Source organism: Nisaea sediminum, assembly GCF_014904705.1.
In the GTDB taxonomy this organism is placed as follows: domain Bacteria; phylum Pseudomonadota; class Alphaproteobacteria; order Thalassobaculales; family Thalassobaculaceae; genus Nisaea; species Nisaea sediminum.
On sequence record NZ_JACZCQ010000005.1, the window covers coordinates 56532 to 287217 of the forward strand.

A 230686-nucleotide genomic window follows, 5' to 3' on the forward strand; every position below is an offset into this window, starting at 1 on the left:
TCACGTTACGCGTCCAGCGGACTCGGCTCAAGCAAAGACACCCTCTGCTTAGCGATTGTTCCCAAAGAGAAAACTGTAGACTGTCTGATCGAGACCGGGCGCCGGAACCCCTGCTTCCCGGAGCGCCTCGGACAATCCTCGGCTTGCGTCTCGCACCGCGGCTTCGGTCGCCCCGTCGAGCAGGATCACCCATTCGGGAGTCTGCCCCGGCGGCACTGGTTTGCCCTGCGCCTTCAGGCCCGCATTTGAAACGTCGATATCGTTCTCGGCGAGACAGCCGCCGAGCATGTCCGGCTGGAATCCAAGTGCAGGCAACACCGTCTCGCCAAGCAGACCCCGGAGGCGCTCCATCGCAGATGCTTCGGGGAAAAACCGGGTCACGCCCAGCCAACCGGTGAAGCCGTGCGTCTTGTCGACGGTGATCGACGCGGTCAGGCGGTCGAACTTGGTGAAACCGGCCATGACCTTCTGGCTCCAGGCGGTCTGCTCTGCAAGCCGGGCCATATATTCCGGGTCGGCGAGATCGGAGACCTTGCCGGTCTCGTAGCTGGCGAAATACTTCACCCGTGCATCGGGATCGACCGCAACATAGCGCCGCGCCCGGTGGAACCCAGGCATCCAGACGCGTTCATCGATATGCTCGCGGTTGTACCACTCGTTGAACTCGGCCTCGTCTTCCGGCGCCACCTCCGTGAAGGTCATCAGCATGCCGGTTCCGTATAACGCCATGAGATATTGCTCCCTGTCTCAGCGATGCAGATCGCGGGCGATTTCCTTCACCACATCCCACCCCTCCGCGACATGGCGGCGCTCCGTGTTGGTCTGCCCGATGGAGAAACGGATCGCGGCCCGGCCGCGCACCTTGTTCTGCGTTAGATAGATCCGCCCGTCGTCGTTGATCCGCTGCAGCAGCGTTCCGTTCAGGCGATCCAGGTCCTCACTCTCCGGCATCCCCTCCGGTCGGTAACGGAAATTGATCAGCGCAAGCGAGCGCGGCGCGACGATCTCGAAGTCGGGCTCGGCAGCGATCCAGGCTTCCAGTTCGGCGGCAAGCTCGATGTGGTGGCGAACGATCTTGCGCAAACCGTCTGCACCGTAGGAACGGATCACCATCCAAAGCTTCAGGGCCCGGAACCGCCGGCCGAGCGGGACGCTCCAGTCGCGGTAGTCGATGATCTGGCCCTGCTCCCGGCTCTTCAGGAATTCCGGCAGGATCGAGAGCGTCCGGATCAGCGCATCCGGATCCTTCACGAAATGGGCGGAGCAGTCGAAATTGGTCAGCATCCACTTATGCGGATTGAAGACCAGGCTGTCGGCATATTCGATCCCATCCAGCATCCAGCGCTGCTCCGGCAGCAGCCAGGCGGTGCCGGCCCAGGCGGCATCGACATGCAGGAAAATCTTGTGCCGCTCGCAAATCTCTCCGATCGCGCGGAGCGGATCCACGGCGCCGACGCCGGTCGCCCCGATAGAAGCCACCACGCATGCCGGAATGCAGCCCGCCGCGATGTCGGCCTCGATCTGTGCTTCCAACAGATCCGGGCGCATGGAGAAGTTCTCGTCGACATCGATCAGACGGAGATTCTCCCGCCCGAGACCGATGATCTTCACGTTCTTCTCGGTCGCCGAATGGGTCTGGTTCGAGGTGTAGACCGTGAGTGTCGGCTGGGTGCCCAGCCCTTTCTCGTTGGCCTGCCAGCCCGTCGCCTTCTCGCGGGCCGTCAGCAGCGCGCAAAGAATGGCGCCTGAAGCCGAATCCTGGATCACTCCGGTGAGCCCCTCCGGCAGCCCGGTCATCTGCCGGAGCCAGTCGAGCACCTTGGTCTCCATTTCGGTCGCCGCCGGGCTCGTCTGCCAGAGCATGCATTGCGCACCGAGAGTCGCGGTCAGCATTTCCGCCAATACGGACGGCGGCGAGCTGTTGGCGGGGAAATAGGCGAAGAAGCGGGGATGCTGCCAATGGGTGATGCCGGGGATCACGTCGGATTTGAAATCCGCGAAGATCCGCTCCATTCCCTCGCCTTCCTCGGGCGGCGCGTCCGGAATCGTGGCGGCAATATCCCCCGGAGCGGTCTGCGCCCGTACCGGATATTGCTCGACCGATTCCATGTAATCGGCCATCCAGTCGACGAAGTTGTGAGCGTGACGGCGGAACTCTTCGGGGGACATTTTAGGACCACAGATATTTGAAGGTCCGTTCAGGCTAGTACGGCCAAGACGATTGTGCCACCGCGAGGCTCAGGGATCGCGGTGGCAAAATGTCATTTCCGTCAGGCCGTCCGTATGGTTTGAGCAGTGTTGCGCAATTCCTGGTCGAGAACCGTCGACTGCTCGCTCAAAGCAGCGGTTGCGCTATCAATTGTCCGGGCAATCTCGCCGGTGCTCGCCACCGCCTCCCGGACCCCGATCATGTCGCGTGTGACCTGCTGCGTTCCCGCAGCGGCCTCGTCCACAGAACGGGCGATCTGGGCCGTCGCGGCACTCTGCGCCGAGATCTCACTGGAGATATTGCCGGAAAGTTCGTTCACCCTCTGGATCGTTCCGCCGATACTTTGGATAGAGGACGCCGCCTTTTGCGTTGCGCTCTGGATGTTGCCGATCTGTGACCCGATCCGGCTGGTCGCTTCGGCGGTCTGATTTGCGAGACTTTTCACTTCGGAGGCGACAACGGCAAACCCCTTGCCCGCATCGCCGGCACGCGCGGCTTCGATCGTCGCGTTCAGAGCAAGCAGGTTTGTCTGCTCCGCGATCTCGGCGATCAAGCCGACGACCTCGCCGATGTCCTGGGAAGCCTGCATCAGCTGTTCAACCTCGGCGACAGTACGCTCAGCCTCATGACTTGCCGAGGAGGCAATGTTGGCGGTTTCCTCAACCTTTTCGCCGATCTCCCTGATGGCGGACGCAAGTTCCTCCGCCGCTTCCGCCACGGTTCTTACATTCTCGGATGCCTGTTCCGCTGCGGCGGCAACAGAGTTCGTCTTCGCGTTGGTGTCCTGCGACGTGTTCGACAACAGGTCCGCGACCGCTTTCAACTCGGACGAAGCTCCGGACACGGCACTTGAAACACCGCCGATCCGGCTTTCCATGGTTGCCGCCATCTGATGAAGCATGGCGACACGCTCGTCGTTGGCGCGAACCTCTGCCGCCTTCCGCTCCTCCGTGAGCTTTACGCGCTCGATCGCATTCTCCTTGAACACCATGACCGAGGCAGCCATTTCGCCGATCTCGTCCTTTCGGCCCTGATCGGAGATTTCCACATCCAGATCATCGCGGGACAATCGTTTCATGATCGCCGTCATGCGGCTCACTGGCTTGCTGACCGATCGGGCGACGAGGAGGCTGATGATCGTAACGACGACGATGGCCAGGACAAGCGTGACAAGCAGAGCGATCTCGAGCTCGCTCATGGTTATGTTCTGGTCACCCACCGCGTCCTGTTCCAGGGACGACGCCAGCGTTTCGATGGACTTTGCGCTTTCGATCGCTCCCGTGACGAGGGAGGTGAATGCGTCGCGATTCCGGTAGAGGGAATCCCTGTGCTCCGCGAACTCCGAAACGCCCTTGAAATAGTCGCCGAGAAGCTGGTCAATCTTCTCGCGCTCTTCGTCTAGCATCGGCGCTGCTTTGAGGATTTCGCGGAACTCAGCGGCCCTTTTCTCGATTCTGCCGATATATTTCTCGCTGTCCCCGCGGATGATGAAGTCCTTCTCGTGGCGCCGCATCATCAGCATTTTGATGGTCATCTGGTTGAGAAACTCCAGCTTCGTGCCGATCGCGGCCTCTGCCTGCTCCTTGAGCATGGTTTCAATGGAGTGAACCGCGCCACGGAGCTGGCCGCGCAAGCCTTCTTTCTCCGACTCGCCGAGCACAACCACCGCAGACGCAAGGTTCTCGTATTCAGTCTTGAGCGAGCTCAGGATGGGGAGGAGCGTCCGGGTCGCCTCGTCGATCCCTGTCGAAATCGGTGCGGCAGCCAAAGTGTCGTATGCGGAGAGCAGTTTCCGGTCTTCGCCCTCAAGCTCCTCTTGCTGATCCAGTTTCAGCGTGAGGACCATTTCGGCGGCCAGATGCCGGACATTTACAAGGCCCTGAACGAGACTCGACGATGCGGCGGCAGCTTCCTGCGCCACGACCATCTGTTCAAGAGAAGTCCGGACCTTGTCATCCGACACTTTGAACACAACACCAAGCATGACGAATGCGACGAGGTTGACCGCCACAATCAAGAGAATTTTCCACAGGATTCGAATATCGGAAAACGAACGCATCTACGTGCCCCCAAACTCGTTGCTTGAGGTTCTCGACACACTACCAAACGGCCCCATCGGGTGAGCCTGCCGCAAGTCGTCACTGGTCTCAGGAAGAGAACTCTCGGTGGCCGGACGATACGAGGCAGGCGTGAAAGAAAGATTAATAAGATTTTATTCGCAATTAAGGGAATTTTAGGAAAACGACCTCTAGACTGCCACTTCTGCCTCTGGAGCTTCACTCCTCGGCTATCGCTTCTATCCGTTCCTTTTCAGCCCGGTTCCGGTCCGGATCTAGAAAGTCTATGTAGGCATATTCTCGATGATGAACACCGCCTTTCTCGAAACCGCCTCGAAAAGCTTTCAGGAGCAGATGAGTTCGCGCGCGATCCCTCTGCTCGCCTACTGGTACACAAACCGCGGTGACAATCCTGTTCCTGACCGCGAGACGTTCAATCCTCATGATCTTCAGGAGTGGCTGGGCTATCTCAGCATCTACGAATACGTTCCCGAACACGGGGATTTCATGAACAGGCTGGAAGGCACGCTCATAACCGAAATGACCGGGCAGGACTGGACCGGGCGGTGGGCCTCGGACGTCGACCGGTCCTTCGGATCGACCTTCCTGGAAGAACTTGCAGAAGTGCGCTCGACCGCTACGCCCCTGATCGACAGCGTGCGGATCTATCAGAAGAAATACCGCACCGCGACAAAACTGCTGATGCCGGTAGTCGATAGCAAGCGAGATGGCGCGGATCAGGTGATTCTCGCCATGTTCCCCAACTGGTGATTTCGAAGCGGCTCCCGGGAACATGAGATCACCTCGACCCTGATCAGGGACGAGACGCCCCGATATCCCATTCCCTAAGAACCGCCGGGTCATCCCCATTGTTGCGCGCGTTTTCGCGCATCACAGAAAACGCCTCAGGCTCCATCAGACGTCCCGACGCCCAGACAGCCATGGCCCGGACTATCGGCGAGGCATCCCGTGTCAGCGCTTCGATTTGCGGCAATAGAGAGACGTCTCCGCAGTTCCCGCAGGCAATCAGCACGTTGCGCAGAAACCGGTCGCGCCCGATGCGCTTGATGGGCGAGCCGCTGAACCGTGCGCGGAACGCCTCGTCATCGAGACCGAGGAACTCAGCGAGCGGTGGCAGGTCGAGATCGTGCCGCGCGGCGAAGGCCGCCTCTGACGAGGCTTCCGCGAACTTGTTCCAGGGACAGACCGCGAGACAGTCGTCGCAGCCGTAGATCCGGTTGCCCATCGCTTCCCGGAATTCCTCCGGAATGTGTCCCTTGTGCTCGATCGTCAGGTAGGAGATGCAGCGCCGCGCGTCGAGCGCGTAAGGGCGCGGAAAGGCGTCGGTCGGGCAGATATCGAGGCAGCGGGTGCAATTACCGCAATGGTCCGTCTCGGCCGCATCCGGCACCAGCTCCATGTCCGTGAAGACCTCGCCGAGGAAGACCCAGGAGCCGTGCTCGCGCGAGACCATGTTGGTGTGCTTGCCCTGCCAGCCGAGCCCAGCGGCGGCGGCGAGCGGTTTCTCCAGTACGGGCGCCGTATCGACGAAGACCTTCACCTCGCAGCCATACTGCTCGACCATCCAGCGCGCGAGGCGCTTCAGGCGCTTCTTGATGAGGTCGTGGTAATCCTTGTTGCGGGCATAGACAGAGATGTTCGCCCGGTCGCGGGCGCCGAGATTCTCCATCGGGTCATGATCGGGGCCGTAATTCTGCGTCAGGACGACGACCGACCGCGCGCCCTCCCAGATCGCCCTCGGCGCGATGCGGCGCTCCAGATGGGTTTCCATCCAGGCCATGTCGCCATGCTCGCCGCCAGCGACGAATTCCCGGAGCCGGTCCTGTTCGCGGGTGCCGACCTCGGCGCGGGTGATGCCGACAGCGGAAAACCCGATGGCTGCCGCCTCGTCCTTGATGCGCTGCTCTGGCTTGATCCGCCGTTCCGGCTCCATCCGCGCTCCGTCAGAGAGGTTCGATATCGCCCAGTGCCTGTTCGGCCCGGAAAGCGACCGCATGATCCTTCAGCCTTCCGCCCTCGATGGCGGAGCGGAGCCCGGCCATCACTTCCTGGAAGTAGGCGAGATTGTGCCATGTCAGCAGCATCAGACCCAAGACCTCGCCGGTCTTGAAGAGATGATGCAGGTAGGCGCGGGAGTAATCCTTGCAACAGGGGCAGGAACAGCCCGGATCGAGCGGGCGCGGATCCTCGGCATGGCGGGCGTTGCGGATATTGACGGTGCCGCGCCTTGTGAAGGCCTGTCCGGTGCGACCGCAGCGGGTCGGCAGCACGCAGTCGAACATGTCGATGCCACGTTCGACCGCGCCCACCAGATCGTCCGGCTTGCCGACGCCCATCAGATAGCGCGGCTTGTCCTCGGGCATGTTCGGGGTAGTGAAATCGAGCGTGGAGAACATCATCTCCTGCCCCTCGCCCACTGCGAGGCCGCCGACCGCATAACCGTCGAAGCCGATCTTCGTCAGCGCGTCGATGGATTCGTGCCGGAGATCCTCGAACACGCTTCCCTGCACGATCCCGAAGAGCCCGTAACCGTCCCGGTCGACAAAGGCGTCGCGCGAGCGCTGCGCCCAGCGCATCGAGAGCCGCATGGACTCCGCCGCCTCCTTTTTCTCCACCGGGTAGGGCGTGCATTCGTCGAAGCACATGGTGATGTTGGAATCGAGCTGATGCTGGATCCTCATCGAGCTTTCCGGCGTCAGCTCGTGCGACTTGCCGTCGACATGGCTCTGGAAGGTCACGCCCTGCTCGGTGATCTTGCGCAGCTTCGAGAGGGACATGACCTGGAAGCCGCCGGAATCGGTCAGAATCGGCCCGGACCAGTTCATGAACCTGTGCAGCCCACCGAGCTTCTCCACCCGCTCCGCGCCGGGACGCAGCATCAGGTGATAGGTGTTGCCGAGCAGGATTTCCGCGCCGGTCGCCTTCACCGAGTCCGGCAGCATGCATTTCACCGTCGCCGCCGTGCCGACCGGCATGAAGGCCGGCGTCTCGATGGTGCCGTGCGCCGTGGTCAGGCGGCCGCGCCGGGCGCCGCCGTCCTTGGTGATCAGTTCGTATCCGACGGTCATGTCGAAAGGTCCGTGCGTTTCAGGAGACAGGCATCGCCGTAGGAGAAGAAGCGGTAGCCCTCCGCCTTGGCATGTTCGTAGGCGGCGAGGATCCGCTCGCGCCCGGCCAATGCCGAGACCAGCATCAGCAGGGTCGATTTCGGCAGGTGGAAGTTCGTCAGCAGCATGTCGACGATCTTGAAGCGGTAACCCGGCGTAATGAAAAGGCCGGTCTCGCCGGAAAAGGGCGGGAGCGAGCCATCTTCCCGCGCCGCGCTCTCGAGCAGACGCAGGCTCGTCGTCCCGACAGCGACCACTCGCCCGCCCGCGGCGCGTGCCCGGTTGATCCGCTCCGCCGCCTCTGCGGAAATCTCGCCCCACTCGAAATGCATCTTGTGATCGTCGGTATCCTCGACCTTAACCGGCATGAAGGTGCCGGCGCCGACATGCAGGGTCAGCGCGCAGCGCTCCACACCGGCGGCATCGATCCGCCCGATCAGCCGGTCGGTGAAGTGCAGCCCGGCCGTCGGCGCCGCGACCGCGCCGTCGCGGGCCGCGAACATGGTCTGGTAGGAGGCATCGTCGTCGACGCTCTCCCCTTCGTCCCGCTTGATATAGGGCGGCAAAGGCATGGAGCCGACGCGCTTGAGGGTCTCGATCAGCGCGGCGCCGGTCTCGGGAAAACGGAAGACGGTTTCACCGCCGTCCCGCTTTTCGATCACTTCGGCCTCAAGCTCGCCTTCGAAGAGCACGCGGTCGCCGACGCGGCAGCGTTTCGCCGGACGCACGAAGGCGGCCCAGCTTCCGTCAGGCTCCGCCTTGTGCAACGTCGCCTCGATCCGCGCCTCACCCCGTCGGCCGATCAGACGGGCCGGGATCACCCTTGTGTCGTTATAGACAAGGATGTCGCCCGGTCGGAGCAAAGCGGGGAAATCGCCGACCGAGCGGTCGACGATCCCCTCGCCCGAGAGATCGAGCAGCCGCGCACTGTCCCGCGGCTCGGAGGGGCGAGTCGCGATGAAATGCTGCGGCAGCTCGTAATCGAAGAGATTTATGTGCATCGGGTTCCGTTAAGCGGCGGGATCCGCCGCCGGTTCATCCCGCTGGAAACGCTGGGGCAGGACGGCGATGAAGGCCCGGAACGGGACCAGAAGCACCGCCGCCATGGCGAGCTTCGCGCCGTAGTCCCCGACCGCCCAGGTCACCCAGGGCAGGCCCGTCGCATAGAAAGCGAGGGAGAAGAAGAGCGCGGTATCCAGCGCGGAGGAGAGCAGCGAAGAGATCAGGGGCGCCTTCCACCAGCTCTGCCGGCGCAGCTTGTCGAACACCCAGATATCGAGGAGCTGCGCGGTCAGGAAGGCGGTACCGGAGGCGAGCGCGATGCGCTGGTCCGCAAACCAGAGCGACAGGGCGACGCCGAGCGCGAAGCCGGTATAGACGACCTTGCGGGCCGGACCCGGTCCGAAGATACGGTTCACCAGGTCGGTCACCAGGAAGGCGATCGGATAGGTCAGCGCGCCCCAGGTCAGCCAGTCGTTGATCGGATAGTTGACCGCGATATTGGAGACGAGGACGACGACACCCATGGCGGTCATGCCGGCGATGAGGCCGGTGCGGCCGAACACGGCCGTGTTGGAAGTGCTCATCGAAGAGCTCCTTTTCTGTTCCTGCCGTCACGGGAAGCCATGCCGGCTTGAAATAGGTCCTGCCGGTGCGGGAAGCCTCACTGGCCGAACAGTGCGGCGGGTTTTAGGAGCCTGCTCGCGTTTTGTCGATGGAAATCGATACTCGGGGAAACGGCCCTACGCCCAACCGGACTGTGCAATTTGAGCTTTCCTTCTCGCGGGTGGCGCGATCAAATGCACTCTACATTTCTCTTGAGGGTGCGCTGCATGCGCGATCCGGCTGCAGTTCCTGACGCCTGAAAGAGATAGGCATTGGCCGGAGAGAGGCAGAAGGCCTGGATGATCTCCTCAGTGAAGCCCGCGCTCCTTGCCGCAATCCTTGCGGCCCTGTTCTACCCATTCATTCTCGCTCCGGGGTTCGCGCAGAATGTTGAGCCGGTCGCACACCTCGATCTCACAGGCGAAGAACGGGACTGGATCAAGTCGAACCCCGATGTTCTGGTCGCCTTCGATCCGTTCTATGCGCCGTACAGCTTCCTCGGCAACAAAGGAGGCTATACGGGGCTCGCGCCGGAACTGTTTGCGCAGATCGGCAAATTGACGGGACTGAATTTCCGGGCCGCTCAGGTACGCGACTGGAACGACATTCTGGACAAGGCCCGCTCGCGAAACATCGATGTCGTGGCGACCGTCGTCGAGACCGCCGCGCGGCGCGAATTCCTCGACTTCACCGACCCCTTTCTGCCGACACCGCTCGTCATCATGGCCCGGACCGGCGACTACAGCGTTCTCGGGCCGGAGTCCCTTTCCGGCAAGACGGTCGCCCTGGTGCGCGGTTATTCGACCACCGACCGGGTTCTGGCGGACCATCCCGACATCATAACGCGCTTCGTCGACTCGCCTCTGGAGGGACTTCAGGATCTCTCGGTCGGACGCGCTGACGCCTATGTCGGCGTCGTCGGGGTCAATACCTATCTCGTCCGGCACAATGGGCTCGCGAACATCCGGATCGCGTCCGAATACGAGCTCGGCCTTGGCGAAACGGCACAAAGCATCGGCATCCGGCCGGATCGGCCGATCCTGAGACGGATCCTGCAGAAGGCGGTTCGCTCACTTGGGGATGTCCAGCAGACGGTGACCTATCAGAAATGGATACCGATCCTGCAAACCGTGGTCGAGGAGACCAGCAGCGCTCCCTTCGAGTTGACCGACGAGGAGCGGGCCTGGCTTCGGAAGTTCGGTCCGATCCGGATCGGCACCAACAACGCCTGGGCGCCTCTCGACTATGCCGATGCCGACGGCAACCCGGAAGGCATCGGCGCCGGTTTCCTCGAAGCCATCGACCGCAGGTTGGGACATGTGATCGAGATCGTGCCCGGCCCATGGCCGGAGATCTACGCAGCCGCGGAAACCGGTGCGCTTGACGGGATCGCGGGCATCACGCCCACGGAGGCCCGGAAGCGGGCCTTCACCTTCACGGATCCCTATATAGAAGTCCCACACGTCATATTCGCGCCGGTCGACGAACAGCGGCTCCCGTCCCTCGATGCACTCAGCAACAAACGCGTCGGGATCGAGGCAGGCTTCTTTCTCGGCGACCTGATCGAACAGCGCTATCCCGGCGTGACGGTCGTCCGTTTCGAGACAACCGGCGACGCGCTGACCGCCGTTTCGAAAGGCGAGGTCGACGCCTATGTCGGCAACCGCGCCGTCGCGAACTATGCCATTCACGCGGGACTTATCACGAACCTGAAGGAACACGGCACGATCTCGGAAACCTCCTCGATCAACGCCTTCGGCTTCGCAAAGGGCCGGGAGGTGCTGCGCGACATTTTCCAGAAAGCTCTCGACAGCATTACCGTCCGTGAGAAGCGCCTGATTTCCGGTCAATGGGTTTCTGTCGAGAGAGAGCGAACACCGTTTTACCTGACACCGGCGGAGCGGCAGTGGCTGCTCCGGCATCCGACGATCCGCGTCGCCGGCGACAGGGACTACGCGCCGATCGAGTTCATCGGCGAAGACGGAACCTATCAGGGCCTTGCTCCGGACTTTCTGGCGAAGCTGTCCGAGATGCTCGGCATCAGTTTCGTCTATGACACCAAGTCGAGCTGGCCCGAAGCTCTGCGCAAGCTCGAGAATCGCGAACTGGATATCGCCTCCGCTGCAGCCGCAACGGATACACGCCGCGCATATGCCAGCTTTACGTCACCCTATCTCCAGCTCCCTGTCATGATCTTCGGACGGAAGGGCGGCTTCTTCGCGGCGAATCTGGACGATCTCTCAGGCAGAACAGTTGCCGTGGTCCGTGGCTACGCAGATACCGAACTCGTCATGAGCGGACATCCGGAGCTTTCCTTCGTTCAGGTCGGGACCGTCGCCGAAGGTACCGAACTCCTGCTCGCCGGCCACGTCGACGCCTTTGTCGGGAGCGTTCTGACGACGGTCCATACGCTCCGCGAAGACGGGAACAACGCGCTCATGGTGATGGGAAAGACCCCGTTCTCCGTCAATCTCTCGATCGCCGTAAGGAAGGACTGGCCGGTGTTCACTTCGATCGTCCGCCGGGCGGTCAGCCACCTGTCAGCGACCGAGCGCACCGAGATCGTCAACAAATGGATCGGTCTGCGGATCAAGGAGCCGATCGACATGCGGCTGCTGCTGCAGCTCAGCCTCACGGCCTTCGCGATCATGGCCGCGGCGGCGGTCTGGATCTATTTCCTCTGGCGCCGGACCCGGACGCAGACGGTGGAACTGGCCGAGAGGAACCTGGCGCTCGCCGAAGAATCCAGGACACGCCTCGCGGCGCAAAGGATCGCGGAACGCACGACGCAGGAGAAAGATCACCTTCTGGCGAACGTGTCACACGAAATCCGGACTCCGCTAAATGCCATCCTCGGCTATACGGAACTCCTGCAGGGCCGCATCGCTGCGCTCCGGGCCGGCGGCAAGATCGCCGAATATCTGGATGCATTGCGGATTGCCGGAACGCAGTTGCAGACGATCGTTCAGGACCTGCTTGAGCTGGCCGCGAACCGTGGCCGTATCGAACTTGCCGAGGAACAAATCGCTCTCGACACCCTCTTTGCCAATGTACGGAGCCTTCTGGACGCAACGGCGGGGGAAGAGCCGTCTTGCGTGAAATGGCCGGAGCCGGTGGCCACGACCGTATTGGTGGACCCGCACCGGCTCTCGCAGGTCCTCGTAAATCTGCTCGACAATGCCCGCAAATTCTCGCCAGCCAATACCGAGGTCACGCTTACCGTTCGCACATGCAGCAACGGCGATCTGGAGATCCTCGTTCAGGATCATGGCATCGGAATAGACCCGGATATCCTGGACGATGTGATGGAGCCGTTCGTGCGCGGCGACGATCCCTTCGTGCGGACGTCGCAAGGATCCGGCCTCGGCCTGTCAATCTGCAAAGCCTTTGTTGAGGCTCATGGCGGCACCATCAGATTGCAGAGTGTCCGCGGCCAAGGCACGACGGCCATCGTACGCTTGCCGAAAAGCCGGGTCGTCCACCTCGAGCAACCCGCATCATAACCGTTCAAGATCCGCCCGCCGAATGATCAATTCGTTCGATTTAACATCAATCAGCCAACAAAAACATCAATCAGTCGATTTATTAATTCCGTACGGTCATTAATTTGGTGTTAAAAGAGCCAATTAACTCGTTATCTTGATCGGATTATGTTCTGTACATCATCGGATCAAGGAGACGAGAGATGAGCAGATCCCAGATAAGGACTCCGACTGTCGCAGAGATCAATTCCGGTGTTGCCGCCGGAAAGCGGGAACGCTCCGAAGCCCTTTGGGCGATTCTTTCCGGACTGAGTGCACTCGTCCGCAAGCACTTTGAATGGCGCGAGAATATGCGCCGCATCGCGATCAACGGTCGCTGCCCGAACTGCAGTTGCTAGGGCCCGAAAACGGCTCTCGGCACCCATGCGGATCGCGAATGCTTTACATATGAAACATTCTGTTTCCGCATGCCATCTTTGCTGCAATGCAATATGGATACCGAAACCCTGATCGGTTACATTGCCGATAGTGGGAAACGCAGAAGCCAAGCAGCAACAACAATCGGGCGCGCCTTTAGACAGGAGCACTGTAATGACTGCGAAGAGCCCAAAAATCGAACGCCAGACCATCAATCACGCCGAAATCGAGCGCTACATGGCCGCCGGCCGGGCGGAACGGTCCAAGGCCGTTCACGAAGCCCTCAAGATGGTCGGCCGCGGTATCGCGACGCTGTTCGACCTGCATGCCGTGATGCAGAAAAAGGTCAGCTTCGAGCCCACCGTCAAGGCGGCCCCGAAGCACTGATCCCGATCACCGGACCGGGAAACCGCCGGATCAGGCGGTTTCCCGGAGCTTGAAGCGCTGGATCTTTCCGGTCGCGGTCTTCGGCAGCGTGTCGGTAAAGATGATCCAGCGCGGATACTTGTAGGCCGCCAGGTCAGCCTTGACGAACGCGGTCAGACTCTCGGTCAGCTCCGCGCTTTCGGTCACGCCTTCGACGAGCACCACGTAGGCCTTCGGCTTGATCAGACCGTCATGATCGGGATGGCCAACCACAGCCGCCTCCAGCACAGCTTCGTGCTTCAGCAGCGCCCCTTCAACCTCGAAGGGCGACACATAGATCCCGCCGACCTTCATCATGTCGTCATTGCGGCCGCAATAGGTATAGACGCCGTTCTCGTCGGCCACGTATTTGTCGCCGGTCCGTGTCCAGGGGCCGCGGAAGGTGTCGACGCTCTTGGCGCGCTGGTTCCAGTACATGATCGCCGAGGTCGGACCGGAAACCTCCAGGATCCCCATTTCGCCCGGCTTGCAGAGCCCGCCCTCGTCGTTGACAAGCCGCAGATCGTAACCGGGCACCGCCTTGCCCGAACTGCCGGGATAGATCTCGCCGATCCGGTTCGAGAGGAAAATGTGCAGCATCTCGGTGCTGCCGAGCCCGTCGAGGATTTCCGGGCCGACGCGCTTGCGCCAGCGGTTCAGCAACTCTTCCGGCAGCGCCTCGCCTGCGGACACACAAAGCCGCATCGCGTGCTCGCCCTGTCCGGGAAGGTCCTTGGAGGCGAGCAGCATGCCGTAGAGCGTCGGCACGCCGAAGAAGATGGTCGGCTTCTGCTCACGCAGGATGCGCGAAACCGAGACCGGGTCCGGCGGCCCTTCGAGCAGGATCGTCGTCGCTCCGACCGCGAAGGGAAAGGTCAGCGCATTACCGAGCCCGTAGGCGAAGAACAGCTTCGCCGCGGAATAGACAATGTCGCTCTCGGAAATCCCGAGGGTCGGGATGGCATAGAGATCCGCCGTGGCAAGCAAGTGTGAATGCAGATGCACGGCGCCCTTCGGCATGCCCGTCGTGCCCGAGGTGTAGAGCCAGAAACACATGTCGTCCGGCACCGTCTCGGCCGCCGCTGTGTCTGTTCCAGGCGTCGCCAGGAAGTCCGCGAAGGAGGTATGCCCGCCGGACTCTCCACCGGAGACCACGACCAGGCGCGGGGTATTCGCCTCAGCCAGCACGCCGTCTTTCAGATTTGCCGAAACGAACAGAGCCTCCGCGCGGGAGTCCGAAAGGATGAACGCATAATCGCGCGCCGCCAGCCGGGTGTTGACCGGAACCGGAATGACGCCGGCCCTGATTGCACCCAGAAACGCTGTCGGGAAATCGATCGTGTCATGCAGGGCGAGAATGACGCGCTGCTCTCGCCGAATGCCCGCGGCCCGGAGCGCGTTTGCAAAGCGCTCCACCCGGTCCGAAAGCTGCTGATAGCTGTAGCTGCCGCTGCCGTCGATGACGGCGATCTTGTCCCCGCGCCCGGCCTCCAGATTGCGGCCGATCAGATCCTCGGCCGCGTTATAGAATCGCGCCGCCCCGGCGTTTTCCGCCATACGTCCCTCCCAATTCGACCTCCCGCGAGGCCATGACATGCTGGGCGCCGTTCTCCGGCGCTCCGTTTCTTCAGGTTTTAAATTGTTCCGCCCGAGGAGATCAGGCGGCCGCCTTGGCCTCCATGACGGAGATCCAGCCCTCGATCCACTCGATCGCCTCGTCCTCGGCGAGATTGCCGGAATTGGCGTCGTGGATATGCCGTTCGATCACGCGCTCTGCGCCACACTCGGCGAGGATGGTGTCGAACTTCTGGCCGGCGAAATTGAAGGTGTCCTCGTAGGTCATGTCGCCGAGACCGAAGACCGCGAAGCTGACGCGGGACAGATCGGGCTTGTTCGCGACCAGCGCCTCGTAGAATTCCGTGCCGTTGTCCGGGATCTCGCCATAGCCGTAGGTCGAGGTGCAAATGATGAACTGCCCGCCCTCGTCGAACACTTCCGGACCGAAATCGCCCATCAGCGTCGCTTCGGCATCGATGCCGCGATCCGCCAGGGTATCGACGATTTCCTGTGCGCAGAGATCCGCCGTACCGCCTTGCGTGGCAACGAGAATTTTCACCGTCATGCTTCCACCACTCCTTCTTGCCCGGTCCGCGGTTCGATAAAGTGACCTAAATCAGACACGCACTATAATTCATGTTACAGCGTGGAGCAAAGAATGATAATTCAGGTACTATTGGCTTGTGACACGCCCGCGACAGACGAGCAAAGGTCGACCCGGAGCCCATGAGGCAGAGACAGCATAGCGAGACGATACCGCCGCGCCGCAGCGCTCTCGGGATCGAGGATTACCTCGCCCGCTTGGGCGACCGCGTGCGCGCCGCCCGGGCCAAACGTGGCATGTCGCGCAAGATCCTCGCCCGCGACTCGGGCGTATCCGAACGCTATCTCGCCCAGCTCGAGAGCGGGCGCGGCAACCCTTCCGTCGCCGTGCTGCACCAGATCGCCGACGCCATGGACATGGCCGTGATGGAACTCGCCGACCCGCATGGCGGAACCGATCCGGCGATGACCGAGATCCTCTCCCTGCTCGCTCCGTTGGATGCCGACGAGCTTTCCGAGGCGGCCCGGCTGCTGGATCGCCGCTTCGCCGGCAGCAGCACGCGGGGCCGTCGTATCGCTCTCATTGGTCTGCGCGGTGCGGGCAAGACCACGCTCGGCCGCGCGCTCGCGGAGAAACTCGGCGTTCCCTTCATCGAGCTGAACCGGGTGATCGAGAAGGATTACGGCGCCAGCATCGGCGAGCTGCTCTCGCTTTCCGGCCAGCCGGCCTTCCGGCGCTACGAGAACCGCTGCCTGAACCAGATCCTGTCGGAATATGACGAGGCGGTGATCTCCACCGGCGGCGGCATCGTCGCCAATCCCGAGACCTACACCATGTTGCTGCGCCGGGCGCACACGATCTGGCTGCAGGCGAGCCCGGAAGAGCACATGCAGCGCGTCGTCGAGCAGGGCGACATGCGGCCGATGGAACAGAACCGCGAGGCCATGACCGACCTCCGCGCCATCCTGGAAGCCCGCGCCCCGCTCTACAATCGTGCGGAAGCGAGTGTGGACACGGCGGGCGAAACGCTGGAGAGCAGCCTCGCAAAACTGACGGAAACCGCGCGCGGGCTGATCGGCTAGGCGAACGCCCCGATATCCACCGGCAGCCGCTTCTGCCCCCAGGTGCCCGGCTTCTCCTCGAACACGCCCGCGAGCCTGGTGCCGCAGGATGTGCAGCAGCCTTTTGCGTCCAGCTTCCAGTCCGAGAGCACGTACCAGTCGCGGCCGATCACCCGCTCGCCGCAGCCGCTACAATAGGTGCTCTGGCGGCCGAGATCGTGGACGTTGCCGGTATAGGCGTAGCGCACCCCGTTGCGGAGCGCGATGCGCCGCGCACGGGCGAGCGTGTCGAAGGGCGTGCGCTCCTTGTCCATCATCCGGTAGTCGGGATGGAAGGCGGAGAAATGCATCGGCACGTCGGGGCCGAGCTTTTCGACCACCCAACCGGTCATCTCGTCCAGCTCCCGCTCGCTGTCGTTCTCGCCGGGGATGATCAGGTTGGTGATCTCGAACCAGACATCCGTCTCCTCGCGGAGATAGACCAGCGTGTCGAGCACCGGGCCGAGCTCGCTCTTGGTCACCTGCTTGTAGAAATCCTCGGTGAAGGCCTTCAGGTCGACATTGGCGGCGTCCATGTGGCGGAAGAAGGCGGGCCGCGCCTTGTCCGTCAGATACCCCGCCGTTACCGCGACATTCTTCACCCCGGCCTCGCGGCAGGCGATGGCGACGTCGTCGGCATATTCGTGAAAGATGATCGGATCGTTATAGGTGAAGGCGACAGAGCGGCAGCCGAGTTTGGAAGCGGCCCGGGCGATGGTCTCCGGCTGCGCCTCGGCCTGCATGGCGTCCATCTCCCGGCTCTTCGAGATGTCGTGGTTCTGGCAGAAATTGCAGGCGAGATTGCAGCCCGCCGTGCCGAAGGAGAGCACCGGCGTGCCCGGCAGGAAATGGTTCAGCGGCTTCTTCTCGATCGGATCGACGCAGAAGCCGGAGGAGCGGCCGTAGGTCGTCAGCACGATGCGGTCGTTCTGCCGCGCCCGCACGAAACAGAGCCCGCGCGCGCCTTCCTTCAGCTTGCAGTAGCGCGGGCAGAGCTCGCACTGCACCCGTCCGTCGGGCAGCATGCTCCAGAATTCGGTCTCGACAACCGGGCCCTTGCCGATTAACTCCGGCGGCGCGCTCTCGGCGAGGCTCGGCGCCGCGTCCGTGACAGTCTCACTCACCAGCTCTCTCCCTTGCGGGTTCGCGCCCGCTTCTTTCTGACTTTATACTCCGATCCCTTCCGCTCCGCGACCACTCGAGGCCCATTTGTTCGCCACCTTGATCCTGCCCATAGCGCCGATCTTCCTCTTGATCGTGCTCGGCCACCTGCTCCGGCGCGGCGGCATTCCGAGCTTCGAGTTCTGGAACCTCAACGACAAGCTGGTCTACTGGGTGCTGTTCCCCTGCCTGCTGTTCAACAAGATCGCTGCGCTCGATTTCTCTGGCGGCGAACTCGGCGAGCTGGCCATCGCGATCTATGCCGGGTTCGGCGCCGCGATCCTCTTTTCGCTGCTGGTGCAGCCGCTCTTCCGCACCGAGAAGCCGCTCTGGACCTCGATCCTGCAGGGCTGCGCGCGGCACAACACCTTCATCGCGCTTGCCGTCGGCGAACAGGTGTTCGGCGGCGAGGTGCTCGGCAAGGCGGCGCTGGTGACGGCACTGCTGATCCCGGTCACCAATATCGCCGTTGTCAGCATCATGGCGGTCACTCTGGCGAAACGGGACGGCGGCAACCTCTTTGCGGCTGTGCTGAAGGATCTCGCGCGCAATCCGTTGCTGATCGCGGTCGGGCTCGGCTTCGTCTGCAACGGGCTCGGACTCGAGACCATCCCGGTTATCACCAAGATGACGACGATCCTCGGCGCCGCCGCCCTGCCCATCGTGCTGCTCTGCGTCGGCGCCAATATCCGCATCCGGGCGATGGCGGCGGAGCTCCGGAGCACTTTCGTCGCCGTCTTCGGCAAGATGGTGATCTTCCCGGCGGGGATCGCGCTTGCCGGGCTCGCCATCGGGCTGGAAGCCGACCTCTTCCTTGCCGCCATGCTGTTCGGCGCCTCGCCGACGGCGGCTTCCGCCTACACGCTGGCCCGCGCAATGGGCGGCGACGCGCCGGCGATGGCGGGGATCGTGACGATCCAGACCGCGATCGCCTTCGTTTCGATGCCGGCGACCCTGCTGCTCGCACAATACATACTTGCGCTTTGACCCTCCCGCTCGCCGCGGTCCGTGCTTATATTCAAAGAATGGAACAGATCATCGAAACCGCACCGAGCGTCCGGGCCCCGCATGTCGCCGGTGCCTTCTATCCGGACGCGCCGGATGCATTGGAAAACATCGTTGCGAACTGCCTGACCAAAGCCGCCGACACCCCGGTGCCGGAAGCGAAGGTCGTGATCGCGCCCCATGCGGGCTACGTCTTCTCCGGCCCGATCGCCGGGACCGCCTTCAAGCCGCTCGCGAAGCGCCGCGGCACGATCCGCCGCGTGGTCGTTATCGGCCCGGCGCACCGGGTCGGCTTCCGCGGCCTCGCGACCACCAGCGCCGACGCTTGGGCGACCCCGCTCGGCACCGTGCCCGTCGCCTGGGACGCGCTCCGCACCCTGCTGACACAGCCCGATTTCCATGTCTCCGACCAGGTGTTCGAGGGCGAGCACAGCCTCGAGGTCCATGTCCCCTTCCTGCAGCAGGTGCTGGGTGAGTTCGAGATCGTGCCGATCCTCGTCGGCGAGGCCTCGCCGCAGCAGGTCGCCCGCGCCCTCGACGCGATCTGGGGCGGGCCGGAGACGCTGATCTCGGTCTCCTCCGACCTCTCGCATTTCCTCGATTACGACACCGCATGCAAACTCGACCGCGAGACGATGAAGCGCATCGAGCTGCTGAAGCTGGAGGAGATCGACGGCAAGGGCGCCTGCGGCCACCGCGCCATCGCCGGCGCGCTCGCCCTCGCGCGGCGGCACGATCTCCGGATCACCGGGCTCGACACGCGCAATTCCGGCGACACGCGCGGCGGCAAGGACCGGGTGGTCGGCTACGGCGCGGCGGCGATGGAATTTGCCGGCAGCGCCCGCCTGCCTGCCTCCGACCGCGAACAGCTGATCGAGGCGGCGCGCTTCTCTCTGCGTTTTGGTGCCGAGAACGGACGCCCGCCGGAAGCAGAGCTCGGCCGGAATCTCTCCCCAAGCCTGACCGCGATGCGGGCCAGCTTCGTCACGGTGAATATCGCGGGCAAGCTGCGCGGCTGCATCGGCAGCGTGATCGCGCACCAGCCGCTGCTGCTCGACGTCATCACCAACGCCTACAAGGCCGGCTTCGGCGACCCGCGTTTCCCGCCGCTGACGATGGAAGAGCTGCAGAGCGCCGACATCCACGTCTCCATCCTCTCCACCCCAAGGCCACTTGCCTTCAATGGCGAGAAAGACCTGATCGCCAAGGCGCGCCCGGATGTCGACGGGCTGATCCTGCAGGACGGCAACAGGCGCGGCCTCTTCCTGCCGAGCGTCTGGGAAGGTCTGCCGAAATCGGAGGATTTCATCCGCAACCTGAAGCGCAAGGCGGGCCTGCCGATGGATTACTGGTCGGACGGGGTCCGGGTCTTCCGCTACACGACAGAGTCGTTCGGCGCGCCCTTCGCGGCGGCCGAAGCCGCGATCGAAACGGCGTAACACGGATGAGCGCGCCAGCCGCGATGCCGAACTGGCACCTCCATCACATGAACGCTCTCGGCAAGCTCGACGCGCTGATGGGACCCGTCGAAGCTGCGGCAACGGATACCTACGGCCGTATTGCCCGCGTCTTCGAGCCTCCCGTCGTCGACATTCTGGTGCAGGCCGTATGGCAAAGCTCGGTGATCCCCGACCGCGGTCATACCGGCTTCGGCAACGAGGACTTGGTCACGCTCTGGCTCGCCCCCGGCCACCCGAAGCTCGAAGAGAATCTCGGCGAACCGCTGGCGAGGACCGTGGCGCACGAAATCAATCATGTGATGCGCTTCCGTTCGGCCGGAGGAACGAGAACGCTCGGGGACCATCTGGTCTGCGAGGGGCTTGCCGGACGGTTCGTTGAGCAGCTTTTCGGCAATGTGCCGGAACCTTGGGAATGCGCCCTCTCTCCTCAGGAGCTCGCGCAGTATGTGTCGCGCGCACTCGAATGTTTCGACATTCCGGCCGGATACCGCTCGGAAGAGATCAGCATGCATGAATGGATGTTCGGCTCGGGGGACCTGCCATCCTGGCTGGGTTATACGCTCGGATACGAAATAATCGGCGCTTATCTCAAGGCGCGACCGGAGCTACAGGCCTCCGACCTGATTTCGATCCCAAGCGCCGACTTCAAACCCGCGCTGGCGGGACTGACCAGCTAATCCGGCTTCCCCGGCAAGGCGACGAGTTCCTTCGACCAGACCGGAAGCGCAAGGCAGGCCTGCCGACAGATCGGCGACCGAATGGAATTCGAGTCTTCCACTACACATGTACCAATAGATGACTGAAGCCTCCGGGGCGCCCTTCGCGGCAGCCACGGAAATGAGCCCTGTCTAAACCGATGCGACGACGGCGTCCGACGCTGAGCGAAGAACGACAGCAAAGGTTGCATTTATTTTCTTTTCACATCTAAATCCTGCGCATGACTTGGCAGCTTCATTACCTTGATGCTCATCATCGGACCACACTGTTCCGATCCGCGATCGAATCAGCATTGAACGATGTCGAGACGCGATTGCGTGGTGTCTGCGAGCCGCCAATCGTCGACATCGTTGTCCGGCCTGTTCCAAATTCATGGGTCATCCCCGAAAAAGGACATTCCGGTCGTTGCAGCGGCGAGATCATTGATCTTTATTTGGCTCCGGAACATCCGCTCCTCCCTGAGAATCTCGGGTGCTCCCTGTCCCGGATGGTAGCGCACGAAATTCATCACGCGATGCGCTATCAGAGCATCGGATTACCAAAGACTTTAGGCGACTTGCTCGTGTCAGAAGGTTTGGCAGGAAGATTCGTGGAAGAACTCTTCCAGAGCGAACCAGAGCCTTGGGAACGGGCGATTTCCAAGTCGGAGCTAAGGCACTACGTCCCACTCACCCAATCCCAATTCGACGATGAAGAGTTCGACGACTGGAAGTGGATGATGGGAAGCGCTGAACTACCGCGCTGGCTCGGTTACTCGCTCGGCTATGCGTTGGTTGGCCAGTATATCGACGATCATCCGGACGCTCGTGCATCGACACTGGTCGCCACCCCGAGTGCCAACTTCAAGCCATTTCTCGCGAAACTCGCTGCCTAATCCGGCTTCCCCGGCAGGGCGACGAGCTCCTTCGACCAGACCGGGAGCGGCGTCTCGAAGCCCCGGACCCGGTACTCGCCGAGAGGCTTCAGCCGGTCCTCCGGTTTCGATTTCTCCGCCACGCCGGCATCGGCGAGCACTGTCGCGCCGACCTCCTTGGCGAGAACCTCGAAGCGGGCGGCGCGATTGACCGTGTCGCCATAGATCGTGAAGGCCTGCCGACGCTCGGACCCCACACGGCCGGTCGCGATCGGTCCGGCGGCGAGCCCGATACGAACGTGGAAACCGTTCTCCTCCGCCGCGGCCAGAAGATCCGAAGCCGCGTCGAGTGCCGCCCGTTCCGGATCCTTGATCTCGAGCGGCGTGTTGAAGGCGGCCAGCAGCCCGTCGCCGGTGAAGCTGATCACCACGCCCTCACGGGCGGAAATCACGTCGGAGGCATCGGCGAGGAAGGTGCCGAGGGTCTTGATCACCTCCGCCGGATCGCGCCCGTCCGCATAGTCGGTGAAATCCTGGATATCGAGCACCAGCGCGACGCCGTGGCGGACCTGCGGCTTGAGAACGCCGCGGTCCGCCGCCAGCCGCTCGGCGATGGTCTCAGGCACGAAACGGCCGAAGGTCCGTACCATCTGCTCGCGGGCGATCTCGGCGCCGACCTGAGCGACGAAAACCTGCCGCGCCCGGTAGACCGCGAGGGCAAGGATCATGGTCGCCATCAGCAACAAGCCGGTTTCCTGGATCCGGCTGCCATAGCCGACGAAATCCGGAGACAGGAAGACCGAGAGGAACTGCTCCTCGGTTGCCTCGTGCGGCAGATCGCTCCAGGAGATGCGCCGCTCCATCCCAGCGATCGCGATCCCGAACGCGCCCAACCAGCCGACGATGGCCACCAGCCCGGACCAGGCGACGAGGCGCCAGGACAACGTCAGACAGGCCATCGCCACCAGGGGAAAGAGAAAATAGATGCCGAAGGAGCGGAACGCGATCACCTGCGGCAGGCCGGGCGCGGTGTTGCTCACCGGGATGATGACAAGGAAGGCGCAGACCCCGACGATGTCGACGGCATAGAGCGCGTATTTCAGCCACCAGCGATCGAACCGGGTTCCGATGACGGAATAGCTCGCGATGCCGAGCAGCGCGTAGAGAGAGAGCGCCGTAAGCCCGAGCGCGCTCGGTGTCGCGCCGACGGCACTCCAGGCAAGGATGAACCAGGCGATACCCGCGGCAACGGCAGCGGTCCGGCAAAGGATGGCCAGTTTCCATCCCTGCCGCTCCGCGACCCTGAGGCGCGCCAGCGCTTTGCGATCAACCATTCCCCGGTCTCCGGCGAAGGTGCGGGATGCACCCCGAAAGGGGGAATGTGGCGACTGGGGCCCTAGACCGCAAGCGCGCCCGCGAGCGGCGTCATCGGATGCGCCGCCGCCGAGGGCCCGTCCGGCCCGACCATCGCGCCGAGCGGGCAGGCATACATGATCGGATAGGTGGTCGGCGGCCAGCTCTCGGTCGGCGCCACCTGCTTCAGCGCCGCCAGGGTGGCCTCGTCCAGACGGGCATCGGCGTAGATCGTGTCAATGGCGCCGAGATCGACACGCGGCGCGTCCAGCGCAGTGGCGAGATCCATGCCGAAATCGCTGACGAAGGAGCAGAGCTGGAACACGGCCGGCATGATCTTGCGCCCGCCCGAGGCGCCGAAGCCGAACCATGGCTTACCGTCCCTCGTCACCACCGCCGGCACCATGTTGCAGAGCGGCTTGGTATCCGGTTTCAGCGAGTTCGGCCGGCCCGGGCGCGGGTCGAACCAGTTGATGCCGTTGTTCATCATGATCCCGGTCTCCGGGAACAGCAGGCGGCTGCCGAAACGGGAGAGCAGGGTCGTCGTGATCATCACGATATTGCCTTCGGCATCGGCCGCCGCGATATGGCTTGTGCAGCTGCGATCTCCATGGTCGCCGGCGTGACCGAGATGTTCCATCCGGTACTCGTAGGCCGCTTTCAGCGTTTTCGCGTAGGCGGCATAGGTGGCCGCGTCCGGGGCCGCTGCGGAGAATTCGGGAAGATCCTTCAGGGCGTCCGCGAAGCTCGGTCCGGCGGTGAGGCCCGCGGGAACATAGTAGGTCGCACCGCCGCGCGTCATCGAGATCGGCTCCTGGATCTCCGCCTCGTAGGCTTCGAGATCCGCCATCGAAAGGGTCGAGCCGAATCGCGCCGCATCCTTTGCGATACGTTCCGCGATCTTGCCGCGATAGAAGCTCCCGGCGCCGTCCCGCCCCAGCTCCTCGAGCGTGTCGGCAAGCTTGCCCATCGGGATGAATTTCGGTGCCGGGTTCGCATCCATCGCCGGCGGGCAACCGTTCGGCAGCCAGATCTCGGCGCTGGTGGGGTATTTCCGGAGCGCCGGCATGTCGGCCCCGCACATCAGAGTCGTCCACCAGGTCACCCGGTGCCCGCGCCGCGCCAGCGCCGCCGAAGGCGCGACGATCTCGGCGAGGCTCTTGCTGCCGTACTTCTCCAGCGCGAGGGCATAGCCCGCCACCGTGCCCGGCACGGCGATCGAATGCGGTCCGTTGACGTTCCGGTCCTCGACCACCGCCGGCCAGCCGAACAGATCGGCGCCGGTGCCCTTGGCAAGCGCATATGTCGCCGTGTCGAGCCCCTTCGGGGACTTCATGGCGAAATCGACGACTCGGACGGCCTTTTCCTTCGCCGAATAGAGGGTGATGAAGCCGCCGCCGCCGAGGCCGCTCATCCAGGGTTCCGCGACGGTGAGTGCGAAAGCGGTCGCGATCGCCGCGTCCATCGCGTTGCCGCCCGCCTCCAGCATCGCCTGCCCGACCGCCGCCGCCTCGACATTCTGCGAAGCGACCGCGCCGCGCTTTCCGGTTGCCGCGGGCTTTTCGGCACGCCATGTCTCATAGACCCGCTCGGTGGCGGTGACGGAAGCGGGAAGGCTCATTGAACACTCCGGGCATGGGGATTGCATGGCCGCAAGAAGCTGCGACGGACCGAGTGTGATGGGTAGAATGTGCAGAAATCAATTCCGCGCGTCAGAAAGGGTGACGTTCCAATGAACGGCTTCGCGAAATCGATCTGTCTGGCTTCGGTCGCGCTGCTTGCCGCGCTGGGGTCGACGTCGCTCCAGCCGGCACCGGTTGCCGCGCAGGACAGCGAACCGGCCGCGCCCGAGGGTCTGAACGATGCCGATTGCGCAAAGGTCCCGGGCGGCAACGCGCCGGTGAACATCCTGGCAAGGATCGAAGGCGGCATGGCGGTCGAGAATCTCGAATTCACCTACTTCGGCAAGAAGCTGTTCCAGTTGACCCAGCAGGATTTCGATTATCTCAAACGGCTGATCCCCTATTGCCGCGAGCAGTCGACGGATCAGACGAACTACATCATCGACAGGCTGGCGGTTCTGATCCTCGAGGCACAGGCGACCCGGACGAAATCCATCGAGTGGATCGAGAAGACCTCGGCGCAGCTCGACAAATTGCCGGCGACCAAGGAATCGATCGAGGAAGTCCATAACATCTGGGCCGAATTGCAGAACCGCCGGCTCGAGATGACGGCGGCCGACACCCGCTATCTCTCGAAAAAGATCGACGAGACGCGGGACCGGCTCTACCGGGAAGCGGACCTCGCGGCGCCCGGCCGGAACAAGCAGGATCCCACGCTCCAGGTCAGCCCGTTCCTTCCCGAGATTCCCACCGACGAGCGCAAACCCGATCCGAGCTGAGACGGCTCTCTTTTCGATTTTCCGCGTGCCAAGCAGGCGGCGGCGCGACACACTCCCCGGCACCAACAGAGTTCCACGGGGAGGATGACAATGTCGGGAAACGGCAAGACCGCAATCGTGACCGGCGCCGGATCGGGTGTCGGACGGGCCGTTGCGCTGGCGCTGCAGGGCGCAGGCTACAATGTCGCGCTGGCCGGCCGGCGTCTGGATGCGCTTGAAGAGACCGCCGCCATGGCGAAGACCGGCGGCGGCGCGATGCTCGCGGTGCCGACCGATGTCGGCAAAGCGGCGGATGTCGACGCGCTGTTCGACGCGGTGAAGAAGACCTTCGGGCGGCTCGACGTGCTGTTCAACAACGCCGGCATGGGCACGCCCGCGATTCCGATGGACGAACTGACGACAGAGCAATGGCAGGCCGTCGTCGACGTCAACCTGACCGGCTCATTCCTCTGTGCCCAACGCGCCATGAAAATGATGAAGCAGCAGAAACCCCAGGGCGGGCGGATTATCAATAACGGCTCGATCTCGGCCCATGCGCCGCGCCCGAACTCGGCGCCCTATACCTCGACCAAGCACGCGATCACCGGCCTCACCAAGTCGATCTCGCTCGACGGGCGGCCGTTCGACATCGTCTGCAGTCAGATCGATATCGGCAATGCCGTCACACCCATGACCGAGCGCATGGTGAAGGGCGAGGGCGTGCCGCAGGCCGACGGGTCGATGAAGATCGAACCGCGGATGGACGTCGCCCATGTCGCCAGCTCGGTGCTCTACATGGCGAGCCTGCCGCTCGAGGCGAACGTGCAGTTCATGACCGTGATGGCAACCAAGATGCCGTTCGTCGGCCGCGGTTGACCCCGTTCAGAGGAAATCGCGCAACATCGCCACCAGCGGCACGTCGGCGGGCGGCATCGGGTAGTCGGCAAGACGCATCGGCCGGACCCACTTGACCGCCTGCCCCTCGCGCGGGCGCACGTCGCCCCACCAGCGCCGGCAGAGATAAAGCGGCATCATGAGGTGGAAATCCTCGTAGGCGTGCGAGGCGAAGGTGAAGGGCGCGAGGCAGCTTTCCTTCGTGTCGATGGACAGCTCTTCCTGCAGTTCGCGGATCAGCGCCGCTTCGGGGCTTTCACCCGCATCGACCTTGCCGCCCGGAAACTCCCAGAGCCCGGCCATCGACTTGCCTTCCGGACGCTGCGCCAGCAACACCCGCCCGTCCGCATCAATCAGGGCCGCGGCGACCACAAAGACGACGGGCTTGTGCGCGCCGCCGCTCATACCGACGCCTTCCCGGTGCGGGTCAGCCAGTCCGCGCGCTGCATGTCCAGCTTCACCATCTCTACCCTGTCCCCGAAATTGGGCCGCGGCACCTCGATGATCCCCGCGTTCCTCAGCCCGCATTTCTCCATCACCCGGATGGACGCCGGGTTTTCCGGCATCGCCGCACCCCAGATATTCTTGAGACCCAACGTTCCGAAACCGAAATCGAGCATGGCGGAAAGGGCCTCGCTGGCATAGCCGCGCCCCCAGGCGGACTTGGCGTACCAGTAGCCGAAATGCGCCGTCTCTTCGGGATCGAAGCGCAGATCGATCGTGCCGACGATGGCGTCCGACGCCTTTTCGATCACCAGGAAGTAATGCCCCTTGCCCTCGGCGCGGCCGGTCCGGGCCCGCTCGATATAGGCGTCCGCATCGGCGCGCTTGTAGGGCCACGGAACCGAAGTGAGGTACTTGATGATGTCGAAATCGTTCATCCGCGCATAAAGCGCATCGCCGTCGGAGAAGGCCGGCGCCCTGAAGGCCAGCCGTTCCGTTGTCACCGATTCCATGACAGAAGCCTCAGCTGCGGTAATCCGCGTTGATGCTGATATAGCCGTGCGTCAGATCGCAGGTCCAGACCGTGGACTTGCCGGAGCCGACCCCGACGTCGACGTCGATGCCGATCTCCCGGCCCTTGAGATGCGCCGCAACCGGGGTCTCGTCATAATTCGGGTCGCGCATGCCGCCCACGGCGATGTCGACGCCGCCGAAGCCGATCCGGATCTTCGAGACATCGATCGGCTGTTCGGACTTGCCGACCGCCATCACCACCCGGCCCCAGTTCGCGTCCTCGCCGGCGATCGCCGTCTTGACCAGAGGTGAGTTGGCGATCGCGAGAGCGATCTTGCGTGCCGAGAGATCGCTCTCCGCACCGGTGACGCGCACCTCGATCAGCTTTTGCGCCCCCTCGCCGTCGCGGACCACGAGCAGCGCCAGTTCCTTCAGCACTCCTTCCAGCGCCGCCTTGAACGCGTCGAGCGCCGGATCCTCCGCAGACGATGGAGCGGCATTGCCCGCCTTGCCGGTCGCGAACAAGAGCAGCGTGTCGCTGGTCGAGGTGTCGCTGTCGACGGTGATCGAGTTGAAGGTCCGGTCGACCACCGGCGTCAGCACGGCTTGCAGAACATCGGACGGGATGGCGGCGTCGGTGAAGACAAAACTCAGCATGGTCGCCATGTTCGGCTGCACCATGCCCGATCCCTTGGCGATGCCGGCGATCTTCACAGCCTTGCCGCCGATCTCCGTCGTCGCGCCCGCGCCCTTGGCGAAGGTGTCCGTGGTCCGGATCGCGGTCGCGGCCGCGTCCCAGGCGCCATCCCGCAGCGCGTCCTTCGCTTCCGGAAGCTTGGCAATGATCTTGTCATGCGCCAGCAGCTCGCCGATGACACCGGTGGAGGCGACAAAGACCTCGTCCGGAGTACAGGACAGAAGTGCCGCCGCCGCCGAGGCAGTCTCCCGGACCGCGGCTTTGCCAGCCTCGCCGGTGAAGACGTTCGCGTTACCCGAATTGACCACGAGCGCACGCCCGCTGCCCTTCGGCAGGATCTCGCGGCACCAGGCGACCGGCGCCCCCGGCGTCGTCGAGCGGGTCAGCGTCCCGGCGACCGTGGTCCCCTCGGCGAGTTCGGCAACGAGCACATCGGGTCGGTTCTTGTACTTGATTCCGGCCATGACGGCAGCGGTCCGCACGCCGGCGATTGCGGGAAGCTCCGGAAAACTTTCCGGCGCGAGCGGTGAAACCTGATCGGACATGGCGCGAAGATCCCTTGCGACGCGGCTGTTACTTCAGCTCTGAGCCGTCCGGCCCGAAGCGCTTGATCTCGACACCGCCGCGCAGCGCCTCGACCGTCTTCTGAAGGATCTCGCGGGTCATTTCCTGCGCGATCTGCGGCTGTACCTGCTCGAAGCTCGGCGGCTCGATCGCGCGCCGGTCTTCGACCTTAATGACGTGCCAGCCGAACTGGGTCTTAACCGGATCTTCCGTAACCTCGCCCGGCTTCAGCGCGAAGGCGGCCTCCGAGAACGGGGGAACCATGGCCTCCTTGGTGAAATAGCCAAGGTCGCCGCCACTGCTGCCGGACGGACCGGTGGACTTCTCCTTCGCCAACTCGGCGAAGTCGGCACCCTTCTTCAGTTCCGCGATCACCTCGCGAGCTTCGGCTTCGGTGGTCAGGAGGATATGACGTGCCTTCACCTCCTCGCCGGTCTCCGTCGAGGTGGCAAGACTTTCCTCATAGCGCTTGCGGAGCGCCGCATCATCCATCTGGGCCGAGATTTTCTCGGTCAGGAAGACTTCCGAAATGATCTCGCTTTCGGCCTGCGCGACCCGCGCCTTCACGTCGTCGCGATCCTGCAGCCCGGCCTCGCGCGCCGCGTTCGCGATCAGGCGCGCATCGATCGCGCGATCAAGCATCGGCGGATAGATCTGCTCCATCGGCGCCTGCTGGTACTGCTGCGGCAGTTGCTGGATCTGCGCCAGAATCTCGGCGAGATAGATCGGCTCACCGTTGATCGTCGCGACGATTGTCGTGGCCGGATCGATGGCCGCCTGTTCCGCCGGAACGGTCTTGGCCGCGGCGCCGGACTGCTGCGCGGCGGCCGGCGGGACAAAGGTGGCCAGCATCCCAAGGGCCGCCGGTATCAACACCGCCTTCACGGAACGCGCTGCACGCGGGAAGCAAGTCAAGATCATGTCAGTGCCTTTCGCCGGGCACCGCCCGCGCTCTCGGGAAATCTCGGGCACGGCGCGCACCCGCCGCACGGTCAGAAGCAGGCCTATCAGATCGCCTGAGGAGCGGCAAGGCGCCTTATCGCTCCGGGGGCGGCTCAGGCTTTCTGGAACGGAAGGATCAGGTCGAAGCCCAGCCACTCCGCCGGAGACCGGTGGTCGCTGAAGTCGCTGTTGTCGGCGCGGATCAGGACGATCGCGCCGTCTGTATCGTCACTGCCGCCGAACAGTGGCAGATCCCGGCGCACGGTTTCGATGATGCGGCTGGCAATGACCGCGCCATGGTCCCCGGTATCGACGAAGACACCGGGCTTCGGCTCATGCACCGCAGCCTCGCCGCGCACGTCGAACACCACACCGGTGGCGCTGAAATCAATCCGGTCGAGAAACTCCGCCTCGCCGATGGATATCTCGGCCGCGCCGCGCAGCTCGTCATAGCGCGCCGAGATGTTCTTGAAAGCCAGCCCCGTTGGCAGCCGGTCCGGAGTCCCACCCTGGCGAACGTAGCGTTCCCGGGCCGGACGCACCGCGCTCAGGGCGGCGATATGAAACCGCCTCTCCACATCGTGCGCCGCATTGTCCGGCACCTTCATAAGGCCATGCACCACCAGCCCGACATTGGTGACGGCCCGGCGGATCAGGCTGGTCAGATCCTCCGCAAGCAAAACAGCGGTCGAGCGGGAAATCAGGACATCTTCATTGCTTTGCGGCGCGGGGTTCTGTGTGGCGCCCGCATAGGCCCTGGCGGCATAGGACGCTTGCGGCCCCGGCGCGGTGCCCGACAGACGGATCTCGACGCTTTCGTCGTCCGGATGCTTCTTGTTCTGCTGATCTCCATGGGATGACTCGCCACCCGAACGCCGTTCGTCGCGACGGGGCGTGACGCGCTGATTCAGCGCTTCGCCGGTGACCGGGCGGTTTGTCCGCACTGTCGTCGGCGCGACCACCCCGGACGTATATCCGGTGATCCGGTCAACCATCCGTCCACCCTTTCTAGGTAACGCAAGTTCATCAAACTTCACATGACGCAAAGAATTTTAATCGAAATTAATGATAGTTTCAATGCTTCAGCCTACTGCGAATCAAGTTTCCAGCGCTTTTCCGGCTGAACGGCTTCGGCCGCACTTGCCTTCAATGCATATCAACGTGCGAAAAAGATATTCCGACTATAACCATTGCGATGTACGAAACCCAGTTCGACATCTTCATGAAAGCCTGCTTTCTGCAAATCGCGCCTGAGATCGCGGTGCTGATCGATCTGATCCGACAGCTCGATATTGATTCCCCGCAGGCGGGGATCGTCGAGCAACTTTCCGAGCCCTGACACAACAAGATGTTCGAGGCCGTCTACATCGATCTTGATAAAGGTTGGCGCCGCGACATTGTAGCTCGAGGCGAAATCTTCGAGCCGCATCGAAAAAACCCCCTGACGGAAATCAGGCTCTACCGGGTTCAGCGCTTCATCCAGAGATTCTCCGACGGAATGCCCGCTGCTTCCCGCCTCTCGGTTTCTGGCGAAAAGAATGCTCAGGCCGGTATGATCCAGAGCTCCGAGACAATATGGGATCACCCTTCCGCTGAGGCCGTTCAACATGACGTTGCTGCATAGGAGCGCGAAGTTCCGCCCATCCGGCTCAATTGCATAACACTGCGCCCCACGCACTTTGGCCGCATAGATGCTGTAGGTGCCTACATTGGCTCCGACGTCATAAAGCACGTCGTCGGGAGAAAGCCTGTCGAGCCAGCGGATCGTCCCAGGTTCCTTGGATAACAACGTCCTCGCCCTGTAGTCCGCGATTCTAGATGAACAATCGAACGATATCTCGACGTCACTCAGGACGATTTTACGGACCGGCCGCGTATTCCAGAATTCTTCAAGTCTTCCGGCCTTCAAGCCCGTTCTCCCGAAACGATCATCACGGCCGCTTCCGCGAACCGTCAGATATCAATTTGGCTAGGCCAGTAATGCCTTGGCTCTTGCTTCGACGGCATCCCAGCTATTGTCCTCGCCTTCCTCGCGGTAACGAAGCGTCATCACGACGGCTCGGCGCGAGAGGCCTTCCGGTGCGCGAATACGCCCGATGGCATGGAACGAGTCCACCGATTTACAGAACATGCATGCTGTATTCGGTGCGTAGCTCGAGACGAAGAACGGTTCGGTATCCTGCCAGAACCGGTCAAGCACCTCCCGGGGCACTCGGTTCATGTTCGGGTCGAACCAGTCGGGTTTCCGTCCATCGCGAAACCGAAAGAAATACGTGCCGCCCCCATATTCCTTCCGCCAACCCTCCTGAGGAAAATAGAAGAGTATGGTGGCAATCTTACTCACCGTATCTGTGTGGGGTGAATTGAACTGACCATTGGCGAGACGTGCGAACTGCAGTCCCAACGTCATTCTTTCGTCGATGAGGTCCAGGAACCTACTTTCTTCGGAAAGCCGCTCGGAGAAATCACGCGGCAATCGCGGCGGGATTTTCGAAGCATCCCTGTACCGCTTCAGTCCGGGATACACGAGCCGGCCCACGCAACGCGCGAATTCTCGATTCAGCGTGCCTTTTACAAACTCCGACCAGGCCTTGGACTTCTTGGCGACGGCGAAAAAACCTTCATCCGACGAGCTCGCCGCAATCTTGCGATCGAGCCCGCCTTGCTCTCCCCAATGTTCGTTGGGGACAGGGAATTCGTCGCTGAGCCGGGTATAGAAATCGCCCGGGAAGACATCGCTGAACTGACGAACGAAGAAAGGGTCGTCGAACTTGACGAGTCCGTCCTCTTTAAACTGAGGAATGGGCATTCGCTTCTCTCCGTATCGAACAGACACCATCGAATGCTAGTCACACTATTAGATTATTCCCGTCAAGCTACGCGACCGGTAACGTGTTTGCCGCCCTTACCGGCTGCGAACGCGGTTCAAGTTGTGGAGATCTGGACGGTTGAAGTGCCGCAGGCACGCCGGGCCGCGTTGACAGGAATTGCGCGACCCCCTATCTGTCAGCCACCCGGTCTATGGCCGGACACCTGTTTCCATATCAGAGGTCGGCATGTTCGGCGCACTCGCCAAGGCCATCTTCGGCTCGGAAAACGAGCGGACACTCAAACGCCTGCAGAAGACCGTTGACGAGATCAACGCCCTCGAGCCGGAAATCGCTGCACTCGACGACGCGGCGCTCGCGGCCAGGACCGACGCGTTCCGGGAACGGCTGAAGGCCGGCGCGACCCTCGACGACATCCTGCCCGAGGCCTTCGCAACCGTCCGCGAAGCGGCGAAGCGCGCGCTCGGGCAGCGCCATTTCGATGTCCAGCTGCTCGGCGGCATGGTCCTGCACCAGGGCCGCATCTCCGAGATGAAGACTGGCGAAGGCAAGACCCTCGTCGCCACGCTCGCCGTCTATCTGAACGCGATCGAAGGCAAGGGCGTCCATGTCGTCACCGTGAACGACTACCTCGCCCGGCGCGACGCCGCCTGGATGGGACAGGTCTACGATTTCCTTGGCCTTACGACCGGCTGCATCGTGCACGGGCTGACGGATGCCGAGCGCAAGGCGGCCTATGCCTGCGACGTCACCTACGGGACCAACAACGAGTTCGGCTTCGATTATCTGCGCGACAATATGAAGTTCCGCCTGGAGGACATGGTCCAGCGCGACTTCAATTTCGCCATCGTCGACGAGGTGGACTCGATCCTGATCGACGAGGCGCGGACTCCGCTGATCATCTCAGGCCCGGCCGAGGACAGTTCCGCGACCTACACGGCGATGAATGCCGTGATACCCGGACTGGTTCCGGAAGATTACGAAAAGGACGAGAAGCAGCGGACCGTCGCCTTCACCGAGGCGGGCCAGGAGCACATAGAGGAGCTTCTGCGCGACGCCGGGATGCTGCAGGAAGGCGGTCTCTACGACATCGCCAACGTCTCGCTGGTGCATCACGCAAACCAGGCGCTGCGTGCGCACCACCTTTTCGCCAAGGACACGGATTACATCGTCAAGGACGACAAGGTCGTCATCATCGACGAGTTCACCGGCCGCGCAATGGAAGGACGGCGCTATTCCGAGGGCCTGCATCAGGCGCTCGAGGCCAAGGAAGGCGTCACGATCCAGAACGAGAACCAGACCCTGGCCTCGATCACCTTCCAGAACTATTTCCGCCTCTATCCGAAGCTTGCCGGCATGACCGGCACGGCGATGACCGAGGCGACCGAATTCGCGGAGATCTACAAGCTCGAGGTCGTCGAGATCCCGACCAACGTCGATGTCGCGCGGAAGGACCACGACGACGAGGTCTACCGGACCGCGGAAGAGAAATGGGACGCGATCATCGACACGATCGAGGAATGCCGGGGCAAGGGCCAGCCGGTGCTGGTCGGCACGGTCTCGATCGAGAAGTCCGAGCTGCTCGCCGAGCTGATGAAGAAGCGCAAGATCCCGCACCAGGTGCTGAACGCGCGCTTCCACGAGCAGGAAGCCACCATCATCGCCCAAGCGGGTCAGCCCGGCGCCGTCACGGTCGCCACGAACATGGCCGGCCGCGGCACCGACATCCAGCTCGGCGGCAATGCCGACATGCGGATCATGCTGGAACTCGGCCCGGAGCCGGATCCGGCGAAGGCCGAGACCATCCGCGGCGAGGTCGAGGCATCGAGGAAGCAGGTGCTCGATGCCGGCGGTCTCTACGTGATCGGCACCGAGCGGCACGAGAGCCGGCGGATCGACAACCAGCTGCGCGGCCGTTCCGGCCGTCAGGGCGATCCGGGCGCATCCAAGTTCTTCCTCTCGCTGGAAGACGACCTGATGCGCATCTTCGGGTCCGAGCGCATGGACGGCATGCTGCAGAAGCTCGGCCTGGAGAAGGGCGAGGCGATCGTCCACAGCTGGATCAACAAGGCGCTGGAAAAGGCGCAGCAAAAGGTCGAGGCGCGAAACTTCGAGATCCGCAAGCAGCTGCTCAAGTATGACGACGTCATGAACGACCAGCGCAAGGTGATCTTCGAGCAGCGCAAGGACATCATGCGCGCGCCGGAAGTCGCGGCCACGGTCGCCGACATGCGTCACGAGGTGATCGAGGACGTGGTCGCGCGCTGCATTCCGGAAGGCGCCTATTCCGAGCAATGGGACATTCCGGCCCTGCACGAGGAATGCCTCCGCCTGCTCGCCCTCGACCTGCCGGTCAAGGACTGGGCGGACGAGGAAGGCATCGCGGATCAGGAGATCCTCGAACGCATCACCAAGGCCTCGGACAACGCCATGGCGCAGAAGGCCGCGAATTACGGCCCCGAAGTCATGCGCATGGCGGAAAAGAGCCTGCTGCTGCAGATCCTCGACCAGCAGTGGAAGGAGCATCTGCTCTCGCTCGACCATCTGCGCCAGGGCATCAACCTGCGCGCCTATGCGCAGAAGGATCCGCTGAACGAATACAAGCGCGAGGCCTTCAACCTGTTCGACGGCATGCTGACCGGCCTGCGGCAGACCGTGACCGGCGTGCTCTCGCATCTCGAGATTCGCGTACAGGCTTCACCCGAGGAGATGGAAGCGCGGATGGCCGCCGAACGGGCTGCGCGCGAAATGCATGAGGGCCGCGAGGATCCGGCGCTGCAGGGCGATGGCGAGGCTGCCGACGGCGAAACCATGGTCCGCAGCCGTCAAGGCGCCGCCGCGATCGATCCGAACGACCCCGCAACCTGGGGCAAGGTGCCGCGCAACGCGGCCTGCCCGTGCGGGTCCGGCAAGAAATACAAACAGTGCCACGGCAAGATCTGAACCGGGGCTGACGTCCGGGACGCCCCGGTGTCAGCGCATCAGAGAGACGACCGTTCCGCGGTTTTCCAGAACAGTCACTTCGGCCAGGCCGGCCAAGACAAGTTCGACGTCACCGTCCGCTCCGCCGAACGGCAGGCAGATGATGCGTATTCCTGCCGCTGTCGAAAGCACTGGCTCGCGATCCTCCGCCGACCGCCGGATGCAACGGGCCACTGCCGGCGGGAGACCGCCTTTCGGAGCGGTCGTCGCGCCGATCGGGTTGCCGCCGAGCAGATCGGCCGCAGCCTCACCCGCAAATTCAACCTGGAAGCGTTGCCTGTCCTGATAGGCGAGAACCACGTGCGGCATCTCGTCGACCAGATCCGACAGAAACAGATTTTCCGATAGCGGCAGCGATGCGTCGGTACGCGAGAACTCCCAGTAGGTTCTCAATCCCCGCAAGACCGAGTCCACCCGGTCAGTAGATCCTGCACGCCGTTCTGGCCTGAAATCCAAGATCATGAGCCCCTCCTTCGGCGTTGCCATGCGCCGTGGCTATGGACGGTCGAAGACGATTTTTCGCTCCTGCAGACCGCCTTTTGCCAGCTCCCCAATTCGTTTTCGTTCCGCGGACAGACTGTCTTGATGACGTTTGCAGAGCCGCAGATCCGGCCGCATCCCTTAAGACGCAGCACCAGATCGTATGTGACATGGAACCCGACTGCAATGTGACTTCCGGGCTGCAAATGTTTTTCAATTATGGATATCGGCCCGGCAGGCCGGTCGAATGCGCCTGCGTCAGAGGGCCGGGCGTTCGGCTGCGTCCCTGACGGCGGCGATCCTCTGGATACAGGCGGGACGCGGCGTGCTCACCGTCAAGTCCTCGAACGCCACCACCCGCAGCTCCGGACGGCAGAGGATCAGCAACTCCTCCCGGTGCAGCAGAAAGTCCGGGTTCGAGGGCCGCCCGTAGGCCTCGTTCCCCAGCGCGAAGGTCTCGTAAATGAGGATCCCGCCGGGCGCGACCGCCGCGATGATATCGCGCATGGCCGGACGGTAGAGATAGTTGGTGACGACCACACAGCCGAAGGTCCGGCTTTTCAGCGGCCACGGCCTCCCGGCCTCGAGGTCCGAGGCGACGAGTTCGACACGCGCATCCGCCGCCATATCGGCGACGCGCGAAATATCCTGATCCAGCAGGACGACCGGATTTCCCCGTGCCCGGAAAAAGCGACCGTGCCGGCCAGCGCCGCAGGCCACATCGAGGACCTCCGCATCCCGCGGAACCCGTTCGGCGAACCGCACGACCCATTCCGACGGTTTGGCCATTGGGCCTGCGGCGGAACTGACCGTGCTCATGGTGCGGCCTCTGCGGATGCGACGACCGGAACGATCGCGCCGGAGTAACTGCATTCCGGGACGGCAAGGCGGAGAAAGACCGGGCCGGCGGCCTCGACCGGCGTGACGGAGCGGGGATCCTCGTCGGGAAAGGCCGAGGCGCGCATTCCGGTCTGCATCGCGCCCGGATCGACTGCATTGATCTTGAGACCGAATTTGCGGTTCTCGGCGGCGTAAGCCCGCATCATCGCTTCAAGCCCCGCCTTGCTCGCCGCATAGGCGCTCCAGTCCGCGTGCGCCCCGCGCGCCGCACCGGAAGTGACGAAAATACAGCGTCCCGCGTCCGAGAATGCGAGGAAGGGATGCAACAGCCGCAGAAGCCGGAACGGCGCCGTCAGATTGACGCCGATCACCTCGTCCCAGACTTTTGAGTCGAGAGCCGCAAGTGGTTCCAGCTCGCCAAGCAGCGCCGCATTCAGAACGAGAATATCGAGCCGACCGCCCTGCCGCTCGATCTCGGCCATGAGAGCCGCTTCTGCCTTGCCGTCCGACCGCGACAGATCCGCGGCCACCGGGACCGCCCGGCCGCCTTCGGACTCGATCTCCGCCCTCCGCGCCTCCAGCGCCGCCGCGTCCCGCGCGACGGTCAGGACGGTCGCTCCCGCCCGCGCAAAGGTCCTCGCGACCTCGGCGCCGATCCCGCGCGAGGCGCCGGTCACCAGCGCGACCCGTCCGGCAAGCGGCTTGTCCGCCTCATGCACCGCTTCGGCAAGTTTCTGGTCCTCGGCAATAATGCCGAGCTCGTGCCGGATGTCCTCGAGCGCCGCCTCCAGCGTGTCGACGATGTCGTCGACCTGTTCCTTCGTGACGACGAAGGGCGGCGCGATCAGCAGCGTGTCCCGGACGGCCCGCACGATGATGCCGCGCGCCTTGAGATTCTCGCGGCAGACCGCGGCGACAACGCCAGGCGGATCGAAGAATTGATGCCGCGCCTTGTCCTGGATCAGCTCCACCGCCCCAAGCAGCCCGAGCCCCCGCACCTCGCCGACCAGCGGATGCGCCGCGAGCCGGGCCAGCGTCGAACAGAAATAGGGACCGATATCGTCCCGCACCCGTTCCACCAGCCGCTCTCGCTTCAGGATCGCCAGGTTCTCCAGCGCGACCGCCGCCGCGACGGGATGGCCGGAATAGGTGAAGCCATGCGCGAGACCGCCCTCGGCATCGCGCAGGACCTCTGCGATCGGATCCGAGATCATCAGGGCGGAGATCGGCTGGTAACCGGACGAGAGCCCCTTGGCCAAGGTCATGAAATCCGGGCTGAGACCGAACAGCTCGGCGGCCGACCAGGCGCCGAGCCGGCCGAAAGCGCTGATCACCTCGTCGAGCGCGAACAGCACGTCGTGCTTCTGGCAGATCCGCTGCACCTCCGCGAGATAACCCTCCGGTGGAAAGATCAGGCCGCCCGCGCCCTGGATCGGCTCGCAGATGAAAAGCGCGACATTCTCCGCGCCGAGTTCCTCGATCTTTCGCTCCAGCGCGAGCGCCGCCTGTGCGGCGAAGGCGGCTTCCGGCATCTCGTGGCCGTGCAGGAACCGGTAGGGTGCATGGATATGGGCGAAATCGGGCAGACCGGTACCGCCCTGCGCATGCATCGCGCCGATGCCGCCGGCACTGAGCGCCGCCAGGGTCGAGCCGTGATAGCCCTCCTCCCGGCCGATCACGATGCGCTTCTGCGGTTTTCCGACCTTCTGCCAGTAGAAGCGGGCGAGCCGTATCGCGCTGTCGCAGACTTCCGAGCCCGAATTGGCAAAGATCGCGGTGTTGAGATGCCCCGGCATCAGCGCGGCGAGAGTCTCCGCAAGCTCCGCCGTCGGCCCCGTGGTGGTATTGAAGAATGTGTTGTAATAGGCCAGCCGCTGCATCTGCCTGGCGGCCACGTCGGCGAGCTCCTTGCGCCCGTAGCCGACATTGACGCACCAGAGGCCGGCCAGCGCATCGAGATAGCGGTGCCCCTGGTCGTCCCAGAGATAGCAGCCCTCGCCGCGCTCTATGACAGTGGCGCCGCCGGAGGCTTCCAGTTCCCGATTGTCGGTGAAGGGATGCAGATGATGCGCGGCGTCGCGTTGCCCCAGCGTCCTGCCGTCCGTCTCGCTCATAATGTGTCCCCCACGCAACGACACACTGGCTAATTAGCAATTATTACACTATTTCGACCACATGCTATTTCATACTGACAGGACATGACTGGATCTGTTGGATGATCAAATACCGACTGCGTTGCGACTCCGATCACGGCTTCGACGCCTGGTTTCCGAACAGTGCCGCTTATGACAAGCAAGCGGATCTGGGCCTGCTGACCTGTCCGACCTGCGGCTCGACATCCGTGTCCAAAGCCCTGATGGCCCCGAACGTCTCCAGTTCGAAGAAAAAGGCCGACCGCGAAGCCGAGGGCCAATCCGTTCCCGCCGTCAGCCAGATGACGCCCGAAATGGCCGCCATCCGCGAAAAGCTCATCGCGCTCCGGACCGAGGTCGAGAGCAAATTCGACTATGTCGGCAAGGAATTCGCCGAAGAGGCCCGGAAGATCCACTACGGCGAGAAGGATCCGCACGGGATCTATGGAGAGACTACGCCGGCCGAGGCGCAGGCCCTGCGCGAGGAGGGAATCGAGTTCGCACCGATACCCTGGGTGCCGAAAGGCGACGCCTAGGCGAGAGCTGACGGCTTCACCGCGAACATCGCGTAATTGATCGCAAGATCGGCCGACCGCGAGAAGCTGTCGGCCAGCGGGTCGAAGCGGATACCGGTCTGTTCCACAACTTTCAGCCCCGCCTCGGCCAGCAGACCGCGCAACTCGTCGGGCGTCAGGAATTGCCGCCAGTCATGGGTCCCCGGCGGGACCCAGCGCAGCAGATACTCGGCTGCGAACTTCCCGAAGAGCAGCGACTTCCCCGTCCGGTTCAGGGTGGTCACGAAGACCGCGCCGCCGGGCCGGACGAGCCGCGCCAGCGATGCGGCGAACAGCGCCGGGTCGGCGACATGTTCGATAACTTCCGAAGCGACCACCGCATCGAAAGCCTCCGGCATCTCCTCGGCAAGCGTCTCCGCGAGCGAGACACGGTAATCGATCTCGAGCCCGCCCTCGGCAGCGTGCACCGCCGCGGTGCGGATGGTCTTTTCCTCGGCGTCGATCCCGGTCATCGCCGCGCCCAACCTGGTCAGCGGCTCCGACAGCAAACCGCCGCCGCACCCGATATCCAGCATCCTGAGACCCGCGAACGGCACCGCGGCCTTGTCGTCGCGGGCGAAGTGATCGCCCATCCATTCGCGAATCAGCGCGAGGCGGACCGGCGTGAACTTGTGCAGCGGCGCGAACGGCCCGCGCATGTCCCACCATTCTTCCGCCACCGCGGAAAAGCGCCGGACGTCCTCGGGATCGATCGTGCTCCTGGCCATATTCTTTTCAATCATGGGTGCTCCGATGCCGTGCCGGAACCCGCGCTTGCCCGGGATGCGGCGTATCGCTATGTATAGCCTCGCCCGGGGCCATTAGGAATGTTCGCGTTCCGGTATTGGGCATTGGGGTACACTCCTGAAAAGCGGAACGAAATGGCGCGTATCGTGCAAAAGTTCGGCGGCACGTCGGTCGCCGATATTGAGCGCATCAGAAATGTGGCGCTCCGGGTAAAGAAGGAAGTCGACGCGGGCAACGAGGTCGCGGTCGTCGTCTCGGCCATGGCCGGGGTGACCAACCAGCTCGTCGCCTATGCGCGCGAGATGAGCGTGCTGCATGACGCGCGGGAATACGACGCCATCGTCGCGACCGGCGAACAGGTGACAAGCGGCCTCCTCGCGATGGCGCTGCAAAATCTCGGTATCAACGCCCGATCGTGGCTCGGCTGGCAGCTACCGTTCAAGACCGACGGCGTGCACAGCAAGGCGCGGATCGAGAGCATCGAGACCGCGGAGATCATCAAGCGCTTCGAACAGGGCCAGGTCGCCGTGCTGGCCGGTTTCCAGGGCATCGGCCCGGACAACCGGATCACCACGCTGGGTCGCGGCGGCTCAGACACCACGGCGGTCGCTCTGGCGGCGGCGCTGAACGCGGACCGCTGCGATATCTACACCGACGTCGACGGGGTCTATACGACGAACCCGCGGATCGTGCCCTCGGCGCGGAAGATCGAAAAGATCACCTACGAGGAAATGTTGGAACTGGCCTCGCAGGGGGCCAAGGTACTGGAGACGCGCTCCGTCGCGCTCGCCATGCGGAACAATGTCAGGCTGCAGGTGCTCTCGAGCTTCGTCGACGCTCCCGGCACCCTGATCTGTGATGAGGATGAGATCGTGGAACAGAATGTCGTCAGCGGCATCGCCTACAGCCCCGAAGAGGCAAAAGTCACCGTGCGCCACGTGCCGGACCGTCCGGGCGTCGCCGCCTCCATCTTCGGCAGCCTCGCCGACGCGGCGGTCAATGTGGACATGATCGTCCAGAACGTGACCGAGGACGGCAACACCACGGACATGACCTTCACCATCGGCAAGACCGATCTGGAACGTGCCAAGCAGGTGCTTGAGAAGCTGCGCGACGAACTCGGTTTCCGCGAGATCAATGCGGATCCGAATGTCGCGAAGGTCTCCGTCGTTGGCGTCGGCATGCGCTCGCAGCCGGGCGTCGCGAAGACCATGTTCCGCACGCTCTCCGACAAGGGAATCAACATCCAGGTGATCTCGACCTCAGAGATCAAGGTCAGCGTCCTGATCGCCGCCGAATATACCGAACTCGCGGTCCGCGCCCTTCATACCGCCTACGGCCTCGACGGCCCGCCGGCAAGCTGACCCGATGACGGCGGCGGTCGAGCATAACGGCTTCGGCCGCAACTCCCGCTCCATGTTGCGCCGCCTGCGCGACGTGATGGCGGAGGCACGCGCGCCGCAGGACCGTCTCGACAGCATCACCTCGATCATTGCCGCCGACATGGCGGCGGAGGTCTGCTCGATCTACGTCCGCCGCTCGGACAACCTGCTCGAACTCTCGTCGACAGAGGGCCTCAACAAGGACGCGGTCCACCGGACCCTGATGCATTTCGGCGAGGGTCTCGTCGGGGACATCGCCGCTCGGGCCCAGTCGCTCGCCCTCTCCGACGCACAGTCGCACCCGAAATTCGCCTACCGGCCGGAAACCGGTGAGGAGATCTACCAGTCGCTCGCCGGCGTGCCCGTCATGCGTGCCGACCGGGTCCTGGGCGTACTCGTGGTTCAGAACCGGTCCCGGCGGCAATATTCCGACGAGGAGATCGAGACCCTCGAAACCTTCGCCATGGTGCTGGCCGAACTGCTCGCCAACGGCGTGTTCGGCGATCAGGCCCCGAAGCACGACACGCCGCTCCGGCTCGCCGGCCAGACCGTCGCGCCCGGGATCGGAATCGGCGTCGCCTATTTCCACCAGCAGAGCACGGCCATCCGCCGTGTGGTCGCCGATAACCCGGCAGTCGAGAAAGACCGGCTGGAAACCGCGATGCGGGAAGTCCGCGATCACATCGACACACTGCTCGCGGCACCGGACCTCGCCGAGGTCGGCGAGCACCGGGACGTGCTCGAGACCTTCCGCATGATCGCGCACGATCGCGGCTGGCTGACGCGGATGAACGACGCCATCGACAACGGTCTGACCGCCGAGGCGGCGGTGCAGCGCGCCCGTGCCGACATGCGGGCGCGGCTCGGATCGGTGCAGAACCCCTACCTTCGCGAGAGGCTCGCGGATTTCGACGATCTCGCCAACCGCCTGCTCTCAAGACTCGCGGGCGAGGAGGAGAACGGCGACGCCGCGGCGATCGCCGAGGATCAGCCCTATGTCGTCGTGGCCCGCTCCATGGGGCCGGCAGAACTCCTGGAATACGACCGCCACAACCTGACGGGGCTCGTGCTCGAGGAAGGCTCTGCGACCGCGCATGTCGCAATCGTGGCCCGTGCGCTCGATATCCCTGTCCTCGGCAACATTCCGGGCCTGCTGAGCGAGGTCAATCCGGGCGACCGTCTGATCGTCGACGCCGACAACAATCAGGTCCTGCTGCGGCCCACCGAGGACGTGCAGGAGTATTTCCATGCCGGCCTGAAGGCGCGCGCGGAGACCAAGGCCCGCTACCAGGCCCTGCGGGATCTGCCGGCCCGAACCCTCGACGGCGTGGACGTCACGCTCCTGCTGAATGTCGGATTGATGTTCGACCTGCAGCAACTCGACGCGACCGGTGCGGCCGGGATCGGGCTCTACCGCACCGAGATCCCGTTCATGGTCCGGCGCGACATTCCCGACGTCGAGCAGCAGACGGACGTCTACCGCCGGGTGCTGGAAGCCGCGAATGGCCGCCCGGTCACTTTCCGGACTCTGGATGCCGGCGGCGACAAACACATCCAGGCCTTCGATCACGATCCGGGCGACAACCCGGCGCTCGGCTGGCGCTCGCTCCGGATCTCGGTCGACCATCCGAGCCTGCTGAGAAACCAGCTCCGCGCGATCTTCCGCGCCGCGGCGGGCGCGCCCGTCGATCTGATGTTTCCGATGGTCTCCACGGTCGCGGAATTCGATGCCGCGCGGGCGATCCTCGACAGGGAACTCGAACGCGCCATCCGCCATGGGGCCCCCTTGCCGAGAAACCTTCGCCTCGGCAGCATGCTCGAAGTGCCGTCACTTGCATGGCAACTTCCCGAGATCTTGAAGCGGGTCGATTTTCTTTCAGTCGGCAGCAATGATCTGCAGCAGTTCTTCTTCGCCGCCGACCGTGGAGACCAGCGGGTGACACATCGCTACGATCCAGTCTCCGTGCCTTTCCTCAGGCTGCTGAAACAGATCGCCGATGCCTGTCATGAAATGGATAAGCCATTGACTCTCTGCGGAGAGATGGCGGGCTCGCGGATCGGCGCACTGGCCCTGATCGGCATTGGCTATCGCCGCCTGTCGATGGCTTCGGCCTCTATCGGCCCCGTAAAAGAGACCGTAAGAGCAATCAATTACACCGATCTCGAAACATTTATGTCTAATTTATTGAAATCACGAGAAGGCCGTCTTGTGGAACATCTCAAGGCGTTTTCACGGGATCATCAGATACCCGCCTGAGTCTTAAGTTCGAAAAATTCGAATAGAACGTTGATTCATTAGACAATTTAATCTAACTTGGCACCTAGAGCCTGGTTACTCCGTGGTGCTCCTGCGAGTTTTACTCAGTAGTCGCGCCAGAAATAGCGTGGTCGGGCGGATGAAATATTCGCGGGCAATTAGGTCGTGGATGAGATGAGCACAAAGGCGAAGTTAAGACTCCGGCACATCGAAGATGCCGACAAGTCAAAAGCCGTGAACGTCACGCCCGAGCCGACGGCGCCGAAACTTGTCGCCTCGAAGCCGCTTGTTGCCGACAGCAAGAAAATCAAGACGTTAAGCGCTTCCACTGAACCTGCATTCGAAGGTGAATCCGGTTCGGCGGTTGGAATGCTGCTGCAACGTGGCCGTATGGAGAGAGATCTCTCCTTGCAGGACGTCGCTCAGCAGTTGCGCATTCAGCGCAGTTACTTGCAGGCACTGGAAACCGGCGATTTCGACAATCTGCCCGGTCTCACCTATGCCATCGGCTATGTGCGGAGCTACAGCCAGCTCGTCGGCCTCGACGCCGACAAGATGATCGCCGATTTCAAGGCGGAAGCGAAGAAGCTGCAGGAACCGACGCAGCTCTCCTTCCCCTCTCCCGCTCCGGAAGGCAAAGTTCCCGGCGGCGCACTGATGTTCGTCGGTGTCCTGCTCGCCGCTCTCAGCTACGGCGGCTGGTACTATTTCTCGACCACGGACACGGCGGTCTCCGACCTGACGCCGGGCATTCCGGACCGTCTCGCATTCCTGCTCGAGGAACCGGCGATCAAGTCTGCCGAGCCCGAGAGCGCGGCGGCACCCGCCACGACGACGGCTCAGGCCCCGGCTGCAACCGCAGCGCAGCCGGGCACGAAGAGCGCCGAAGCGCCGGTGCCGCAGCCGCAACAGTTTGCCGTCGCGACCGACCCCGCACCGGAGACGACGTCCGCGACAGAAACGGCGGAGACCGAGACCCGGGCCGAAGTTACCACCGCGAACGAACCGGTTCGGACAGAAACATCCGACACGCTCGAACCCGCAGTCGCCGATAGCCCGGTGGAGACCGCCTCGGTCGCGCCCGCGGTAACGGAGCCCGCGGCAGCGGAGATCGTTAAGGCAGAAGAGAGCGAGCCGGCCACACCGGTCTCGGAAACGATCGCGACGACGACCGCGACCGAGGAAACGGCCCCGACGGCGGCAGCGGCCGTGAGTGCGCCGACCGAAGTCGCCAGCGTTCCGGCGGCGGACCCGGCGCCGGTACCGGCCGCAACCGATATTCCTGCCGTTCCGGAGGTTTCGCGCAGCACGTCGCAGTCCGCCGTGGATGCCGAGGCTGCCGCCATCGATTCCAAGCCGGCTCCGGCGCCCGCCGCATCGAGCGAGGGTCCGCATATCGTGATCAGCGCGACGGACGACAGCTGGGTGCAGGTGCGCGGCGAAGACGCAACGCCTCTCCTGACGCGCATCCTGCGCAAAGGCGAAGCCTATGAGGTCCCCGTGCGCAGCGGCCTCAAACTGTTCACCGGCAATGCGGGCGCACTGAAGATTTCCATCAACGGTGCCGAAGCGCCGAGCCTCGGCCCGTTCGGGAAGATCGCCCGCAACATCCCGCTCGACGAGAGCCTGCTGACCTTTACCGCGACCGACTGATCCCGCGTTTCGGCGGAAACGTCATGAAGCCGCCGTTTACCCGCGGCGCCTGCTTGCTTTATAAGACCCCGAACGCCATCTCGCAGTTAGCCTGAGAAAGCGAGCGGAACATCCCATGAGCGTGCGGCCCTACCGCGACATCCACCGGCGCAAGTCCCGTCAGATCCGCGTCGGAAACGTGCTGGTCGGCGGCGATGCCCCGATCACCGTGCAGACCATGACCAACACGCTGACCGCCGACGCCAAGGCGACGATCGCGCAGATCCAGGCCTGCGCCGACGCCGGGGCCGACATCGTGCGCGTCTCCTGTCCGGACGAGGCCTCGACCGCGGCGATGCCGGAGATCGTCAAGGCCAGCCCGGTGCCGATCGTGGCGGACATCCATTTCCACTACAAACGCGCCATTGAGGCCGCCGAGGCGGGCGCCGCCTGCCTCAGGATCAATCCGGGCAATATCGGCAGCGCCGACCGGGTGCGCGAGGTGGTGAAGGCCGCCAAGGACCATGGCTGCTCGATCCGCGTCGGCGTCAATGCCGGCAGCCTCGAGAAACACCTGCTGGAGAAATACGGCGAGCCCTGTCCCGAGGCGATGGTTGAGAGCGCCTTCGACCATCTGAAGATCCTCGAGGACAACGACTTCTTCGAGACCAAGATCAGCGTGAAGGCCTCCGACGTCTTCCTCGCCGTCGCCGCCTATCAGGGTCTGGCAGACGCCTGCGACTATCCGCTGCATCTCGGCATCACCGAGGCCGGCGGGTTCCGCATCGGCTCGGTCAAGAGTTCCATCGGCATGGGCATGCTGCTCTGGAGCGGCATCGGCGACACGATCCGCGTCTCCCTCTCCTCCGATCCGGTGGACGAGGTGAAGGTCGGCTTCGACATCCTGAAGTCGCTGAACCTGCGCCATCGCGGCGTGAACGTGATTTCCTGCCCGTCCTGCGCCCGCCAGCAGTTCGACGTCATCAAGACCGTCGAGGTTCTCGAGCAGCGGCTGTCCCACATCACCACGCCGATGACCCTCTCGGTGATCGGCTGCGTAGTGAACGGCCCGGGCGAGGCGCGCGAGACGGATATCGGCTTCACCGGCGGCGGCAAGGGCACGCATCAGGTCTATATCGCCGGCCTGCCGCACCACCGGCTCAAGGACGAAAGCATCGTCGATCATCTGGTCTCCCTGGTCGAGGAGAAGGCGGCGGAGATCGAGAAGGAACTGGCCGCCGAACAGGCCGCCCTCGCGGTCTCTCCGGCCGCATCCTGATCCGGACAACCGGATTGAGGACCTGAAATCATCTCATCCGTTTGAATCCGAGCCGATTTCGCGGCATAAACCGAGCCGCCCGCACGCATCTCGCAGCGGGTGCGTTTGAAAGGACTGGACCAATGGCGAAACTGCAACCCGTTCGCGGCACCCACGACCTGCTTGGCGAGGACGCGCGGCGGCATCGCCATGTTGTGGAAACCGCGCTCGCGACCGCGGCGCGCTACGGTTTCAGCGAGATCCAGACGCCGATCTTCGAATTCACCGAAGTGTTCGCCCGCACGCTCGGCGAGACCTCCGACGTGGTCTCGAAGGAAATGTACAGCTTCACCGACCGCGGCGGCGAGACCATCACCCTGCGCCCGGAAGGGACCGCCGGCGTCGCCCGCGCCCTGATCTCCGGCGGCCTGACCCAGGACCTGCCGTTGAAGCTGTTCTACCAGGGCCCGATGTTCCGCTACGAGCGCCCGCAGAAAGGCCGCCAGCGCCAGTTCCATCAGATCGGCGTCGAGCTGCTCGGCGTCCCGGCCCCGCAGGCCGATATCGAAGTCATCACCGTCGGCGCCGACATTCTCGACGCGCTCGGAATCTTCGACGGCGTCGTGCTGGAACTGAACACGCTCGGCGACACCGAGAGCCGGGAAGCCTATCGCATGGCCCTGGTCGAGTATCTGATGGGCCACAAGGACGGTCTCTCCGAGGACAGCCTGCGCCGCCTCGAGGTGAACCCGCTGCGCATCCTCGACAGCAAGGACGAGGGCGACCGCGCGATCGTTGCGAACGCGCCGTCCTTCGGCGACTATCTGAACGAGGCGAGCCGCGACTTTTACGGCACGGTGAAGGCCGGTCTCGAAGCCGTCGGCGTGCCCTACCGGCAGAACGACCGGCTGGTGCGCGGGCTCGATTATTACTGCCACACTGCCTACGAGTTCGTCACCGACCGCCTCGGCGCGCAAGGAACGGTCATGGCCGGCGGTCGCTATGACGGTCTTGTCGAAATGATGGGCGGTCCCTCCACCCCCGGCGTCGGCTGGGCGGCGGGCATCGAGCGGATCGCGATGATGATCGACGCACCGGCCGCCCCGGCGCGTCCGGTCGCGGTGATCCCGGTCGGCGAAGAAGCCTCGATCTCGGCGATCAAGCTCAGCCATGACTTGCGCAAAGCCGGCCTGGCTGTCGAAATGGGCTATTCGGGCAACCTTGGAAAACGCATGAAGCGGGCCAACAAACTCGGTGCCAGCCACGCCGTCATTCTCGGCGAGACGGAACTCGAAAACGGCGTCGCGACCGTCAGGGACCTGGATTCAGGTACCCAGACCGAAATCGCGCTGGGCAAGATCGGGGACCATCTCAAAGCCGAGGTCTAGCGAGGCCCGGTTTTGGCGGACCGCACCGCTTCCCCGCTTTTTCAGGACCTGCACCGTTTCGCTGTCGTCGGCGTCAACCACCGGACCTGCCCGGACGCGATCCGCGAGCAGCTCTTCGTCGCCGACGAGGAACTGCCCGTCGTCCTACGCTCGCTCCGGGTGTTCGGGGTTGAGGAGGCGATGCCGCTCTCGACCTGCGACCGGGTCGAGGTCGCGGGCGTCTTCCCGAACCCCGAGGAAGCGCGCAGCGTGATCGCGAAGATCCTCTGCGCGCCGGTCGGGCTCGACCCCGCCCTTCTGGAACCCCTGCTCTACCGCCATGTCGGCGGGGACGCCGTCGCCCATCTCTTCCGGGTTGCCGCCTCGCTCGACAGCCAGGTGATCGGCGAGCCCCAGATCCTCGGCCAGATGCGGGCCGGCCACCGCCTCGCCCGCAGCCTGAAATCCTCCGGTCCGCTGATCGACGCGACCATGAGCGCCGCCTTCGAGGCCGCCCGGCAGGTCCGCCGCGAAACCCGTATCGCTGAAGGTCCGGTTTCCATCGCGGCCGCCGCCCTCGCCGTCGCGAAGGACGTCCATGGTGCGCTCGACAGCACGAAGGCGCTGCTTCTGGGGGCCGGCGAACTCGGACTGATCCTCGCCGAACAGCTGCATGACGGCCATGGCACGCCGGTCACGGTCATCGACCGGATCGACCGGCGGGCGCAGGCGACCGCGAAATCTCTCGAAGCGCATCACCGCCCGTTCAACGAGCTCTCCGCCGCGCTCACCGAAGCCGATATCGTGATATCCGCCATGGGCGAAGGCCGGGCAGTACTGAGCGCGGAAATGATCGGGAGCACCTTGCAGAAGCGCCGCTATCACCCGATCTTCCTGGTCGATCTCTCGGTCCCGCCGGATATCGATCCTGCGGTCAACCGGATCGACGAAGCCTTCCTCTTCGACCTTGAGGATCTGGAGCGCACCGCCACCGAGGGCAAAAATGCGCGCCGGGCGGAGGCGGACCGGGCCCGCGAGCTGGTCGATGCGGCCGTCGCCCGCTTCCTCTCGGACCAGAGCGGGCGGACCGCGGCGCCGGCCATCGTACGCATCCGGCAACACCTCGAAGCGATGCGGACCGCGTTGCACGAGGAACAGCCGAACCTGACCGCAGAGGAAGCGACGCGTCTGCTGCTGAAGCGCATCCTGCATGCGCCGTCGGAGCATCTGCGGCGCCTCGCCGCCACCGAGACACTGGACGACCGGACCATCGCCACCCTGGTGGAGCTGTTCGGCCTACATGAAGAACAAGGAGAAGACGAGTGAGCCTGCAGGCAAATCTCGAACGCGTGCTCGCCCGACACAAGGAACTGGAAGCGATGCTGGCCTCCGGCAACGGCGTTGCCTCGCAGGACATCGCGAAACTCTCCCGAGAGCTGTCCGAGCTTGCTCCCGTGGCCGAGAAGGTCACCGAACTGAAGGAGATGCGCAAGGAGCTCGAGGACGCGCGCGGCCTGCTCGAGGACCCCGACATGGAAGACATGGCGACAGAGGAGATCGAGCGCCTTGAGAAGGAACTTCCGGCGCTGGAGCGCGAGGTTCAGATCCTGCTGCTGCCGAAGGACGAGGCGGACGAGAAGAACGCGATCCTCGAAGTCCGGGCAGGCACCGGCGGCGACGAGGCCGCGCTTTTCGCCAGCGATCTGTTCGGCATGTACCAGCGCTATGCCGCTCAGAAAGGCTGGAAATTCGAGATCATGGAGATCTCGGAGAACGATATCGGCGGCTACAAGGAAGCGATCGCCGAGATCAGCGGGCGATCCGTCTTCGCGCGGCTGAAATTCGAATCCGGCGTCCACCGGGTGCAGCGCGTGCCGGTGACGGAATCCGGCGGACGCATCCATACCTCCGCCGCGACAGTTGCCGTGCTGCCCGAGGCCGAGGACGTCGATCTCGATATCGAGGACAAGGATCTCCGGATCGACGTGTTCCGCGCCAGCGGCGCCGGGGGTCAGCACGTGAACACGACGGAAAGCGCGGTCCGCATCACCCATATCCCGTCCGGCATCGTGGTCTCGCAGCAGGACGAGAAGTCGCAGCACAAGAACCGCGCCAAGGCGATGAAGATCCTCCGCGCCCGGCTCTACGACCACGAACGGCAGCGCCTCGCCGACGCACGCGCCGCCGACCGCAAGGGCCAGGTCGGCAGCGGCGACCGCTCGGAACGGATCCGGACCTACAACTTCCCCCAGGGCCGGGTCACCGACCACCGCATCAATCTGACGCTCTACAAGATCGACAAGGTGATCTCGGGCGAGGCGCTGGACGAGTTGGTCGACGCATTGACCGCCGAAGACGAAGCGGCCCGTCTCGCGGCGCTTTCCTGATGACGCCGGAAGCAGATCCCACGATCGGCGAGCTGATTACTGCCGCAACACGCCGTCTCGCCGCTGCCGGCGCCGACTCGCCGCGCCTTGACGCCCGCCTGCTGCTGGCCTGCGCGCTCGGCGAGAGCGGTCGGCTGCACGGCCGGGAAGACGAGACCGTACCGGCCGTGCCTGCCGCCCGTTTCGAAGCTCTCTTGGAGCGGCGTGGCGCCGGAGAGCCCGTATCCCGCATCCTCGGCAGCCGGGAATTCTGGAGTCTCGAGTTCGAACTCTCCCCCGCGACCCTCGATCCACGCCCGGACAGCGAGACCCTCATCGACGCACTTCGGGGCCTCTTTCCGGACCGTTCGGCATCGCTTCGCATTCTGGATCTCGGAACAGGTACCGGATGCCTGCTGCTCGCCGCGTTGAGCGAATATCCGAACGCCGAGGGCACGGGAGTGGACATCGATCCGGACTGCGTCGCCGTCGCCAGCCGAAACGCGCAGAAACTATCTCTTTCCGACCGCGCACGAATGATCTGTTCCTCCTGGGGTTCGAACGTGACCGGTCTGTTCGACGTGGTGCTCTCGAACCCTCCCTACATCCCCACATCGGAGATTGATTCGCTGCAACCGGAAGTGCGGGAACACGATCCGAGAGGTGCGCTCGACGGCGGCACGGATGGGCTCGTTGCTTACCGTAACATCGCGGAAAGCTTGGATTCCCTTCTCTCCGAAAAGGGGATTGCCGTGCTCGAATTCGGTGAAGGCCAGGGTGACGATATTGCGCGCATCATGCGATCGGCAGGTCTCTTCGTGGCAGGTTTCCGGAACGATCTCGCGGGCATTCGGAGATGCGTTCTGGTGCGTCGAACCTGACCCGCCGCGGGGAAAATCCCATTTGCATTACGGGATTTAGAACTTGGAATAGCTGTCTCAAACCGTTAGTCTCTTCTCATGCAACAGGTGCCGAGGGGGCAGACGCTGTTGCTGGAAACCATCCCGGTAAGAGATCAGCGCATCGGTTCGGAAATAGTCCGTCCGATGGTGACCGGATGTTTCGATCACACACGCGGTGTGGATCGGTGTTTTGGCTCGGGCGCCATTTTGGCTCCCCTACACAACGGCAAAGTAATCGACCATGAGACAAGGTCCCCATTCAAAGCGTGGGCGGGGTCGTGGCAACAATCGTCGCCCGAATGTCCCCAACAGGAATCAAACTTTCGACAGCAACGGGCCCGACGTCCGGATCCGCGGCAATGCGCATCAGGTCTACGAGAAATACCTGACGCTTGCCCGCGATGCGTCGACGGCGGGAGACCGGGTGCTGGCGGAAAGCCTCTTCCAGCATGCGGATCACTATTTCCGCATCTACAGTTTGTACAATGAAGAGAACGAGGCACGCCGCAACGCCGCACAGCAGGAGAACGGCTCCCAGTCGGACTTCCACCAGCGTGGCGACAGCGACAATGACGGCGACGAGCCGGACGATCACGCGCGGCAGCAACAGCAGCAGCATCACCGGACCGACGACGATCAATCCGCGCCACGCAGGACGCGCAGCGAGCGCCGGCAGGATGCCGAAGCGGCCGAACAGGATGACCCGCAGGACCGGACGGCACGGCCGCCGCGTCGGCGCCGGAACAGCGGCGGGTCTCCGGAAGCCGGAGCTGCCAGTTCGGACAACGACGCCGCTCTTCGCGCCATGCTCGGCGCCAGCGACTCGGGTCTGCCGAAGGCGGTCTCCGGCCCTGCCGCGGACGACGGCGAGCAGGCCGAAGCAAGCGAAGAGGCGAAACCGGTCCGCCGGCGCGGCCGCCCGCGCAAGGTAGCGGCTCCGGAGGAACAGGCCCTGCCGCTTGCCGGCGAGGACTGATACAGACAATACTGTCGATGAAAACCGGCCTGCGGAAACGCAGGCCGGTTTTTCTTTGTCCGGGTTCAGAGAGTTTTGGTGAAGAAACGCGAGACCGAGGAGTTCAGGTAGCCGAGCCGCTCGTAAAAGGCATGCGCTCCGGCGCGGCGCTCCCCGGACGACAGCGAGACGGAGGTGCAGCCGAGGTCGCGGGCGAGACGCTCCGCCTCCGCCATCAGCAAACGCCCGGCGCCCGTTCCCCTGATCGTCTCGTCGACGACCAGCGCTTGAACGACCAGCCCCCGTCCCTTCTCGATCGACGGACGGTCGAAGCAGTGCAGATAGCCGATCAGCTTTTCGTCGAGAAAGGCGCCGAAAGCATGGTGGCCCTCTGCTTCCAGAACCGACTCGATACGGCTTGCGGCCGTCCCGGGATCAAGCTCATAGCCGAGCTGAACCGTCAGGCCGGCGACGGAAGGCGAATCTTTCGCGGTCAGGCCGCGGACGCTCGGTGTGGTTCGCATCTCGATCAGAGGGCCTCTACCGGATCACCGACCTTCACGGCCCCGCTGCCGGTGACATCGACATAGATGCCGCAATCGGTATGACCGAATCCGTTCTGCAGATCGCGCGGGATCGTCAGGTCGCGTTCCGCGGTCGACGGATCGACATTGGTCGCGGCGCAGCGTCCGATACGTTCGGCCACGGTCACTTCCGCATCTCCGATCCGCACCTTCCTGCCGACCCAGGTGAATTCCTCCCAGGCGGGCACGCCCTCGATCAGGATATTGCCGCGGAAACGAAGCGGATCGACCTTGCGACCGACGACGCGCTCGAGATCGCGCACGCTTTCCAGATTGATGATCGAGACAAACGGCACCTTGACGTCGGAATAGGGCTGCTCGCCGCTCTCGACAATGCGCGGCTGGCCCCGGCTTTCCTTCGCCATAAAGGCGGCGAAGAACTGTTCCAGGACCGTCCGCCCATTGACGTCGGTGAGCTTGCCGCTGGAGACGTTGCGGCCCTTGCGCCAGATCTGCAGGATCTCGCTCGCGTCGTCGAAACGGGCCTCGAGCTGGGCGAGTTTCTCGACCTGGGCAAGCTGAAGAAAATTGGCTTTCGGTTTCCAGTCCCGATCACCCGCCTCGGCGCGCCGGGCGGCTCCGCCGTGCAGGATCCCGAAACGACGGTCATTGGGGAGCATGCGCCCCGCCTCGAGCGGAACGCTCTCCAAGGACTCTCCGGTCATGCCTTTGACCGGGAATCTGTAAATCGCGCTGACTTTTCCCATAGTGCACCGCACCATAAATGGCTTCGGAAGGCTGTCAACACGGATCGCGGCCTCTTGCGACCGGCAAGCGGCTCCCCATATCTCAGATGCGGGTTCCGGACGCCGCTTTCGGGTCATGGAACCTTCCCAGTCAGGGAGTAATCGGCGATGCTTAGAGGTCGCCGGGACTTTCTGAAAAATGGCTTCAGCACCGCCGGTTCGGGGTGTTCGGGGCTGTATCGGCAAACCTTGCGGTACGAAGGAGATATCCGTTGGATTTCGAAAAACTCTCGGAGCGGATGCGCGGCTTCCTGCAATCGGCGCAGACCCAGGCTCTCGGCGCGGGACATCAGCGCCTCACCCCCGAACATCTTCTGAAGGTCCTGCTCGACGACAAGGAAGGCATGTGCGCCAACCTGATCGAGCGTGCCGGCGGCGACGCGAAAGCGGCGCGCGCGGCGGTCGAGGCCGAACTCGGCAAGCTGCCGAAGGTCGAGGGCAGCGGCGCCGGGCAGGTCTATCTCGCCCCCGAATTCGCCCGCCTGCTGACCCAGGCGCAGGAGATCTCCGACAAGGCCGGCGACAGCTTCGTCACCGTCGAGCGCATGCTGCTTGCCATGGCGATGGCCGAAGGCTCTGCCGCCTGCCGCATCCTGAAGGATGCTGGCGTTACCGCGCAGGCCCTCAACCAGGTCATCAACGAGGTCCGCAAAGGCCGCAAGGCGGACAGCGCGACGGCGGAGAACGCCTATGACGCGCTGGAGAAATACACCCAGGATATGACCAAGGCCGCACGCGACGGCAAGCTCGATCCGGTGATCGGCCGGGACGAGGAGATCCGCCGCACGATCCAGGTTCTCTCCCGCCGCACCAAGAACAATCCGGTGCTGATCGGCGAACCCGGCGTCGGCAAGACCGCGATCATCGAGGGGCTCGCCCAGCGCATCGTGAACGGCGACGTGCCGGAGCCGCTGAAGCAGAAGAAGCTGCTGACGCTGGATCTCGGCGCGCTGATCGCCGGCGCGAAGTTCCGCGGCGAGTTCGAGGAGCGGCTGAAATCCGTGCTGCAGGACGTCTCCCATTCAGAGGGCGACATCATCCTCTTCATCGACGAGCTGCACACGCTGGTCGGCGCCGGCGCGGCGGAAGGCGCGATGGACGCCTCCAACATGCTGAAGCCGGCGCTTGCCCGCGGTGAGCTGCACTGTGTCGGCGCGACCACGCTCGACGAATACCGCAAGCATATCGAGAAAGATGCGGCCCTCGCCCGTCGCTTCCAGCCCGTCTTCGTCGAGGAGCCGAGCGTGATCGACACGGTCTCGATCCTGCGCGGCCTGAAGGAGAAATACGAGCTGCATCACGGCGTGCGGATCACCGACAGCGCGCTGGTTTCGGCGGCAAACCTCTCCAACCGCTACATCACCGACCGGTTCCTGCCCGACAAGGCGATCGACCTGGTCGACGAGGCGGCCTCGCGCCGGCGCATGGAAGTGGACAGCAAGCCCGAGCAGATCGACGAGCTCGACCGCAAGATCATCCAGCTGAAGATCGAGCAGCAGGCGCTGAAGAAGGAGACCGACAAGGCCTCCAAGGAGCGCCTCGCCAAGCTCGAGGGCGAACTGGCCGATCTGGAGAAGACCTCCGGCGAGCTGACCAAGCGCTGGCAGTCCGAGAAGGAAGTCGTCGTCGGCGTGCAGAAGGTGCAGGAGAAACTCGACAAGGCCCGCATGGAGCTCGAGAACGCCAAGCGCGAAGGCAATTTCGAGAAGGCCGGCGAGCTGATGTATGGTGTGATCCCGGATCTCGAGGCCACCATCCAGAACGCAGAGCACGCCTCGGCGGAGAAGATGGTGAAGGAAGAGGTGACGGAACGCGACATCGCCTCCGTGGTCTCCCGCTGGACCGGCATTCCCGTCGACAAGATGCTCGAGGGCGAGCGCGAGAAGCTGATCGAGATGGAAGAGAACCTGCACAAGCGGGTCATCGGCCAGCACGAGGCGGTCGCCGCGGTTTCCAATGCCGTGCGCCGCGCCCGTGCCGGGCTGCAGGATCCGAACCGCCCGATCGGCTCGTTCCTGTTCCTCGGCCCGACCGGCGTCGGCAAGACAGAGCTCACCAAGGCGCTGGCCGAGTTCCTGTTCGACGACGAGCAGGCGATGGTCCGCCTCGACATGTCCGAATATATGGAGAAGCACTCGGTCAGCCGCCTGATCGGTGCCCCTCCGGGCTATGTCGGCCACGAGGAAGGCGGTGCGCTGACCGAGGCGGTGCGGCGCCGGCCCTACCAGGTCGTGCTGTTCGACGAGGTCGAGAAGGCGCATCCGGACATCTTCAACATTCTGCTGCAGGTGCTGGACGACGGGCGCCTGACCGACAGCCAGGGCCGGACCGTGGATTTCCGGAACACGCTGATCATCCTGACCTCGAACCTCGGCTCCGAGTTCCTGGCGAGCCAGCCCGACGGCGAGCCGGTGGACGCGGTCCGCGACAAGGTGATGGAGGTGGTGCGCCGGGCCTTCCGGCCGGAGTTCCTCAACCGTCTCGACGAGGTGCTGCTGTTCTCGCGGCTCGACCGCGCGAACATGACCCACATCGTCGACATCCAGCTCGGCCGCCTGCGCAAGCTGCTGGACGACCGGAACATCACGCTGGAGCTGGACGAGGCCGCGCTTAAATGGCTCGCCGACACCGGCTACGACCCGGTCTACGGCGCCCGGCCGCTGAAGCGGGTGATCCAGCGCTCGCTGCAGAACCCGCTGGCGAACCAGATCCTCGAAGGTACGGTGCCCGACGGGAGCAAGGTGACGGTCACCGCCGAGGACGGACGCCTGATCATCAACGGCAAGCCGTCCGCTCCGGAAGAGGAAGTCCGGATCGAGGCGGCGGAGTAAGCAGCTCCGACCTGAAGGAGAAACGGCCCCCTGCAAGGGGCCGTTTTCTTTGGCGCTATGCCTCCGATTTCAGTCGATATGACCCTGGCAGCACGTAAGAAGCGATCGCAACGCCGCCTCCTCCGGTCAGCCCAGAACCGGAAGCAAACACTCGCTATCTGACTTACTCGAGAGACAGATTGCTGTCCGCGTAAAGGTTTGTAGTCCCGAACCACTGGACGTCCTGCGTAAGTTCGCCGACGAATATTGAGTCATCGCTATCCACGCACGGGACTAGATTATTCATGATCTCATTGCCGGCCTGGTCGGTTTCTATGATCCAGACGGTCGGCTGGAAGTGCCAGTATTTGCCGTAGCTCTTCAGCGCCGCCTCAAGGCAGGCTTCCTTGTCCCCGTCGTTCGGGAGGTAATAGGTAACTATATAATTTGCCATTGAGCGTCCTTCTCTATGAAAGAGCACACTAATCATCCGTGTTGCCGGAGTCGATCTAGCCAGCCCTCGCATGCGCGATGCCAAGACCGGCCAAGACGAACGCATAAATCAGACGGAACCGGATTTACGATCTGTCGGAAAAACTATCCCCGCTTCTCCAGCAGGAACCAGGTCATGTCGTCCGCCGGGAAGTTCGGGTCCCGGTGATACATGAAGCCGTAATCGACCAGCGAGAGATCCGGGAAGCGCTCAAGCAGGTCGCCGGCGAAGTCGCGCTTGAAGAGCCGGTCCTCATGGCCCCTGTAAGGGATCGCGACCGGGGCCGGATTGTAATATTCCGAGACCGCGATGTAGCGCCCGCTCGCGGCATGGAGATTGTCGTAAACCTGCGGCAACGCGTCCGGGTTGATGTGGATGAGAACGCCCGAGGTGAAGGAAAGATCGTGCGGCGCCTCCACCTGCGGATCGAGGATCGAGCCGTGATGGACGTTCAAGCTTGGCTGCGTCTTCAGCGCCTTCACCGCCTCCGGATTGATCTCGATGGCCGAGAGTTTCGCTTCCGGCAGGAGGGTGCGCAGCGCCAGCATATTGAGGCCGATATTGGCGCCGAACTCGACCACCGAGCCGACCGTCCCCGCCCGCGCGAGGATGCGGGTGAACATGGCCGTGCGCGAGGCGAGGATCGCCGCGTCGCGGTTGCGGTCGATATAGGCATTGCCGAACGCACCGGCCCAGAAAGCTTCCTGTTCGGTGCGGTAACTGTCGGTCATCGGGTCTCTCCTGATCTCTCGTCCGGCACCTATGCCCCGTCCGGGTAGGCGCCGTCCTCATTCTTCACCGGTTTCGGCTTGGCGGAAACCGTGCGGTTGATCTCGATCCAGTCCGGATGCGTCTCCAGGAGCGTCAGCACGTCGCGGTAGCCGAAGGCAGGGTTCCGCGGATAGAGCGCTTCGAGAATGCGGCGCACCAGTTCGAAATCCTCCGGCTGGTCGACGGTCCAGCGCTGCCCCTCGATCGGCGGCTCATGCCGCAAGATGCGGCAGGCGAAGCGCTCCGGGTGATTGTAGATGAACGGCGTCACATGTTCGCGTTCCTGATGCGCGACCGCCTCCGCATGCGCGGCAAAGAGCGCGTCTGCCCGCATCACCTCGGCATCGAGTCCTGCCGGCAGGGTCTGGCTGCCGGCATTGGAAACGTAATCCAGCGGTGGGTCGCTTTCTGTCAGGGTCCGGACGACCTCGTCGACGAGTTCCGGATCGACCAGCGGACAATCCGCCGTCAGCCGCACGACGATATCGGCCCCGGCCATCTCCGCCGCGCCGGCGAAGCGGGCGAGCACATCCTCCTCCGAGCCGCGCCAGAAGCGTAGCCCCTCGGTGCCGGCAAAGGCGGCCACCGGATCGTCGGTTTCATTCACGGTCGTCGCGAGTACGATCTCGTCGAGGGTCCGGCAGCGCCTCAGCCGCTCGACCTGATAGCCCAGCAACGGTTTGCCCAGCACCTCGCGCAGGACCTTTCCCGGGAGCCGCGTCGAGGTCATCCGCGCCTGTATGATGGCAACGATCTTCACGCCGCGCCGCCTCCTCCGACGAACCCGAGCATCGCATCTATGACCCGGTCCACGCCCTGCCCGTCGACCAGCGCCGCCGCAGCCCGGGAGAGCTTTTTCCGTTCCGCTACATCCTGCAAGAGGCGGACGGTGTCGGCGATGATCCTCTCCGGCGGACATTCCGCCAACCGTCCGAGATAAACCGCCGCACCTTCCGCCGCCATGCCCGTGCCGACCGGCTCTTCCACCGGCACGCTCGCGCCGAGGATCATCGGCGTGCCGTGCAGGGCGAGCTCCCCGACCGTCGAGCCGGCAGAGGAGAGCACGATATCCGCCGTGGCAATCAGGGCGCCGAGATCCCGCACGCCGACGCGGTAGACCACGGAGCCCGAAATCAGCGCCTCGGGCCGCCAGGCATTGGCCGGACCGATCACCGCATCCACCTGGCCCCCCGTGACTCCCGCCTCGGCCAGCGCCGCCGCCGCCGCGTCGACAAGCATGGCGAGATGCCCGTTCGGATCCGCGCCGCCGACCAGCGCGAGGATCCGCTTCGGCGTCTCGGAAATCTCCCGTTCTGCCAGGTCCTGGCGCAGGTCCGACCGGATCAGCGCATAGCGCGGCCCCGCCAGGATCTTGGCTGCGGTCCTGCCTTCGTAGCTTGCGGCGCTCGCCTGCACGTTCTGATTCAGGAGCAGGTCCACCGGATAGGCGTCCCTGTCGGACGCATCGTCGATCAGCAGTACGGGGGCGGCTTCGCGCGCCGTCGATGCAAATCCGGCATCGGCGAAGGGCCCGTCCAGCACCAGCCACGTCGCGCCGCGCTCTTGCGCCGCCGAAGCGAAGGCCCGTCCGTCGTCCGGATCCTCGAGGATGCGAAACTCGATCCCCGCCTGATTGAGGCGCACGGCGAGCTGGTCGGGCAGCGCATCACCGGAAAGGAACATCGCCTCGCCGCCCCGCGCACGCCATCCCTCGGCGAGAGCGAAGCAGCGCATCGCATGGCCGAGTCCGATCCGGGCATTGGCATCGGCGCGGATTGCGAGCATCCCCGGACTCACGTTGCGGCCATCCCTTCTATCCCCCGGTAAAAAAAGCTATTCTGGCCGCAACCCAAGCCGCTGTCACGGAAACCATGGCGAAAGATTTCAAGATCAACGGCCGCCCGGTCGGACCGGACCATCCGCCATACGTGGTCGCCGAAATGTCCGGCAACCACAATGGAGAGATCGGCCGCGCCCTCGCCCTGATCGACGCCGCCAAGGCGGCAGGGGCGGACGCGGTGAAGATCCAGACCTACCGCGCGGACACCATCACGATCGACCATGACGGGCCCGAATTCGTCATCGAGAAGGGGCTCTGGGCCGGGCGACGGCTGTTCGAGCTCTACGAGGAGGCCCACACCCCCTGGGAATGGCACGAGGAGCTGTTCGCGCATGCGCGCGGGATCGGCATCACCCTCTTTTCCGCGCCGTTCGACCCGACCGCCGTCGACCTGCTGGAGAGCCTCGACTGCCCGGCCTACAAGATCGCCTCGCCCGAGATCGTCGATATCGACCTGATCGAGCGCTGCGCACGGACCGGCAAGCCGCTGATCATCTCCACCGGCATGGCGAGCTTCGAAGAGATCGAGGAGGCCGTCGCGGCCGCCCGCGGCGCCGGGGCGACGGAGATCCTCGTCCTGCATTGCATCAGCGGCTATCCGACGCCGGTCGACCAGGCCAACCTCGCCACCATCCCGGACCTCGCGGCGCGCCTCGACGTCGCCATTGGCCTCTCCGACCACACAATGGACACGGTCGTCGCCGAGGCGGCGGTTGCGATGGGGGCCGTGCTGGTGGAGAAGCATTTCACCCTGCGCCGGGCGGATGGCGGGGTCGATTCCGCCTTTTCGCTCGAACCGGAGGAGCTGGCGACACTGGTCCGCAACCTTCGTGCCGTCTTCGACGCCCGCGGCAAGCCGAACTACCGGCCGACCGACGCGGAGAAGGAGATGCTGGCGATGCGCCGCAGCCTCTATGTCGTCGCCGACGTGTCTGCGGGCGGGGTTCTGACAGAAGCAAACATCCGCTCTATCCGCCCCGCGAACGGCCTGCCTCCGAAGCACCTCAAACAGGTGCTCGGCAAGCGCGCGACCCGTGCTCTCAAGCGCGGCGAACCGCTCGCCGGAGACATGATCGAGGGTTTTTCGGACTGACATGACCGAGGCAACGCCGCAGACCCTGCTGCAAGAGGCGCTGCAGAAACACCGGGCGGGCGATCTGGTCGGTGCGGCGCCGCTCTACCAGCAGGTCCTGAAACTCTCACCGCACCATCCCGACGCGCTGCATCTGCTCGGGTTTCTGCTGCATCAGGCGGGACAGTCCGGCGAAGGTCTGAAACTGGTCGACGCGGCGGTTGCGATCGCACCGCTGCATACCGATTTTCGCGGCAACCAGGCGCGGATCCTGCTCCATCTCGGACGCGAGGCCGATGCGGACAAGGCCTTCCGCGCGGCACTGATCGCCGCCCCCGCGAATCCGGACGCGCTTCTCGATCTTGCTGCCGCCCGGCGAAAAGGCGGCCAGGTCGTCGCGGCAACGAAGCTCTATGCCCGCCTTCTCTGTCTCACGCCGGCCGATCCGGCCACCCTGCTCGCCCAATCCGGCAACCTGATCGATCTCGGACGCCACGACACGGCTGGCGCGCTGCTCAGAAAATGCCTGCTGCTCGCCCCTGCTCTGATCGAGACCGCCAACAGCTTCGCCTTCCTGCAGATCACGATCCGCGACCTCGACCTGGCGCGAACCTGGTTCCGCCGCACGCTCGCGGCCCAGCCGCTCTATGCCGCGCCGCATTCCGGGCTCGCCGAGGTCTGCTTCTTCGAGAACGATCTTGAGGCCTGCCTTCGCCATTCGGAGCGCGCCCTCGAGCTCGCGCCGGACGACCCGCAGATCCATGTCCGGCACGGATTCCGCCTGCTTGCCGCCGGGCATGTCCGCGAGGGCTGGCAGGAGTTCGAGTGGCGCCTGAAGCGCGCCGACCGCATTCGGCGGGAAGGTTTGCCCCCGCGCTGGCGGGGCGAGCCCCTCGCCGGTAAGCATATTCTCGTCTGCGCCGAGGAAGGTGTCGGCGACGAGTTGCTCTATGCCTCCATGATCCCGGATCTCGTCGCCGCCGGAGCCGCCGTGGTGATCGAATGCGCTCCGCGTCTGCTGTCCGTCTTCACGCGGTCGTTCCCGGGCTGCGCGGTTCATCCCTACAAGCGGGAGGGAGACCGCTTCCGCCCGGTCCACCGCTATGACTGGCTTCCGAAAGATCCCCCGATCGACTATGCGATCGACGCGGGCAGCCTGCCCTCGATCCTGCGTCCCGACGTGACGTCCTACGAGCATCAGCGTCCCTATCTCACCGCCGATGCAGAGCGCGTCATGGAGATGCGGGACCGCCTGGCCGCCCTGCCGCCCGGCCCGAAAGTCGGCTTCTCCTGGCGTTCCAAGGAGGTCGCTCCGTTCCGCAACCTCTACTACACCGGCCTCTCGGACTGGCGCGCATTGCTGACCGATCCCGCGATTCAGGTCGTCTCGATGCAGTACGGGAGAGGCTGGCGGGAGGAAATCGCGGCCGCGCAGAAGGCTTTCGGCGCCCGGATACACGTGCTCGCGGGGGTCGACCTGACCGACGATTTCGAGGACATCTTCGCTCTCGGCGCTGCGGTCGACGGTATCGTCTGCCCGAGCACCACGCTCGTCTGGGTCGGCGCCGGGCTCGGCAGACCGGTCATGGAGTTCGGCGTCGAGCCGCATTTCGAGCTGATGGGCACTGGCCGGCATCCGGGCTTTCCAACCGTCCGCGTCTTCACCAAACCGGTGACGCATTCCTGGGAAGCCGTGACGGACGCCATTACCGATGCCGTGAAAACGCTGTGAGACCATATCGGGCCGCATCCCGTTTCCGCTATATTGGGATTGTCCCGGCGCCGGTAACGGCCTGAACCAGCTCGCAAAAGGACGGATCCCGGTCAAAGCATGTCCCCTCCGCAAACCCAGAGCCTGATGCAAGCGGCGCTTGCTCATCACCAGCAGGGCCGCCTGGCGGAAGCGGCCGCGCTCTATCAGAAAATCCTGCAGCAGAGCCCGAAACACCCGGACGCGCTCCATCTCTTCGGTGTCCTGATGCATCAGGGCGGGCAGCACGAGGCGGGACGCCGGCTTGTCGGTGCCGCCATCGAGATCGCGCCCGACCGTCCGGAGTTTCTCAGCAACCTCGGTCAGATTCTGAAAGCGCTCGGCAAACCGGAAGACGCCGAGGCCGCTTATCGCAAAGCGCTGGAGAAGGACCCGGGATTCGTCGATGCGCTGGCAAATCTGGGGTCCCTGCTTCAGGAGCGCGGCGCCATCGCGGAAGCCATTGGCCTGCTCCGCAGCGCCATCGAAAAGGCTCCGAACCATGCGAATGCACACATGAATCTCGGCAACGCCCTGCGCCAGGACGGACTTGTCGAGGAGGCCGAGGCTGCGCACCGGACCGCGGCCCGGCTCGCCCCGCTGAGTCCGGAGGCCTACGCAAACCTCGCCACCACGCTGATGGACAGGGACGCACTGGAGGAAGCGGGACGAGCACTCAGACGCGCGCTACTGCTCGCGCCAGCCCTGGCCGAAGCGGCGAACAGCGCCGGCTTCCTCGAATTCAACCGGCTCGACTACGTCGCGGCGCGGCGTTGGTTCACCCGCGCCGTCCTGCTCGCCCCGGGCTATGCCGCCCCGGAGACGGGTCTGGCGGAACTCGCCTATTTCTCCGGCGACATCGAGACATCGCTGAAGCATTCGGAGACCGCACTGCGTCTCGCTCCGGATGAACCGCAGATCCATCTCAGGCACGCGATCCGCCTGCTCGCCGCCGGACGTCTAGAGGAAGGTTGGCGGGAACGGGAATGGCGGCACAAGGCGCCCGACCGCGTCCGCCGGCTCGGCCTGCCGCCGATCTGGCAGGGCGAGCCGCTCAAGGGCAAACGTCTGCTGGTCTGCGCCGAGGAAGGCGTCGGGGACGAGATCCTCTACGCCTCGATCTATCGCGACGTCATGAAGCTTGGCGCCGAGTTGGTCGTCGAATGCGACGCCCGGCTGCTGCCGGTGCTCGGGCGCTCTTTCCCCGATGCACTGGTACATCCCTATGCGCGCGCCGGAGACGGTTTCCGCCCGGTGCAGAAATACGACTGGCTTCCGCACGACAAGCCGGTCGACTACGCCATCGATGCCGGAAGTCTGGCGCTTCATTTCCGCCGGCGGCTCGAGGATTTTGCGGAGGAGCCCTACCTGAAGGCCGACCCGGAGCGCGTCCGGGCGGTCCGCGAGACGATCGAGGGAACGGGCGACGGGCTCAAGGTCGCGCTCGCCTGGCGCTCGCGCAACCGCACGGCCTTCCGAGACATTCACTACACGGCGCTGTCAGACTGGCTGCCGGTCCTGCGGGAACCGGGAATCGACGTCTTCTCGATCCAGTATGGCGACGGCTGGGAAGAGGAGATCGAGAGCCTGTCGAAGGAAACGGGTTTAGGCCCGCATGTCCTGTCGGACCTGGATCTGACCAATGATTTCGACGACATTCTTGCCCTCGTCTCCGCCGCCGATATCCTGATCTGCCCGAGCAGCACGCTCGGCTGGATCGGCGGCGCGCTCGGCAAGCCGACCTGGCTGTTTCACCCGGTCCCGCTTTTCGTGCAGTACGGCACCGACGGGTTCCCGGGTTTCCCGAGCATCCGCAGCTTTCCGAAAGCGGTCGGCACGTCCTGGCAGACAATCGTCGAAGCGGTTCGCATCGCCCTTGGCGATCTGAGAGCGCGCTGATGCGGCGATCGGAACTCGACCGGGCGCTGGCCCTTCACAGACAAGGCGACCTCGCCGGCGCGGCCGCGGCCTACCGTGCGCTGATCGAGGAAACGCCGGACGATGCCGCACTCTGGGAATATTTGGCGGTCGCCAGCGCTTCCCGGCAGGACGGAGCGACCGAAGCGATCCAGTCCTTCCGCAAGGCCCTGATTCTCGCGCCCGCGAGCGCCTCCGCCCTCTTCAACCTTGCCGCATTTCATGTCCGGTGCACGCAGGATCCCCTGGCGCTCATCGGCTTCCGCCGGGCAACGGCGGCCTCGGCCGCGAATGCGGAGGTCTGGATGCAGCGCGCGAACACCGCCATCCGTCTCGGCCGCAACGCCGAGGCCCTGGCGGCGCACCGGCAGGCCACCCGGCTTGCGCCGCTCGACCCGCACAAATGGGAGCAGCGCGCCACCCTGCTCCGCCGCGTGGCAAAACACGATGAAGCGGATCGGGCAACACGCACCGGTCTGATTCTGACTCCGGATGCTGCCAATCTCTGGGCCGCACGTTCCGCCGTCTTTTTCGAGATCGACCAAACCGGCATCGCCCTGCTTTGCGGCAGGCACGCCGTCATATCCGATCCCAAGAATGCCGACGGCCGCGCCAACCATGCGCAGGCGCTCTACCGCGCGGGCCATTACAGCGAGGCGGTCAGAGAGGCCGGAGAGGCCTTCCGGCACGCCCCGGACAATCCGGTCATCGCCTTCAATCTCGGGCTCTATCTGCTTACCGGCGGCAATCTCGCGCATGGCTGGCGGCTCTATGACGCGCGGTTGGTCCCCACCGCCAGGTTGCGGCATGGCCTGCCCCCACGGGTTTGGGTGCCCGGGGCTCCGCAATCGGGCCGCGATCTGATCGTGCCGGCTGAGCAGGGTCTCGGAGACGAGGTCCTCTTCGCCAGCTGCTTCGCCGATCTCGCGGCCGAGCTCGACGCCGGCCATCTCGACAGCGTAACCGTCGAATGCACCGATCGGCTGCGCACCCTGTTCGAACGGTCCTTTCCGGACTTCCGCTTTTTCGACCGACTGCGGAAACCGGAAAATCGCCTGTCTCCGGCCGACTACAGTCAGATCACGGCCGCCTCCGGCGCCGACTGTTTCGTGATGGCGGGAAGCCTGCCCGGCCTGTTCCGGAAGGCGCTCGAGAACTTCCCCGCCGGCACCGGGTTTCTCAAGCCCGATCCGGATCGGGTCGCTCACTGGCGCATGGAGCTCGAAAAGTTCGGTCCGCCACCCTATCTCGGTCTTTCCTGGCGATCCCGCGCCGGGCGCAACCTGAGTACGGTCTATTATCCGGGACCGGAGAACATGGCTGCCGTCCTTCGGCTTGCCGGCGTGCGTTTCGTCACGCTGCAATACGATCATTCCGAGGATGAGGTCGCCGGAATGGAGAAAGCGAACGCGGTCGAGATCATGCGGCCGGACGGTATCGATCTGACGAATGACATCGACGACACCGTTGCGCTGATGGCTGCGCTCGATGCCGTCGTCGTTCCCAACAATCTGCTGATGAGCCTCGCGGGGGCCCTTGGCAAACCCGCCGAAGCCATGGTTCATGCGGCGAACTGGACATTCCTCGGGACCGATCAGGTACCGTTCTGGCCGAGCGTCCACATCCACCGGCGAACCGACGTAGAAGGCCTCGACTGGGAGCCTCTGATGTCCCGGGTCGCCACCCGGCTGAAAACGAAGCTGAACCTCTGATTCAGCGCGGCGCCGCAGCCTCCGCCGCCACTCCGGGCGCGCGCGTACGCTTGGCTTCGCGGTAGGTGATGTAAAGCCCGCTTGTGACGATGATCCCGGCGCCGAGAAAGGTCATGGCGTCCGGCAAGGTGCCGAAGATCAGGAAGGTCAGCAGGGTCGCCATCAGGAGCTGGCCGTAATTGAATGGCGAGAGCAGCGAGGCTTCTCCGAGGCGGAACGCTTTGATGACGAAGAAATGTCCGAGCCCGCCGAGAAAACCTACCAGGGCGAAGAGACCGTAATCGAGCAGGTTGTCCGGTAGTTTGTAGTCGAACGGCAGGATGAAGCTCGGAATGAGGGCGCCGATCAGCGCGATGTAGGTGATCGAGGTTTCGGCGGAATCGCTGCTGGAATATTTGCGCGTGAGGACCTGGTACACCGCGTAGAAGAAGGCCGTTCCGAGCACGCAAAGCATTGCCCAGTGGCTCTCCCCGCCGCCCGGGCGGATGATGATCAGAGCACCGCCGAAACCGACCAGCACCGCGACCCAGCGCCGCCATCCGACCTTTTCGCCGAGAAAAGGAACCGCGAGTGCGGTGACGATGATCGGCGAGGTGAAATTGATCGAACTCGCGACCGGCACCTCGATATAGCGGACGGCGAGGAAAAAGAGGCAAGTGCAGACGAACATCAGCACCGAACGGATGATGTGGACGCCCGGTTTCTGCGCTCTCAGAAGCCCGAGCCCATGGCTCGGCAGGAAGATCGCGAGGGCGAAGAGCAGGTGGCCGGCATAGCGCGCCCAGACGATCTGCGTGGTCGAGTAGTCCGCCGAGAGATAGCGTACGAGCACGTTCATGCAGGGCAACACGGTGATCGCGGCGAGCATGAAGAGGACGGCGGCGGTGAACGGCTTTGCGAGCGGCGCAGGAGCCGCTGCAGCGTGGTCTGATGTCATGTCCGAAGCCTAGGCGCGCCCGGTGCGTCGGGCAAATTCCAATGCGTCAGCACAGTGCGCCCCGAAGAGGCATGAGTATTGGCTTACTTTTTCAGCGTCGCCGGAGTGACCGTCAGATACATCGCATTCAGAGACTGGTCCGGGTGCCGACCCTTTTCCCGGAAGCCGGCGCGCTTGAGGGCAATGATCGCCGGCCAGTTGTCCGCGTGCGGGCAGGTGACGATACGGTCGATTTCGGGATCGCGGAACACCTGGGCCGCCAGCGCACCGAGCATCCGGCGGCCGAGCTTCTTGTTCACCATGTCGGTCGCGCCGATCAGGAAATCGATCGCGCGCGTCCGCTCGGTCACGTCGGCAACCCCGGCCCAGCGCGCGTCGCCGTGGGCCCTGTAGACATGCACCAATCCGATCGGGCGGGCATCCAGTTCGGCGACAAAGAGCCCCGCATCCGGATCCCGCAGGACCTCTCCCAAGGTCTCGACGATATCCGAGAACAGCCGGTGGGTGCGGCGGGCGACATGCGGCGCGACGAGCCAGCGGCGGATTGTTCCCTCGTCGGCCGGTCCGGCCCGGCGGAGGACGATGTCGGCGACGTCAGCGGACATCGGAGCCGAGAGCCGCAACAGTCGTCATATCCTTGCCCTTCACGTTCCGGGCGGCCTCCCGGCGATCCGGATTGAGCCTGTGCTCGATAAAGGCAACAAGGCGGGTCACGATGAAGACCAGCGTCAGGTAGAAGACGGCCGCGACAAGGAAGATCTCCAGCGGCTTGTAAGTCTGCGAGATCATCTTCCGCGCGATACCGGTCATCTCCAGCAGGGTGATCGTGCTGGCGAGCGAGGTCGACTTGATCATCAGGATAATCTCGTTGCCATAGGCCGGCAGAGCCTGGCGGATCGCCTGCGGGAAGACGATTCGGCGGAAGCGCATCAGCGCGTTCATGCCGCAGGCCTTGGCCGCCTCGACCTGTCCGAACGGCACGGAGAGAATGCCGCCGCGGATGATCTCGCTGGTATAGGCGCCGGTATTGAGCGTCAGGGCCAGGATGGCGCACCACCAGGCCTCCCGCAGCACCGGCCAGAGAAAGCTCTCGCGCACGACCTCGAACTGCCCGGTGCCGTAATAGATCAGAAAGATCTGCACCAGTAGCGGCGTGCCCCGGAAGACATAGACGAACCCGTAAGCGAAGGCCGAGACCGGCCGGAAGGAGGACAGCCGCATCAGCGCGATGCCGACGGCGAGGAAGAATCCGGCGAAAAGCGAGGTCGCCGCGAGGCCCATCGTGACCGGAAGGCCGTCGAGGATCTTCGGCAGGGCTTCCGCCATCAGGTCGAGATCCATCGCTCAGGCCCTCCGCACGCCGCGGTTGGCCCAGAGCTCGGCGAGCCCGAAGCCCTTGTTCGAAAAGGCAGTCAGCACGAGGTAGAGCACGCCCGCGGTCAGGTAGAAGGTGAAGGGCTTCTGCGTCGAGCCGCTGGCGACCGAGGCCTGCCGCATGATCTCGACGAGGCCGACGACGGAAATCAGCGAGGTGTCCTTCAGGGTCAGCTGCCAGACATTGCCGAGCCCCGGCAGGGCGAACCGTGCCACCTGCGGGATCATGATCCTTCGGAACAGAAGGAAGCGGCTCATACCGCAGGCCTTGGCTGCCTCGATCTGTCCCTTCGGGACCGAGAGCACGGCGCCGCGGATCACCTCGGTCGCATAGGCGCCGGAGATCGTGCCGAGCGCGATGGTGCCGATAGCGAAAGCGTCGAGCTCGATATACTCGTCGTAGCCGAAAACCTTGGCGACCGTCATCACCGCCATGCTGCCTCCGAAAAACAGCAGATAGATGATCAGCAGATCCGGAACGCCGCGGATCAGTGTGGTGTAGGCCTCTCCGACGAAGCGGAGAACGAGATAGCGGGAGAGCTTGAGCGCAGCGCCGAACATGCCGATCACGATGCCGAGCAGGAAGGCGGCGCAGGCGACGGCGAGCGTCATCAGCATGCCGCGAACCATCTCGTCGCCCCAGCCGTCATCGCCCCATTGGAGCAGCAGCATCCAGTCAGGCATGCATCACGCCTCTTCGCGTCGTTTCTCAAGCACACGGCCGCCCCGAGGGACGGCCGTGCATTTTTCAGGTCACTCGGACGATCAGTCCTTCGGCGTGCCGTCGAAGCCGAACCACTTGGTGGAGAGCTTCGAGATGGTGCCGTCGGCGATCGCCGCGTTGATGGCCGCGGTGAACATGTCGGCCAGTTCCTGGTCGTCCTTGCGGATGCCCGCGCCGACGCCATTACCGAACGGACCGCCGTCCATCTTCGGGCCGGTCATGGTCATTTGCTTGCCCTTGTCGCCTTCGAGCAGCGGCACCCAGTAGGAGAGCGAGGCCAGCGCTGCGTCGATGCGGCCGGCCGCGAGATCGAGGTCGAGGTTCTCCTGGGTGTCGTAGGTCTTCACGGTGACCGTGTCGCCCATGAACTCGTTCAGGAAGTTCTCGTGCGTGGTGGAGATCTGCACGCCGACGGTCTTGCCCTTCAGCGCCGCCTTCATGGTGTCGATGGCGGCTTTCTCACCCGCGTCGATATCGGCCAGCGAGACGGTCGCGAGCTTGACGCCCAGATCGCTCAGCGGGCTGGATTTCAGCACCACGAAGGAGGCCGGGGAGCCCATGTAGTTGCGCGAGAAGGTGATGACTTCCTTGCGCTTATCGGTGATCGACATGCCGGCCATGATGGCGTCGAACTTGCCGGCCTGCAGCGCCGGAATGATGCCTTCCCAGGCGGTCTGCATCAGTTCGCACTGGACCTTCATGCGCTCGCAGAGATCGGCATAGAGATCGACCTCGAAGCCTTCCAGCTTGCCGGAGCTGTTGGTGAAGTTCCACGGCGCGTAGGCGCCTTCGGTCGCGATGCGGACCGTGCTGCCTTCCTTGAAGTCCTTGGCGTCGGCGGCACCGCTGAAGGCGATGGACGCAAGCGCCAGTGCAGTCAGAAAACGCTTCATTTTTAAGCTCCCGTTTTTTCCCTGTCGGTAATCGGCCCGGCCGTCAGTTCTTGCGTTTGACGAACTGGCGGCAGCGTTCCGATCGTGGGTCGTCGAACACCTGTTCGGGCGGCCCCTGTTCTTCCACACGCCCCTCGTGCAGGAAGACAACCTCGCTCGAGACATCGCGAGCGAAATCGATTTCGTGGGTGACGATGATCATGGTGCGCCCCTCATCGGCCAGTTGGCGCATCACGAGAAGCACCTCGCCGACGAGTTCGGGGTCGAGCGCGGAGGTCGGCTCGTCGAACAGCATGACCTGCGGCTCCATCGCGAGCGCGCGCGCGATCGCGCAGCGCTGCTGCTGACCGCCGGAAAGGTGGCTCGGATACTGGTCCCGCTTGTCACCGATGCCGACCTTGTCGAGCAGCGCCTCGGCACGGGCGATGGCCTCCTCCCGCGGGACTTTCAGCACATGAACCGGCGCCTCGATGACGTTCTCCAGAACCGTCATATGGGTCCAGAGATTGAAGTTCTGGAACACCATGGCGAGCCGGGAGCGGATCCGGTCGACCTGGCGCATGTCGGCCGGCTGCTGGGTGCCGTTCGGTCCCGGCTTCATGGCGATGGTCTCGCCGTTCACCGAGACGATGCCGCGGTCGGGAATCTCCAGCAGGTTGATGCAGCGCAAAAAGGTACTCTTGCCGCTGCCGGAAGACCCGATCATGGAGATGACGTCACCCTGGCGGGCCTCAAGGGAAACACCCTTGAGCACTTCGAGGCCGGCGAAGCTCTTGTGCAGGTCCTTGACGACCAACGCAGCCGACGCGGAGTCCGGCGCGTGCGCTAAAGCCATGTTATCGCAATCCCAACGGTGACGGTCAGGCGCAGCATAATGGCCATTCCAGAACCGGCAAGATTTATGTCACGGAATCGACATGAAAACGGCGCAGTGCGGACGGCTTTTCGCCTAACCGCCGAGAGCCTCGATCCGGCGTTCGAGCATGCCGCGAGCCGGAGCGTTCGGCCCCATCCTTTCGAGCAACGCCCCCCAGAGCGTCTTCGCGGTCGCGGCATCTCCCCGGGTCGCGGCGACGAGGCCGCCATAGAAGAGACCGTCGGGACTGTCGGGCGCGATGTCGCGGATATGAGCGACCAGTTTGGCGAACTCGTCTGTGATTCCGCTCTCCGGCGTGCCGGGCGGGAACAGCGCGCGCGCATAGTCAAGCTGGATCTGGAGATCATCGGGCGCCAGCCGGGCCGCGTTGGCATGCGCTTTCAGAGCGTCGCCAGTCCGGCCAAGCACCCTATAGGCCCTCGCGAGGCGAACCCAGCCGTCGAGATCGTCGGGCTCCTGCTCGAGCCGGGTGGCGAGCCGGTCAACCATCGACTGGATCATCGCAGAGCGGTCCTCGGCGCTCATGTTGCCGGCGGCCTTGACGTCTTCCTCGGTCGGTCCCGGAGCGGGGGCGCGAGAGATCTGCGGCGCAGCGGATGCCGGACGGTTTGCGCGCTCCGCCGCCCGCAGCGCCGCGACATCGATGCCCGCTTCGGTCCCTGCCTCGTCGATGCGCTGAGTAACGAGGGCTCTCCAGGGCGCATCCGCGGGCGAATCAGCCTCCAGCGCTATCCACCATTTGAGCGCCCCGACAGGATCCGCCGCCTGACTGCGGGCGAGGCCGAGATAGTAACGCGAGCGCGGCTCCTGCGGCTCGGCCAGGTTGACCTTGCGGAAATCCTCGACCGCCGCCGGCGGGACCATACCGTCCGCCGCGAGCACAAGCGCCTCGCCGCGTGCCGCGACGAGCTGGAGATTGTCCGGCACCATCGCCAGCGCCCGCCCGTAGGCCGTGACGGCCTCACGGTAGCGCTCGGTTACCATGTAGGAGCGGGCGAGCAGCGCCCAGCCGTCCGCATCCTCCGGGTTGGCTTTAAGTTTCTCTTCAAGCCCCGCGACCATCTCGGTCACACCGGGCTGCGCTGCGGCGCCGGCGGGCTGCCGAGGCTGCGCGGAGGGTTGCGACTGCTGCGCCATACGTGTCGTGCCGGCGCCATCGGTCCGCTTGGCGAGCGGCAGGTCCGGCAAACCGGGGCGGCCGACGCCGACATAGGTCAGCAGGGCGCCGGCGGGCAGAAGGAAGATCACCAGCACGGCCGCCGCGAGACGGCGCTTGCGGATCGCGGCGGGAGACGCACCGTCCCCGCGGGCCTGTTCCGCCGAGGCCGCCAGCATCCGACGCTGCACCTCGACCCTGGCCGCCTCGAACTCCTCTTCGCCGAGACGTCCGGCCTCCAGATCCCGCTCGAGCTCGCTCAGCTGGTCGCGATAGACCGCCAGCGCCTCGTCGCCTGCTTCGCGCTCGGCGGCGTCCTCGCCCCCGGCGGACAGCACCGGCCAGAGCAGCAGCAGAATTGTTCCGAAGGTCAGAACTCCGGCGACGACCCAAAACACCATCAGGCTTTCCGATCCTGCTCGTCCAGAAGCGCCGCGATGCGCCGCTCTTCCTCATCGCTCAAGGGGGCCGGGGTCACGCTCTCCGCGTCGCCGCCGCGGCGGCGCAGAAGGAAGACGGCGACACCGATGGCGCCCAGCACACCGACCCCGAGCGGCCCGTACCAGAGCACATAGGTCGATGCTTTCACCGGCGGCTTCAGCAGTACGAAATCGCCGTAGCGCTCGACGAGGAACTCCTTGATTTCCGCATCTCTGTCGCCGGCGACGAGCCTCTCGCGCAGGAGCACGCGGAGATCCTTCGCCAGCCCGGCATTGCTGTCGTCGATCGACTGGTTCTGGCAGACGAGACAGCGGATCTCCTTGCTGAGCTCCCGCGCCCGGGCCTCGAGGGCCGGGTCCTTCAGCATCTCCGCCGGCTCCACCGCAAGGGCAGGCAGCGTGAAGCAGGCCAGAAGGAGTCCGAGGAACAGGTTCCGCATCATCCTTTGCCCGCCCGCAGCTGTTCGACCATCGGAAGAAGCGTGTCGTTCAGGGCCTGGCCGGTCAGCGGCCCGACATGGCGGTAGCGGATATGCCCGGCAGCGTCGACCAGATAGGTCTCGGGCACGCCGTAGACGCCCCAGTCGATCGCCGCGCGACCGTCCGAGTCGGTGCCGATGCGGCCGAACGGATCGCCGAGTTCGCGGAGCCAGCCGATCGCGGCCTCCGGACGGTCCTTGTAATTGATTCCGACCAGCGGCACCGCACCTTCGGCGGCGAGCCGCATCAGGATCGGATGTTCCGCCCGGCAGGGTCCGCACCAGGAAGCGAAGAAGTTGACCAGCTTGACCTCGCCTTTCAGGTCCTCGGGGCCGAGACCGGGCTTGTCCTGCAGCAGGGCCGGCAGGTCATGCCCCGGTGCCGGCTTGTCGATCAGCACCGACGGCAGCAGGCGCGGATCCTTCTTGGTGAGGATCGGAATGGTGAAATAGCCGGCAATGACCGCGAAGATCAGCAGCGGCAAGAGATAGAGCAATCGCGACATCTCAGTCCGCACCTTCCGCAACGGCCGGGCCACCCGGCCTTTTCGCCGATCGTTTTGGCGCGCCGACCCGAAGGCGGCGGTCGGAGAGCGAGAACAGACCGCCGAGGACCATGATCATGGCCCCGGTCCAGATCCAGGGCACCAGCGGCTTGACCCAGACACGGACGATGACGCCGTCGGCCGCGCTGCCCTCCCCGATCGCGACATAGAGATCGCCCGCGATGCCGGAGCGGATCGCGGCCTCGGTCGTCGGCATCTGCTGCACCGGATAGAGACGCCGCTCGGGGTGAAGTACGGCGAAAGGTTCCCCGTTCTTCGTCACGGCCAGCGTCGCGGTGTCGCTGAAATAGTTCGGCCCCTGAGTGCGGCTCAGATCCTCCAGCACCAGTTCGTACTGACCGAGAGTCATGCTGTCGCCCGGCTTGGCGTTCACCACCAGCTCACGGGTCCAGTTGGTCTCGCCCGTGGCGCCGCAGATGAAGATCGCGATACCGATATGGGCGAGGCTCATGCCGTAGGCGGCGCCCGGAAGCTTCACCAGCCGGCGCAAGCTCTCGCCGACGGGAATCCGGAACAGGCGGACGCGCTCGGCAAGCTCGGTGACCACCCCGCCCGCGACCCATGCAGCGAAACCGAAGCCGAGCACCGGAGCCAGCGGCGCCTCGTCCGACAGCACCAGGATGCCGCCCGCCACGACGACGGTGAAGAGCGCGCTGACCCAGAGCTTTTCGACCGCAACCCGCAGGTTGCCGCGTTTCCACGGCAGCAGCGGGCCGAGCGCGAGCAGGACCAGCAGCGGGATCATCACCGGCACGAAGGTGGCGTTGAAGAACGGCGCGCCGACCGAGACCTTGTCCCCGGTCATGGCATCGAGGAAGAGCGGGTAGAGCGTGCCGATGAAGACCGTCGCCGTCGCAACGCTGAGGATCAGGTTGTTGAGAACCAGCCCGCCCTCACGGCTGACGGGCGCGAAGAGACCGCTCGCCTTGAGCGCCGGGGCGCGGACCGCGAACAGGGTCAGCGAGCCGCCGACCGCGACGATCAGGATGCCGAGAATGAAAAGCCCGCGTTCCGGATCGACGGCGAAGGCGTGCACCGAGGTCAGGATGCCGGAGCGGACCAGGAAGGTGCCCATCAGGCTGAGCGAGAAGGTGATGATGGCGAGCAGGATGGTCCAGGCCTTGAGCGCGTCGCGCTTCTCCACCACGATGGCGGAATGCAGTAGCGCGGTGCCGGCGAGCCAGGGCATGAAGCTCGCATTCTCGACCGGGTCCCAGAACCACCAGCCGCCCCAGCCGAGTTCGTAATAAGCCCACCAGCTGCCGAGCGTGATGCCTGCCGTCAGGCAGGTCCAGGCGCCAAGCGTCCACGGCCGGACCCAGCGGGCCCAGGCCGGATCGACCTTGCCCTCGATCAGCGCCGCCATGGCGAAGGAAAAGGCGAGCGAGAAGCCGACATAGCCGACATAAAGCATGGGCGGATGGAAGGCGAGGCCCGGGTCCTGCAGCAGCGGGTTCAGGTCGCGGCCGTCGAGCGGCGCCGGGTCTAGGCGCTCGAAGGGGTTCGAGGTCAGCAGGATGAAGGCGAGGAAGGCAAGCCCGATCATCCCCTGCATGGAGATCACCCGCGCCTTCAGCGTGTCCGGGAGCTGGCTGCCGAAGGCAGCGACGGCAAAACCGAACATGGCGAGGATGAGAACCCAGAAGAGCATCGAGCCCTCGTGATTCCCCCAGACGCCGGAGATCTTGTAGAGCAGCGGCTTCAGGCTGTGGGAGTTCTCGGCGACATTGGCGACCGAGAAATCGGACGTGAGGTAGGCGTGGGTGAGCGCCCCGAAGGAGATCGCGATCAGCAGGAACTGCGCGGACGCGGCCGGCCCGGCGAACCCCATCAGAGCCCGGTCCCGCTGCGCGGCGCCGTAGAGCGGCACCACGGTCTGGGCGAGCGCGACGAAAAAGGCGAGCGTCAGGGCGTAATGCCCGATTTCAGCAATCATTGTTTTTCCGTTGCGTGCTGCCAGCGGCCAGATTTTTTAAGCGCGTCCGCAACCTCGCGCGGCATGTAGTTCTCGTCATGCTTGGCGAGCACCTCGCTCGCATTGAAGACCCCGCCGTCGAACTTGCCCTCCGCGACCACACCCTGCCCCTCGCGGAACAGATCCGGCAACTGGCCGCGATAGACCACCTTCACCGAATGTTCGAGATCGGTGACGGTGAATTCGGTGCGCAGCCCGTTCTCGAAACTCGCGACGCTGTTCTCCTCAACGAGCCCGCCGACCCGGATGCGACGGTCGGGGCCGATTTCCTTGGCCTGGAGTTCGGTCGGGCTGAAGAAGAAGACGAGATTTTCCTCGAACGCGGTCAGCACCAGCGCCGCCGCGGCGCCCAGCATGGTCAGTCCGATCAGAACGATCGAAAGACGACGTCTCTTAGGCGTCATTGGCCATTTCCTCCACGCGCCCCTGGTTTCGGCGCTGCCGGCGCCCGCCGACCCGTTCCTCGAGCGTCTTCAGTTCGCGGTCGCGCGCCCGCATTGCAGTCAAAGAGGCGATCAGCATGCCGACGAGAACGACAAGGACGACGGCATAAGACGACCAGACATAAGCCGCGTATCCGCCCATTTCGAGAAAGTCCCTCAGCATCCCGCTCCGCACTCAATCGCTGACATAGATCATTTAGTCTGAACGCCGCCGGTTCAAGGCGACTTTGCGTCGCGCCTCATACCGGGTCCGAAAGACGCAGCAGCCGGATCCGGCGCGCCGTCAGCTCGCCCCGCATCCGCACGATCAGCAGATAGAGGAAATAGAGCTTAAATGCGGCAGCCATCAGCATCAGAGGCAGAAGCATCGAGGGATCGATCGCCGGTCCGTCCATGCGCGCCACGCTCGCCGGCTGGTGCAGCGTGTTCCACCAGTCGACCGAGAACTTAATGATCGGAATGTTCACCGCGCCGACCAGCAGCAGGATCGCGCCGGCCTTCGAGCCGCGCTCCGGATCGTCGAAGGCGTTCACCAGCGCGATATAGCCGAGATAGAGGAAGAACAGGATCAGCACAGAGGTGAGGCGTGCATCCCAGACCCACCAGGTGCCCCACATCGGCTGCCCCCAGAGCGATCCGGTGACCAACGCCATCAGCGTGAAGCCGGCACCGATCGGCGCCGCCGCCTGCGCCGCGACATCGGCGAGGGGATGTTTCCAGATCAGGAAGCTGGCCGCCGCCAACGCCATCATCGTGTAGACGAACATCGCCATCCAGGCCGCCGGGACATGGACATACATGATCCGCACCGTTTCGCCCTGCTGGTAATCCGGCGGCGAGTCGAAAAGGCCGTAATAGAGCCCGGCGGCCCCGGTCGCGAGACCGAGCAGCATGATCCAGGGCTGCAGGCGCGCCGCGAGGCGCATGAAGCGCGCCGGGTTTGCAAACCAGTGGAACCAGTTCATCCGCGCATGATCTCCCGTTGCCGGTCTTGTTGGACCGTTTCGTCCGTTGAACACCAAAGGGCGGGAAAACTCAACTGACAGCCTGTCGCAAGGCGGCCGCCGTCGCCCAGGGCGCGAGCGGCAAAGTGGCGAGCAGCATGGCCCCGATGATCAGCAGCTGCGCCTTCGACGATTGCCCTGTGACCGCCGCCTCGATCGCCGAAACCCCAAAGATCAGCAGCGGGATCGTGAGCGGCAGCACCAGCAGCGCGACCAGCGCACCCGCCCTGCGCGCGCCGAGCACAAGGGCGGCGCCGATCCCGCCGAGCAGGCTGAGGACCGGCGTGCCGAGCGCCATGGTGGCGAGCAGGACCGGAAAAGCGTCCGCCTGCATGTTCATGAACAAGCCAAGCAACGGCGCGATCAGCAGCATCGGCAGCCCCGTGGTAAGCCAGTGCGCGAGACACTTGCCGAGCACCAGCAGTTCCAGCGGCGCCGGCGCCAGCAGCATCAGCTCCAGCGTGCCGTCGTCATAGTCGGACTGGAACATCCGGTCGAGCGAGAGCATTGCGGCGAGCAGCGCCGCGACCCAGACGATGCCGGCGGAGATCCGCTCCAGCACGCCGGGCTCCGGCCCGACGCCGAGCGGAAACAGGGTGACCACGATGACGAAGAACATCAGCGCCATGGCGGCATCGCTGCCCTGGCGGAGGGCGAGCGAGAGATCGCGGCGGACGATGGCGAGAAATGCGTTCATGAGAGCCTCAGATCGCGACGCAGAGCAAATCTCCGGCCGCGTCGAGGTCCACCGGCCCGGGCGCGAAGGCGGAGAGATCGAGTTCCGCCACGCCGTCCCCTGTCTCGAAGCGGATGTGGGTGGCGGCGACGATCATGCCGCCGCGCGCCCGATGCGTCGCGATCGCCTGCTCGAGCGCTTCGACACCGTCGGCATCGAGCCCGACCGTCGGCTCGTCGAGGATCCAGAGCGGCGCCTCGCTGACCAGCAGACGGGCGAGCGCGAGGCGGCGTTTCTGCCCGGAAGAGAGATAACGCGCCGGAAAGTCGGCGCGGTGGGAGATCCCGAACCGCTCCAGGGCCTCTCCGACGGAACGGCCCGTGCCGCCGCGCATCTCGCGCCAGAAAGTCAGGAGCTCCTCGGCCGTCATGGCCGGCTTCGCGGCATCGGCATGGCCGACATAATGCAGCCGCGCGGCATGCCCCGCCGGGTCGTCCCGGACCGGCGCGTCGTCCCAGAACATGGCGCCCGCCTCCGGACGCACCAGGGTGGCCATGACGCGCAGCAGGCTCGACTTGCCGCTGCCGTTCAGTCCGCGGAGGATCAGCGCACCGCCCGACGCCAGACTGAAATCGAGCCGGTCGAAGACCAGGCGCCCGCCCCTGCGGCAGCGCAGGGCTTCGCCCTCGAAGCGGTGATCGCCGAAAGTTTCCATGAAAGCAACATCCTCGCCCCTGCCCCAGCGGCGGGGCGGGCTCACAATAGGGGAGGTCGCGCCGCGCCTCAACGCGTCAGGGCGCCGCGAGCAAAATCCGGATTTCGCGCAAAGAAAGCGGCGCCGGTCTGGGGGAGGGGGGAATGCGGCGCCGCTTTTCAAGTTCCCGACCCGTCAAAGAGTCGGAGAAGGGGACCAGTTCTTGACGGAACCTCCGCCAAGCCGGTTTACCGGGGACTGCCGGTATATGAAAAATATAGGAACCCGATATGGCGATTTCGAGATCTGTCGGTGTATTTTTTCCAGCCAATCACGAAACCCCGTCGCCAAAGGCCGTTTCCTTTCGCCTGCGCATGGTTCAGATATAAAAAAAACTCTTCAAGGGAGAAGTAATTTGCCCGCGATCCACGCCTCCGCCGCCCTCTCCCGCTTCACGGTCCTCGACCTGACGCGGGTCCGTTCCGGTCCGACCTGCGTGCGCCAGCTCGCCGACTGGGGCGCCAACGTCATCAAGATCGAACTGCCCGAGGCGATGGAGGCCGGAAACCAACTCGGCGGCGCGCGCGAGGGTTCCGATTTCCAGAACCTGCACCGCAACAAGCGGGCGATGACGCTGAACCTGAAGGATCCCGAAGGCCTCGCCATCCTGAAAAAGATGGCGAAAACCGCCGACGTCATCGTGGAGAACTTCCGCCCCGACGTGAAACAGCGCCTCGGCATCGATTACGAGACCCTGGCGAAGGACAATCCGGGCCTCGTCTATGCCTCGATCTCCGGTTTCGGCCAGGACGGCCCCTATGCCAAGCGTCCGGGCTTCGACCAGATCGCGCAGGGCATGGGCGGGCTGATGTCGATCACCGGCGCCCCCGGCGAGGGCCCGATGCGTGTCGGCATCCCGGTTGCGGACCTGACGGCCGGTATCTTCGCCTCCCAGGGCATCATGCTGGCGCTGCTCGAGCGTGAGCAGTCCGGCAAGGGCCAGTGGGTCCATACCTCACTCCTGCAGGCGCAGATCTTCATGCTCGACTTCCAGGCTTCGCGCTGGACCATGAGCGGCGAGGTCGCCAAGCAGGCCGGCAACAACCACCCGACCAGCATCCCAACCGGCGTCTTCAAGACCAGCGACGGCTACATGAACATCGCCGTCTCGGGCGAGAAGATCTGGACCCGCTTCTGCGAGGCCATCGGCCGCCCGGACCTGCCCACGAACGAGGATTACGACACCGGACCCAAGCGCTCGGAAAACCGCGACACGCTCAACGCCATCATCCAGGACGTGCTCGTGACGGAGAGCACCAAGCACTGGGTCGATCTCTTCAACAAGGAAGGCGTGCCTGCCGGGCCGATCTACAATATCGACCAGACCTTCGCCGACCCGCAGGTGAAGCATCTCGGCATGCAGCAGACCGTGCATTCGAAGGAGCTCGGCGATATCGACCTCGTCGCCCAGCCGATCACCCTCTCCCGCACACCGAGCAAGTTCGTCGCCGCGCCGCCCTCCTACGGCGAGCACACGGACGAAATCCTCGGCGAACTCGGCATGAGCGCCGAGGAGATCAAGGTCCTGCGCGACAAGCAGGTCATCTGAGCTGAGCCGAACCGAAAGCAGAACCATGCCCGCAAGCGCCCCGCAGCCTATCCTGACCGAGTTCAAGAACGGCATCGCCCGCCTGATCTTCAACAATCCGGCCCGCCACAACGCTATGTCGCTGGAGATGTGGACCCATGGCGCCGAATTGCTGGAGGCCTTCGGGCGCGACGACAATGTCCGCGCCATCCTGCTGACCGGTGCGGGCAGCGAGGCCTTCGTCGCCGGCGCGGACATCTCCAAGTTCGGCGACGAACGGGCGAGCCGGGAGGCGGTGGAGACCTATGACCGCGCCGTCGCCCGTTTCCAGCAGGTGATGCGGGCGCTCGAGAAGCCGACAATCGCGCGGATCAACGGTTTCTGCATCGGCGGTGGCCTCGCCATCGCGATCGAGTGCGACATCCGGATCTGCTCGGAGAAATCGCGCTTCTCGGTGCCGGCGGCCAAGCTCGGTATCGGCTATGCGATGGATGGCATCCGCCGCCTGCGCACCCTCGTCGGCCCCGCCTTCGCGGCCGAGATCTTCTACACCGCCCGACAGTTCACCGCGGCGGAGGCAGTGATGATGGGGCTGGTCAACCGGGTCCTGCCGGAAGCCGAGCTCGACGCCCATGTCGAGGATCTGCTGTCCCGCATCTCCGAGAACGCCCCGCTCGCCATCCACACGGCGAAACGGGCGCTGATCGAGCTGGAAAAACCCGAAGAGGACCAGGACGCGGCCGCCTGCGACGCGCTGGTGCTGAAATGCATGGAGAGCGAGGATTATGTCGAGGGACGGACCGCTTTCATGGAAAAGCGAAAGCCGGTTTTCCGGGGACGCTGACCTGGTCTAGATTGCGGCCCGCGAAACACATGTGAGCGGGTCCGTGGCCGAAGGCGCCGGTCCCGCATCCTTCGAGGACGACTGAATGCCCGATCCGTTCGACGCGGTCCATGCCCGTCTGCTGGAACTCCCGGTCTTCTTTGTCGGCGGCATGCCGCGCTCCGGGACCACCTGGATGCAGCAATTGCTGAACGCCCATCCGAACGTACTCTGCATGGGCGAGTCGCGCTTCTTCGAGGATCTGATCCCCAATCTCTACGAGATGCTGAAGAGCTACAGCCAGCGTCGCCACGACCTGGTCGACACCTGGGGTCCCGGCGTGAACGGTCTGGTGGGGATGCATATGGGGCCGATCTTCAAAGCCTCCTTCGCGTCCCTCGCCGGCGCCAATCTCGGGGACAAGGATGTCGCCGATCTGGTCACGGTCGGCGAGAAGACGCCGGACAACATCACCAGCCTCCGCCGTCTCTGGCAGATTTATCCCGAAGCCCGCGTCATCCATGTGATCCGCGATCCGAGGGACGGCGCGGTCTCGGGCTATATCCGCTTCAATACGAAACTGGTCCGGCACATTTCGCGCGAGGACTACATCCCCTCCTATTGCGAGCAGTGGCGCAACCGGATCCTGGAGGCCCGCAAGCTCGCCGAGGGGCACGCCTTCATGGAGGTGCGCTACGAGGATCTGCATGCGGACGCGGAAAATACCGCGGCGAAGCTGTTCCGCTTCCTCGGCGCGCCGGACGATGCGGAGACGGTCGCGGCGGCGGTCCAGAAAGCCAGCTTCGAGAGCCTCTCCGGCGGCCGCAAGCGCGGCGAGACGGATGCCAGGTCGCACTACCGCCAGGGCGTCGTCGGCGGCTGGCGCGCGGAGCTGACGGAAACGGAACAGGCCGCAGCGATCGAGGCGGCGGAACCAGTGCTTTCTGAGCTTGGATATCTGGAGCCGGAAGATCGGGCGGCATCCGGCGAAGCCTGAAGCCCGCCGACACCAAGCCGCCTCATCCCGCGAACCGCCCCTTGAACGGCACGCCCGAGAGCAGGGTCACCAGATGCGCCGCGAGCACGAGGCAGGTGACGACGGCGAAAATCTGGATCATCGTATAAGGGATCAGGGTAACATTCCCTGGAAGCCGCTCCTTGCGGTCCTGGAGGCGTGCGAACGCGAAAACCAGGGCTGCGGCGGCAAGCGCGATCAAAGTGGTCAGGAGGTCCATGCGCACCTAAGTAATTCAAAAGAACCCAACGATAAAAAACGACAGGGGGAAACATAAGCATGAGTGTTGCCAACCGCCAGCAGACCGCGACCAGCGGCAGCTACGATCCGGCGAGTCAGAAACTGCTGACGTTCCACGACGCGGTCCCGGCCTTCCGGGACGGAAGCGACAGTCCGCGCGCCTATCTGGAGCGCTGTCTCGAGGTGATCGAGGCGCGCGAGCCGGACGTCCAGGCCTGGGTCACGCTCAATCACGAGGGCGCCCGCAAGGCCGCTGACGAAGCCAGCGCCCGCTACAAGGCCGGCAGGCAGCTTTCCCCCGTCGACGGCATGCCGATCGGCATCAAGGATCTCTTCATGACGAAGGACATGCCGACCGAGATGGGCAGTCCGCTGTACAAGGGCAACGAGACCCATGCCGACAGCGCCCTCGTCTACGGCCTGCGCATGTCCGGCGCGGTGATCCTCGGCAAAACGGTGACGACGGAGCTCGGCTTCTCGCATCCCGGCCCGACCCGGAACCCGTTCAATCCCGACCGCACGCCCGGCGGTTCCTCAAGCGGCTCGGCCGCGGCGATCGGCGCCGGCATGGTGCCTGCCACCATCGGCTCGCAGGTCGTCGGTTCGGTGATCCGTCCCGCCAGCTTCTGCGGCAATTACGCGATCAAGCCGACGCTCGGCGCGCTGAACCGGGGCGAGCGCGCGGGCACCCTCAGCCAGAGCCATATCGGCGTGCATGCGGGCGCGCTCGAGGACATGTGGGCGGTGGCCTACCAGATCGCCGCAACGGCGGGCGGCGACGCGGGCTATCCCGGCCTCTACGGCGAGGAAGTGCCCTCCGGACCGAAGAAGCCGACCCACCTCATCCTGCTGCAGACCGAAGGCTGGGAGATGCTGGACGGCACCAGCCGCGCCGCCTTCGAGAAGATCCTGGACCAACTCCGGCGGCAGGATATCCAGATCCTCACCCGGGCCGACAGCCCGACCATCGATGCCTGCGAGGTGGCGATGGCGGAAAGCCTGAAGCTCGCCCGCGACATCTGCTGCTGGGAGCTGCGCTGGTCCCTGCGCAATCTCGCCGAGAAGGACCGCAGCCTGATGAGCGAGAGCCTGCAGCAGCGCCTCGCCCTTGCCGAGGACATGAGCCTCGCGGACTACCGGGCCGCGCTCGACCAGCGCGAGCGGATGCGGACCCGCTTCAAGGCGCTGGCGCCTTTCGCGGACGGCTGCATTACCCTCTCCTCGGTCGGTATCGCACCGCCGTTCGACGGCTCGGGGAGCACTGGCGAGCCGGGGATCACGCACCAGACCGGTCTGCCGGCCTTCAACGCGGCGACCTCGGCCCTCGGCGCGCCCGCGATCACGCTGCCCCTGATGGCCATCTCCGGCATGCCGGTCGGTGTCCAGCTCGTCGGCCAGCTCCACCGGGACCAGGACCTCACCGGCCTCGCCGCCTGGATGCGGGAAAACGTGAAGCCGGTCTCGATGTAGGCCTTTTCTGCATCGTCATCCCGGCGCAGGCCGGGACCCGGGGATCATAGAGCGTTCTCTGTCTTCCTCTGGGCCCCGGCCTCCGCCGGGGTGACGGTTGTTGTGGTTTCGTGAAAACGTGCCCGCACCGGTGACATTTCCGGCATAAGCTCCTAAATCATGTTACCCGCCTCTTCCTGCACCGGACTCCCATGTTCTCGGCCATCATCTTCGACTGCGACGGCGTCCTCATCAATTCCGAGTCGATCCTGCGCGCCTTCTACCTCCGGCGTTTGGCCGAGCTCGGCCTGAAATACGAGCCGGAGGCCTACAGCAAGCGCTTCAAAGGCAAGGCCTGGCCGCAGTTTTCGGCGCTGGTCGAAGAGGAGTACCAGCAGAAATTCGGCAACCCGCTCCCGGAAGGCTGCTTCGACAGCATCAAGGACGAGACCTGGGCCGAATACAAACGCGCGCTGACCCCGACGGAGGGCATCGCCGCCCTGCTCTCCACTTTGAGGCTGCCCAAGGCCGTCGCCTCCAACAGCGGGGCCGCCTCGCTGGAGCGCAAGCTGCGCCACACCGGCCTGCTGAAGCATTTCGACCCGCATCTCGTCTCGCTCGACCATGTCGCGCGCGGCAAGCCCGCGCCGGACATGTTCCTGCTGGCTGCGGAACGGCTGGGCGCGGCGCCCTCCGATTGCCTCGTCATCGAGGACAGCACCACCGGCGTCACGGCCGCGACCAAGGCCGGCATGACTTCCTGGGGCTATATCGGGGAAGGCGGCGGCGACGCGGACCTGCCGGAGATGCTCAGGGACGCCGGGGCCAGCGAGATCTTCGCCCATCACGACGAGATCCGGGAACGGTTGGGATAATTTTCACAATCGTCACCCCGGCGCATGCCGGGGCCCAGAAGGAAGACGGGCCGCACTCCGCGCTCCCTGGGTCCCGGCCTCCACCGGGATGACGTCGGTCTGGACAATGCCGGAAGACACACCCGACGGTGACAGGGACTTGCGCATCGGCTAAATCGTAGCCCGCTTCCTGTGAGGTATCGGTATCATGTTCTCGGCCATCATCTTCGACTGCGACGGCGTTCTGGTGAATTCTGAATCGATCCACGTTGCCCTCGAACTCGAACATCTCGCGGAACTCGGATTGGTCTACGAGCGCGGCGATTATATTCACCGGATGAAAGGGCGGTCCTGGCCAGATTTTCTCGCCGCGCTATCAAACGACCATGAAGCGGCCTTCGCAACCAAACTGCCCGATAGTTTCTCTACGCGGCTCTCCAATGCGGTCTGGGCAGCGTTCGAAGAACAATTGAGTGCGATGGCCGGCGTCGCCGAGCTGCTCAACGGTCTCTCGCAGCCACGCGCCGTCGCCTCCTCAAGCGGACATCGCGCCCTGCGGTCCAAACTGGAGATGACCGGCCTTATTTCCTACTTCGACCCGCATGTGGTCTCCAGCGACCATGTCGAGAAAGCCAAGCCCGCTCCCGACATCTTCCTGCATGCGGCCGAGGGATTGAATGTTCCGCCTCGAAGCTGCCTGGTGATCGAGGATAGCGTCAACGGCGTGCTGGGAGCCCGCGCGGCCGGAATGACGGTTTGGGGTTATACCGGCGACGCGCCCGGGGAAGAAGCCCTGCCCGAGCGTCTGCGGAACGCCGGCGCCAGCGAGATCTTCGCCCATCACGACGAAATCCGGGAACGGTTGGGGTAGCTCGACACGGTTGTCATTCCCGCGAAATCTGGGACCTAGGGATCCAGGTCACCGCTCTACGTTCTCTGGGTCCCCACTTGCACAAACTGAAAAAGCGAAAGAACCCCTACCCCAGATCCTGCTCCGCCATCGCGATGCGGGCGTCGTGGAAGCGCGGGTTGAGGGCGAGGCACTGCTCGTAGCAGGTGCGGGCATGGTCGCGGTTGCCGGCGGCGTCGAACACCTGGCCGAGGGTGAACCAGGGATCGGGGTCGTCTGGCCTGAGATAGATCGAGCGGTTGAGGGCCGTCGCGGCAGGCTCCAGCCAGCCGGCCTCGAAACAGGTCGTGCCGAGCTGGCGCTGATGATCGGCGTCAGACGGGTCGAGCACCGCGGCCATGCCGATCAGCTGCGCCGCTTCGGCATGACGGCCGTTCTGCATGGCAAGAATGCTTTTGACATGGAGCGAGCGCGGGCTCTCCGGCTGCCCCTTCGTGACCTTGCGGTAGAGGTTCTCCAGCCGTGCCGTGCCGATATTCACCACCCCGCCGAGGCGCGACGGGGATGGATGTGAGGTCCGTGCCATGACGCGGGTATCTTAGCCCGCGATTGACGGGAGCACCACCCGCGCCGCGCGCCGGGACGCGATCAGCCCTTCAGCACCCGCCCGGCGACCGCGTCGAGCTTGGCGACAACGGCCGGATCGCGCGCGTCCGGATGGGTGATCAGGGCGAATTGCAGCGCGTTGTCGCCGCCCTGCTCGTCCACCTCCGGGCGCTTCGCCAGCATCGGCGCGACGGTGCGCACGAGGTTGCGCGCCTTCTCGGCATTGCCGGTCAGCACCTTGATCACCTGCTCGACCGTCACGCTGTCATGGTCCGGATGCCAGCAGTCATAGTCGGTGACCATGGCGACGGTGGCATAGGGGATCTCCGCCTCGCGGGCGAGCTTGGCCTCCGGCATGTTGGTCATGCCGATCACGTCGCAGCCCCAGGACCGGTAGAGCGTGCTCTCGGCAAAGGTCGAGAATTGCGGGCCTTCCATGCAGATATAGGTCCCGTTGACACTGTAGGGCAGGCCGATCTCCTCGCAGGCCGCCGCCAGCGCCGCCTGGATCCGCGCCGAGACCGGATGACTGAAGGAGACATGCGCGGCGCAGCCGTTGGTAAAGAAGGTCTTCTCGCGCGCGAAGGTGCGGTCGATGAACTGGTCGATCAGCACGAAATGACCCGGCGCGTATTCCTCCTTGAGGGAGCCGACGGCGCTGAGCGAGACGATGTCGGTGACGCCGGCCCGTTTCATCGCGTCGATATTGGCGCGGTAGTTGATGCCGGACGGGTTCAGCTTGTGGCCGCGGCCGTGACGCGGCAGGAAGACCAGCTTCTGGCCATCGAGCTCGCCGAACAGGAGCTGGTCCGACGGCGTGCCGAAGGGCGACTCGACCGTCTCCCAGCGCGTGTTGGTCAGCCCGTCGATCTCGTAGATCCCGCTACCGCCGATAAAGCCAAGCACCGCGTCGCGTGTCAGGTCCGTCATGATAATCGCCCACCCAGATTGATGTCCGGCTTCTGGGTAGCCGAAGGACACTACCTTGCCAACGGCAAAAATGTCCGGGACGTGCTGCCGAGCTCGTGGAAACCGCAGATGTTTCATTGTCGGATTTTTTCTAATCAGGATCATTTTTTGCGACAGCCTGCTAACGCTCTGTTAGCGGTTCGCTGCTATTCATCGAACCTCAGGGTCTCTTTGCTCGGGAACCCATTCCGCATTTCCGCCCAATGGAGGGCATGACCGTCGGCTGAAGCTGGATGAACTTCTACCTGGACCGCTTTTTCTCCCCAGTTCGCGAGGCCTTCGAACCGGCGGCTTCCCTGCCCGGCACCTACAATGTCGGACTGGTCGCGCTGTCGGTGTTCATCGCGATCCTGGCGGCCGTCGTCGCCCTTTCCACGTCGGCGCGCATCGCCGCCGCGCGCAGCAATAGCGCGCGCGCAGCCTGGCTGGTTGCCGGCGGCGGCTGCATGGGCGGCGGCATCTGGGGCATGCACTTCGTCGGCATGCTCGCCTTCTCGTTACCCTGCGGTATCAGCTACGATCCGCTGATCACCCTCGTTTCGATGATTCCCGGGATGCTCGCGAGCACGGTCTCGCTCCTCGTGATCAGCCGCGGCGACCGGATCACGCTCGGCGGACTCACGATCGGAGCCGTCCTGCAGGGCGGGGGCATCGGTGCCATGCATTACGCCGGAATGGCGGCCATGCGGCTCGATGCCGTGCTGCTCTACGACATTCCCATGGTCGCACTTTCGGTTCTCGTCGCCGTGGTGCTGGCCTTCGTGTCTCTCAGCATCCTGTTCCTGCTCAGAAACATCCGGCCTCTCCACCGTCTCGCCGTTCCTGTGGCGGCAATCGTCATGGGATGCAGCGTCGCAGGGATGCACTACATCGCAATGCAGGCAGCGCTCTTCTTCCCGATCGTGAGTGTACTCGGTCCGATCGACACTTTCGCGCCAACGACGATGGCGGTCATCATCACCCTTCTCGTGGCCTGCTTCGGTGCCGCCACCCTTGCCGCTGCCTTCGCCGGACGTCAGTTCGAGACCGCAAGCGTGCTGCGGGACGAGGTCGATCGGCGGACCATGTTGGAACAGCAGGCCCGCGCCGATCACGCTCGGCTGCAGGCGATCATGGACAATGTCGACGCCGCCATCGTAACCATCGACGAACGCGGAACGATCCTGCACTGGTCGCCGGGAGCGGAACGGATTTTCGGCTATCAGACCGACGAGGCGCAGGGCCGGAACATCTCTTCCATGATGCCGAAAGAAGAAGCCGACAAGCACGACGGCCATCTCGCCGATTTTCTGACGATCGGTAAAAAGAGCATCATCGGGGTCGGCCGGGAAGTCACCGGATTGCGCAAGGACGGCTCGACGGTGCCGCTCGAACTTGCGATCAGCGACGCCAGGCTCGAGGGCCGCACGCTCTTCATCGGGATCCTGCACGACATTACCGAACGCAAGCGGAACCACGCCGAGCTGGTCAAAGCACGTGAGGAGGCCGAGGCCGCCAACAAGGCCAAGTCCCTGTTTCTCGCGAACATGAGCCACGAGATCCGCACCCCGCTCAATCCCATCATCGGGATGGCGCACCTGTTGCAGAAAACCGGGCTCAACCGCCTCCAGGCGGGGTATGTCGGCAAGATCCAGCAATCCGGCAAACACCTTCTCAGAATCATCAACGATATCCTCGACTTCTCCAAGGTCGAGGCGGGCGAGCTGATTCTGGAAGAAACAAATTTCGAGCTCGACGAGATCCTGGAGAGCATTTCCTCCGTGGTCTCCGAGCACAGCGCGGAAAAGAATATCGAGCTGATCTTCGACATTCCGACCGACATTCCGAGGGACTTTCGCGGCGACCCGCTCCGGCTCAGCCAGATCCTGATCAATTTTGCCAGCAATGCCGTCAAATTCACCGAGGCGGGAGAGGTCTGTATCTCCGTCAAGCTGTTGCGACGGACGGAGGAGACCGGACACCTCAAGTTTCTGGTGCGCGATACCGGTATCGGAATCACGCCGGAGCAGCAGCAGAAACTCTTCCGCTCGTTCCAGCAGGCCGACGAATCGACGACCCGCAAGTTCGGCGGCACCGGACTCGGGCTCGCCATCTCGGAGCGGCTCGCCCATCTGATGGGGGGCAGGGTCGGTCTCGAAAGCGAACCCGGCAAGGGCAGCACATTCTGGCTCGACCTTGAGCTCCGGTTAGGCGACCGCACCGGTGTCCAACGCCCGTCGAATCCAGATCTCCGCGGGCGCCGGGTGCTGGTCATCGAGGACAATGCGTCCGCGAACCAGGCGCTCTGTGAAATGCTGCGCTCCATGTCCTTCGAAGTCGACAGCGTCGACAACGGGCAGGCGGCGATCGACCGGGTCCGCCAGGGGAGCCGCTACGACCTCGTCTTCGCAGACTGGCGCATGCCGGGCCTGGACGGTATCGAGACGATCCGGAGGATACGCGAGGAGAGCCCACCGGGAGAGGTTCCCGGGTTCGTGCTTGCGACAGCTTATGGCCGCGACGATGTCATGAAGGCTGCGGCCGACGCCGAGATCGACGAGGTCCTCGTCAAGCCTCTGAACCCCTCGCAATTGCTGAACTCAGCCCTCCGGGTCCTCGGCCCGGAGACCGGAGGGTTCGATATCACGCGGCAGGGCGGCACCGAACAGCCCTCCACGACCTTCCTCGGAAAGCAGCGCATTCTGGTCGTGGAGGACAATCCGCTGAACCGGGACGTTGCGATCGGTCTGTTGCGCTCCTTCGGCGCCGATACGGAGGTCGCCGAGAACGGGGCGGAGGCACTCGACCGTCTGGAGCAACGGCAGTTCGACGCCGTCCTGATGGATGTGCAGATGCCGGTCATGGACGGTTATACCGCGACCCGGGAAATTCGCCGCCGCTACCCCGAGCTGGAACTTCCGATCATTGCCATGACGGCAAATGCCTTGAGCGGAGATCGCGAACGCTGTCTTGAGGCGGGGATGGACGACCATGTCGCCAAACCGATCGATCCGGACCGGCTTTGCGCGGTCCTGGCGGCCCACCTCAAGATCGCAGCGCCCGCTCCGGAAGACATCCGTCCAAGCGATGAAATGCTCTCCGCCGCGGCCGAATTCCGCCTGCATGACAGTATCGATGTCGCCTCCGGCCTCGGACGGGTCCTGGGCGACAAGAAGCGGTATCTCGGATTGCTGCGGCGTTTTCTCGACGGGCAGTCGACCGTCGCGGCACGGATCGCGGAGGCGCTCGCAGTGGAGGATTACGCGACCGCGGAGCTCGAAGCGCACACGGCACGATCCGTCGCCGCGAATATCGGGGCCATGGCCGTGTCCGAAAGCGCCGGCGCCGTCGAACAGGCGATCCGGCTTCGTACCTCCCGCACCGAACTCGGCGTCCTGCTCGACCGGTTCGTGAACGTCCTCGCCCCGGTACTCGAATCTCTTGCCTCGACCGATCTTGAGAACCCGGAATCCGAGGTCGACGCGGAAAGCGAGGCCACCGAGGAAGGACGAGAGGTCCTCGGCGACTTGATCTCTCTCCTTGTCGACGACAACGCCGACGCGCAGGAACTGTTCACGGTCAAAAGAGGCCTCCTGCGCCCGTTTTTCGACGTCTCGACCTTCACGGAACTCTCCGAGGCAATAAACAGTTTCGATCTCGAACGGGCGCACAGGATCTGCGCAAACACCCAGCTTACCGCTCCGGAAGGCGGCACCGCATGACATTCGAACCCCGAAGCCAGAAAACGATCCTCGTGGTCGACGACACTCCGGAAAATCTGACCCTCATGAACGGTCTCCTGAAGGACACCTACAAGGTCAAGATCGCAAATAGCGGGACGCGGGCGCTCGCGATCGCGGCGTCCGAACCGCGACCGGATCTCATTCTGCTCGACGTGATGATGCCGGAAATGGACGGGTACGAAGTCTGCCGCCGGTTGAAGGCCGCCCCCGGCACCATCGATATCCCGGTTGTCTTTCTGACCGCGCGCAGCGATCAGGAGGACGAGTACCAGGGCCTCGAACTCGGGGCGGTGGATTACATCTCCAAGCCTATCAGCCCGCCGATCGTGCTCGCCCGGGTCCGCAATCATCTTCAGTTGAAACGGGCGGCCGATCTTCTGCGCGATCAGAACAGCTACCTCGAGGCCGAGGTCCGCCAGCGCACAGACGATATCCGGGCAATCCGCGACGCCACGATTGTCGCGCTCGCCTCGCTCGCGGAAACACGGGATACGGAAACCGGAAACCATATCCGGCGCACCCAGGACTATGTGAAGGTCCTTGCCGAAGAGCTGCGCCATCACCCGGCTTTCAGGGATGCCCTGACGACGGAAATGATCGAGTTGATGCACCGGTCGGCGCCGTTGCACGATATCGGCAAGGTCGGCGTTCCGGACGCGGTGCTGCTGAAACCCGGACGCCTGACACCCGAGGAGTTCGAGATCATGAAGTCGCACGCGGTTCTGGGGCATGACGCTCTGGCGAAGGCGGAGGCCGTGGCCGGCGGCGGCGACGAGAAGAGCTTCCTCCGGGTCGCGCGCGAGATCGCCCTCACCCACCATGAACGGTGGGACGGCTCGGGATATCCCCAGGGTCTCGCCGGCAAGGACATCCCCGTCGCCGGCCGCCTGATGTCGATTGCCGACGCTTATGACGCAATGATCTCGCAGCGGGTGTACAAGGCCGCGATGCCGCACGAGGACGCGGTCGGGGAGATCCGCAAGGGCCGGGGCACGCAGTTCGACCCCGATGTCGTCGACGCGTTTCTCTCGATCGAAGAGAGGTTCCGCCAGATCGCGGCCTCACACGCGGACTGACAAGGCCGGCGACAACCCTGCAGACAAAAGAAAAGGCCGCGTCCGAAGACGCGGCCTTCGCTTTTCAGACTGTTAGCGGGATCAGTGCACGTCGGCCCAGATCTTCCGCTTCGAGGCGTAGAACAGACCGGAGAGCACGATCAGGAACAGGATCACCGCGATGCCGGTCTGCTTGCGGGTTTCCATGTTCGGCTCGGAAGCCCAGGCGAGGAAGGTGGTCACGTCCTTCGCCATCTGCTCGACGCTGGCCTTGGTGCCGTCGGCATAGGTCACGCCATCGGCATAGAGCGGCTGCGCCATGGCGATCTGATGGCCCGGGAAGTACTTGTTGTAGTTCATCCCCGCCATCAGGGTGACGCCGGCCGGAACTTCCTCGTAACCGGTCAGCACGCCGTAGACATAGTCCTCGAAGCCGGCCCGCGCATCGACGATGAGCGAGAGGTCCGGCGGAAGGGCGCCGCCGTTGGAGGCGCGCGCCGCATTCTCGTTCGCGAACGGCGCCGGGAAACGGTCGGCGGGCGTGCCCGGACGGGTGTACATCTCGCCTTCGTCGTTCGGGCCGTCCTGGACCTCGTACTGCGCCGCGATCGCCTTCACCTCGTCCTCCGAATACCCGAGATCGGTCAGGTTGCGGAAGGCGATATAGTCAAGCGAATGGCAGGTCGAGCAGACTTCCCGGTAGACCTGCAGGCCGCGCTGGGCCGCAGCCCGGTCCAGCGTTCCGAAGATACCGTTGAACGACCAATCCTGCTTCGGCAGGACAACGGCTTCACCGGCGGCGTTCGCCGGCTGTGCTCCACCGAGAGCGAGAACGGCGACGGTAGCGGTTGCCGCGATCAGAGACTTGATACCCATTATGCTTTCTCCTTCGCGGCAGCCGGTGCTGCGGCAGGTCCGCCGGCACCGCCTAGAACGGACTCACTGATGCTCTTGGGGAGCGGCTTCGGTGTCTCGAAGATCGAGAGCAGCGGCAGCGCGATCAGGAAGTAGAAGAAGTAGTAAGCGGTCGCGAAGCGGGCCGCGATGACATAGGTGCCTTCCGCCGGTTTGCCGCCGAGCCAGGTCAGCAGGACGCAGTCGACGAAGAGCAGCCAGAAGAAGATCTTGAAGACCGGGCGGAACTTGCCGCTGCGCACCGGCGAACGGTCGAGCCACGGCAGGATGAACAGCACCGCGATGGCGCCGAACATGGCCAGCACGCCGAGCAGTTTGTCCGGGATCGCGCGCAGGATCGCGTAGAACGGCAGGAAGTACCATTCCGGAACGATGTGCGCCGGCGTGACCAGCGGGTTGGCCGGAATGTAGTTGTCCGGATGCCCGAGGAAGTTCGGCGCGAAGAACACGAACCCGCAGAACGGGATCAGGAAGACGGCGAGGCCGAACATGTCCTTGATCGTGTAGTACGGGTGGAACGGAATGGTGTCCTGCGGCCCCTTCACGTCGATGCCGAGCGGGTTGTTCGAGCCGAAGCGGTGCAGCGCCACGATGTGCAGCACGACGACCGCGAAGATCACGAACGGCAGCAGGTAGTGCAGGGCGAAGAACCGGTTCAGGGTCGGGTTGTCGACCGAGAAGCCGCCCCACAGCCAGGTCACGATGCTGTCGCCGACGACCGGGATCGCGGAGAACAGGTTGGTGATGACGGTGGCGCCCCAGAAGCTCATCTGGCCCCAGGGAAGCACGTAGCCCATGAAGGCGGTGGCCATCATCAGCAGCATGATCACGACGCCCAGCATCCAGAGCAGCTCGCGCGGCGCCTTGTAGGAACCGTAATAGAGGCCTCGGAAGATGTGGATGTAGACGGCGATGAAGAAGAAGCTGGCGCCGTTCATGTGGATGTAGCGGATCAGCCAGCCGGAATTGACGTCGCGCATGATGCGCTCGACCGAGGCGAAGGCGTAGTCCACATGCGGCGTGTAGTGCATCGCAAGCGTGATGCCGGTCACCAGCATGATGACGAGCATGATCCCGGCGAGCGAGCCGAAGTTCCACCAGTAGCTGAGGTTCTTCGGGGTCGGATATTCGTGCGCTTCGTGATGCAGGAAGCTGAAGATCGGCAGGCGGTGGTCGATCCACCGGACAACCGGATTGGAGAAGTTAGCAGTGCTCATCGATCAGCCCCCTCAACCGATTCTAATCGCGGCGTCGCCGGTAAACTCGTAAGGCGGCACATGCAGATTCTGCGGTGCCGGGCCTTTGCGGATCCGACCGGAGGTATCGTAGTGAGAGCCGTGGCAAGGGCAGAACCACCCGCCGTAATCGCCGCGCGGCTCGGTCGTCTTCTGGCCGAGCGGCACGCAGCCGAGATGGGTGCAGATGCCGACGAGGATCAGCCATTCCGGCTTCTCGACCCGTTGCGCATCCGGGGTCGGATCCGGCAGATCGCCGAGATCGACATCCTCGGCTTCCTTGATTTCTTCCGCCGTGCGGTGCCGGATGAAAACCGGTTTGCCCCGCCAGACCACGGTGATCGACATGCCCACTTCGATCGCGGAGAGATCAACCTCCGTGCTCGCGAGGGCCAGCGTATCGGCAGCAGGGTTCATCTGGTTGATGAACGGCCATACCGCGGCCGCGGCGCCAACCGCACCGACGGCACCGCTGGCGACGTTGATAAAGTCGCGCCGTGTCGCGCCTTCTTCCATCTCAGCCATTGTAATTCAGCACCTCTCGCCCACTTTTAATTCGACAGGGAACTTATCCCGTCCCCCACCGCGGTGAGTGCGACACAAGGTCGCGCGCGACCGGCAGGAATTCTAGCCTGCTCCGACGTCATTGCTCCGTCCTATACTACCCCCTGAACCCAATTGCAAAGTCTCCCTAACCTCTCGCGAGCAATAGGCGTCGAACCGTGCGAATTGCGCTCTATCAACCGGATATCCCTCAGAATACCGGAACCATCCTGCGCCTTGCAGCCTGCTTCGGCGTCGGGGTCGATATCATCGAACCCTGCGGCTTCGCCCTGAGCGACGCGCGGATGCGACGCGCGGGCATGGATTACGTCGATCACGTCGACTGGAAGCGGCACATCTCCTGGGAGCGCTTCAAGGACGACCGGACGTCCGGTCGCCTCGTTCTGCTAACCACGAAAGCGGCGGACCCTCTGCAGGAATTCAGTTTTTCCGAAAGCGATACTCTCCTCTTCGGACGGGAATCGGCCGGCGTTCCGGACGAGATTCACGCCGCCGCCGACGCGCGGGTGCTGATTCCCATGCGGCACGGCCTGCGCTCCCTCAACATCGCGGTCAGTGCCTCGATCGCGCTCTGGGAAAGCGCTCCGGCAGACCGGGCTGCGCCAAACAGATCAGCGCTAGATTTCTGCGAGCGGTGACACATCCGCACCAGACCTCTTTCGGCAATAGGCATAGTCATTGTCCGAGCACGGGCTATACTCGATTTCATCGGTCGCGGCGGCTGACTCACGCGATATTGTTTGGACTATTAAGGTGTTTTTAGTGACACCGGGCGCATGTAAGAACGAGTGTTCCGCCGGTTCTTGACAATCCCCGCTCAGAGATCATCCTAACCTCATGGCAAGACAGAAAGAGTTCGACCGGGCAGAAGTCCTGGAAAACGCGATGCGGGCATTCTGGCGCCGCGGATACGAGGCGACGTCCGTGCAGGATCTGGTCGAGGCGACCGGGATCAACCGGGGCTCGATGTACGATACCTTCGGCGACAAGCGCGGCCTCTTTCAGGCCGCCGTTCAGCACTACATTTCCAGCGTCAGCACCGAACGGCTGAAGAAAGTCAGCGAAGCCGAACATCCGGTGACGGGCATCAGGGCCTATTTCGAAGGGCTCGTCGAATTCTCCGTCGGCGACGGGCGCGAGCTCGGATGCCTGATCACGAATTCCGTGGTCGAGCTTGCGCCGCACGACGCCGTGATCGGCGAGACCCTGCGCAAGAGCTTCGCCCGGGTCGAGGATACCTTCTATCGCGCCCTGTTACGGGCCCAGCAGGCCGGCGAACTCGTCGCCGGTCAGGATATCCGCGCCCTGGCCCGGTTCCTGACGGCAACGACGAACGGGCTGCGCGTGCTCGCCCGCGCCGATGCGGACGTCGCGACCCTCCGCGACGTGGTGGACAGCGCCATGTCCGTGCTCGAAGACCGGAAACCGGACCTGCCGGCAGCGGCCGAGTAACACCTCCCTCCGAACACTCCAGTCCTCACTTCCTTTGCGCGGACGAGACCCGTTCCGTTTTCGCAGCTATGTCCTTGTTGTTTTTTGGAATGAATGTTCCATAATCAATTGAACGCTCTATCCCAAAGGAACATCCCATGTCGCAGCTCACCCCCCTATTTCCCCGCAAGCCGGTTCCCGCATTGTCGGTCCCGACTCTCGACGGCAGCACCTGGAGCCTTGCCGACTCCAAGCCTGAAAATTTCACCATGGTCGTCGTCTATCGCGGCCTGCATTGCCCGATCTGCGGCAACTACCTGAAGGACCTCGACCGCAAGCTCGCCGACTTCAGGGAACGTGGCGTCGAGGTCATCGTGCTCTCCAGCGACGACGAGGCGCGCGCCAAGCAGGCCAAGGAAGACTGGAAGATCGAGAATCTGACCATGGGCTACGGCCTGACGCTGCGGAAGGCGCGCGAGTGGGGACTTTACGTTTCCTCCGGCCGTGGCAAGACCTCGGTCGGCATCGAGGAACCGAACCTGTTCGTCGAACCCGGTCTTTTCCTGATCCGGCCGAACGGTGAGCTGTATTTCGCCACGGTTCAGACCATGCCGTTCGCGCGGCCGGACTTCGGCGCGATCCTGAAGGCCCTCGATTTCGTGATCGCGAAGGATTATCCGGGCCGCGGCGAGATCATCGACATTCCGGCCGAGGCCGCCGAGTAACCTCGAACCCGACCGGAGGCTGCCCGGCAGCCTCCGGTTCCGGCACCGAGCGAGGTCAAATCCGCTGGCACGGTGCCCGGCCATGCGCTACTAGGGCTGCGTGACCGTTCATCCTTTGAAAAAACTGCGCTTCCGGCTCGAAGCCTGGCTCGTCCGGGGCCTGCTCGTCCTGCTGCGCCAGCTGCCGCTCGATTTCTCGTCCTGGCTCGGCGGCGCCGTCATGCGCGGTATCGGGCCCCTGCTGCCCGCGCACAAGGTCGCGCGCCGCAATCTCGAACGCGCCTTCCCGGAGAAGGACAATGCCGGGATCGGCCGCATCCTCACGGGCATGTGGGACAATCTCGGACGGACGGCCGGCGAATACCCCCATCATGTGACCATCGCGCGCGAGGCCGGCCGGCGCGTCGAAATTCGCGGCACCGACATGATCGAGGCGTTCGCCGGCAATCCGCGGCCGGCGATCTTCGTCTCGGCGCATCTCGCCAATTGGGAGATCATGCCGATCGTCGGCGCCCTTCACGGCGTCTATCTGAGCTCCGTCTACCGCCGCCCGAACAATCCCTATCTCGCCTCAGTGTTCGAGGACCGCCTGACGCATCCGCAGATGAGCCTGATCGCCAAGGGACCTTCGGCCGGACGCGAATTGCTGCGGGTTCTGAAACAGGACCGGCCGGTCGCGATGCTGATCGACCAGAAACTGCGCGAGGGGATCCCGGTTTCGTTTTTCGGCCGCGAGGCGATGACGCCCAGTGCCTTCGCCGAATTCGCGCTCAAGCTCGGCTGCGATGTCGTCCCGACCCGGATCGAACGGCTCGGCGGTGCGCATTTCCGGCTGAGCGTCCTGCCGCCGATTGAAAAGCCGGACACCGGAGATCACGCGGAAGACGTCAGGCGCCTCACGCAGGCCGCGACGTCGGTGATCGAGGAATGGGTCCGCGAAAGGCCCGCCGAGTGGTTCTGGGTCCACAAGCGCTGGCCGGACTGACGCGGGACGCCTATTCCCCCGCCTTGGCCGCGTGATCCGCCGGCCCGAACTGCAGGCCGTGCAGATGCGCATAGAGCCCGCTTTTCGCGATCAGGGCCGCATGGTTGCCGCTCTCGACCACCTTGCCCGCGTCGAAGACATGAATCACGTCGGCATGCTGGATCGTTGAGAGACGGTGCGCGATGACCAGCGTCGTCCGGCCCTTCATCAGCTCGTTCAGCGCTCTCTGGATCTGCCGCTCGGACTCGGTATCGAGCGCGCTGGTCGCCTCGTCGAGCAGCAGGATCGGCGCGTCCTTCAGGATCGCCCGGGCGATCGCGAGGCGCTGGCGCTGGCCGCCGGAGAGCTTGGTACCCTGCTCGCCGATCACCGTCTCGTAGCCGTTCGGCATCGCGGAGATGAACTCGTCCGCCGCCGCCGCCCGCGCCGCCGCGCGGACTTCCTCGTCGCTGGCGTCGAGCCGCCCGAACCGGATGTTGTTGATCACGCTGTCGTCGAACAGGACCACGTCCTGGCTGACGATCGCGAGGGCCTCCCGGAGGCTTTCAAGGGTCACGGTCCGGATATCCTCGCCGTTCACGCGCACCGTCCCGCTCGCCGGGTCGTAGAATCGCGGGATCATCGAGAAGACCGTGCTCTTGCCGGCACCGGACGGGCCGACCAGCGCGGTTACCTTGCCCGACGGCGCCTCGAAACTGACGCCTCTCAGCGCAATGTCCCGCTCCGCATCCTCGCCGGCCTCGTAGGAGAACCGGACATCGTCGAACACCACCGAACCGGCCATGCGCGGGAGCGGCTTCGCGTCCGGCGCGTTGCGGATCGAGGACTTGCGGTCCAGCAGGGCGAAGACCCGCTGGGCCGCCGCGAGACCTTCCTGCAGGTTGGTGTTGATCTTGCCGAGCGCGCGCAGCGGCTGATAGGCCATCAGCGTCGCGGCGATGAAGGAGAAGAACGCGCCCGGAGAGGTCTGCCCCTCGATCACCCGTGCGCCGCCATAGAGAATGACCGCGGCCACCGCGACCCCGCCGAGAAAATCGATGATCGGCTGCGGCGCCGCCTTCACCCTGACGCCTTTGTAATTGAGCTTGAAGAGACGCTCGACGAGCTGCTGGATCCGGCCCGCCTGATGTGCCTCGAGACCGTAGGACTTGATCATCCGGATGCCCTGGAAGCCCTGCGTCAGCAGCGTCGTCATCGAGCCCATCTCCTGCTGCGTCTCCGCGGAGACCCGGCGCATGCGCTTGCCGAGCTGGCGGATCGGATAGGCCGAGAGCGGCGCCACGACGAAGGTTATGCAGGCGAGAAGCCACTCCTGATAGAACATTACCGCGACCAGGAAGATCACCGAGAGACTGTCCCGCCCGAGCCCGACCAGCGCATTGGCGACTGCGTTGCGCATGGTGTTGATGTCGAAGGTGAAGTGCGAGATCAGCGTCCCGCTGTGCCGGTCCTGGAAAAGTCCGAGGTCGAGATTTATCAGGTGCCGGTAGAGCCGCGCCTGGGTATCGGCGACGACGCGCTGCCCGACATAGCCGACCAGAACTTCCTGGGCGTATGTCGCCACGCTCTTCACGAAGAAGGTGGCGATCACGGCGCCGGCGACCAGCCATAGCACCGACAGATCCTTCTCGATGAAGATCTTGTTCACCATCGGATCCATCAGCCAGGCGGAGGCCGCGGTCGCCCCGGCAACGAGGACCATGCAGATCAGGGCAAGGAAAAGCCGGGCCATATACGGCCGGACGAGTTCCCGCACCACACGCTTCATGAGCGAGAGCGAGGCCTCGTCCGTCAGGCTGACTTTCGTGCGATCCGATTTGCGCGACATGCGACCCCTTCCGAGCGATTCCGGGCCCTTCCTTACAACAGGCCGGGGCCGGGCCGCCATCGAATTGAACTCCCGGCAATTCTCGCGTCCTGCGCGAAACCCCAAGCGACATTGTTGATTTAAATCCGACTTCCCGTACTATTGACCCGTCGAATATGCGGTCGGTCGCGACCCAATCGGTGCCAAACAAAGCAATCAAAAATGCATGGCGCCTCAAAAAGTGAGCAAACAGGAGGCTCTCATGACATCCAACAAGAAGCTGGCAGCACCGCTGTCCGCCGATGTTTCCCGCCGTGGTTTCCTCGGCGGCACGGCCGCGCTCGGCATCACGGCCGCATCCACGTCCGCACTCATGGGCCGCAAGGCCTATGCCGCCAAGAAGGGCGGCCATCTGCGCGCCGGCATCGGCCACGGTTCGACCACCGACTCCCTCGACCCGGCGACCTGGGAGAACGGTTTCTCCCTCTCGATGGACTACACGCTGTTCAACCATCTCGGCGAAGTCGATCACACCGGGGGCGTGAAGCCGGAACTGGCGGAAAGCTGGGAAGCCTCGCCGGACGCCAAGACCTGGAGCTTCAAGCTGCGCAAGGGCGTCGAGTTCCACAACGGCAAGAGCCTCGAGGCGGAAGACGTCATCGCCTCCATCCAGTACCACATGGGCGAGGACACGAAATCGCCGGCCAAGTCCCTGCTGAAGCAGGTGACGTCCATCAAGGCCGACGGCAAGAATGAGGTCGTGATCGAACTGGAATCCGGCAATGCCGATTTCCCCTATGTCATCAGCGACTATCACATCGCCATCAAGCCGTCGAAGGACGGTAAGATCGATCCGACCGGAGGCATCGGCACCGGGGGCTACGTGCTCGAGAGTTACGAGCCGGGCGTCCGCTTCATGGCGAACAAGAACAAGAACTACTTCAAGTCCGACCGGGCCCATTTCGACCAGGTCGAATTCATCACCATCATCGATCTCGCGGCGCGCCAGAACGCGCTGACCACCGGCGAAATCGACATGATGGACCGCGCCGACCTGAAGACCGTGCACCTGCTGAAACGCAAGCCCGGCATCAACGTCATGGAGACGGTGGGCTACAAGCACTACACCTTCCCAATGCGGACCGATACGGCGCCGTTCGACAACAACGAGCTGCGGCTGGCACTGAAATACGCGCTCGACCGCGAGGAACTGGTGAAGAAGATCCTGCGCGGCCACGGCGTGATCGGCAACGACCACCCGATCAGCCCGACCAACCAGTATCATGCCGACGGTCTGGCGCAGCGCAGCTACGATCCGGACAAGGCGAAGTTCCACTTCAAGAAGGCCGGCATGGACGGCACCGTCATCCAGCTCTCCGCAGCCGACGCCGCCTTCCCGGGCGCGGTCGACGCCGCCGTGCTCTACAAGGAGCATGCGGCCAAGGCCGGCATCAATATCGAGGTCGTGCGCGAGCCGAACGACGGCTATTGGTCGAACGTCTGGATGAAGAAGGGCTGGGGCGCCTGTTACTGGGGCGGCCGTCCGACCGAGGACTGGATGTTCACGACCGCCTATGCGGCCGGTGCGGACTGGAACGACACGTTCTGGAAGCACGACCGGTTCAACGAGCTGCTTCTCGCGGCCCGCGCCGAGCTCGATAGCGACAAGCGCCGGACGATGTATTACGAGATGCAGGAAATCGTCAGCAACGAAGGCGGTGTCGTCGTGCCGATGTTCGCGAACTATGTCTTCGCGGCCTCGGACAAGATCCTGCCGTCCGAGCAGATGGCCGGCAACTGGGAGCTCGACGGCGCCAAGTTCGCGGAACGCTGGTCCTTCGCGTAAACCCGCGACGATCCGGAACAGAGTTCCATGGCTCAGATCATGAAAATGGTGGCCCAGCGCTTTGCGCTGGGCTTCCTGACGCTTTTCGTCGTCTCGCTGATCATCTTCCTCGGCATCGAGCTTTTGCCGGGCGATATTGCCGAGGAAATCCTCGGTCAAAGCGCGACTCCCGAAACCGTGGCCGCCTTCCGGCGCGAGCTCGGCCTCGATGTGCCGGCGCACATCCGCTATGTCGAATGGCTCTGGAACATGCTCCAGGGCGACATGGGCCGCTCACTGGCCAACAAGCGCGAGATTTCCGAACTGATCGGCCTGCGCTTCGGCAACACACTGTTCCTCGCCGTGACCGCTGCTGCGATCTCCGTGCCTCTGGCGCTCACGCTCGGCGTCCTCGCGGCGCTCTACCGCTATTCCTTCTACGACCGCGCGGTGAACGTTGTGACGTTGAGCTCGATCTCCTTCCCCGAATTCTTCGTCGCCTACATCCTGATCTTCTTTCTCGCGGTGACCTATCCCGTGTTCCCGTCGATCGCCAATATCAGCGACGCCACGCCATTCTGGGAAAAAGTCTACAAGGTCCTGCTGCCCGCACTGACCCTGACTCTCGTCGTGGTCGCGCACATGATGCGGATGACCCGCGCCGCGATCATCAACCTGCTCGCCAGCCCCTATATCGAGATGGCGAACCTGAAGGGGCTCTCCCGCGCCCGCATTATTGTCAAGCACGCCCTGCCGAACGCGCTGGCGCCGATCATCAACGTGGTGGTGATCAACCTCGCCTACCTGATCGTCGGCGTGGTCGTCGTCGAGGTGGTGTTCGTCTATCCGGGGCTCGGCCAGCTCATGGTCGACTCGGTATCGAAGCGGGACCTTCCGGTGGTGCAGGCCTCGGCCATGATCTTCGCCGGGACCTACGTCCTTCTCAACCTGCTCGCGGACATCCTGTCGATCCTGACAAACCCGCGCCTGCTGCATCCGCGCTGAGGGAGGAGAGAACATGGACGCCACTCTCAGACTGCTTCGAAGCGCGCCGCCGACGGCGCTGTTCGGGCTCTTCATCATCTTCGGCTACAGCTTCATCGCGATCTTCGCTCCGGTCCTCACGCCCTACGGCGAGACCGAAATCGTCGGGGCTGAGTTCGAGCCCTGGGGTGAAGGCTTCGTGCTCGGCACCGACAGCCTCGGCCGCGACATGCTCACCCGGCTCATCTACGGGGCGCGGAACACGATCGGCATCGCTTTTCTGACCACCGCGCTCGCCTTCCTCCTCGGCTCCGTCACCGGCTTTCTGGCGGCAACAATCTCGGGCTGGGTCGACCAGCTGATGTCCCGCGTGGTGGACGTGCTGATGGCGATTCCTGCGCTGATCTTCGGCCTTCTCGTCCTGACCATCGTCGGCACCTCGATCACCAACATGGTTCTGGTCATCGCGGTGCTGGAATCGACCCGCGTCTTCCGTCTCGCCCGGGCCGTGGCCATGGGGATCGTCGTGATGGATTATGTCGAGGCCGCGCGCCTCAGGGGCGAGGGTCTCTGGTGGATCATGACACGCGAGGTGCTGCCCAACGCCCTACCGCCGCTGGTGGCGGAGTTCGGCCTGCGCTTCTGTTTCGTCTTCCTCTTCATCAGCGCCCTCAGCTTTCTTGGCCTCGGCATCCAGCCGCCGACCGCCGACTGGGGCTCCATGGTTCGCGACAACGCGACCCTCATCACCTTCGGCGACATCACGCCGCTGATGCCGGCCGGGGCCATCGCGCTGCTGACGGTCGCGGTGAACTTCGTCGTCGACTGGTTCCTCCACAAAGCAAGCGGATTGAAGGAATGAGCGAGCATAGCGACAGGGATATCCTCGTCCGCATCCGCGGGCTGCGTATCGAGGGCCAGAGCGGCGACCACTGGAACGAGATCGTGCACGGCGTCGATCTCGACCTGCACAAGGGAGAGGTCCTCGGCCTGATCGGCGAGTCCGGCGCCGGCAAGTCCACCATCGGTCTCGCTGCGATGGGCTTCGCCCGCGACGGCTGCCGCATCACCGGCGGCGAGATCGTCTTCGACGGCACCGACCTCGCGAAGGCCGGGGAGGACGAGAAGCGCAGGATCTGGGGTGCGCGCATCGCCTATGTCGCGCAAAGCGCGGCGGCGGCCTTCAATCCGGCGCACCGGCTGATCGACCAGTTCACCGAAGCACCGGTTCAGCACGGGCTGAGCAGCCGCGCCGAGTCCGAAAAAGAAGCGAAAGCCCTCTTTGCCCGGCTCCAGCTTCCGGATCCTGACGGCATCGGCATGCGTTATCCGCACCAGGTTTCCGGCGGGCAGCTGCAGCGCGCGATGACTGCGATGGCGATGTCCTGCAAACCGGACCTGATCATCTTCGACGAACCGACAACGGCGCTCGACGTCACCACCCAGATCGAGGTTCTGGCGGCGATCCGCGATGCGGTCGAGGCCTTCGACACGGCGGCGATCTACATCACACACGACCTCGCCGTGGTGGCCCAGATGGCCGATCGGATCATGGTGCTGCGCCACGGCAACCTGGTCGAAGAGGGCGAGACCCGGGCGATGCTGGCCTCCCCGAAGGAGGACTACACGCGCGACCTGCTCTCGGTGCGCAGCTTCCGGCGCCCGGAACATCCCGTACCGGCCGGGGAGCAGCCGTTGCTCAAGGTCGACAATGTGACCGCGGCCTATGGCGACGTGCCGGTGCTGCATGGTGTCTCTGTCGATATCCACCGCAAGCGCACCGTGGCCGTCGTCGGCGAATCCGGCTCGGGCAAGAGCACGCTTGCCCGTGTCATTACGGGCCTGCTTCCGGCGAAGAGCGGGGCGGTCAGCTATGCCGGCGACGAGATGCCGCTCGGCTACAAGCAACGCGGCAAGGACCAGCTTCGCCGCATGCAGATGATCTATCAGATGCCCGACACTGCGCTGAACCCGCGTCAGCGCATCCGCGACGTCATAGGCCGCCCGGTGAGTTTCTATCTCGGCCTCTCCGGCAAGCAGCTCGAGGAAAGAGTGCGCGAGTTGCTGACCATGATCGAACTCGATCCGGACGAGTATATCGACCGCCTGACGACGGAACTTTCCGGCGGACAGAAACAGCGGATCTGCATCGCCCGCGCCCTCGCCGCCGAGCCCCAGCTCATCATCTGCGACGAGGTCACGTCGGCACTGGACCAACTCGTCGCGGAAGACATCCTGAAGCTGCTGCAGCGCCTGCAGGACGAGCTCGGGCTTGCCTACATGTTCATTACCCACGATCTCGCCACCGTCCGCGCGATCGCCGACGAGGTGGTGGTGATGTATCAGGGCAAGGTGGTCGAGCACGGGCCGAAAGCGGAAATGTTCAAGCCGCCGCACCACGACTATACCGATCTCCTGCTCTCGTCCGTACCGGAGATGGATCCGGACTGGCTCGACAAGCTGCTCGCGGAGCGCGCGGAGCTGGCGAAGCAGGGCCGCGTGCTGAAGGCGGCCGACCACTAAGAAAGAGGCGCATCCGATGAAGACCGTCGGCCAGTTCCCGCACCAGGTGCGGGAAATAGAGAATACGTGGATCACGCTGACCGACGGCTGCCGCCTCGCGGCCCGGATCTGGCTGCCGGAGGGTGCGGAGCAGGCCCCCGTCCCGGCGATCCTCGAATATCTTCCCTACCGCAAGCGCGACAGCACCTCGGTGCGCGACGCCCTCACCCATCCCTATTTTGCCGGTCACGGCTATGCCGCGATCCGTGTCGACATGCGCGGCAACGGCGAGTCCGACGGGATCATGGAGGATGAGTACCTGCCGCAGGAGCAGGACGATTGCCTGGAGGTGATCGACTGGCTGGTCGCGCAGCCTTGGTGCTCCGGCGCCGTCGGCATGATCGGGATCTCCTGGGGCGGCTTCAACGGACTGCAGGTCGCCTTCCGCCAGCCCGAGGCCCTGAAGGCCGTCATCACGCTCTGCTCGACGGACGACCGCTACGCCGACGATATCCACTACAAGGGCGGAGCCATGCTGACCGAGAATATGGGCTGGTCCTCGACCATGCTCTCCTACTCGTCCCGCCCGCCGGACCCGGCCCTCGTCGGCGAGAGCTGGCGCGAGACCTGGCTGAAGCGGCTTGAGGCGGAGCCGCTGCTGATCGCCAACTGGCTGAAGCACCAGACCCGTGACGCGTTCTGGAAACACGGCTCGATCTGCGAGGATTACGAGAAGGTCGGCATTCCCGTCCTCGCGGTAGGCGGCTGGTCCGACGCCTATAGCAACGCGGTGCCGCGGATGCTGGAGAAGCTCACCGGCTTCCGGCGCGGCATCATCGGCCCCTGGCTGCACAAATATCCGCATTTCGCCGTGCCGGGCCCGGCCATCGGCTTCCTGCAGGAGGCGCTGCGCTGGTGGGACCAGTGGCTGAAGGGCATCGACCGCGGCGTCGCGGCCGATCCCATGCTCCGGGTCTACATGCAGGCCTCCGTGCCGCCGAAGGCCGCCTACGCGGTCCGCGACGGCCGCTGGTGCGCCGAACCCGCCTGGCCCTCGCCGAACGTGACGCCTGCGCGCTTTCACCTGGCGGACGGACGTCTCTCGACAACGGCAGAGACCGAGGGGACGGCGACCGTGCGCTCGCCCGAAACCGTCGGACAGGCCGGCGGCGAATATTGCATGATCTGGCTCGGCCCCGAAGGCCCGACCGACCAGCGCGTCGACGATGCCGGATCCCTCTGTTTCGACACGGCGCCGCTGGAGAAAACTGTCGAAATTCTCGGCGCCGCGGAACTCGACCTCGAACTCGCGAGCGACAAACCGGTCGCGCATCTGATCGCGCGTCTGAACGACGTCGCGCCGGACGGCACCTCGACCCGGATCACCTATGGCGTGCTGAACCTGACCCACAGGAACAGCCACGAGGCGCCGGAAGCGCTCGAGCCGGGGCTCGCCTACCGCATCCGTCTCAAGCTCGACGACGTCGCCTATGCGGTGCCGGAGGGACATCGCATCCGGCTCGCGCTCTCGACCAGCTACTGGCCGATGATCTGGCCCGCACCCGAGGCCGCGACGCTGACCCTGACGACGGGGACAAGTGCACTCACCCTGCCGGCGCGGCTCCCAGACGCCCAGGCTGCTCCCTACGAGCCTTTCGAAGAGGCCGAGGCCGCGCCTCCGCTGGAGAAAGAAATTCTGCGCCCTGCGACAAACACGCGGACGGTGATCACCGACGTGGAAAGCGGCCTTCAGCGGATCGAGATCTTCGACGATTTCGGCCGTGACAGGATCGTCGAGCTGGATCTGACCACCGGACATATCGCCCGCGAGCTCTATACGATCCAACCGGGAGATCCTCTCAGCGCCCGAATGGAAACGCACTGGAGCCAGGAGCTCTCGCGCGGCGACTGGCAGGTCGCAACGGAGACCTATTGCACGCTCACCGGCGATGCGACGCACTTCCATGTCACAGGCCGGATCGAGGCCTATGAAAGCGGCGCGCTGATCTTCAAGAAAGATTTCGAGGAATCGGTCCCGCGCGACTTCCTCTAGTCCGGATTTATTCCGCCGGGCTGGTCCGGATATCGCGGAAGAAGTCGGAACTCAGGCTGCGGAGCCGGCGGCTGAGAGCGCTCAGCGCCTCGGATGTCGCATCGACCTCCTCAGCGACCTCCTCGCTCTTGCCTGTCGCCGCGGCGAGACGGGCGATGCCTGAATTGACCTTGTTGGAGGCTTCCGCGGCACTGTCGGCGCTGTGCGCGATCGCGCGGGTCGCCTCCGTCTGTGCCTGCATGGCGCCGGCAGCTTCGCGGGCGTTCCTGTCGATCGCGGCAACGCTCTCCGCCGCCTCGGCAATGGCGCCCGCCGCCGCGTTGATGACGGCGCGCATCTCCACAACCTGACGCGAGATCTGCTGCGCCGCGTCCTCGGTCTGCCCGGCAAGCGACTTGACCTCTCCCGCGACGACCGCGAAGCCCTTGCCCATTTCTCCCGCACGGGCCGCTTCGATGGTGGCATTCAGCGCCAGGAGATTGGTCTGGTGGGCGACGGAACTGATGATGTCGACGAAGCCGTCAACCTCGGCCGCGAGATCGGTCAGCTGCGCGACCGTCGCTGTTGTCCGTTCAGCCCGCTGCGAGGCCTCTGCCGAGGAGACCGCCGCTTCGTCGATAACACGGCCGAGCGCCGCAATCGACTGATCCAGGGAAGCCGCCGCTTCAGACACGCTGCCGGCACCGTTCGCTGCGGTTCCGGAGGCCGACCGCGCCGTCTCCGCGCTTTCCGCCGCTCCGGAAACCGCCTCCCGCATTTGCCGCGTAACCTCTTCCATCCGCTGCGTCGCCTCTGCGACCTCGGCGAGAATGCGGTTGATCTCCGTATCGAAGGCGCGGAGCACCTCCTCGCGGCGCGCCACTTCGGCGGCTTGCGCCTCATGCGCGGCGACGGTCCGATCCTGCAGAAGCGCGTTCTCCTCGAGCACGGTCCGGAACTGATCGACCCGCCGGGCGATCGTACCTATCTCGTCCGAGCGTTCGAGATAGGGCACGTTTGTCGCCTCCTGCGACGCGACCGCCCGGATCGCCTGTGTCACCCTTTCGAGCGGCCGGGTGACGATCCTGCGGCCCGTGAAATAGGCGGCGACGATGGAGAGAACGGTACCGGCCACGGCGAAGGCCGCGAGCAGCGCCCGGGCACGCTCTGCGAAGGCGGCAAGCTCCTCCTCCGTGGCGCGGATCTTCTCATTCTCCTCGATCAGGGCGTTGCGCACCTGCTCGGCCGCCAGCGCTTCGTCGGCAAGCTGCCCTTTCAGCAGTGCGACGCGCTGCTCCACGCCGCCCGAATTGAACAGATCCTCGATCTTTCGCTCGGCCTCATCGGGGGTGATGCCGGGAATGCGGAGTTCGCGGACAGCTTCAGTATATTCGCCGCTCTCGAAAATGCCGAAGGAGACGGCGGTTCCACCCTCGAATGGCTCTACCGCGAAGGCGCCGGCCTTCTGAACGTCCCGGCGCTGCTTCCGCTGCTTGTAGCGGGCGACGATCGCATCCCGCCCCGTATGGATCTCCTCCCGCGCACCGTTTTCCAGCGCCCAGACCTGCAATTCTGCGGCCGGATTGACTTCGAGGCGGCGCGGGATCTCGAAATAGGCCTGCTGAAGCTTCATGACCTCGGCGCGCAGGTCCTGGTTCATGGCCCGGAGAAGTGCGGCGCGCGCCTCTTCCTGGACCGAGACCATCGAGAAGATCTGGAAGATGGCGATCAGCAGCCCCGCGAAGACAAGGGCGGTGGTCGCGGCGGCGGAGACGACGAGCTTCGTGCTGATGCGCGCGCCAAGCCCCTTTCTCCGTGCCGTCTCATCGACACCGGTATTCGTGTCGCTGCGGTCGAGGGCGAAATCCGTCATTGATGTCTCGCACTGCGTGGGCGAGCGGGCCGCAAATCAATGTGTTCGAACGATGCGGCGCGCCGGGTTGCTTCGGCTCGATTTAGAAGCGGCAGGCCAGCTATACAAATGACTCTTTTGTGGAGAAAACCGGCAATACAGATAAAGATTTACAGGTACTGCGCATAAAAAAGCCCCGCCGAAGCGGGGCTCTTTCGTGACTCGTTCGAGTGGTTTACTGGAGACGGCCCGGAAGCTCGTCCACAGCGCTTTTCAGGATCTTGGCATTGACCTCGGGGGTCACCTTGTCCGCAAGCAGCTTGCCGGTCGCCGCCATGGCAAGCTCGACCGCCTGATTGCGCACATCCTGCAGGGCCTGGGCCTCGGCGCGAGCGATCTTCTCGGCCGCCTGTTCTTCCCGGCGCTTCAGGGTCTCGGCGAGGTGCTCCTTCGCGTCCTTGCGGATGCGGGCGGCCTCTTCCTTGGCGTGGGAGACGATCTCCTCGGCTTCCTTGAGGGCGTCACGCTGCAGGCGCTGGTAGTTGGCGAGAGCCGCCTGGGCGTCTTCGCGCAGAGACTCGGCTTCCTGCAGCTGAGCCGCGATGGCAGCGGATTTCTCGTCCAGCATGCCGCCGATCTTCGAGACCACCGGCTTGATCGCCACGACGACGAAGATGACGAAGGCAATCGCGACCCAGAAAGTCGGATCCTGGAGCATTATTTTGCCTCCATCGCTGCGGCCACGGCCTTGTTGAGCTCGGTCTTGGTAACCTTGACACCGATCAGCTTCTGCACCGCTTCACCGGCAACCTCGCTCACCACGTCCTTGACGTTGGAGAGAGCCTCGGTGCGCGCGGCCTCGATCGTTGCCTCGGCTTCCTTGACCTTCTTCACGGCGGCGGCATCCGCCTCGGCCTCGGCCTTGGCATTCGCCTTGGAAGCTTCTTCCTTGGCCGCGCCGACCAGTTCATGGGCCGAGCCGCGGGCATCGGCCAGCGCCTTCTCGTAATTGGCCTGAACCTCTTCGGCGTCCGCCTTCAGCTTGCCGGCCTTGTCGAGATCTTCCGCGAGCTTGCTGTGCCGTTCTTCAAGCACGTACTCGATACGCGGGATCGCGATCTTCGTCATCGCGATGTAGAGCACGATGAACGTGACGAAGAGCCAGAAGACCTGTGTCGGGAACGTACCGATATCGAGCTGCGGCAGAGTCCCGCCGCCACCATGATCGCTGGCAGCCAGCGCACCTTCGGTCGCCAGAGCGAGCGCTCCGGTGATCCCGAACGCAGCCGAGTTCTTGAGATAGCGTGTCATGCCGCCGTCCAATTCCGTTCCAGTACTCACTTGAAACCGCGGAAGCCGGCCGGAGCCGGCTCCCGGAAAACCGGTCTTAGGAGAACAGGATGAGGAACGCGATCAGCAGCGCGAACAGCGCGACGGCTTCCGTCAGGGCAAAGCCCAGGATGCCGATGCCGAAGACTTCACCGCGGGCCGCCGGGTTGCGGGCGATGGAGGCAACGAGCGTGGAAAAGATGTTTCCGATACCAACGCCGACACCCATGAGGGCGATAACAGCGATACCGGCGCCAATCATCTTCGCGGCTTCAACGTCCATGATCTAGTCCTTCCTTTGGATCACGTAGTTCACAAAACGGGCCGGTCACCCGGCCCGCGTTCAGTTCGTCTCAGGCCTCAGTGCAGATGGATCGCATCGTGCAGGTAGAGGCAGGTGAGAATGGTGAAAACGTATGCCTGAAGCACCGCCACCAGGATTTCGAAGGCGGTCAGTGCCACAATCAGGGCAAGGGGTGCAACCCCAAACACGCCGAGGGCGATGACGAAGCCGCCGAACACCTTCAGCATGGTGTGGCCGGCCATCATGTTCGCGAAGAGACGAACGGAGAGGCTGACCGGACGCACGAAGTAGGAAATCACCTCGATCGGGATCAACAGCGGCGCCATGTAGACGGGCGCGCCGGACGGGAAGAAGAAGGTGAAGAAGTGCAGGCCGTGGCGCGCGAGCGCGATGATCGTCACGCCGATGAAGACCACGAAGGCCATGGCGAAAGTGACGATGATCTGGCTCGTCGGCGTGTAGCTGTAGGGCAGCATGCCGAAGAGGTTGCAGGCCAGGATGAACATGAAGAGGGAGAACACGAAGGGGAAGTACTTGCGTCCCTCGCTGCCGACATTGTCCTTCACCATATTGGCGATGAACTCGTAGGAGAGCTCGGCCATCAGCTGCCAGCGGCCCGGAACCAGGCGGCGTCCGCTCATGGACAGCGTCAGGAACGCGGTCACGCCAGCGATCGCCAGAACCATCCAGGCGGCGGAATTGGTGAAGGAGAGATCGACACCGCCGACCTCGATCGGGATCAGCGTTTTCAGCTCAAACTGTGCGACCGGTGATGCCACGCCTCGTTCCCCTTACTCGTCCCCGGCCTGTCCGTCAGACCGTTTGTTCGTCGAGGACCGCTTGTATCCCACCTGCAACCCCTCTCCCGTCGCGGCGCGGTAGACATTCATCATGCCGCCGGCAGCGCCCAGGAAGAAGAACAGTATGAGCAGCCAGGGAGCGGTCCCAAGCCAACTGTCCAAGAGGTACCCGATACCGGCCCCGACGCCGACGCCGGCAACCAGTTCGACGCCGATCCGCATCGCCATGCCGAGACCTTCGGTGGCGACCGAACCACGCGTTCCCTTCGGCCCGCTCTCTCCCTGATCCTCTCCCCGGGCCCGGCGCAATCTGGCATCCAGATCGTCCAGCGAGGGAGGATCGCTAGGTTTTTCACCTGTCATGGAGCGATCCCGAACGGCCGAAGCCGGTGAAGTACCCCGCTTCCGCAGGCCTGACCCGCAAAAGCGCCGCAAACATACGGAGGCACCCTCCCCCTGTCAAGGCGGAAGCCGCAGCGCGAAAAAGCCTACAACTAATTGATTTCAATAGATTTTAAAGAAGGTGCGGCAGACCGCCACCGGCTAACTCGCGTCTCGGAGCTCGACCGCGCCCGCCAAATCGACGGAAACCAGCTGGCTGACGCCCCGTTCCGCCATGGTCACGCCGAACAGCCGGTCCATGCGGGCCATGGTCAGACGATGGTGGGTAATGACCAGGAAACGCGTACCCGTCTGCTTGCTGATTTCCTGCAAGAGGGTGCAGAAGCGGTCGACGTTGGTGTCGTCGAGCGGCGCGTCGACCTCGTCGAGCACGCAGATCGGCGAGGGGTTGGTCAGGAAGGCGGCGAAGACCAGCGCCACCGCGGTCAGTGCCTGCTCGCCGCCGGAGAGCAGCGACATGACCTGCATCTTCTTGCCCGGCGGGCTCGCCATGATCTCGAGGCCTGCATCAAGCGGATCGTCGTCCTCGACCATCTTCAGATGCGCCTGCCCGCCACCGAAGAGCCGGGTGAAGAGATCCTGGAAATGGGCATTCACCCGATCGAATGATTCGAGCAGGCGCTGGCGGCCTTCGCGATTCAGGGTCTGGATTGCGCCGCGCAGCCGGGCGATGGCCTGGATCAGGTCGTCGCGCTCGCTCTCCATGCCGGCGATTCTCTCCTCCAGCTCCGCAACCTCCTGCTCGGCCCGCAGGTTGACGGCGCCGATGCGCTCGCGCTCCTGAGTCAGGCGCTCGAGCCGCCGACTGACCTCCTCGGCATCCGGCAGCGGCGCTTCCGGATCGATCCCGGCTTTCTCTAGGATCTCGTCCGGGCGGCATTCGAGCCGCTCGAGGATCCGTTCGCGCAGGGCGGCGATGGCCTGATTGACCTGCTCCAGCACGCCTTCGGCGCGGATATGCGCCTCGCGGGCCTCGGCCAGTTCGCGGTCCGCCTGCCGCGCCGTCTCGTCTGCCGCGCGCTGCCGCGCTTCGGCCTCCGCCAGCACGTCGGCCGCAGTCTTTCGCTTGGTCTCGGAGGCGGAAATGGAAGAAATCAGGGTGTTGCGCTGCTTCTCGATCTCCGCCGGGCGCGCGTCCAGCCGCTCTATCTCGGTTGTCTCGGCGACCTGGCGCTCGGTCAGTTCCTCCTTGCGCGCCGCCGCCCGCTCGTTGCGGTCGGACCAACTCTTGATCTCGCCCTCGATGGCGGAGAGGCGGGTGCGGCGGGCCTCGGCCTCGCGCATCAGCCTGTCATGCGCGCTGCGGGCTTCGGCCAGCGCATTGCGCTTGTCGGCGAGTTCCTGGCGGTAGCCGGCGCTCTCGGCCCGGAGCCTGGCGACATCGTCGAGCTCGACCTCTGCCGCCTCCGCCTGCGTCCGCTGCCGCTCCGCCTCCTCGATCTCGCCCTCATACCTGACCTTCGTATCGTCGAGCGCGGAGAGCTTGGAGTCGATTTCGGCCAGCAGCGCCGCCAGCTTTGCCCGCCGGGTGCGGGCCGTCTCGTTCTCCTGAAGCGCGGTCCGCATCGCCTCGCGCGCCGCCTTCTCGGCTTCGACAGCCTCGCGTTGGGAGACGCGCGCCGCCTCGAGTTTCTCCGCCGCCGCCGCGCGGGTCGTCTCGACCCCGCCGATCTCGTTCTTCAGCGCCGCCAGCCGGTTGCGCTGCTGCAGACGCACGGCGGCGCTGCTCGGCGCGCCGGGCGCGGTGACGAACCCGTCCCAGCGGCAGAGCCCGCCGTCGCGGCTGACCAGACGCTGGCCGTCCTTCAGGGCCGGCTGCAGCTTCCGCGCGGTCTCGAAATCCTCGACCACGCCGGTCGCCGCGAGCCGGCGCGAGAGAGCGGCCGGCGCCTTGATGCGGGCGGCGAGCGGCTCGACGCTGTCGGGCAGCGCGGCGCCGGACGGCGTGCCGGAAACCCCGCTCCAGTAGCGTTTCTGGGTCGCCTCGCCCTCGACCAGCGGCGCGGTCAGGTCGTCGCCGAGCGCCGCGCCGAGCGCGGTCTCGTAGCCGGGCTCCGCCGAAAGAGCATCGAGGATCGGGGCGGCATCGCCCTCCTCTCCGTCGCCGGCGAGGATCTGTTCCAGCGCCGAGGCTTCGGCGGTCAGCCGTGCCAGCCCCGACTCGACCTCCTGCAGGGCCGCGCGGGCGGTACTTTCCGCCTCGGACGCCTCGTTACGCGCGGTTTCCGAGGTCTCGGAGGCCTCGCGGGCGGCTTCCAGCGCCGCTTCCGAATCGGTGACGGCCTTTTCCGCCGCCTCGACCTCGCCGGGTCCCGCCGCCGAGTCCTTCAGCCGCTGGCGGTCCTCCTCCAGCTTCTCGATCTGCCGGGTCAGCCGCTCGACCTGCTCGCGCGCCATCCGCGCCTGGCGCTGCAGGCTGGCCCGCCGCGCTTCGGTGGTCGCGATATGTTCGGTCATCTCGGAGAGCCGGGTCTCCAGCGCGTCGGCGGCCCGGTTGATCTCGGCAAGTGCTGCGCTCGCCTCCGCCTGCGCCTCGGCCTCGCCCTCACGGGCGGCGGCGATCTCTTCATGTTCGACCTGCAACCGCTCCAGCGCCTCGGCCGCGTCCACCGACAGCGAGAGTTCGCGCTCGAGGTCGGCGGCGATCTGGCGGAGACGGGTCTCGGCCTCGCTCTTCGCCGTGACGATCCGGCGCTCCTCGTTGTCGAGTTCGGCCCGCGCCAGGGTCAGGCGCTGCAGTTCCGCAGCAGCCGCCGCCTCGGCCTCGCGGAGCGACGGCAGCGTCGCCGCGGTCTCGGTCTGCACCGTACTCGCCTCGGCCGCCTTCTGCGTCGCCGCAGCAACCGCGTCCGAGGCCTCGGCCAGTACCTTGCCGGCGGCGGCCCGCTCCTCCTTGGTCGCTTCCCAGCGGCGGTGCAGCAGGACCGATTCGGCGGAGCGGATCTGCTCGGCGACGGTGCGGTAGCGTTGCGCCTGCTTGGCCTGCTGGCGGAGGCCGTGGAGCTGGCCCTCCAGCGCCTTCAGCACGTCCTCCAGCCGTTCGAGATTGGTTTCCGCCGCCCGGAGCCGGATCTCGGCCTCGCGCCGCCTTGTATAGAGACCGCGGATATTGGCGGCCTCTTCCAGAAGAATGCGCCGTTCGGACGGCTTGGCGTTGATGATGGCGCCGATCCGGCCCTGGCTGACCAGACCGGCGGATCGGGCGCCGGTACCGGCATCGGCGAAGAGGAGCTGCACGTCGCGGGCCCGGACCTCGCGGCCGTTGACCCGGTAGGCCGAACCCTTGCTGCGCTCGATCCGGCGGATCACCTCGAGTTCGGGCGAATCGTTCAGCGCCGCCGGGGCTGTGCGGTCCTCGTTGTTCACCAGGAGCGCGACCTCGGCGAGGTTGCGGGCCGGCCGGTTGGAGGTGCCTCCGAAGATGACGTCGTCCATCTCTCCGCCGCGCATCTGCTTGGCGGAGGTCTCTCCCATCACCCATCTGAGGGCCTCGACCAGATTCGACTTGCCGCAGCCGTTCGGCCCGACAACCCCGGTCATGCCTTCCTCGATCACGAGCTCGGTCGGATCGACGAAGGACTTGAAGCCCGAAAGACGGAGTTTGGAGAGATGCACCCGTTAGACGCTCCTCAATGCCGGTCCCGCGCCGTGCCTCAGAGCGCGGCCGAGATCGCCTCCTCGAAGGACTCGAAGGTGAACACACTGTCGAGCTTGCGTCCATTCATCATGAAGGAGGGTGTCGCGGTGATGCCGAGGTCCCGGCTCGCCGTCAGGCGCTCGTTCAGGATGTAATCGATCAGCTTCTCGTCGTTCATGCAGTCCTCGACCTGCTTCTCCGAGAGGCCGGCAAGCTTGCCGAGCTTGACCAGAGCGCCATAGGGATCGTTCGCCCGAGACCAGGCCTCCTGCTTCTTCATCAGGATTTCGACCATCGCGAAGTAGCGTTTGCCTTCGAGGCAGCGCGCCATGGCGGAGGCCCGGAGCGCCCACTGGTCGAGCGGGAAGTCCTTGAATTCGAACCGGATCTTGCCGGTGTCGATATAGGCTTCCTTCAGCTTCGGCAGAACCTCGGTATGGAAGCGCGCGCAGTGCGGGCAGGTCATGGAGAAATATTCGGTGATCAGCAGCTTTGCGTCCGGATTGCCGAGAATCCGGGGCGCGGTCGCCTTCTCCATGTCCACGCCCTCGGCCAGCGCCGGCAGCGGCAGCATTCCCGCCACGGGCGCGATCAGGCCCAGACCCAACACAAGATTTAGTGTTCTACGGCGCACTTATTGCCTCCTGTTACAAGATGTTGAAATTCTAGTGCGGCTTTTCCCCGCCCGCAACCACCTGAAAACGCGGCTTCCGGCCGCCACGCCGGACACTCTGCTGAGCAATCATGTCAGGAATTGGTCCGTTTTTTCACGTCGCCGTCAGCGCTTTTCGCCTTGGAGCGGGCGGCGACGGCCTTTCCGAGATCCTCCAGCGCCTGCCGGAGATCGCTGCGCCCGACCCCGGAAACGCTCTCGTGGATCCGGCTTTCCTCCTGCGGGGCGAGCGGCCGCAGCTTCGGCCGCGTGCTCTCCCGGCGCTTCGGCAACGGGCCTTGCTTCAACGCGATTCGCGCGATGGCGCTGTACCCGAAGACGGTATTGATGCGTTCGATGATCTGCGGGATCTGGTGCTGCACCTCGAGCGCCGCCGCGCCCGCGACCCGCAGATGCAGGGTGCCGCCGCCGGTCGATCCGCGGGCGAAGGCTAGCTTTTCCGGTGCGGTATCGAGCGCCAGCACCTCGCCAACGATGGCGGGCCAGTCGCTGACGATGCGCGATTCGGTGAAGCCGCGCCGCCGCATCGCCTTGTCGCCGAGTCCCGGCGCGGCGGCGGCGACCCGCGTCAGGCCGCTGTAATGGCGCCTTGCGCGCGCCGTTTGCTCCTTGGTGCCGTCGTCAGCCATTGCCGCCTTTCCCTCCTGCCCTAATGTAAGGGCTCCGGCCAAAGACCCAATGGAAATTCGCTGAAGTGTCCGCGCCCGCGTCCCTGCCCGCCCTGCTGCTCGACTGGTACGACCGCCACCACCGCCGCCTGCCCTGGCGCAGCGCGCCGGGCGGGACGGCGGACCCGTACCATGTCTGGCTGAGCGAAATCATGCTGCAGCAGACCACGGTCGCTGCCGTCGGCCCCTATTTCACCCGCTTCCTCACCCGCTGGCCGAACGTCACCGCGCTGGCCGACGCGCCGATCGAGGACGTGCTCGCCGAATGGGCCGGGCTCGGCTACTACGCCCGCGCCCGCAACCTGCACAAATGCGCCACCGTGGTGCGCGACGCGCATAAGGGGCGTTTCCCCGAGACCGAGGAGGGCCTGCTTGCACTGCCGGGCGTCGGCCCCTATACCGCCGCCGCCATCGCCGCCATCGCCTTCGACCTCCCCGCGACCCCGGTCGACGGCAATTTCGAGCGGGTCATGGCGAGGATGCACGCCGTCGAGACCCCGCTGCCGGACGCCAAGCCGGAACTGAAGGCGCTCTCCGCCGCCCTCACGCCCGACCATAGGCCCGGCGACTATGCCCAGGCGGTGATGGATCTCGGCGCCACGATCTGCACACCGCGCAAGCCGAAATGCCTGACCTGCCCCTGGAACCACGCCTGCGAGGGCCGGATTGCCGGCATAGCGGAGGAACTGCCGAAGAAGAAAAAGAAGGCGCCGAAGCCGACCCGCAAGGGCGTCGCCTTCTGGATCACGAACGGCCGCGGGGAGATCCTGCTCCGCCGCCGCCCGCCAAGCGGGCTCCTGGGCGGCATGGTCGAGATCCCGTCATGCGAGTGGAAGGAAGAGGAGCAGCCGCTGAACCGCGCCCTCGCCCAGGCGCCGGTTCGGACCGAATGGGTGAAGCTGCCGGGCATGGTCCGCCACACCTTCACGCATTTCCATCTGGAACTGGAAGTCTATCGCGGCCGCGCCACGGGCTCGAAACCGGCGGACTGTTTCTGGCATCCGGTCGAGAAGGTCGGGGATGCAGGTCTGCCGTCGGTGATGGCGAAGATCGCGAAACATGCGCTGAGGCATGTGTGAGAAACAAAACCCAAAAAAGTAACTCACTAGATTTCAAATTATTTTCTTCACCCAACTCATAACTGCGTTTCCGAATTTGATCCCCACAATAGTTCCACCAGAAACGCCGAGAGCAACCGGATAAGGAAGCGCGACTCCAACGCCGGCAAACATTTCCACGCCGGCCGTCGCAACAGCAAAACACATATATGCAGTCGCGGACTTAAGACTTAACTCCGACATAGGATTCAATACTTTCTCAAAGAAAAAATCTCTAATTTCTTTTATTTCGCCAGAGGTTGAATCGATGTAATTTTTATCTGATTTTTCACTTATTGCATAAATTGAATTTTTCAAATTTTGCAATTTAACATAGAAAACCTCAATGTTGTCTATTAAATCTCTTTGTTTTGGGTCATTTGGGTTTATATCGCGAATCGCTGACAACGCAACTCGTGCCGTGTCTAGCGTCACATTTATATCATCTAAAATTTTTTCTTTTCTCTTATAGAAATCTTCAGGGACATTAATTGATAAGAAATCTTTTTTATTATCAATTGAATCATTTCTATTCTCTGAAAAATCATTCCGCTTCAATTCAATCGCATTGCTAGGCTCTTCTTTTGAAACACTAACCTGTCCGCTTTTAATTCGAGCAAGGTCATGATAGATTACCTGCATTGAATGGAGAATTTCAGAAAGATTTCCATCAATCTCATCAATTTCAATTTGGTAATCCGTGATTTTCGGATTCTCATCCAAATTCTTTGCGCGATCATCAATGATTTTATAGAATTTCTCGGTACTTTTATTGCTATTATATGGGGGAAAAGAAGAAATAAAATTTACGACATCAGTATCAACCTCTGGAAATACTCCTTGAAGGGAGACTTTAATCATCTCCTCCCATTTATCCCTCGGGGAATGCATATAATGTCTTTCAATCCTCCCTCTATGATTGGAATTTAAATAAAATAATACGACATACCGCACATCATCGGAAAAATCCCTCCAATATTCCAAAATATTCCTCAGAACACCTGAATGAAATCGGCATTTTTCATCTATTATTTGACAATTTTGTATTACCTTAACTTCGTAAAATCGCCTCCTACTGGAACTACCGAAGTTCAACTCTGGGAAAGATTTTCTAAGCATTCTTAAATACGGATCCTTAGATGATCCGCTTAAAGTATTTTTTAAAACAGAATTCCCGCTTTTCATGCTCACCCCGCCGTCTCGCATCTTTGATTCACAGACAGCTACATCTCAGCGCTTAATACAAAATTCCACTTATCAAGGTTAATCAAACCAGACCGAAAAATCAGCTAGTTATCGCCTCAACCTCAAAAAGCCATTCTCAAACTTCACGCAGCTCACGCGTCGTAATCGCGACTGATCAACTGAATGCTCTGCGGCTCGCCAAACGATAGATCCGAAGATATCCTTCATTGAGACTGCCCGGCCTCAATGCCGGAAGTGACGCATCCCCGTCATGACCATCGCGAGGCCCTTCTCGTCGGCCGCGGCGATCACCTCGTCGTCGCGCATGGAGCCGCCCGGCTGGATCACCGCGGTGGCGCCTGCCTCGGCCGCCGAGAGCAGGCCGTCGGCGAAGGGGAAGAAGGCGTCGGAGGCGACGACGGAACCGATCGTGCCCGGCTGGCTGGCGCCGGCGGCCTCCGCCATGTCGCGGGACTTGGAGGCGGCGATGCGGGCGCTGTCGACCCGGCTCATCTGCCCGGCGCCGATGCCGACGGTGGCGCCGTCCTTCACATAGATGATCGCGTTCGATTTCACGTGCTTGCAGACCCGGAAGGCCATCAGCATGTCGGCCAGTTCCTGCTCGGTCGGCTGGCGCCTGGTGACGACCTTGAGGTCGCCAGCCGTGACGCGGCCATTGTCCTTGTCCTGCACCAGATAACCGCCGGCGACATTGCGCACGGTGCGGGCGGCGGCCGACGGGTCCGGCATGCCGTGGGTCAGCAGCAGGCGGAGGTTCTTCTTCGCGGCGAGCACACGTCGCGCGTCCTCGTCCGCCTCCGGCGCGATGATGACCTCGGTGAAGATCTTCGAGATCTCCTCCGCCGTCGCGCCGTCGAGCTTGCGGTTGGCGGCGATGATGCCGCCGAAGGCGCTGACCGTGTCGCAGGCGAAGGCGCGCTTGTAGGCGGTCACCAGATCGTCCGCCACGGCGACGCCGCAGGGGTTGGCGTGCTTGATGATGGCGATGGCCGGCTTCTCGTCGAACTCGGCGACCAGCTCGAAGGCGGCGTCGGTGTCGTTCAGATTGTTGAAGCTCAGCTCCTTGCCCTGGATCTGCTCGGCATTGCCGACGCCGGGGCGCGGATCGCCGCTGCTGTAATAGGCGGCGGACTGATGCGGGTTCTCGCCGTAGCGCATGATCTGCGGGGCTGAGCCGGAGAAGGTGATGCGGCGCGGGTATTTGTCGCCGATCTCGTTCGCCAGCCAGGTGGAGATGGCGCTGTCATAGGCCGCCGTGCGGGCATAGGCGATGGAGGCCAGCTTGCGGCGGAGTTCGTAGCTCGTCGCGCCCTTGTTGGCGTCGAGCTCGTCGATCAGCTCGGCATAGTCCTCGGGGTCGACCACGGTCGCGACATGGCCGTGGTTCTTGGAGGCCGCGCGGATCATCGCCGGGCCGCCGATATCGATATTCTCGACGCACTCGTCGTAGCCGGCGCCGGAGGCGAGCGTGCTCTCGAACGGGTAGAGGTTCACGACCAGAAGGTCGATCGGGGCGATCTGATGCTTTTCCATCGCCGCGACGTGCTCTTCATTGTCGCGCAGCGCCAGCAGGCCGCCATGGATCGCCGGGTGCAGGGTCTTCACCCGTCCGTCCATGATCTCGGGGAAACCGGTATGGTCCGCGACCTCCTTGACCGGCACGCCGGCGGCGGCCAGCGCCTTCGCGGTGCCGCCGGTCGAGAGGATCTCGACGCCGTGCGCGGCGAGCGCCTTGCCGAGCTCGACGAGCCCGGTCTTGTCGGAAACGGAGATGAGGGCGCGGGAAACGCGGACGAGATCGGCAGCCATCTTTCGGGACCCGTTCTGAAAGTGGAGTTACGGAATTCGGGCTGCTTATGCGCGGGAAGCGGCTCCGGGTCAACCGGGCCGCGCTTTATGCCGCAGCTTTTGCCGCCTGCTTCTTCAGCCGGGATTCGCGCACCGCGATATAGGTCGTGGAGACGAAGATCATCGCCCCGCCGATCCAGGTGTAAATGTCCGGCAGCTCCTCAAAGATCACGAAGCCGATGAAGGCGGCCCAGATCAGCTTGCTGAAATCGACCGGCAGCACGACCGAGGCGTCGGCCAGCTTCAGCGACTGGTTCATCGCCGTCTGCGCGACGGTGCCGAGCAGCGCGATCAGGCAGAGCCAGCCCGCCTCCTCCGGTGTCGGCCAGCGCCAGAAGAAGGCGGCGGCGGCGAGCGTGAAGGGCGAGAGGAAGATCGAGGCATAGACCGTGATGGTGACGCTCGATTCGGTCCGGGTCAGGAACTTGATGATGATCAGCGCGAAGGACCAGACCACGGTCGCGGCGAGGATCAGAAGCGGCCCGAGACCGACATCCACCATCCCCGGCCGGATGATCACCAGCGTTCCGGCGAAGCCGATCAGGATGGCGACCCAGCGCCGGAGCCGCACCACCTCGCCGAGAAACAGCATCGCCAGCAGCGTGGCAAAGAGCGGCGCGGTGAAGCCGAGCGCCGTCGCCTCCGCCAGCGGCGTGACCGAGAGGCCGTAGAAGAACATCAGCATCGCCGCCGAATTCACCGCGCCGCGCAGGAACAGGAGCTTCAGATTGTTGGTGTGGAGCGGCCGGAAGCGCTGGCGGATCAGCAGCGGGGCCAGAACGAACAGGCCTAGGAAGCTGCGGAAGAAGGCGATCTCGAAGGGGTGCAGTCCCTCGTTCTTGCCGAGGTCGCGGATGATGGCGTGCATGCAGACGAACATAGCCGCGGCAAGGGCCATGAGCAGCACGCCGCGGACCGGGGCCGGCAGACGGGCGGAATAGAGCTTCAGCGAATGGATATAGGACACAATGGCAGGGTATGGGCCGCCATCCTTTCGCACAAGCGAAGAGCCGGCATATCAATGGTGCCGGAAGGCCGGGAATTGGGAGAGGGCAGCAGCTCCACCGGCAGTAATGTGCGTTACCGATGGCTTGGCCTCGAAGAGCCACACGAGCATATTGTTCGCACGATTCAATTTTAGCGCAATGGCGGTCACCCGAATGCTTCATTGGTCCATCGGAAATTTCATTGCGATTTTCCTGGGTGCTTGGCTATTTGCCGGCACCGTGTTCGCGCAAGGAAATCTCGAAGTCTTCAACGATGGCAGTAACGAATGGCCCGGCGCGCTGACCGGCGAATATCGCGAACTGCAAAAAGTCCAGAAACAGCTCGATACCTTGAACGAAGAGTTCGAAGCGCGCGCGAGAGGGAATTCTCTGCCGATCACACAGAGCTTCCTGGATGAAATTCCGCTTGTCGATGTCGGCCTGGGACCGAACGGAGAGACGGCGCTGATGTTCGCAACAGAAAGAGCCGATGCTGCGGCGGTACGGCTCCTGCTTGAAAACGGGGCCGATCCGAATTTTGGATCAACCAAGTGGCCATCCTCGGTCCCGATTGGCCGAATTTTTGCTTCGGCTCCGGGTTATTTCACACCCCGCGGCTTTGGTTATTCTGACCACCAGAAGCATTGCGCTGAATGGAGAAATTCAGCGTACGAAATTTTGGACCTTCTGCTCGAACATGGAGCAAATATAAACGGTCACAAAGATAAAATTACCGGCAAAATTATTCACCCAACCATAAATTCTTTAATATTTTCACTCTACGATTGCGTAGACAGAACAATGCTTGATTATTTGATTGGCAGGGGGCTTCAAACAAACCTACCGACTCCGACAAAAAAGACAAATCTACAGGACGCGATCGATGTGTATGATTTTGGATTCGGTAAGTCGCCAAATACAGAAATGATCAACTTTCTATTGGATCATGGCGCTGATCCGACTTTTATCTATGAAAATGGCCAGAATGCAATTCACCGGATAATACCGGCTATCAACCATGAATGCCGCCCTTTTGGTTCGCCGAAGCGCCACAGCCCGATGATCGATGTGATGAAGAGATTTATCGACGCCGGTGTCGATAAAACCGCAAGAGACAAAAGCGGCCGAACGCCTTTGGATATTCTCAATTCAACGCGCGATCGGGCCTGCACGACCTCTCAAATTTGCTATCCAGGGTGTCTAGAGGAGGCCAAAAAGCTGCTCATGTCCCAAGACTGAGTTTAGGTTGCACCGAAAACCAGGCTTTATTTTAGAACGTCGCCCAGTCCGGCTTCACCGGCATCACCGTGCTGCCGCCCGCGCTGAGCACGGCATGCTCCAGATCCTCCAGCACGTTCAGCCGGAGCATGGCGAGCGCCATGTCACCGGAGCCGGAGCGGATCTCGCCGACCTCGCGGTCGTCGCGCAGGATCGGGGTGCCCGGAGCCGGCATCTCGCCGTCGAGGATCTTCACCGGCATCAGGCGGCGCTTCACCAGGCCGCGATACTTGGTCCGCGCGGTCAGTTCCTGGCCCATGTAGCAGCCCTTCTGCCAGTCGACGCCGTTCAGCTCGTCGAACCCGGCTTCCAGCAGTACGGTCTTCTCGACCTGCATGTCGCGGGTCCCGTCCGGCACGCCGAGGCGGATGCGAGCGCGGTCGTAAGCCTCCTGCGTGCCTTCGGAAAGTCCGGCCCCGGCAAGGAGCGCGTCGCGCCTGTCCTTTTCCACGATCACCCGCGCGCCAAGACCGGCATGGCGCGGGTCGACGAAGACCGTGCCGCCCTCTAACTCCCTCGCCGCGCCCGCCTCGCCAGCAAGCCCGAGCGTGGCCGCCGCGCCGTCGCCTGTCACCGCGAGCACGGCATAAAGCTCGGATGCGTCCGCGATCTCGACCTTCGAGCGCAGCTTGTAGAGCCGGAGGCGCTTCTGGAAGTCGGCCAGCCGCGCGGCCTCGCAGTCGAGCAGCAGCGCGCCCGCGACCTCGGCAATGAAGAAATCGAAGAGATACTTGCCCTGCGCCGTCAGGAAGGCGGCATGGATCGCCCGCTCCGGCGTCACCTTCTCGACGTCGTTGGAGACGAGGCCCTGCAGGAACTTGCGCGCGTCCGCTCCGGAGATGGAGAGCACGGCGCGGGATTTCAGGTCGATGAAGTCAGGCATCTTTCATCCAAGGCGGGATGGCGAGTATTAGCTCCCATCATGGGGGCAGGGATTACCACACTAACTTGCCACGCGCCGAGCCAACTTCAACGGTCTTCTGGTACATCGTCTCCGATCAGCCAGAAACCGCCACCGGCCTCGTATGCCGTGCGAGCGTTTCATAGAGCTTGACCGGGTCGATCGGTTTCGCGATGTGATCGACCATGCCGGCCTCGCGCGTACGGACCCGGTCCTCACCGAAGGCATTTGCGGTCATGGCGATGATCGGAACCGATCGGTAGGCCGGATTGCCGAGTATCTTGCGTGCGGCCGTGATGCCGTCCATCTCCGGCAATTGAAGATCCATCAGAATGGCAGAGAATCCGGACGCCGGCCGCGACAGGACATTCTCAACCGCCTCGCGCCCGTTCGCCGCGACCGTCACACGGATCCCGATCCGCTCCAGCATCTCCCGGGCGACCTTCTGGTTCACCGCATTGTCCTCGACGACGAGCACGGACATACCGCTCAAGTCGGCGGAGAGCTGCTGTTCGCGATCCAAATCGGGACCGATGGCGGAAGACCGCAGCCCGAATTGCTTGAGCAACAGGTCGCGCATCTGTGCCGGCGGAACGGCCTTTGCCATCAGGCCGTCCACGCCCTCCGGCAAGCTGTCCTCGTCGGCCTGGAAGCCACTTGCGGCGACCAGAATCCTGCGGCCGGTCCGGGAGCCCGCGGCGTCACCCCTTTCACCGAGAGCGTGCCGCAGCCGGGCGGCATTTTCCGGGCTGGCCAACGCCCGATCGAGGACAACCAGATCGAACGGCGATGTCGCCGTTCCGATCGCTCTTGCGGCCTCGTCGCAGTCCGCCGCGGCGTCAACCAAGGCACCGGCGCGCGCCAGAGCCGCCGAGACCAGGTTCCGTCCTATCTCGGCCCTATCCACAATCAGGGCCCGCAGCCACCCGGCACCCTCATCCTGACGCGCGGCCAGGGAGGTTTCCAATTCCTCCGCGACGGCGAGCTTCAAAGTGAAATGAAAGGTGCTGCCCCGGTCGATCTCGCTCTCGACGCCGATCTCCCCTCCCATCAGTTCCACGAGCGCGCGCGAAATCGCCAGCCCGAGACCGGTTCCGCCATATTGCCGGGTCGTGGAAGAATCCGCCTGACTGAAGGCCTTGAACAGCTTCGCCACCTGATCCGGCGTCATTCCGATGCCTGAGTCGATAACGTCGAACCGCACGGTCGCACCTCCGGTTTCCCGTCCGACAAGGGAAACTCTCAGCGTGATCGCTCCGCGGCGGGTGAACTTGACGGCATTGCTGGTGAGATTGAGCAGAACCTGTGCGAGACGGAGCGGATCGCCGACGAAGCTCTCCGGCACGCCGTCGCCGACCGACAGATACAGATCAACGTCGGGCGAGCGTATCTGGTTGCCCGCCAGCGTCAGCACATTGTTGAGGATATCGTCGCGGCTGAAGCAAACCTGCTCCAGTTCGAGCATCCCCGCATCGATCCGGGAAAAATCGAGAATGTCGTCGATAATCCTCAGCAGCAGCTGGCTGGAACCTTCGACCTGTGTGAGCTGTTCGCGATGCTTGTCGCTGAGATCTCCCCGCAGCACCAGTTGGGTGAACCCGATGATCGCGTTCAGCGGTGTCCGGATCTCGTGGCTCATATTCGCGAGGAAGGTCGCCTTGGCGCGCGCGGCAGCTTCGGCATCCTCTTTTGCTCTCTGGATCTCTTCCTGATCGTTCATCCAGTCGGTGACGTCGACCAGAACGGAAACCCAGCCTCCGGATGCCGTCTGCCGCGTTCTGCGCTCGATGTGTTTTCCGCGCTTCGGCCAATATTGGTACGAATAATCGAGATCCGGCGTCTTGTAGTATCTCTGGTACTGCTCCCAGACTTCGTCGAAAGTCATACCGGGAGTCGATTTTTTCGTCTCGAGCTCGTACCGCAACAGGCCGGCCATCCCGCCCATTTTCTGCATGAGCTCGTTTGAGTATCCCTGAATCTCGACGAAAGCGTCGTTCCAGGCGCGGAAATTGAAGTCCTTGTCGTAGATCACGATGGGATGCGGGATGGCCTGGAGTGCAGCTTCCAGATCTTCATGCAACCGACGGGAACGGTCCCGTTCCGCGGCGAGGTCGCCGGCACCGTTACGGAATGCAAACAGCATTGCCGCCGTCGGCGCCGCGACGGAGCGAATGATTTCCCGGTCGGTGCCGGAGAACGCATCCGCGTTTTCGGACATGGCCACGACCGCGCCAAGGATATCTCCTGCGACGACAAGCGGCGCCGCAATGGCCGACAGACGGTCAGGATCTTCGGCCGGGAACCAGGACTGCGCTACCGTATCGCGGCCGCGAAAGCAGGCGTCCGCAAGCTCACCGACAACCGCAAGATCCGCGACCTCCGCTGGACGCTTCGGTTCAACGACCTCCGCCCGACCACCCTCACCCCTGACCACGAGAAGGACACGATCACATCCGAGGATCTCGGCCAACCGGGAGGCAATGAGGTCTCGAAGCTCCAAGAGGCTGGTCGATGCCACCAGATCGTTCGAGAGATCCGCAAGGCGGCTCAATTTCCATCCGGAACCGCCGGACGATGGCCTGGACTTCGGTTTTGTCATTCGAAAAACTCTCGAAGCCAGGCCTTAGACCATAGGAAACCCTAGAGATCGCGAGCGCTCTCAAATGAGTCGTAAGTTGATATGAGAGCAGGAAGTCGGATCTAAAGCAAGGCCCGACTCACTGCGTAATCAGGTAGGATTACTGATGTTTTCTCTTGCAGAAAACGGCCCCGCGCTCCGACAGATTGATCACCCGGTGCTCGAACGGACCTGACCGGGTTATGATCGATTCCGGCTGAAGATCGTACTCTTCCACGTCAGTACTGCCGTCTTCGCGGCGAACCTCGCGCCGGAACTTGAACGGCGTCATCGCTCTGATGGAATAGGTCTCGCCGGCGCCATATTTGTGCCAGTCCGTCGCGTCCCCGGCTTCCGGAAGCACGATGATGTTTCCCGGACGGTCAGGAGACCCGACCTCGACACCGTCGCCTTTGGCGGTCTCGTGAAATTTAACAGCCATCTCATTTCCCCAACGTTATTGAGCTGATTCTACTAGAGCCTGACGGAGAAAGAGGTCAAACAAATTTACCGTGTATGCGGAGGTGGATTTCCCTCAAACCGGTCAACCGCCTATTGAATGATGCCACGGACGAGCGGTCGTCGCCGGGCAAGCCGACCGCAATCCGTCATCGCGCTCAGTCCGCCACCTCCAGACCGGCGATGGCCTCGTGCGAGAGCACCTCGAGTTTCGGCATCAGGTCCAGCAGATGACGTGTATAGGGATGCTGCGGCGACTGAAACAGCGTCTCGGTCTCCGCCACCTCGACCAGCTTGCCGTGCCGCATCACGCCGACACGGTCGCACATCTGCCGGATCACCGGCAGGTCGTGGCTGATGAAGAGCATGGTGAGTCCGAGCTCCGCCTGCAGGTCCTTCAGCAGGTTCAGGATCTGCGCCTGGATCGAGACGTCGAGCGCCGAGGTTGGCTCGTCGCAGATCAGGAAGCGCGGCCGGGTGGCGAGCGCACGGGCGATGGAAATGCGCTGGCGCTGGCCGCCGGAAAACTCGTGCGGATATTTCCGCGCGGCCTCGGCCCCTAGCCCGACATGTTCCAGCAGATCCAGGACGATCCGCCGCGTCTCCGCCCCGCTCGCGGCGAGGCCGTGGAAACGGATCGGTTCGGCGACGATGTCCATCACCTTCATGCGCGGGTTCAGCGAGGAATAGGGATCCTGGAAGATCATCTGCAATTGCCGGCGATAGCGGTCCATCTCCGCCTCGCTCTTCACCGCGGTCAGGTCAGCGCCGGCGAAATGAATGTGCCCGCCCTTCGGCTTGTAGAGCCCGGCGATGGCCCGCGCGATGGTCGACTTGCCGCTGCCGCTCTCACCAACCAGACCAAAGACCTCGCCCTGCCGGATGTCGAAGGAGACATGATCCACCGCGTCGACATAGAGCCGGTGTTTCTTGAAGAAGCTGAAGCGGGTCAGGAAGCGGACCTGCAGGTCCTCGATCCTAAGCATGGTGCCGTCCGGAGCCTTCTCGCCCCTTCCAGCGCCGAGCCAGTGGGTGGCAATGTCGATGCTGTCCCGCCGGTCGCCGGCGCTCTCGATATATTCCACCACCGGGAAGCGCGCGAGCCTCACGTCGGGGCGTGGCACGGCGCTGATCAGGCTCTTGGTGTAGGGATGGTCAGGGTTGCCGAGGATCTTTTCCGTCGGCCCTTCCTCCACGAGGCGCGAGCGGTACATCACCGCGACCCGGTCGGTCACATCCGCGATCACCCCCATGTCGTGGGTGATCAGGATCATGCCGACGGAGCGCTCACGGCAGAGCTCGCGCATCAGCTCGAGGATCTGCGCCTGGATCGAGACATCCAGTGCCGTGGTCGGCTCGTCGGCGATCACCACCTCCGGGTTCGCGCAGAGCGCGAGCGCGATCACAACGCGCTGGCGCATCCCGCCGGAGAACTGGTGCGGATACTGTTTGATCCTGACCTCGGGATCGGGGATGCCGACCCGGTCGAGCAGCCCGACCGCATTGGCCCGCGCGGCGTCGTCGTCCAGCTTCAGATGCAACTGGATGGTCTCCATCAGCTGCTGCTCGATGGTCTGCAGCGGATCGAGCGAGGTCAGCGGATCCTGGAAGATCATGCCGATCCGTTTGCCACGGACGCCCCGGAGATCGTCCTCGTCGAGATCGTCGATGCGCTGGCCCTTGAGATAGATCTCGCCGCCGGCGAGCTGCCCGGGCGGCTCGAGCAGGCCGATGACGGCATTGCCGATGGTCGACTTGCCGGCGCCGGACTCCCCGACCACCCCGAGGATCTCGCCCGGACTGACCGAGAGGCTGACGTCGCGCACCGCTGTGAAGATCCCGCGCCGCGTCGGGAACTCCACCGTCATGTTCTTGATTTCGAGCAGGCTCATCGGACCGTCACCGCAGTTTCGGGTTCAGCGTGTCGCGCAGCCAGTCGCCGAGCAGGTTCACCGCGAGAACCAGAACGACCAGCGCGATGGCCGGGAAGAAGGTGATCCACCAGAGGCCGGAGAAGAGATACTCGTTACCGACCCGGATCAGTGTGCCGAGCGACGGCGTCGTCGGCGGCACGCCCTGGCCGAGGAAGCTGAGCGTGGCCTCGGCGATGATCGCAAGCGCGAGACCGATCGTCGCCAGCACCAAGACCGGGCGCATCACGTTCGGCACGATATGGCGGGCCATGATCAGGAAGGGACGGAGGCCGATCACGCGCGCGGCCTGGATATATTCCTTCCTGGCCTCTACCAGCGTCGCGCCGCGGGCGACGCGGGCGAATTGCGGCCAGTCGCTCAGCCCGATCGCGAGGATGACGACATAGATCGCCAGCTCGTCCCGCAGCTCCGGCGGCAGCACGGAGCGCAGGATGCCGTTGATCAGGATCGCGGTCAGAATTCCGGGGATGGTGAGCTGGATATCCGCGAGGCGCATGATGATCGTCTCGAACCAGCCGCCGACATAGCCGCTGATCACGCCAAGCATCACGCCGAGGAACATGCCGAGAAAGACCGAGGCGAAACCGACCAGCAGCGAGATCCGCCCGCCATAGAGAATGGTCGAGAGCATATCCCGGCCCTGGTTGTCGGTGCCGAGCAGATAGGCGGGATCACCGCCCTCCTCCCAGGCCGGCGGCTTCTTGCCGTCCCAGAGCGAGATCTGCGCCGGATCGAACGGATCGTATGGCGCGACCAGAGGGGCCCCGAAGGAAGTCAGCACCATGATCGCGGTCACCAGCGCAGCCGCCATGGCGAGGGGCGAATGGAAGAAAGAATAGACGACGTCGTTGTCATTCAGACGCGCCCAGAGCGAGGGTCTCTTGTCGTCCTGCGAAACGGCCATGGCTCAGTGCCCCCCCTCCGCGCGCAAGCGCGGATCGATGACGAAATAGAGGATGTCGACGACGAGATTGATGGTGACGAAGATCAGCGCCACGAAACAGAGATAGGCGGCCATGATCGGGACATCGACGAAATCCACCGCCTGGATGAACATCAGCCCGGTGCCGGGCCACTGGAAGACCGTCTCGGTGATCAGCGAGAAGGCGATCAGACCGCCGATATTGAGGCCGATGATGGTGATCACCGGGACCAGCGTATTCTTCAGAGCGTGGCTGTAGTTCACCTTGCGGTCAGGAAGGCCGCGGGCGCGGGCGAACTTGATGAAATCGGTACGCATGATCTCAAGCATCTCGGCGCGGACCAGACGCAGGATCATGGTGACCTGGAAGAGGCTGAGCGTGAGGGCCGGAAGGACGATGCTGCGCCAGCCGTCGAAAGTCAGAAAACTCGTCCGCCAGCCTCCGAGATCGACCGTCCCGCTCCGTCCCGAGGACGGCAATACGCCAAGATGGACCGCGAAGATGTAGATCAGGCCAATGCCGATGATGAAGGTCGGCAGGCTGACCCCGACGAGCGAGACCGTGAGAACCGACTTGCTGATCCAGCTCGACCGGTTGATCCCGGTATAGACCCCGAGCGGAATCCCGAGACCGAGGGCGATCAGGGCGGAGACAAAGACCAGTTCCAAAGTGGCGGGAAGCCGCTCGATGATCATCTCCGAGACCGAGCGCTTGGTCCGGTAGGAAATCCCGAACTCGCCCTGCACCGCGTTCTGGAGGAAACGGGCATACTGGACGAAGAACGGGTCCTCCAGTCCCAGCACCTCCCTGATCCGCTGGCGGTCCTCAAGCGTGGCCTCCTGGCCGACCATGTTATCGACCGGGTCGCCAACATAATTGAACAGCGAAAACGAAATGAATGACACCGCAGCCATAACCACAAGGGCCTGAAGCATGCGGCGCGCGATATAAGTGATCATGCGCGTAGGGCTCGCCTGATATCGGGAATCATGTCTGAAAGCGTGAAGGCGGCGGATACTCCGCCGCCTCCCGCACCCAGCACGCTGTTAGTTCAGTTTCGCCCAGCGGAACTGCGGAGAATCGTTCGGCAGGATCGGCAGATCGAGCTTGGTCGACATGCCCCAGCCGATCACCTGGTGATGGATCGGCAGATAGACGATCTCGTCCTTCACGATGCTCCAGGCCTCGGCGATCATCTGGTCCCGTTTCGCGAGGTCGGTTTCGACGGCGAACGTGTCGGTCAGTTCGTCCACCCTGGCATTGGCGAAGCCGGTGCCGTTCCAGCCGCCCTTGCTGTGGAACAGGTAGCTGAAGACATAGTGGGAATCGAGCGTCGGAACGCCCCAGCCCAGCATGTAGAAGTCGCTGACCCGGTTCTTGATCTTCGGGAAATGCTGGCTCTTCGGGATCGCGTCCAGCTTCACCGTCACACCGATCTTCGCCAGCATGGCCACCGCCGCCTGGCAGATCTTCTCATCGTTGTTGTAACGGTTGTTCGGACAGTCGAGCTGAACCGTGAAGCCGTCCGGATAGCCGGCATCGGCGAGCAACTTCTTCGCCGCCGCCGGATCGAACGGGCGCCGCTTGTCGAGTTCCTTGGTATAGCCGTGCACTCCGGGCGACGTGATGATACCGGCCGGAATCGACAGGCCTTCCATGACCACGCGCTTGATCGCCTCGACGTCGAGGGCCTGATAGAAGGCCTGGCGGACCCGCTTGTCCTTGAACGGGTTCTTGCCTTTCACGTCGGAGCTGCGCAGCTCGTCGACGCCCTGATCCATGCCGAAGAAGATCGTCCGGATCTGGTTCACGGTGAGGGTCTTCAGGTTATCCTGCGCATCAATGCGCTTCAGGTCCTGAAGCGGTGCGTCGAGTACGAAATCGACTTCACCAGAGAGCAGAGCGGCGACACGCGTCGCCGCATTCTTGATCGGGCGATACTCGATCTTGTCGATATTGTGCTCCGCCGTCGCATTGCCCCACCAGTTCGGGTTCTTGACCAGCACGGTGAGTTCATCCGGAAGACGCTGTTCCACCATGAAGGGACCGGTACCGTTGGCATTCCGCACGGCATAGGTCTCTTCGCCGGCGGCAAAATCCTGCGGCTCCATGACGTTGTTCTTCTCGGACCACCCCTTGTCCATGATGTAGAGGTTGGTCAGCTCGTTCGGCAGGATCGGGTTCGGCCCGTCGGTGATGAACTGGACCGTGTGGTCGTCAACGATCTTCACTTCCTTGATCGACTTCACCTGTTCCTTGAAGTCGGAGGATTTCGCCAGGGCCCGGGTGATGCTGAATGCCACGTCCTCGGCGGTTAAATCCGCCCCGTCGTGGAACTTCACCCCCTGACGCAGCTTGAACTCCCACCCCGTGGTGCCCATCGGCTTCCAGGATTCCGCAAGACCGGCCTCCAGCACCATATCCCGGTCGCGCTTGACCAAAGGCTCGTAGATCTGGCCGTTCATACTGTTGGTGGGGCCTTCGTTCTGGCCCATCGGATCCAGCGTGAGGGCATCGCCCTGACTGGTCCACCGGAGCACGTTCTCGGCCTGCGCGATGCCGACGAACATCGTCGTCGACAAGATCGCGGCCAAGGCGGTCGCATGAATTCTCATAAGGATATTCTCCCGTCCTAGCTGTGATGCATCCCTGTCGCGCCCGGCAATTAATCGTTGAGCTATATCGGCACTTTTTTGTGCCAACCGGGTCACTGCTGAAAATCTAGGCAGGAGAGTCGAGAATGAAAAGGCCGAAATACGGCATCGGGCCCGACCCGGGCCCGATGCCAGAGTTGTGATGCCTCAGGCCTTGAGGGCGAGGTTCTCCGGATCGTAGGGGCTTTCCGCGACGATGCGGGCCGGGCGGAGCTGGTCGAGCACGCGGACCTGGCACTCGGCGCCGATCACCGCCTTGTCGGTACGGATATAGCCGAGCATCAGCGACTTGCCGACATAGTGACCGTAGCCGCCTGCCGTTCCGCGGCCGACCACCTCGCCGTCCATGAAGACCGGTTCGTTGCCGAAGGGATCGGCGTCGTCGGCATCGATCTCGATGGTGCAGTAGGTGTTGGGAACACCCTCTTCCTGCTGCCGCACCAGCGCCTCCCGGCCGGTGAACTCGCCCTTGTTCAGGCGCACGAAGCGCTTCAGGCCGGCTTCGAGCAGGGTGTTCTCCGCGTTCAGGTCCGTGCCCCAGAGGCGGTAGGTCTTCTCAAGGCGCATCGAATCCATCGCACGCATGCCGACGAGGCCGATATCGTATTCCTTGCCGGCCTCCATCAGAGCGTCGAACAGATGCAACTGATACTCGATCGGATGATGCAGTTCCCATCCGAGCGAGCCGACGAAGTTCACCCGGAGCGCCCGGACCTTCGGGCAGTAGCCGACGGGGATTTCCTGCATGGTGAGCCAAGGGAAGGCCTCGTTCGAGATATCCGCGTCCGCCAGCTTTTGCAGCACCTTGCGGGCGTCCGGACCGGCCAGCACGAAGACGCCGTACTGGGTCGTGATGTCCTTGAGATAGACCGACCCGTCGCGCGGCAACTGCTTCTGCAGGAAGTCGAGATCGTAATCGTGGCCGGCACCGGGGCCGATGACGAAGAAGCGCTCACCCCAGAGGCCGTCCGCCATCCGGGTGATGGTGAATTCCGAACGTACGGAACCGGACGGGTTCAGCGCGTGGCAGAGATTGATGCGGCCAATGCCCTTCGGAATGGCGTTCGCGACCATGCGGTCCAGCCAGGCCCGCGCGCCCGGTCCCTCGACCTCGTATTTGGCGAAGGAGGACAGCTCCAGCAATCCGACCCGTTCGCGCATGGTACGGACCTCGTTGCCGACATGTTCGAACCAGTTGGAGCGGCGGAACGAATAGACGTCCTCACGCTCCACACCTTTCGGCGCAAACCAGTTCGGACGCTCCCAGCCGAAACGCGCGCCCCAGACCGCACCCGCCGCGTCGAGCCGGGGATAGGCCGGCACGGTCTTGGCCGGACGGCCGGCCTCGCGCTCTTCCATCGGGTAGTGGTTGACGAAGACGTGCTCGTAGGCTTCCTCGTTCTTGATCTTGGCGTAGTTCTTGGAAACCACACCGAAGCGCCGCGGGTCGACGCCGATCATGTCGACCGACGGTTCGCCATCGATGATCCAGTTGGCGAGCTGCCAGCCGGCACCACCTGCCGCGGTCACGCCGAAGCTGTGCCCTTCCGAGATCCAGAAATTCTCCAGACCGAAGGCCGGACCCACCATCGGGTTTCCGTCCGGCGTGTAGGAGATCGGGCCGTTCACGATGTCCTTGATGCCGGCATTCTCGAACGAGGGCACGCGGGCCATGCAGGCCTCGACATGCGGCATCAGGCGCTCGAGATCGCCCGGGAAGAGATCCTTCTCGAAGGTCGAGGGCACGCCGTCGACGAAGCAGGCCGGGGCGAAGCGCTCATAGGGACCGAGGATCCAGCCGTGACGTTCCTCGCGGAAATAGTACTGGGAGTCGGATTCGCGCAGCACCGGCAGCTCGTGATTGCCTGCTTCGCGGTATTCCTTCAGCGTCGGATCGACGTCGGTGACGATGTACTGGTGCTCGACCGGGATCGCCGGGATCTCAAGCCCGACCATCTTCGCCGTGGTGCGGGCATAATTGCCGGTCGCGCAGATCACGTGCTCGCAGCGGATGTCGCCCTTGTCGGTCTTTACGATCCACTCGCTGTTCTCGCGCTCGATCCCGTTGACCTGGGTCTGTTGATAGATCTCGGCACCATACATCCGCGCGCCCTTTGCGAGCGCCATGGTGAGGTCAACCGGCGCTATATGGCCGTCGGTCGGATGCCAGAGCGCGCCGACCAGGCCGTCCATGGAGGCGAGCGGCCAGAGCTTCTTGATCTCGTCGACGCCGACCAGATGCGCCTCGACTCCGATCGTCTCGGCGGTGCACTGATAGTTCCGGTATTCGTCCATCCGGTCCCTGTTGGTCGCGAGGCGAAGATTACCGGTCTGGTGAAAACTGACCGCCTGGCCGGTTTCCTCTTCGAGCGTCTTGTAAAGCTCGACCGAGTACTGGTGCAGCTGCCCGACGCTGTAGCTCATGTTGAAGAGCGGAAGCAGGCCGGCCGCGTGCCAGGTCGAGCCCGCCGTCAGTTCCGTCCGCTCCAGGAGGACGACGTCGCTCCAGCCCTTTTTGGCGAGATGATAGAGGGCGCTGACCCCGACCACACCGCCGCCGATCACCACTGCCCGTGCCTGCGTCTTCATTTGCCCATTCCCCAGTACCGGTTTTCCGGCCGATTTCGCTTCAGGGGGAGAGCTTGCACCTTTTCGTCCGTCACAATTCACGAAAAGCGACCCGGTTGTGTCGGATTCGGAATGTTGCGGAATGCTGGTTTTCTGCGGAATAGACGCGATGAAGTACCGGCGCTTTGACATTATGGAATGAGCGTGTTTAGGCTAAATGCCAGATCGTGAAAAACACGACGCATTGCTGGTGAGCGAGAGGAACGCGCCGCCGCAGGGGCAGAACAGGGGCAATAAATCACATGGCAGACGGCAATCAGCCGTTCGTTCAGTTCAAGAACGTTCAGAAGACTTATGACGGCGAAATCCTCGTCGTCAAAAATCTAAATCTCGATATCGAGAACGGCGAGTTCCTGACCATGCTGGGGCCGTCCGGATCGGGCAAAACGACGTGCCTGATGATGCTGGCCGGCTTCGAGACACCGACCCAGGGGCAGATCATGCTCGGCGGGACGGAACTCAACAATGTGCCGCCGCACAAGCGCGGCATCGGCATGGTGTTCCAGAACTACGCGCTGTTCCCGCATATGAGCGTCGCGGAAAACCTCGCCTTCCCGCTCGAAGTCCGCAGCATGTCGAAAGCGGACACGGAGGCGAAGGTCCGGCGGGCGCTCGACATGGTCGAGCTCGGCGCCTTCGGCGACCGGCGGCCGGGCCAGCTTTCCGGCGGCCAGCAGCAGCGAGTGGCTCTCGCCCGTGCGCTGGTGTTCGAACCGGACCTGGTCCTGATGGACGAACCGCTCGGCGCGCTCGACAAAAATCTGCGCGAGCAGATGCAGTACGAGATCAAGCACATTCACGACAATCTCGGCATGGCCGTGGTCTATGTGACGCACGACCAGTCAGAGGCGCTGACCATGTCGGACCGGATCGCGGTCTTCAACGACGGCAAAATCCAGCAGCTGGCGAAACCGGCAGACCTCTACGAGCGGCCCGAAAACGCCTTCGTCGCGCAGTTCATCGGCGAGAACAACCGGCTCAAGGGCAAGGTGAAATCGGCGAACGGAACCGGCTGCACGGTCGAGGTCGATGGTTTCGACGTCAATGCGCTGAAGGTCAATGTCGGCGCGGTCGGCGAACAATCGACACTGTCGATCCGCCCGGAGCGGGTGCAGCTCTCTCCGGAGCCCGGCTCCCTGCCGAACATCTTCGACGCGAGGGTGCTGGAGCTGATCTATCTCGGCGACCACATCCGCTGCCGGATGTCGTGCTGCGGAGATGACGAATTCATCGTCAAAGTCCCGAACACGCATGCACACGCCTCGATCTCCGAGGGAGACAGTGTCAGCGTCGGATGGGACATCGACGATTGCCGTGCCCTGGACGCCTGACGCGTCCAGCTTACGGAAAAGGGAAGCCGGCCTCCCCACCCGGCTTCTCGCAAGCGGCCACGCCGCGAACAATTCCAGGGGTAATTCCAAACTAGGGAGTTCTTCGCAAATGAGAGCAGTTAAACCCTCCAGTCTTCTGATCGCGGGTCTTGCCGCCATCGGGCTGACCACTGCGGCCCACGCGGCCGACACCATCACCGTCGTCTCCTGGGGCGGCGCCTACACGAACAGCCAGGTGAAGGCCTATCACGAGCCGTGGATGGCCCAGACCGGCAACAAGATCAACTCCGAGGACTATAACGGCGGCCTCGCGGAAATCCGCGCGCAGGTGGAAGCCGGCAACGTGACCTGGGATCTGGTCGACGTCGAGCTGGCGGACGCCGTCCGCGGCTGCGACGAAGGCATCCTCGAGCCGCTGCCGCTCGACGAGCTGCCCGCCGGTGCCGACGGCACCCCGGCGAAGGACGACTTCATCTCCGGTACCCTGCACGAGTGCGCGGTCGGCGAAATCGTCTGGTCCACCGTCTATGCCTACGACAAGAGCAAGGTCTCCGGCTCGCCGATGACCATTGCCGACTTCTTCGACACGAAGAAGTTCCCGGGCAAGCGCGGCCTGCGCAAGACCGCCAAGGTCAACCTCGAATGGGCCCTGATGGCCGACGGCGTTCCGGCCGGCGAAGTCTATGCCATGCTCGCCACCCCGGAAGGTGTGGACCGCGCCTTCAAGAAGCTCGACACCATCAAGAACGACGTTGTCTGGTGGGAAGCCGGTGCGCAGCCGCCGCAGCTCCTGGCCGACGGCGAAGTCGTCATGACCAGCGCCTATAACGGCCGCCTGTTCAACGCGATCGCGAAGGAAGGCAAGCCGTTCGAGATCGTCTGGGACGCCCAGGTCTGGGATATCGACCTCTGGGTCATGCCGAAAGGCACCAAGAACAAGGCAGTCGCCTGGGAGTTCGTGAAGTACTCCACGGATACCCAGCGCCTCGCCGACCAGGCGAAGTACATCTCCTACGGCCCGGTCCGTAAGTCCTCCTTCGCCAAGGTCCAGAAGGACATGCAGCCGCACATGCCGACGGCTCCGGCCAACTTCAAGAATCCGCTGCAGAACGACTTCGGGTTCTGGGCCGACTACGGCGACGAGCTGAACGAGCGCTTCAACGCCTGGCTCGCGGGCTAAGCATTTTCGAAGGTTCGGGGGCGGATCCGTCCGCCCCCGGCCGATCTTCAAGCGCGGACCGGTTCGCCCGGGCTTGAAAATCGGCGTAAAGGGATCGGACCAATGGCAGCTGTTACGGAAAACGACGGTGTGATGCGCGCGGCGGACGGAACTCCGCTGAAGCAGGCGCTTGCCCGGGCCACGCGGATGAACAAGATCCGCGCCTTCCTGCTGACCACGCCGCTGCTGGCCTTCATCCTGGTCACCTTCATCTTGCCGATCGGCCTGATGCTGTTCCGCAGCGTCAGCGCGCCGGAAGTCGTCGAGGCCTTTCCGAAAACCATCGCGATCCTGAAGGAATGGGACGGCGAGGATCTTCCGGGCGAGGAAACCTACGCGATGCTCGCGACCGAAATGTCCGACCGCGACAACAGATTCAATCTCGGCAAGGCCGGTACCCGGCTGAACTATATCGAGAGCGGCTTCCGCTCCCTGATGAACCTGACGGTGCGCCGGATCAAGCGTGCCGAGGAGCCGCCCTACAAGGACGCGTTCATCAAGATCGACGAGCGCTGGGGCCAGGTCGATACCTGGAAGACGATCCAGCTTGCCGGCGATCCGTACACGATCCGGGCCTATCTGAACGCGCTCGACCTGACCCAGGCACCGAGCGGCGAAATCGTGGCCCAGCCCGAGATCAAGCAGATCTACGTGACGCTGTTCCTCAGAACGATCTGGGTCTCGTTGGGTGTGACAGCGGCCTGCATCCTGCTCGCCTACCCGATTTCGTATCTTCTCGCGACGCTTCCAGCGGGAACCGCGAATCTGTTGATGATCTTCGTGCTGCTGCCGTTCTGGACCTCGCTGCTCGTCCGCACGACCTCCTGGATCGTGCTGCTGCAGACCAACGGGGTTATCAACGACATATTGGTCTGGATAGGGATCGTCGGCGACGAGGACCGGATTCAGATGATCTACAACATGACCGGCACCTTCATCGCCATGACGCATATCCTGCTGCCGTTCATGGTGCTGCCGCTCTATTCGGTGATGAAGACGATTCCGAAGGACCATATGCGTGCGGCCCGTTCGCTCGGCGCCAATCCGGCGATCGCCTTCGCACGGATCTACATGCCGCAGACGGTGCCAGGTGTCGGCGCGGGATCGATCCTCGTCTTCATCCTTGCCATCGGTTACTACATCACGCCGGCCCTCGTCGGCGGCCAGGACGGTCAGCTGATCTCGAACATCATCGAATATCACATGAAGAAGTCGCTGAACTGGAGCCTCGCGGCGGCGCTCGGCGGCATCCTGCTGGCTGGGGTGCTCGCACTCTACTGGCTCTATAACCGCATCGTCGGCATCAACAACATGAAGCTCGGCTAAGGAGACGCACCATGTCAGCTATTCCCTCCTATGCCGGTCCGCTCGAACGCTTCTGGTACTATGCCTTCCGCTTCCTTTGCGGCGTGATCTTCCTCTTTCTGATCTCTCCGATCATCGTGATGATCCCGCTCTCGTTCAACGCGGAGCCCTATTTCACTTTCACGCCGGAAATGCTGGCCCTCAAGTCCGAGGCGTTTTCCCTGCGCTGGTACCAGGACATCCTGGACAACGACCAGTGGCTGCACTCGATGAAGAACAGCTTCATCGTCGGCATCGCAGCCACATTCCTCGCGACCTCGCTCGGCACGATCGCCGCGCTCGGACTGTCGCGCTCCGAGATGCCTTACCGGACACTGATCATGGGCGTCCTGCTCTCGCCCATGATCGTGCCGCTGATCATCACCGCTGCCGGCCTGTTCTTCTTCTATTCCTCGATCAATCTGGCGCAGACCTATACCGGCCTGATCCTGGCCCACACGGCGCTCGGCACGCCCTTCGTCGTGATCACGGTGACGGCGACGCTGTCCGGTTTCGACCGCAACCTGATCCGCGCCGCCTCCAGCCTCGGTTCCTCGCCGCAGCGGACCTTCTTCAAGGTCATCCTGCCGCTGATCTCGCCGGGCGTGATCTCCGGCGGCCTGTTCGCCTTCGTCACCTCCTTCGACGAGGTCGTGGTCGCCCTGTTCCTCGCCGGCTTCGAGCAGCGCACGGTACCGCGGCAGATGTGGGCGGGTATCCGCGAACAGATCAGCCCGACGATCCTTGCGGTGGCGACGATCCTGGTGCTGATTTCCGTGATGCTTCTGGCGGCCATGGAGATCCTGCGGCGGCGTTCGGAGCGGCTCCGCGGCCTCAGCCCGAGCTAAATTGTCGCGCACCCCTTTACTTCTGCGGCGAATGACCTCATTTTAAGAACTGTTCGCAAAAAGCGACGAGGCAGGACATGTATCGCGACAATTCCCTCATCCCGAAGGAAGCCATCCGGATGGCAGCGCTCGGCGCGCTCTCCGGCGGCCCGCGCGCCTACGCGGATATCGCAAGCGAGGTCCGGCAATTCGCCGCCCGGATCGTCGGACCGTCCCTCGATCTGCTCGGCAGCTCCATCGAGCTTCTGAAGTTCGAAGGCCTGATCTCGCCCGTCGCGGGCGAAGGTTTCGAGGACAACGCCCAGCTGCGTCTCACCGACGACGGCTGGGAGGCGCTGAAGGATTACCTGACCGCCGCCGTCCGTCCAGGCGCGAACGACCTCAACAAGCTCGTCGTCGCGCTGAAGCTGCGCTTCCTGCACCTGCTCGAGAAGGAAGAGCAGCTGCACCAGATCGACGCCTTGCGCGGTCTCCATGAGGGCGAACAGGCGCGCCTGAACGACCTGCTCTCGCACGAGGAATGGCAGCAGGGCCACCTCCGTGCCTGGATCGAGATGGAAATCGCTCAGGTCGAGGACCGGATCGCCTGGTGCGACCGCCTCGCCGCATCCCTCTGACTGTCTGAGCCGAAACCGCTTGGCGGGCCTATCGGGCTCGCCAGAGGAGAAAGACGCCGTGCGCTTCGCTGGAAGGGACCGTTGGAGCGGCCGTGCTCCCCGCCAGTTCCAGTCCGGCCATGACGGTGCTTCCATCTTCCGGCCCGGCGAAGGACGGGTCCAGCGCCGCGACCGCATCCGGAGAGAGCACCCGGAGTTCCTGCTCCTCTCCTGCGGCGACGGCGAAGCCGCCATCGCGGAGCGACACCCGGCCGCCGAACAGCCGCGCGAGGAACGCCGCGTCGCGCTCCGGCATCTCCGAGCGGAAATAGACGGCCGAGATCGACTCCGCCCCGTTCCGGTGCGTCTGGAAGTCCGGCTTCCAGAAATAGTCCTGCGCCCGGTTCTCGCAGACGAAGAAGGCCACCCGCGGCATGTCCGGGCTGGTGGCGAATCCGAGCGAGAAGGATACCGTGACCTCGCTGCCGTCCGGAAGCTTCGCCTTGCGCTCGAAATCGAACGGCGCGTAGGTGGGGATGCCCTCCTCGCCGAAGCTCGCGATGTCCGCGCGCGTATCGTCGGTTTGGAAAACGAGCATCGTCATGCCTTCGCCAAACCCGGCCATCGCCTTGTTGTGCGCCCCGAAACCGAAAAACGGCGGCGTCGCCGCGAAATCGTGCGGCAACAGCCTGTCCGGCCGGTCGACTTCCAGCAGTTCGATAAAATTCCGGCCGTGAAACTGCGCCAGCCTGTTCCGAGTCCCCATCCGGTCCTCGTGATAGGCCGTCGGGGTAAGGGTAAATCCAAGTCTCTCGAAGGTCGCGGCGGCCCTGTCGAGGTCGTCGACGCGATGCACGACGTGATCTATGGAGCGTCCGTTCATCGAGCTCTCCCTCTCGTTTGAAATCTCAGGCCACGGAAAGCGGCTCAGAACATGTGCTGGCCGCCGGTGACGAAGATTTCCGTGCCCGTCACATAGGCCGAATCGTCGGAGCAGAGATAATGGATCGTCGAGGCGACGTCCCGCGGCGTTCCCAGACGGTTGAGCGGAATCCGGGGGATCAGCATCTCGTATTCGGGCGACAGCATCGCCGTTTCGATTTCCCCCGGCGCGACGGCATTCACCCGGACGCCGAGTTCGGCGAACTCGTTCGCCATTTCCCGCGTCAACGAGGACAGCGCCGCCTTCGAGGTGCTGTAGGCGGACCCGGCAAAGGGATGGATGAAATGCCCGGCGATCGAGGTGATGTTGACGATCGCCCCGTTTCCCCGGTGCAGCGCGGCCGCGAAACCGCGTGCGAGGCGGAGTGGCGCGAAGAAATTAAGTTCGAACACCCGCCGCCATTCGTCGAGATCGCCGTTCAGGCAGCCGAGCCGTTCCTTGAACGGCGTCTTCGGCGACCAGCCGGCATTGTTCACGAGCGCGTGGAGCGGACGGTCCCCGAGCAGCTCGTTCGCCTCGTCGATGAAATGATCGAGGCTGTCCGAGTCGGTCAGGTCGGCCGTGATGTGGTGGCTCCAGTTCGGATCGCGGCGGCATTCGGCCGGCGGCGCGTCCCTGGAGCAGGTGATGATTTCCCATCCGCGTTCACTGAAGAACCCGACGGTGGCGTGGCCGATGCCCCGGCTGGCGCCGGTCAGCAGCATGGTCTTTTTCGATGTGCTCATGGCGCCGGAGTGTAAGCAATTGCGGCGGCCCGAAAAAGGGCCGCCGCACCGCTTTCGTCACGATATCATCGAGACGTCATTATTTCACCGAGGCGATCCGGAACGTCCGCTGGACGCCGTCATGTTCTGTGATGGAAACATATTCGCCCTCGACGAAATGATGACGGTCGAACTTGAAGATCGGCTCGTCGTCGTCATCGCCTTCTTCGTAGCTGAAGACCCATTTCCGTCCCCGGGTGTGGATCAGCAGCCCTTCCTCGTCCGGCTCGCCCTGCCAGAACCGGTGTACGGTGCAGTCACCCTTGACCTTCTGCCACGCATCAAGATCCAGACTGCCGTCGCCGGCGAGCGGGGCCTTGAACTCGTAGCCGTGATTGATGCTTCCCTCCGGAAAATCCGGATTACGCGCAAGTTCGAGGCGAATGGTACGCACGCTCAAGGGACTTGCTCCTTCCATCGAACAAATGATGTGAATGTCTCTAGTGGGCCATCAGAACCGGAATCCGCGTCTCCGTCAAAATATCGTCGGTCACACCGCCGAAAATCGACTCGCGGAAGCGGCTGTGGCTGTAGGCGCCGAGCACCAGGAGCTGCGCCCCGACTTCGCGCGCTTCGGCCTGCAAGCGGCCCGAAATGCTCCCGCTGGAGGCATCGAAGGTCTTCGCCTCCGCCTTGACTCCATGCCAGCGCAAGGAATCGACGAAAACTTCGAGCTTCTCCTTCGTCAGGTCACTGTCGACGCCGGACATGACCAGAACCTTGTCGGCGGTCTCGAGCAGCGGCATCGCGTGGGCGACCGCAGCGGCGGCCTCTTTCGACGCATTCCAGCCGACGGCGATGGTCTTGACGACCGGAACCTCGACATCGTGAGGCACCACCATCGTCGCCTTGCCGCTTTGCAGAAGCGCCGCCTCGGCAACCGCCATGGCGTCACTGCTCTCGCGGTCGGTCGGAGAAATCACACAGACCACGTCGACCATGCGTGCACGTTCCGCGACCTGCAGCGAAGGCTCGCCGACCAAAGTTTCGAAGGAGACGGTCACACCGTCCGCAGCCGCTGGCTTTTCAACCGAGACCAGCTTGTTCGCCTCGCGCCATTTGTCGAAAGCGGCGAGAGATGAAGCACGTGCCTCGTTCGCGAAATTCTCTGCCTGCTGGACCAGGGACTCGATCATCGAGGCGCTCATCCCCATCCCGACCTGCGGCACCAGGACGTCACGCGGATCGCGATGAATATGAGCGACAAAGATATGCGCACCGTGCGGCGCGGCTACGGCGAGCGCCGCGTTCAGAATGGCCGCGTCGGCCTCGTTGCCGAGCACCGGGGCTAGAACCGTCTTCAGGGACATGAGAGCACCTCAGGGATAAATGCCTTGGATGAATTAACCCTAGGCCCCGCATGGCAACCGCCTCATTGACCTAGATCAAGAAATCTGCGGCGCCTGAAATTTCCCTCGGACGATCAGGGGAAAAGGCGCTCGACGCCCCAGGGGGCATCCTCCATCGCCCGGCTGAACCGGAACCGGTCGTGCAGGCGGAACTCCCCGTCCTGCCAGAACTCGATCGCCAGCGGGGTCAGCCGCCAGCCCGACCAATAGGGCGGACGCGGAACGTTTTCGCCCGGATGGGCTTTGTCCGCCTTCTCGACCGCCGCCATGAGCGCCGGGCGGTCGGCGAGCGGACGGGACTGCTGCGATGCCCAGGCCCCGACGCGGCTGCCGCGCGGCCGTGAATTGAAATATGCGTCAGCCTCTTCGTCGCTGACCCGGACAACGGGTCCGGTCACCCGCACCTGCCGCCGCACCGACTTCCAATGGAAACAGAGCGCCGCGAACGGGTTCACTGTCAGCTCCCGGCCTTTCTGGCTCTCGAAATTGGAATAGAAGACGAACCCATGCTCGTCGAAATCCTTCAGCAGAAGAATCCGCGCGGAGGGACGGCCGTCCGCATCCGCGGTCGCGACGGTCATCGCGTTCGGGTCGTTGACCTCTGTCTCGGACGCCTCCCGGTACCACCGGTCGAAGAGCTGGAAGGGATTGTCGGTATCGGGCTCGAACATGGCCGTTCCTCTTTGCGGAAGTGGCGAAACACACTTGGCGGGCCGGGTGGCCTTTTTTATGCCTCAAAGATCGCCACATTGAAGCCTACAAGGCGTATCACTAGCGAGCACCTGCGCACCGTGTCCAGCGTTGTATCGTCGCATGGACCGTGAGTTGGGTATGCCGCGAGAATGGAGCTCCCACATTCGCACGACAATCGTGCGACGGATTTTCCGGAGCCTATCGTTATAGACCCGGGCCGATGCAATCTTGAGGTAACCGTATCATGAAGAAAACAGCCGCATTCGTCGTCGTCGCAGCGCTCGCCCTTGGTGCCTGCGAAGGCAACCAGATGGGTCAGAAACAGGTGGGTGGCGGCATTCTCGGCGCGGTCGGCGGTGCGCTCGCCGGCTCGACCGTCGGCAGCGGCAAAGGCACCGTTGCTGCGGTCGCCGTCGGCACCCTGCTCGGCGCGATCATCGGCAGCGAGATCGGCAAATCGCTCGACAACGCCGACAAGGCGGCCATGGCGCAGACCACACAGCGCACGCTCGAGAGCGCCCCGGTCGGTGTCACAACCAGCTGGAACAATCCCGACAGCGGAAATTCCGGCACGGTCACTCCGACCAAGACCTACCAGGCGTCCAGCGGCCAGTACTGCCGCGAATACACGCAGACCGTTCAGGTCGGCGGCCAGACCCAGGAAGCTTACGGCACGGCCTGCCGGCAGCCGGACGGCACCTGGAAAATCCAGAACTAGGCATAGCGCCCAGGCTCTGCGAAGATCGGACCGGTCGGTTATTTTTTGCCGCCGGTCCGATTGTTTTTTCCATATAATCCCGTGCCATGAGCGATCCATACAAGATACTGGGTGTGAAGTCCGACGCCTCGCAGGACGAGATCAAGAAGGCTTACCGCACGCTTGCGAAGAAGCTGCACCCGGATCTCAATCCCGGCGACAAGAAGGTCGAGCAGGAATTCAAGGAGGTGACGGCCGCCTATGACCTGCTGTCCGATGCCAAGAAACGGGCGCAATACGACCGTGGCGGCATGCAGCAGCCGGGCGGCGGTGCCGGTGCTTCCGGCAAGACCACGAGCGGTTTCTGGAAAGCCTGGACCTCGGCCCGCAAGCGCCAGGGCAGCGGCTTCGGATTCTCCGACATTTTCGACGATGACGATGCCGACGTGTTCGACGATATCCTGCGTCGCCAGGATCAGGGCGGCGGGGGTTCCGGACGCGGCGGCGGCGCCTATACCGTCGGGCCGGACGTCAATTACAAGCTGAAGGTCGGTTTCGTCGAGGCGGCGGCGGGCGCGACCAAACGGGTTACGCTTTCCGACGGCAAGACCCTCGATCTCAAGATTCCTCCGGCGACCGAGACCGGCAAGACGCTGCGCCTCAAGGGCCAGGGCCGCAAGGGCAGCAACAACGGCCCGGCCGGCGACGCCTTTGTCGAGATCACGGTAGAGCCGCACGGTTTCTTCGAACGCGACGGGCAGAACGTCAAGGTCGAGATCCCGGTCACGCTCTACGAGGCAGTGCTCGGCGGCTCGATCACGGTGCCGACAGTGCATGGCAATGTCACGCTGAAGATCCCGCCGAAATCCAATACCGGCTCGACCCTCCGCCTCAAGGGCAAGGGCATCCCGGCCGTCGGCGGCAAGGCGGCGGGCGACCAACTCGTCACCCTGAAAATCGTGCTGCCCGACGGAGAGGACCCGGAACTCATCAAGCTGATGCAGAAATGGGCGGAGGAAAAAGGCTACAATCCGCGTCACAAGATGCGTTTCAGCTAATGCGGCTTCGCCCGTATTCCGATTACGGACAATCCCCTCAGTGATCCGAACAAGATATCTCCGGCGTCACTTTATTGAGGACGCAGTTCGCGGCTTTCAGCCGGAAGGCAAAATCCTTGAGATCGGAAGCGGAGAGACGTGGCGCTACGTGGAGGGCAGCCTGACGGTCAATCGTGACCGTTCCGCCGCGCCGGACGTCGTGTGCGATGCCGAAAAACTGACTCTCGAGGATGCCAGCTTCGATGCCGTTCTGTGCATCGAGGTCATGGAGCACACAACCTCTCCGCCGGCATTGCTCAGCGAAATCCGCCGGGTTCTGAAACCGGGCGGGAGACTTCTGCTGACGGTCCCCTTCGTGTTCGAAATCCATGATGAACGGGACTATTACAGGTTCACCCGGATGGGTCTGGAACATCTCCTCGCAGATTTTTCAGAAGTCTCGATCAAGCCGAACGGCGGCGTGTTCTGCGTTATTTTCCATTTCATGAGGCTGAGCCTTGCAGGCCGTGCGCTCTTTCCCGTGCTGAACAATCTCGGCTACCTGCTGGATTCCCTGTTTCCCCAAAGCAACCCTCGAATCACGCTCGGTTATACCGTTACGGCCACTAAATAGATCGCCTCTCTACTCGGCGACTGCGGGTATCCGGGCCAGGGGTGCCTCGCCGCCGTCTCCGGTCTCGAGTTTTGCCAGCAGCTGCGATACCGGTTGCTTAAGCGCGCCGCGTTCCGCCGCGGATAATTCTTCCAGCAACGCGGCGATCGCCGGCGCAACATCATTCCCCGAAGTATGGACCGAAATGGAGGCACATCCGAGCCCGAGATAGAGATCGTAGACCCGCGCGCTGGCCAGATCCCGCGCGAGGGCGAGACGGCCGTCCTCGGTCCGGGCGACGAAACCAGCGCTCTGCAGACGGCCCAGCACCTGGGAAATGGCCTCGGCATGCGCCACGTCTTCAAGCTCGATTTCCCGCACCGGACCGCTCCGCTTCGACTCCCTCCAGAGCACCGAGAGAATGGAGAGCGCGACGGAGAGAATTCGGTCCGACCCGAGCTCCTGCTGCGTTTCGAGGTGCCGGGATCGCCACCAGTCCGGGAAGGAGGCGGCAAAAACGGCGCCGAGCAGGATCACCGTCCAGGAGGCATAGACCCAGATCAGGAAGATCGGGATCGCCGCCATCGCACCGTAGATATTCTGGTAGGTCGGAAAGGCTGTGAGATACCAGCCGAAACCCTGCTTCAGTCCTTCGAAAGCGGCCCCCGATAGGGCGCCGCCGATCAACGCGGCGCGCCAGCTGACGGAGCGGTTGGGGACCACCATGAACAGCAGTGTGAATCCGAGGCTCTGCATCACGACAGCAATCGCGCGATCACGCAGCCCGCCGCCGATATCGAGCGATTCGGCATCGAGACCGGCATCGGTCCAGGTCTCTCTCAGGAGCGAGAAAACGTCGCTTGTGCTGGTGATAGTAAGCCCCGCCAGGATCGGTCCAAGCGTAAGCACTGCCCAGAATGTCATGAAGCGGATCAGGATGTGCCGCTGGCGCTCGACGCGCCAGATCTTGTTGAAGGTCGATTCGATCGTCGCCAGCAGCAGGATCGCGGAGATTGAAAGACCGATGGTGCCCGCCGCCCCGAGGTTGGACGCATTGTGCATGAAGTTGTCGATATGGGTCCGTACCGGGCCGGCAAGTTCCGGGACGAGATTCTCGAAGATCAGTCCCTCGATCGCCACCCGTGCCGCTTCGAAGGACGGAAAGGCACTGAAAATGGCGAACCCGATGGCCAGCAGCGGCACCAGCGCGAGCAGCGTCGTGTAGGTCAGCGCGGCCGCGGACTGCATGCCGCCTCCGCGGTAGAATCGAAGCAACGCAAAGCCGGCATACTCCGCCACCTCGCGCAACACGGCTGCGGCGGCGAGGCCCTTCCAGCGTTCGAGACGGTTTGCCTGATTGCTCATCGTCGCGAGCCTAGCACGAAAGCGATTCGCATTGGCGACGGCAGCGCGCCGGAGCGCGGATTCATTGGCTTCGAACAGGCCCCGAGCCGGTTTGCCGAACGCGGCCTTTGGTGTAGGATCGCGCGAATCACGCTTAAACTTTTCCGGCAACCTGCGTCGAGAGGCATCGAATGAGTCAACCAAGCCCGATCATGAGTGGCAAAAAGGGGCTGGTCATGGGGGTCGCAAACGACCGCTCCATCGCCTGGGGTATCGCGAAGGCGGTGGCGGCGCAGGGCGCAGAACTCGCTTTCACCTTCCAGGGCGAAGCGCTGCAGAAACGGGTCGCTCCGCTGGCCGCAGAAGTGGGCTCGGACATGGTTCTGCCCTGTGACGTGACGGACGACGCGGATGTCGCCCGCACCTTCGATACGATCCGCGAGAAATGGGGCAAGCTGGACTTCCTCGTCCATGCGATTGCCTATTCGGACAAGGAAGAGCTGAAAGGCAAGTACGTCAACACGACGCGAGGCAACTTCCTGAAGACGCTGGATATTTCCTGCTATTCCTTCACCCGGATCGCACGTGAGGCCGCACCGCTGATGACCGACGGCGGCGCGCTGCTGACGCTCAGCTACTATGGCGCCGAGCGGGTCATGCCGCACTACAACGTCATGGGCGTCGCGAAGGCCGCGCTGGAAGCCAGCATCCGCTATCTGGCGGCCGATCTCGGAGGCGACAATATCCGCGTCAACGGCCTTTCCGCGGGCCCGATGAAGACGCTCGCCGCCTCCGGCATCGGCGATTTCCGCTACATCCTGAAATGGAACCAGTACAACTCGCCGCTGCGCCGGAACGTGACGCTGGAGGATGTCGGCGGCGCCGGCATGTACCTGCTGAGCGACCTCTCGAGCGGAGTCTCCGGCGAAGTCCACCATGTCGATTGCGGCTACAATATCGTCGGCATGAAGGCGGTGGACGCGCCCGACATTTCCACGGTCTGAGCCGGGAAAGCGCATAGCAAATGGCTGGAAATTCCTTCGGTGAAGCCTTCCGCTTCACCACCTGGGGCGAGAGTCACGGCCCCGCCATCGGCTGCGTCGTCGATGGCGTGCCGCCGCGCCTGCCGGTGAGCGAGAGCGACATCCAGTTCTTTCTCGACCGCCGCAAGCCGGGGCAGTCCCGCTTCACCACCCAGCGCCAGGAACCGGATCAGGTGAAAATCCTCTCCGGCGTCTTCGAGGGCCAGACCACCGGCACGCCGATCGGTCTGGTGATCGAGAACACCGACCAGCGCTCGAAGGATTACGGCGACATCATGAGCCGGTTCCGGCCGGGCCATGCGGACTTTACCTACGAGGCAAAGTACGGCATCCGCGACTATCGCGGCGGCGGCCGTTCCTCTGCGCGCGAAACCGCGATGCGGGTCGCCGCCGGCGCCATCGCGCGCAAGATCCTCGCCGCCCGCCTCGGCAACGCCTTCCACATCCGCGGCGCACTGGTGCAGGTCGGCCCGCACAAGGTGAACCGGGACAACTGGGACTGGGACGAGGTCGAGCGCAACCCGTTCTGGAGCCCTGACAAGGAAGCGGCCGAGACCTGGACCGGGTTCCTTGACGACGTCCGCAAGTCCGGTTCCTCCGCCGGGGCGGTGGTTGAGATCGTCGCCGAAGGCGTGCCCGCCGGGCTCGGCGAGCCGGTCTACGGCAAGCTCGACAGCGACCTCGCCGCGGCGATGATGACGATCAACGCGGTCAAGGGCGTGGAGATCGGCGACGGTTTCGCCGCGGCAGAGATCCCCGGCCACGAAGCCGCAGACGAGATGCGGATGGACGGCGACAAGCCGATCTTCCTCTCGAACCATGCGGGCGGCGTACTCGGCGGGATCTCCTCCGGCCAGCCTGTTGTCGTGCGCTTCGCGGTAAAGCCGACCAGCTCGATCCTCACCCCGCGACGCTCGATCGACAGGGACGGCAACGAGGTCGAGGTCGTGACCAAGGGACGCCACGATCCGTGCGTCGGCATCCGCGCGGTCCCGGTCGGCGAAGCGATGATGGCCTGCGTGCTCGCCGACCATCTGATGCGCCACGCCGCACAGTGCGGGGCATGAGCCGCCGCGAGTAAGCCGCGGGCGCTGAACGGACGCGCCACAGAACTGCCATCGAATTGTTTTAGGCCGCTCCCCATATGGAAATGGAGAGCGCGAGAGGAATATGGCCGCCATGATGAGATTCCTGAAAGGACTCCTGATTACATTCGGGATTCTGTTCATCGCGTTGCTCGTCGGCGGAATCGTCGGCCTGCGCTTCCTCGCCGAACAATGGGAGGAGGAACCGCTTCCCGACAGGTTCGTGCTGTCGCTCTCCCTGAAGCCGGGTCTGAACGAAACCAGCGAGCCTTTTCCGTTCGCGGCCTATATAGGCGGACCTTCGCCCTCCCTGCTCGATGTCATCAACCTGCTCCGGACCGCGGGCGAGGACGAGCGCGTGCGGGGTCTCTTTCTCGATCTCTCGGAGGCCAGCGTCGGGCCGGCGGAAGCGCAGGAACTGCGGGCGGCGCTGTCACGCTTCCGGTCTGGCGGGCGCTTCGTGCATGCCTATGCCGACAGCCTGGAGGGCAATGGCGCGATCGCGCTCTATCATCTCGCCACCGGCGCCGAGAAGATCAGCCTGCAGCCCTCCGGCCTGCTCGACATCCGCGGCATCGAGCTGACCACGCCCTATCTCGGCGAGGCGCTCGAGAGCCTGAAGATTAATGCCGATTTCCGCACCCGGCACGAATATAAGGGCGCCATGACGCCACTTACGGACGGCGCAATGCCCGCACCGGTGCGGGAGAACTACCGGCGCCTGGTGGACTCGCTCTATGCCGGGATCGCGGCGGACATCGCGACGGCACGCCGGCTTTCTCCCTCCACGGTCAACGCCCTGATCGACACCGCACCGCTCACCGCCGCCGAGGCGAAGAGCAACGGCCTGGTCGACGAGACACGCTACCGAGATGAGGCGGCCGACGCCGCGCGGGCGAAGGCGCAGGGGGCGGACCTTGTCGGCGCAGCACGCTACCTGCGTGACGATCTCGATTTCATCAATGGCGAGGATACCGCCCGCATCGCCGTCATTGCCGTCGAGGGACCGATCATGCGCGGCCGCGCGGAGCCGTTCTCCCGCAGCCGCCAGGCCGCCGCGGAGAGCATCACGGACGCCATTAAGCAGGCGCGCGAAGACAAGAGAGTCAAGGCCATCATTCTGCGGGTCAACAGCCCGGGCGGCAGCTACACCGCGTCCGACACCATCCTGCATGCACTCTCGAAAGCCAGGGCCGACGGCCTTCCGGTGGTGGTTTCCATGAGCGACGTCGCCGCGTCCGGCGGTTACTTCGTCGCACTCGACGCGGATCATGTCGTCGCCCATCCGACAACGATTACCGGCTCCATAGGCGTGGTGTCCGGCAAGGTCGATTTCTCCGGGTTCCTCACCGAGCACGGCATTCGCACCGACAGCGTCAATGCGGGCCGGAATGCGGGCATGTTCAGCCCGGCGCGCCCTTTCAGCGACGCCGAGGGCAGGCGTCTCGACGAGGTCCTCGACACCATCTATGCCGATTTCACCGGCAAGGTCGCGGCCGCCCGCCGCCTCGGACCGGCTGAGATCGATGCCGCCGCGCGCGGCCGGGTCTGGAGCGGACAGGACGCGAAACGGATCGGTCTTGTCGATGTGCTTGGCGGCTATGCCGAGGCGGAGGGGCTGTCCCGTGACGCCGCCGGGATCGCACCCGAGAAGCCGACCGAGCTCGTCGCCTATCCGACCGATCGCGACAGCCTGAAGGAGTTTCTCGGTGCCCTTGAGGCAGGAGAGCTGAGCGAGGCGGCGACCCGCCTTGAAGCTCTCTTAACGATTTTGCGCTACAGTGACGTTCTTGTGACCATGTTCAACGGCGCAGGCGGCGACCGGATCAAGGCCGCCGCCCCGCCGCTCACGGTCCGCTGAGGAGAAAACTCATGCCGCGCTTCCTGACGATACTCGCTCTCGGCCTGCTGCTCGCCGCCGGACACGCGGGGAATGCGCTTGCTGCCAGTGCCGGCGATAAGGCGAACGCCAAGGTCGAAGAGGAGCGCAAGCAGAAGGACAAGGCCCAGCGCAAGAAGGACAAGGAATTCAACCGCGACATCAGCTACCGGCATGTCGTCGGCCCGGAGGTTCTTCCGCTCGGGCCCTTCACCGTCTCGCTCTATGTCGGCGGCCAGTTGACCGAACACCGGGTCAAGGTCGCGCTGCAGGCGGTCGACGTGACGAAGAAAACGGAGCTCGAAAATGCCAAGACCCAGCTCTACGGCATCGTCTACCCGCTCTGCCTCAGGCTCTTCGAGAAGGGCCGGCCCTCAGCTTCGGACCTGCTTCTCTTCAAGGCCGATGTCGAAAAACAGGTTTCGACCCGCTTCAAGGACAGCCTGAAGGGCGTCTTCATCGAGTCGGTGCTGTGAGCTCCGGCGCCTAGAGCGCCTTTGCCTGGTCCCGTAGCACGAATTTCTGGATCTTTCCGGTCGAGGTCTTCGGCAACTCTCCGAAAACCACGGTCTTCGGCGCCTTGTAATGCGCCATGCGCTCGCGGCAGAAGGCGATCAGTTCCGCTTCCGTGACCGTGGCGCCGTTTTTCAGGGTGACGAAGGCGCAGGGCGTCTCGCCCCATTTCTCGTCCGGCCGCGCCACCACCGCCGCGTCCATCACCGCCGGGTGGCGATAGAGCACGCCTTCGACCTCGATAGTGGAGATGTTCTCGCCGCCCGAGATGATGATGTCCTTCGAGCGGTCCTTCAGCTCGATATAGCCGTCCTCGTGGCAGACCCCGAGATCGCCGGTATGGAACCAGCCGCCGCGGAAAGCGTCTTCAGTGGCCTTCGGGTTTTTCAGATAGCCCTTCATGACGATATTGCCGCGCATGAAGACCTCGCCCATGGTCTCGCCGTCCATCGGGACCGGCTCCAGGGTCTCGGCATCGGCCACCATCAGTCCTTCCTGCACCGGATAGCGCACGCCCTGACGCGACTTCAGCCGGGCCTGCTCGTCGATCGGCAGGCCGTTCCACTCCTCGTGCCACTCGCAGACCACCGCGGGCCCGTAGACCTCGGTCAGGCCATAGACATGGGTCACCTTGATGCCCATCGCCTCCATGCCCTCGATCACCGATGCGGGCGGGGCGGAGGCGGCCGTCATCATCTGCACCTGGTGGTCCCAGCTCCGCTTCTGGTCGTCTGGCGCATTTAGCAGCATCGACATGATGATCGGCGCGCCGCAGAGATGGGTGACGCCGTGATCGGCGATGGCGTCGTTGATGTCCTTCGCCACGACGCGGCGGAGACAGACATGGGTTCCGGCCAGCATGGTGATGGTCCAGGGGAAGCACCAGCCGTTGCAGTGGAACATCGGCAGGGTCCAGAGATACACCGGGTGATGCGCCATGCCCCAGACCAGCGCGTTGCCAAGCGCGTTCAGATAGGCGCCGCGATGGTGATAGACGACGCCCTTCGGATTGCCGGTGGTTCCGGACGTATAGTTGAGCGCGATGGCGTCCCACTCGTCCTTCGGAAGGATTGCCTCGAACTCCGGATCGCCCGTCGCGAGGAAATCCTCGTATTCCATCTCGCCGAGCCGTTCCCCGTCGGGCGACCCCGGGTCGGCAATATCGATGACGAGGATCTTCCGCTTCACGTCCTTCAGTGCTTCGCGGATCACAGGAGCGAATTCGGTGTCGGTCACGAGGACATCCGCCTCGCCATGCTCGAGGATGAAGCCGATGGTCGGGGCGTCGAGCCGGATATTCATGGCGTTCAGCACGCCGCCGGTCATCGGGACTGCGAGGCTGGCCTCGAAGGCGGCGGTGATGTTCGGCGCCATGACGGCGACGGTATTGCCTTTGCCGATCCCGCGTTTCGAGAGCGCGGAGGCGAAACGGTGACAGCGCTCCCGCGTCTCCGCCCAGGAGAAGCGGCGGGCGCCGTCGATCACCGAAGCGCGTGTCGGAAACACGGCGGCGGTCCGGGCCAGGAAGGAGATCGGCGACATGGGCACGTAATTCGCCGCGTTCCGGTCCAGATTTTCCTCGAACGGATTTCCGCTCATTCCCCGTTTCCTCTCGTTGGTTCGCGCACATGGCGGCAGCGTTCCGGGGAGGCTAGCGCCCGAACGGCACGGCTGCAATGCGCGCGCGCGGGAATTGAGCGATTGCGACACCGAAACAAGGGCGGCATGCTCGGGCTCTCCCCTACCGGATAAGACACATGCCCCATCCGCTCATCACCCAGGACCATATCGATGCCTATTGGCGCGACGGCGCCGTGCTCATCAAGGGTCTCTTCGCCGGCTTCGTCGACGAGATTGCCGCCGGCATCGAGAAGAACCTCGCCGAACCCGGTCCCTTTGCCGGAGACAATCTGAAACCGGGCGAGGGCGGGCGCTTCTTCGAGGATTACTGCAACTGGGAGCGGATCCCGGAATTCGTCAACGTCGTGCGCCATTCGCTCGCAGCCGAGGTCGCCGCCGACCTGATGCGCTCGAAGTCCACGCAGATGTTCCACGAGCATGTGCTGGTGAAGGAGCCGGGCACCTCGAAACCGACCCCCTGGCACCAGGACAGCCCCTACTATTTCGTCGACGGCATGCAGAATGTGAGCTTCTGGGCACCGGTCGAGCCGGTCACCACGGCGACACTGCGCTGCGTCGCCGGATCACACCGCTGGGAGAAGGAAATCCTGCCGACGCGCTGGCTTTCCGACACGAACTTCTATCCGGACGAGGGCGACTATCTGCCGATCCCCGATCCCGAGGCGGAAGGCATGACGATCCTCGAATGGCCGCTGGAGCCGGGCGACGCCGTAGCTTTCCATTACCGCAACCTGCACGGCGCGCGCGGCAACGAGACGACACGCCGCCGCCGGGCCTTCTCTCTCCGCCTCGTCGGCGACGACGCGCGCTACGTGGAGCGGCCGGGACGCACCTCCCCGCCCTATCCGGGGCATGACATGAAACCGGGCCAGAAACTCCGCGAGGACTGGTTCCCGATCCTCTACACAGCCTGAACGGGATATATCCGATGAGCGCCCAGCGCCCCGCCGCCACCCCGACCCTGCTGCTCGACGACGAGAAGGTCCGTATCACCCGATGGGATTTCGCGCCCGGCGCCGAGACGGGACACCACGTCCATGGCATGGACTATGTCGTCGTCCCGATGACCAATCTCACCCTGCAGCTCGAAGAGCCGGGGGGCTCGCGCACGGTCACCACGCCGGCCGGCGCCGCCTACCGCCGCGATGCCGGGGTCGAGCACAATGTGATCAACGGCGGCGATACGCCGATGTCCTTCATCGAGATCGAATACAAGTAAGATGACGTCCGAGAATCGGAACTACGACCATTTCCTGACGCCCGACGAGGAAGAAGAGCTCGTCGCCTTCCGTCACGAGCTTCACCGTCATCCGGAGCTGTCCGGCGAAGAGGAGAAAACCGCCGCGCGGGTGGTCGAGTTCGTCGGCAGGCGCGGCCCCGACAAGGTGCTGACCGGCCTCGGCGGCCACGGCGTCGCGGTAATCTTCGAGGGCGCGGAGCCCGGCCCGACGCTGCTGGTGCGCTCCGAACTCGATGCGCTGCCGATCCAGGAACTCTCCGGTCTCGACTACAGCTCCGAAACCCCGGGCAAGGCCCATCTCTGCGGCCATGACGGACACACCACGACGGTTGCCGCCCTTGCCTACGGGTTGGAAAAGCAGCGGCCGGCAAAGGGCCGCGTCGTCCTGATGTTCCAGCCGGCGGAGGAGACCGGCGCCGGCTCGGCCGCCGTGATCGCCGATCCGCGTTACGGCGAGATCCGGCCCGACATGGCGATCTCCCTGCACAATATGCCGGGCGCCCCGATCGGCCACGCGACGCTCGCCCCCGGCATCGTCTGCTGTGCCTCGCGCGGCATGGAGGTGCGGCTCACCGGCAGGACGGCCCATGCCTCTCAACCGGAAACAGGTATCTCGCCGATGGCGGCGCTCTCCGCCCTGATGCCGGCCCTGACCGCGCTCGGCGGCGGCGACGTGAAGGGCGAGCGCTTCTCCATGGCGACGGTGACCCACGCCTCGATGGGCGAGCCGGCCTACGGCGTCGCACCCGGCGCCGGCCGGTTGATGGCCACACTGCGCACCAGGTCGGACGGCGAGATGGCGGCGCTGGTCGCCGCGGCCGAGGACCTGGTGGAGCGGGCCGCGAAGGAATCCGGCCTGAGGTTCGAGATTTCCTACGACGACATCTTCGATGCCTCGGAGAATCATCCGGACGCGGTCCGCCTCCTCGAGGAAGCGCTCGACGCGCGCGGTGTCACCCACGACGCAGGCGACCTGCCGTTCCGCGGCTCCGAGGATTTCGGCCGTTTCGGTCAGGGCTCCAAAGGCGCGATGTTCTTCCTCGGCGCCGGCGAGGGCCGCCCGCATGTCCACAACCCGGACTATGTCTTTCCGGACGAGCTGATCGGTATCGGCTCCGGCGTCTTCATGCACGCGATCAGGAGCTATCTCGGCTGAGCCGGCGCGGCCAGAGCGTGAAGATGGACCCCGAAATCACAATTAGGTCACGGGGCGCTTGAGCGATTAGAATAAATTGAACCCAAGATGACCCGAGGAGAGGCGATGGCCGAGCCAAGGGGCGAAAATTTCCTATTCAACCTGCGCGAACTCGGCGGCGCGCTTGGAGATCTCGGCACGCTCCTGCCACTGATGCTGGGGGCGATCGCCGTGGTCGGTCTGGCGCCCGCTCCGGTATTGCTCGGGTTCGCCGTCTTCTACATCGCCACGGCGCTCTATTACCGCCTGCCGATCCCGGTCCAGCCGATGAAGGCCGTGGCGGCGGTCATGCTGACAACCGGGATCGCCCCCTCAAGTCTCGCAATAAGCGGCGTCCTGATCGGCGCCACCCTGCTTGTGCTCGGCGCGACGGGATGGATCGCGCGGCTCGCCCGCCTCGTGCCCCAATCCGTACTCGCCGGACTGCAGCTCGGCCTCGGTCTGGCACTTGCGCTTGTCAGCCTGGAGCTGATGGCCAGCGCGCCGCTACTCGCGCTGGCGACGCTGGTCCTCCTCGTCGGATTCCTGTTCGCGCCGCGCTATCCCGCCGCCCTGATCGGCCTCGCCGCAGCGATTGCATTGGCGCAGATATTCGACATTCCCGGAACGCGGTTCGGAACGCTCGCAGCAGCGAGTTTCCAGATCCCGCCGCTGCCGTCACCAGCGGAACTGCAACAGGCCTTGTCACTCTACGTATTGCCGCAGCTTGCGCTGACCTTCACCAATGCCGTCCTGCTCACCGCGCTTGTCGCGGGAGATTATTTCGGCGACCGCGCGTCCCATGTCACCCCGGCCAAGCTGTCGATAACGAGCGGCCTCGCAAATCTGGCGCTCACCCCCTTCGGCGCGCTGCCCATGTGCCACGGCGCCGGCGGCCTCGCAGCGCATTATCGTTTCGGTGCCCGAAGCGGCACCGCGCCGCTGGCCCTCGGCATGGCATTGCTCGTCGTTGCACTGCTTCCTGACGGACTCGGGCTGACGGCACTCGCCGCCATCCCCGCCGCCGGGCTGGGCGCGCTCATGCTGATGGCGTCGGGCGAGTTCGCGTTCTCGAAACGCCTGTTCGACAGCAGGCCCTCCTGCTGGCCGGTGATTGCGATCACGGCGGGTTTCACCGTCTGGACGGATCCGTTTTGGGGTCTCGTATCCGGCTCTGCGGCGGAACTGGTGCGAATGGCGGTCCTGCGCCTGCTCCTGCAGCGCAACGCGAAGATCTGATACCCGCGGGCCCGCTACCGACTAAACGCCATAGATCTTTCCCGCCCGCTCGGTCACCCAGGCCATCATGTCGCGCCAGGGGCCGGGGCCGTAGCTGATGCGGGCGACGCCGAGCGCTGCCAGCTCCTCCGGTTCCGGAACGCCCGGCATGATCAGGATGTTGAGCGGCAGCTCGACAGCCTCAACCGCCTGCTCGATCAGCTCCGGCGTCTTCAGGCCTGGCATGAAGATCCCACTGGCACCGGCGTCCGTATAGGCCCTCGCGCGGGCGAGCGCTTCGCCGATCAGGGCCGGATGGTTGGCCGGCTCCCGGTCCTTCAGGAAAAGGTCCGTGCGGGCATTGATGAAGAAGGGCAGGCCCGCATCCTCGGCGGCGGCCCGCGCGGCTCCGATCCGCGCCGCCTGTTCGGCGACCGGATACAGCCCGGTTCCACCGACTTTCTGATCCTCGAAATTCACCCCGACGGCACCGGCCGCGATCATCCGCGCAATGTTCTTGCCAACACCTGTCGGGCCGGTCGCATAGGCGCCTTCGAAATCGACGCTGAGCGGCAGTTCCGAGGTTGCCGTGATCCGCCGCACGATCGTTTCCAGCAGATCGAGCGGAAGCGCCTCGCCGTCGCCATAGCCCTGTGCGCCCGCGACGGACCAGCTTCCTGTCGCCAGCGCCTTCGCGCCGGCATCGGCGACCGCCTTGGCGCTGCCCGCATCCCAGATATTGAAAAGAACGACCGGATCGCCCTTACGGTGCAGATCCGCGAAGGCCCTGGCCTTGTCCGCTTGCGACATGTGTTTCTCTCCCAACCTGTCTTGCATAGCTTTCTTCCAGATCAATCAGCTTGCGCTTGCGCCAGAGCCCGCCGCCATAGCCGGTGAGCGAACCGTCCGCGCCGATCACCCGATGGCACGGAATGGCGATGGCGATCTGGTTCGCTCCGTTGGCGCGGGCGACGGCACGGGTCGCGCTCGGCCGTCCGATGGCACGTGCGAGGTCGCCATAGCTCCGCGTCTCGCCCGCCGGAATCCGCTGCAGCTCCAGCCAGACCTCGCGGGTGAAGGGCGAGCCGTGATAGGCGAGCGGCGTCTCGAAGCGCGCTCCCCTGCCGGCGAAATAGGCATCCAGCTCGGCGGCGATCTGCTCGGTCGGCGGCAGCCGTCCGATGCCGATGCCGCCTGGCGCCGCTTCCCGCAGCTTCTTCAGCTCCCGCGGGAGGGCCTTGCGGTCGACGAATTCGAGCAGATGGAGATGCGTGCGGTCGCTGACCGCGACCAGTGCGCCGATCGGACTGTCGATCCAGTCCGCCTTCAGCAGCTCGCCGCCAGTGAAGCTTTGCGGCGACTGGCCGAGCAGACGGGCGAAGGCCGCGCGGAAACCGCTCGGCGAGTCGAACCCGGCATCGAGCTGGGCATCGATCACCCGCCCGCCGCCCGAGAGCGTGACGAAACCGTCGCGCAGCCGGCTGAGCCGCGCCATCTCGAGGAAGGTCATGCCGAACTGGCGCTTGAAGCTCCGCCGCACGGTCGAGGGATCGAGCCCAAGCGCGATGATGTCGCCCTCGGTCCAGCGCCGCTCCGGCTCCGCCTGGAAGGCCGCCATCAGCTTCATCACAGCCGGATCGCCCTCCGCAGCCTTGGCGAGCGGTCGGCAACGCTTGCAGGGCCGGAACCCGGCCTCGATGCATTCGCCGACCGTGGCGAAGAATCGACAGTTCTCGGATTTCGGATTGCGGGCCGGACAGACCAGCCGGCAGAAGATCCCGGTCGAGGTCACGGCAACATAGACCCGCCCCTCGAAGGCCGGGTCACGGCGCTCAAGGGCGGCGTAGAGTGTGTCATGGTCGTATGTGTCGTACAGCATGACCAACGCCTAGCAGATCGCCCGGGGCCCGTACGCCGATTTTCGGGCGGGGATATTTCCAGATCGTCATCCCGACGGAGGTCGGGACCCGGGGATGACAGGCAGCGCTCTACGATGCCCTGGGTCCCGGCCTGCGCCGGGATGACGACGATTATTCAGATCTCAATATAGCCCGAGAGATACCGCGCGGCCTTGCCGGCCATCTCGACGCGGTCGCCCTTCAGGCTGCATTTCAGTTCGCCGCCGCGGGCCGAGATCTGGCGGCCGAGCAGCTCCTTCTTGCCGAGCCGTTCCGCCCAGTAGGGGATCAGCAGGCAATGGTTCGAGCCGGTGACCGGATCTTCGTTGATACCGTGGTTGGGAGCGAAATAGCGGGAGACGAAATCGACGTTCCAGCCCGGCGCCGTCACCATGACAGAGACGGTCGGCAGCTTCTTCAGCAGACCGAAATCGGGGCTGACCGTGCGTACCTGGTCCTCGTTCTCAAGCACCGCCATGAGACGGTCCCGCTCCGGCTCCTGCGGCGCGTCGAAGAGCGCGACCGGAGTGACGCCGAGCGCTTCGCAGAGACCGTCCGGCACCTTGCAGGGCGCCGGCGGATAGCTCGGGAAGTTCATGACGTAATAGGCGCCGTCGCGCCGCACGCGGAGAATGCCGCTGCGGGTGCGGAAGCTGATCTCGTTCTTGTCCGGCATCAGGTCGTCGAAGATCAGCGCGGCACTGGCGAGCGTCGCATGGCCGCAGAGATCGACTTCCACCGCCGGGGTGAACCAACGCAGATGAAAGTCGGCCTCGCCGGTCTCGTCCGGAACGAAGAACGCGGTTTCCGCCAGATTGTTCTCCGCCGCGATCGACTGCATCGTCGGATCGGTAAGCCACGAATAGAGCGGACAGATCGCCGCCGGGTTTCCGGCGAAGACTTTATCCGTAAAGGCGTCGATCTGATAAATCGGAACCCGCATTGTCCTTCTTCCTTTTGGTGACGATGGCTAATCCGCCAGCGTGATATTGATCCGCCGGTTCTGCTTGCCCTTGTTCTCGATCTTGCCGACCTGGACCGTACCGATCTCCGCCGTGGAGCGGACATGAGTGCCACCGCAGGGCTGGAAATCGACATCCTCGCCGATCCGCACCATGCGCACCTTGCCGCTGCCCATCGGCGGCTTCACCGACATGGTACGGACGAGATCCGGGTTGGCCTGAAGTTCCGCGTCGGTGATCCAGGAGAGCGAGACCGGATGATTTCCCGCGATCACCTCGTTCAGTTTCGCGGTCAGCGTCTCCTTCTCCGGCCGCTCGCCCGGGATGTCGAAATCGAGTCGGCCCTTGAGCTCGCCGATCTGACCGCCGGTGACGCCGCCATCGACGACGGAGCAGAGAATGTGCAACGCCGTATGGGTGCGCATGTGGCGGTAGCGGCGGTCCCAGTCGAGGGTGACCTCGACCTCCTCGCCCACCGCCGGAAGGCGCGCGCCGTCCGCGAGCACATGCGTGATCCCGCCCTCGCCCTTCACCGTGTCGGCGATGGCGACCTCGCCGGCCATGGTCTTCATCGTGCCGCTGTCGCCGGGCTGGCCGCCGCCGGTCGGGTAGAAGACGGTGCGGTCGAGCACCACGCCCTCCGGCCCGGCGGACACCACCTTCGCGGTGCAGGATTTGAGATAGGAATCTTCGCGGAAGAGTTCTTCGGTCACTGTGCGGCCTCCTTGAGCTTGTCGGCTTCCATCAGGACCTCTTGATAGACCTCCCGGTCGACATTGCCACCACTCAAGATGACACCGATCTTTTTCCCCTTGTTCGCGGCCGCCTCTTTCAGACAACCCGCGAGCGGCACCGCGCCCGCGCCTTCGGCGATATTGTGGGTGTCAGTGAAATAGTGCCGCATGGCCGCTCGGATCTCCGCCTCGGAGACCGTGACGATGCGTTCGGCCCCCTTGCAGATCAGCTCCACCGCCGCCGGTACCGGCACCCGGCAGGCGACGCCGTCGGCGAAGGTGTTCGCGCTGTTGGTCGAAACCGGTTTCTTCTGGTCGAAGGAAAGCGCATAGGCGGGCGCGTTCTCCGACACGACGCCGATCACCTCGGTCTTCAGGCCGAGCGCGTCGCGCGCCGTGATCACGCCCGAGATGCCGGAGCCGAGCCCGATCGGGACATAGACCCGGTCGAGATCCGGGCAGGCGGTCAGCAGCTCGAGACCGTAGCTCGCCACGCCGCGGATCAGGTCCTCGTGATAGCTCGGCAGCAGGTGCAGCCCCTCGCTCTCGGAGAGCGCGACGGCATGCTCGAAAGCATCCTGGAAATCGCTGCCATGCTCGATCAGCTCGGCGCCGAGCGCCCGCATGGCGGCGTTCTTCTCCACCGAATTGCCCTCCGGCACCACGACCACCGGACGCAGCCCCGCGCGCGCGGCGGCGAAGGCGACGCTCTGCCCATGATTGCCGCGGGTCGCGGTGATCACGCCCGGGCAGTCCGGCATGCGGCGCTTGAGGCCGTCCATATAGACCAGCCCGCCGCGCACCTTGAAGGCGCCGAGCGGCGTGTGGTTCTCGTGCTTGACCCGGATCTCGGCCCCGGCGCGCCGGGAAAGCAGCGGCCAGTGATGCTGCGGCGTCGGCGGCACAACGCTGTGAACCAGGTCTGCGGCCTCTTCGAGCTGCTGGCGCGTAAAGGAGATTGCCACGGGTCTGTCCTTTCCATGTCACGTTGGTAGCCCCGGCATCATGGCAAAGCCGTCCGCCGCGATCCATCCGTGTCACGATCACATTGTCATCATTCGAAGGGATACAAATCGATACAATTCAACGATTGAACCCCTTCATTCATGGAGTAATATCGAACCAATCGACATTCAATCGGAACATTGTCATCGAGACAAAGATGCACCGACCCGCGCTCGAATGGCTCCCCGACCTCTCGGGGATCCCCGGACCCAAATATCTCGCCATCGCCCGCGCCATGGCGGAGGACATCGCCACCGGACGGCTCGCGCCGGGCACGCAGCTGCCGACCCACCGCGAACTCGCCTACCAGCTCGGCGTCACGGTCGGCACCGTCTCGCGCGGCTATGCCGAAGCGACCCGGCGCGGCCTGATCGACGGCGAAGTCGGGCGCGGCACCTTTGTGCGCCGCCGGATCGGCCGCGACATGGGAGAGATCCCGGTCGGCGCCAACCGCGGCGGGATCGATTTCGGCCTGAACTACCCGCCACTCGGCGCCTCGGAGCGCGAGGCCTTTGCCGCCGCCCTGCACGAGATCGCCGACGGGCGCGACCTGATGAACCTGCTCGCCTATGCCCCCCATGGCGGCGCCCCCCGCCACAGGAGGGCGGCGGCGGACTGGATGGTCAGCCTCGGGGTGAAGACCGATGCCGACCGGGCGATTGTCACCACGGGCGGGCAGAACGGCATGCTCGCCGCTTTTTCGGCGCTGGTGCAGGCGGGCGATACAATCCTGGTCGAGAAGCTGACCTACCCCGGCATTGTCCCCCTCGCCGAGATGCTCGGCCTCAAGGTGCAGCCGGTCGAGCTCGACGCCGAAGGGCTCAGCCCCGACGCGCTGGAGGAAGCCTGCCGCAGCTTCGCGCCGCGCGCGCTCTATTTCATGCCGACGCTGCAGAACCCGACCAATACGATCATGAGCGCGAAACGCCGCGAGCAGGTCGCCGAGATCGCCGCGCGCTACAACCTGATCCTGGTGGAGGACGACATCTACCGCTTCCTCGTCGAGGACGCGCCGGAGCCGCTCTCCAACCTCCTGCCGGAACAGTCGATCTTCATCACCTCGGCGGCGAAGCAGCTCGCGCCCGGACTGCGTATCGGAGGCGTCAGCGCGCCGCGTGCCATGGTTCCCCGCCTCGAGCGCGCGATGCGCGCCTCCACCTGGATGGCGGCGCCGGCGATGGCGGAGATCTTCGCCCTCTGGGTCGATCGCGGCATCGCGCTGCGGCTCGCCCGTGAGAAAGCGGAGGAAATGCGGCAGCGCCAGGAGGCCGCGGCCGAGATCCTCCACGGCTTCGAGTTTGCCCAGCACCCGACCAGCATGCATCTCTGGCTCACGGTCCCCGCACCCTGGACCGACCGGGACGCGGTCGCGGTGCTGGGCGAGCAGGGCGTCGCCGTCTCCTCCGGCCAGGTCTTCGCCACCGCCCCCGGCGCGGGCCGCAACCGGCTCCGCCTCTCCCTCGGCAATCCGAAGGACCTGAAGACGGTGCGCCACGGCCTCACCCTCGTCGCCGACACCCTCGCCGGCGCGCCGCAGCAGGCCGCCTCCATCGTCTGAGCCTTTCCTGCCTCTCACCCAACCCGCGTTTCCCGAACCGCATATCAAGGAACCCACGAGAATGAAGGTCGAACCCGTCACCCTCTCCGGCAAGCATGTCCGCCTGGAGCCGCTCAGCCTCGATCACATCCCGGCCCTGCAGAAGGCCGCCGAGGATCCGGCGATCTGGAAATGGACCTGGCCGGGCACCGACCCGAAGGCGGTCGAGGCCTATATCCACCTCGCGCTGGAGAACCAGGAGAAGGGCATCGACTGCCCCTTCGCGACAATCGACGTGGCGAGCGGCGAGGTCGCGGGCTCGACCCGCTACATGACCATCGACACCAAGAACAAGCGGGTGGAGATCGGCAGCACCTGGATCAACCCGCGCTTCCAGCGCACGCCGATCAATACCGAAGCCAAATACATGATGCTGAAACACGCCTTCGAGACGCTCGGCTGCATCCGGGTCGAGTTCAAGACCCACCACCGCAACGAGCAGTCCCAGAACGCCCTGAAGCGGATCGGCGCGATCTACGAGGGCACGCTGCGCCAGCACATGATCCACACCGACGGCACGCTCCGGGACTCGGTCTATTTCTCCATCCTCGACAAGGAATGGGCCGGGGTGAAGGAGATGCTGGAGGGGAAGCTCGCGGCGCGCTGACGCCTCACCCCTCCACGAACCCCGCCGTCGCGACCAGCGCGAGCAGGCCTGCATTCTGGCCACGGAGGTTGAGCTCGGGCTCGACATCGACCCATTCCTCGAGCGAATGCGCCCGGCCGCCGGCGCCGCCGTGGCCGAATTTCACCGCCGGGATCCCGAGCGACATCGGGATGTTGGCGTCGGTCGAGGAGGCGGAGAATTCCGGCTCGAAACCGTAGGCCCTCATCGCCGCGACGCTCGCCTCGACGATGGGGGTGCCGTGCGCCGTCGTTCCCGCCGGGCGGTTGCCGATCTGGGTCAGCTCGACACTGATCGCGCCGTTCGACGTATCGCCGCGCGCGTTCTCGCCCTTCACGGCTTCCTCGATCAGCGCCTTCACCTCGGCATCGACCCGGTCGAGCACCTCGGCGGATTCCGAACGCAGGTCGATCTCGGTCCAGACCTCCTCCGGGATCGCGTTCACCGAGGTGCCGCCGGAGAAGGTGCTGGCGCAGTAGGAGCTGCGCGGATCGCCCGGCACCTCGATCTTCGACATGCCGACGAGGAACGTGCCGAGCGCATAGGCCGGGTTCACCGTGCCGAAGGCGCCGAGGCTGTGCCCGCCGGGCCCCTTGAAGGCGACCTTATAGCGGTAGGAGCCGACGCCGGCGGTCACCAGGTCCTGGGTCTCGATACCGTCGAAGGTGAAGAAGGAGGCGATGCGCTCACGGTAGGGATTCTCGGTGAAGAGATAGCGGATGCCGCGCAGGTCGCCTTTGCCCTCCTCGCCGACATCGCCGACGAAGAGGATGTCCTGCTCGGTCTCGATCCCGGCGGCGTCGAGCGCGCGGACGAAGGCCAGCAGGGTGGCGAGCCCCTTGGTGTCGTCACCGACGCCCGGAGCGAAGAGCTTCGTGCCCTCGCGGCGGACCTTCACGTCGGTGCCTTCGGGAAAGACCGTGTCGAGATGGGAGGCGGCGACCACGATCGGCCCGTTGCCCCGCCCGCGCCGCAGCCCGGTCACGTTGCCGATCCCGTCCCGCTGCACCTCTTCCAGGCCGAGCGCCCGGAACATCTCCTCGTAGGCCGCGGCCCGCTTCTCCTCCTTGAAGGGCGGGGACGGGATCTCGGTCAGGGTGATGAGTTCCTCGACGAAGCGGTCATGGCCGGCGCGGAGCGCGGCTTCGGCTTTCTGGAACTGTGCGGAGGCTCGAATGGTCTCGGTATTGCTGGTCATGTCGTCTCTCGTCGCGGGCGTGGCTTTCAGGTTTCCCGAAGTCTAGCGCAGCCGGGCGCGATCGGGTCTATGCGGATGCGGCACTTAAGTAATCCGCCGCGCAGCAGAGGTGCAGCTTGAAGACCGTCAGGGCCTCCTCGATCTCCACATGCTCGGTGTCGGTGCCCATGCTGATGTTGGACGGCCCGCAGATCACCGCCGGGATGCCGCGCCAGCGCCAGTAGCGCGCGTCCGTGCCGCCGAGACTGCAGACCGGGGGCACGTCCCGGCCGGTCAGCTCGCGGATGTTGCGGCGGAGAATCTCCGCCATCCCGCCCGCCGGATTCGTGCTGCTCGGCGGATAGGAATGGTCCTCGTTGATCGTCAGCAGGCAGCCCGTCTGTTCGGCGATCTCCGAGAGGCCCTGCCGCAATTCGTCCCCCTCGGTGCCGACCGGATAACGGATGTCGAGGCTCGCCGCCGCTTCGGTCGGGATCTGCGTCGCCTTGGCGCCGCCGCCGATGATGCCGCAATTGACGGTGATGCGCCGCGCGTTCTCCGCCGCGCCCTCGCCCATCGCCAGATCCGCTGCCGCGACCGAAGCCGGCGAGGTCAGCACCGCGTCGAACTCCGGCGGCAGATTGCCCGGCTTCAAATGGAAGCGCGCGTAGATCGCCTGCACCGCCGCGACGACCTGCTGCACCGGATTGTTCGCGCGGTGCGGATAGCCGCCATGCCCGCCGGGTCCGCTGGCCGAGAGCGAGAAGCGGAGCGTCCCCTTCTCCATGAAGCGCAGGGTCTCGAGCCCGCTCGGCTCGCCGTTGAGGCAGCAGTCCCCGGCGATCTCATCCGCGTGGTTTTCGAACAGGAACCTGGTGCCGTAGCGCCCGCCCGACTGCTCGTCCGAGACCACAGTCAGCGTCAGCGCGCCTTTCAACCGGTCGCGGTAGGGACAGAGAAGACCGTAGGCGAGAATTCCGGCGAGCGTGCCGGTCTTCATGTCGGAGGCACCGCGGCCGTAGATCTTTCCGTCCTTCATCTCCGCCTGCCAGAGCCGCTCGTTGCTGACTGGAAAAACGTCCATATGCCCGTTCAGCACCAGATTGGCTCCCGGAGCACCCGCCTCCCAGCGCCCGACGATGTTCGGCATGTCCTCGCGCGCCGCCAGCGTTCTGTGCGGCACGCCGAACCTGTCGAGCACGCCGCGCACGAACGATGCCGCTTCGCGCATGTCGCCCGGCGGATTGACGCTACGGATACGCAGAAATGCGCGCAGGAGGTCGAGGAATTCGTCCCGCCGCGCATCGACGAGATCGCAGAGCTCCCGCCGGAGGGCGGCGCTGTCATCGGTCATAAGCGGTCACCAGGAAAAGCGGTGCAAAGGAAGGAATTCCATTCGACGCCAGCGGGACCCGTCTTGCAAGGGCCCTCCCACCCTGCCCCGCATATGGTATTGTGCCGGAAAATCCGGAACCGGATGTCGGAGGAAATCCATGCGCATCGCCGCGATCCTGCTGCTTCTGCCCTTTGCCCTCGGCGCCTGCGCCGGCCTACCCGACGGCAATCCCGAAGCCCGCACCGCCGCGCATTTCGAGAGCATCCGCTCCGACCGCACCCTGACCCGCGCCTTCCTCCAGGCAATGCCGAAGGGTGCGGACCTGCACACCCATCTCTCCGGCGCGGTCTATGCCGAGGCCTATATAGACTGGGCCGCCGACCCGGACCTCGATCTCTGCTTCGATCCCGCCGCGCGCTCCATCGTCGCCTGCGCCGCACACGTGCCGCCAGTGGCGAAGCCGGACTGCCGGGAAGAGGTACAGGTACGGATGAGCGATGCCGCCAACAGCGACGCCTGCCGGGCCGCCATCACCGACAATCTCTCGATGCGCAATTTCCGCCCCAACCCGCTCTCGGGCGAGCGCTCCGGCCACGACCAGTTCTTCGCCACCTTCGCCCGCTTCGGCGCGATCTCCGGCGATCGCAAGGCCGAAAGCCTCGCCTGGCTCGCCCGCAACGCGGCGCTGCAGAATATCTTCTATGTCGAGCCGATGATGACGCTCGGCTGGGTCAATCCGGCGGATCTCGGCGTGAAGCTGAAGCTGAAGGGCGGCAGCGATGCCGAACTCGCTGCCTTCGAGAAGGCTCTGCTCGACAACGGCTTCGAAAAGCTGGTCGATGCCGGCGCGAAGGTGCTGAACGACGCCATGGCGGGCGCCCGCGTCGAAATGGGCTGCGACGGGACCACGCCGGAGCCCGGTTGCGCCGTCACCCTGCGCCAGCTCGGCCAGAGCATCCGCACCCAGCCACCGGAGAACGCCTTCGCCCAGATCATGCTGCATTACATGATCGCCGACCGGGAGAAGCTCAGCGTCGGGGTCAATTTCGTCGCGCCGGAGGATTATCACGTCGCGCTCCGGGACTATTCCCTGCACATGGCAATCTTCGGCTACTTCAAGCGGAAATACGAACGGGTCGGCCTCTCGCTCCATGCGGGCGAGCTCTGGCTCGGCGTGACCGAGCTCGAGGACATGACCTTCCATATCCGCGAGGCGGTGGAGATCGCCGGCGTCGACCGCATCGGCCACGGCGTCGCCATCGGCTTCGAGAAGGGCAGCGAGGCGCTGATCGCGCGGATGGCGAAAGACGGCATCGCGGTCGAGATCAACCTCTCCAGCAACGAGCAGATCCTCGGCGTGAAGGGCAAGGACCACCCCTTCCCGACCTATCTGAAAGCCGGCGTGCCGGTGATGCTTTCGACCGATGACGAGGGCGTCGAACGGATCGACCTCTCGAGCCAGTACCAGCTCGCGAGCGAGCGTTACGGGCTCGGCTATGAGGAGCTGAAGATGCTGTCGCGGCAGAGCCTAGAGCAGAGCTTCCTCACCGGCGCCTCGCTTTGGCAGGACATCGAGGTCCCGATCAGGGCGGCCCCCTGTGTCGGAAGCTTCACCTCGGATGATTGCAAGGCCTTCATCGCCCGCAGTGACAAGGCACAAGCGCAGGTGGAGCTGGAGAAGCGGTTCGCGGCGTTCGAGGGGCGATGGTAAAGCGAGCAGACATCTCTATTCGATCGTCGCACCAAGCCTCGAGAGGTCCGGCGACAGATAGATGAACTTGGCAACGCCGATAATGTTGTCCAGGGGGACCAATCCAAGCTCCGCGTGACGACTGTCTTTCGCCCCGTCCCGGTTGTCCGCCAACAGAAGCATCTGTCCCGCTGGAACAGATATCTCGCCGAAGCTGGTACGCGCGGTGTCGGGAGCCGCGACCTTGATGAGATGCGAGTGCCCTCCCGGCAGCGTCTCGCGGACGAGGCGGTAGCCGCCGCCTGCCGGGCCCATGTCCTCTTCCGCGACGGCGCTTCCATTGACGTAGAGCACGCCGTCATTGATGGCGACCCTGTCGAACGGCAAGCCGACGAGTCGCCTGACCCAGTCCTGTTCCGGCTTCAGCGGATTACGGACGACTAGCACCGTCCCGCGAGAAGGAAACCCGCCAGAAGACGTCCTCAGTCGCGCCATCATATGCTCGCCTGGATTGAAGTTCGGCTCCATGGCCGGCGTGACGGAGTGATAGTTTTTCGCCTCAGAAATCATCCACGCCACGCTCGCTACACCAGTACGAACGCTGTGAAAGATAAACAATGCGATCAAGGCAGCAACAAAGACGGCGCTGCCGACCGTGCACCACTTGCCCACCCTTCTCAGGACACTTCGGTGCCCGGCCATCGAATATTCTCCCCCCGACCTGTCACTTCACCTCTCAGCGATCCCGGCGCAATAATCAACTGCACGGCGACAGCCGGTTCACGATAAGCTCTGATCAAACAGGACCTTTGTCGTTCCGGCGACGTCTAAAAACAAGAAAATCGGGAAGGAAACCATGAACGCGCCCGTCACCCCCTTCAGCACGCGCACGATGAACCTCGCGCATCTGGTCGAGCAGCAGGCGCGGCGGCTGCCCGACGCGCCTGCCTTCGTCTGGGGCGAGACCGTGTGGAGCTGGCGCGCCTTCGACCGGCGGGTGAAGGCGATGGCCGCCGTGCTGGCGCACGAGGGCGGGATCGCGAAGGGCGACCGGGTGCTGGTGCAGTCGCAGAACTGCAACCAGCTGTTCGAGAGCATGTTCGCCTGTTTCCGGCTCGGCGCGGTCTGGGTGCCGGCGAATTTCCGCGGCATGCCGGACGACCTCGCCTGGATGGCGGAGCTCTCCGGCGCGAAGGCGATGATCTGCAACGCGTCCTTCCCGGAGCACGCGGCGGTCGGAGGTCCCGAGCTGACCGCGCGCTTCTCTATCGGCGCGGCGGAGTTCGGGCCCGATATCGACAGGCTCATGGACAAGTACGCGGACGAGGTGCCGCCGCTCGCCGCGGTCGACCGGGACGATCCGGCCTGGCTCTTCTTCACCTCCGGCACCTCCGGGCGCCCGAAGGCCTCCGTCCTGACCCACGGCCAGCTCGGCTTCGTCATCAACAACCATCTTTGCGATCTCGTCCCCGGCGTGACTGAGAAGGACGCCTCCATCGTGGTCGCGCCGCTCTCCCACGGGGCGGGGATGCACCAGCTCATGATGGCGGCGCGCGGGGCGCCGACGATCCTGCCCGCCTCCCCCCGCTTCGACACCGGCGAGATCTGGTCGCTGGTGGAGCGCTGGCGGGTCAGCAACATGTTCACCGTGCCGACGATCCTCAAGATGCTGGTCGAGGCGCCGGAAGCGATGACAGCGGACCATTCGAGCCTGCGCTACGTGATCTATGCGGGCGCGCCGATGTACCGCTCCGACCAGATCAGGGCGCTTCAGGTGCTGGGTCCGGTGCTGGTGCAGTATTTCGGCCTCGGAGAGGTGACGGGTGCGATCACCTACCTGCCGCCGCGGGACCATTCCGCCGGCGACGACATGCGCGTCGGGACCTGTGGCTTTCCGCGCACCGGCATGCAGGTGGAGATCCAGGGCGAGGACGGAACGGCGCTCGGGCCCGGCGAGACCGGGGAGATCTGCGTCACCGGCGGCGCGGTCTTCGCCGGCTACTGGCGGAACCCGGAGGCGAACGCCAAGAGCTTCCGCGACGGCTGGTTCCGCACCGGCGATATCGGGCACATGGACGCGGAGGGTTACGTCTACATCACCGGCCGGGCGTCGGACATGTACATCTCCGGCGGCTCCAACATCTATCCGCGCGAGATCGAGGAGAAGATCCTCTTGCACCCGGCGGTGACCGAGACTGCGGTCTTCGGCATGCCGGACCCGAAATGGGGCGAGATCGGCGTCGCAATCTGCGTGCTGGAGGAAGGCCATTCCCTCGATGCCGCCGGGCTCGACGCGTATCTCCGCGAGAAGATCGCCTCCTACAAGCTGCCGCGGCAGTATTTCTTCTGGGACAGCCTGCCGAAGACCGGCTATGGCAAGCTCTCGAAACGGGTGATCCGGGCGGAGCTGGAAGAGCGGCTCGCCGCCGGCGAAAGCGCCGCCTGATGCGCGCCGTCACCCATCCGGGCCCGGTGGCGGAGGAGCGGCAGGAGATCCTGCCCGCCGAGGGCCGTCCCGTCACGCTCACCCTCAACGCGGGCCTCCCCTTCGAGGACGCGGTCGCGGAGGCGATGGCCGCGGAGGGGCTGGACGGCGCTTGGCTCGAGATCGAGGAGGCGATCGTCTCCTCCCTCGACTACGTGATCCCGGCGCTCTCGCCCGACAAAGACCATGTCGCCTGGTATTCCGAGATCCATTCCTTCGGCGGACCCGGCCGGATCGAGCGGCTGGGCATGATGGTCGGCCGCGACAGTGGCGCCTCCTTCCTGCACGGCCACGGGCTCTGGGCGCCCCAAGACGGCGAGATCGCGATGGGCCATATCCTCGCCCCGCGGACCAAGCTCGCCGCGCCCGCCGTCGCCCGCGGCATCGGCCTGACCCGTGCCTGCTTCGAGCGCCGCCCGGACCCGGAAACCAATTTCACGCTGTTCCGTCCGTCCGGCGACGACGTGACTTCGGAGGGTGCTGATTACGCCCTCGTCCGGCTCGCCCCCAACCAGGATTTTGCGGGCGCGCTCGACACGGCCTGTGCCCGGCTCGGCTGGGAAAGCGCGCGGGTGCACGGTCTCGGGAGTCTGATCGGTGCCACCTTCGAGGACGGCTCCGTACTCGACAGCCTGCCGACCGAGTTCCTGATCCTCGATGCGGAAGCGCGCGCGGAAGGTCAAAGCGGACCCGGCCCGGAGATCGCCATCGTCGGGACCGAGGGCGGCGATATCCGTCAGGGCAAGCTGAAACGGGGCGAGAACGCGGTGCTGATCACGGCGGAGCTGCTGCTGGAGCACGGCTGAGGCGACGGTTCAGTCTTCCGCTTCGGACGTTGCCCGCCGGGCCCTTGCGGTTTCCCTCACCCTGTCCCGCAATTCTTCCAGTTGCGCGCGGAAGCCGTCCGCATCGCCATAATCGACGAACCCCCTGTATCGCGGATGGGGCGCGCGGACGCGCAGCGCATGTTTGATCGGGCACCAGTACTGCTCGGTGCGGCTCGCGACTTCTCGGGCATAGGCGAGCACCCCGTTCGCGTATCCGCAATAGAGGCAGTTCAGCTTTTCGATCCCGTTGAGATAGCCGAGACGGTGGCGGTCGACGATCACATGGTCCGCGCGCCCGACCCGCTTCATGCCCCAGGCGGTGAAGCAGACGAGCTGGAACAGCGAAACAGCCAGGTCCAGAAGAACGATCGGGACAACCAGGCCATACACGGCCGGCGCGACGACAAGGGTTGCCAGCGGCGAGTGCCTGAGGAACGTCAGCAGGCCGGTCTTCAGCAGCTTGTGCTGCTGGCTGACGCTCTCTTCGAAGACTGCGCGCTTTTCTTCCAGACGGTAGCGGAACTCGGCCTGCCGCGCTTCGAGCTTGCGCTCGAGTTCGTCCTCCAGCCGGCCGAGACGGCGCACCAGGTCCTCGATCTCGTTTTCCATCTTCAGACCTTTCCCTCGGCACCCGATCCCCAGCATAGGCGATTATCCGGCGCGACGGCCGCAATTCCGCCCGCCCGGCCGAACGAATCAGTCAAACGCAGATGCTATCGTGCCGATTGGGATCCGGTGGTAGTGCGACACCAGCTTGACATAGGCGTATCCGGCCGCGATCGCGGGTATGGCCAATGTCGGTGCGGTCAAAAGGAGGGTCAAAACCGTCGTCAGGATCGGATTGTCAAAAGACATCCACCTCAACAGTGTCAGGAATTGATCAATGGCGACTTCGTACCCGGAATCAATGAGCCAGAAAACGAGGATATAACCCAAAATGCGTCCGCGATAACCTTCGGTGAGATCCGAACTTCTTCCCATCGCCGCGAATGGTCCGGTCCGCTCCACGGCGGAAACCGGTACTGCGACGAACCATTCGCACATCATGATCAATCCTGGAATGATCAGAAGCAGCAGACCGATGGCGATGAAGACATTCATCAGCAGGATGGTGATGAGAGCCCTGCCGGCGGAAGCAAACCCACGTAAAACAAGCCTAGATACAGGCACGAATTTCCCGCACATCTGCATCACCACCGCGTAAACGAAGACGGCGCTCAAGGCGGCAAACACCACCGTATTGATGGCGATGGTAACGACGATCGCCCATGTCGGCCCGCCCCCGAAGTCTCCGTCCAATGCCACTGAGGCAAAAAGCGCCCCCGGAAGTGAAGATGCCACCGTGACCAGCGTAAAGAACCAGAACCGCGAGAAGTAGATCTCGAAGGCCCCGTGAAATAGCGTTCCAAAGGTGATCGCCAAATCTCGCGGGGCAACCGGTTCTTTCATGAGCGGGACTTTCAGACTGGATTATGAATTTCCGACAATAGCTTGACGCTAGCAGCCGAGCACCACTCAGGCGAGCATGGAGAGATGCGTTTGCCGAAGAAAATTGTGCCCCGCCCGCCCGGCGCAATTACCCTCAGCGTCTCTCCGCCCCCTCAAGAGCCCGCATCACCCGGCGCATGATCTTCTTGCGCGACTTCTCGTCCGCTGCGGATTCCAGCTCGGCCCTGAGACGGAGCGAGAACTCCGCCAGCTCGTTGTGCCAGTCCGGCCCGCGCACCGCTTCCGGCGAAATCCGCCGGACCGCCTGCTTCTGCCGGAAGACCGCGCGGCCGCCGGAGAGGTCGACCACGTCGTCGAGCTTCGGGATCAGGATGCGCTCGGGCTCCACGCCCTTCGCCTCCAGCGCATCGCGCATGGCGGCGAGCGCGTCTTCCTCGCCATGGGTCAGGAAGATCCCGGACTTGACCGGCAGCCGCTCGGTCAGCCACTCGACCAGCTCCTCCCCATCGGCATGGCCGGAATAAACGTCGATCTGCCGGATCGCCGCTTTCACGCGCAGTTCCTCGCCGAAAATGGTCACCGCCTCGGCACCGTCCGCGAGGATGGCGCCGAGGGTTCCCGGCGCTTGGTAGCCGACGAGAAGGACCGTGGCGTCGGAGCGCCAGAGATTCTGCTTCAGGTGATGGCGGATGCGCCCCGCCTCGCACATGCCGCTGCCGGCGAGGATGATCGCGCCGCCCCGCACCCGGGCGATCCGCTTGCTCTCGTCCACCGTCTCCGTAAAACGGATGTTCGACCGCCGGAAACCGTCCCCGTTGGCCGGCATGTCCTCCAGCACGGAGGCGTTCTTCTCGAACACCTCCGTCGCCCGGATCGCGAGCGGGCTATCGAGGAAGACCGGCACCTCGGGAATCGTCGCGCGGTCAAAGAGCTTGCCGAGATCGAGCAGCAGTTCCTGCGTGCGCTCGACGGCGAAGACCGGGATCAGAAGGTTGCCGCCCCGCGCGAGCGCCGTGTTCACCTCTTCGGCAAGCACCTTCCGGCGGCGTTCGGGACCCACGTCCTCCCGCTGCCGGCCGCCGTAGGTCGCCTCGCAGCAGATCCAGTCCCAGTTCTCGGGCGCGTCAGGATCAGGATGGAGCAGCTTGCGGTCCGGCCCGATATCGCCGGAGAAAAGAAGCCGGGAGAGCCTGCCGCCGCGCTCTCCGGTCGAGACCTCGATCTCGATCGAGGCGGAGCCCAGAATATGCCCGGCATTCCAGAACCGGGCGCGCACGCCGTCGCCGACCTCGCGCCAGCTGTCATATTCGACGGCGGAGAAGTGCTCCATCGCCGTCTGCGCATCCTCCTTGCCGTAGATCGGGGTGACCGTCGGCCGGCCGCGCTGGGCGTTCCGCCGGTTCAGCCGCTCGACCTCCATCTCCTGTATGGAGCCGCTATCGGCCAGCATGTAGGTCAACAGATCGATGCTGCCCGTGGTGGCGAAGATCGGCCCGGAGAAGCCCTGTTTCACCAGCTTGGGGATCAGGCCCGAATGGTCGATATGGGCATGCGTCAGCAGGACGAAATCGATCTTCTCCGGATCGAACGGAAAGCTTCCGTAATTCAGCTCCTTCAGGGTCTTGGAGCCCTGGAACATGCCGCAATCGACGAGGAACTGGCATCGGTCCGTCCTGATCCAGTAGCAGGATCCGGTCACGGTTCCGGCAGCGCCGCAGAAAGTCAGGATCATTCGATGTCACTCCACTGATCGAGCCGGGGCTCCGGCAAACTAGTCCCCGTCACCCGTCCCGGTCGCATGTTTTTTGCGCGGGCCGAGCTTCGCCAGTTGGCCGAGCAGCCAGGGCACGAGGCTGAGACCGACCGCCAGCATCCAGCCTTCCGCATCCGGCGGCGAGAGGCTCAGGATATCCGAAAGACCCGGCATGTAGACCGCGCCGACCGTCAGGGCGAGACACCAGGCGATGGCCGCCCAGACATAGAGGTTCCGGGTGATCTCGTTCCGCAGGAAGCCGGTTCCCTGTTCCCGCATGTTGAAGACGTTCCAGAGCTGGGACAGCGCCAGGGTGAGAAAGGCGATGGTGACCGCCTGTTCCGGCGTCATGGCAAGCAGCGTCACCGAGAGATAGAAGGCGGCCAGCGTGGACGCCGTGATCGCCGCCCCGAAGCTCACGATTGTGATCCAGTGCCGCCGCGCGAGCAGCGGCTCTCTCGGGTTCCGCGGCGGCCGCTCCATGACATCGGGCTCGCCTTCTCCGGCGCCGAGCGCGAAGGCAGGGAACACGTCCGTAACCAGGTTCAGATAGAGGATCTGCAGCGGCAGGATCGGCAGAGGCATGCCGGACAGAGACGCCAGCCCGACGACCATGATCTCGCTCAGATTGCAGGACAGCAGATAGACGATGAATTTGCGGATATTGGCGAAGATCACGCGGCCCTGAGCGATCGCGGCAACGATGGAGGTGAAGGCGTCGTCGCGCAGCACCATGTCCGCCGCCTCGCGCGCCACCTGCGAGCCGCGCTGCCCCATGGCGACACCGATATCCGCCTTGGTGAGGGCCGGCGCGTCGTTCACCCCGTCTCCCGTCATCGCGACCACGTCGCCCGCGCTTTGATGCAGTGCGATCAGATCAAGTTTCTGCTTCGGGCTGACCCGCGCGAAGATCGCCGCATCAAGGAACCCACGCCGTTCGGCCTCGGACATTGCCTCAAGCGGAGGCAGATCCCTACCGTCGACGATCAAACCCTCGTCCTCCACCTCGAGTCCGACCGCCGCACCGATCTGACGCGCCGTCACCGCGTGGTCGCCGGTCGCCATGATCACCCGGATCCCGGCCCGCCTGCAGGCCGCGATCGCCCCGGAGACATCCTGGCGAGGTGGATCCTGAAGACCGACAAGCCCGAGCAGGGTCAGTCCTCGGTAGACCGGCTCGTCTGCCGAACCAGCGGTCTTGGCTGCGATTGCGAGAACACGGAGCCCCTTCTCCGCCAGAGCAGCGCTTCTTTCGTTCCATGCCGAGCGGTCCGCGTCGGAAAAGGCGGTTTCTCCGTCGGGCGCGGCGATGCGTGTGACCCGGTCGAGAACCGCCTCGGGAGCGCCCTTCACCGCGACGAGAAAACCTCCGTCCACGGAGTGGATCGTCGCCATCATTTTCAGTTCCGGATCGAACGCCTCCTCCTCCACTTCCGGGTACGCCTCAAGGAGCGCTTGGCGTCCGATCCCGGCTTTCGCGCCCAGATGAAGCAGGGCAGCCTCCATCGGATCGCCGATCGCCTTCGCCGCCTCCCGTCCGTCGCCGGCGGGTTCGAGCGCGGCGTTATTGCAGAGCACGCCGACCTCCAGAATACGGCGCAGCATCGCGTCCTTCGATGGATCGGGCGCGGTCTCGCCGACGGCAAGATCGCCGGACGGCAGCGCGAGAACCGTAACCGTCATCCGGTTCTCGGTAAGGGTGCCGGTCTTGTCGGTCAGAATGACGGTGGTGGCACCGAGCGTTTCGACGGCGGAGAGCCGCTCGATCAAGGCATTGCGCCGTGCCATTCGCCACATGCCCCGGGCAAGCGCCAGGGTCGCCACCATCGGCAATCCTTCGGGCACCGCCGAGACGGCGAGGGCAATCGCCGTCTCGATCATCAGCAGCGGAGGCTTGCCCGTGAGAATGCCGGCGAGCCCTATGATCACGGTCAGCAGGAGCGTTGCCCAGACCAGCTGGCGGCTCAGACCGTCGATGCGCTTTTCGAGCGGCGTCGCGCTGTCTTCCGCTTCCCCGGCAAGCGCGGCGATGCGGCCGAGTTCGCTCGACATGCCCGTGGCAACGACGACGCCCTCCCCCGCACCGCGGGTGACCGCCGTTCCCTGAAACACCATGTTCGAGCGGTCCGGCAAGGTCGTGTCCGGCGTCAGGGGACCGGTCTGCTTCAGCACCGGCAACGACTCTCCCGTCAGCACCGACTCGTCGCATTGCAGCTTCGAGGCCTTGATCAGCCGGAGATCGGCGCCAACGATATCGCCGCCTTCGAGAAGCACGATATCGCCGGGCACGAGGTCCCGGGCCGAAACCTCCGCAATCCGCCCGTCCCGCCGCACCTTGGCATGAACGATCCCCAAGCGGCGAAGCGCCTCCATGGAGCGCACCGCACGGAGTTCCGTGAAGAAGCCGAGCGCGGTGTTCAGCAGGATGACGATAAGAATCGCCAGCCCCTCGACCCAGTGACCGAAGGCGAAGGATATCGCTGCCGCAACACCGAGGAGCACGACGATGAGACTGGCGAACTGGTCGCGCAGGATGACGAGAGCACTCTTGGATCTGCGCTGTCCGAGCAGATTCGGTCCGTATAGCCTTCTTCGGCGTCCGGCCTCGTCTCCGCTCAGCCCTTCCTGCGAAGCGACGACCAGACGGGCGAGCGTTTCCTTAACCGGCAAAGCGTGCACGTCCGTGACGGCCTCGACCGGTTTCACGGAGGACCCACCGGATCCGTCACCACACTCTGCAAGTTGCACCCGTCGCACTCCGCTTTTTCCTCACTGGCCGACAATTCCCCAGCCATTGTTCCAAGGCTAGCAGGTCACGGGAAACATCGCTCTCCCGTCATCGCGACCGGACGCACCGAGCTGGCGGCCGGCGAGGCGGAACCGACTATTCCTCACCGGGTTCTTGCCAGGAGCGGCCTCCGATTTCTAAAGTCGGAGACGTCAATAACCGGGACCTTCTCTCCCGTCGCTCTCCCGCCGCGCAACGCCTGCATGAAAGGCTTTGAATGAGCACCCTATCTGGGGAAGACAACGGCTTTTTCCTCGATCTTTATGCCCGCTATCGGCGCGACCGCCACTCGGTCCCCGCCGACCTGGCGATCCATTTCGACAGCCTCGACGGCGTCGGCTCAGATGCGACACCCGGCGTCTCGGCGCTGGCGTGCGACCTTCGGGATGCCTACCGGCGTTTCGGCCATTTCGAGGCGGACCTAGACCCGCTCGCGCCGAACGCGCACCGCGACCCGGTCCTCTCCCGGCTGAGGGGCCGGATCGCAGAGGCAGGCCAGGAGATCACCGGACTGAGCCTCGCCGGCGAGATCCGGCAGCTTCCCCTCGCTGAGGCCGACGCCCTGCTGCGGTCGGTCTATTGCGGGCCCGCCGCGCTTGAAGCCGGCCACTTGCAGGAGGAGGCGGAAAGGGCCTGGCTCCACGAGGCCTTCGAGAAGGCGGTCTCGACGCCGCTCTCCGAAGCGGCGCTGGCGGCAACCCTCGACTCCATCGCGCTCGTCGACGCGTTTGAAGGCTTCATGCACCGGAAGTTCACGGCGAAGAAACGCTTCGGCAGCGAGGGAGCGGAAGCCTCCATCGTGCTGCTGCGGGAGCTGCTGCGCACGGCCCCCGGCCACGGCGTAAAGGAGGTCGTGATGGGCGGCATGCACCGGGGGCGCCTCGCGACGCTCGCCGTCGGTTTCGGCAAGAACCCCGCCACCCTTGCCGCCGAACTGATGGGCCGAGACCTGTCGGACGGTGCGACCTTCACCGGAGACGTTCCCTATCACCTCGGCTATATGGGCCGCTCTGAGAACGGCGGGCACAGTCTGGCGCTGACCATTCTTCCGCACCCGTCCCACCTTATGGTCGTCGCGCCGGTTGCCCTCGGATTTGCCCGTGCGAAGACGCGCCAGGACGACAGGGGACCGGGCGCGATCCTCCCGGTCCTCGCCCATACCGATGCCGCCTTCGCGGGACAGGGCCTGAGCGCCGAGCTGCTGCAACTCGGCGGTCTCGACAGCTACAGTGCGGGCGGTTCGATCCATCTGGTCGTCAACAACCAGATCGGCTTCACCACGATGCCGTCGGAAGGCCGCAGCGCGCAGTACTGCACCGACGTCGCGAAGCTCGTCGGCGCGCCGGTCCTGCACGTCAACGGCGACGACCCGGAGGCCGTGGCGCGGGTCGCCGGGCTCGCGATGGACTGGCGGGAGCGGATCGGCAGGGACATCGTGATCGACCTGGTCTGCTACCGCCGCAACGGCCATAACGAACTGGACGAGCCACGCTTCACCCAGCCCGACATGTGGCAGCGGATCGACAGCCACCCGAGCCTCCGGCAGATCGCCGCCGAGAAGTTCCGGGACCGGGCACCGCATCTTCTGGCCGCCGCCGACAGCACCGCCGAAGCCTACCGCATCCGCCTGCAGGACGGCTTCGATCGGGCCGCGGACGTGATGCCGAACGAGGAAAGCATCCAGAAGGGCGCATGGGCCGCGCAGACCGCGACCACCGAAGAGGCCCTGCTGCAGCCGGTAACAACCGGGGTCCCGGTAGAGCGCCTTCGAAAGATTGCGCTTGCCGCAAGCCGGATCCCCGACGGCATCGATGCCCATCCCAAAGTCCGGAGGTTCTACGAGGCGCGCGCGGAGACCATCCGGTCGGGCACGGACATCAATTTCGCCACCGCCGAGGCCCTCGCCTTCGCCAGCCTGCTGGCGGAGGGCTCGCGGGTCCGCCTCTCCGGCCAGGACGCTGTGCGCGGCACCTTCACCCAGCGCCATTTCAGGGTGCATGACATGGCGTCCGGCGAGACCTGCATCCCGCTCGCAGCGGCAGCGGAAAGGCCCGGAATGCTGGAGCTGATCAACAGCCCGCTGACGGAATACGGCGTACTCGGCTTCGAATACGGGCACAGCCTGCTCGCCCCGGAACAGCTCACCCTCTGGGAAGCGCAGTTCGGCGATTTCATGAACGGCGCGCAGATCGTGGTCGACCAGTATATCGTCTCGGCCGAGGCGAAATGGCGCCTCAGATCGGGCCTGGTCATCCTGCTGCCGCACGGGCTCGAGGGGCAGGGACCGGACCATTCCTCCGCCAAGATCGAACGGATCGCCCAGCTCTATGCCGGCGGCAACCTGATCCTGGCCAACCCCAGCACGCCGGCCAATCTCTTCCATCTGCTCCGACGCCAGATCAGGGCGCCATGGCGCAAGCCGCTGTTCGTTATCGCGCCGAAATCGCTGCTGCGCTCGCGCGATGCCGTCTCGACACTGGCGGAGATGGACGAGACGACCAGCTTCCGGCCCGTGATCGCAGGGCCATGCGCAGACCCGGGGCGGGTCCGGCGTATCGTCTTGTGTTCCGGCAAGATCTTCTATGAATTCGACCGCCGCAGACGGGAGGAGGGGATGGGAGAGGACATACTTCCCGTCCGCCTGGAGCAGATCTGCCCCTTCCCCCTCGAGGCTCTCCGGAAGACCATCGCTCCGTTCGGACAGGCGGAGATCGTCTGGCTACAGGAGGAAGCGGAGAATCAGGGAGCCTGGCCATTTGTCAGGGACGCGCTCACCTCTCCCAACATCGCGATTTCACAGAGGCCGCGGGTCGTCGCGCGCCCTCCCCTGCCGGTCTCCGCAGGCGGATCGATCGCGCGGCACGAGCGCGAACAGGGCGAGATCCTGAAGCGCGCGCTCGCGCTCTAGGACAGCTATGGGGAAAGGTGGTGGGCCCGGAGGGATTCGAACCCCCGACAACACCGTTATGAGCGGTGCGTTCTAACCGCTGAACTACAGGCCCTGATCCGGCGGAAAGCACCGGTCCGCTGTTATGCGCACCCGCGGCGGTGCCGTCAACCGGGCTGCATCGTCATGGACCCTTGGGAGAACAGAAACCGGCGGAACCTTCCGGTCCCGCCGGTGGAAAGATGGGTGGCTACGCCTTCAGCTGACCGCCGATCGGCAGATCGCGGATCCGTTTGCCGGTCGCGTTGAAGATTGCGTTCGTCAGCGCAGGCAGAAACGGCGGGACGCCCGGCTCGCCGACGCCCGTCGCATGAACCTCGAACGGATGCTCCACGATGTGGGTCTGCACCGCGAGCGGGAAGTCATTCGCCCGCGCCATCCGGTAGTCGTGGAAATTGCTCTCCACGACCGCGCCGTTCTCGAAGGTGACACCGCCATGCATCGCGGCGCTCATCCCGAAGACACAGGCACCCTGCACCTGCGAGCGCACCCGCTCCGGATTGGCCACATAACCGCAGTCGATCGCGACATGGGTCTCCGGCACCCGGAGGGTCCCGTCTTTCTCGACCTTCACGCGGACTGCCGTCGCCACATAGGTGACGAAGCTGCGATGCGCGGCGATGCCGAGCGCTTCCCCCTCGGGCAGGGACTTGCCCCACCCGGCCTTCCGAGCCGCAAGCTCGATCACGTTGCGCAGGCGCGCGGTGTCGTTCGGGAACTCCTCGTATGGCTCCCCGTAGTTCCAGAAATCAGGCAGCACGCCCGCGGCGAAGCGGTCGATCACGCGGCCGGGCCCGATCATCTCGAGCAGGAAATCCTTCTGGTCCCGGCCCAGTTCGTGCGCCAGTTCCGCCGTGACCGACTGCACGGCGAAGGCGCGCGGAATGTTGGAGACCGAGCGGTACCAGCCGACCCGGGTATGGGCCTTGGCCTCGCAGTCCTCGCACCTGACGTTGGGGATGTCGTAGGGCATGTCCGCCAGCCCCATGCCGACCTCGATCGGATGCATGTGGCCCGAGTCCGGCGCGAACAGGGCGAGGAAGGACGGCGCCGCGCTGCGGTGCCGCCAGGCCACCGGCCTGTTGTCGCCGTCGAGCCCGATCTCGATCCTTTCCACCGATGTGGTGTGATAGAACGAGTGCCGGATATCGTCCTCGCGCGTCCATTGCACGCGAACCGGCGCGCCGACCGCACGCGACAGCAAAGCCGCCTCGATCACGAAATCGCATTTCGATTTTCGGCCAAAGCCGCCGCCGAGCAGGGTGACGTTGACGGTCACGTCCTCTTCCTTCATGCCCAGCGCGCTGGCGACATCGACCCGCGTGCCGTACGGGCTCTGGACGCAGGCCCAGACCTCGCACTTGCCATCCTTGACGCTGGCCAGCGCCGCCGGCGGCTCCATCGGCGCATGGGGCATGTGCGGCTGGTAATATTCGCGGGTGAAGACGCGCGCGGCGCTCTTCAGTGCACCATCGGCATCGCCCTGGTCGCGGACCACCTTGCCGCTTGCCGCGGCCGAGGCGCTCAGCGCCTTGCGGTAGGCCGCCGTGTCATAAGATCCGTTCGGCCCCGCCTCCCACTCGATCTTCAGCGCCTCGCGGCCCTTCAGCGCCGCCCAGGTGCTGGAGGCGATCACGGCCACGCCACCGAGGGGCGCGAACTTGGCCGGCATCGTGCTCCCCGCGATCTCCTCGACCCGCTCGACGCCGTTCACGGCCATCGCTGCCTTTGAGTCGAAAGATTTCACCCGTCCGTTGACCACCGGCGGGCGGGCGATGACGGCGTATTTCATGCCGGGCAGGCTGACATCGGCTCCGTAGACGGCGGCCCCCGTCGTGATGTCATGCAGGTCCGTGATCTGGACCGTGCCCTTGCCGATATACCGGAAGGACCGCTCATCCTTGTAAGCGAGGCTTTCGCGCGGCGGGGTCGGCAGATCCATCGCCGCCTTCGCGAGTTCGCCGTAGCCGAGCCGCCGGCCGAGCGCCTTGTGCACGACCTGATGGTTGACGGCCTCGACCTCGCTGGGATCCACGCCCCATTCTTTGGCGGCGGCCTGTTCCAGCATCAGACGCACGGCGGCGCCGATGTCGCGGGCAGGCTGGATATGATGCCGCAGGCTGCGCGAGCCGTCGGTATCCTGATTGCCGTACTTCGGCTCGTCGCCCGGTGCCTGGACGATCCGCACCCGGTTCCAGTCAGCCTCCATCTCGTCGGCCATGATCATCGGGATCGTTGTGCGCGAGCCGGTTCCCATTTCCGAACGGTGGGCGACCAGCGTCACAGTGCCGTCGGGATCGATGGCGACGAAGACATGCGGATCGTTGACCACGCCGTGCGGCATCGACTGGCCGCCATGGGGATAGGGCTGGTAGGCGCCGGCCTCGCCGGGCAGGAACTGCAGGGCGACGACCAGACCGGTGGCGCCTCCGAGGAAGCCGCGGCGGCTGACATTCTGCAGAGCGGTCCGGGGCGCGGAGAGTTCGCGCGCGGGAGCGTTCAGACGTTCGATTTCTTTCAACATGGCTCAGGCTCCCGTGGATGCCGCGCGCACCGCGTCGACGATGCGCTGGTAACAGCCGCAGCGGCAGATGTTGCCCTGCATGCTGTCCATGATCTCCTGGTCGCTCGGCTTGGGATTGGCCGCGAGCAGGGCCGACGCCTGCATGATCTGGCCGGACTGGCAGAACCCGCATTGCGGCACGTTCAGGTCGCGCCACGCCTGCTGGACCGGGTGGCTGCCATCGGCGCTGAGCCCTTCGATGGTGGTGACGGACTTGCCCGCGGCATCGGCTACCGTGGTCTGGCAGCCACGCACGGCGACCCCGTCGAGATGGACGGTGCAGGCACCGCAGAGACCGGCCCCGCAGCCGTACTTGGTTCCGGTGAGTCCGGCCTCGTCGCGGACGAACCACAGCAAAGGCGTGTTCGGATCGCCGTCGAAGCGCTGTTCGACGCCATTGACTCTAAGCGTGACCATCATTCCTCCCTAAGCCATTTGGCTTTTCGTTTGCGGCTTCGGCACACCCTTTGCTCGGATGTTGACGTTATGCTCGCTATTTTTGGTTGACGACGAAGCATATCACATGGCGGCGGGAGCCGGTTGAGGATTCAGCACCGCGGAAACGAATGGCGCCTTGGGGCGCCATGCAAACCGGACAAAAAAGAGCCCGGCCAAAAGGCCGGGCCAGTCAGGCTTACGTCGGGCCGGAGATCAAGAGACGGCCCGAACCGCCAGGGATTGAAGTCAGTCCCGCGAAAGCGCTCCGGCTCAGCCGGCGGCACCCTCCTGCACGATGGTGTAGCGGGCCGTGCAGATGCTGCGCGTCTCGCTGGCGATCTTGTCCCAGACCGCCCGCGCCTCGCTCTGGTTCCCGAACGGGCCGAACAGTTGCTCGGTGCCGTCGATCAGCTGGCTGAAGCGGGTGTCGGTATATTCCCCGCCGATGACCCAAAAACGCTTGCTCATGTCCTGTCTCCTTGTTCTCGTCGATGGTCCGGGAGCCGGCGGGCGTGATTGGTGTGGTGGCCGCCCGCCGGTGCCGCTCTCCCGGACCCGTTTCCTCCCTTAACCCTGCTTATTCAGCAGCCGTGCGGGCCGCTTCCTCTTTCTCGTAGAACTGGGCTTCCTCGGTCGAACCGGTCAGCGCCGTGGTCGAGGAGGCGTCGCCCTTGATCGCGGTCGCGACCGCGTCGAAGTAGCCGGTGCCGACCTCGCGCTGGTGCTTGGTCGCGCTGTAGCCCCGCGCCTCGGCGGCGAACTCGGCATCCTGCAGCTCGGAATAGGCCGCCATGCCGCGGTCGCGGTAGCCCGAGGCGAGCTCGAACATGCCGTAGTTGAGCGAATGGAAGCCGGCCAGGGTGACGAACTGGTACTTGTAGCCCATGGCGCCGATCTCGCGCTGGAAGCGGGCGATGTCGTCCTTGTCCAGGTTCGCCGTCCAGTTGAAGGAAGGCGAGCAGTTATAGGCCAGCATCTGGTCCGGGAACTCTTTGCGGATCGCTTCGGCGAACCGCTTGCACTGCTCGAGATCCGGCGTCGAGGTCTCCATCCAGAGCAGGTCGGAGTACGGCGCGTAGGCAAGCGAGCGGGCGACGCAGCGCTCGAAGCTGGTACCGTCCTTCAGGCGGAAGAAGCCCTCGGCGGTGCGCTCGCCGGTCAGGAACGGACGATCACGCTCGTCGACGTCGCTGGTGACGAGCTTGGCGCTCTCCGCGTCGGTCCGGCAGATCACCAGCGTCGGCACGCCTTCCACGTCGGCGGCGAGGCGCGCGGCGTTGAGCGTATTGATGTGCTGCTGGGTCGGGACCAGCACCTTGCCGCCCATGTGGCCGCACTTCTTCTCGGAGGCCAGCTGGTCCTCGAAATGGACCGCCGCGGCGCCGGCATCGATATAGGCCCGGGTCAGCTCGTAGGCGTTCAGAGCGCCGCCGAAACCGGCCTCGCAATCGGCCACGATCGGGAGCATCCAGTCGGTGCTGTCATCGCCTTCGAGGTGATGGATCTGGTCGGTGCGGAGCAGGGAATTGTTGATCTTGCGCGCCAGTTCCGGGCCGCTGTTGGCCGGATAGAGGCTCTGGTCCGGATACATCGCGCCTGCGAGGTTGGCATCGGCCGCGACCTGCCAGCCGGAGAGATAGATCGCCTTCAGGCCGGCTTTCGCCATCTGCACCGCCTGGCCGCCGGTGACGGCGCCGAGGGAATGCACGAAATCTTCCTCGTGGATCGATTTCCAGAGCCGCTCCGCGCCGCGGCGGGCGAGGCTGTGCTCGATCCGGACAGTACCGCGCAGGCGCTCGACATCGGCCGTGGTGTAATCGCGCTTCACATTGGCAAAACGCCCCGACTGGGTGGACGTCAGTTTCTCGAACTCACCAGACATGTCTCTCTCCTCGTTTCGCGACCCCGTCGCGTGGCTGTCGGTCTCGGCTGCGGCGACCGCTGTTTGTTGTGTGCGCCGCAAAACTGGAAAGAGCCTGGGGGAGAAAAAGCGAATGGTCCATAAGCTATTGAAAGTAAAAAAGTAAATCTGTCATACTTGTAAAATTAAATGGTGCGAAGTTGAAAATCGTGAAAATCATTGTGCAACAGCGAAAGCACCATAAGCTGAGACGACATCCTTTGCGGATGCGGGAGGACAACGCGATGGAAGCGCTTGACCGCAAAGCGATGCTGGGGCCGAAGATCCGCCGTTTCAGGACCGACCTCGGCATGAGCCAGACGGAAATGGCAGGCGAGATCGGCATCTCGCCGAGTTACCTCAACCTGATTGAACATAACCAGCGCCCGGTCACGGTGCCGCTGCTGTTCAAGCTCGGCCAGGCCTTCGACCTCGACCTGAAGCAGTTCGCCGAGGATGACGACGCCAAGATCGTCGCCGAGCTTGCGGAAGTGTTCAGCGATCCGCTTTTCCGCGACCAGCCGGTGCGCCCAGTCGAGCTGCAGGAATTCGCCGTGCGCTCGCCCAATGCCGCGCAGGCCATGTTGCGGCTCTATCATGCCTACCGGCAGGTCTGGGAAAACGCGCGGCACGGCTCGGCAGTCGACGGCCGGGACCCGTTGCCTGATCCGGACCAGCCGCTCTCCCCGGTCGAGGCGGTGCGGGACCTGCACCAGCGCGAGGCCAATCATTTTCCCGAACTGGAGACGGCGGCCGAGGCGCTCTGGAAGGACGCGAAGCTCGAGCGCAACGATCTCTTCCGGGGGCTGACCGCCTATCTCGAGCGCGAGAAAGGCATCGCGGTGAAAGTGATGCCGGTGCATGTCATGACCGACACATTGCGCCGGTACGATCCGCACGGACGCCGCATCCTGCTGTCCGAGGCATTGCTGCCGTCAGGACGCTGTTTTCAGGTTGCCGCGCAGATCGCCGCGCTGGTCCATCATGAGCTGATCGAAAGCGTCGTCGGCAGGCTGGACCCGGCGGACGCCGAGACCCGCAACATGCTCTTCGTCGCGCTGAGCAACTATTTCGCCGGCGCCGTCCTCATGCCTTACGAGGCGTTCCGGAGCTCGGCCCAGGAACTCAGGCACGATCTGGAACTGCTGCGCCGCCGCTTCGGCGCCAGTTTCGAGCAGGTCAGCCACCGCCTGACCACCCTGCAGCGTCCGGGCGCACGCGGCATCCCGTTCTTCTTCATCCGCGTCGACGCGGCCGGAAACGTTTCGAAACGCCTGAACGGCGGCGGCTTCCAGTTCGCCCGCTACGGAGGCACCTGCCCGCGCTGGGTCGTGCACGAGGCTTTCCGGACGCCGGGTCAGGTCCACACGCAGGTCGCCCGGATGCCCGACGACACCACTTTCTTCACCATTGCCCGCACTCTCGACAGTGCCGGCGGTTGGCACCAGCAGCTGCAACCCCAATTCGCCGTCGGCCTCGGGTGCGAGATCAAGGATGCAAAGCATCTTGTCTATGCCGACGGGCTCGATCTCCCGCGAGCCAACGGCGCCACCCCTGTCGGCGTTTCCTGCCGGCTCTGCGAGCGGCTGGATTGCAGCCAGCGAGCGCATCCTCCGCTCAACCGGACGATCCGCGCCGACCAGCATATGAAAAAGGCTTCGGCATTCTCGTTCGAGGAATAACCCCAAACCGCTGAATTTTCCGCAATTGGTGCGCAGAGGCACTTCCTCATGTAGAGTGAAAATCTGGGGACGGGGCTGGAGCAGTGAGGAGAGACGCGTGAGCGGTCTTCAAAGCAATGGTTCGTGCCCGCTTCCGGTTTGGCCTTATCAGCACTGCACGAAGTGTCTGACGACGGCCGGCGGCTTCGAATTCACCATGTGACGCCGCCTTTGCTACGCCGGAACTTCAGATATTCGACGATTATTGCCGTCGCGTCGTTCGGCTCACTCATGGCGACCTCCGGAGTGATCGTCTGGCTCGGCTTCTGGTTCGCGCAGAAGACGCTCAACGCCGAACTGCACCAGCACGAACAACACTACCAGAGGATCGTGGAGCTTGAGTTTCGCTCGAAACAGGAACATCTCGACGGTTTCCTCCGGATCCTTGCACAAAGCGGCGAATTGGCACGGAGCCTTCGCCAGCAGGATCACGCCACAGGCGCCCGGATTCTCGAAGCTGCCTATTACGAACTGGAAAACGGCGAGCTCGATTTGCTGCAGATCGTGACCGTGCCGGGCGGGAACGTCATAGATGTCAGTCCCGGAGGCTTCGGCCTCCGGGAAGCGCTTGGTGATCTAGCTTCAATCCCAATCAGCGCCAAGCGGCAGGTCTTCCTGAGTGGCCAAGGGGAGTATTCCGGCCTCTACGCCGTGGTCGGCCGCACTCCCATTATCGAACAGGAGAGCCGCGTTCTCATCGGTTGGCTGATTGGCGGATCCATTCTGAACGACAATACGCTCGTGCTCGATGCGTTGCTCCAGGATATCGGCGTACTTGCTGCCGGGCTGGTCGTGGGTGGAGAAATGATCGCCGCAGCGTCGCGGAGCGAGGTTGACGACGCCGGTGCTCTAATTCGCAACGCGGCGCCGGATACCGTCCACACCTTGCCGTTCCGTCTCTCCGATGACGGACCGGAGACCGAGCTCTGGGTGGTTCCCCACATTTCTCCGGTGGCATCGCTGAGGAATACCTATCTTGCTCTTCTGCCAGGAATTTTCGGACTTACACTGATGCTCGCGGTCGGGCTCAGCTGGTTCCTCAGGATGATTACGAAGCGGTCTCTGAGCGAACTCTCGCGCTATGCCGGGGCCGTCGCAGCCACGATGGAAGGGGGACGGGACGTCCCGAAATTCGAACCCGGACTGATCCGGGACTTCAATCAGCTCGGCGAGACGATCGAGCGCGTGTTCGACGGCTTCCGTGCCAGTGAAAATCGCACGGATTCAGTTATCGACCGAGCCCCCGCAGCGATCTATGCCAAGGATCTCGACGGTCGCTACATCATTGCAAATGCTCAATTCCTTTCCATGTTCGGGTTCGAGCGCGAGCGGGTAATCGGTGCGACCGACCGGGATCTGTTCTCCGAAGACCTGATCAGCGAGATCCAGGCATTCGAGACAGCCAACAAAAATCATGGCGCCGGTAACGCCCGCGAGATCACCATCCCCGTCGCCGGAGCGGATCGGGCCTATCTCGGCGCTATTTTCCCACTCAAGGGCGAGGAGGGCCAAGTCTATGCCCACTGCACAATCCTCGCCGACATCACCGACCGCAAGCGGACCGAGAATGCGTTGCGCCAGGCGAAGGAGGAAGCCGAGTTCGCGAACTCGGCAAAGACCAGCTTCCTTGCAGGCGTAAGCCATGAACTGCGCACGCCGCTGAACGCGATCATTGGTTTCTCCGAGATGATTGCCGGAGAGGTGCTCGGACGGATCGAGAACCGGAACTACGTGGATTATGCAAGGCATATCCAGTCAAGCGGGACCCACCTGTTGAGCCTGATAGGGGATGTGCTCGATCTCTCGGTCATCGAGTCCAGAAAGGAGAATGTACGCGAGGAAGCCCTGGATATCGAAGAACTCGGAGCAGATTGCCTGCGTATGATCTCAGACCAGGCTGCATCCGCCGGTATCGAGGTCAGTTCGGATATCGACATGCGCGGCCGGGCGCTCAGAGCGGACGCACGGCGTATCCGGCAAATCCTGATCAATCTTCTCACCAACGCGGTGAAATTCACACCTAGAGGCGGCCATGTAAGACTCCTCGGTAACGTCAGTGAAACCGGGCGTATTCGGCTCGCGGTCATGGATAACGGTATCGGCATGGATGAAGTAACGCAGGCCCATGCCTTCGAGCCCTTTATGCGAGGCTCGACCAGCATGGTCAGGCATGCCGAAGGTGCCGGCCTCGGCCTCGCACTGGTGAAGCGCCTGGCGGAACTCCATAACGCAGAAATGGACTGCAAGAGCGCGCCCGGCCAAGGAACGACAATTTCGATCACTTTCCCCGCCGTCCGCTCCGTCGCGGCACCGCCACAGCTTGTTTCGAGCGAATTGGGAAACTGAAAAGGCGGCCTTCCGAGGAACGCCGCCTTTTGTCGATAACCCGTTAATCCGCGCCCGGCCTAATAGTCGAGGAAGCTCCGGAGTTTCCTGGACCGGCTCGGATGCTTCAGCTTGCGGAGCGCCTTCGCCTCGATCTGGCGGATACGCTCGCGGGTGACGCTGAACTGCTGGCCGACTTCCTCGAGCGTGTGGTCGGTATTCATGCCGATGCCGAAGCGCATGCGCAGCACGCGCTCCTCGCGCGGGGTCAGGCTGGCGAGCACGCGGGTCGTGGTCTCGCGCAGGTTCGCCTGGATCGCCGCGTCAAGCGGCTGCACCGCGTTCTTGTCCTCGATGAAGTCGCCGAGATGGCTGTCTTCCTCGTCGCCGATCGGCGTCTCGAGGCTGATCGGCTCCTTGGCGATCTTCAGGACCTTGCGGACCTTCTCCAGCGGCATGACCAGCTTCTCGGCCAGCTCTTCCGGGGTCGGCTCGCGGCCGATCTCGTGCAGCATCTGGCGCGAGGTGCGGACCAGCTTGTTGATCGTCTCGATCATGTGCACCGGGATACGGATGGTCCGGGCCTGATCGGCGATCGAGCGGGTGATCGCCTGCCGAATCCACCAGGTGGCATAGGTCGAGAACTTATAGCCGCGGCGGTATTCGAACTTATCGACCGCCTTCATCAGGCCGATATTGCCTTCCTGGATCAGGTCGAGGAACTGCAGGCCGCGGTTGGTATATTTCTTGGCGATGGAGATCACGAGACGCAGGTTCGCCTCGACCATCTCCTTCTTCGCCCGGCTCGCCTCGCGCTCGCCCTTCTGCACGGTCTGCACGATTCGGCGGAACTCGTTGATCGGCAGGCCCGCATCCTCGGAGATCGCCGCCATGCCGTCGCGGATCTTCTCGATCTCGGCCGCGTTCTTCTCGACGAACTTGGACCAGCCCTTGCCGGAGAGCCCGGACACGCGCTCGCTCCAGTCCGGATCCAGCTCGTTGCCGAAATGCTCCTTCAGGAAGGCGGCCCGGTCCACACCGGCCTTCTCCGCCATCTTGAGCATCCGCATGTCCATGCCGGACAGGTGCCGGTTCAGGTTGTAGAGCTGCTCGACAAGGGCCTCGATGCGTCCGTTGTTGAGGCGGACGCCTTCCATCAGGTCGACCAGCTCGTCGCGCAGCTTCTCGTAGCGGCGCTCGCTCTGGGCGGTCAGCTCCTCGCCCTTCTGCAGGCGCTGCAGACGCTTGTCCTGCACCTTCTTCAGCTTGCCGTAGGTATCGGCGATCTGGTCGAAGGTCTCGAGCACCTGAGGCGTGAGGGCGGCTTCCATGGCGGAAAGAGACATGTTGTTCTCTTCGCCATCCTCCTCGTCGTCATCGTCGTCGGAGGAGGTGTCGCCGGACTCGCCGGAGGATTTCTCCTCGTCGCCGTCCTTGGCCTCGCCTTCGCTGTCGGCCTCGTCCTCGTCGCTCTCGGACTCGGCGGTTTCCTCGTTGTCGTTGTCGTTGTCGTTACCGCCCTCGCTGTCACCGTCGTCGGTGGCGGCATCCGGTCCGCCGCCATAGGTCGCGTCGAGGTCGATGACGTCGCGCAGCAGGACCTTCTCTTCCTTCAGCGCGTCGCGCCACTGGATCAGGGCCTTGATGGTCAGCGGGCTTTCGCAGATGCCGCCGATCATCATCTCGCGGCCGGCCTCGATGCGCTTGGCGATGGCGATCTCGCCCTCGCGGGAGAGCAGCTCGACACTGCCCATCTCGCGCAGATACATCCGCACCGGGTCGTCCGTGCGGCCGACATCGTCGTCGGCGACATTGCCGGCGACGCTCTTCTCGTCCTCGGCCTTGGCGTCGTTGCCGCTGTCTTCCTGATCCTCGTTCTCGACCACGTTGACGCCCATCTCGCTGAGCGCGGACATCACGTCTTCGATCTGCTCGGAGGACATCTCCTCCTGAGGCAGTGCCGCGTTCACCTCGTCATAGGTGAGGTAGCCGCGCTCCTTGCCCTTCTTGATCAGATTCTTGACGGTCTGATTGACGTTGTCGATCAGCGGACCGTCGGAATTCTCTTCGCGGTCCCGGTTCTCGTCTTCGTTCGCCAGCGACTGTTTCGCCATTCGTTCGTCGACCTCTCCATATGCGCCGCCGTCCCCACCCCGGGACAGCCCGCCGTTATCTTAACTCCGACCGAGGTCGGTTTCCTCAAGCGCGGCGCTGGAATTGAGGGAAGCCAGCGCCGATCGCAATGACGCCAGCCGGTTCCAACTCGCTTCGCTAAATTCCTCCGCCACCGCCCGTTCGGCATCGGCCAATTGCGCCTCAAGCTGAGGCTTGCCGATACGAGCCAGCAATTCCGTCAGTCCCGCGCGCGCCTTCGAAAGCTGCGCGTTCCGCCTCGCGAAGGCGGCGTGACTTAATGTTTCCCCACTTAGAAGCCCATTGCAGGCATCCGATAACCCCAACCGCGTCAAATGGGCGATTAAGCCCTCCGAGTCAAGGCCTGGATCGGCGAGCGCAATCTCTATGATTTGCTGCCGGAGCTTGTCAAGGAAGGGATCGTCGAAGGCCAGAACGCCGATCGCCTCGCCCAATTCGTCGATCAGGGCCGGATGGTTGAGGAGGGCCGCGAGCACGATCTGCTGCTGACGCCGCGCCATGATCGACGGAACGTTGGCCCGGTGGCCCTGCGAAAACTGCGCTCCCGCATAGGCCTCGGCATAACCGCTGCGGCGCGAACCGCGACCGCCGCCACTGTTTTCCCGACCGGCCCGGCGCATTTCCCGGATCCGGTTCTCGACATGATCCGAATAGCTTTCCTGCACCGTACGTTCGGCGATTTCCCGGACCCGCCCACGCATGCGGCGCTGAAAATCCGCGATCCGCTCCGGCGTGGTCACCGGCTGGGCGGCCAGTTCCTGGCGCCAGATGAATTCGGACAGCGGGATCGCCCCGTCAAGCAGCTCGCGCATCGCCTTGGCACCGTGATGCTTGATCACGTCGTCCGGATCCTCGCCCTGCGGCAGCGTGACGAAACGAAGGGAGTGTCCCGGCTTCAGCATCGGCAGCACCCGGTCGGCGGCGCGTCCGGCGGCCCGCATACCTGCTGTGTCGCCGTCGAAACAGACCACCGGCTCCGTCGCGAGTTTCCAGAGCTCCGCGATCTGATCCTCGGTCAGCGCGGTGCCGAGCGGGGCGACCGCCTGCGGAAAACCACCCTGTGAGAGCGCGATCACGTCCATGTAGCCTTCCGCGACGACGATCTCGTCCGCCTTGCGGGCCGGCTCGCGCGCCTGCGCGAGACCATAAAGAACGCGGCCTTTATGGAAGACCGGCGTGTCCGGAGAATTGAGGTATTTCGGCTGACCGTCGCCGAGAATGCGGCCACCGAAGGCGATCACCCGTCCGCGCCGGTCGGTGATCGGGAAGATGATGCGACCGCGGAAATAATCGTAGGCCGCGCCCCCGTCTTCCGGTTTGCGCAGCAGTCCCGCTTCCAGCAGCAGGGCCTCCTTCACGCCTTCCGCCTTCATCGACTGCGCGAAGGCGGTCCGGCTGTCCGGCGCCCAGCCAAGGCGGAAGCGGGCAATGGTTTCCTTCGTAAGCCCGCGCCCGCGCAGATAATCGAGCGCCTCGGCCCCGCCGGGTCCCGCAAGCTTCTGCTCGAACCAGGTGCAGGCATGTTCGAGAACATCGTGCAGGGTCTCGCGGCGCTTGGAGCGCTCGCGGTCCTGCGGCGTTTCCTTGGGCACCTCGAGACCGGCCATGTCGGCCAGCTTCTCGACCGCCTCGGGGAAAGCGAGCCCCTCGGACTCCATCACGAACTTGATGATGTCGCCATGCGCCCCGCAGGCGAAGCAGTGATAGAAATTCTTATCGTCGACGACATTCATTGACGGCTTGCTGTCCGAATGGAACGGACAGAGCCCGAGAAACTCCCGGCCCCGACGCTGCAACGTCACCCGACGGCCGACCACTTCCGAAACCGGAAGCCGGGTCCTCAATTCGTCAAGGAATTGTGGCGGGAAGCTCATGATGTGCGACGATCAATCCTTGCCCAAGGGGCAAAGAGTGTGAACTTGCCAGCTCAAGCGGTCAAAGGAATCCGGGTATGGACAGGCTCAGGCGAGCATCTGTCGGACAATGCCGCTCGCCTTGGAAAAATCCATGCGGCCGGCATAGCGCTCCTTCAGGGCAGCCATGGCGCGCCCCATGTCCTTCAGCTCCTTCGCGCCGATTTCCTTCACGACGGTTTCCACCGCCGCGTTCATCTCGGCTTCGTCGAGCTGCTGCGGCATGAAACGGCGGATGACGTCCATCTCGGCCTTTTCCTGCTCGGCCAGTTCCAGACGGCCACCCTGCTCGTAAAGCCGGATCGACTCGGTCCGCTGCTTGAGCATGGTCTGCAGCATGGAGAGGATCTCGTCCTCGCTGATCCCGTCCGCGTTGCCATTGCCGCGCGCGGCAATGTCACGGTCCTTCAGGGCCGCCAGAATCAATCTGATTGTGCTGACGGCACACTGATCCTTTTCCTTCAAAGCCTCTTTCAAGGCGTCACTGAATGCGGCGCGCATCATATGAACATTACCCCTAGCCATTTCGCGGCGGGTTTCTCGTCAGACCGGCTCGCGAATTTCGGCTACACCATCTCCATCGCGGAACAAAACGCAAGGCACATTTATTAACATATTGAATTTACTTGTTTATATGAAAAACAACGGCCTTGACCTCTTGTCCCGCATTCTTTATCAACTCGGCTTCGAAGCGTCCGGCCCGACCCGAAGACAAAGAATCTGTCTGCCAAGCGGATATCCATGCGATCCTCCGCGGTTCTCGTGTGCCGGAACCGCAGCGAATTGCCAGGGATCACCGCGATGGCGCAGCCTTCGAAAGCCGACCAAGCCAAGCCAGACTTCTCCTCGATGCCCCAGCCGGACGGCGCCACCGCCGTTCTCGTCCTGGCGGACGGGACCGTTTTCTGGGGGCGAGGATTGGGCGCTGCGACCGAACGCGTCGGCGAGGTCTGCTTCAACACCTCGCTCACCGGCTATCAGGAGATCATGACCGATCCGTCCTATGCCGGTCAGATCATCACCTTCACCTTCCCCCATATCGGCAATGTCGGCGCCAATTCAATGGATGTGGAGACCACCACGCCGGCGGCGCTCGGCCTGGTGCTACGCGCCGACATGACGGAGCCCTCGAACTACCGTTCCGAGCGGCATTTCGACGACTGGCTGAAGAGTTTCGGCCTGCCGGGCATCAGCGGCGTCGACACAAGGCGGCTGACCCGGCGGATCCGGGACGGCGGCGCGCCGACCGGCTGCCTCGCCCATGCGCCGGACGGCAAGCTCGATCTCGACGCGCTCTGGCAGAAGACGCAGGACTGGCCGGGCCTCGAGGGCATGGATCTCGCGATCCAGGTCTCCTGCCGGCAGACCTACAGCTGGCGCGAGGGCACCTGGCAATTCGCCCGCGGCGGCGTCGACGGCGACGACGGTTTCGAGGCCGACCCGGAGATCAGGCGCCATGTCGTGGCGATGGATTTCGGCGCCAAGCGCAATATCCTGCGCAATCTCGCCTCGCTCGGCTGCAAGGTGACGGTGGTCCCGGCCGACACCAAGGCGGAAGACGTGCTCGCGCACGAGCCGGACGGAATCTTCCTCGCCAACGGGCCGGGCGACCCCGCGGCGACCGGCGAATACGCGGTGCCCGAGATCAAGAAGCTGGTCGACAGCGGCAAGCCGGTCTTCGGCATCTGCCTCGGCCACCAGATGCTCGCTCTCTCGCTCGGCGCCAGGACCGAGAAGATGCACCAGGGCCACCGGGGTGCGAACCATCCGGTCAAGGATCTGACCACCGGCAAGGTCGAGATCACCTCGCAGAACCACGGTTTCATGATCAGCGAGGGCAGCCTGCCCGAGGGCGTGGAAATTACCCACCGTTCCCTCTTTGACGGCTCGATCGAAGGAATCCGGCTCTCCGGCCGCCCGGTCTTCTCCGTGCAATACCATCCGGAAGCCTCGCCGGGGCCCAAGGACAGCCACTATCTCTTCCAACGTTTCGTCGATTTCATCGACCAGAAAAGCTGAGCGGCCCGATGCCCAAACGTACAGATATCAAATCCATCATGATCATCGGTGCCGGCCCGATCGTCATCGGTCAGGCCTGCGAATTCGACTATTCCGGCGCCCAGGCCTGCAAGGCGCTGAAGGAAGAGGGCTACCGGGTCATCCTGGTGAACTCCAACCCGGCGACGATCATGACCGACCCGGGTCTCGCGGACGCGACCTATGTCGAGCCGATCACGCCGGAGATGGTCGCGCGCGTGATCGAGAAGGAGAAGCCGGACGCGCTGCTCCCGACGATGGGCGGGCAGACCGCGCTCAATACCGCGATCGCGCTCGCCAAGAACGGCACGCTGGACAAGCACGGCGTCGAGCTGATCGGCGCCAAGCTGGAAGCCATCGAGAAGGCCGAGGACCGGCTGCTGTTCCGCGACGCGATGGACAAGATCGGCCTCGACTCGCCGCGCTCCAGTCTCGTCCACTCCGTCGAGGAGGCGATGGACGCGCTGAAGCATGTCGGCCTGCCGGCCATCATGCGCCCGTCCTTCACCCTCGGCGGCGAGGGCGGCGGGATCGCGTACAATGTCGAGGAATACGAGCAGATCATCCGCAACGGCCTGCGCGCCTCGCCGGTGAAATCCGTCCTGGTCGAGGAAAGCGTGCTCGGCTGGAAGGAATACGAGATGGAAGTCGTCCGCGACAAGGCGGACAACTGCATCATCATCTGCTCGATCGAGAACGTCGATCCGATGGGCGTGCATACCGGCGACAGCATCACCGTCGCCCCGGCGCTGACGCTGACCGACAAGGAATATCAGCGGATGCGCGACGCCTCGATCGCCGTGCTGCGCGAGATCGGGGTCGAAACCGGCGGCTCGAACGTGCAGTTCGCGGTCAATCCGGAGAACGGCCGGCTCATCGTCATCGAGATGAACCCGCGCGTCTCGCGCTCCTCGGCGCTGGCCTCCAAGGCGACCGGCTTCCCGATCGCCAAGATCGCGGCGAAACTGGCCGTCGGCTATACGCTCGACGAGCTGAAGAACGACATCACCGGCGGCCGGACCCCGGCGAGCTTCGAGCCGACCATCGACTACGTGGTCACCAAGATCCCGCGCTTCACCTTCGAGAAGTTCCCGAACACCACGCCGCTGCTCAGCACGGCGATGAAGTCGGTCGGCGAGGCGATGTCCATCGGCCGCAGCTTCCCCGAGAGCCTGCAGAAGGCGCTGCGCTCCATGGAGACAGGCCTCACCGGCCTCAATGAGGTCGAACTGCCGGGTGTCGACAGCGAGGGCGTCAGCCGCGAACGCGTCGTCGCCGCCCTCAGCGAACAGACGCCGGACCGCCTGCTGCGTGTCGCCCAGGCCTTCCGCGTCGGCCTCTCCCTCGAGGAGATCGCCAATGCGAGCCATTTCGACCCCTGGTTCCTGCGTCATGTCCAGGAGATCGTCGCGGTCGAGGCAGAGGTCCGCAAAAGCGGCCTGCCGACGGCCGCGAAGGATTTCGCCCGGCTGAAGAAGATGGGCTTCTCCGATGCCCGTCTCGGCGAACTGACCGGCAAGGAGGAAGGCGAAGTGACCGCGGCGCGCCATGCGCTCGGCATCCGCCCGGTCTACAAGCGGATCGACACCTGCGCGGCCGAATTCCCGTCGGACACGCCCTACATGTATTCCTGCTATGAGAGCGACGGCTACGGCGCCCCGGAATGCGAGTCCGACCCGACCGACGCCGAGAAGGTCGTCATCCTCGGAGGCGGGCCGAACCGGATCGGCCAGGGCATCGAGTTCGACTATTGCTGCGTCCATGCCGCCTACGCGCTCTCCGAGGCCGGCTATGAGACCATCATGGTCAACTGCAACCCGGAAACCGTCTCGACCGACTACGACACCTCCGACCGGCTCTATTTCGAGCCGCTCACCGCAGAGGATGTGATCGAGCTGGTCCGCAAGGAGCAGTCCAACGGCACGGTGAAGGGCGTCATCGTCCAGCTCGGCGGACAGACCCCGCTGAAGCTGTCCCAGGCGCTCGAGGACGCGGGCATTCCGATCCTCGGCACCTCGCCCGACGCGATCGACCTCGCCGAGGACCGCAAGCGGTTCCAGAAGCTGCTGAACGATCTGGGTCTCCGCCAGCCGAAGAACGGCACCGCCTTCTCCTTCGAAGAGGCCGAGAAGGTCGCGCACGAGATCGGCTATCCGGTCGTGATCCGTCCGTCCTACGTGCTCGGCGGCCGGGCGATGGAAATCGTGCACGAGCCGGCGCAGCTGAAGCGCTACATGGAGCAGGCGGTCAAGGTGTCGGGCAAGAACCCCGTGCTGATCGACAGCTTCCTCCGGAGCGCGGTTGAGGTCGATGTCGACTGCCTTTCCGACGGCAAGCAGGTCTATATCGCCGGCATCATGGAACATATCGAGGAAGCCGGGATCCATTCCGGCGACAGCGCCTGCTCGCTGCCGCCGCAGACCCTGCCGAAGACCGTGATCCAGGAAATCCGCCGCCAGACGACGCTGCTGGCCGAGGGCCTCAAGGTCGTCGGGCTGATGAACACCCAGTTCGCGGTCAAGGACGGCGCCGTCTTCATCCTCGAGGTGAACCCGCGCGCCAGCCGGACCGTGCCGTTCGTTGCCAAGGCAACGGGCGTGCCGATCGCCAAGATCGCGAGCCGCGTGATGGCCGGTGAGAAACTGGCGGACTTCACGCTACCGACCGAGATGCCAAAGCATGTCGCGGTGAAGGAAGCGGTGTTTCCGTTCAACCGCTTCCCCGGCGTCGACGTCATCCTCGGCCCGGAAATGAAGTCCACCGGCGAGGTCATGGGCATCGACAGCGATTTCGGCCGCGCTTTCGCCAAGAGCCAGATGGCGGCCAACACACACCTGCCGACCTCCGGCACGGTCTTCGTCTCCGTGCGTGACGAGGACAAGGAAGAGATCGTGAAACTGGCGGGCGAGCTCGCGGAGATGGGCTATCTCCTGCTTGCCACCGAGGGCACCGCGAACGCCCTCAAGGCGGCCGGCCTCAAGGTCGACCGCACTAAGAAAGTGCTCGAGGGACGGCCGCACATCGTCGACAACATGCTCTCCGGACATGTCGATCTGGTGTTCAACACGACGGGCGGCGCACAGGCGATCTCGGACAGTTTCAGCTTGCGTCAGACCGCACTGACCCACAATATTCCCTATTATACGACGGTCGAAGGGGCCTGGGCCGCCGTCCAAGCGATGAAAGCGCTGCGGGCAGGCCGCCTTGAAGTCGAACCGTTGCAATCCTATCTCAGCGGATCGTTCTGACGGCCGGCGGTAGGACCGGGCGCCACCGGTGACTCTTTTTCAGGAGACGGGTCGCCTGTTTTGAATGCATTGAGTGAATAACCGAGGTCGGTTTAATGGAAAAAGTTCCGATGACCGCGCAGGGGCTGGAAAAGCTCCAGACTGAGCTGAAGCAGCTCAAGACGGTGGAACGGCCTGAGATCATCAAGGCCATCTCCGAGGCGCGCGAGCACGGCGATCTGTCCGAGAACGCCGAATACCATTCCGCGCGCGAGCGCCAGAGCTTCATCGAAGGCCGCATTCTCGAGCTGGAAGACGTGACCAGCCGAGCGGAGGTCATCGACACGTCGAAGCTCGGCGGCCAGACCGTGACCTTCGGCACCGTGATCGAGGTCGCGGACGAGGATACGGACGAGGAACAGACCTTCACCATCGTCGGTCCCTACGAGGCCGACATCTCGAAGGGCTATATCTCGACCTCCTCTCCGATCGCCCGCGCGATGATCGGCAAGAAAGTCGGCGAGAGCGTCGAGGTGGCGACCCCCCGCGGCTCGAAGAGCTACGAGATCCTCAGCATCTCCGTGATGTAAGATACGCGGCACGCTCCGCTGGACGAATGCAGAAAAGCCCGGGAAATTCCCGGGCTTTTCGTTTTGCGGTCAGTTGCCGGGTGCGATCTGAAGCGGTCCGGTGTCGCCGATGGTGAACTTCCAGCCTTCCGCCTGCGTACCGGCCAGGTTCAGGTTCCCGGCGAGGAAATAAAGCCGGTCGCGGTCCGCGCCCTTGGCGGTGCAGAAGCGGTCCTGGAGATAGAAGGGCGGCGTCGCCTGATAGGAGAGACGCGCCCGTACCGAGACCGGATCCGAGGGAAGGTCGGCAAGCGGAACCGCATAGGTCAGCCTGTCCCCACCGCCCTCGCGGTAGTCCGGATCGTCCCCGACCCCGAGCGCACCCGCATCCTCGGCCATGTCCGCCCCGGCGCCGAGCGCGGCGGAGATCGCCTTGCGTTTGTCGAGCGGGAGGTATCCCGTCGGCAGCAGCCGGTTGTCCTTCACCTCGGCGCAGATAGAGAGGAACGATGTCGTGAGATGGCCTTCCGGCGCGACATCATGGCCGCATTGCGGATTCTTCGATCCCGGTTTCGGCGTGCTCACCAGCTCCTGGTAGATCTGCACCTGGTCCTGCCGCGTGATGGTCTGGTGATGCGGCTGGTGGTGCCGTTTCTCCGGCTCGATCCGGGCGGTGCATGTCTCGTCCCACCAGACCTCGCCCGGCAGCGGCGCGCCAGAAGGTCCGACGATACGGCCGGCGCCGTCCGTCGCGCCGGAGGACCAGATCACGTTACCCAGCCGGTCGATCACGTCGAAGGTCACGAATGCGCGCCGGAAGCCGACGCCCGACGGGAATTTGTGGCCGACATGATTGGTGATCGAGACTTCCGCCTCGAGCACGGCCCTGTCCGGATCGACCGCGAGTTTCGTGACGGCGAGATCCGCCGTCGCCCTGGCCGCCTGATCCAGCATCTTCTGCTCCGTAAAGATCAGCGGATCCATGCCGTTCCTGCCCATCATCGGATCCTGGGTGCGGATCCCGAAGACGTCCGGGAATTGCTGCGCCATCTTGGTCAGGAAGACATTGAGACCGACCAGCGTGTGTTGCGCGAAGCCCTCGCGCACCGGCAGGTCGATCTCGTCCGGCCCGCGATTGAACTCCGCCTGCGGGAAGTTCGAATATTCCTGGATACTGGCGATCCGCGACTTCACCGGCTTGCCCTCGGCATCCTTCGACGGCATGTGGCAGTCCTGACAGCTCCTGGCGATGCTGCCGGCACCTTCGGGCAGCGGCCCGTCCGGCGAAGTACCCGTCCGGTAGGCGCTGAAGGCCCATTCGGGATAGGTCAGCTGCTCGTATATATGCCCGACGGTCTTGCCCTCGTGCAGGACGGGCAAATGGACCGTGTGGCAGGTGCCGCAGGTCTCGGACATTGCCAGCGTCGTATTATGCGCCGGCTTGTTGGCAAGGGCGTCGACCATCGGAGCCGGTTTCGGGTTCTCGAACGGCCCGAAGATCGTGTCGGGGCCACCGACCAGGAAGGAGCCGGTGAAGGTCTTCGCGAACCCCTCCGCCTTCGGATTGAGGAAGGCCTGACGCTCCAGGATGCACTTGTTCTCCGGCCGCCCCTTGACCTCGTTCGAGATCGTCTCTCCCAGGACCATGCGATGGCAGGAGGTGCAGGAGATCCCATCGCGGGCGAGCGCACCGTAATCGGCATACTCGATATGCGCGTTCTTCGCCTTCTCCGACGGCCACGGAGTCACGTCCACGACCTCGCGGGTGAAGGCGCCGCAGCCGGCCGGATCCTGCTTCTTCGGCATGGTCGCGATCGGCTCGATCGCGCCTGAACTGACGTCGATGCCGTATTGCCGCTGACCGAGAATGCCGTGGCAGCCGAGGCAGGTATTCTCCACCAGCTTCGCGTCCTTCTTGTGGAAGCTCTGCGTCTCGCTGGCGAGCTGGGCGAAGAAGATCGGATCGCGCCCGGCCAGCCCCATCGGCGAGGTCCGCCAGGAGCCGTAGGGCGAATGGTTCCACATCTTGCCCGCCGCCGCGGCCGAACCGTCGCCGTAATCCGGCAAGACCGGCTCCGTCATGTCGAACTGCAGCCCGGTGCTGCCGGCATCGTGACAGCCGATACACTGGCTCGAGGTCAGATACTGGTCGTGGATCGTCGGACCGCCGGCACGGACGAATGTCTCGTCATAGGTCTCCGACGGCATCTTCGGCACGCTGACATAATCCGGTGCCGATCCCGGTCCGTTCCAGCGGAAGGCTTCGGTGAAGGCCGGATTGTAGGAGAAGAGCGGCTGGCCGAGCCGCCGCACCGCGTCGGTCGGCAGCCTGACTTCCGGATGCTGCGAGGCGGTTTCCGGCGTCGGGTCCTCGTCCTGATTGAGGAAGACCAAAGGATACCCCGGTTCTCCCTCGATGTTCTTCTGCGAGGAGAAGGTCATGTTGTCCCGGGCCGAGGCGTGACAGTTCATGCAGTACTGCGCGAAGCCCATATTCACCATCAGGTTGCTCGACTGGTTCGCCGGATAGTCCGGCGCCCAGCCAGTCCAGCCGAACCAGCCCCAGAACCAGCCGTCGTGACTCGCCTTGGAATCGCGCACCATGATCGCCGCGCCGTGGATCTTCGGGATCAGCTTCTCCGGCGGTATTTTCGAGCAGACCGAGGCCGGGGAGGAATACATCTCCTTCACGATCATCGCGCCGTCGGGAACCGGGCCCTTGTCCGTCGCACGCTCCTCGTCGGCCGGCGTTCTGTTCTCCTTGATCCAGGCGAACATGTCGGGCGAATACCAGATCACCACCGGCGCATGGGTGCCGTGATAGGTCCCCATCCATTCGCCATTGATCAGGCGCGCGGTTTCCGGCCCGGTATCGCGCACATACTTGTCGCGCACCCAGCCCGACGCCTTGTCGCGGTGGCAGAAGTTGGTGAAGTATTCCTGGAGCTTCAGCTCGTAGGCACCCCGCGGCAGCGCGGACGGATCCCGTACCACCGGATCGAGTGCTTTGCAGAGCGCGGCATCCGTCGGCAGCACCTCGACATTCTGCGCTTCCGGGCAGGTCGCGGCCGCCGCGCCGGCGCCCAGCCCAAGAAACAGCGCGCCGGACATCAGAAAGGTTCTCAGTCGAGGCCTGACTTGCATGATCATCTCCCGTACCCGGCCCGCATATGCAGCGGTGCCGCCTTCAGAGAGGATAGGTGAATTTTTCTACCGGAAATAGAGCGGGCCTATTCGGTTATTCGAAAAGCGCCGGTCGGCCGCGCTCCTGCCGATTTGGGTATTTGCAAATCCGGCTCCATCATCGATACTACGTCCTGCATCGAAATATGATCGAAGGTAGCCCGCGATGACCGATACCTATCTCTCCGGCATGCTTCTCGCGTATCTCGCCTCGCTGCTCGGCATGCTGAGTCCGGGACCGAACATTCTCGCCGTGATCGGCACCTCGATGTCCACCGGCCGGGCAGCCGGAAAGGCTCTGGCGCTGGGCGTGGCGGCCGGATCGCTCGCCTGGGGAGCGCTGACACTGCTCGGGCTGACCGCTCTGCTCGCGCTCTACGCCTCGGCACTGACGATGATCAAGATCGCCGGTGCGTTCTATCTGCTTCTGCTCGCCTTCAGATCGTTCCGTTCGGCCTTCTCGAAGACCGATCAGGCCGAGTCCGACGTCGGCGCCGCGGCCGGGCCCTGGGGATACTTCCGGCGCGGTCTGCTGATACAGCTCACCAATCCGAAAGCCGCTTTGACCTGGGTCGCCATCATGTCCCTCGCGATGGGCCCCGGCACGCCGCACTGGGTCGGCGCGGCTGTCGTGCTGGCCGCCTTCGCCAATTCCGCGCTCGGCCATCTCGCCTATGCCGTCGCCTTTTCCACCCAGCCGGCAGTCACAGCCTATCGCCGGATGCGTCGTTGGATAGACGGGGCGCTCGGCTGTTTCTTCTGCTTCGCCAGTTACAAGATCCTGACCAGCCGGGACTGAAGGAAGTTTAGGGTAATTTCGCGCTAACTCTCAACGAACGAGCGTAAGACTCGCCGTTCCACAAAAGCAGAGTTAATCTCTTGAAACTTGCATACCTGCGGAGGTTTCAATGAGCAAAGCGCACAGAAGTGGGATTACTGTCCAACAATCTGATGTCCCAATCATTCTTGCTATGGTCGCACGCGAGGATCGGCGCCACGACATCGCAGCATGGTTTGGGCTGAACCAAGGTCGAATTAAAGAGGTAGAAGATGGAAAATTTGGCACATCCAAATTAGCGGACGAAAAAGAATTACCACCTTCAGGTTCACCAGGCCCTAAAGCTTTGAATCTCAGGCGCGCCGTTCAGGAAGCAAGCGACGCACTTGCACAAGGAAACGCAGAAGAAGCCTTAGAAAAACTTAAAAAAGCCATTAAAAAATTCGATAGAAATGAATAAAAAAAATCAAGCAACATTTAATTCGCGCAAGTCTACAGGCGGATTTTTATAATCATCCTCGCGCTCCAGAGACCTTCGACAAGGAGGTACCCACATCAATTTAGCATTCTCAACTTCATTTTTCTCCCAAACAAACCATGCGTATCCCGTGGCTGTTGTAGCTTTTTTGTCCAGCCTCCCTCTAACCATTGGAACGCGCTCAACAAACTGCGCAAACTTTGTCGGCGGCGTATTCTGGAATATTGATTCATATCTCCCAATACTTTCGAGGAATACTGTTCGCGCCAAGATTGCCACCCCGTTCCGAGAGACCCTCAAGGCTTCCATCAAAAATTCTTCTGCTAAACGGAACGGAGGATTTGTTATAACCCAATCGTAGGATGCTGACGCATAAGGGAATTCTAAAAAATTTCGAACTTCCCCATACCCGTACGAATACGCATCTGATGAAGTTACGGTACCAAAATATTCCTTAAGTACGTTCGCCATGTGACCAGCACCGCACGCTGGCTCTAAACATAATTGCGATTCTAGAGATTGCTTGTCAGCTAGCACATGCTCCACGAGCGCGCGTGTCGCCCACGGAGGCGTAGGAAAATCATCCGGGCTATCTTTCGCCTCAACGCGCTGGGCCATGACGGCATGTGATGTGTTTTGCATTCAAAAATTATAACAGAATCAAAATGTTATGGAACTAAAATAAAATGATTCTTTTGAATCACTTAGCGCTTTGACCGCTGATCAGTGAGCCTTGAACGAACCGTGTCCAATCTTCGTTGGCAGCCCCGCCCATCCTTGCCAAAGGCTTGACAGCGCGGCCCGCTCTCGTCTATCTGACAGATACAGCGCCGATTTGATCTCAGATTGCGGGCGCTTAATAAATGCGGCTAAAGAGGGATTTCGATCCGTCCGGCGCCGCCGCGACGGATTTTTTGTTTTCGGCTTGGTCCGGCCCATCGGACCCGCGGGATTTGAGGGCAGCTTGCATCCGCGTCACCAAGTGCTAAAGCGCCACGGGGAATGCTCCCGTGGGCCCGCAGGAGACCTGGGAGCCAGACCATGAGTGACAAGACCAACCCCGCCTTCACCGAAGCCGCCGACTGGGACCTTGAGACCCGCCTCGTGCGTGGCGGCACCCGCCGTTCCGAATTCGGCGAGACCGCAGAGGCGCTCTTCCTGACTTCGGGCTATGTCTACGAGAGCGCCGATTCCGCCGAGGCCCGCTTCAACGGCGAGGAAGACGGCTTCATGTATTCCCGCTACGGCAACCCGACGGTCCAGATGTTCGAGGACCGGATGGCGCTGCTGGAGGATGCGGAGACCTGTTTTGCCACCGCGAGCGGCATGGCCGCGGTCTGGGCGGCCCTGATCTGCCAGCTGAAGACCGGCGACCACGTGGTCGCGGCGCGCGCCCTCTTCGGCTCCTGCCACCACATCCTGACCAAGATCTTCCCGAAGTTCGGTATCGAGGCGACGCTGATCGACGGTACCGACATCAACCAGTGGCGCGGCGCGGTCCGGCCGAACACTAAGGTCTTCTTCTTCGAGACTCCGTCAAACCCGACGCTGGAAATCATCGATATCCCGGCCGTGGTCGAGATCGCCCACAAGGCCGGTGCCCGCGTCGTCATCGACAACGTGTTCTCGACCCCGATCCTGCAGCAGCCGATCCGGCTCGGCGCCGACGTCTCGGTCTATTCCGGCACCAAGCATATCGACGGCCAGGGCCGCACGCTCGGCGGCGCGGTGCTATGCTCCAACGAGTTCCGCAAGGACTATCTCGAACCTTTCATGCGCCATACCGGCGGCTGTCTCAGCCCGTTCAATGCCTGGGTCCTGCTGAAAGGTCTGGAGACCCTCGAGCTCCGGGTGCAGCGCCAGTGCGAGAACGCGCAGAAGATCGCCGAGTTCCTCGAGGGGCACGACAAGATCGCGCGGGTGATCTATCCGGGCCTCGCCTCGCATCCGCAGCACGAACTCGCAGCAAGACAGATGAGCGGCTTCGGCACCCTCGTCTCGTTCGACGTGAAAGGCGGCAAGGAGGCGGCTTTCAAGCTCCTGAACGGGCTCGAGATCGTCGATATCTCGAACAATCTCGGCGACACCAAGAGCCTGATCACCCATCCCTACACCACCACCCACCGGGCGATGGAGGAAGCGGACCGGGCCGCACTCGGTATCGGACAGGGTCTGGTGCGGATCTCCGCCGGGATCGAGAGCGCCTCCGACCTGATCGGCGATCTCAACCAGGCGCTGGATGCGGTCTGAATCCCCGGCCGGAAGATCGATTACTTAAATGAGTAGACTCAAAGTGGATCTCCACTCACATTTGTATCAAATGTGATCTGAAGTAGGCATCAGCAGGAGGGCAAATCATGGCCCGTCCGGAGCTATACGACTTCAATCGGTCCACCTTTCTGTACGCCGAGCGCATTTCGCTTGAGAAATTGCCGGACGATTCGCTCGTCCGGCAGGCTCACACTTTCTGGCGCGGGCTTGTCGAGGCCCCGGCGCTTCCCGCCCGTTCGGATTTCACTCCGGCCGACATCCCGCGGCCCGTCCTTCCCTGGCTGTTCCTCATGGAGGTCTTGAGGGAACCTGACGGTAAGCTCGACTATCGCTACAGGCTCGCCGGGACCAGCAACGTATCCGTCGTCAGTCGCGATCCGACCGGGCGACTGGCCTCGGAGATCTTCAAGAACGGCGACCGCGCCTTCATGCTCAAGAGTTTCGATGCGACGGTCCTTGAAGCCGAGCCGACTTTCTGGAACGCGGCCGTTCCGCACGACCGGATCGAAAAGATCGAACTCTGGCGCGGCCTCTTCCCCCTTGCCGAGGATCGAAAGACCGTCGATACCCTACTTGGTATTGCGGTTCCACAATCCACTTGGCGTTAGTTCATGCCCGAAAGGTCTCCAGACCTCCATATCCGCCCCGTCGCAGAGGATGACGCGGGCGAGATTGTCCTGCTCCTGAACAGAATCATCGACGCACGCTCCTATACAAGCATGTCCGAAACGATGAGCGTCGCAGATCAGAAACATTTCATCGCCACGCTGCCCGAACGGGCGGTCTATCTTTCCGCCTGGAACGGCGCGTCCGGCAAGCTCCTCGGAGTACAGGATTGCCTGCCCGATCCGGACGATCAGAAACAATGCGACATCAGCACCTTCGTCTCGCTCGAAACATTCCGCGGAGGAGTCGGCAGCGCCCTGTTCGACCGCATGATCGAATTCGTCCGGCACCAGGGTTACCGCCGGATACGCGCCGTTATTCGCAGCGATAACAAGCACGCGCTCCTCTTCTACCGGGCAATGGGGTTCCGCACCGGCAAGTTCGGCAACGGCAAGATCGAAGCATTGTTCGAGCTTCCGGCCTAGCGCTGCCTCCGGGCCATCAGGCCGCGCAAAGCTTCGGCAGCCTTTTCCGCATCGCGTAGCGGCTCATAAAGGAACGGCTCGACATGTCCCGCGAAGGGTCGTGTCAGACCCCGCTCCCTCAGGGTTTTCTGGAAGGTCGCGATCCGTCCCGACGGTGTGAGCAGATCGGCGACATAGACCCCCTTGCCGGAGGAGCAGGCCTCCGAGGTCATGTTGACCGAGTCCGAGGTCACGACGATCGCGTCGGCGGCACCGAGAAAGCCGAAATAAGGGTTCTCGCCCGTTCCGTCCCATAACAGCGCTGCGGGTTCCGCGTCCGCAAGCGCCGTCAAGGCCCGCGCGAGCCGCTCCGGCGTGCGGCGGGACGCGGTCATCATCAACCCGCAGCCGCTGTCGATCAGCTGCTCCAGATGCCCGACAAAACGGTCGGCGAGAGCCGGGTCGACCTGCTGCTTGCGGGTGGGCCCGCCGACAGCGACGAGCACGCGTGGGCCCGGCAACGACCGAATCAGGGGCGCGAACCGTTTCGCCTCGGCCTTGAGGTCAGTGAAGGCAAGCGCGTTCAGCGAGCCCGTGGTGAGGATCACGTTATCGCCGCGGACCGGGTCGTGTTCCGGGACCACCAGCGCATCGAACAGTCCGGGATCGATTCGCGGATCCTGGATCTGGGCGGCGAAGCTGCACCCTCGGGAGCGCGCCCTGACCGCCAATACCGCGCCGGCCGTACGGCGACCGCAGCCGATCACAAGGTCCGGCCACGGCGGCGAAAGCGGGTCGCCACCCACGGCGGGCGGCACCGCGCTCCAGGCGCCGAGAGATGGAAAGACGCGGAGCCACGGTGCGGGCCGGATCCGCTTCACGACCGGATCGGCGCCGAGCGCGCGCGCCAGGGCGAGGGACTGCACCTCCATACCCCGCGTGCCGTCGCTGACGACCCAGACCGACGATGGTTCCGGCGGACTCATATCCCGCTCCACTCAAAAGATATGCGCACGATAATGACAAAGAGATGTAATAATCTTGCGCAAACCGTGGTATCTGCTCTATCCTGCACTGCAATAACCGGCAAGGGAAATTCCCTCTCCGCCGGTCCAGCCATTCCGAACTCAGGGAGTCACCCACCATGCGGCGCGTCAAGCTCGACCGTATCGATCGGCGCATTCTCCGCGACCTGCAGGACAACGGGCGCATGACCAACGTTGATCTTGCGAACCGGGCCGGCATCTCGGCACCGCCCTGTCTCCGGCGCGTCCGCGCCCTCGAGGAGGCCGGCTTCATCCGCGGCTACCATGCCGACGTGAATCCCGAGGCGCTCGGCTACAAGGTGACGATCTTCGCTTTTGTCGGCCTCAATAGCCAGGCCGAGGACGATCTCGTCGCCTTCGAGGAAATGGTCGAGGACTGGCCCGAAGTCCGGGAATGCCACATGCTTTCCGGCGAGACCGACTTCCTGCTGAAAGTCGTCGCCAAGGACTGGGACACCTTCCAGAAATTCCTGACCACCCGCCTCACCCCGGCGCCGAATGTCTCCCACGTGAAGACCGCGCTCTCTTTCCGCACGCGCAAACAATTGCCGGGCGTGCCGGTCGAGATCGATGTCGAGGACGACGAAGACGACGGCGAGGACTGAGCACGGACAGCCTGGGAGCGAACCCCCATGCGCGTACTTCTGCAAAGAGTGAGCGAGGCCGCCGTCCGGGTCGACGGAGAGGTGGTCGGAGAGATCGGGCGCGGGCTCCTGGCGCTTGTCTGCGCGGTTCACGGTGACAGCGCGGCAGAAGCGGAAAAGCTTGCGGCGAAAACCGTGAAACTGAGGATCTTCGAGGACGAGGATGGAAAGATGAACCGGTCGGTCGCCGATATCGGCGGCGGCGTCCTCGTCGTCTCGCAATTCACCCTCGCCGCCGATACGCGCAAGGGCAACAGGCCGAGCTTTATCGGCGCCGCCGCGCCGGAGATCGCGAACCCGCTGGTCGACCATTTCGGCGCTACGCTCGAGGCGGCGGGCCTGCCCGTCGCAAAGGGAAGGTTCGCTGCCGACATGAAGGTGTCGCTGGTCAATGACGGACCGGTCACGATCTGGCTGGACAGCGCGGCATGACGATTTCACGGAAAAGCTGCGGCGCCTTCGCAGCCACCCTTCTGCTGGCGGCCTGCGCGAGCGATCCGCCGCCGAGCGGCAAACTTCCTCCGAACCCGGCCCCCGGGGCCGTCGAGGCGCTGACCCTGATCGATAGTGTGCCAACGGGCTTGCGCTGTAAGGTCTCGGGGGGCACCGCGGCGCCCCTCGCACTGACGACGCCCCGGCTCGTCGCCCTGCCGCAATTCGGAAGGGAGCCGATCGTGGATTGTTTCGCTGACGGCTATTTCCGTGTCCGCAAGGCGGTCCCCGCGCGGCCGGCAGCGGATGTCGTCGCGCGCCTTTCCATGCCCGGCATGGTGGATCCGGCCTTCGGCCCGGATCAGGACGCGAAGCAGGCCACAGGCGGACAGGTCTTTCCGCAATGGGTCCGCATCAACCTGCAGGAAAACAGTTTCAAGACGGCGGCGGAGCGCGACCGCTACTATGCGGCGGAGGCCATCCGCATCCAGCAGGACTGGGGCGAGATCGAACTCAGGCTCAACGCGGCTTGCGACGGTTATCGCAAAACCGAGGCAAAAGGTCTCATTCTGATGAGCCCAGAATGCCGCAAAGCCCGCAGAATCCTTGAAGAGCGGCGGGCAGCGGACCTGACCGCCTCGGAAGTCAATCGGCGTCAATCCACCATACGATAAGCCGGACACTTGCCATGGTTGCTGCGGCGCGGCAATCTCGCCAACGTCTGCGCAAGTTTGAATATGATCGCGGAACGCACGGGAGAGAAACGAATGAAAATCGGCATCGCTAAGGAAAGGCGACCTTACGAGGCGCGGGTTGCCGCATCTCCGGACACGGTCAAGAAGTTCGTCTCCATGGGGCTCGAGGTCGCGATCGAAAGCGGCGCGGGGCTTACGGCGGCCTACACCGACGCAGCCTATGAGGCGGCGGGCGCGAAGATCGTGAAGACCGCGAAGGACGCGCTCGGCGGCGCCGATATCGTGCTCAAGGTGCGCAAGCCGATCGGCCCGGGCGCCGAGGTCGAGAACGAAGCGGACGAGATCGCGCTTATGAAAAGCGGCGCGACCCTGATCTCGCTCATGGAGCCCTACAAGGACCGCGCGCTGATCGACGCGCTGGCGGCCAAGAAGATCACGACCTTCGCGCTTGAGATGGTGCCGCGGATCACCCGCGCCCAGTCCATGGACGTGCTGTCGAGCCAAGCAAACCTCGCCGGTTACAAGGCCGTGCTGGATGCCTGCAACGAGTTCGGCCGCGCCTTCCCGATGATGATGACCGCGGCCGGCACCGTGCCGCCCGCCCGCGTCCTCGTCATGGGCGCAGGCGTCGCCGGTCTGCAGGCGATCGCGACCGCGAAGCGCCTCGGCGCCGTGGTCTCCGCGACCGACGTGCGCCCCGCCGCGAAGGAACAGGTCGAGAGCCTCGGCGGCACCTTCGTCGCAGTCGAGGACGAGGAATTCAAGGAAGCGGAAACCGCCGGCGGTTACGCCAAGGAGATGAGCGACGCCTATAAGAAGAAGCAGGCGGAGCTGATCGCGGAGACGATCAAGAAACAGGACATCATTATCTGCACCGCGCTGATCCCGGGCCGCCCGGCCCCGGTTCTGGTCTCGGAAGAGATGGTGAAAACGATGAAGCCGGGCTCGGTGATCGTCGACCTCGCCGTCGAACAGGGCGGCAACTGCCCGCTTTCGGAGTTCGGCAAAGTGGTGCAGAAGCACGGCGTCTCTATCGTCGGCCATGCCAACGTGCCGAGCCGGATCGCCGTCGATGCCAGCGCGCTCTATGCCAAGAACGTGCTGAATTTCCTGACGCCGCTCTACGACGCCGAGGCCAAGAGCCTGAAGATCAATTTTGAGGACGAGATCGTAAAGGGCTCGCTGATCACCCGGGACGGCGAGGTCGTACACCCGTCCGTGCTCGCGGTGGAAGCGTCCAAATCCGCGGCCAAACCGGCCGCCAAACCCGCCGCCAAGCCGAAGGCCCCGCGCAAGCCGGCCGCGAAAAGCGCCGCCAAGCCGAAGGCCGCGGCGGCGACCGCCGCCGAGAAACCGGCGCAAGCCAGCGACAAAGAGGGGGATGCCTGATCCATGGATGCCACCCAGATTGAACAAAAGGCGAAGGCGCTTGCCGAACAGGCGGCCAGCCTTGCCGGCGAGATCACGCAGTTCGCCGCCGACGCGGGCAGCGTCGCGACCGATGCCGCGGCGGCCACGCATTCCGGCCCCTACAGCTTCATCTCGCTCTTCACCGTCTTCATCCTCGCCTGCTTCGTCGGCTATTACGTCGTCTGGCGGGTGACGCCGGCGCTGCATTCGCCGCTGATGGGCGTGACCAACGCGATCTCCTCCGTGATCATCGTCGGCGCGCTGATCGCCGCCGGTCCGGCGGAAATGAACTTTTCCCAGGTCATGGGCTTCTGCGCCGTGGTGCTGGCCTCCGTGAACATCTTCGGCGGCTTCATCGTCACGCAGCGCATGCTGTCCATGTTCAAAAAGAAGCGCTGAGGCGGGAGACACAGACATGACCGAGAATCTCTCCGCCTTCCTCTATCTGATCTCCAGCATCTGCTTCATCATGGCGCTGAAGGGGCTGAGTTCCCCCGACAGCGCCCGGCAGGGCAACATGTTCGGCATCGCCGGCATGACGATCGCCATCCTCACCACCCTGGCGATGCCGGAAGTGATGAGCTACGGCACCATCCTCGCCGGCATCGTGATCGGCGGCTCGATCGGTGCCTTCATCGCCCGCAAGATCCAGATGACGGCACTGCCGCAGCTCGTCGCGGCCTTCCACAGCCTGGTCGGTCTCGCCGCCTGTTTCGTCGCGGCGGCGGCCTTCTTCCGGCCGGAAGCCTACGGTATCGGCACGCCCGGCAACATCGCCGTCGGCTCGCTGGTCGAGATGGCCATCGGCCTTGCCATCGGCGCGGTGACCTTCACCGGATCGATCATCGCCTTCGGCAAGCTGCAGGGCCTGATCTCCGGCAAGCCGGTCACCTTCGCCGGCCAGCACCCGCTGAACGCCGCGCTCGGCCTGCTGCTGATCGCACTTGTGATCTGGCTTTGCGTCAGCCAGAGCCCGAGTGCCTTCTGGGCGATTTTCCTGCTCGCGCTGGTGCTCGGCATCCTGATCATCATCCCAATCGGCGGCGCCGACATGCCGGTCGTGATCTCGATGCTGAACTCCTATTCCGGCTGGGCCGCCTGCGGCATCGGCTTCACCCTCGGCAACTCGCTGCTGATCATCACCGGGGCGCTGGTCGGCTCCTCGGGCGCGATCCTCAGCTACATCATGTGCAAGGGCATGAACCGCTCCTTCTTCAGCGTCATCCTCGGCGGCTTCGGCGGCGAGAGCGAGGCGGCGGCGATGGGCGGGCCGGGCGGCGACCGTTCGGTGAAATCCGGCAGCGCCGACGACGCGGCCTTCATCATGGAGAACGCCTCCTCCGTCATCATCGTGCCCGGCTACGGCATGGCGGTGGCGCAGGCCCAGCATGCGCTGCGCGAGCTCGGCGATATCCTGAAGTCGAAAGGCGTCAAGGTGCGTTACGCGATCCATCCGGTTGCCGGCCGCATGCCGGGGCACATGAACGTGCTGCTGGCCGAAGCCAACGTGCCCTACGAGGACGTGCTGGAACTGGAGGAGATCAACCGCGATTTCAGCCAGACCGACGTCGCCTTCGTGATCGGCGCCAACGACGTGACCAACCCGGCCGCGAAGACCGACCCGTCGAGCCCGATCTACGGCATGCCGATCCTCGATGTCGAGAACGCCAAGACCGTGCTGTTCGTCAAGCGCGGCATGGCGTCCGGCTATGCCGGCGTCGAGAACGAGCTGTTCTTCCGCGACAACACGATGATGCTGTTCTCGGACGCGAAGAAGATGTGCGAGGAAATCGTGCAGGCCCTCGACTGACCTACCCGGTCCAACCGGATCGACAAGGGAGCGCTCCGGCGCTCCCTTTTTCGTTTCCGGCTCAGCCGGCGCTGGCCAGGTCGCGGTGTGAGGCGGAACAGGTCGCGGGCAGAACCACGCGGATCGTGGTTCCCACGTCGAGTTCGCTCTCCACTTCGATGCGGCCGCCATGGGCGAGGACGATCCGGTGCACGATGAAGAGCCCGAGACCGAAGCCGTCGGACTTCCTCACGTAGTCGCCCGATGACTGATGGAACGGCTCGAAGATCGCGGCGCGCTCCTCTTCGGGGATACCGAATCCATTGTCGCTCACCTCGATCACGACCTCACGGTCCGCGTTCAGTCCAACCTCGACCCGGATCTCGCCACGCTCGTCGGTAAACTTGAAAGCATTGGTCAGCAGGTTGACGAAGACCTGCCGCATCAGGCTCCGGTCGGCACTGATATGTTCGGTCGCAGGCGCAACGCTGCAGGTCAGAACACGCGGCGATTTCGCGATCAGCCCCGCCATCACCGATTTGCATTCCCGCAACAGGGCTTCAACGTCGAAGATCTCCATCTTGAGTTCTTCCTCGCCGCTTTCCATGCGCGAGATATCGAGGATCGAGTTGATCAGCTCCAGAAGGAGTGTGCCGCTGTGGTTGATGCTTTCTACATATTCAACGTAGCGCTGGTTGCCGAGCGCCCCGAAGACCTGGGAGCGGATAAGGTCCGAGAACCCCAGGATCGCGTTGAGCGGCGTGCGAAGCTCGTGACTGACATTCGCCAGGAACTGGGATTTCGCTCGGTTCGCGCGCATCGCTTCCTTGAGCGCCGCACTCTTCGATTCCTCGGCGATCTTTCGTTCGGTGATGTCGCGAAAGGTGATCACGTAGACGCGCCGTTCGGTGCGGCGGCGTTCGAAGCGGCTCCTGCTCGGCGCCATCGCGATGGTGCTGATCACCATCTCTGTCTCGATCACCATCCCGTCCGGATGGCGGATGCTGAGGTCGAATTGCTCGCCTATCAGACCGGCCTGGATACGGCCCCATATCTCCTCGTGGACATCCTTTCGGAAGATGTCGGAGAGTTTTCCACCTGTTACTTCCGAAGCGTCAATCGCGAGTATCCGCTCGGCAGTCCTGTTGATGCTCTCGATCCGTCCGAGACTGTCGGAAATGACGATCCCGTCGAAACTGTCATCGACCACCCGGCGGATCAGCTCCCGGCGGTAGGTGCCCGACATACGCTGCCGGAACAATCGGATTGCCTGCTCGCGCAGTGTCCCGAACAGATCGAGTAGCCACCACCCGGCGAGCGCAACGAGCCAGGCCGCGATATTGAGCACCAATACCGAGGCGGACTGGACGACAGTCGCGAGCGCGACAAGAGCCGCGCCCGATACGATGACGATCGCGGCGGAGGTCCGCCAGTTGCGCCGGAGAACCTGGTATCCGACCGGCAGCAGAAGCAACAGGCCAAGCGCGGTTGCGATATCCGTGCTCGACCAGAGCGCCCTGCCCTTGATCATGCTCTCGGCGGCAAGTGCCTGGACATAAACACCCGGCAGAAAACCGTATTTCGGAACGGGAAGCTGATCGCCGAGTTCGATCGCGGTCGCACCGATGAGCACACGACGCCCCTCAACGAAGCTCGGATCGAAAGTACTATCCAGGATCTGCGTCATCGAAAGATGCGGAACGCTCTCGAAGGAAATTCCGAAATCGATGAGGAAACGATCGCGTGAGACGTGGCCTTCGGCCAGGAGCACGGCGAGTGACGGACGCTTCGTGCCGTCATGGGCATCAAATGCGTTATAATGCCAAATTCGCGAGTCCACATCCGGCGTCACGTTGACGCCCCCGAAGCTTCCCGTGCCGTCGGCAAACTGGGTCGCGGACCGTTCGATGATCGCCCCGGTCTCACCACCGCGGCGGCTTTGCTGAACAAACCGAGGAAGAATGACGCGGCCATTGCTCTCGGCGATCGCCGCTCTCAATGCAGCATCGTCCGCCTCGGTCGACCGCGCGCTGAAATCAACATCGAGAGCGATGGTCCGAGCGCCTGCAGCATTCAGACGCGAGATCACATCCGCGAAGACCGTCCGGGGGAACGGCCAGACCCCGACGGCGCCGATCGTGTCGGCATCAATCTCGATGACGACAGTCTCGCCGCTTGCCGGTTGGGTGAGCCAGCGATACCGCTGCTCCAGCAGCATCCGGTCGATCGGAGCAAGCCAGCCCAGAAGCTCGAAGCAGATGACAAGCGCCGGAACGAGTGCGAAGAGAAGCCGGTTCCTGTAGCGGGAAACAAGACGCGCAAATCCAAACCGTCGCTTCTTAAGGTCAGCCACGTGCGTTCGCTTTCTCGCTTCCTCCCTGCGGAGGCCAGCCACTCTTTCCAGCCATCCTAGCTGTTCTTGCCGTTACCATTGCCGCCGGCATTGCCATTACCGCCGGCGTTGCCGTTACCGTTTCCACCGGCATTGCCGTTGCCGCCAGCGTTGCCGTTACCGTTTCCACCGGCATTGCCATTGCCACCGGCATTGCCATTGCCACCAGCGTTGCCGTTACCGTTTCCACCGGCATTGCCGTTGCCGCCAGCGTTGCCGTTACCGTTTCCGCCGGCATTGCCGTTGCCGCCAGCGTTGCCATTGCCGTTTCCACCGGCATTGCCATTGCCGCCAGCGTTGTCATTGCCGTTTCCACCGGCATTGCCGTTGCCGCCAGCGTTGCCGTTTCCACCGGCATTGCCCGCCAGGGCAACACGAGTCGCGGCACGGCTGTTGGATTGTGCCGTCGCGGACCGATCTACGACGCGTGCGGACTCAACCGGCGCTCTTGCCACAGCCGCACCGTTCGCGGCTGCGGACGCACTGCCGAAACCATTCCCGCCACGGCCGTTGCCGTTGGCCTTCTGCTGTTGCCCGGGAGCCGATGCGCTGCGGACCAAACCGTTAGTTGCCTTGGCAACATCGATTTTCACCAGACCGACCGGATTGGAAAGGGACAGGGCGGAAGAATTCGCAGCCACCGATGTACCGGACGCGGACTGATCCGTCTCGGCGACTGCCGTAGCGCCAGAAGAACCGGATTCAGTCGCAGTAGCCACTTCCACTGCGTTGGTCGGCTGACTCTCGGCGGTTTCCGTCACGCTGTCCTGGCCCGTCGCGCTCGCGGAATCGGTACCGTTGTCGACAGGAGCGTTATCGAGCTGAAGCCCGCCACCGACAGAGGTCCGGGCCGTCTGTCCGGGACGGACCACGACGTTGGCGCCGGTCGCCCCATCCGTGACTTGGACCGCACCCTCGACGACATGGACGAGGCCCTGACCATCGCGCACATTTACCGTAAAGGACGTCCCCTTGACCACGGCGGCGAGATAGGGTGTGACGACCTCGAAATGTGGAGCGAGCTTTTTCTCCACCTTGAAGAGCGCCGTTCCCAGAGTCTGGACGATGCGTGTCCCCCAGCTAGGATCCTGCACGGGGATGCTGAGTTCCGTATTCGGACCGATAACGATCGAGTTTTCGCCGCGCGTCAGGATGATCCGGCCAGTCTCGCCTGTCCGGACCACGCTCCGCTCGGTCACCGTCGCGTTGACCGACACATTGACGATGCCCGCTGACTCATCAGCGACTGTGACATCGCCGGCGATTTCCAGCACCTGCCAGGTGACAAGGTCCTGAGCACGTGCGGGCGTGGAAGCCAAAGCGGCCCCCAGCACGAAAAGCGCGAGGACGAAGACACCAACAGAACGATACGGACTGCAGTTCATCTGCTTCTCCAATGCGGAACTTCTCCGCAACCACCTGGCTTCTGCCAACTTCCGATTACCTGACAAAGTTATCGATAAACCGAAAATTATTTAGCGAACATTTTTATTGAATCCGAACTAAATCAGATTTATCAATGACTTATGGATATATTTCTACTCTTGCCGTCACGAAACTACAACAATATTTTCTGGCGACAACAGTTGTTGTCCGTAAATTTATTATTGATTAACGGATCTTCTTTAGCCTTGATTCCGTTCCTCTATTTCGCGCGTCATACGGATAGGGCTTGCGTGTTAAAATTTCCTAAAATCGAATCGGAAATACTATTTGGCGCAGCCGCCGTCATAGCATTGTATTTGACGGTATTCTCGACTCCGGTTTTCGCTCAGCAGTCGGCACCGGCACGCTCCGTCACAGATGCTCAAATAGAAGAACGGGTGCCGCGCGGCGCGGAAAGGCCGACGCCTCCCCCCACGTCTCCAGCCGGCCCTCTGGCGGCACCGGAACAGCCCGACAAGGCTCGGACCTTTCTCGTCGCGGCAGTGACGCTTGAAGGCAACACGGTGTTCCGGAAACCCGAGCTCGCCCCCTATTACGAAGACATACTGGCGCGCCTCGTAACCGCTGCGGACCTTCAGGCGGCCGCCGAGCGGATCACCCGTCATTATCAGGACAGGGGTTACTTCCTAACCCAGGCCTACCTTCCACCGCAGGATCTTTCCTCGGGCATCGCGCGGATCCGGATCGCAGAAGGTTATGTCGAACGTGTCGATTTTCACGGCGACGGAAGGACGGACGGCTACATCCAGCGTCTCGCGTCGGCGATCGATGAGTTCCGTCCTCTCAAGCGAAGCGATCTCGAGCGCATGCTTCTGCTGATCGGAGATTCCTACGGGCGGATCGTCGACAATGCCGAGATGGCGGAAATTGACCCGCTCGAGGGCCGCTATGCCCTGCAGCTCATCCTGAAGGACAAACCGGAGAGCGGTGTCCTCGTGCTCGACAACCGCGGGACGACGACATCGGGCAAGGAGCAGCTCTGGATATCGGCCTCCACCAATCGGCTTTTCGGCCCCGACACGCAGTCCCGGATCGGGTTCTTCACGATCCCGATGCAACCCCAGGAACTCAGGTATGGCGAGTTCGAGGTCAGCCGCATGACCGGGGATCACGGAACCACGGTCGGCGCCCTGATATCGGCCAGCCAGAGCGACGCCGGCGGCATCGACGCGATCGACGGCATCGAGGGCGACAGCGACCGTATCGTGCTGAAGGCGGCGCATCCGCTGATCCGCTCCATGGACAGGAGTCTCTGGCTCAATCTCTCGGCCGACGCGCGCAACGTCTCGGAAGACGACAATGACGGGCGCAATTTCAAAGATCAGCTGAGAGTCCTGCGCGGCGATCTCTACATGTATCTGGCGGACGATTTCGGCGGACAGAACCAGATCTGGACCGAAGTCTCGACCGGGCTCGACATGCTCGGCGCCTCGGGGAAAGGCGACTTCCGCTCCCGTCTCGGCGCCGACGCCAAGTTCCTCAAGGCCCGTGCCTCCCTTACCCGCCAGCAGGAGATCACCAACGAGATCGGGGTACGCTTCCATCTGGCCGGGCAATATGCCGACGACCAGTTGCTGTCCTCCGAGGAGTTCAGCCTTGGCGGCTCCTCGATCGGCCGGGCCTACGACTTCAGCGAACTCACCGGCGACCACGGTGTCGGCGGGAGCGTGGAGCTGCAATATGGCGACAGCCTGCGCGACGATTACTTCACCTGGTTCCAGGTCTACGGTTTCTATGACGCCGGCGTGGTCTGGAACGAGGGTGCGTTCGAACTGCCGCACGAGAGCCTCTCCTCCGCCGGCTTCGGGCTTCGTCTCGACCTGACCGACAGCATCAGGCTCCAGCTCGAATATGCCCGCGGCCTGACCCGATCCGTCGACGATAGCGGCGGCGATTTCCAGCGTGTCTTCTTCGAACTCAGCAAGAATTTCTGAGCCGCGCCGGAACGCGTGACAACCGGCGCCATTGGGTGTGGAAAGCTCCGTCTCAGTTTGGTATGCACAAATCTCAATAAACTGGGGGACCGGATGAGATTTGCGTTACTGGCACTGGCGGCGAGCCTTGCCCTGAGCGGGTGTGTCACGACACCGAACGAGCCGCCGAAACCGATCGAGCTGACCGCGGGCAACGGCGCGATGGCGATGAATGTGAGCGTCGATCAGAGCGCCGGGAAGAACTACTACATCTTCACGGTCGCGCAATTCGACCCGAGAACCAGGCGCGTGATCATGGAGGGCGACAGCCCGAAGCATTCGGCGGGCTTTAGCCAGAGCTTCAATCTCCAGGATGCGGGTGTCGGTTTCTGGAAAAGCCAGCTGCCGGCAGGGTCCTACGCGATCACCAAGATCCAGGCGAAACTCTCCACCGGTATGGGGCCGGGTCAAATCCCCTATGGTGCCGACCCCCTGGCCGTCCTGCTGGTCGGCCTGACCGTCATCGCGATATCCGAAGCGACCGTGGACGAACTGTCCTTCGTGAACGAGTCCGGTCTGCTGATGGCGGATGCCCCAACCTTCGAGGTCGAGAGCGGCCGTATCAGCTATCTCGGCAAGATCAGGGTGACGACGGATTCCAAGAGCGCCGATTTCCCGGAATACGACAAGGACGGCCACTGGGACGGCACCAGCATGATCACCAAGACGCAATACCGCTACATGGCGGACTACAAATATGACGAGCTGGAGCTGAAGCCTTACGAGGAACAACTGAACATCCCGGCCTATCCGCTGTTGCCGCAGCCGCTGGAGGTGTTCAAGACCCTGCGCTTCGTCCTCGAGGATTACGACAACCAGGAACAAATCCAGCGCTCGGTCCAACGCCAGCAAGTGTCTGCCGAGATCAATGCCCCCGCGGCCCCGGAACCGGGCGCGCTGGATGGCAAGAGCCGGGCGGAACTCCAGCGCCTCTATCTCGACGGGAAGCTATCCGCGAGCCAGTACGAGACCGCACTGAAAGCCGCGAGCCAATAGCCTTCCGACCACATCTTCGGGAAACGTCCATGAAACGAGTCCTTCTGACCGCAGCTCTCGGGCTGCTCACCGCCGCCTGCCAGACTGTCCCCGAACCGCTGCCGCCGATCCAGATAGCGCCGGGCAAGGGCGTTGCCGCGCTTAATCTTTGCGTCGAGCCGACGGTGAAGGACTATTCCTTCTCGATCTCGCTCGCCCCCGTGACCGCCGACGGACAGCGCATCGTAGAGGCGCCGGCCTCCGTGAAACAGACGGTGACGATCAGCTTCGAGAGCGAGTTCCGCCGCCAGGCCAAGCAGAAATTCGAACGGGTCTGCCGGCTCTGGGACCTGGAACTTGACCCCGGGCGCTACACGGTCGCGGATTTCAGCGGTCAATACGCGGTATCCGGCACCGACGTCGCCGTCGATCCGCTGTTCCTGCTGATCATCAAGATGGGCGCGGCCGCGGTCTCGGAGGCCAAGAAGAAGGTGATCACCTTCACCGGCAGCGACGGCAGTCTCTCCGCCGACGCGCCGGTGTTCGAAGTGACCGAGTCCGGCGTCGCCTATCTCGGCGAGATGATCTTCAGGGCCAATACGCGCGTCCGCGATATCCCCGTACGGGAAGCGAACGGCTATTGGGACGGCCAGTCGACGGACCGGATCACGGAACTCCAGGTGGTCGCGGACTATTCCGAACCCGGAGCCGAGATCAGGAACCACGCGGAACGGCTCAGTCTCACAACCTACAGCAGCGAGCCGGTCGCGCTCGCAGGCATGACCGGAAAGACCTTCCTGCTCGAGGACTTCCCTGAGATCAAGCCGGGCGATCCCCAGTAGGGATCCCGCTGTTTAGCCCTTGGAGTCCGTGTTCGGGCGGAGTTTGCGCCAGAGTGCAGCAATCAGGCGTCCGAGCAGCTGCCAGCGTCCGACCTCTCCGCTCATGATGAACTCGCCGCGGCGCTTGATCGGCGGCGGCGTGTCGTTGCGCTCCTCAGACAAAGGCCCTCGCCGCGGCCGCGATGGCCTCTTCGGTCTGGGTCAGATCCGCGTCGGTCAGGGCGAGCGATATGTAGAACTTGCTGTCGGGCTTAAGGATGCCGTGCGCCCGGAGAGTGGCATTGAAGATCCTCGCCTGTTCGGCGTTGCCGTCCGTCGTGTCGCGGTAGTTCTTCACCGGCCTACCGGTGAAGACGACGTCGAACAGCACCGGATCGCCGACCACCTGATGCGCGATGCCCGCAGCGCCGAGCTCGCGGGTGATCGCGTCCATGACGCGCCGGCCGCTGGCACGGAGCTGCTCATAGGCGCCCGGGCGCTTCAGCACCTCCATTGTCTTCAGACCCGCAACGCTCGCCACCGGATTGCCGCTGAGGGTGCCGATCTGGAAGGTGAAGCCGTCGCCGGCCTTCGCCTTGTCGAAATGGCGCATGATCTCCTCGCGGCCGGCGATCGCGGCGAGCGGGAAGCCGCCGCCGATCACCTTGCCGAGGGTGCAGAGGTCGGGCGTGACGCCATATTTCTCCTGCCCGCCGCCATAGGCGAGACGGAAACCGGTCACCACCTCGTCGAAGATCAGCACGATGCCGCGCTTCGCCGTCTCCTCGCGCAGCATGGCAAGGAAGCCCGGCTCCGGCGGGATCAGGCGCTGCAGCGGCTCGACGATGACGCCGGCGATCTCGTCGCCGTGCTCGTCCAGCAGGCCGCGGACGAAATCGGGATCGTTGAAGGGGGCGATCAGCATCGCCTCGCGCACCGCCTCCGGGATGCCGGCGCTGTCCGGCACCGCCTGCGGGAAGTTCACCCGCTTGGTCGGCGCGAGGCTCATCAGCGCCTCGCCGGACATGCCGTGATAGCCGCCCTCGAATTTCAGGATCTTCTCGCGGCCGGTATGGGCGCGGGCGAGGCGCATCGCATACATGTCCGCCTCGCTGCCGGTGGAGACGAACCGCACCTGCCCGGCGCAGGCCATGGCGTCGGCGATCTCCTCCGCGAGCTCGATGCCGTGGGCGTTGTTGGCGAAGAAGGTGAAGCCGTGCGCCACCTGTTCCTGTACCGCTTCCACGACTTCCGGATGGCCGTGGCCGAGCATCATCGGGCCGGAGCCGATCAGGTAGTCGACATATTCATTCCCGTCGGCGTCCCAGACCCGGGCGCCCTTGCCGCGGGCGATGATGACGCTCGGATCGAAATTGCCGAACCCGGCCGCCGGAAGCACCTTTGCCGCCCGGTCGCGCCAGTCCTGAAGGCTTGGAGTGCCGCCCATCGAATTGCTCCCACGCAAGATCTGGTGAGCATTCAGGCACAGGCGCCGGAGCCTTTGCAACGCGAAGTATGTATCGGGACAGGATTACTTTACCGGCTTCACCGTCAGCTTGACCGCGGCATACCAGTCCGCCACGTCGCGAATTTCGTCATCCGACATCTCGGCGGCGATCACGCTCATGATCTCGTGGGTCCGCTTGCCGCGTTTGAAGGCCTTCAACTGGGTGTCGATATAGATATTGGTCTCGCCGGCGAGGTTCGGCGCGTCCTTGAACAGCGCGATGCCGTCGGCCCCGTGACAGGAGACACAGGCCTGCGGCGCCTTGGCGGGATCGGTGCCTGCCGGGAGGGTCGCCGTCACCTCGTGCGCCGCGTACCAGCTCGCCACGTCGGCGATCTGCTGGGCGGAGAGCCCGCCCGCCACCACGGACATCATCTCGTGCTGCCGCGCCCCGGTCTTGAAGGCCATGAGCTGGGCCTCGAGATAGGCCTTCGGCTCGCCGCCGATATGCGGCGCGATGGGGATCTTCGCGTAGCCGTCGAGCCCGTGGCAGGTGCGGCACATATTGGCGATCTTGCGCCCCGCCGCCGGATCGTCGGCACTCGCGGGACCGGCCCCGGCGAGCAGCAGCCCGCCGAGACCGATGATAAGGGCTACCCTCACTTCGCGTAGCTGATCCGGTAGAGCGCGCCCGCGAGGTCGTCGGAGACCAGGATCGAGCCATCGGGCAGCTGTGCGACATCGACCGGGCGCCCGAGATATTCGCCCGTCTCCCCGTCGAGCCAGCCTTCGGCGAAGGGCTCCATCGTCGCCTTGCCGTCACCGTCGATGAAGGTGACCATGACCCGCGCCCCGACCGGCGTTGTGCGGTTCCAGGAGCCGTGCTGGGCCGAGAAGATCGCGTTCCTGTACTTCTCCGGGAACATCCGGCCCGTATAGAAGGTCATGCCGAGATCGGCCGCATGCGCCACGGTCGCCACCGCCGGCATGACGGTGTCAGCGGGCGGGGTCTCGTCCTTGTATTCGTTGGTGCGGGTATCCCCGCCGCCATACCAGGGATGTCCGAAATTCTGTCCGGCAGCGGTCTGGCGATTCAGCTCGCCCGGCGGAATGTCGTCGCCCATGCCGTCGACCTGGTTGTCGGTGAACCAGAGCTCGCCGGTGGCCGGATGGAAATCGTGCCCGACCGAGTTGCGGATGCCGTAGGTATAGACCTCGCGCCCGGAACCATCGAGATTGAGGCGAATCATCCCGCCGATGCCCCACTTCCTATAAAGCTCGAGCTTGTCGGCCGGGGCGACGTTGAAGGGCTGGCCGAGCGAGATGTAGATCTTGCCGTCCGGCCCGATCCTGCAGACCCGCGCCGTGTGGTTGAAGCTCTCCTCCTCCGGCGGGATCAGGTCGCCTTGCTTGATCAGATTGAAGGCCGCAACATCCGGGCTTTCGTAGAAGAACTCCGCGGCGGGGAACAGCAGCACCCGGTTCTGCTCGGCGATATAGAGGAAGCCGTCCTTCGAGAAGCACGGACCGTTCGGAATGGCGAAACGCAGAGACGGAGCGAAATCCTTCACCTCGTCCGCGACCCGGTCCTTGTTGCGATCCGTGACCGACCAGACCTTGTCCTTGCGGGTGCCGACGAAGGTGACGATGCCCTGCGGGCCGACCGCCATGTGCCGCGCGTCCGGAACCACGGCATAGAGCTCGATCTTGAATCCGTCGGGCAGCTTGATCCGCTCGAGGGTCTTCTTGATCCCGGCGGCATAGTCGCCGCCCTGCTCGATGAAGGTGAACTCGGTGACGCCGGTGGTCCTGAAGCTGGAGAGCTTTTCCAGATTGTCCGGCACCTGCCCCGATTGCGCGAGCGCCCCGCCCGAAATGACAGAAGACGCCAGTATCGCTGCGATGATCCGCTTCATTGCATTCCTCCCTGCGGCTCGTTTTTCAGCCTTGTTTATGCAACCATGATTTGCGTCACCATAACGTACGTCAAGCCGATTCACCGCCACGGAAATGGTCATTCCATCAGGTAGAAAAGGGAAGAAAAGCTGACCCGTCAGCCATAAATATCTCTTATTGCGGGAAATTTTGGCGCCTTGCGGGCATGCCTATCAGGCCGGTGCGGCGATCAGCCCCCGAAGCCTTGCCGCCACAGGCACGTAGATCGCCGATAGCCCGACACACCAGAGCATCATCACGATGCCCTGCGTCTCAAGCACGATGCCCCGGTCGATCAGGAGCCCGGTGATGGCCGGACCGATGGCGGTGGAGAACACCATGGCCGAAACCGCGAGCGCCCGGATCGCGCCGAGATTGCGCGTGCCGTAGATCTCCGCCCAGACCGCGCCGTTGAGGGCGCTCGAGAACCCGGAGCCGAAGCCGATGCAGCCGAGGACGACGCCCCAGATCCAGACCCGGTCACTCACCTGCAGCAGCACGATGCCAAGCCCGATGGGCAGCAGGAAAATCGGCAGCAGGGCGAGCGCGCCGAACCTGTCGATGATCCGCCCGGCGATGAAGACGGCCGCGATGGCTGAAAACGCATAGGCCGGATAGCCCGCCGCCATCTCCGCCAGGCTCCAGCCCTTCTCGCCGGAGACATGGGCCTGATGGAAGAAGACCACGGTGCCGATGAAGGCGGGCGTGAGGATGCCCGGGAAAAGCGCCCAGTAGGACCAGTGCCGGAGCGCTTCCGGACGGGTCCAGTGCCGCCCGAGCGCGCCCGGCGTCGGCCCGCTCGTCTCGCCGCCCTGGGGCATGCGGTCGCGCGCGAAAAGGACCCAGAGAGCGCCGCCGAAAACGAGAAGAACCGTGGCCGCCGCGAGCCACCAGGCGCCGCGCCAGCCGACCAGCGCGATCGCAAGCACGGCGGTCGCGGGCAGCACGGCCTCGCCGATCCCGTAGCCGAGCGACGTGATGGCAATTGCCCGGCCGCGCCGGGCCTGGAACCAGCGCGCCGTCGCCGTCATCCCGACATGGCTGATCATGCCCTGCCCGAAGAAGCGCAGCCCCAGCACCATGAGGAACAGCATCACAATCGAGTCGTGCAGCGCCATGCCGGCGCAGACCAGCGCGAAGGCGCCTACGACTGCCATCGCCAGGGTGCGCAGCCGCATCGTGTCTGCGAACTGCCCGCCCTTGATCAGCAAGGCCGCCGAGGTCAGCGTCGCGCCGGCATAGAGACTGCCCCATGTCCCGGCGGTCAGTCCGTGCAGCTCCATGAGCTGGTCGGCGAAGAGCGAGATGAAGAAGGTCTGGCCGAAGGAGGAGCCGAGGGTGCAGAGCAGCCCGGCGGCAAGCCAGCGCGCATTCGAGAGATAGAAGTTCGGGCGGGAAGAATCCTGATCCATCGACGTGCTTGGCGCCGAATGCCGAGCGCTGTCAAGCCCGGGCGCCCCACATCAGCGCTGCCCGAGACGGGCGCGGGCGATCGCGGCATGCACCTGGGCGCCATGCAGCAGCGCGGCATCGTTGAAATCGTAGGAGGGATGATGCAGCGGGGCGCAATCCTCGCCGTTGCCGATGAAGAGGAAGCAGCCCGGCGCATGATCGAGGTAGCGGGCGAAATCCTCCGATCCGGTGACCGGCTCGGCCGCTTCCCCGGCCCGAACCGAAACCGGGCGGGCGGCGTCGAGCGCGGCCGCCGAGAGCTCCGCGTCATTGATCAGGGAAACGAATTCGCGCGTATAGGTGACCTCCGCCTCGACCGCATGCAGCGTTGCGATCCCGGCGGAGATGCGGCGCATCTCCTCCTCGATGCGGACGGAGACCTCGGGCCGGAAACTGCGCGCGTCTCCAAGGATCCTTGCCAAGCTCGGCAGGGCATTCCGGGTCCCGTCGGTCGTCAGCTCGGTCACGGAGACGACGGCGATATCGGCCGGGCTGATCCGCCGGGAGACGATGGTCTGCAGTTCCATCACAAGCGCGCAGGCCGGGACCATCACCTCCCGCCCCCCTTGCGGCCGGGAAGCGTGCCCGCCCTTGCCTTTCAGGACGATCTCGAAATTGTCCTCCGCGGACATGAACGGGCCCGGGCGGGTTTCGACATGTCCGACCGGCAGGCCCGGCATATTGTGGAGGCCGTAGATCTCGTCGAACGGAAAGCGGCTCACCAGCCCGTCCCCGAGCATCGCGAGCGCTCCCCGACCCCATTCCTCCGCCGGCTGGAAGATGAAATGAACCGTCCCGTCGAACCCGCCTTCATCGACCAGCAGACGGGCGGCACCGAGCAGCATCGCGGTATGACCGTCATGGCCGCAGGCATGCATCGTGCCCGGCGCAGAGGAGCTCCATTCGAGCCCCGTCGCCTCGGTGATCCTCAGCGCATCCATATCGGCCCTGAGGGCGATGGCACGATTGGAATTGCCGCGCCGCAGTGATCCGACGACACCGGTCCCGCCGACGCCTTCGGCGACCTCGAGCCCAAGATCGCGCAGGACCCCCGCGACGATGCCGGCGGTCCGCCGCTCCTCGAAGCCGAATTCCGGATTGCGGTGAAAGTCGCGGCGCCACTCGGTCATCTGCCGTTCAAGGAGGGTCAGGTCTGACATCGGTTGCTTCTCTCCTGCGGAATCCGGGCTCTGGCTCGGGGCGGATCACTCTAGTTCGGCGGGCCCGGAGATGTCGCCGGAAAAGCCTTTCCGAGCCCGGACTCGACAAGCGCCTCCGGCTCCAAGCACACTGGCGCGACCCATCCTGCCTGCCTCCGCTCGCGGACGAAACCATGACACTCGCCCCCCGCCCGATATCGCCGGGCGTCACCTCCGGACCGAACCAGAAGAGAGCTCCGCATGCCCGTTGAGAAAATCGACACGCTCGTCATCGGCGCAGGCCAGGCCGGAATCGCGATGAGCGAGCATCTCGGCAAGGCCGGCATTCCGCATATCGTCCTGGAGCGCAACCGGATCGCCGAGGCCTGGCGGACCGGGCGCTGGGATTCGCTGGTCGCCAATGGCCCCGCCTGGCACGACCGCTTCCCCGGCATGGAGTTCAGGGACGCCGATCCCGACAGTTTCATCCCGAAAGAGAAGGTCGCGGATTATTTCGCCGATTATGCGGAGATGATCGCGGCCCCGGTGCGCTCTGGCGTCGAGGTGACCTCCGTTATTCGCAACGAGGGCCGACCCGGCTTTCATGTCGAGACCTCGGAAGGCTCGATCGATGCCGACAACGTCGTCGTCGCCACCGGTCCGTTCCAGATCCCGGTGATCCCGCCGGTCGTCCCCGAAGATGCCGGGATCACCCAGCTCCATTCCAGTGCCTACCGCAACCCGGACCAGCTCGGCGATGGCGGCGTGCTCGTGGTCGGTGCCGGGTCGTCCGGCGTGCAGATCGCGGACGAACTGAACCGTTCCGGCAGAAAGATCCATCTCTCCGTCGGCGCGCATCACCGCCCGCCGCGGGCCTATCGGGGACGGGACTATTGCTGGTGGCTCGGCGTGCTCGGACTCTGGGACATCGCAACGCCGAAACCTGGGACCGAACATATCGCGATCGCCGTCAGCGGCGCGCGCGGCGGCGAGACGGTCGACTTCCGCAATCTGGCAAACCAGGGCATCACCCTCGTCGGCCTGACCGAAGGCTGCGAGAACGGCGTCATGCGTTTCGCCGGCGATCTCGCGCGCAATATCGCCGAAGGCGACGAGAACTATCTCTCCGTCCTGCGCCAGGCCGACTCTTTCGCCGCCCGGAACGGGCTCGACCTGCCGGAGGAGCCGGAAGCCCATGTCATCGGACCGGACCCCGACTGCGTCGCCAATCCGATCCGAAACCTCGACCTGAAGGCGGCCGGGATCGAAACCATCCTCTGGGCCACCGGCTTCCGAACGGATTACGGCTGGCTCAAGGTCGATGCCTTCGACGCGGAGGGCCGGCCCCGGCACCAGCGCGGCGTCTCGAGCGAGCCCGGGATCTATTTCCTCGGCCTGCCCTGGCTCTCGCGCCGGGGATCGAGCTTCATCTGGGGTGTCTGGCACGATGCCATGCACATCGCCGACCAGATCGCGATCCAGCGCAGCTATCTCGATTACGACGCCGCCGTCCGCGCGCGTGGCGCGGCCGAATAAGGGCCGCCTCGGCCCGCAGCTTTCTTTGCCACGGAGACCCCAAATGGCTCATAAGCGTCTCAGGACTTTCAATACGAAGGATACCTACCCGGAACAGCAGCTCGACAACGACCTCGCCCAAGCGGTGATCACCCGCGGCGGACGCACGGTCTGGCTGCGCGGCCAGTGCCCGCAGGAACTCGACACGGCGAGGAACATCGAGAGTCACGATCCCGCCGAACAGACCCACAAGGTGATGCAGAACATCCGGCAGTTGCTGGAGGAGGCCGGCGGCTCAATGGAGCACCTGGTGAAGCTCGTCGTCTATATCACCGACATCCGTCACCGCGAGGCCGTCTACCGGACCATGGGCGCGTACATCAAGGGCGTGCATCCGGTCTGCACCGGTCTCGTGGTGCAGGCGCTGGCCCGGCCGGAATGGCTGGTGGAAATCGACGGAACCGCTGTCATCCCCGACTGAGCGAAGCGGAGCATTCCATGACTTTCTCCCTCGTGGCGCGCTGCGCCGAGACCGGCATGTTCGGGATCGCGATCTCCTCCTCCTCGCCCGCCGTCGCGGCGCGCTGCGCCTATACCCGCGCCGGAGTCGGCGCGGTGGCGAGCCAGAACGTGACCGACCCGCGGCTCGGCCCCCTGGTGCTGGATCACATGCAGGCCGGTATGACGGCGGCAGAAGCGATCGAATCCATGCGCAAGGAGGCCCGGCATCTCGACTACCGCCAGGTGCTCGCGGTCGACAGGAACGGCGGCACCGCGATCCATTCCGGCGGCAACGCGCTCGGCATCTGGTCGGAAGCGAAGGCGGAGAATGTCGCCTCGGGCGGCAACCTGCTCGCCGACAAGGACGTCCCCGCCGCCATCGTCGCGGCCTTCACCGCCTCGACGGGCCATCTCGGCGACCGGCTGATCGCGGCCATGCGCGCCGGGCTCGCGGCCGGCGGCGAGGCGGGGCCGGTCCATTCGGCGGGGATGCAGATCGCCGACAGACAGGCATGGCCTGTCGCGGACCTGCGCTGCGACTGGACCGAGGAGTGCCCGATCGAGGCGATTGCGAAAGCCTGGGAAGTCTACAAGCCCCAGCTCGACGCCTATGTCACCCGGGCGCTGGATCCGCGCGCGGCGCCGTCCTACGGCGTGCCGGGGGACGAATAGGCTCAACAATCCCCGCGCGTTGTTCTAGAACCGGTTACGACCGGGCTTCGTCCCGCATCGATCGAGTTGGGGATACCTGATGCGTCCAATCATGGCTGTAATCGCCATCGCCTTGCTTCTCTCCGGCTGTCTGACCGCACGCGAGCCCGCTCCCGCACAGAGCATCCGGGTCTCGGACGGCAACGGCGCCGTATCGCTCAATCTCTGTTTCTTTACAGATGCACCCGGGACTCCCTTTTCCGTCCAGGTCCACAGGGTTTCCGACGACGGCAGCCGGATCGTCCGGGATCTGACCGTCGCTCCGGAGATCCGGACGGAATTCGATAGCAGGAACTTTGAATTCTACGAATCCGGAAAGCCTTGCCGCACATGGCGTTTCCAGGCGCCCCCGGGGCGCTATGCGGTCGGCTCGGTCGGCTGGCGGTCGACAGTTTCATATATGTACATGTCGCACGGACGCGTTACCAAGATTCAACCGCCCGACCGGACCAACTACATCACGAGCCTCCTTCGGCAGCGTGAGTACATCGCAAAGCACACACCGATTTTCGAAATTCGCAAGGGCGAGGTCACCCGGCTCGGATCGATGACATTCGCGCAGCGAACCGGACGCATCGAGCGCCCCGTGGAAAACAACACGGGAACCAACAACGATAGTTCCACGGACATTTTCCTGACCCTGAGGAACGTGATCGAATATCGGGCACCGGCACCCGACCTTTCGGCCAACGATCCTCACATCACCGGCAATGTCACGGGCGCCAACAATCAGACCCTCGAAACACTTGTCGGGCGCGATATCAAACTCGGTCCCGGACCCGTCGAACTTTAGACGCTCAGTCAGGTTGGACAGAAAAAATGCACACCAAAATCGCAGCCTTTGCTCTCGCTCTGAGTTTGACAGGCTGCCAGACGACAAAGCCCTTGGAGCCACTCGCTTTTGGCAAGCAAGAAGGGGGTGCGCTGCTCCAACTCTGTTTCGGCGACTATTCCCAGGACCGCGCCTTCGATCTTGCCCTTGGGAAGATCGATCCGGCAACGGGCCGACTGGCGAATGAACCGCCGGGTCACCGGATCGAAAAAACGCTCGAACTGAGAGAAACGCAGACCGTCGCCTTTGCAATCGCGTCCTATCGCAGGGAGTGCATGTTCTGGCAATTCTCCGCCACCGCCGGAAAATATGCCTTCACGAAGTTCGGCGAACGGTTGGACGGAAGAGGACAGCAGGTTTCGACTTCGCCCCTCGCGGAAGGGCTCGGCTCGCTTCTCGGCGCGATCATCCGCAAGACAGCAAAGAATGATACGATCGTCTTTGTCGGAAGCGACGGAACAGTGACGGATGACACTCCGACTTTCGAGATCAAGGCGGGCGAGACCACGCATCTCGGCACCATCGTCTTCATCGGCGAGAAAAAAAGCCGCCAACACCCTGTCGCCGACAAAGACGGATACTGGGA

At 64.0% G+C, this 230686-nt stretch carries 198 protein-coding genes, 1 tRNA gene and 1 pseudogene (1 of these 200 running past the window's edge); 91 read left to right on the forward strand and 109 right to left on the reverse strand.

Annotation, left to right across the window (positions count from 1 at the left end; all coding sequences use genetic code 11):
- Positions 1-48 precede the first annotated feature (48 nt).
- From IG122_RS10815 to IG122_RS10825, 3 genes are all read right to left on the reverse strand, one after another.
- A complete protein-coding gene (locus IG122_RS10815) occupies positions 49-729 on the reverse strand; it encodes a DUF4286 family protein (protein WP_193183364.1) in 681 nt (226 codons plus the stop codon).
- Between the two features lie 18 nt (positions 730-747).
- Complete coding sequence (locus IG122_RS10820; RefSeq protein ID WP_193183366.1) at positions 748-2169, reverse strand: pyridoxal phosphate-dependent decarboxylase family protein; 1422 nt, start codon at positions 2167-2169, stop codon at positions 748-750.
- Between the two features lie 101 nt (positions 2170-2270).
- Positions 2271-4268: a methyl-accepting chemotaxis protein gene (locus IG122_RS10825; RefSeq protein WP_193183368.1), complete on the reverse strand. Its 1998-nt coding sequence runs from the start codon at positions 4266-4268 to the stop codon at positions 2271-2273.
- A 301-nt stretch (positions 4269-4569) separates the two neighbouring features.
- Between IG122_RS10825 and IG122_RS10830 the strand changes: the two genes are divergently transcribed.
- On the forward strand, positions 4570-5037 hold the full coding sequence (locus IG122_RS10830) for a PAS domain-containing protein (RefSeq protein WP_193183370.1): 468 nt from the start codon (positions 4570-4572) through the stop codon (positions 5035-5037).
- A gap of 43 nt (positions 5038-5080) precedes the next feature.
- Here the strand turns inward: IG122_RS10830 and queG are convergent, their stop codons facing one another.
- The 4 genes from queG to IG122_RS10850 are packed head-to-tail and all read right to left on the reverse strand — an operon-like array spanning position 5081 to position 8980.
- Positions 5081-6283, reverse strand: coding sequence for a tRNA epoxyqueuosine(34) reductase QueG (gene queG / locus IG122_RS10835; protein WP_449867097.1), 1203 nt, complete (start codon positions 6281-6283; stop codon positions 5081-5083).
- A complete protein-coding gene (gene tgt / locus IG122_RS10840) occupies positions 6231-7355 on the reverse strand; it encodes a tRNA guanosine(34) transglycosylase Tgt (RefSeq protein WP_193183372.1) in 1125 nt (374 codons plus the stop codon). Before tgt ends, queG begins: the two co-directional genes overlap by 53 nt.
- A complete protein-coding gene (gene queA, locus IG122_RS10845) occupies positions 7352-8395 on the reverse strand; it encodes a tRNA preQ1(34) S-adenosylmethionine ribosyltransferase-isomerase QueA (RefSeq protein ID WP_193183374.1) in 1044 nt (347 codons plus the stop codon). Before queA ends, tgt begins: the two co-directional genes overlap by 4 nt.
- Positions 8396-8404: 9 nt before the next feature.
- Positions 8405-8980, reverse strand: a complete 576-nt coding sequence (locus IG122_RS10850) for a queuosine precursor transporter (protein WP_226893502.1) — start codon at positions 8978-8980, stop codon at positions 8405-8407.
- Between the two features lie 291 nt (positions 8981-9271).
- Here IG122_RS10850 and IG122_RS10855 point away from each other — a divergent pair, with 291 nt between their 5' ends.
- Together IG122_RS10855 and IG122_RS10860 are read left to right on the forward strand one after the other, a co-directional pair.
- Complete coding sequence (locus IG122_RS10855) at positions 9272-12502, forward strand: transporter substrate-binding domain-containing protein (RefSeq protein WP_193183376.1); 3231 nt, start codon at positions 9272-9274, stop codon at positions 12500-12502.
- Between the two features lie 570 nt (positions 12503-13072).
- Complete coding sequence (locus IG122_RS10860) at positions 13073-13285, forward strand: RSP_7527 family protein (RefSeq protein ID WP_193183378.1); 213 nt, start codon at positions 13073-13075, stop codon at positions 13283-13285.
- A 30-nt stretch (positions 13286-13315) separates the two neighbouring features.
- Here the strand turns inward: IG122_RS10860 and IG122_RS10865 are convergent, their stop codons facing one another.
- Positions 13316-14860: a benzoate-CoA ligase family protein gene (locus tag IG122_RS10865; RefSeq protein ID WP_193183379.1), complete on the reverse strand. Its 1545-nt coding sequence runs from the start codon at positions 14858-14860 to the stop codon at positions 13316-13318.
- A gap of 100 nt (positions 14861-14960) precedes the next feature.
- A complete protein-coding gene (locus tag IG122_RS10870; RefSeq protein WP_193183381.1) occupies positions 14961-15425 on the reverse strand; it encodes a flavodoxin domain-containing protein in 465 nt (154 codons plus the stop codon).
- Between the two features lie 161 nt (positions 15426-15586).
- Here IG122_RS10870 and IG122_RS10875 point away from each other — a divergent pair, with 161 nt between their 5' ends.
- The gene (locus IG122_RS10875; RefSeq protein WP_193183383.1) at positions 15587-16486 is read left to right on the forward strand and encodes a helix-turn-helix transcriptional regulator; all 900 of its coding nucleotides are present in this window, start codon (positions 15587-15589) and stop codon (positions 16484-16486) included.
- On the opposite strand, the gene amrS is transcribed toward IG122_RS10875, so the two are convergent.
- A complete protein-coding gene (gene amrS / locus IG122_RS10880) occupies positions 16483-17628 on the reverse strand; it encodes an AmmeMemoRadiSam system radical SAM enzyme (RefSeq protein ID WP_319024862.1) in 1146 nt (381 codons plus the stop codon). The two genes, IG122_RS10875 and amrS, sit on opposite strands and share 4 nt — an antisense overlap.
- Before the next feature lie 85 nt (positions 17629-17713).
- Here amrS and IG122_RS10885 point away from each other — a divergent pair, with 85 nt between their 5' ends.
- From IG122_RS10885 to IG122_RS10900, 4 genes are all read left to right on the forward strand, one after another.
- On the forward strand, positions 17714-18652 hold the full coding sequence (locus IG122_RS10885) for an AEC family transporter (protein WP_193183385.1): 939 nt from the start codon (positions 17714-17716) through the stop codon (positions 18650-18652).
- Positions 18653-18690: 38 nt separating this feature from the next.
- Positions 18691-20109: an AmmeMemoRadiSam system protein B gene (gene amrB, locus IG122_RS10890; protein WP_193183388.1), complete on the forward strand. Its 1419-nt coding sequence runs from the start codon at positions 18691-18693 to the stop codon at positions 20107-20109.
- Positions 20110-20114: 5 nt separating this feature from the next.
- Complete coding sequence (locus IG122_RS10895; RefSeq protein ID WP_193183390.1) at positions 20115-20807, forward strand: DUF2268 domain-containing putative Zn-dependent protease; 693 nt, start codon at positions 20115-20117, stop codon at positions 20805-20807.
- A gap of 260 nt (positions 20808-21067) precedes the next feature.
- Complete coding sequence (locus tag IG122_RS10900) at positions 21068-21721, forward strand: DUF2268 domain-containing putative Zn-dependent protease (protein ID WP_193183392.1); 654 nt, start codon at positions 21068-21070, stop codon at positions 21719-21721.
- Here IG122_RS10900 and IG122_RS10905 read toward each other — a convergent pair.
- Both IG122_RS10905 and IG122_RS10910 read right to left on the reverse strand, forming a co-directional pair.
- Positions 21718-23034 (reverse strand): adenylate/guanylate cyclase domain-containing protein, encoded by a 1317-nt coding sequence (locus tag IG122_RS10905; RefSeq protein WP_193183394.1) that lies wholly within the window; start codon positions 23032-23034, stop codon positions 21718-21720. The two genes, IG122_RS10900 and IG122_RS10905, sit on opposite strands and share 4 nt — an antisense overlap.
- 62 nt (positions 23035-23096) lie before the next feature.
- A complete protein-coding gene (locus tag IG122_RS10910; protein WP_193183396.1) occupies positions 23097-24674 on the reverse strand; it encodes a gamma-glutamyltransferase family protein in 1578 nt (525 codons plus the stop codon).
- Positions 24675-24785: 111 nt separating this feature from the next.
- Here IG122_RS10910 and IG122_RS10915 point away from each other — a divergent pair, with 111 nt between their 5' ends.
- Both IG122_RS10915 and IG122_RS10920 read left to right on the forward strand, forming a co-directional pair.
- The gene (locus tag IG122_RS10915; protein ID WP_193183398.1) at positions 24786-25454 is read left to right on the forward strand and encodes a hypothetical protein; all 669 of its coding nucleotides are present in this window, start codon (positions 24786-24788) and stop codon (positions 25452-25454) included.
- A 90-nt stretch (positions 25455-25544) separates the two neighbouring features.
- Positions 25545-26309: an SDR family oxidoreductase gene (locus tag IG122_RS10920; protein WP_193183400.1), complete on the forward strand. Its 765-nt coding sequence runs from the start codon at positions 25545-25547 to the stop codon at positions 26307-26309.
- Positions 26310-26315: 6 nt separating this feature from the next.
- Here the strand turns inward: IG122_RS10920 and IG122_RS10925 are convergent, their stop codons facing one another.
- From IG122_RS10925 to IG122_RS10955, 7 genes are all read right to left on the reverse strand, one after another.
- Positions 26316-26732, reverse strand: a complete 417-nt coding sequence (locus IG122_RS10925; protein WP_193183403.1) for a (deoxy)nucleoside triphosphate pyrophosphohydrolase — start codon at positions 26730-26732, stop codon at positions 26316-26318.
- The gene (locus tag IG122_RS10930; protein ID WP_193183405.1) at positions 26729-27283 is read right to left on the reverse strand and encodes a GNAT family N-acetyltransferase; all 555 of its coding nucleotides are present in this window, start codon (positions 27281-27283) and stop codon (positions 26729-26731) included. Before IG122_RS10930 ends, IG122_RS10925 begins: the two co-directional genes overlap by 4 nt.
- A 10-nt stretch (positions 27284-27293) precedes the next feature.
- On the reverse strand, positions 27294-28526 hold the full coding sequence (gene argJ / locus IG122_RS10935) for a bifunctional glutamate N-acetyltransferase/amino-acid acetyltransferase ArgJ (RefSeq protein ID WP_193183407.1): 1233 nt from the start codon (positions 28524-28526) through the stop codon (positions 27294-27296).
- A 28-nt stretch (positions 28527-28554) separates the two neighbouring features.
- Positions 28555-29397, reverse strand: a complete 843-nt coding sequence (locus tag IG122_RS10940; RefSeq protein ID WP_193183409.1) for a peptidylprolyl isomerase — start codon at positions 29395-29397, stop codon at positions 28555-28557.
- A 203-nt stretch (positions 29398-29600) separates the two neighbouring features.
- Positions 29601-30482, reverse strand: a complete 882-nt coding sequence (locus IG122_RS10945) for a hypothetical protein (protein ID WP_193183411.1) — start codon at positions 30480-30482, stop codon at positions 29601-29603.
- 161 nt (positions 30483-30643) lie between these two features.
- Positions 30644-31396, reverse strand: a complete 753-nt coding sequence (locus IG122_RS10950; protein WP_193183412.1) for an FkbM family methyltransferase — start codon at positions 31394-31396, stop codon at positions 30644-30646.
- Positions 31397-31456: 60 nt separating this feature from the next.
- A complete protein-coding gene (locus tag IG122_RS10955) occupies positions 31457-32296 on the reverse strand; it encodes a 2OG-Fe(II) oxygenase family protein (protein ID WP_193183413.1) in 840 nt (279 codons plus the stop codon).
- Between the two features lie 247 nt (positions 32297-32543).
- Here IG122_RS10955 and secA point away from each other — a divergent pair, with 247 nt between their 5' ends.
- Positions 32544-35258 carry a preprotein translocase subunit SecA gene (gene secA, locus IG122_RS10960; RefSeq protein WP_193183414.1) on the forward strand — a complete coding sequence of 905 codons (2715 nt, stop codon included), beginning with the start codon at positions 32544-32546 and terminating at the stop codon, positions 35256-35258.
- A gap of 30 nt (positions 35259-35288) precedes the next feature.
- On the opposite strand, the gene IG122_RS10965 is transcribed toward secA, so the two are convergent.
- From IG122_RS10965 to IG122_RS10975, 3 genes are all read right to left on the reverse strand, one after another.
- The gene (locus IG122_RS10965) at positions 35289-35783 is read right to left on the reverse strand and encodes a hypothetical protein (RefSeq protein WP_193183415.1); all 495 of its coding nucleotides are present in this window, start codon (positions 35781-35783) and stop codon (positions 35289-35291) included.
- Positions 35784-36035: 252 nt separating this feature from the next.
- Positions 36036-36596 carry a class I SAM-dependent methyltransferase gene (locus tag IG122_RS10970; protein ID WP_193183416.1) on the reverse strand — a complete coding sequence of 187 codons (561 nt, stop codon included), beginning with the start codon at positions 36594-36596 and terminating at the stop codon, positions 36036-36038.
- Entirely contained in the window at positions 36593-38731 is a 2139-nt protein-coding gene (locus tag IG122_RS10975; RefSeq protein ID WP_193183417.1) for an aminotransferase, read from the reverse strand. The genes IG122_RS10970 and IG122_RS10975 overlap by 4 nt, the downstream gene beginning before the upstream one ends.
- 101 nt (positions 38732-38832) lie before the next feature.
- Between IG122_RS10975 and IG122_RS10980 the strand changes: the two genes are divergently transcribed.
- Complete coding sequence (locus IG122_RS10980; protein WP_193183419.1) at positions 38833-39285, forward strand: DUF1178 family protein; 453 nt, start codon at positions 38833-38835, stop codon at positions 39283-39285.
- On the opposite strand, the gene ubiG is transcribed toward IG122_RS10980, so the two are convergent.
- On the reverse strand, positions 39282-40046 hold the full coding sequence (gene ubiG, locus IG122_RS10985) for a bifunctional 2-polyprenyl-6-hydroxyphenol methylase/3-demethylubiquinol 3-O-methyltransferase UbiG (protein ID WP_193183420.1): 765 nt from the start codon (positions 40044-40046) through the stop codon (positions 39282-39284). The genes IG122_RS10980 and ubiG overlap by 4 nt on opposite strands.
- A 138-nt stretch (positions 40047-40184) precedes the next feature.
- Between ubiG and IG122_RS10990 the strand changes: the two genes are divergently transcribed.
- The 9 genes from IG122_RS10990 (at position 40185) to IG122_RS11030 (ending at position 52190) form a co-directional block, all read left to right on the forward strand.
- Positions 40185-41414, forward strand: a complete 1230-nt coding sequence (locus IG122_RS10990) for an aspartate kinase (RefSeq protein ID WP_193183422.1) — start codon at positions 40185-40187, stop codon at positions 41412-41414.
- 4 nt (positions 41415-41418) lie between these two features.
- The gene (gene ptsP / locus IG122_RS10995) at positions 41419-43689 is read left to right on the forward strand and encodes a phosphoenolpyruvate--protein phosphotransferase (protein WP_226893504.1); all 2271 of its coding nucleotides are present in this window, start codon (positions 41419-41421) and stop codon (positions 43687-43689) included.
- Positions 43690-43863: 174 nt separating this feature from the next.
- The gene (locus IG122_RS11000) at positions 43864-45342 is read left to right on the forward strand and encodes a helix-turn-helix domain-containing protein (RefSeq protein ID WP_226893518.1); all 1479 of its coding nucleotides are present in this window, start codon (positions 43864-43866) and stop codon (positions 45340-45342) included.
- A 115-nt stretch (positions 45343-45457) separates the two neighbouring features.
- Complete coding sequence (ispG, locus tag IG122_RS11005; protein ID WP_193183426.1) at positions 45458-46600, forward strand: flavodoxin-dependent (E)-4-hydroxy-3-methylbut-2-enyl-diphosphate synthase; 1143 nt, start codon at positions 45458-45460, stop codon at positions 46598-46600.
- Between the two features lie 122 nt (positions 46601-46722).
- Positions 46723-47967, forward strand: coding sequence for a histidine--tRNA ligase (gene hisS / locus IG122_RS11010; protein ID WP_193183428.1), 1245 nt, complete (start codon positions 46723-46725; stop codon positions 47965-47967).
- 12 nt (positions 47968-47979) lie between these two features.
- Positions 47980-49272: a glutamyl-tRNA reductase gene (gene hemA / locus IG122_RS11015; protein ID WP_193183430.1), complete on the forward strand. Its 1293-nt coding sequence runs from the start codon at positions 47980-47982 to the stop codon at positions 49270-49272.
- Entirely contained in the window at positions 49269-50333 is a 1065-nt protein-coding gene (gene prfA, locus IG122_RS11020) for a peptide chain release factor 1 (protein ID WP_193183432.1), read from the forward strand. Before hemA ends, prfA begins: the two co-directional genes overlap by 4 nt.
- Positions 50333-51193: a peptide chain release factor N(5)-glutamine methyltransferase gene (gene prmC / locus IG122_RS11025; protein ID WP_193183434.1), complete on the forward strand. Its 861-nt coding sequence runs from the start codon at positions 50333-50335 to the stop codon at positions 51191-51193. Before prfA ends, prmC begins: the two co-directional genes overlap by 1 nt.
- A 262-nt stretch (positions 51194-51455) precedes the next feature.
- The gene (locus IG122_RS11030; protein WP_193183436.1) at positions 51456-52190 is read left to right on the forward strand and encodes a DUF4167 domain-containing protein; all 735 of its coding nucleotides are present in this window, start codon (positions 51456-51458) and stop codon (positions 52188-52190) included.
- A 65-nt stretch (positions 52191-52255) separates the two neighbouring features.
- Here IG122_RS11030 and IG122_RS11035 read toward each other — a convergent pair whose 3' ends face one another.
- Complete coding sequence (locus IG122_RS11035; RefSeq protein WP_193183438.1) at positions 52256-52693, reverse strand: GNAT family N-acetyltransferase; 438 nt, start codon at positions 52691-52693, stop codon at positions 52256-52258.
- 5 nt (positions 52694-52698) lie between these two features.
- Positions 52699-53418 (reverse strand): MOSC domain-containing protein, encoded by a 720-nt coding sequence (locus tag IG122_RS11040; RefSeq protein ID WP_404924438.1) that lies wholly within the window; start codon positions 53416-53418, stop codon positions 52699-52701.
- Positions 53419-53711: 293 nt separating this feature from the next.
- Here IG122_RS11040 and clpB point away from each other — a divergent pair, with 293 nt between their 5' ends.
- Positions 53712-56330: an ATP-dependent chaperone ClpB gene (gene clpB, locus IG122_RS11045; RefSeq protein ID WP_193183442.1), complete on the forward strand. Its 2619-nt coding sequence runs from the start codon at positions 53712-53714 to the stop codon at positions 56328-56330.
- 163 nt (positions 56331-56493) lie between these two features.
- On the opposite strand, the gene IG122_RS11050 is transcribed toward clpB, so the two are convergent.
- From IG122_RS11050 to IG122_RS24030, 4 genes are all read right to left on the reverse strand, one after another.
- Positions 56494-56763: a hypothetical protein gene (locus IG122_RS11050; RefSeq protein WP_193183444.1), complete on the reverse strand. Its 270-nt coding sequence runs from the start codon at positions 56761-56763 to the stop codon at positions 56494-56496.
- A 143-nt stretch (positions 56764-56906) separates the two neighbouring features.
- Positions 56907-57533 (reverse strand): pseudaminic acid biosynthesis-associated methylase, encoded by a 627-nt coding sequence (locus IG122_RS11055; RefSeq protein ID WP_193183446.1) that lies wholly within the window; start codon positions 57531-57533, stop codon positions 56907-56909.
- A gap of 29 nt (positions 57534-57562) precedes the next feature.
- A complete protein-coding gene (locus tag IG122_RS11060) occupies positions 57563-58333 on the reverse strand; it encodes a glycosyltransferase family protein (protein WP_319024864.1) in 771 nt (256 codons plus the stop codon).
- Complete coding sequence (locus IG122_RS24030) at positions 58330-59358, reverse strand: PseG/SpsG family protein (protein WP_226893505.1); 1029 nt, start codon at positions 59356-59358, stop codon at positions 58330-58332. The genes IG122_RS11060 and IG122_RS24030 overlap by 4 nt, the downstream gene beginning before the upstream one ends.
- A gap of 86 nt (positions 59359-59444) precedes the next feature.
- On the opposite strand from IG122_RS24030, the gene pseI reads away from it, so the two are divergent.
- From pseI to IG122_RS11080, 4 genes are all read left to right on the forward strand, one after another.
- Positions 59445-60506, forward strand: coding sequence for a pseudaminic acid synthase (gene pseI, locus IG122_RS11065; protein WP_193183450.1), 1062 nt, complete (start codon positions 59445-59447; stop codon positions 60504-60506).
- 1 nt (position 60507) lies between these two features.
- A complete protein-coding gene (locus IG122_RS11070) occupies positions 60508-62217 on the forward strand; it encodes a tetratricopeptide repeat protein (RefSeq protein WP_193183452.1) in 1710 nt (569 codons plus the stop codon).
- 99 nt (positions 62218-62316) lie between these two features.
- Positions 62317-64134: a tetratricopeptide repeat protein gene (locus IG122_RS11075; protein ID WP_193183454.1), complete on the forward strand. Its 1818-nt coding sequence runs from the start codon at positions 62317-62319 to the stop codon at positions 64132-64134.
- Positions 64134-65864 (forward strand): tetratricopeptide repeat protein, encoded by a 1731-nt coding sequence (locus IG122_RS11080; RefSeq protein WP_193183456.1) that lies wholly within the window; start codon positions 64134-64136, stop codon positions 65862-65864. Before IG122_RS11075 ends, IG122_RS11080 begins: the two co-directional genes overlap by 1 nt.
- A 1-nt stretch (position 65865) precedes the next feature.
- Here IG122_RS11080 and IG122_RS11085 read toward each other — a convergent pair whose 3' ends face one another.
- The 15 genes from IG122_RS11085 to ccmA all read right to left on the reverse strand — a co-directional run bounded on the left by IG122_RS11085 (position 65866) and on the right by ccmA (position 78123).
- The gene (locus IG122_RS11085) at positions 65866-66801 is read right to left on the reverse strand and encodes a DMT family transporter (protein WP_193183459.1); all 936 of its coding nucleotides are present in this window, start codon (positions 66799-66801) and stop codon (positions 65866-65868) included.
- An 83-nt stretch (positions 66802-66884) separates the two neighbouring features.
- A complete protein-coding gene (locus IG122_RS11090) occupies positions 66885-67406 on the reverse strand; it encodes a GNAT family N-acetyltransferase (RefSeq protein WP_193183461.1) in 522 nt (173 codons plus the stop codon).
- A complete protein-coding gene (locus IG122_RS11095; RefSeq protein ID WP_193183463.1) occupies positions 67396-68142 on the reverse strand; it encodes an ABC transporter permease in 747 nt (248 codons plus the stop codon). The genes IG122_RS11090 and IG122_RS11095 overlap by 11 nt, the downstream gene beginning before the upstream one ends.
- Positions 68143-68145: 3 nt before the next feature.
- Positions 68146-68859, reverse strand: coding sequence for an ABC transporter permease (locus IG122_RS11100; protein ID WP_193183465.1), 714 nt, complete (start codon positions 68857-68859; stop codon positions 68146-68148).
- A gap of 81 nt (positions 68860-68940) precedes the next feature.
- Positions 68941-69792: a lysine/arginine/ornithine ABC transporter substrate-binding protein gene (locus IG122_RS11105; protein ID WP_193183467.1), complete on the reverse strand. Its 852-nt coding sequence runs from the start codon at positions 69790-69792 to the stop codon at positions 68941-68943.
- Positions 69793-69835: 43 nt separating this feature from the next.
- On the reverse strand, positions 69836-70627 hold the full coding sequence (locus IG122_RS11110) for an ABC transporter ATP-binding protein (RefSeq protein WP_193183469.1): 792 nt from the start codon (positions 70625-70627) through the stop codon (positions 69836-69838).
- A 114-nt stretch (positions 70628-70741) separates the two neighbouring features.
- Complete coding sequence (ccmI, locus tag IG122_RS11115) at positions 70742-72226, reverse strand: c-type cytochrome biogenesis protein CcmI (RefSeq protein WP_193183471.1); 1485 nt, start codon at positions 72224-72226, stop codon at positions 70742-70744.
- Positions 72226-72708, reverse strand: coding sequence for a cytochrome c-type biogenesis protein (locus IG122_RS11120; protein ID WP_319024865.1), 483 nt, complete (start codon positions 72706-72708; stop codon positions 72226-72228). Before IG122_RS11120 ends, ccmI begins: the two co-directional genes overlap by 1 nt.
- Positions 72705-73250: a DsbE family thiol:disulfide interchange protein gene (locus IG122_RS11125; protein ID WP_193183473.1), complete on the reverse strand. Its 546-nt coding sequence runs from the start codon at positions 73248-73250 to the stop codon at positions 72705-72707. The genes IG122_RS11120 and IG122_RS11125 overlap by 4 nt, the downstream gene beginning before the upstream one ends.
- A 1-nt stretch (position 73251) precedes the next feature.
- The gene (locus IG122_RS11130; RefSeq protein ID WP_193183475.1) at positions 73252-75246 is read right to left on the reverse strand and encodes a heme lyase CcmF/NrfE family subunit; all 1995 of its coding nucleotides are present in this window, start codon (positions 75244-75246) and stop codon (positions 73252-73254) included.
- On the reverse strand, positions 75243-75689 hold the full coding sequence (gene ccmE, locus IG122_RS11135; protein ID WP_193183477.1) for a cytochrome c maturation protein CcmE: 447 nt from the start codon (positions 75687-75689) through the stop codon (positions 75243-75245). Before ccmE ends, IG122_RS11130 begins: the two co-directional genes overlap by 4 nt.
- The gene (gene ccmD / locus IG122_RS11140) at positions 75679-75891 is read right to left on the reverse strand and encodes a heme exporter protein CcmD (protein WP_193183478.1); all 213 of its coding nucleotides are present in this window, start codon (positions 75889-75891) and stop codon (positions 75679-75681) included. Before ccmD ends, ccmE begins: the two co-directional genes overlap by 11 nt.
- Positions 75892-75967: 76 nt before the next feature.
- On the reverse strand, positions 75968-76693 hold the full coding sequence (locus tag IG122_RS11145) for a heme ABC transporter permease (RefSeq protein ID WP_193183480.1): 726 nt from the start codon (positions 76691-76693) through the stop codon (positions 75968-75970).
- A gap of 70 nt (positions 76694-76763) precedes the next feature.
- The gene (gene ccmB, locus IG122_RS11150) at positions 76764-77429 is read right to left on the reverse strand and encodes a heme exporter protein CcmB (RefSeq protein ID WP_193183482.1); all 666 of its coding nucleotides are present in this window, start codon (positions 77427-77429) and stop codon (positions 76764-76766) included.
- Positions 77430-77436: 7 nt separating this feature from the next.
- Entirely contained in the window at positions 77437-78123 is a 687-nt protein-coding gene (gene ccmA / locus IG122_RS11155; protein ID WP_193183484.1) for a heme ABC exporter ATP-binding protein CcmA, read from the reverse strand.
- A 394-nt stretch (positions 78124-78517) separates the two neighbouring features.
- Between ccmA and IG122_RS11160 the strand changes: the two genes are divergently transcribed.
- The 3 genes from IG122_RS11160 to IG122_RS11170 all read left to right on the forward strand — a co-directional run bounded on the left by IG122_RS11160 (position 78518) and on the right by IG122_RS11170 (position 81510).
- A complete protein-coding gene (locus IG122_RS11160) occupies positions 78518-79711 on the forward strand; it encodes a CaiB/BaiF CoA transferase family protein (protein WP_193183486.1) in 1194 nt (397 codons plus the stop codon).
- 25 nt (positions 79712-79736) lie between these two features.
- Positions 79737-80534: an enoyl-CoA hydratase gene (locus tag IG122_RS11165; protein ID WP_193183487.1), complete on the forward strand. Its 798-nt coding sequence runs from the start codon at positions 79737-79739 to the stop codon at positions 80532-80534.
- Between the two features lie 85 nt (positions 80535-80619).
- Entirely contained in the window at positions 80620-81510 is an 891-nt protein-coding gene (locus IG122_RS11170; protein ID WP_193183489.1) for a sulfotransferase family protein, read from the forward strand.
- Positions 81511-81532: 22 nt separating this feature from the next.
- Here the strand turns inward: IG122_RS11170 and IG122_RS11175 are convergent, their stop codons facing one another.
- Positions 81533-81754: a hypothetical protein gene (locus IG122_RS11175; protein ID WP_193183491.1), complete on the reverse strand. Its 222-nt coding sequence runs from the start codon at positions 81752-81754 to the stop codon at positions 81533-81535.
- 53 nt (positions 81755-81807) lie between these two features.
- On the opposite strand from IG122_RS11175, the gene IG122_RS11180 reads away from it, so the two are divergent.
- The 3 genes from IG122_RS11180 (at position 81808) to IG122_RS11190 (ending at position 84942) form a co-directional block, all read left to right on the forward strand.
- Complete coding sequence (locus IG122_RS11180; protein WP_193183493.1) at positions 81808-83238, forward strand: amidase; 1431 nt, start codon at positions 81808-81810, stop codon at positions 83236-83238.
- A gap of 191 nt (positions 83239-83429) precedes the next feature.
- Entirely contained in the window at positions 83430-84092 is a 663-nt protein-coding gene (locus IG122_RS11185; protein ID WP_193183495.1) for an HAD family hydrolase, read from the forward strand.
- A 187-nt stretch (positions 84093-84279) separates the two neighbouring features.
- Positions 84280-84942 (forward strand): HAD family hydrolase, encoded by a 663-nt coding sequence (locus IG122_RS11190; protein WP_193183497.1) that lies wholly within the window; start codon positions 84280-84282, stop codon positions 84940-84942.
- 106 nt (positions 84943-85048) lie between these two features.
- Here IG122_RS11190 and IG122_RS11195 read toward each other — a convergent pair whose 3' ends face one another.
- A complete protein-coding gene (locus tag IG122_RS11195; RefSeq protein ID WP_193183500.1) occupies positions 85049-85507 on the reverse strand; it encodes a tetratricopeptide repeat protein in 459 nt (152 codons plus the stop codon).
- Positions 85508-85569: 62 nt separating this feature from the next.
- Complete coding sequence (locus IG122_RS11200) at positions 85570-86457, reverse strand: S-methyl-5'-thioadenosine phosphorylase (RefSeq protein WP_193183502.1); 888 nt, start codon at positions 86455-86457, stop codon at positions 85570-85572.
- Between the two features lie 272 nt (positions 86458-86729).
- On the opposite strand from IG122_RS11200, the gene IG122_RS11205 reads away from it, so the two are divergent.
- Together IG122_RS11205 and IG122_RS11210 are read left to right on the forward strand one after the other, a co-directional pair.
- On the forward strand, positions 86730-90197 hold the full coding sequence (locus tag IG122_RS11205; protein ID WP_193183504.1) for a response regulator: 3468 nt from the start codon (positions 86730-86732) through the stop codon (positions 90195-90197).
- Complete coding sequence (locus tag IG122_RS11210) at positions 90194-91294, forward strand: response regulator (RefSeq protein ID WP_193183506.1); 1101 nt, start codon at positions 90194-90196, stop codon at positions 91292-91294. Before IG122_RS11205 ends, IG122_RS11210 begins: the two co-directional genes overlap by 4 nt.
- Before the next feature lie 81 nt (positions 91295-91375).
- Here IG122_RS11210 and IG122_RS11215 read toward each other — a convergent pair whose 3' ends face one another.
- The 3 genes from IG122_RS11215 to petA are packed head-to-tail and all read right to left on the reverse strand — an operon-like array spanning position 91376 to position 93948.
- Positions 91376-92149, reverse strand: a complete 774-nt coding sequence (locus IG122_RS11215) for a cytochrome c1 (RefSeq protein WP_193183508.1) — start codon at positions 92147-92149, stop codon at positions 91376-91378.
- Positions 92149-93405 carry a cytochrome b gene (locus IG122_RS11220; RefSeq protein ID WP_193183509.1) on the reverse strand — a complete coding sequence of 419 codons (1257 nt, stop codon included), beginning with the start codon at positions 93403-93405 and terminating at the stop codon, positions 92149-92151. The genes IG122_RS11215 and IG122_RS11220 overlap by 1 nt, the downstream gene beginning before the upstream one ends.
- A gap of 12 nt (positions 93406-93417) precedes the next feature.
- Positions 93418-93948, reverse strand: a complete 531-nt coding sequence (gene petA / locus IG122_RS11225; protein WP_193183511.1) for a ubiquinol-cytochrome c reductase iron-sulfur subunit — start codon at positions 93946-93948, stop codon at positions 93418-93420.
- 197 nt (positions 93949-94145) lie between these two features.
- On the opposite strand from petA, the gene IG122_RS11230 reads away from it, so the two are divergent.
- The 4 genes from IG122_RS11230 to IG122_RS11245 all read left to right on the forward strand — a co-directional run bounded on the left by IG122_RS11230 (position 94146) and on the right by IG122_RS11245 (position 97128).
- The gene (locus tag IG122_RS11230) at positions 94146-94625 is read left to right on the forward strand and encodes a tRNA (cytidine(34)-2'-O)-methyltransferase (RefSeq protein WP_193183514.1); all 480 of its coding nucleotides are present in this window, start codon (positions 94146-94148) and stop codon (positions 94623-94625) included.
- A 199-nt stretch (positions 94626-94824) separates the two neighbouring features.
- The gene (locus IG122_RS11235; RefSeq protein WP_193183516.1) at positions 94825-95439 is read left to right on the forward strand and encodes a TetR/AcrR family transcriptional regulator; all 615 of its coding nucleotides are present in this window, start codon (positions 94825-94827) and stop codon (positions 95437-95439) included.
- A 137-nt stretch (positions 95440-95576) separates the two neighbouring features.
- Positions 95577-96143 carry a peroxiredoxin-like family protein gene (locus IG122_RS11240; RefSeq protein ID WP_193183518.1) on the forward strand — a complete coding sequence of 189 codons (567 nt, stop codon included), beginning with the start codon at positions 95577-95579 and terminating at the stop codon, positions 96141-96143.
- 115 nt (positions 96144-96258) lie between these two features.
- Positions 96259-97128, forward strand: a complete 870-nt coding sequence (locus IG122_RS11245) for an LpxL/LpxP family acyltransferase (RefSeq protein ID WP_193183520.1) — start codon at positions 96259-96261, stop codon at positions 97126-97128.
- 10 nt (positions 97129-97138) lie between these two features.
- Here the strand turns inward: IG122_RS11245 and IG122_RS11250 are convergent, their stop codons facing one another.
- A complete protein-coding gene (locus IG122_RS11250) occupies positions 97139-98956 on the reverse strand; it encodes an ABC transporter ATP-binding protein (protein WP_193183523.1) in 1818 nt (605 codons plus the stop codon).
- Between the two features lie 241 nt (positions 98957-99197).
- On the opposite strand from IG122_RS11250, the gene IG122_RS11255 reads away from it, so the two are divergent.
- Genes IG122_RS11255 through IG122_RS11275 form a run of 5 tightly spaced genes read left to right on the forward strand, consistent with a single transcriptional unit; the run spans position 99198 to position 106299 of the window.
- Positions 99198-100781, forward strand: a complete 1584-nt coding sequence (locus IG122_RS11255) for an ABC transporter substrate-binding protein (protein ID WP_193183525.1) — start codon at positions 99198-99200, stop codon at positions 100779-100781.
- A 27-nt stretch (positions 100782-100808) separates the two neighbouring features.
- Entirely contained in the window at positions 100809-101765 is a 957-nt protein-coding gene (locus tag IG122_RS11260; RefSeq protein WP_193183527.1) for an ABC transporter permease, read from the forward strand.
- 13 nt (positions 101766-101778) lie between these two features.
- Complete coding sequence (locus IG122_RS11265) at positions 101779-102606, forward strand: ABC transporter permease (protein WP_193183530.1); 828 nt, start codon at positions 101779-101781, stop codon at positions 102604-102606.
- A complete protein-coding gene (locus IG122_RS11270; RefSeq protein WP_193183532.1) occupies positions 102603-104267 on the forward strand; it encodes an ABC transporter ATP-binding protein in 1665 nt (554 codons plus the stop codon). Before IG122_RS11265 ends, IG122_RS11270 begins: the two co-directional genes overlap by 4 nt.
- 16 nt (positions 104268-104283) lie before the next feature.
- The gene (locus tag IG122_RS11275) at positions 104284-106299 is read left to right on the forward strand and encodes a CocE/NonD family hydrolase (RefSeq protein ID WP_193183534.1); all 2016 of its coding nucleotides are present in this window, start codon (positions 104284-104286) and stop codon (positions 106297-106299) included.
- A 7-nt stretch (positions 106300-106306) separates the two neighbouring features.
- On the opposite strand, the gene IG122_RS11280 is transcribed toward IG122_RS11275, so the two are convergent.
- The 9 genes from IG122_RS11280 to IG122_RS11320 form a co-directional block, all read right to left on the reverse strand.
- Positions 106307-108151: a methyl-accepting chemotaxis protein gene (locus IG122_RS11280; protein WP_193183536.1), complete on the reverse strand. Its 1845-nt coding sequence runs from the start codon at positions 108149-108151 to the stop codon at positions 106307-106309.
- A gap of 214 nt (positions 108152-108365) precedes the next feature.
- Positions 108366-108848: a F0F1 ATP synthase subunit B family protein gene (locus tag IG122_RS11285; protein WP_193183538.1), complete on the reverse strand. Its 483-nt coding sequence runs from the start codon at positions 108846-108848 to the stop codon at positions 108366-108368.
- Positions 108848-109441 carry a F0F1 ATP synthase subunit B family protein gene (locus tag IG122_RS11290; RefSeq protein ID WP_226893506.1) on the reverse strand — a complete coding sequence of 198 codons (594 nt, stop codon included), beginning with the start codon at positions 109439-109441 and terminating at the stop codon, positions 108848-108850. The genes IG122_RS11285 and IG122_RS11290 overlap by 1 nt, the downstream gene beginning before the upstream one ends.
- 76 nt (positions 109442-109517) lie before the next feature.
- Entirely contained in the window at positions 109518-109742 is a 225-nt protein-coding gene (locus tag IG122_RS11295) for an ATP synthase subunit C family protein (RefSeq protein WP_193183540.1), read from the reverse strand.
- A gap of 77 nt (positions 109743-109819) precedes the next feature.
- Entirely contained in the window at positions 109820-110542 is a 723-nt protein-coding gene (locus tag IG122_RS11300) for a F0F1 ATP synthase subunit A (RefSeq protein ID WP_193183542.1), read from the reverse strand.
- Positions 110543-110554: 12 nt separating this feature from the next.
- Positions 110555-110926: an AtpZ/AtpI family protein gene (locus tag IG122_RS11305; RefSeq protein ID WP_193183544.1), complete on the reverse strand. Its 372-nt coding sequence runs from the start codon at positions 110924-110926 to the stop codon at positions 110555-110557.
- 180 nt (positions 110927-111106) lie between these two features.
- On the reverse strand, positions 111107-114580 hold the full coding sequence (gene smc, locus IG122_RS11310) for a chromosome segregation protein SMC (RefSeq protein ID WP_193183547.1): 3474 nt from the start codon (positions 114578-114580) through the stop codon (positions 111107-111109).
- Positions 114581-114618: 38 nt separating this feature from the next.
- Positions 114619-115236 carry a DsbA family protein gene (locus IG122_RS11315; protein ID WP_193183548.1) on the reverse strand — a complete coding sequence of 206 codons (618 nt, stop codon included), beginning with the start codon at positions 115234-115236 and terminating at the stop codon, positions 114619-114621.
- Between the two features lie 113 nt (positions 115237-115349).
- Positions 115350-115904, reverse strand: coding sequence for a DUF721 domain-containing protein (locus IG122_RS11320; RefSeq protein ID WP_193183550.1), 555 nt, complete (start codon positions 115902-115904; stop codon positions 115350-115352).
- A 65-nt stretch (positions 115905-115969) separates the two neighbouring features.
- Between IG122_RS11320 and mutY the strand changes: the two genes are divergently transcribed.
- Positions 115970-117022 (forward strand): A/G-specific adenine glycosylase, encoded by a 1053-nt coding sequence (gene mutY, locus IG122_RS11325; RefSeq protein WP_193183552.1) that lies wholly within the window; start codon positions 115970-115972, stop codon positions 117020-117022.
- Between the two features lie 33 nt (positions 117023-117055).
- Here the strand turns inward: mutY and IG122_RS11330 are convergent, their stop codons facing one another.
- The 3 genes from IG122_RS11330 to IG122_RS11340 form a co-directional block, all read right to left on the reverse strand.
- Positions 117056-118231, reverse strand: a complete 1176-nt coding sequence (locus IG122_RS11330; RefSeq protein ID WP_193183554.1) for a hypothetical protein — start codon at positions 118229-118231, stop codon at positions 117056-117058.
- Between the two features lie 237 nt (positions 118232-118468).
- Positions 118469-120055 carry a bifunctional phosphoribosylaminoimidazolecarboxamide formyltransferase/IMP cyclohydrolase gene (gene purH, locus IG122_RS11335; RefSeq protein ID WP_193183556.1) on the reverse strand — a complete coding sequence of 529 codons (1587 nt, stop codon included), beginning with the start codon at positions 120053-120055 and terminating at the stop codon, positions 118469-118471.
- An 85-nt stretch (positions 120056-120140) separates the two neighbouring features.
- Positions 120141-121061, reverse strand: a complete 921-nt coding sequence (locus tag IG122_RS11340; protein WP_319024866.1) for a DMT family transporter — start codon at positions 121059-121061, stop codon at positions 120141-120143.
- A gap of 193 nt (positions 121062-121254) precedes the next feature.
- On the opposite strand from IG122_RS11340, the gene IG122_RS11345 reads away from it, so the two are divergent.
- Complete coding sequence (locus IG122_RS11345; RefSeq protein WP_193183558.1) at positions 121255-122319, forward strand: ankyrin repeat domain-containing protein; 1065 nt, start codon at positions 121255-121257, stop codon at positions 122317-122319.
- A gap of 31 nt (positions 122320-122350) precedes the next feature.
- On the opposite strand, the gene ygfZ is transcribed toward IG122_RS11345, so the two are convergent.
- The 8 genes from ygfZ to IG122_RS11385 form a co-directional block, all read right to left on the reverse strand.
- Complete coding sequence (gene ygfZ / locus IG122_RS11350) at positions 122351-123241, reverse strand: CAF17-like 4Fe-4S cluster assembly/insertion protein YgfZ (protein WP_193183559.1); 891 nt, start codon at positions 123239-123241, stop codon at positions 122351-122353.
- Between the two features lie 115 nt (positions 123242-123356).
- Positions 123357-125810, reverse strand: coding sequence for a hybrid sensor histidine kinase/response regulator (locus tag IG122_RS11355; RefSeq protein ID WP_226893507.1), 2454 nt, complete (start codon positions 125808-125810; stop codon positions 123357-123359).
- Between the two features lie 187 nt (positions 125811-125997).
- Positions 125998-126318, reverse strand: a complete 321-nt coding sequence (locus IG122_RS11360; protein ID WP_193183561.1) for a hypothetical protein — start codon at positions 126316-126318, stop codon at positions 125998-126000.
- A gap of 175 nt (positions 126319-126493) precedes the next feature.
- Positions 126494-128227 (reverse strand): ABC transporter ATP-binding protein, encoded by a 1734-nt coding sequence (locus tag IG122_RS11365; protein ID WP_193183562.1) that lies wholly within the window; start codon positions 128225-128227, stop codon positions 126494-126496.
- A gap of 7 nt (positions 128228-128234) precedes the next feature.
- Entirely contained in the window at positions 128235-129173 is a 939-nt protein-coding gene (locus IG122_RS11370) for an ABC transporter permease (RefSeq protein WP_193183563.1), read from the reverse strand.
- Positions 129174-129176: 3 nt separating this feature from the next.
- Complete coding sequence (locus IG122_RS11375; protein ID WP_193183564.1) at positions 129177-130151, reverse strand: ABC transporter permease; 975 nt, start codon at positions 130149-130151, stop codon at positions 129177-129179.
- Between the two features lie 87 nt (positions 130152-130238).
- A complete protein-coding gene (locus IG122_RS11380; RefSeq protein ID WP_193183565.1) occupies positions 130239-131807 on the reverse strand; it encodes an ABC transporter substrate-binding protein in 1569 nt (522 codons plus the stop codon).
- 186 nt (positions 131808-131993) lie between these two features.
- On the reverse strand, positions 131994-134435 hold the full coding sequence (locus tag IG122_RS11385; RefSeq protein WP_193183567.1) for a GcvT family protein: 2442 nt from the start codon (positions 134433-134435) through the stop codon (positions 131994-131996).
- Positions 134436-134716: 281 nt separating this feature from the next.
- On the opposite strand from IG122_RS11385, the gene IG122_RS11390 reads away from it, so the two are divergent.
- The 5 genes from IG122_RS11390 to IG122_RS11410 all read left to right on the forward strand — a co-directional run bounded on the left by IG122_RS11390 (position 134717) and on the right by IG122_RS11410 (position 139833).
- Positions 134717-135805 (forward strand): ABC transporter ATP-binding protein, encoded by a 1089-nt coding sequence (locus IG122_RS11390; RefSeq protein WP_193183569.1) that lies wholly within the window; start codon positions 134717-134719, stop codon positions 135803-135805.
- A gap of 109 nt (positions 135806-135914) precedes the next feature.
- On the forward strand, positions 135915-136985 hold the full coding sequence (locus tag IG122_RS11395; protein ID WP_193183571.1) for a polyamine ABC transporter substrate-binding protein: 1071 nt from the start codon (positions 135915-135917) through the stop codon (positions 136983-136985).
- A gap of 102 nt (positions 136986-137087) precedes the next feature.
- Positions 137088-138350, forward strand: coding sequence for an ABC transporter permease (locus IG122_RS11400; protein ID WP_193183573.1), 1263 nt, complete (start codon positions 137088-137090; stop codon positions 138348-138350).
- An 11-nt stretch (positions 138351-138361) separates the two neighbouring features.
- A complete protein-coding gene (locus IG122_RS11405) occupies positions 138362-139216 on the forward strand; it encodes an ABC transporter permease (RefSeq protein WP_193183575.1) in 855 nt (284 codons plus the stop codon).
- 77 nt (positions 139217-139293) lie between these two features.
- Positions 139294-139833, forward strand: a complete 540-nt coding sequence (locus IG122_RS11410; RefSeq protein WP_193183577.1) for a hypothetical protein — start codon at positions 139294-139296, stop codon at positions 139831-139833.
- A gap of 28 nt (positions 139834-139861) precedes the next feature.
- On the opposite strand, the gene IG122_RS11415 is transcribed toward IG122_RS11410, so the two are convergent.
- From IG122_RS11415 to pdxH, 5 genes are all read right to left on the reverse strand, one after another.
- Positions 139862-140695, reverse strand: coding sequence for a VOC family protein (locus IG122_RS11415; RefSeq protein WP_193183579.1), 834 nt, complete (start codon positions 140693-140695; stop codon positions 139862-139864).
- 44 nt (positions 140696-140739) lie between these two features.
- Positions 140740-141480: an SDR family NAD(P)-dependent oxidoreductase gene (locus IG122_RS11420; protein WP_193183581.1), complete on the reverse strand. Its 741-nt coding sequence runs from the start codon at positions 141478-141480 to the stop codon at positions 140740-140742.
- Positions 141481-141559: 79 nt separating this feature from the next.
- A complete protein-coding gene (locus IG122_RS11425; protein WP_319024869.1) occupies positions 141560-141913 on the reverse strand; it encodes a hypothetical protein in 354 nt (117 codons plus the stop codon).
- Positions 141914-141959: 46 nt separating this feature from the next.
- Positions 141960-142829, reverse strand: coding sequence for a universal stress protein (locus tag IG122_RS11430; protein WP_193183586.1), 870 nt, complete (start codon positions 142827-142829; stop codon positions 141960-141962).
- 113 nt (positions 142830-142942) lie between these two features.
- Positions 142943-143539 carry a pyridoxamine 5'-phosphate oxidase gene (pdxH, locus tag IG122_RS11435; protein ID WP_193183588.1) on the reverse strand — a complete coding sequence of 199 codons (597 nt, stop codon included), beginning with the start codon at positions 143537-143539 and terminating at the stop codon, positions 142943-142945.
- A gap of 266 nt (positions 143540-143805) precedes the next feature.
- On the opposite strand from pdxH, the gene IG122_RS11440 reads away from it, so the two are divergent.
- From IG122_RS11440 to IG122_RS11450, 3 genes are all read left to right on the forward strand, one after another.
- Positions 143806-144279 (forward strand): RT0821/Lpp0805 family surface protein, encoded by a 474-nt coding sequence (locus IG122_RS11440; RefSeq protein WP_193183590.1) that lies wholly within the window; start codon positions 143806-143808, stop codon positions 144277-144279.
- Between the two features lie 86 nt (positions 144280-144365).
- Entirely contained in the window at positions 144366-145316 is a 951-nt protein-coding gene (locus tag IG122_RS11445) for a DnaJ C-terminal domain-containing protein (RefSeq protein WP_193183592.1), read from the forward strand.
- Between the two features lie 40 nt (positions 145317-145356).
- On the forward strand, positions 145357-145929 hold the full coding sequence (locus IG122_RS11450; RefSeq protein WP_193183594.1) for a class I SAM-dependent methyltransferase: 573 nt from the start codon (positions 145357-145359) through the stop codon (positions 145927-145929).
- Between the two features lie 9 nt (positions 145930-145938).
- On the opposite strand, the gene IG122_RS11455 is transcribed toward IG122_RS11450, so the two are convergent.
- Positions 145939-147273, reverse strand: a complete 1335-nt coding sequence (locus tag IG122_RS11455) for a YihY family inner membrane protein (RefSeq protein WP_193183596.1) — start codon at positions 147271-147273, stop codon at positions 145939-145941.
- A 170-nt stretch (positions 147274-147443) separates the two neighbouring features.
- On the opposite strand from IG122_RS11455, the gene fabI reads away from it, so the two are divergent.
- The 4 genes from fabI to IG122_RS11475 all read left to right on the forward strand — a co-directional run bounded on the left by fabI (position 147444) and on the right by IG122_RS11475 (position 151735).
- Positions 147444-148256 carry an enoyl-ACP reductase FabI gene (fabI, locus tag IG122_RS11460; protein ID WP_193183598.1) on the forward strand — a complete coding sequence of 271 codons (813 nt, stop codon included), beginning with the start codon at positions 147444-147446 and terminating at the stop codon, positions 148254-148256.
- A gap of 20 nt (positions 148257-148276) precedes the next feature.
- On the forward strand, positions 148277-149362 hold the full coding sequence (gene aroC, locus IG122_RS11465; RefSeq protein ID WP_193183600.1) for a chorismate synthase: 1086 nt from the start codon (positions 148277-148279) through the stop codon (positions 149360-149362).
- 112 nt (positions 149363-149474) lie between these two features.
- Complete coding sequence (gene sppA, locus IG122_RS11470) at positions 149475-151241, forward strand: signal peptide peptidase SppA (protein ID WP_193183602.1); 1767 nt, start codon at positions 149475-149477, stop codon at positions 151239-151241.
- A gap of 11 nt (positions 151242-151252) precedes the next feature.
- Positions 151253-151735, forward strand: a complete 483-nt coding sequence (locus tag IG122_RS11475; protein ID WP_193183604.1) for a hypothetical protein — start codon at positions 151253-151255, stop codon at positions 151733-151735.
- Positions 151736-151745: 10 nt separating this feature from the next.
- On the opposite strand, the gene IG122_RS11480 is transcribed toward IG122_RS11475, so the two are convergent.
- On the reverse strand, positions 151746-153371 hold the full coding sequence (locus IG122_RS11480) for an acyl-CoA synthetase (protein ID WP_193183606.1): 1626 nt from the start codon (positions 153369-153371) through the stop codon (positions 151746-151748).
- 158 nt (positions 153372-153529) lie between these two features.
- On the opposite strand from IG122_RS11480, the gene IG122_RS11485 reads away from it, so the two are divergent.
- The 4 genes from IG122_RS11485 (at position 153530) to IG122_RS11500 (ending at position 157066) form a co-directional block, all read left to right on the forward strand.
- Positions 153530-154327: a phytanoyl-CoA dioxygenase family protein gene (locus IG122_RS11485; RefSeq protein ID WP_193183608.1), complete on the forward strand. Its 798-nt coding sequence runs from the start codon at positions 153530-153532 to the stop codon at positions 154325-154327.
- Positions 154328-154341: 14 nt separating this feature from the next.
- A complete protein-coding gene (locus IG122_RS11490) occupies positions 154342-154632 on the forward strand; it encodes a cupin domain-containing protein (protein ID WP_193183610.1) in 291 nt (96 codons plus the stop codon).
- 1 nt (position 154633) lies between these two features.
- The gene (locus IG122_RS11495; RefSeq protein ID WP_193183612.1) at positions 154634-155809 is read left to right on the forward strand and encodes an amidohydrolase; all 1176 of its coding nucleotides are present in this window, start codon (positions 154634-154636) and stop codon (positions 155807-155809) included.
- A 105-nt stretch (positions 155810-155914) separates the two neighbouring features.
- Positions 155915-157066 carry a putative sulfate/molybdate transporter gene (locus IG122_RS11500; protein WP_226893508.1) on the forward strand — a complete coding sequence of 384 codons (1152 nt, stop codon included), beginning with the start codon at positions 155915-155917 and terminating at the stop codon, positions 157064-157066.
- A 21-nt stretch (positions 157067-157087) separates the two neighbouring features.
- Here the strand turns inward: IG122_RS11500 and IG122_RS11505 are convergent, their stop codons facing one another.
- The 5 genes from IG122_RS11505 to IG122_RS11525 all read right to left on the reverse strand — a co-directional run bounded on the left by IG122_RS11505 (position 157088) and on the right by IG122_RS11525 (position 161604).
- Entirely contained in the window at positions 157088-157855 is a 768-nt protein-coding gene (locus IG122_RS11505; protein ID WP_193183616.1) for an isocitrate lyase/PEP mutase family protein, read from the reverse strand.
- Complete coding sequence (locus IG122_RS11510; RefSeq protein ID WP_193183618.1) at positions 157809-158924, reverse strand: bifunctional transcriptional activator/DNA repair enzyme AdaA; 1116 nt, start codon at positions 158922-158924, stop codon at positions 157809-157811. The genes IG122_RS11505 and IG122_RS11510 overlap by 47 nt, the downstream gene beginning before the upstream one ends.
- Before the next feature lie 155 nt (positions 158925-159079).
- The gene (locus tag IG122_RS11515; RefSeq protein ID WP_193183620.1) at positions 159080-159886 is read right to left on the reverse strand and encodes a PhzF family phenazine biosynthesis protein; all 807 of its coding nucleotides are present in this window, start codon (positions 159884-159886) and stop codon (positions 159080-159082) included.
- Positions 159887-159913: 27 nt separating this feature from the next.
- On the reverse strand, positions 159914-160618 hold the full coding sequence (locus IG122_RS11520; RefSeq protein WP_193183622.1) for an alanyl-tRNA editing protein: 705 nt from the start codon (positions 160616-160618) through the stop codon (positions 159914-159916).
- Positions 160615-161604 carry a threonine dehydratase gene (locus IG122_RS11525; protein WP_319024867.1) on the reverse strand — a complete coding sequence of 330 codons (990 nt, stop codon included), beginning with the start codon at positions 161602-161604 and terminating at the stop codon, positions 160615-160617. Before IG122_RS11525 ends, IG122_RS11520 begins: the two co-directional genes overlap by 4 nt.
- 197 nt (positions 161605-161801) lie before the next feature.
- Here IG122_RS11525 and ehuR point away from each other — a divergent pair, with 197 nt between their 5' ends.
- Positions 161802-163202, forward strand: a complete 1401-nt coding sequence (ehuR, locus tag IG122_RS11530; RefSeq protein ID WP_193183624.1) for a MocR-like ectoine utilization transcription factor EhuR — start codon at positions 161802-161804, stop codon at positions 163200-163202.
- Positions 163203-163263: 61 nt separating this feature from the next.
- On the forward strand, positions 163264-163848 hold the full coding sequence (locus IG122_RS11535; protein WP_193183625.1) for a GNAT family N-acetyltransferase: 585 nt from the start codon (positions 163264-163266) through the stop codon (positions 163846-163848).
- 4 nt (positions 163849-163852) lie between these two features.
- Here IG122_RS11535 and IG122_RS11540 read toward each other — a convergent pair whose 3' ends face one another.
- Together IG122_RS11540 and IG122_RS11545 are read right to left on the reverse strand one after the other, a co-directional pair.
- The gene (locus tag IG122_RS11540) at positions 163853-165064 is read right to left on the reverse strand and encodes a M20/M25/M40 family metallo-hydrolase (protein WP_193183626.1); all 1212 of its coding nucleotides are present in this window, start codon (positions 165062-165064) and stop codon (positions 163853-163855) included.
- A 67-nt stretch (positions 165065-165131) separates the two neighbouring features.
- A complete protein-coding gene (locus IG122_RS11545; RefSeq protein WP_193183627.1) occupies positions 165132-166397 on the reverse strand; it encodes a M20/M25/M40 family metallo-hydrolase in 1266 nt (421 codons plus the stop codon).
- Between the two features lie 139 nt (positions 166398-166536).
- Between IG122_RS11545 and IG122_RS11550 the strand changes: the two genes are divergently transcribed.
- Positions 166537-168090 (forward strand): adenosine deaminase family protein, encoded by a 1554-nt coding sequence (locus tag IG122_RS11550; protein ID WP_193183628.1) that lies wholly within the window; start codon positions 166537-166539, stop codon positions 168088-168090.
- 15 nt (positions 168091-168105) lie between these two features.
- Here IG122_RS11550 and lepB read toward each other — a convergent pair whose 3' ends face one another.
- Positions 168106-168771, reverse strand: coding sequence for a signal peptidase I (gene lepB / locus IG122_RS11555; protein ID WP_193183629.1), 666 nt, complete (start codon positions 168769-168771; stop codon positions 168106-168108).
- 154 nt (positions 168772-168925) lie between these two features.
- On the opposite strand from lepB, the gene IG122_RS11560 reads away from it, so the two are divergent.
- Entirely contained in the window at positions 168926-170515 is a 1590-nt protein-coding gene (locus IG122_RS11560; RefSeq protein WP_193183630.1) for an acyl-CoA synthetase, read from the forward strand.
- Positions 170515-171360, forward strand: coding sequence for a PPC domain-containing DNA-binding protein (locus IG122_RS11565; protein ID WP_193183631.1), 846 nt, complete (start codon positions 170515-170517; stop codon positions 171358-171360). The genes IG122_RS11560 and IG122_RS11565 overlap by 1 nt, the downstream gene beginning before the upstream one ends.
- 9 nt (positions 171361-171369) lie before the next feature.
- Here the strand turns inward: IG122_RS11565 and IG122_RS11570 are convergent, their stop codons facing one another.
- The 4 genes from IG122_RS11570 to IG122_RS11585 all read right to left on the reverse strand — a co-directional run bounded on the left by IG122_RS11570 (position 171370) and on the right by IG122_RS11585 (position 177331).
- Positions 171370-171990 (reverse strand): hypothetical protein, encoded by a 621-nt coding sequence (locus tag IG122_RS11570; RefSeq protein ID WP_193183632.1) that lies wholly within the window; start codon positions 171988-171990, stop codon positions 171370-171372.
- An 87-nt stretch (positions 171991-172077) separates the two neighbouring features.
- Positions 172078-172830, reverse strand: coding sequence for a hypothetical protein (locus tag IG122_RS11575; RefSeq protein ID WP_193183634.1), 753 nt, complete (start codon positions 172828-172830; stop codon positions 172078-172080).
- Between the two features lie 133 nt (positions 172831-172963).
- Positions 172964-174562, reverse strand: a complete 1599-nt coding sequence (locus IG122_RS11580) for an MBL fold metallo-hydrolase RNA specificity domain-containing protein (RefSeq protein WP_193183635.1) — start codon at positions 174560-174562, stop codon at positions 172964-172966.
- Positions 174563-174601: 39 nt separating this feature from the next.
- Positions 174602-177331 (reverse strand): cation-translocating P-type ATPase, encoded by a 2730-nt coding sequence (locus IG122_RS11585; RefSeq protein ID WP_319024868.1) that lies wholly within the window; start codon positions 177329-177331, stop codon positions 174602-174604.
- Positions 177332-177588: 257 nt separating this feature from the next.
- On the opposite strand from IG122_RS11585, the gene IG122_RS11590 reads away from it, so the two are divergent.
- Complete coding sequence (locus tag IG122_RS11590) at positions 177589-180279, forward strand: 2-oxoglutarate dehydrogenase E1 component (protein ID WP_193183637.1); 2691 nt, start codon at positions 177589-177591, stop codon at positions 180277-180279.
- 18 nt (positions 180280-180297) lie between these two features.
- Here the strand turns inward: IG122_RS11590 and IG122_RS11595 are convergent.
- The 5 genes from IG122_RS11595 to aceA form a co-directional block, all read right to left on the reverse strand.
- Positions 180298-180373, reverse strand: a tRNA-Ile gene (locus IG122_RS11595).
- A gap of 135 nt (positions 180374-180508) precedes the next feature.
- The gene (locus tag IG122_RS11600; protein ID WP_193183639.1) at positions 180509-182842 is read right to left on the reverse strand and encodes a xanthine dehydrogenase family protein molybdopterin-binding subunit; all 2334 of its coding nucleotides are present in this window, start codon (positions 182840-182842) and stop codon (positions 180509-180511) included.
- Positions 182843-182845: 3 nt separating this feature from the next.
- On the reverse strand, positions 182846-183298 hold the full coding sequence (locus IG122_RS11605) for a (2Fe-2S)-binding protein (RefSeq protein WP_193183642.1): 453 nt from the start codon (positions 183296-183298) through the stop codon (positions 182846-182848).
- Positions 183299-183589: 291 nt separating this feature from the next.
- Positions 183590-183787 carry a DUF4170 domain-containing protein gene (locus tag IG122_RS11610; RefSeq protein ID WP_193183644.1) on the reverse strand — a complete coding sequence of 66 codons (198 nt, stop codon included), beginning with the start codon at positions 183785-183787 and terminating at the stop codon, positions 183590-183592.
- 109 nt (positions 183788-183896) lie between these two features.
- Entirely contained in the window at positions 183897-185201 is a 1305-nt protein-coding gene (aceA, locus tag IG122_RS11615; RefSeq protein ID WP_193183645.1) for an isocitrate lyase, read from the reverse strand.
- Between the two features lie 263 nt (positions 185202-185464).
- Between aceA and IG122_RS11620 the strand changes: the two genes are divergently transcribed.
- Together IG122_RS11620 and IG122_RS11625 are read left to right on the forward strand one after the other, a co-directional pair.
- On the forward strand, positions 185465-186901 hold the full coding sequence (locus IG122_RS11620; protein ID WP_193183647.1) for a helix-turn-helix domain-containing protein: 1437 nt from the start codon (positions 185465-185467) through the stop codon (positions 186899-186901).
- Positions 186902-187171: 270 nt separating this feature from the next.
- The gene (locus IG122_RS11625; RefSeq protein WP_193183649.1) at positions 187172-189286 is read left to right on the forward strand and encodes a sensor histidine kinase; all 2115 of its coding nucleotides are present in this window, start codon (positions 187172-187174) and stop codon (positions 189284-189286) included.
- Positions 189287-189345: 59 nt separating this feature from the next.
- Here IG122_RS11625 and rpoD read toward each other — a convergent pair whose 3' ends face one another.
- The 3 genes from rpoD to IG122_RS11640 all read right to left on the reverse strand — a co-directional run bounded on the left by rpoD (position 189346) and on the right by IG122_RS11640 (position 193836).
- The gene (gene rpoD / locus IG122_RS11630; protein WP_193183651.1) at positions 189346-191379 is read right to left on the reverse strand and encodes an RNA polymerase sigma factor RpoD; all 2034 of its coding nucleotides are present in this window, start codon (positions 191377-191379) and stop codon (positions 189346-189348) included.
- Between the two features lie 60 nt (positions 191380-191439).
- Positions 191440-193293: a DNA primase gene (gene dnaG / locus IG122_RS11635; protein ID WP_193183654.1), complete on the reverse strand. Its 1854-nt coding sequence runs from the start codon at positions 193291-193293 to the stop codon at positions 191440-191442.
- 87 nt (positions 193294-193380) lie between these two features.
- Positions 193381-193836 (reverse strand): GatB/YqeY domain-containing protein, encoded by a 456-nt coding sequence (locus tag IG122_RS11640; RefSeq protein WP_193183656.1) that lies wholly within the window; start codon positions 193834-193836, stop codon positions 193381-193383.
- 297 nt (positions 193837-194133) lie between these two features.
- On the opposite strand from IG122_RS11640, the gene carA reads away from it, so the two are divergent.
- The 3 genes from carA to greA all read left to right on the forward strand — a co-directional run bounded on the left by carA (position 194134) and on the right by greA (position 199186).
- Positions 194134-195351, forward strand: coding sequence for a glutamine-hydrolyzing carbamoyl-phosphate synthase small subunit (gene carA / locus IG122_RS11645; RefSeq protein ID WP_193183658.1), 1218 nt, complete (start codon positions 194134-194136; stop codon positions 195349-195351).
- An 8-nt stretch (positions 195352-195359) separates the two neighbouring features.
- Positions 195360-198617, forward strand: coding sequence for a carbamoyl-phosphate synthase large subunit (carB, locus tag IG122_RS11650; protein WP_193183660.1), 3258 nt, complete (start codon positions 195360-195362; stop codon positions 198615-198617).
- Between the two features lie 95 nt (positions 198618-198712).
- Positions 198713-199186: a transcription elongation factor GreA gene (greA, locus tag IG122_RS11655; protein WP_193183662.1), complete on the forward strand. Its 474-nt coding sequence runs from the start codon at positions 198713-198715 to the stop codon at positions 199184-199186.
- 69 nt (positions 199187-199255) lie between these two features.
- Here greA and IG122_RS11660 read toward each other — a convergent pair whose 3' ends face one another.
- Positions 199256-202309 (reverse strand): cytochrome P460 family protein, encoded by a 3054-nt coding sequence (locus IG122_RS11660; RefSeq protein WP_226893509.1) that lies wholly within the window; start codon positions 202307-202309, stop codon positions 199256-199258.
- Between the two features lie 205 nt (positions 202310-202514).
- Here IG122_RS11660 and IG122_RS11665 point away from each other — a divergent pair, with 205 nt between their 5' ends.
- Positions 202515-203147: a LysE family translocator gene (locus IG122_RS11665; protein ID WP_193183666.1), complete on the forward strand. Its 633-nt coding sequence runs from the start codon at positions 202515-202517 to the stop codon at positions 203145-203147.
- Between the two features lie 109 nt (positions 203148-203256).
- The gene (locus IG122_RS11670; protein WP_193183668.1) at positions 203257-203586 is read left to right on the forward strand and encodes a hypothetical protein; all 330 of its coding nucleotides are present in this window, start codon (positions 203257-203259) and stop codon (positions 203584-203586) included.
- Positions 203587-203592: 6 nt separating this feature from the next.
- On the opposite strand, the gene IG122_RS11675 is transcribed toward IG122_RS11670, so the two are convergent.
- On the reverse strand, positions 203593-204075 hold the full coding sequence (locus IG122_RS11675; RefSeq protein WP_226893510.1) for a class I SAM-dependent methyltransferase: 483 nt from the start codon (positions 204073-204075) through the stop codon (positions 203593-203595).
- Between the two features lie 570 nt (positions 204076-204645).
- Here IG122_RS11675 and metZ point away from each other — a divergent pair.
- The 3 genes from metZ to IG122_RS11690 all read left to right on the forward strand — a co-directional run bounded on the left by metZ (position 204646) and on the right by IG122_RS11690 (position 206966).
- Entirely contained in the window at positions 204646-205854 is a 1209-nt protein-coding gene (gene metZ / locus IG122_RS11680; protein ID WP_193183672.1) for an O-succinylhomoserine sulfhydrylase, read from the forward strand.
- 107 nt (positions 205855-205961) lie between these two features.
- Positions 205962-206483, forward strand: a complete 522-nt coding sequence (locus IG122_RS11685; protein WP_193183674.1) for a PAS domain-containing protein — start codon at positions 205962-205964, stop codon at positions 206481-206483.
- Positions 206484-206486: 3 nt separating this feature from the next.
- Complete coding sequence (locus tag IG122_RS11690; protein ID WP_193183676.1) at positions 206487-206966, forward strand: GNAT family N-acetyltransferase; 480 nt, start codon at positions 206487-206489, stop codon at positions 206964-206966.
- On the opposite strand, the gene IG122_RS11695 is transcribed toward IG122_RS11690, so the two are convergent.
- Positions 206963-207931: a mitochondrial fission ELM1 family protein gene (locus tag IG122_RS11695; protein WP_193183678.1), complete on the reverse strand. Its 969-nt coding sequence runs from the start codon at positions 207929-207931 to the stop codon at positions 206963-206965. The two genes, IG122_RS11690 and IG122_RS11695, sit on opposite strands and share 4 nt — an antisense overlap.
- A 158-nt stretch (positions 207932-208089) precedes the next feature.
- Here IG122_RS11695 and IG122_RS11700 point away from each other — a divergent pair, with 158 nt between their 5' ends.
- The 6 genes and pseudogenes from IG122_RS11700 to IG122_RS11725 all read left to right on the forward strand — a co-directional run bounded on the left by IG122_RS11700 (position 208090) and on the right by IG122_RS11725 (position 212982).
- A complete protein-coding gene (locus tag IG122_RS11700) occupies positions 208090-208596 on the forward strand; it encodes an Lrp/AsnC family transcriptional regulator (RefSeq protein ID WP_193183680.1) in 507 nt (168 codons plus the stop codon).
- 27 nt (positions 208597-208623) lie between these two features.
- The gene (gene dtd, locus IG122_RS11705; protein WP_193183682.1) at positions 208624-209067 is read left to right on the forward strand and encodes a D-aminoacyl-tRNA deacylase; all 444 of its coding nucleotides are present in this window, start codon (positions 208624-208626) and stop codon (positions 209065-209067) included.
- Positions 209064-209741, forward strand: a complete 678-nt coding sequence (locus tag IG122_RS11710) for a hypothetical protein (RefSeq protein WP_193183684.1) — start codon at positions 209064-209066, stop codon at positions 209739-209741. Before dtd ends, IG122_RS11710 begins: the two co-directional genes overlap by 4 nt.
- Before the next feature lie 93 nt (positions 209742-209834).
- A pseudogene (locus IG122_RS11715) lies at positions 209835-211070 on the forward strand (Re/Si-specific NAD(P)(+) transhydrogenase subunit alpha); the annotation flags it as partial.
- A gap of 84 nt (positions 211071-211154) precedes the next feature.
- Entirely contained in the window at positions 211155-211571 is a 417-nt protein-coding gene (locus tag IG122_RS11720) for an NAD(P) transhydrogenase subunit alpha (RefSeq protein ID WP_193183688.1), read from the forward strand.
- Between the two features lie 16 nt (positions 211572-211587).
- Complete coding sequence (locus IG122_RS11725; protein ID WP_193183690.1) at positions 211588-212982, forward strand: NAD(P)(+) transhydrogenase (Re/Si-specific) subunit beta; 1395 nt, start codon at positions 211588-211590, stop codon at positions 212980-212982.
- A 61-nt stretch (positions 212983-213043) separates the two neighbouring features.
- Here the strand turns inward: IG122_RS11725 and IG122_RS11730 are convergent, their stop codons facing one another.
- Positions 213044-215314: a CHASE2 domain-containing protein gene (locus tag IG122_RS11730; protein ID WP_193183692.1), complete on the reverse strand. Its 2271-nt coding sequence runs from the start codon at positions 215312-215314 to the stop codon at positions 213044-213046.
- Between the two features lie 56 nt (positions 215315-215370).
- On the reverse strand, positions 215371-216750 hold the full coding sequence (locus IG122_RS11735) for a FecR family protein (RefSeq protein WP_193183694.1): 1380 nt from the start codon (positions 216748-216750) through the stop codon (positions 215371-215373).
- A 129-nt stretch (positions 216751-216879) separates the two neighbouring features.
- On the opposite strand from IG122_RS11735, the gene IG122_RS11740 reads away from it, so the two are divergent.
- The 3 genes from IG122_RS11740 (at position 216880) to IG122_RS11750 (ending at position 220589) form a co-directional block, all read left to right on the forward strand.
- Positions 216880-218733 carry a ShlB/FhaC/HecB family hemolysin secretion/activation protein gene (locus IG122_RS11740; protein ID WP_226893511.1) on the forward strand — a complete coding sequence of 618 codons (1854 nt, stop codon included), beginning with the start codon at positions 216880-216882 and terminating at the stop codon, positions 218731-218733.
- Positions 218734-218826: 93 nt separating this feature from the next.
- Complete coding sequence (locus tag IG122_RS11745) at positions 218827-219768, forward strand: hypothetical protein (protein ID WP_193183698.1); 942 nt, start codon at positions 218827-218829, stop codon at positions 219766-219768.
- 29 nt (positions 219769-219797) lie between these two features.
- A complete protein-coding gene (locus IG122_RS11750) occupies positions 219798-220589 on the forward strand; it encodes a hypothetical protein (protein WP_193183700.1) in 792 nt (263 codons plus the stop codon).
- 12 nt (positions 220590-220601) lie between these two features.
- Here IG122_RS11750 and IG122_RS11755 read toward each other — a convergent pair whose 3' ends face one another.
- The 6 genes from IG122_RS11755 to IG122_RS11780 all read right to left on the reverse strand — a co-directional run bounded on the left by IG122_RS11755 (position 220602) and on the right by IG122_RS11780 (position 226562).
- Entirely contained in the window at positions 220602-220751 is a 150-nt protein-coding gene (locus IG122_RS11755; RefSeq protein WP_193183702.1) for a hypothetical protein, read from the reverse strand.
- Positions 220744-222015 carry an aspartate aminotransferase family protein gene (locus IG122_RS11760; RefSeq protein ID WP_193183704.1) on the reverse strand — a complete coding sequence of 424 codons (1272 nt, stop codon included), beginning with the start codon at positions 222013-222015 and terminating at the stop codon, positions 220744-220746. Before IG122_RS11760 ends, IG122_RS11755 begins: the two co-directional genes overlap by 8 nt.
- 84 nt (positions 222016-222099) lie before the next feature.
- The gene (locus IG122_RS11765) at positions 222100-222678 is read right to left on the reverse strand and encodes a c-type cytochrome (RefSeq protein ID WP_193183706.1); all 579 of its coding nucleotides are present in this window, start codon (positions 222676-222678) and stop codon (positions 222100-222102) included.
- Positions 222675-223931 carry a PQQ-dependent sugar dehydrogenase gene (locus IG122_RS11770; RefSeq protein WP_193183708.1) on the reverse strand — a complete coding sequence of 419 codons (1257 nt, stop codon included), beginning with the start codon at positions 223929-223931 and terminating at the stop codon, positions 222675-222677. The genes IG122_RS11765 and IG122_RS11770 overlap by 4 nt, the downstream gene beginning before the upstream one ends.
- Positions 223932-224123: 192 nt before the next feature.
- Positions 224124-225362, reverse strand: a complete 1239-nt coding sequence (locus IG122_RS11775) for an MFS transporter (protein ID WP_193183710.1) — start codon at positions 225360-225362, stop codon at positions 224124-224126.
- A gap of 51 nt (positions 225363-225413) precedes the next feature.
- Positions 225414-226562: an amidohydrolase gene (locus tag IG122_RS11780; protein WP_193183711.1), complete on the reverse strand. Its 1149-nt coding sequence runs from the start codon at positions 226560-226562 to the stop codon at positions 225414-225416.
- Between the two features lie 240 nt (positions 226563-226802).
- Here IG122_RS11780 and IG122_RS11785 point away from each other — a divergent pair, with 240 nt between their 5' ends.
- The 5 genes from IG122_RS11785 to IG122_RS11805 form a co-directional block, all read left to right on the forward strand.
- Entirely contained in the window at positions 226803-228077 is a 1275-nt protein-coding gene (locus IG122_RS11785; protein ID WP_193183713.1) for a flavin-containing monooxygenase, read from the forward strand.
- Between the two features lie 43 nt (positions 228078-228120).
- Positions 228121-228537, forward strand: coding sequence for a RidA family protein (locus IG122_RS11790; protein WP_193183715.1), 417 nt, complete (start codon positions 228121-228123; stop codon positions 228535-228537).
- A gap of 17 nt (positions 228538-228554) precedes the next feature.
- Positions 228555-229229 carry a DUF1028 domain-containing protein gene (locus IG122_RS11795; RefSeq protein ID WP_193183717.1) on the forward strand — a complete coding sequence of 225 codons (675 nt, stop codon included), beginning with the start codon at positions 228555-228557 and terminating at the stop codon, positions 229227-229229.
- Positions 229230-229320: 91 nt separating this feature from the next.
- Complete coding sequence (locus tag IG122_RS11800) at positions 229321-230061, forward strand: hypothetical protein (protein WP_193183719.1); 741 nt, start codon at positions 229321-229323, stop codon at positions 230059-230061.
- Positions 230062-230087: 26 nt separating this feature from the next.
- On the forward strand, positions 230088-230686 hold the 5' portion of the coding sequence (locus IG122_RS11805; RefSeq protein ID WP_193183721.1) for a hypothetical protein. It continues 190 nt past the right edge of the window; 599 of the gene's 789 nt are visible here — the first part of the coding sequence; its start codon is at positions 230088-230090; its stop codon lies off the right edge, out of view.

Coding starts and splice junctions, on each gene's coding strand:
- IG122_RS10815 (WP_193183364.1), bottom strand. CDS start 729: ATGGCGTTATACGGAACCGGCATGCTGATGACCTTCACGGAGGTGGCG.
- IG122_RS10820 (WP_193183366.1), bottom strand. CDS start 2,169: ATGTCCCCCGAAGAGTTCCGCCGTCACGCTCACAACTTCGTCGACTGG.
- IG122_RS10825 (WP_193183368.1), bottom strand. CDS start 4,268: ATGCGTTCGTTTTCCGATATTCGAATCCTGTGGAAAATTCTCTTGATT.
- IG122_RS10830 (WP_193183370.1), top strand. CDS start 4,570: ATGATGAACACCGCCTTTCTCGAAACCGCCTCGAAAAGCTTTCAGGAG.
- queG (WP_449867097.1), bottom strand. CDS start 6,283: ATGCGGTCGCTTTCCGGGCCGAACAGGCACTGGGCGATATCGAACCTC.
- tgt (WP_193183372.1), bottom strand. CDS start 7,355: ATGACCGTCGGATACGAACTGATCACCAAGGACGGCGGCGCCCGGCGC.
- queA (WP_193183374.1), bottom strand. CDS start 8,395: ATGCACATAAATCTCTTCGATTACGAGCTGCCGCAGCATTTCATCGCG.
- IG122_RS10850 (WP_226893502.1), bottom strand. CDS start 8,980: ATGAGCACTTCCAACACGGCCGTGTTCGGCCGCACCGGCCTCATCGCC.
- IG122_RS10860 (WP_193183378.1), top strand. CDS start 13,073: ATGACTGCGAAGAGCCCAAAAATCGAACGCCAGACCATCAATCACGCC.
- IG122_RS10865 (WP_193183379.1), bottom strand. CDS start 14,860: ATGGCGGAAAACGCCGGGGCGGCGCGATTCTATAACGCGGCCGAGGAT.
- IG122_RS10870 (WP_193183381.1), bottom strand. CDS start 15,425: ATGACGGTGAAAATTCTCGTTGCCACGCAAGGCGGTACGGCGGATCTC.
- IG122_RS10875 (WP_193183383.1), top strand. CDS start 15,587: ATGAGGCAGAGACAGCATAGCGAGACGATACCGCCGCGCCGCAGCGCT.
- amrB (WP_193183388.1), top strand. CDS start 18,691: ATGGAACAGATCATCGAAACCGCACCGAGCGTCCGGGCCCCGCATGTC.
- IG122_RS10895 (WP_193183390.1), top strand. CDS start 20,115: ATGAGCGCGCCAGCCGCGATGCCGAACTGGCACCTCCATCACATGAAC.
- IG122_RS10900 (WP_193183392.1), top strand. CDS start 21,068: ATGACTTGGCAGCTTCATTACCTTGATGCTCATCATCGGACCACACTG.
- IG122_RS10905 (WP_193183394.1), bottom strand. CDS start 23,034: ATGGTTGATCGCAAAGCGCTGGCGCGCCTCAGGGTCGCGGAGCGGCAG.
- IG122_RS10910 (WP_193183396.1), bottom strand. CDS start 24,674: ATGAGCCTTCCCGCTTCCGTCACCGCCACCGAGCGGGTCTATGAGACA.
- IG122_RS10915 (WP_193183398.1), top strand. CDS start 24,786: ATGAACGGCTTCGCGAAATCGATCTGTCTGGCTTCGGTCGCGCTGCTT.
- IG122_RS10920 (WP_193183400.1), top strand. CDS start 25,545: ATGTCGGGAAACGGCAAGACCGCAATCGTGACCGGCGCCGGATCGGGT.
- IG122_RS10925 (WP_193183403.1), bottom strand. CDS start 26,732: ATGAGCGGCGGCGCGCACAAGCCCGTCGTCTTTGTGGTCGCCGCGGCC.
- IG122_RS10930 (WP_193183405.1), bottom strand. CDS start 27,283: ATGGAATCGGTGACAACGGAACGGCTGGCCTTCAGGGCGCCGGCCTTC.
- argJ (WP_193183407.1), bottom strand. CDS start 28,526: ATGTCCGATCAGGTTTCACCGCTCGCGCCGGAAAGTTTTCCGGAGCTT.
- IG122_RS10940 (WP_193183409.1), bottom strand. CDS start 29,397: ATGCTGGCCACCTTTGTCCCGCCGGCCGCCGCGCAGCAGTCCGGCGCC.
- IG122_RS10945 (WP_193183411.1), bottom strand. CDS start 30,482: ATGGTTGACCGGATCACCGGATATACGTCCGGGGTGGTCGCGCCGACG.
- IG122_RS10955 (WP_193183413.1), bottom strand. CDS start 32,296: ATGCCCATTCCTCAGTTTAAAGAGGACGGACTCGTCAAGTTCGACGAC.
- secA (WP_193183414.1), top strand. CDS start 32,544: ATGTTCGGCGCACTCGCCAAGGCCATCTTCGGCTCGGAAAACGAGCGG.
- IG122_RS10965 (WP_193183415.1), bottom strand. CDS start 35,783: ATGGCAACGCCGAAGGAGGGGCTCATGATCTTGGATTTCAGGCCAGAA.
- IG122_RS10970 (WP_193183416.1), bottom strand. CDS start 36,596: ATGAGCACGGTCAGTTCCGCCGCAGGCCCAATGGCCAAACCGTCGGAA.
- IG122_RS10975 (WP_193183417.1), bottom strand. CDS start 38,731: ATGAGCGAGACGGACGGCAGGACGCTGGGGCAACGCGACGCCGCGCAT.
- IG122_RS10980 (WP_193183419.1), top strand. CDS start 38,833: ATGATCAAATACCGACTGCGTTGCGACTCCGATCACGGCTTCGACGCC.
- ubiG (WP_193183420.1), bottom strand. CDS start 40,046: ATGATTGAAAAGAATATGGCCAGGAGCACGATCGATCCCGAGGACGTC.
- IG122_RS10990 (WP_193183422.1), top strand. CDS start 40,185: ATGGCGCGTATCGTGCAAAAGTTCGGCGGCACGTCGGTCGCCGATATT.
- ptsP (WP_226893504.1), top strand. CDS start 41,419: ATGACGGCGGCGGTCGAGCATAACGGCTTCGGCCGCAACTCCCGCTCC.
- IG122_RS11000 (WP_226893518.1), top strand. CDS start 43,864: ATGAGCACAAAGGCGAAGTTAAGACTCCGGCACATCGAAGATGCCGAC.
- ispG (WP_193183426.1), top strand. CDS start 45,458: ATGAGCGTGCGGCCCTACCGCGACATCCACCGGCGCAAGTCCCGTCAG.
- hisS (WP_193183428.1), top strand. CDS start 46,723: ATGGCGAAACTGCAACCCGTTCGCGGCACCCACGACCTGCTTGGCGAG.
- prmC (WP_193183434.1), top strand. CDS start 50,333: ATGACGCCGGAAGCAGATCCCACGATCGGCGAGCTGATTACTGCCGCA.
- IG122_RS11030 (WP_193183436.1), top strand. CDS start 51,456: ATGAGACAAGGTCCCCATTCAAAGCGTGGGCGGGGTCGTGGCAACAAT.
- IG122_RS11035 (WP_193183438.1), bottom strand. CDS start 52,693: ATGCGAACCACACCGAGCGTCCGCGGCCTGACCGCGAAAGATTCGCCT.
- IG122_RS11040 (WP_404924438.1), bottom strand. CDS start 53,418: ATGACCGGAGAGTCCTTGGAGAGCGTTCCGCTCGAGGCGGGGCGCATG.
- IG122_RS11050 (WP_193183444.1), bottom strand. CDS start 56,763: ATGGCAAATTATATAGTTACCTATTACCTCCCGAACGACGGGGACAAG.
- IG122_RS11055 (WP_193183446.1), bottom strand. CDS start 57,533: ATGACCGACAGTTACCGCACCGAACAGGAAGCTTTCTGGGCCGGTGCG.
- IG122_RS24030 (WP_226893505.1), bottom strand. CDS start 59,358: ATGCTCGCAATCCGCGCCGATGCCAATGCCCGGATCGGACTCGGCCAT.
- pseI (WP_193183450.1), top strand. CDS start 59,445: ATGGCGAAAGATTTCAAGATCAACGGCCGCCCGGTCGGACCGGACCAT.
- IG122_RS11070 (WP_193183452.1), top strand. CDS start 60,508: ATGACCGAGGCAACGCCGCAGACCCTGCTGCAAGAGGCGCTGCAGAAA.
- IG122_RS11075 (WP_193183454.1), top strand. CDS start 62,317: ATGTCCCCTCCGCAAACCCAGAGCCTGATGCAAGCGGCGCTTGCTCAT.
- IG122_RS11080 (WP_193183456.1), top strand. CDS start 64,134: ATGCGGCGATCGGAACTCGACCGGGCGCTGGCCCTTCACAGACAAGGC.
- IG122_RS11085 (WP_193183459.1), bottom strand. CDS start 66,801: ATGACATCAGACCACGCTGCAGCGGCTCCTGCGCCGCTCGCAAAGCCG.
- IG122_RS11090 (WP_193183461.1), bottom strand. CDS start 67,406: ATGTCCGCTGACGTCGCCGACATCGTCCTCCGCCGGGCCGGACCGGCC.
- IG122_RS11095 (WP_193183463.1), bottom strand. CDS start 68,142: ATGGATCTCGACCTGATGGCGGAAGCCCTGCCGAAGATCCTCGACGGC.
- IG122_RS11100 (WP_193183465.1), bottom strand. CDS start 68,859: ATGCCTGACTGGATGCTGCTGCTCCAATGGGGCGATGACGGCTGGGGC.
- IG122_RS11105 (WP_193183467.1), bottom strand. CDS start 69,792: ATGAAGCGTTTTCTGACTGCACTGGCGCTTGCGTCCATCGCCTTCAGC.
- IG122_RS11110 (WP_193183469.1), bottom strand. CDS start 70,627: ATGGCTTTAGCGCACGCGCCGGACTCCGCGTCGGCTGCGTTGGTCGTC.
- ccmI (WP_193183471.1), bottom strand. CDS start 72,226: ATGGTGTTTTGGGTCGTCGCCGGAGTTCTGACCTTCGGAACAATTCTG.
- IG122_RS11120 (WP_319024865.1), bottom strand. CDS start 72,708: ATGATGCGGAACCTGTTCCTCGGACTCCTTCTGGCCTGCTTCACGCTG.
- IG122_RS11125 (WP_193183473.1), bottom strand. CDS start 73,250: ATGTCGCGATTGCTCTATCTCTTGCCGCTGCTGATCTTCGCGGTCATT.
- IG122_RS11130 (WP_193183475.1), bottom strand. CDS start 75,246: ATGATTGCTGAAATCGGGCATTACGCCCTGACGCTCGCCTTTTTCGTC.
- ccmE (WP_193183477.1), bottom strand. CDS start 75,689: ATGACGCCTAAGAGACGTCGTCTTTCGATCGTTCTGATCGGACTGACC.
- ccmD (WP_193183478.1), bottom strand. CDS start 75,891: ATGCTGAGGGACTTTCTCGAAATGGGCGGATACGCGGCTTATGTCTGG.
- IG122_RS11145 (WP_193183480.1), bottom strand. CDS start 76,693: ATGAACTGGTTCCACTGGTTTGCAAACCCGGCGCGCTTCATGCGCCTC.
- ccmB (WP_193183482.1), bottom strand. CDS start 77,429: ATGAACGCATTTCTCGCCATCGTCCGCCGCGATCTCTCGCTCGCCCTC.
- ccmA (WP_193183484.1), bottom strand. CDS start 78,123: ATGGAAACTTTCGGCGATCACCGCTTCGAGGGCGAAGCCCTGCGCTGC.
- IG122_RS11165 (WP_193183487.1), top strand. CDS start 79,737: ATGCCCGCAAGCGCCCCGCAGCCTATCCTGACCGAGTTCAAGAACGGC.
- IG122_RS11170 (WP_193183489.1), top strand. CDS start 80,620: ATGCCCGATCCGTTCGACGCGGTCCATGCCCGTCTGCTGGAACTCCCG.
- IG122_RS11180 (WP_193183493.1), top strand. CDS start 81,808: ATGAGTGTTGCCAACCGCCAGCAGACCGCGACCAGCGGCAGCTACGAT.
- IG122_RS11185 (WP_193183495.1), top strand. CDS start 83,430: ATGTTCTCGGCCATCATCTTCGACTGCGACGGCGTCCTCATCAATTCC.
- IG122_RS11190 (WP_193183497.1), top strand. CDS start 84,280: ATGTTCTCGGCCATCATCTTCGACTGCGACGGCGTTCTGGTGAATTCT.
- IG122_RS11195 (WP_193183500.1), bottom strand. CDS start 85,507: ATGGCACGGACCTCACATCCATCCCCGTCGCGCCTCGGCGGGGTGGTG.
- IG122_RS11200 (WP_193183502.1), bottom strand. CDS start 86,457: ATGACGGACCTGACACGCGACGCGGTGCTTGGCTTTATCGGCGGTAGC.
- IG122_RS11205 (WP_193183504.1), top strand. CDS start 86,730: ATGAACTTCTACCTGGACCGCTTTTTCTCCCCAGTTCGCGAGGCCTTC.
- IG122_RS11210 (WP_193183506.1), top strand. CDS start 90,194: ATGACATTCGAACCCCGAAGCCAGAAAACGATCCTCGTGGTCGACGAC.
- IG122_RS11215 (WP_193183508.1), bottom strand. CDS start 92,149: ATGGGTATCAAGTCTCTGATCGCGGCAACCGCTACCGTCGCCGTTCTC.
- IG122_RS11220 (WP_193183509.1), bottom strand. CDS start 93,405: ATGAGCACTGCTAACTTCTCCAATCCGGTTGTCCGGTGGATCGACCAC.
- petA (WP_193183511.1), bottom strand. CDS start 93,948: ATGGCTGAGATGGAAGAAGGCGCGACACGGCGCGACTTTATCAACGTC.
- IG122_RS11235 (WP_193183516.1), top strand. CDS start 94,825: ATGGCAAGACAGAAAGAGTTCGACCGGGCAGAAGTCCTGGAAAACGCG.
- IG122_RS11240 (WP_193183518.1), top strand. CDS start 95,577: ATGTCGCAGCTCACCCCCCTATTTCCCCGCAAGCCGGTTCCCGCATTG.
- IG122_RS11250 (WP_193183523.1), bottom strand. CDS start 98,956: ATGTCGCGCAAATCGGATCGCACGAAAGTCAGCCTGACGGACGAGGCC.
- IG122_RS11255 (WP_193183525.1), top strand. CDS start 99,198: ATGACATCCAACAAGAAGCTGGCAGCACCGCTGTCCGCCGATGTTTCC.
- IG122_RS11260 (WP_193183527.1), top strand. CDS start 100,809: ATGGCTCAGATCATGAAAATGGTGGCCCAGCGCTTTGCGCTGGGCTTC.
- IG122_RS11265 (WP_193183530.1), top strand. CDS start 101,779: ATGGACGCCACTCTCAGACTGCTTCGAAGCGCGCCGCCGACGGCGCTG.
- IG122_RS11270 (WP_193183532.1), top strand. CDS start 102,603: ATGAGCGAGCATAGCGACAGGGATATCCTCGTCCGCATCCGCGGGCTG.
- IG122_RS11275 (WP_193183534.1), top strand. CDS start 104,284: ATGAAGACCGTCGGCCAGTTCCCGCACCAGGTGCGGGAAATAGAGAAT.
- IG122_RS11280 (WP_193183536.1), bottom strand. CDS start 108,151: ATGACGGATTTCGCCCTCGACCGCAGCGACACGAATACCGGTGTCGAT.
- IG122_RS11285 (WP_193183538.1), bottom strand. CDS start 108,848: ATGCTCCAGGATCCGACTTTCTGGGTCGCGATTGCCTTCGTCATCTTC.
- IG122_RS11290 (WP_226893506.1), bottom strand. CDS start 109,441: ATGACACGCTATCTCAAGAACTCGGCTGCGTTCGGGATCACCGGAGCG.
- IG122_RS11295 (WP_193183540.1), bottom strand. CDS start 109,742: ATGGACGTTGAAGCCGCGAAGATGATTGGCGCCGGTATCGCTGTTATC.
- IG122_RS11305 (WP_193183544.1), bottom strand. CDS start 110,926: ATGACAGGTGAAAAACCTAGCGATCCTCCCTCGCTGGACGATCTGGAT.
- IG122_RS11320 (WP_193183550.1), bottom strand. CDS start 115,904: ATGGCTGACGACGGCACCAAGGAGCAAACGGCGCGCGCAAGGCGCCAT.
- purH (WP_193183556.1), bottom strand. CDS start 120,055: ATGGCTGCCGATCTCGTCCGCGTTTCCCGCGCCCTCATCTCCGTTTCC.
- IG122_RS11345 (WP_193183558.1), top strand. CDS start 121,255: ATGCTTCATTGGTCCATCGGAAATTTCATTGCGATTTTCCTGGGTGCT.
- ygfZ (WP_193183559.1), bottom strand. CDS start 123,241: ATGCCTGACTTCATCGACCTGAAATCCCGCGCCGTGCTCTCCATCTCC.
- IG122_RS11360 (WP_193183561.1), bottom strand. CDS start 126,318: ATGGCTGTTAAATTTCACGAGACCGCCAAAGGCGACGGTGTCGAGGTC.
- IG122_RS11365 (WP_193183562.1), bottom strand. CDS start 128,227: ATGAGCCTGCTCGAAATCAAGAACATGACGGTGGAGTTCCCGACGCGG.
- IG122_RS11370 (WP_193183563.1), bottom strand. CDS start 129,173: ATGGCCGTTTCGCAGGACGACAAGAGACCCTCGCTCTGGGCGCGTCTG.
- IG122_RS11375 (WP_193183564.1), bottom strand. CDS start 130,151: ATGATCACTTATATCGCGCGCCGCATGCTTCAGGCCCTTGTGGTTATG.
- IG122_RS11380 (WP_193183565.1), bottom strand. CDS start 131,807: ATGAGAATTCATGCGACCGCCTTGGCCGCGATCTTGTCGACGACGATG.
- IG122_RS11385 (WP_193183567.1), bottom strand. CDS start 134,435: ATGAAGACGCAGGCACGGGCAGTGGTGATCGGCGGCGGTGTGGTCGGG.
- IG122_RS11390 (WP_193183569.1), top strand. CDS start 134,717: ATGGCAGACGGCAATCAGCCGTTCGTTCAGTTCAAGAACGTTCAGAAG.
- IG122_RS11395 (WP_193183571.1), top strand. CDS start 135,915: ATGAGAGCAGTTAAACCCTCCAGTCTTCTGATCGCGGGTCTTGCCGCC.
- IG122_RS11400 (WP_193183573.1), top strand. CDS start 137,088: ATGGCAGCTGTTACGGAAAACGACGGTGTGATGCGCGCGGCGGACGGA.
- IG122_RS11405 (WP_193183575.1), top strand. CDS start 138,362: ATGTCAGCTATTCCCTCCTATGCCGGTCCGCTCGAACGCTTCTGGTAC.
- IG122_RS11410 (WP_193183577.1), top strand. CDS start 139,294: ATGTATCGCGACAATTCCCTCATCCCGAAGGAAGCCATCCGGATGGCA.
- IG122_RS11415 (WP_193183579.1), bottom strand. CDS start 140,695: ATGAACGGACGCTCCATAGATCACGTCGTGCATCGCGTCGACGACCTC.
- IG122_RS11420 (WP_193183581.1), bottom strand. CDS start 141,480: ATGAGCACATCGAAAAAGACCATGCTGCTGACCGGCGCCAGCCGGGGC.
- IG122_RS11430 (WP_193183586.1), bottom strand. CDS start 142,829: ATGTCCCTGAAGACGGTTCTAGCCCCGGTGCTCGGCAACGAGGCCGAC.
- pdxH (WP_193183588.1), bottom strand. CDS start 143,539: ATGTTCGAGCCCGATACCGACAATCCCTTCCAGCTCTTCGACCGGTGG.
- IG122_RS11440 (WP_193183590.1), top strand. CDS start 143,806: ATGAAGAAAACAGCCGCATTCGTCGTCGTCGCAGCGCTCGCCCTTGGT.
- IG122_RS11445 (WP_193183592.1), top strand. CDS start 144,366: ATGAGCGATCCATACAAGATACTGGGTGTGAAGTCCGACGCCTCGCAG.
- IG122_RS11455 (WP_193183596.1), bottom strand. CDS start 147,273: ATGAGCAATCAGGCAAACCGTCTCGAACGCTGGAAGGGCCTCGCCGCC.
- fabI (WP_193183598.1), top strand. CDS start 147,444: ATGAGTCAACCAAGCCCGATCATGAGTGGCAAAAAGGGGCTGGTCATG.
- aroC (WP_193183600.1), top strand. CDS start 148,277: ATGGCTGGAAATTCCTTCGGTGAAGCCTTCCGCTTCACCACCTGGGGC.
- sppA (WP_193183602.1), top strand. CDS start 149,475: ATGATGAGATTCCTGAAAGGACTCCTGATTACATTCGGGATTCTGTTC.
- IG122_RS11475 (WP_193183604.1), top strand. CDS start 151,253: ATGCCGCGCTTCCTGACGATACTCGCTCTCGGCCTGCTGCTCGCCGCC.
- IG122_RS11480 (WP_193183606.1), bottom strand. CDS start 153,371: ATGAGCGGAAATCCGTTCGAGGAAAATCTGGACCGGAACGCGGCGAAT.
- IG122_RS11485 (WP_193183608.1), top strand. CDS start 153,530: ATGCCCCATCCGCTCATCACCCAGGACCATATCGATGCCTATTGGCGC.
- IG122_RS11490 (WP_193183610.1), top strand. CDS start 154,342: ATGAGCGCCCAGCGCCCCGCCGCCACCCCGACCCTGCTGCTCGACGAC.
- IG122_RS11495 (WP_193183612.1), top strand. CDS start 154,634: ATGACGTCCGAGAATCGGAACTACGACCATTTCCTGACGCCCGACGAG.
- IG122_RS11500 (WP_226893508.1), top strand. CDS start 155,915: ATGGCCGAGCCAAGGGGCGAAAATTTCCTATTCAACCTGCGCGAACTC.
- IG122_RS11505 (WP_193183616.1), bottom strand. CDS start 157,855: ATGTCGCAAGCGGACAAGGCCAGGGCCTTCGCGGATCTGCACCGTAAG.
- IG122_RS11510 (WP_193183618.1), bottom strand. CDS start 158,924: ATGCTGTACGACACATACGACCATGACACACTCTACGCCGCCCTTGAG.
- IG122_RS11515 (WP_193183620.1), bottom strand. CDS start 159,886: ATGCGGGTTCCGATTTATCAGATCGACGCCTTTACGGATAAAGTCTTC.
- ehuR (WP_193183624.1), top strand. CDS start 161,802: ATGCACCGACCCGCGCTCGAATGGCTCCCCGACCTCTCGGGGATCCCC.
- IG122_RS11535 (WP_193183625.1), top strand. CDS start 163,264: ATGAAGGTCGAACCCGTCACCCTCTCCGGCAAGCATGTCCGCCTGGAG.
- IG122_RS11540 (WP_193183626.1), bottom strand. CDS start 165,064: ATGACCAGCAATACCGAGACCATTCGAGCCTCCGCACAGTTCCAGAAA.
- IG122_RS11545 (WP_193183627.1), bottom strand. CDS start 166,397: ATGACCGATGACAGCGCCGCCCTCCGGCGGGAGCTCTGCGATCTCGTC.
- IG122_RS11550 (WP_193183628.1), top strand. CDS start 166,537: ATGCGCATCGCCGCGATCCTGCTGCTTCTGCCCTTTGCCCTCGGCGCC.
- lepB (WP_193183629.1), bottom strand. CDS start 168,771: ATGGCCGGGCACCGAAGTGTCCTGAGAAGGGTGGGCAAGTGGTGCACG.
- IG122_RS11560 (WP_193183630.1), top strand. CDS start 168,926: ATGAACGCGCCCGTCACCCCCTTCAGCACGCGCACGATGAACCTCGCG.
- IG122_RS11565 (WP_193183631.1), top strand. CDS start 170,515: ATGCGCGCCGTCACCCATCCGGGCCCGGTGGCGGAGGAGCGGCAGGAG.
- IG122_RS11570 (WP_193183632.1), bottom strand. CDS start 171,990: ATGGAAAACGAGATCGAGGACCTGGTGCGCCGTCTCGGCCGGCTGGAG.
- IG122_RS11575 (WP_193183634.1), bottom strand. CDS start 172,830: ATGAAAGAACCGGTTGCCCCGCGAGATTTGGCGATCACCTTTGGAACG.
- IG122_RS11580 (WP_193183635.1), bottom strand. CDS start 174,562: ATGATCCTGACTTTCTGCGGCGCTGCCGGAACCGTGACCGGATCCTGC.
- IG122_RS11590 (WP_193183637.1), top strand. CDS start 177,589: ATGAGCACCCTATCTGGGGAAGACAACGGCTTTTTCCTCGATCTTTAT.
- IG122_RS11600 (WP_193183639.1), bottom strand. CDS start 182,842: ATGTTGAAAGAAATCGAACGTCTGAACGCTCCCGCGCGCGAACTCTCC.
- IG122_RS11605 (WP_193183642.1), bottom strand. CDS start 183,298: ATGGTCACGCTTAGAGTCAATGGCGTCGAACAGCGCTTCGACGGCGAT.
- IG122_RS11610 (WP_193183644.1), bottom strand. CDS start 183,787: ATGAGCAAGCGTTTTTGGGTCATCGGCGGGGAATATACCGACACCCGC.
- aceA (WP_193183645.1), bottom strand. CDS start 185,201: ATGTCTGGTGAGTTCGAGAAACTGACGTCCACCCAGTCGGGGCGTTTT.
- IG122_RS11620 (WP_193183647.1), top strand. CDS start 185,465: ATGGAAGCGCTTGACCGCAAAGCGATGCTGGGGCCGAAGATCCGCCGT.
- IG122_RS11625 (WP_193183649.1), top strand. CDS start 187,172: ATGGCGACCTCCGGAGTGATCGTCTGGCTCGGCTTCTGGTTCGCGCAG.
- rpoD (WP_193183651.1), bottom strand. CDS start 191,379: ATGGCGAAACAGTCGCTGGCGAACGAAGACGAGAACCGGGACCGCGAA.
- dnaG (WP_193183654.1), bottom strand. CDS start 193,293: ATGAGCTTCCCGCCACAATTCCTTGACGAATTGAGGACCCGGCTTCCG.
- IG122_RS11640 (WP_193183656.1), bottom strand. CDS start 193,836: ATGATGCGCGCCGCATTCAGTGACGCCTTGAAAGAGGCTTTGAAGGAA.
- carA (WP_193183658.1), top strand. CDS start 194,134: ATGGCGCAGCCTTCGAAAGCCGACCAAGCCAAGCCAGACTTCTCCTCG.
- carB (WP_193183660.1), top strand. CDS start 195,360: ATGCCCAAACGTACAGATATCAAATCCATCATGATCATCGGTGCCGGC.
- greA (WP_193183662.1), top strand. CDS start 198,713: ATGGAAAAAGTTCCGATGACCGCGCAGGGGCTGGAAAAGCTCCAGACT.
- IG122_RS11660 (WP_226893509.1), bottom strand. CDS start 202,309: ATGCAAGTCAGGCCTCGACTGAGAACCTTTCTGATGTCCGGCGCGCTG.
- IG122_RS11665 (WP_193183666.1), top strand. CDS start 202,515: ATGACCGATACCTATCTCTCCGGCATGCTTCTCGCGTATCTCGCCTCG.
- IG122_RS11670 (WP_193183668.1), top strand. CDS start 203,257: ATGAGCAAAGCGCACAGAAGTGGGATTACTGTCCAACAATCTGATGTC.
- IG122_RS11675 (WP_226893510.1), bottom strand. CDS start 204,075: ATGGCGAACGTACTTAAGGAATATTTTGGTACCGTAACTTCATCAGAT.
- metZ (WP_193183672.1), top strand. CDS start 204,646: ATGAGTGACAAGACCAACCCCGCCTTCACCGAAGCCGCCGACTGGGAC.
- IG122_RS11685 (WP_193183674.1), top strand. CDS start 205,962: ATGGCCCGTCCGGAGCTATACGACTTCAATCGGTCCACCTTTCTGTAC.
- IG122_RS11690 (WP_193183676.1), top strand. CDS start 206,487: ATGCCCGAAAGGTCTCCAGACCTCCATATCCGCCCCGTCGCAGAGGAT.
- IG122_RS11695 (WP_193183678.1), bottom strand. CDS start 207,931: ATGAGTCCGCCGGAACCATCGTCGGTCTGGGTCGTCAGCGACGGCACG.
- IG122_RS11700 (WP_193183680.1), top strand. CDS start 208,090: ATGCGGCGCGTCAAGCTCGACCGTATCGATCGGCGCATTCTCCGCGAC.
- dtd (WP_193183682.1), top strand. CDS start 208,624: ATGCGCGTACTTCTGCAAAGAGTGAGCGAGGCCGCCGTCCGGGTCGAC.
- IG122_RS11710 (WP_193183684.1), top strand. CDS start 209,064: ATGACGATTTCACGGAAAAGCTGCGGCGCCTTCGCAGCCACCCTTCTG.
- IG122_RS11720 (WP_193183688.1), top strand. CDS start 211,155: ATGGATGCCACCCAGATTGAACAAAAGGCGAAGGCGCTTGCCGAACAG.
- IG122_RS11725 (WP_193183690.1), top strand. CDS start 211,588: ATGACCGAGAATCTCTCCGCCTTCCTCTATCTGATCTCCAGCATCTGC.
- IG122_RS11740 (WP_226893511.1), top strand. CDS start 216,880: ATGGATATATTTCTACTCTTGCCGTCACGAAACTACAACAATATTTTC.
- IG122_RS11745 (WP_193183698.1), top strand. CDS start 218,827: ATGAGATTTGCGTTACTGGCACTGGCGGCGAGCCTTGCCCTGAGCGGG.
- IG122_RS11750 (WP_193183700.1), top strand. CDS start 219,798: ATGAAACGAGTCCTTCTGACCGCAGCTCTCGGGCTGCTCACCGCCGCC.
- IG122_RS11760 (WP_193183704.1), bottom strand. CDS start 222,015: ATGGGCGGCACTCCAAGCCTTCAGGACTGGCGCGACCGGGCGGCAAAG.
- IG122_RS11770 (WP_193183708.1), bottom strand. CDS start 223,931: ATGAAGCGGATCATCGCAGCGATACTGGCGTCTTCTGTCATTTCGGGC.
- IG122_RS11775 (WP_193183710.1), bottom strand. CDS start 225,362: ATGGATCAGGATTCTTCCCGCCCGAACTTCTATCTCTCGAATGCGCGC.
- IG122_RS11780 (WP_193183711.1), bottom strand. CDS start 226,562: ATGTCAGACCTGACCCTCCTTGAACGGCAGATGACCGAGTGGCGCCGC.
- IG122_RS11785 (WP_193183713.1), top strand. CDS start 226,803: ATGCCCGTTGAGAAAATCGACACGCTCGTCATCGGCGCAGGCCAGGCC.
- IG122_RS11790 (WP_193183715.1), top strand. CDS start 228,121: ATGGCTCATAAGCGTCTCAGGACTTTCAATACGAAGGATACCTACCCG.
- IG122_RS11795 (WP_193183717.1), top strand. CDS start 228,555: ATGACTTTCTCCCTCGTGGCGCGCTGCGCCGAGACCGGCATGTTCGGG.
- IG122_RS11800 (WP_193183719.1), top strand. CDS start 229,321: ATGGCTGTAATCGCCATCGCCTTGCTTCTCTCCGGCTGTCTGACCGCA.